This window comes from Burkholderia sp. MSMB1589WGS (assembly GCF_001636105.1).
Lineage (GTDB): Bacteria > Pseudomonadota > Gammaproteobacteria > Burkholderiales > Burkholderiaceae > Burkholderia > Burkholderia humptydooensis.
Genome location: NZ_LNJT01000007.1, coordinates 398,964 through 621,378, shown reverse-complemented (window position 1 = coordinate 621,378; position 222,415 = coordinate 398,964). Strand labels below are relative to the sequence as shown.

Below are 222,415 nucleotides of genomic sequence, written 5' to 3'. Positions count from 1 at the left end.
AGCCGCTCAACGATCCGGAGGAAATCCGCGCGCGCCTCGAAAAGCAGATCGACCTCGTGATCGACGGCGGCGCGTGCCCGCGCGAGCCGTCGACGGTCATCGACCTGACGGGCGACGAGCCGCAGCTCGTGCGGGCGGGGCGCGGCCCGCTCGAGCCGTTCGGCCTCGCCGCGTGAGCGCCGCCGCGCCGTCCCGGCGCACCGGAGCGGCCGCCGTTTCGGTCCGCATGCACACGCGCCGTTCGCGCGTTTGCCGCTTGTTACAATAGTGCGCTATGGATGCTTCTTCCCTGATACAGACAATTGCCGTCTACGCACTGCCCGTGGTCTTCGCGATCACGCTGCACGAGGCTGCCCACGGCTACGTCGCTCGCCTGCTCGGCGACAACACCGCGTACATGATGGGCCGCGTGTCGTTCAACCCGATGCGCCACATCGATCCGTTCGGCACGATCGTGATTCCGCTCGTGCTGTACTTCCTGACGAGCGGCGCGTTCCTGTTCGGCTACGCGAAGCCCGTGCCCGTCACGTTCCGCAATCTGCGCAACCCGCGCTGGGGGAGCCTGTGGGTCGCGCTCGCGGGGCCAGGCTGCAACTTCGTCCAGGCGCTGATCTGGGGCTTCGTGAGCATCGGCCTCGCCGCGTTCGCGGTCGACGAGCCGTTCTTCACGCGCATGGCGGGAGCGGGCGTCGGCGTGAATCTCGTGCTCGCGGTGCTGAACCTCTTTCCGCTGCCGCCGCTCGACGGCGGGCGCGTGCTCGCGGCGCTGCTGCCGCCGAAGCCATCGATCGCGCTGTCGCGGCTCGAGCCGTACGGCTTCTTCATCGTGCTCGCGCTCGTCGCGACAGGCCTTCTGACGAAGCTCTGGCTGCGGCCGCTGGTGGGCGCGGGCTACGCCGTCGTGACGGCCATCCTGACTCCTTTCGCCTCGCTTTTCTAACGACAATCATGTTCCCAGACCGTATCTTTTCCGGCATGCGACCCACAGGGTCGCTCCATCTCGGCCACTATCACGGCGTGCTGAAGAACTGGGTCAAGCTGCAGTCCGAGTATCCGTGCTTCTTCTGCGTGGTCGACTGGCACGCGCTGACGACGCACTACGAAACGCCCGAGGTGATCGAGAAGAACGTCTGGGATGTGCTGATCGACTGGCTCGCCTCGGGCATCGACCCGGCGCAGGCGACGCTCTTCATCCAGAGCAAGGTGCCCGAGCATGCCGAGCTCGCGCTGCTGCTCGGCATGAGCACGCCGCTCGGCTGGCTCGAGCGCGTGCCGACCTACAAGGAGCAGATCGAGAAGCTGAAGGACAAGGATCTGTCGACGTACGGCTTCCTCGGCTACCCGGTGCTGATGGCGGCCGACATCCTGCTGTACCGCGGCTCGCTCGTGCCGGTCGGCGAGGACCAGGTGCCGCACGTGGAGATGACGCGCGAGATCGCGCGCCGCTTCAATTATCTGTACGGCCGCGAGCCGGGCTTCGAGGAGAAGGCGCTCGAGGCGGCGAAGAAGCTGGGCGGCAAGCGCGCGAAGCTCTATCACGAGCTGCGCAACGCGTATCAGCAGGAGGGCGACGACGAGGCGCTCGAACAGGCGCGCGCGATGCTGCAGGAATCGCAGAGCCTGTCGATGAGCGACCGCGAGCGCCTGTTCGGCTATCTCGAAGGCGCGCGCAAGATCATCCTCGTCGAGCCGCAGGCGCTTCTGACCGCAGCGTCGCGGATGCCGGGCCTCGACGGCCAGAAGATGTCGAAGTCGTACGGCAACACGATCGGCCTGCGCGAGGACGCCGAGACGATCACGAAGAAGGTCCGCACCATGCCGACCGATCCCGCGCGCGTGCGCCGCAGCGATCCGGGCGATCCCGATAAATGCCCGGTCTGGCAACTGCACCAGGTCTACACCGACGACGCGACGCACGACTGGGTTCAGAAGGGCTGCCGCTCGGCGGGCATCGGCTGCCTGGACTGCAAGCAGCCGGTCGTCGACGGCATCCTGCGCGAGCAGCAGCCGATGCTCGAGCGCGCGCAGAAGTACATGGACGATCCGTCGCTGCTGCGCGCGATCGTCGCGGACGGCTGCGACAAGGCGCGCAAGCACGCGACCGAGACGATGCGCGACGTGCGCGAGGCGATGGGGCTGTCGTACAGTTGAAAACGCTGACGATCGCGGTTCACGACGCGCCCGGCGCGGGGGCGCACGGCGTGGCGGCCGAGCCGTCGGCGTGGGTGCGCGAATGGTCGCATCTCGTGCCGGCGGGCGGCGCGGTGCTCGACGTCGCCGCGGGCCATGGCCGCCACGCGCGCTGGTTCGCCGAGCGCGGCCATCCGGTTCGCGCGCTCGAGCGCGAGCCGGCCGCGCTCGCGTCGCTCGGCGCGCTGCCGGGTGTCGTCGCGCAGGCGGCCGATCTCGAAGGCGCGCCGTGGCCGCTCGCCGGCGACGCGCGCTTTTCCGCCGTCGTCGTCACGAACTATCTGCATCGCCCGCTGCTGCCGCGTCTCGTCGCCGCGGTCGCGCCGGGCGGCGTGCTGCTGTACGAGACCTTCGCGCAAGGCAACCAAACGGTCGGCAAGCCGTCCAATCCGGCATTCCTGCTCGCGCCGGGCGAGCTGCTCGACGCGGTGCGCGGGCAGTTGCGCGTCGTCGCGTTCGAGGACGGGTTCGCCGCCGCGCCGCGCGACGCATTCGTCCAACGAATCTGCGCGGTGCGCGAGCGTGCCGTGGCGGAAGAAGGGGCGGGATTTCCGCGTTACGGACTGGCGGGCTAATCCGCTACAATCGACCCTTACCGATTTTTCATCGCGTTTGTTTCATGGCTAACGGCACTCAAGACGGCATTCAAATCCGCGGCAGCATCCCCGCGATCGTCACCCCGATGCTCGAGGACGGCGGCCTCGATCTGGCGGCCTTCCGCAAGCTGATCGACTGGCACATCGAAGAGGGGACGGATGCCCTCGTCGTGGTCGGCACGAGCGGCGAATCGGCGACGCTTTCCGTCGACGAACATGTCCTCATGATCGAAACCGCCGTCAAGCATGCGGCGAAGCGGATTCCGATCGTCGCGGGCGCGGGCGGCAATTCGACGACCGAGGCGATCGAGTTGTCGAAGCATGCGAAGGCGGTGGGCGCCGACGCGACGCTGCAAGTGGTGCCGTATTACAACAAGCCGACGCAGGAAGGGATATACCGCCACTTCAAGGCGATCGCCGAGGCGGTCGACCTGCCGGTGATCCTGTACAACGTGCCGGGCCGCACGGTCGCGGACATGTCGAACGACACGATCCTGCGTCTTTCGCAGGTGCCGGGCATCGCCGGCGTGAAGGACGCGACGGGCAACATCGACCGCGCCGCGCAGTTGATCAAGGCGGCGCCCGCGCACTTCTCGATCTACAGCGGCGACGATCCGACCGCGATCGCGCTGATGCTCCTCGGCGGCCACGGCAACATCTCGGTGACGGCGAACGTCGCGCCGCGCGCGATGAGCGAGCTCTGCCGCGCGGCGCTCGCCGCCGACGTGAAGACGGCGCGAGAGATCCATATGAAGCTCCTGTCGCTGCACAAGCATCTGTTCATCGAGGCGAATCCGATCCCGGTGAAGTGGGCGCTGCAACAGATGGGCAAGATCGCGGGCGGCATTCGCCTGCCGCTCACACCGCTCGACGAGCGTTGCCACGACACCGTGCGCGGCGCGCTTCGCGAGGCCGGCCTCCTGTGAGGCCGGACGCGGCCGCTCGGGCGGCCGCACCGCACCCCGATCGATCCGACACTGACCCGGCCGCTCCCGGCGCCGTGCGTGACACGCGTTCTAGCAAGACGAAGGACTTCATGAAACATTCCGCCTTTTCCTCCCGCGCGATCCAGGTTTCGGTGCTGGCGCTCGCGCTGGGCGCGCTCGCCGGCTGCGACACGCTGAACGACTACCTCGCGCCCGACCGGGTCAACTACAAGTCGACCGGTTCGGCGCCGCCGCTGCAGGTGCCGCAGGATCTGACGGCGATGCCGCTCAGCCCGTCGTACGTCGCGCCGCCGACGAATTCGGGCCTGGGCTCCGCACCGACGCGCGCGGTGACGGCCGCGGGCAACTCGACGGAAGGGCAGCCGAGCGCGCAGGACCCGTTCGGGATGCACATCGAGCGCGACGGCGACCGCCGCTGGCTCGTCGTCGACGGCCGCACGCCCGAGCAGCTCTGGCCGCAACTGAAGGAGTTCTGGCAGGACAACGGCTTCGCGCTGAAGACGGACGCGCCGTCGACGGGCATCATGGCCACCGACTGGGCGGAAAACCGCGCGAACATTCCCGACGACTGGTTCCGCCGCACGATCGGCCGCGTGATCGATTTCGCCTATTCGTCGGGCACGCGCGATCGCTTCCGCACGCTCGTCACGCGTACGCCGGACGGCAATACGGACATCTCGATCACGCATAGCGCAATGGAAGAGAAGCTGACGGGCGCGCAGGGCGGCTCGTCGTCGCGCTGGGAGGAGCGTCCGCGCAATCCGGTGCTCGAAGCCGTGTTCCTCGCGAAGCTGATGGAGAAGTTCGGCCTGACCGACGCGCAGGCGAAGCAACTGCTCGCCGACGCGCGCCCCGCCACCGCGCCCGCGACCGTCGTCGGCGCCGGCGGCGCATCGACGCTCGATCTGGCTGAGTCGTTCGACCGCGCGTGGCTGCGCGTCGGTCTCGCGCTCGACCGCACGAACTTCACGGTCGACAACCGCGATCGCTCGAAGGGCGTCTACTACGTCCGCTATGCGAATTCGATGGAAGAGCTCAAGCGCGACGGCCTGTTCGGCAAGCTGTTCTACGGCGGCCCGACGGCCGCGAAGCCGGGCAAGGAATTCCTCGTCAACGTGCGCGCGCAAGGCGACTCGAAGACGCAAGTGGCCGTCGTCGATGCAAACGGCCAGATCGACACCTCGTCCGACGCGCAGCGGCTCATCTCGCTGCTGCACGCGCAGCTAAATTAAGCGCACGTGCGATTCGCGAGCCTCGGAAGCGGCAGCGAAGGCAATGCGCTCGTCGTCGAAGCGTCGAATGGCGCGACGACGACGCGCGTCCTGCTCGACTGCGGCTTCTCGGCGAAGGAACTCGAACGCCGGCTCGCACGCGTCGATTTGCGCGTCGACGATCTCGACGCGATTCTCGTCACTCACGAACACGGCGACCATGTCGGCTGCGCGCTGGCGCTCGCCCGCCGTGCGTCACTGCCGCTGTACACGAGCTGGGGCACCGCGCGCGCGGTCGGCGCGGACGAGGCCGACGTCGACCTCCGCGTGCTCTGGGGCGACGAGACGGCCGCGGTAGGCGATCTGTGCGTGCTCCCCTATACCGTTCCGCACGACGCGCGCGAGCCGCTCCAGTTCGTCTTCAGCGACGGCGCGACGCGTCTCGGCGTGCTGACCGACGTCGGCATGTCGACGCCGCGCATCAGCGCCGTGCTGAGCGGCTGCGACGGCCTCGTGCTGGAGGCGAATCACGACGTCGCGATGCTCGCGGCCAGTCGCTATCCGGCGTCGCTGAAGGCGCGCATCGGCGGCTCGCACGGCCATCTGAGCAACGACGCGGCGGCCGCCATCCTCGCCGAGCTCGATCGCAGCCGGCTGCGACACCTGGTGGCCGCGCACCTGAGCCAGCAGAACAACGCGCCGGCGCTCGCGCAGGCGGCGCTCGCGGCGGCTTTGGGAGGGCAGGCGGACGACGTGCTCGTTGCGTCGCAAGACGAGGGATTCGGCTGGCTCAGCCTGCGCTGAAGCGCGCCCTGCGGCGCCTCATGGACCCGCAGGTCATGCAAGGGACATAAAAAGGACGTAAAAAAACCGGCCCGTAGGCCGGTTTTTTTTTAGCTGATGCTGACGCGGACTTACTGGCTTGCGCCCGAAGCCGGAGCAGCCGTCGCTGCCGAAGCAGCCGACGCCACAGCAGCAGCCGCATCGCTCGCAGCAGCGGCAACGCTCGAAGCAGCGTCCGAAGCAGCAGCGGCAACGCCCGAAGCAGCCGAAGCGGCAGCGGCGGTTGCTTCGCTAGCAGCCGACGAAGCAGCTTGCTCGGAGCTCTTGTTGCACGCAGCCAGTGCAACGGCAGCCAACAGGGAAGCTACGAGGAGGGATTTCTTCATGATCACGTCCTTTTATGGTTAAAGGTAAGCAACAGCGCGAAACAATACCGGTAATGTGCTCCAACACCGACCTGGGCCGCTGGTGGAGATGCACTTCTAGAGCGTGAATCTTCCCTACGGCTTGGGCGGAAATTATATGCACTTTCCTATCGACCGTCGACAAATGCGGGGTCAATACGTTGTCTTTCCCATACAAAAACATGCGTTCGTATGGGTATACGGCCGGGCAACTCTACCCCATGTCGCCCACCCGTATCCAGCCCGCACGATACCACTCGTGCAGCAGGCCTGTCATGGCGGGGTCCCGGGAGAGTGTTACAAACCGTTTCGCCTCCATCCGCCGCGTATCGGCCAGCTCCGGCAGCCATTTCGCCGCGGTTGCGAGCGGATGCGCGTCGCCGTTGATGAAGTACGAGCGCGCGTTATACAACAACGCCGCTTTCCTGTCGAGCCGGATGCCCCGGCGAGACGCCTGAGCGACGAACGCGGCTTCGCCAAGTCGTCGCGGCGGCGGCTCGAAAACGACGTTTGATTTGGGCTCGCTCAAATAACAGCCAAGAAAATCGCCAATATCGCGTTCGTCCCATTTGATTCCAGCGAGCATCGCGGCAGCGCGCTCGACCATCGCGGCAGGCAGCATCGCGGGCGTGTCGACCGCGGGCTGCGCCGGGTCGCGGTATCGTGTGTCGTCGCACGTGCCTGTGCGCAGGCCGCCGCGCTCCGCGAGATGATAGAGGAACTGCGCGCGCAACTCGCCTGCGGACGGGGCCCGGAAGCCGATCGAGCACGTCATGCACTCGCCGAGCGCGATGCCGTCGTGCGCGACGTGCGGCGGCAGGTACAGCATGTCGCCGGGTTCGAGCACCCATTCGTCTGTCGGCTCGAAATTCGCGAGGACCTTGAGCGGCAAACCTTCCTGCAGCGACAGATCCTGCTGCGCGCCGATCCGCCAGCGGCGCTTGCCGTGCACCTGCAGCAGGAACACGTCGTACGAGTCGAAATGCGGGCCGACGCCGCCGCCGTCCGTCGCGTACGAGATCATCAGGTCGTCGAGGCGCGCATCCGGAACGAACCGGAAGCGCTCGAGCAGCGAGCGGGCGCGCTCGTCGTGCAGGTCGAGCCCCTGCACGAGCAGCGTCCACTCGCGGCGCTTCACGGACGGCAGATTCTCGGGCTCGAATGGCCCGTGCTCCAGTTGCCATCTGTTACGAAAATGGGTGACGAGACGCGATTCGACGTCAAAGTCGGCTGCAAGCTCGAACAGCGCATCGCGCGACAGCGGCGGCGCGATGTCGGCAATGGCCTGCCGAATCAGAAGCGGCTTTTTCTGCCAATATCGGCGCATGAATTGCGCGGGACTGAGATTGCCGAGAAGCGGGGTCGGCGCCTCGGGCAACGGCGCGCGGGTGCGTTCGAGCACACGGCCGGACGGTTCGGGTAGGGGCCGTTTGGGCATCGTATAATGGCTATTGTACTTGGGAGAATTGGATGAAAATCGCAAAAAACACTGTCGTATCGGTCGCTTACAAGCTGTCGGATGCGCAAGGCAATCTGATCGAGGAGAGCGATGAGCCGATGGTCTATCTGCACGGCGGCTATGATGGCACGTTCCCCAAGATCGAGGAACAACTCGACGGCCAGGAGCCCGGCTATCAGACGCAAATCCAGCTTGAGCCGCAGGATGCGTTCGGCGATTACGATCCTGAACTCGTGAAAATCGAGCCGCGCGACCGTTTCCCCGAGCCGCTCGAAGTCGGCATGCAATTCGAAGGCACGCCGGAGGACGGTGACGAGGAAATCGATTCGCTGATCTACACGGTGACCGATATCGCGGAAGACAAGGTCGTCCTCGATGGCAATCACCCGCTCGCCGGGATGGCGCTGCGTTTCGCGCTGACCGTCAAGGACGTGCGCGAAGCGACGGAAGACGAAATCGAGCACGAGCATGCGCACGGCGCGGAAGGGCTCGAAATCGTCGACGAAGACGAGGATGACGACAACGAAGGCAACGGTTCAGCGCGCACCCTGCATTGAGCCCGGTGCGGCGATGCCCGGCGCTTCGCCGGGTGTCGCGCTCGATGGCGCGTGGTGATCGAATGAACTTTCGCGCGCGCCATGCCATTCACCATAGCCGGGCGGCGTCGCGCCGCTCGCGCCCGAATCGGGCAGCACCGGCGGCGCCGGGATTTCCGGCATGTCGGGCAGCGGCGTGTTCTCATGCGGCACGATGGGCAGCGCGGGCGGTTGAGGCAGATGCTTCGGTACGGTCTGCATGCTCACGTTGAACATCGGCTGCTTCGCCGAATCCACGCCGATTCGCACCCATTGCGTCAGGCGCGCATGCGGCGCGATCGCGACGCGCGTCAGATTGCCGACCAGATTCCCCTTGTCGTCGCGTAACGGGCGGTCGATCCTGAATCCGTCCGCAAGCGGCTCGCCGCTCGGATGCACGACGATGATCGAGCCGCGAAAGACGGCCGCGGCTTTCACCAACGCTCGCTTGAATTCGCGAAAGCCGTCGCGCACGCGCGGGCGGTTGAAGCGCAGCCACCCGAAGCGCTCCGAACGTTCGTAGCGATCGAATTGCGGGTCGCCCTCGAGAAAGATCACGAGCGCGCGCGCCTTGCGGCGCTTCGCATACTCGGCCGCGTGATCGATCCAGAACGCATTTGCGATGACACGATCTTCGAACTCGCCGTTGCGCCCGCCTGCTGTCAGGTAGCGATTGTTCGGCCCCGGCGCGTTCAGGCCGATGAACACCGTATCGTCGCGGACCCAGCGAACGTTTTCGCGATACGGGTGAAAGCGCGCCACTTCGCTTTCGCGCGCGAGTGGCATCGGATTCGCGCCGGGCGATGCCGGCTCGGCAAAGACGTTCTGACGCAGGAAGTCGAGCCGCTCGACGGGATCGTACGCGCCGGCATCGCGCGTGCCGCAGGCTGTCCAGTCGTATTGGCCGGGCAGCAGCACGAGCGGGACGCGGGACGCTGCGAACAGCACGTTGCGCTGCTCGTACAACTGATCGCGACAGGCTTCCTTCGGCCCCTTCAGGTTGCCTTCGTAGACGATGAACGACACCGAACGGTCGCGCGCGATCGCATCGAGCAGGCGCCGGGCCTGCGGTTCGTCGTCGGCCGACGCGATCACGCCGGACAAGACCGCGAACGTGTACGGCTCGCTGCCCGCTCGCGACGATGCGTGCGCGGCCGGTGCGCTGCCGGCGAGCGTCCATGCGAGCGCGCTGGCGAGCGCCGCGGATGCGGCGACGCGCGCGCGAAGCGTCGCGCGCGGCGTGGTACGGTCAGCGTTGCGCATCCGTTGAGCCCGAGCGGGCGAGCGCGTGCAGTTCGTAGAGCAGATCGAGCGCGTCGCGCGGTTTCAAGTCGTCCGGATCGAGCCTGAGCAGGCGCTCGAGCGCCGGGTGCGGCGTCGCAGCCGGCGGCTCGTTGCATTCCGGTTCGTCGACGATCGGTTGCGCGGCGAAGAGATCGAGCTGCGGCGTTGCCTGGGCCGCGGACTGCTGCTCGAGGTGCGCGAGATGCTTGCGGGCGGCGCGAATCACCGGCGCCGGAACGCCTGCGAGTTGCGCGACCTGCAGGCCGTAGCTCTGGTTCGCCGGACCTTCCTCGACCGCGTGGAGGAACACGATGCCGTGGCCGTGCTCGACCGCCGACAGGTGCACGTTCGCCGCTTGCGGGAATTCCGCCGGCAATTGCGTGAGCTCGAAGTAGTGCGTCGCGAACAGCGTGTAGCAGCGATTGTGCGACAACAGATGGCGCGCGATCGCCCATGCGAGCGCGAGGCCGTCGAACGTCGACGTGCCGCGGCCGATTTCGTCCATCAGCACGAGGCTGTGCGGCGTCGCGTCGTTCAGGATCGCGGCGGCCTCCGTCATCTCGACCATGAACGTCGAGCGGCCGCCCGCGAGATCGTCCGCCGCGCCGATGCGCGTGAAGATGCGATCGATCGGGCCGAAGCGCGCCGCCTTCGCCGGCACGTAGCTGCCGACGTACGCCATCAGCGCGATGAGCGCCGTCTGTCGCATGAACGTCGACTTACCGCCCATGTTCGGGCCGGTGATGAGGAGCAGCTTCCGATCGGGGTTCAGCGCGCAATCGTTCGCGATGAATTGCTCGACCTGCGCTTCGACGACCGGATGGCGGCCCTGATCGATCTCGATGCCGATCTCGTCGGTGAATTCCGGCGCCACCCAGTCGAGCGTGCGGGCGCGTTCGGCGAATGCCGCGAGCAGATCGAGCTCCGCAAGGCCGCTTGCGACGCGCTGGCAACCCTCGATGTGAGGCAGGAGCGCCTGCAATACGCCGTCGTAAAGCGCGCGTTCGCGGGCGAGCGCGCGCTCCTGCGCGGACAGTGCCTTGTCCTCGAACGTCTTCAGCTCGGGCGTGATGTAGCGCTCCGCGTTCTTGAGCGTCTGGCGGCGGCGATAGTCGTCGGGCACCTTGTCGGTCTGGCCGCGCGTGACTTCGATATAGAAGCCGTGAACCTTGTTGTACTCGACGCGCAGGTTCGGAATGCCCGTGCGTGCGCGCTCGCGCGTTTCGAGATCGATCAGGAACTGGCCACAGTTCTCCGAGATATCGCGCAGCTCGTCGAGCTCGGCGTCGTAGCCGCGGGCGATCACGCCGCCGTCGCGCACCATCGCCGCCGGCTCGGCCGCGATCGCGCGCGTGAGCAGATCGAGGCAGCCGGGCGGCGGCTCGAGCGCGGCGTCGAGGCGTCCTAGCGCGGCCGCGTTCGGTGCGATCTCGGCGACGCGTTCGCGCAGCGCGGGAAGGGCGGCGAACGTGTCGCGCAGGCTGGACAGATCGCGCGGCCGCGCGGACAGCAGCGCGAGGCGGCCGGTGATCCGCTCGACGTCGGCGATCTGCCGCAGCGCCGAGCGCAGGCTGTCGAGGCCGACGTGCGCGGGCGCGTCGAGCAACGCGCCGATTGCCTGGTGGCGCGCCTGCGCGGCGACCGATGCGCGCGGCGGATGATGCAGCCAATGGCGCAGCAGGCGGCTGCCCATCGCGGTGCAGCAGGTGTCGAGCAGCGAATAGAGCGTCGGCGATTCGGTGCCGCGCAGCGTTTCGGTGAGTTCGAGATTGCGTCGCGTCGACGGGTCGAGCCCGATGTACTCGGATTCGTTTTCGACCTTGAGGCTGCGCACGTGGCGAAGCTGCTGGCCTTGCGTCGCGGCCGCGTAGATCAGCAGCGCGCCCGCCGCTCCGCTCGCGCTCGTGAGCGCTTGCGCGCCGAAGCCGTCGAGGCTCGCGACTTCGAGTTGATCGCAGAGGCGTTGCGTGCCCGATGCGATATCGAAGTGCCACGCGGGCACGCGCGTGATCGCGCCCATGCCGGCCGGCACCGCTTCGATCGCGCCGTCAGCCGCGAGAATCTCGGCGGGGCGGATGCGCTCGAGCGCCGCGCCGAGCTGGTCCGGCGCGATCTCGGCGAGCCGCAGCGCGCCGCTCGCGAGATTGAGCCATGCAAGGCCGATGTTCGACGCGACGCCGCGTTTGTTGTGTCCGACGCAAAGCGCGAGCAGGAACACGTCGCTCTTGTCGGACAGCAGCGCGGCGTCGGTCAGCGTGCCCGGCGTCACGACGCGCACGACCTTGCGTTCGACGGGGCCCTTCGACGTCGCGGGATCGCCGATCTGTTCGCAGATCGCCGCCGATTCGCCGAATTTCACGAGCTTCGCGAGGTACTGCTCGACCGCGTGGTGCGGCACGCCCGCCATCTTGATCGGGTTGCCGGCGGACGCACCGCGTTGCGTGAGCGTCAGGTCGAGCAGGCGAGCGGCTTTCTCCGCGTCTTCGAAGAAGAGCTCGTAGAAGTCGCCCATCCGGTAGAACACGAGCGTGTCGGGGTGCTCCGCCTTGATGCGTAAATATTGCTGCATCATCGGCGTGTGATTGCTGATCGCGGCTTCTGTAAGCTGCTGTTTTGAATCCGTAATTTCCTGCACGTCCTTATCCATCAAGGCTTTCCGTCCATTTCGAGGTCTTCGTAATCGATTTTCCCCGTCTCTCGACATCTTGCTAAATTCTCATTGTCAGCGTAGCTTTTCGGGTTTTCTGGAACCTACGCCTACGCCGCTGATATAGCGTGCGTGGCGGAAACCTACGCTGAGGTCTGAATGCGGTTTGACGCCCGAACGGCAAAGCAACTTTCACCCGGTGCACACCTGAAAATCGACGGCTGTCCGGGGCTCAGGCTCGAGGCGACGGCATCGCGTCGCAGTTGGATTTACCGTTACAAGTCGCCCGTCGACGGGCGCATGCGACAAATCAAAATCGGCGAATGGCCCGCGCTTTCGATCGCTGCTGCGGCCGTTGAATGGGAGCGTCTGAAACAGGCGCGCAACACAGGCAACGATCCGGCGCTTGCCAAACGACAAGCAAACGATTCTGTCGGCGTTATGGTACAGCAAGGGGATTCTCCGACAGTGCGCGATATCTGTTCGGCCTATCTGACAGGGCACGTCGAGCGCAATCGGCAGTCGAAGGGCGCGGCCGAAGTGGCCCGAATGTTTCGGACGATGTTGGGGGATATCGCGGATTTACCCGCCGCCGAGGTGACGCGCGAGCGCGCGTTCAGCAAGATCGACTCATATCGGCACGTTCCCGTGCAGGCGTCCAGGCTTCGACTTGAGCTTGGAGCCGCTTGGGACTATGCGCTCGATGCTGGCCGGCTGCCGGAGTCAGCATCGAACTGGTGGCGGCAAATCATGCGCGGGCGGCTGCGTAGCAACGGCCGGCGGATCCAAGGGCAACCGATGGGCACGGCAAAGCGCTTTCTCACTGATGCGGAAGTGGGCGCATTGATCAACTGGCTGCCAAATTTCAGCCGCAACGTTGAGGACGCTTTGACGCTTTACCTTTGGACCGGGACGCGTGGTGCCGAGATCGGCGCGATGGAGGGAACTGAAATTACCGAGGAGCGGGACGGCTTGTGGTGGACGATTCCCAAGGTCAAAACCAAGAGCGCCCGGCATGAGAAAGCTACGGATCTTCGGGTGCCGTTGGTCGGGCGCGCGGATGCGATTGTGAGGCGACGCCTTGAACGCTATGGAAAGGGGTGGTTGTTTCCGGCAGAGCGGGGCGGGCACATGCAGCAAAAAGTGTTCGGTCAAGCCGTTCATTGCCACATGCCCTATAGCGAGACGCGACCGGAACAGGAGCGGCCGCGTCTTCCGGTGACGCATTGGGCACCTCACGATCTGCGTAGAACGGCGCGCACGATGTTGGCTGCGCTCGGATGTCCTTATGAGATCGGTGAGGCGATTCTTGGACACATGTTGCCGGGCGTCGGCGGCATCTATAACCGGCACTCGTATGACGCCGAGCGCCGGCACTGGTTGACGCAGCTCGACGAGAAGCTGGAGGCTGTTACCCGGCCGCATCAATCGTCGCCTTCCTCCGGCCGGTCCCGCAGTTAGGCGGCGGTAGGAATTCGGACGGCGTTCGAGCTTCTGCCCATTCTTCCACTTCTCGCGTGAGCCAGCCGACGCGTCGCCCGGACAGGGCGCGCGGCCTCGGAAATTCCTCTTGGCGGACGAGTTTGTGGATGACCGCGGGCGACAGGGAGACCGCTGCTGATACCGATGCAATGTCGAGATATATGGGCTTCATCGCGACGGTCATGCGTGGTTGCCTCCCCCCGAGAGCAGTGATTCGAGTGCTGCCACATGCTGTTCGCCGGCCGGATGTCCGGCGCATGCGCCAAGCGCAAACTCGATCGCAGCGTACTGTTCTTGCGTCATCGTGGTCGGGGTTGAGCGAACGGGACTCGTGTTGTCGATCTCCCGTAGCAGCGCGGATCGATACTGCTGCATCGTCTGAAACGAGACAGCGTATCCATCGGCGGCAATGAGCCTTCTGAGCTTCGTGAGCGCTTCGGCCGAGGTGCCATCGGGGAGCCCATTGGATCCGAGTCCCTTCAGAGCTTCTCGAAGCTCGGCGGCACGTGCTGCTCGCGCGCGTATGTCACGCGATCCTTCGGCCAGCGTGACATAGATCTCGTCATGGTTTTGCCGGTGCGTGTCGATCGTGAGGCGATAGAGTAGGTCGCCTTCCTGCAACCAGTTCGGTGCGGTGTTCTGTTCGTCGTTCATGGTCATCCTCAATTCTGTTCGCGTGGTATCGCCCGGCCGAGCTGCATCAAACCCGTTTCGAGCGTGACGCCGGCGGCTGCGGCCCACGTGCGAGCGTCCTGTGCCGCTTTGTGCCGTGCGTAGCTGCCGGTGTCGTCGGTCAATAGGTCGAGCAGCACGATGTCGGCCGAGTGCGAGACGTCGCTCACAAGGGCGCGGATCTCGATGCAAAGCGCGTCGAGGCGTGCGTGCATGCCCCTGCGGGCATCCGCAGGGGCTTCGTTTCTCTGGATTGCTTTTCGCCGCGCACGCGGCGTTTCGTTCTTCTGGAGTGCCTTTGCGGGCGCGAGCCCGCGCACACGCTTCGAGACAGCGTTGCCGTCGACGCTCGCCAGTGTGATAGCCGGGCGCTTGTCCGCGCGTTCCCGCTTTCGCGGCAGCGGACGTGGGGTAGAAAGGGCCGGGCGCGGGGTCATTTGGTTGCCTCCCGCGCCATTTCGGCCGTCCAGTCGGGGTCGGGCATCCTGAACAGCTTGTCGAGCCATCGCCGAACGCTTGCCATTTCCTTCGCTTTCGAAGCGCTAGTGCTTTCGAGGGTGCGGGTGAGCACCTGAACCGCAGTCCGGATCGCTTCGACGCGTGTCCTGTACCGGCCGGGCGATTCGCCGTCGATGCGCGTGCATGGCGACGATCCGCCCGCGCTGTTAAAGGTGTACGAGTATCCGAATTCCCAATCGCCCTCGGCGATCTGTGCGAGCCGAATCTCGACGTGCGTGCGCCCGGTGCGCTTTGATATGGGCGCGGACAAGACTTCCGATGGCTCATACACGCCGTGCTCGTTTGCCTTGGCGATCGGATACTTCGGCCGACGTGCCGGCACGACATCGAGCAGGTCTTCGAGGCCTGTCAACGCGCGATGTACGCCTTCGATCGTGCCCGGCGACAACTTGCCGAAACCGGGATCGTGCAACACGCTTTGCAGCGCTTGCAAAAGTTGCTTTGCATGTTGCTCGCCAATCTTCCGTTGAGGCTCGGCGGCGGCCGTTGCCGCGACGCTCTTGGGCGACGCCGTGTGGAGATGCTTTTTCGTGACCTTCGTCTTGCCCGCGTCTTTCGCTTTCGACAGGCCTGCGACGATCCGTTCCAGCGCCCGTTCCGCGCCGTGCTGCCGTATCTGCTCGATCACGAGCGTGCCGGAGATGGAGCCGTCACGGACGAACTGGTGAATCTCCGCAGGTGCCTGCTCGAGCAGGCCGACGTCGCGAATGGTTTGATCCGTAACGTTCAGGCGCTTGCAGATCGTCTTCGTGTCGAGACCATGAATGTCACGCAGTTCCGCGACGACCGTCGCGAGTTCGAGCGGAGACGCGCGCTTGCTTTCGTTGCTAAGGTAGCCGTCGATCACCATCTCGGCGCGTTCAACCGTCTTCGCATCACGCACGACGACGGGGATCTTGCCGAGATTCTTTCCTGCACGGATCGCGTTGCCTGCGGAGAGGTAGCGGTGTTGACCCTTGTAGACGTAGATGAGGTCCTTCCCGTTGACCTTCCGGATGTAGCAATGGAGTGGCTGACTCTTGTCGTAGCCGTTGGCGATCATCAGCGCGGTGAGGTGTGACACCCACTGGTGATCGACGGGACGCACGTTGTCGCGCGGATCGTAGTGGAGTTGGTCGTACGGCACCATCCAGAGGTCCGCCGACGTCGCGCGCGCAGCAGCAGCAGCGGCCTTCGTGTTGCCGGTGACGATCGGCTCGACGAGCGCGAGCGATTGGGTACGTGCATCCATTACTCGGCCTCCTGCGGTTGGAGACTCTGTGCGAGTTCCATTGAGCAGTCGAGCAGCAGGCGAGACTGCGTTTTCGGCCGTCGAAGCAAGAGACTCGCGCGATGCGGAGTGGTGTCGATGCGCTCGACGATCCAGCCGAGCGCGAGAAACGCGCGGACGGCGCGATCGGCTGTCTCGCTGAAAATCCCGGCATAGATTCGGAGAGCCCATTTCGCCCGGCCGGTGTAGCGGCATTCGCCGGGGGCGCGGCAGTCTTCGAGGCGCATCGAATGCTCGCCGACAGCAATGTGAACGCCGGCTTCAGTGACCAGCGTAAGGTCGTGCTCGATGGCTCGGATGTGTTTCTCAGCATGCTTCAGCTCGGCAAGACGGCGTGCATGAACGGCATTCGCGTGAGCGACGATCTCGTTGTACGACGTCGGGTGCTTGTAGGTCGTAAGGCGCTTCACGCGGTCCTCCGGTTCTGGATCATCAGTTCGAGTCGCGACACTTCGAGGTCGATGCTCTGGCGGAACAGGCGCAGGAATCGCAACGTGCGGGTATCCGACCCACGCAGCGAGTCGACGGTAATCTCAAGCGAGCGGAGATGCGGGAACGAGACGGCGACGTGACGTTCCGCGTCCCGCGTGACGATCGTGTGGAGTTCGGGGCGCGTGTGTGCGGATCCGGCGGGCACGGCCGATCGCGGCGCATGTCGAGGCGCGAGTGCGCCGGCGGCATCGCTCGAATAGGTGCCGTCTGCCTGCTTGCAGGGGACCGACAGCGGCGGGGCTGCGTCCGATCCCGTCAGCCAGTAAAGGAAACGAAGGTCGTGCGGGCGCGGTTGGCGGCGCAGCCATCCGCCCCGCGCGAGCTTGTCGATGCATTGCGCAGCCGCGCCCGGCATGTCGCCGAAGTGGGCCGTGCAGACCTCGTCGGACGTCATCGCGTGCGTGGCGTGCCTGAACACGGTCAGGATTCGAGCCGTCAAGTCGACCCGTTGAGCGGGCGTGAGGTCGACGAACGGGTTGAGTCGGCGCGGAGCCGCATTCGGGAGGGCGTTGTCGATCACGACGCCTCCTTGATTCTGAACGCGCGCGGCTTCTTCGGGCGACTGATCTTTTCGGGCGCGGGCCGCATCGCGGCGCGAAGGCTTTTGATCGCGGTCGCGCAGGTGGATTCGTCCGGAATCGAGATCTGCTTCGCGGCAATGGTGTTGCCGTCCATGATCAGGTACTCGATATAGACGCCGTCTACGAGTGGCCGGCGCATGACGACATGCTTGCCGATGAGGATCGGCGACGTCGGAAGCTGGCGATCGCGTTCGTAACGGGCGACGGTCCGGGGCGATAGCGTGTCCCGGCGCGGGATGCCCGCGTGCTGTGCAGCGTTGATTCGGTGCATGGCTTCATCTCCTTTACGCCGAGTGCGCAAGCCGTCCTCGGCGCGTGAGCGTCAGACGTTGGCGTGAAAGGTGGCGGGCTTGTCAGCGACGGGGCCGTTGTCCAGCACGTTCGCCGCGATGATCAGGGCGGCGGCGGCAAAGACGCACTTGAACAGCAGCGACTTTTCCAAGTTGCTTTGGCGGGCGGGTTCGGAGGGCGTAACGCGCGGGGCTTGCTCGTCGCGGAGCCAGTTCCGGCGGGCCTCAGCGTGAAGATCGGTCGGCTTCATGGGGTAAATCTCCGGTTGAGCGTCATGTGACGCGACAGCCGAAGTATCCATTAATGGAAAATACCCTGTCAATCCATAAATGGATAAATGCTCCCAGAATAATCCCCGCCGGGTTAGGCGGGGGCGCGTTATCGGGAGTTTCGTGGGGTCAGCAGCAGGGTTGCGGCGTGGCAGGTAAGGACTAGCACCGCATCAAGCCACGCTGAGGTGTTTAGGTATGCTGCGGCTGCAATTCCGATCGTCGCGGTTGCGAGGATGCTGGCGGTTCCGCGTTGGCGGGCGAGCCGGTGTGAACGCTGATTCCGCGCGTATTCGATGCGCTCAGCCAATTGATGTGCGCCGGCCAAAACGTCTTCTGCGGTATCGGCGTCTACGCCTTTGGCGGAGATGGCGATTGTGCCGTCCTCGCGTAGAAGCACGGCAGCGGCGGCCACTGCGGGCGATCGATCGTGGCGCGCTACTAAATCGTGCAGAAACGCGCGGATGGCTGCCTGCCGAGTTCGTCTTCGTATCGTGGGGAGTTCGTAGACGTTATCGGTTTCGCGTTTTGGTCCCTCGGATGCGGGTTTTGTGGTTTTGTTCATCGCTCAACAATTCGTTCGATAATGGGCGTTGAGCGGCGGCTGACGCGCGCCTCTTCGATCCCGGCGTGGCCGGAATAACTTCTTCGATGGTCGTCGACCCGTCTTCCTCGGTGGTTGTGGCGGTGGTCTGACTCAGAACAAACTCGATATATCGCTCGATTGCCTTCTTCTCCGTCTCCGGGAGTTGGGCGTAGCGGACGCGATCGTAGTGAATTACCGATGCATCGTTCGCGTCGTCGATCAGCAGATCGGTAGGGGATATGCCGATCGCGTTAGCGAGAGATTCCACCACGCGCATCTGCGTGTCTACCTTCCCGGACAGGACTCGATTGACCGAGCTTTGGGAAATTCCGGCGCGCTTGGCGACCTTTTCTTGCTTGTCCACGTGCGGGTAGTGATCCATGTACCACCGCAGCTTGCGGGCCAAGATCATCCGAAGCGATGACTTCGTGGGCGGCGTTTTCATGCCGACATCTTGCCGAATTTGGATACCCATTGGCGGATGGTTTGCCTTGCGCTTTGGTTGAATGAAATTCCTTAAATGGATAAACTCGCGACTGGCCATTGTGATTGGGGGCGTTATGGAGACCGGAAGCGAGCCGATTCTTACTGCCGTGCTGCGGCATCTCGACGCGGCAAAGGGCGATTGGCCGGCAATTGCGAAGCAAAGCGGCGTGCCGTATCAAACCCTCGCGAAGATTGGTGGACGGGTCGTCTCCGACCCTCGCGTCTCCACCGTTCAGGCGCTTCTCGACTGCCTTGGGAAGCGGTGCGCTGGACAGCGTTCCTACAGTTCCACCGCCGAGTGAGCCGATAGGCCCCTCGCGGGACAGAGCGAATCGTACGCCGCCCCCTCGAGCAGCAAAAGATTGAAAACGACCGACCACCAATAGTTCAATGACCTGCAGATACGACAGCACCGAATGGCTGGACGTGCTCTATACGTCCGTGCGCAACACGCCCGGCGGCGTAGCCGACGCCGCTAATCACCTAACAAACCGCCGAGGCAGGGGCATCACGCCGGAGTCGCTTCGTCTGCGCCTGCGCGGCGTCGGCGATAGTCGCCTCTCGATGGAGATGTTCGAGTTGCTGATCGAGTGGATGCAGGAGAAGAGCGAAGCCGAGGCGCACGCGCTCGATGCATTGCATGCGCTCAACGCTCGTTTCGGGCTTGTCGCCGAGCGTGTCGACGATCACCACGCAACCGATGGCCACGAGCCGGGCGCGATGCATCTCGTGACGACGACGCTCCACTTGCAGGCACATGTGGGGAAGGTCGCCGACGACGTGACGCGCGCGCTCGAAGATCAGCGCATCGACGATCGCGAAGCCGAGCAGATCATCGCGACCGGCCGCAAGGGGCAGCGCCTGTTCCAGCGGTTGATTCATGCCGCCCGTAACCTTGCTGCCCGCCGGCGTCGCTGACATGCAGCGATTCATGCCCGGCATGGGGTGCTGCCGCGTTGCGCGCGAGCAGGTGCAGTTGTGTTGCGAACGGCCGTATCAGCTCGCATGCGGCGTTGCCGCGCTCGCGTACCGGATCGAAGCCGCCCCGGAGCAGGCCGGACGGCTGTTCGTCTCCCTGATCTCCACCTTCCCCGATCGCGTTGCGCTGTTCATCGAACGCGCGTCGTTGTCCTGCGCGGCACTGCCGACGAAGACCGAGCGCCACGCGTTCCGCAATCAAATCGTGGGCCGTCTCAGTGCGGCGAATCTTGAGATCTTCGACGAATCGATGTCGACCGAGTGGCGACGCCTGCGTGGCAAATAACCTGAATTCGAGGATGTGACGATGAAGTCACCGCTTGATATGCATATACCGACTTGGTCCGATCCGACGTGGCGCGACTGCGTACGTGTCGCCCGTCGCGTAATACGCCTTGCATTCTGGACAGTGCAAATAGACATGACCTTGTTTTCTAAACGTCTGGAGCGCGCTTTTCTGATGTCGATTGTCAGCGCAGGGCTGGCAAATGTAGTGGGGAATGTCACTGGTCTCGCGATCTGGATTTTCAGAGAGTTTGTAAACGATCCCGGCGTCGGGAAACTTGTGCAGACGGTAGCGTGCAAGATCTCTCGTTCGTGTCTCAAGTTCGCAAACCTTCTTCTGGAGTGCATCGTTCTCGTTCATGAGCGATCTCACTTTCTCCTCAAGTTGAAGTGCGGCTTGCCGCGTGATCTCAGCGTCTCTGAGCCAGACCAGTATTTGCGATACCACGGCTCGATCATCGCGTGCCTTTACGGCTTTCTCGCGCAGGTTGAGTGCCGACTCAAGCGTCGAAATTACGGTCGAAATTATCGATAACGGTTCCATGAGTGCTTCGTTGGTGAGGGTTGGAAGGAAGTTGGCACTGGAGATACGAAGTGAATATGAACAGCACGAGCAGCGACATGCGTCGCCGATCAGCCCACTACCGGCGCTCGCCGTCCGGGCAACAGACCTACATCGCCGGCCGAGCGCGTTGGCGGAACTACTCGCATCAGTTGGCGCACGATCGTCGCATGGCCGAGCTGGCCGGCATGAACGTATCGGCCGCGCGGTGACGGACGGGAGACAGCGGTGGAAAAGGATCACAACGCATGCAGGAGGGTTTATGCAAAAGGGTATTTCGACGGTCTCAAAGCGGCGGGGGCAGGCTTGAACCCCGGCCGCCAGCAATCCATTCTGCGCGGTATGCCGTCCGTCGCGCAGAAGGTCTTCGAGTTCGTGCCGATTCAGGAATCGTGGACGACCAAGCAGATCGTGGCGCAGGTGAAAGCCACGACCAAGGCGCAAATCGATTCGCGAACGGCGGACAACTGCCTCGCGCGGTTGAGAGATGCCGGGCTCGTCCGCGAGGTGACGCGTGGCGAATTTCGACGCGTCCGGCTCACGACGTCGTGCGCCTCGGCCGATACGGGCGATGAGGCGGAACCGGACACTCGCGCGCTCTTGAGTGAAGTGCAGGGCAAGCGCGATAGCAGCGCATCGCCGATCGATTTGCTGTCGGGCATCGCGAACCGCCTGACAGCGACTGTGGAATCGATACGCGAGATCGCCGTCGAGATCGAAACCGCCGCGCTCGTGATCGAGGAGCAGCAAGCGGCGAACGGGCGCGAGGCCGACAAGCTGCGCCAGTTGCAAGCGCTGCTCAAGACACTGTAGCGACGCGAGCCAAGTTGCTTTGCGTTCGCTGCATCTCATCTCCATTTCCCATTTCTTTCCCCTCGCCGTGCGTTCGGATTCGCGCGCGCGAGGGACTGCTTTCAAGAGGTGAATATCCCCTATGTCGACGCTCGATCAAATCGTTCAGCAGCTCCGTAACGCCGATCATCCGGAACTGCCGTCCGGCCATCCGGTCGCGGATGGCAAGCATCATCGCTACGGCCCGCGCAAGAAGTACTGGTATCAGTTGCGCGAGGTCGTCAGCAAGGGGGCGGTGATCGGCTATGCGGGCACGTTCGGCCACTTCTCCGGCGACGATCCGGGCACGGAGCGATTCCAGTGGAACGGTGCGCCGCTGAGCGAGGAAGCGCTCGCGGAGACGCGTCGCCGCCAAGAGGCCGCCGAGCAGGCGGAAGCGGAACGCGCGGCGCGTGCGGCGCGCATGGCTGCGAACCGCGCGTGCGACCAATGGGCGCGCGCGAGCGAACAGGGCGCATCGGCCTATCTGGAACGCAAGCAGGTGACGGCCGAAGGCGTGCGGTTCGATTCGGACGGCACGATCTTCGTGCCCATGTATCAGTACGGCGACGAGGCGCGGCTCGTGGGGCTTCAGAAGATCACGCCGGAAGGCGCGAAACGCTTCAACAAAGGCATGGAGAAGAAGGGCGCTGCCTGTCTGCTCGGCGAAGTGAAGCCGGACGATCAGCTCGTGATGATCGCCGAAGGCTATGCGACCGGGCGCTCGGTGCGCATGGCGACGGCCGACGCGTTCGCGCTTTGCGTCTGCTTCGATGCGGGCGGAATCCTGTCGACGGCCCGCCATTTGCGCAACGCGCATCCGAACGCGCACGTGCTGATTTGTGCGGACGACGACTGGAAGATCGAGCAACGGATGCGCGACTGGCTCGCGGAGGAGTTCGACTTTCGGGGTGAACTGCCGTTCGATGACGCGCCGATCCGGATCGAGGCGAAGAAGACGTGGTACATGGTCGCCGCGCACCGACGCGTCGACGACAACGGCGTGGCCTACGTCGAGGTGACGTACGGTAACGACGTCCTGCCGCAGCGGCGCAAGCGATTCGAGAACGCCGGCCTGAAACGCGCATACGAAGCGGCTGCCGAGGTCGGCGGCGTCAGCGTCGTCTATCCGACGTTCGCCGATCGCGGCGAGCGCAAGCTCACGGATTTCAATGATCTGCACGTCGAGGAAGGATTGGACGCTGTCGCGCGGCAGGTGCAGGCGGCGATCCTGTCGGTCCTCGCGCCAGCAAACGAAGACGTTCGCCCGGCCGCGGTCGATGCCGAACGGCCGACGCCGGGCGCGACGTCCGCTGCCGCAGGACAGGCGGAATGGGATGGACGCGAAGCTGAGAACGGCGCGCACACGTGGGAGCAGGATCTCGCGCGGTCAGACAAGGGCACGCTGTTGCCGACGCTCGGCAATGTCCATCTGATCCTCTCGAATCACAAGGCGTGGCGAGGCGTGATCGAGCAGGACGATTTCGGCGGTCGTGTGATGAAGCGCAAGGCCCCGCCGTTCCCGCAGGGCGCAGCGGGCGAATGGACGGACATGGACGATCAGCGTTGCGCGCTCTGGTTGTCGCAGCGATACGGCATTTCGGTGCGCACCGATATCGTGATGAACGCGGTGCTGCTGGTCGCGGATGCGACGCACTTTCACGACGTTCGCGAATACCTCGGGCGGCTGGAATGGGATGGCGTGCCGCGCGTGCGCTCGATGCCGTCGACGTATCTGCGCGTGGCCGACAGCGAGTATGTGCAGTTGGCCTTCATGAAATGGATGATCGCGGCCGTCGCGCGCGTGATGCAGCCCGGCTGCAAGGTCGATAACGTGCTGATCCTCGAAGGCAAGCAGGGCGCACGCAAGTCGACGGCGCTGAAGGTGCTCGCCGGCGGACAATGGTTCACCGACACGCCGATCCAGATCGGCAACAAGGACACCTACGCGGTGATGGCGGGCAAGTGGGTGATCGAGCTGGCCGAGCTGGATTCGCTGAACAAGGCGGACTCGTCGGCGGTCAAGAGCTTCTTCGCGACGGCCGTCGACCGGTTCCGGAACTTCTACGGCAAGCGCGCGACCGACGTGCCGCGTCAATGCGTGTTCGCGGGCTCCGTCAACTTCGATACGTACCTCAAGGACGAGTCGGGCAACCGGCGTTACTGGCCGTTGCGCGTGGGCGGCTTGGTCGATATCGACGGCATCGCTCGCGTGCGCGATCAGTTGTGGGCCGAGGCCGTCCACCTGTACCGCTCGGGCGTCGTGTGGCACGTGACGGAGCAGGAGCGCCCGCTGTTCGAGATCGAGCAGGCCGAGCGGTACGAAGGCGACGTGTACGAGGACAAGATCGCGAAGGCGCTGGAATACGTGTCGCACACGACGATGGAGACGATCCTCGCGGACATCCTGAAGCTCGACACGTCGAAATGGACGCTTGCGGAACAGCGCCGTATCGGCAAAGCACTGAAATCCCTCGGGTGGGTGCGCAAGCGTGAGTCGACGGGTTCGCGCGGCTGGTACTACGTGCGTGAAGAGCAGGAGCCGGAAGCGGCGCTCGAAGCGGTCGCGGCAGGCGATGACGACAGCCCGCTTTGATCAGGATCGGCGCGCCGCGATGTTGTTCGCGGCGCGCCGCGTTGCCCGCTTTGGCGCGCCGTGGACGTCCCGTGTCCCAACGTCCCAAAGCACGGCTTCGTGTGCGGGTGCGGGCGCGCGACATGCGCGACGTGAGCGGCGCATGTCGCAGGCGCGCGCCCCTGCAAGCCTTTTCCCTTGGGACATTGGGACGTTAGGACGTTAAGGAGAAAGCGATGATGGATCTGATGGAGCGGGCGGGAATCGCGATGAGCGTGCGTGGTCAGTTCACCGACCCGATTGCCGATCCGAAAGTTACTTTGGGCGCGCTCGCCTTTGCGAACGATCTCGGTCGGATGCTGGTTCGGATCAAAGTCGCGCAGCAGGCGAAGCCGGAAATGATTCGACGCGCGATGCTGCTGTTGGCGCAGATGATGCGAACCGCGGGGCGCTTCAAGCGCGGGAAATTTACCGGATTGAAACGCGACGAGCGTCGCGAGCAACGCGCCGGTCATGCGGTCGAGCGTGCGCAAGTAGATGTGCTCGAACGATTCGCGCTGCGCTTGCTCGACGAGTGGATCAACGATCAATGTGGGACGTGCGAGGGCCGTGGCGTTGTTCGGCGCTCCATCGAACAGCCGAAGGCGACGATACGGTGCCTCGTCTGTGTGGGGCGCGGGAAAGTATGTGTCGCGGAGGAGCGGATTCCGTTTTTGCACGGCCGCAATGGACCGCTGGTATTCAGGGAGTACGAAGGATGTGACGTTTGCAGCGGTGTGGGGCGCGTGCAGATCGCTGCGCCTGCAACTATTCACGGGCGGCAGATTTGCCCTGATTGTGGCGGGGCCGGTAAGCGTCCGGTCGAAGATGCGGCCCGCGCGCAGGCCCTCGGTGTGACGCTCAAGGAGTATCGGCGCAATTGGTCGTGGCGCTTTCACGACATGCTTGCGTTGCTCGATGCGATCAATGGCTCTGTGAATGACACACTGCGCTGCCAATTGCGAGAATGAAACGTCTTCCATTCCAAGAGCGGATCGCGTAAACTTCGCCCATCCTTTACCGCGTCACTGGATATTCGCTGGCACCGCGCGTTAGTCGTGCAAACCTCTCGGGACAAAACAACGATACGAGGAGCCCGTTAGGTCGTGTGGGGGCGTTCGCCCCTATGAAATGAATTTCGAAGCCCTGAGTGCGAAAGCCATCGGGGCTTTTTGCATTGGAGATTCGATATGCGAGTCGAAGTACGAGGCGGGGCGGGTGATCTGAATTGGGTATTCAGCGGGGAGGGATCCGACACGGGCGGGCTGATGTGTGCGAGCTATCGTGCGGATGGAACCCTCAAGCGAATCATCGACGCGCTTGAGGGTGCCCGGCAACAGGCGGTTAGTGAACTACCGTGTCCGGTCGAGAGACGTTACGACGACCCTCGGCCGGTAGTCGACACGTTGTTTCGCGGTTTTATTGGCCGGTGGGTGCGCCGTCGCGAAGTACAGCAATAGCATGGTCGAATGAAGCAAGCTCTTCGGGAGTGCAGTTCGGGGCAACTTGCATGCTCCGAGCGGCATCCGCGACCCTCGCCAAGTTAGACGAGTACCTCGCTTGAGTGTCCGTATCGAGCGATAACGTGATTGCGTGAACTGCGGCGAGCAGGGCAAGAACTTGGCCCTGCACTGTTTCGGCATTTGATGCTTCTGACATTGACTTTCCCTCGTTGTGTTACCTGCTTGCCGGGTATGCGGATCGTAGCACGGTGGTTCGATTCGGCAATGTTGGTACGCCGCTGGTCCAGCAGCAAGGGGGCTGCCCAAATGTCTGGCGGGGACCCTGCGGGGCGGCCAACACGCGGGGGTGCGCACCCGCGCTTTTTCTCTACTGGTGAATGACCTAGGGGGGGTCATATTCATGCCAACCCAACAACAAATCGCCGAGCACCTCGACCTCGATCAGTCGGCCGTTTCGCGTCTGGTCGACCGGCTCAACATCGACTATCGAACGGCGTCGATGGATGAGATCCGCATGGCTTACCTTCGGCACTTGCGAGAGATGGCCGCCGGCCGAGCGAGCGAGTCTGGCATCGATCTGGTCGCCGAGCGCGCGATGACCGAACGTGTCGATCGCGAAATCAAGTTGCTGACGCTGGCCGAAAAGAAAGGGCAGTTGGTCAACGCAGCGCAGCTTGAGCAGGCATATGGCCAGATGGTCGGTGCCTTTCAGACGGAACTGCTCGCGCTATCCGACAAGCTGGTGCAGGAATTGCGCGCGCTGTATGACGTTGAAATTGACCTCGAATGGTTGAACGAGCATATGTATGGGTGTCTTGAACAGCTTTCTGGATACGACCCAGACGGTTCGGGCGGTGATTCGGCGAATCGTGCAGCTATTGCGTCCGCCGGAGAAGATCGGGACGACGGACTGGGCGCGCAAGCATCGGCGGATGAGTGCGAAGGCGACGGCGAGCCCCGGCCGCTATAACCCGAACATCACGCCGTGGGTGTTCGGCATGCACGCGGCTCTCGACGATCCGCGCGTGCAGAAGGTCGTGTGCATGAAGTCGGCGCAGGTCGCGTGGACGGATGGGGTGCTGTTGAACTACATCGGCCGGCGGATCGATGTCGATCCGTGCCCGATGATCGTCATGTTCGCGAAAGAGAAGTCGGCGAAGAAGTTCAACATGGAGAAGTTCGAACCGATGGTCGAGGTGACGCCGCGCCTGTCGGCGAAGCTTCCCGTGCATGCGAGCCGTGACAAGAACAACCTGTGGGATCACAAAACGTTCCCGCGCGGGTTCCTCAAGTTCATCACGTCGAATGCGCCGGACGACGTGAAGTCGACGCCCGCGCCGGTCGTCGCGGTCGAGGAGCCGGACGACGCGAACCAGAACGTACGCGAGCAGGGCGATTCGATCACGCTGCTCGAAGAGCGCAACAAGAGCTACTCGGACAGCCGTCGCAAAGTGATTTTCGGCGGCACGCCCACCGTCGACGGCTTCTCGCGCATTCAACAGGCATACGAGGCATCGGACCAGCGTGTCTATCTGGTGCCGTGCCCCGACTGCGGCGAAGAGCACGAGCTGATCTGGGAAAACGTCACGTGGACCGACGACGCGGAGATCGCGCACGAGGTGTACGGCCGCGCCCGGCCCGAGTCGGCACGGTACACGTGTCCGCACTGCGGCTCGTTGTGGGACGACTCGATGCGGATTCGCGCGGTGCGCCGGGGGCGGTGGGTCGCGACGGCCCCGTTTCACGGCGTGGCCGGATTCCGGCTCAACGAACTGGTATCGCCGTTCCCCGGCTCACGCATGGCCGAACTGGTGAAGAAGTGGCTGACGGCGGAAAAAGCCCTCCGGGCGGGCGACGACACGAAAATGCGTTCGTTCGTGAACAACTCGAAGGGGCGGCCGTACAAGTACAAGACCGATCTGCCCGAGATCGACGCGCTCGCTGAGCGCGCAATGCCGTATCCGGCGTTCGTGGTGCCGGCGGGCGGTCTGCTGCTGACGCTCGGCGTCGACGTGCAGCATGATCGCCTCGCGATCGTGCTGCGCGCGTGGGGGCGTGGCGAGGAAAGCTGGCTGGTCGTATGGGACGAGATCTTCGGCAACGTGATGGACCAACGCGAAGACCCACTGACGGGCGGCGTATGGGGCGCGCTCACGATGCTGATCACGCACGCTTACCGGCATGAGACGGGCGGCCTGCTGCGGGTCCGGGCGACGTCGATCGATTCGTCGGACGGCTCGACGTCGGACGCGGTTTACAAGTACGTGCGCGCGGCGCAGCGGCGCGGCCTGAACGTCTTGGCGATCAAGGGCAGCACGGATGCGAATGCGGAGATCTTCAGCACGCCGCGCGCGTCGGTCGATTCGACGCGGAACAACAGCAAGGCGGCGAAGTACGGCTTGCGGCCGTACATGGTCGGCGTCAGCAAGGCCAAGGATCTGATCCTCGACAACCGGCTCAAGCTGGACGGCGACGGCCCCGGACGCATGCACTGGTATCGCGACGTTCGGTCCGATTATCTGTCGCAGTTGACGGCCGAGGTGAAGGTGCCCGCACGCATCGGCACCAAGCGCGTCTGGCAGAAGAAGGCCGGCGCGCGAAACGAGGCGCTCGACTGCGAAGCGTATGCGTTGCATGCGGCGCGCAGCGTCAAGACGCACCTGATGACGGAGCTGCACTGGCAGGTCGAGCAACAGCGCCTGTCGCAGGTGTCGCTGTTCGAGGCGGTGCCGGTGCTCGACGCGTTGCCGTCGGCGCTGCCGGTCGAGGTGCTGCCGGATCCGCCGGAGGATCGCGATGCGGGCACGGATTCGCCGCCACCGCAGCAAACCGCACAACCCATCGAAACCCCGCCACCGAGCGGGGTTTCGCGCATTCAGGGGCGTCGCGTCGGCCGTTCGGCCTACCTGACGCGTCGCTAGGAGAAAGCCGATGGCTTACACAAGGCAGGATCTGGATCGCATCCAGTCCGCGATCGCGAAGGGCGAGCTCGAAGTGCAGTATGCGGATCGCCGCGTGAAGTACCGCTCGATCCTGGAGCTTCGCGAGGCGCAAACCGAGATCATTCGTGCGCTCGACGGCGCGAGCGGGCGCTCGCGCATCGTTCGGCTGCGGCACGCCGGCAAGGGGGTTCGATGAGCCGCGCGTATCCGATGCTCGCGCGACGCGGATTCGTGGTGCCGACGCGGCTGAAGGCGGCGGCGTACGAATCCGCGAGCACGGGCGGCGCTCGCGCACGGTCGTGGAAGGCGTCGAGCGCGGGGCCAAACGCGGCGGCCGCGCAAAACCTGCCGCTGATGCGGCATCGAGCGCGCGACGCTATTCGAAACGACCCGTGGGCGAAAGCCGCGATCACGCGGCTCGTGTCGAACACGATCGGCTCCGGCATACAGGCGCATCCGCGGCATCCCGACGAGGCGATGCGAAACGCGCAAAAGCTGCTTTGGGACGACAGCGCAGCGGAGATCGACGCGGACGGGCTGTTTGACATGGCGGGTTTGCAGACGCTCGCCGCTCGCGCGTTCTTCAGCGACGGCGAGGTGCTCGTGCGGCGGCGACTTCGCAGTTGGCATGACGGATTGGCCGTGCCGTTGCAGGTGCAATTGCTTGAAGCCGATCATCTGCCGGTGAGCAAGAACGAACGCCTGCCGCGCGGCGAGATTGTCAACGGCGTCGAGTTCGACGACGACGGACGGCGCATTGCCTATCACCTGCTGACGCGGCATCCCGGCGAATATGGACGGCAGGCCGGCGACAGCACGCGGACGGTGCGCGTGCCGGCCGACGAGATCGCGCACGTGTTCCTTGCGCTGCGGCCGGGGCAGGTGCGCGGCGTGCCCGAATTGTCGACGGTGCTGCTGCGGCTGCATTCGCTCGACAACTTCGACGACGCGGTGTTGTTCCGGCAAGAGGTCAGCAACCTGTTCGCGGGCTTCATCACGAAGCCGCACGCGGAGCTTGGCCCGATGGGCGATCCCGTTTCCGGCGCGCCGATGCGATACGACGACGACGGGTTTTCGCCGGTCGTGTCGCTCGAACCGGGCGGCATGCAGGAGCTTGCGCCCGGTGAGGAAGTGAGATTCTCGGAGCCGCCGGGCGCGGGCAACGACTATGTGCCGTTCATGCGGCAGCAGCTCATGGCGTCGGCCGCGTCGGTCGGCATGCCTTACGAGGTGCTCACGGGCGATCTGCGGGACGTCAGCGACCGGGTGCTGCGCGTGATCCTCAACGAGTTCCGGCGCAGCGTCGAACAGATTCAGTGGAACGTGTTCATCCACCAGTTCTGCCGCAAGGTGTGGCGCTGGTGGGTCGACGCGTGCGCGCTGTCGGGCGCGATGCCGATGCCCGACTACTTCCGCCGACGTCGCGACTATCTGCGCGTGCGATGGGTGCCGCAGGGCTGGCCGTATATCCATCCGGTGCAGGACGTCACCGCGAAGCGCATGGAGATCCGCGCGGGCCTTGCGAGCCGCACGGGCGCGGTGCTCGCGCGTGGCGACGATCCCGAGCAGGTCGACGCGGAGAACGCGGCGGATCTCGCGCGCGAGCAGCGGCTCGGCCTGCGATACGACACGCAGCTCGCGATTGAAGACGGAAACGGCAGTGTTTTGAAAGAGGACGGGGAATGAAACGAAACCGCAAGTGGTGGGACATCCGCGCGCAGGCGCAGGCGGGCGGCGGCAAGGTTGCCGAGATCCGGATCTATAGCGACATCGGATTCTGGGGCACCGACGCGCAGAACTTCGTGTCGCAGCTCGACGCCGTCGCGGCCGACGCATCGTCGATCACGGTCGCGATCAATTCGATGGGCGGCGACGTGTTCGACGCGTTCGCGATCTACAACGCGTTGCGCCGCTACGCCGGCAAGGTGAAGGGTCGCGTCGACGGCATCGCGGCGTCGGCCGCATCGCTGGTGCTGATGGCGTGCGACGAGATCGAGATGCCCGAGAACGCGCTGCTGATGATCCACCATCCGCATACGGTCGCGGCCGGCGAATCGAAGGATCTGCGCCGCGTCGCCGAGCTGCTCGACAACGCGAGCGCCGGCATTCTGGCGGCGTACGCACGGCGCAGCGGCCTGTCCGAAGACGACGTGCGGGCCATGATGGACGCGGAGACGTGGCTGACGGCCGCGCAGGCCAAGGAGAAGGGTTTCTGCGACGTGATCGAGGCCCCGGTCAAGCTCGCGGCGTCCGCGGGCACTGCGCCGCTTCTCGCGCGTTTCTCGGCCGTGCCCGAGCAGGTTGTGGCGCTGCTCGACGCGGTTGACGAACCGGATGCGGATTCGACCGTTCCGCCGGAGAACACGCCGACCGATCCGACGCCGGGTCCCGAGCCGGAACCGCCATCTCAGACGCCCGATGTCACGGCACTCGCCGCGCACGTGTTCAATTCGCTGCGGGAAGCCAATCTCGCGGCATGCGCCGAAGGCGTGATCGCGGCGACCGGTCTGCGTGATCGCGAGACGGTCGATCGCGCGATCCGCAACGCAACCGATATCGCGGGGATCTGCCTCGCGGCGAACCAGACGGATCTGACCGCGCAATACGTCGCGGACGGTCTGACGCCCGATCAGGTGCGCGCGCGGTTGTTCGAGCGCCTCACGGCATCGAGCGCCCGTATCAACAGCCGGCCCGATCCGGCGCAGCAGCAGACGCAACCGCAGGCACGCAGCCGCACGTTGCGCACGTCCGACATCTACGCGGCCCGCCGCGTGGCCAAGTAACTTTTCATCGCCGAAAGGAGCGCTGAATGTCCAACATCCAAACCATGGGCGCGTTGCCCGCCGAATTCCTGATCTCGGAGGGGCCGGGCCAGATCTCGCGCGATGCGATTCTCGTCGCGGCCGGCCCGGCGTTGCCGGCGGGCTGCGTGCTCGGCACGATCGGGACCGGCGAATACGCGCCGTACGACAACGCCGCGACGACCGGCGCGGAGGTCGCAGTCGGCATCCTCTACGCACCGTTGCCGGCGTCCGACAAGCCGCGCCCGGCGGTTGCGATCAAGCGGCTCGCCGAAGTCGACGCACGCCTGCTCGCGGGGCTCGACGCGCCCGCGCGCGACGACCTGGCCGCGCATCACATCGTCATCCGCTGATCGCAGCGAATTCCCTGATCCCGAAGCCGCGCCGGTGCGCGGCTTTTTCATTTCTGGAGTGCATATGGCAGACATCGCTATCTTCAACGACGACGCATTCTCGCTGTCGTCCATGACCGCTGCAATCAACGAGCAGCCGCACGTGCCGGGCCGGCTCGGCGAGGCGGGCCTGTTCGATGAGGAAGGCATCACGACGACGACGGTGCAGATCGAGCGCGACGGCGACACGCTCGCGCTCGTGCAGTCCGGCGTGCGCGGTCAGCCCGCGCCCAACGTGCTGGGCAGCAAGCCGAGCCTGATTCCGTTCAACACGGTCCATCTGCCGCAGCGCGCGGTCATCAAGGCGGACGAGATCCAGAATCTGCGCGCGTTCGGCGACGATTCGGAACTGGAGACGGTCCAGCGCTATGTCGACAAGCGGCTCGCGAAGATGCGCCGCCAGCTCGAAGCGACGCACGAATACCACCGCCTCGGCGCGGTGCGCGGCGTGATCCTTGACGCGGACGGCAAGCACGTCGTCGCGAACCTGCTCGAACGCTTCGGCATCGAGCAGCAGGTGATCGAATACGAACTGTCGAATGCGAAGACCGAGATCCGGATCAAGAACGAAGACACGCTCGAAGCGATCGAGGACGCGCTCGGCAACGTGCCGTTTTCGAGCGTGCGCGCGTTCTGTGGGCGTAACTTTTGGCGCAAGCTGCTGACGTTGCCGACCGTCAAGGAAACGTTCCTCAACACGGCGGCGGCAGCGGCGCTGCGGGGCGACCCGCGCGGCGCGATCGAGATCGACGGCATCGTGTTCGAGCGTTACCGGGGCAAGATCGGCGGCATCCCGTTCGTCGGCGACGACGAGGCGTATGCGGTGCCCGAAGGCGTGCCGGATCTGTTCATCTCGCGCTTCGCGCCCGGCGATTACGTCGACGCCGTGAACACGATCGGGCTGCCGTACTACGCACGGCAGGAAATCATGCCGTTCAACAAGGGCGTCGAGATCGAGGCGCAGTCGAACCCGATCCATCTGTGTACGCGCCCGCGCGCGTGCATTCGTCTGAAGGCGTGACGCATGGCGTTCCACGATCTGATTGCAGACGTTGACGCGGCCGTGCTGCGGGATCTGGCCGACGACGACGTGGTCGTCGACGGCCGTCCCGTGCGCGGCATGTTCAACGCGCCTTGGCTTGGCCCCGATCTCGGCTCGCAACGCACGAACCTCGTCGCGCCGATGTTGCACGTGATCGACGCGGACGCCGCCGGCATCCAGTCGGGCAGCGTCGTGACTGCGCGCAGCGGACGCTATCGCGTCGTCGAGGCGCAGCCGGACGGCACGGGCTGGACGATTCTGACGCTGCAATGACATGAACCGACTGAAAGTCGAAATCGACGTCGGCGCGGTCACGGCCGTCTTGCATGGCTTGTCGCCGTCCGCGATGCAGGCCGCGTGGCGGCGCACGCTGCGCAAGACGGCCGCATGGATCAAGAGCCAGACGGCGAAGGAAGTCAGCGCGGCGACGCGCATTCCGCAGAAGACCATCCGCCGCCGGCTGTATTTCTTCCTGCGGTCGGCCGATACCGGCAAGGTGTGGCTCGGCCTGAACCCGATCGAGGCGCACCGCCTCGGCTCGGTGGCGAAGACGCGCAAGGGCATGCGCGCCGGCCGCACGTCGTTCGAGGGAGCATGGCGGCAATCGAAACGGCAACCGGACGGGCCGATCTTCGAGCGCGTCGGGAAGGCACGGTTGCCGTATCGCGTCGTGACAGTCGATTGGCACGAGACGGGCGATCCGGCGTTTCGCCGCGCGGCGAAGGCGTGCGAGCAGCGGCTCTTGACGATCCTGCGGCAAGAAGTGAACTACGAACTACAAAAGGTGATGGGACGTGCTCGATAACCTGAAGCTGTTACACGACGCGATCGTCAACGGATTGCGCGAAGCGCTGCCGACCTTCGAGCGGATCGAGGCGTATCCGAAGATCGGCGCGCAGATCCGGACGCCGCTGATCGCCGTCGAGATGTCCGAGATGGAACCCGGACACGACGACGGGACCGGCTGCATTTCGCTGATCGCGCGCATGCAGGCGCGCATCATCGTCGATCCATACGGCGCGGAGCACGAGCTGCACGTGCGCGAGATCGCCGCGCGTCTCGCGCTCGCGGTTCATATGCAGACGTGGGGCTTGCCGATCGCGCCCGGCAGGGTCGTTCAGGTTGGCGAAGACCCGTTCCGCCCCCAGCTCGATACGTACCTCGTGTGGCTCGTCGAATGGACGCACGAATTCGGAATCGGCAGTGAGTTGGAGGAGATTCCGGACGGTAGCACGCTTGTATGGGGTGTCGACCCGGAAACGGGGCCGGGCAACGAAGGCAGCTATTGGGACGCGGCGCAGGACGTGCCGGCCGACTATGCGGAGTGACGATGCTCGAGTATGAAATCGGCGAGATCGACCGGCGGCTCGCGTGCCTCGTGCAGCAAGGCACGGTCGACGCGGTGTCGTACGACCCGCCGCGATGCCGTGTGCGTGTCGGCGATTGGGTCAGTGACTGGTTGCCGTGGTTCACGGTCGCGGCGGGGGCGGTGCGCTTCTGGCGCCCGCCGTCCGAAGGCGAACAGGCGTCGGTCTTTTCGTCGTCGGGTGAGTTGTCGAGCGCGTACGCGGTGCCGGGCTACTACGCGGAACAGCACGGCGGGGCAGCGCGACGAAGCGCGAGCGAAACGGCGTTCGACTTCCCGGATGGGGCCTCGCAGGTCTACGACCATGCATCGCACGAGTACCGGGTCGACGTGCCTGCGGGCGGGCGCATCGTCTTCCGCATCGGCGAGACGGAGCTGGAGCTACGGGCGGACGGCGTGACGTTGCGCACCGAGAAGCTGCTCGGCGACATTCCCGATTCGACGTTCACGGGCAACACAACGACCGAGCAGCGCCTGACGTTCAATGGGGGGATGCAGGGTAAAGCTGGATCCTCTGTCGGCCTCGCGGTCGTTGTCAGTGGCGGTGCCGCCTTTTCGGACGACATCGTTGCGTCAGGCACATCCGTAAGTCAGCACAGGCACATGGAGCAGGGGGACGGAGCGCCTACGAGCCAGCCCCTGTAGTTATTACGTTCCACGCAAGTGACGCACCGTGAGAGAGCGCGAACGTAACTCCCTTTGTTACGGCGTTTTTTGCGCCGGTGCGAATCCCTTCAGCTAGATATGCACCCAATGGTTGCGCCGGGCTTATTGACGAGGGAGTAGCTTTTAGCACTTCGAGTCCTTTTGCCGTGAGGACAGCTTTTCCCCAGGGGCCGTGTGCAGAAATGTGAAAGTCGATGTAACCCGCCATGCGAAGCCAATTGAGCGTGTCTGAAAAGAACTTTTCGTCGTCAGGGGAGTTGTAGATGACATCGCCGGCCGGACTAAATCCGTGTGAGAGATCGTATCCAAATGTGTTCTCGAAAAGCGAGATCCGAACAGGAAAATTTTCGTACAGATTCGCGAAGACATTGGCGACGAGTTCGTCGAATTTTTCGATGTTGTTCTGCATGGTCTTTGTGGCCGATTAGGAACGGAAATCAGTCGTATTCTAGACAAAGTGACTTTGCCCCGCATGTGCGGGGCTTCGTTTTTTCGGAGTCAGCAGATGGCAATAGAATCGCCACGCGCGAGTGCGCCGCTCGTCCAGCCGCGCGTGACATTTCTCGATACGCGCTTTCGTACGCGCGTAGTTGTGTTCCCGGACGGTTCGGTGCTGCCCGTCATCAAGGGCGAAGCGCTCGCGCACGAAGCGTCGCATATCGAGTATCTCGACGCGCATTCGGACTTCAAACGGCTTGAGGGCCGCGCATGAGCGCCATCGATGAGATGGTCGGCATGGACCGATGGACCGGCGCACCGCTGCGCGGCCTTGCGCATCTGAAGCAAAGCATCGGCGACATCCTCGGCACGCGCCGGGGCACGCGCCGCGAACGGCCGGAGTACGGCTCGGACATCCCGGCGATGGTCGACCTGCCGATCACGCGCGGCTGGATCTCGTCGGCGCAGGCGGAAGCCGCGCGCGCGATCGGGCGATGGGAGCCGCGGATCAAGCTCGATCGTGTCGCCGCGCTTGCCGTCGTCGACGGGCGCGTGACGTTCGAGATTCGCGGCGACATTGACGGCAAGGCGGAGATCTTCGAGGTGACGGTATGACGATGATCGATCTGTCGCTGCTCGATCCGCCCGATCTGGTCGAGATGCTCGATTTCGAAGTGGCGTACCAGATGAAGCTCGCGTACTTCAAGCGCATCTATCCGGACTGGAGCGCCGCGCTCGAATCCGATCCGGTCGTCAAGCTGATCGAGCTGGCGGCATACGATGAGATGCGTTTTCGCGCACGCGTCATCGATGCCGCGCGAGCGACCATGCTCGCGTACGCGACCGGCGCGGATCTCGAACACGTCGCCGCCCTGATGGGCGTTGAAAAGGCGCTCGTCGATCCCGGCGATCCGAACGCGACGCCGCCGCGTGCGCCGGTTTACGAGCGCGACGAGCGGTTCCGATTGCGCACGCAATTGGCGATCGAGACGTCGACCGACGCCGGGCCGATCGATGCGTATCGCAAGCACGCGCTCGACGCGTCGCCGGAGGTGCTCGACGTGCAGATCGATCGCCCGGAGCCGGGCACGGTTCGCGTGACGATCATGTCGCAGTCGAATGGCGGTGTCGCAGACGACGCGTTGCTCGGGAAGGTGCGCGCCGCATTGTCCGCCGAAGACGTGCGGCCGTTGACCGATACGGTGCTCGTCGTACCGGCCCGGCCGGTTGCGTACGCGATCGAGGCGGACGTCTACGTCGGGCGTGGTCCGGATCCAGCCGTGGTGCTGGCCGAGCGCCGGCGCGATCTCGATGCCGCGATCGACGCGGCACGCCGGCTCAAGCTCGGGATGGCGCGATCGGCGATTGCGGGCGCACTTCACCCGCGTGGCAGCAGCGTCGCGCGTGTCGATCTCAAGGCCCCGCCGCGCGACGTGATTTGCAACGGGCAGGAGTTCGCCGACTGCACGTCGGTCGTCCTGAATCTGAAGGTGCTCGATGAGTGAGCCGCTATTGCCGTCGAATCAGACGCCGCTTGAAGCCGCGCTCGCGCGCGTGCTGCGGCCGAGCGTTGATCCGGAGATCCTTCGCACGCTGATGGACGTCGATCGATGTCCGGCGGCGTTCCTGCCGTGGCTCGCGTGGTCCGTCGCCGTCGACGGGTGGGAGCTGGCCGAGTCGGACGATGCGCGGCGTGCGCTGATCAAGGGATCGTTGGCGCTGCACCGAAAGAAGGGCACGCCGTGGGCGGTGCGCGAAATCGTTCGGCGGCTCGGCTTCGGCGAAATCGAGATACAGGAAGGGCGGGTCGCGAAGCGTCGCGACGGCACAGCGCTGCGGGACGGCAACTATGTTCACGGCCGCGCGAGCGCGTGGGCCGAGTACATCGTGAAGCTGAAGCGACCGGTGACGCGTGACCAAGGGCAGGCGCTGATGCGCGCGATTGAGCGATACGCGCCCGCGCGCAGTCAACTGGTCAAGCTCGATTACTCGGCGGTCGCGATCCGACATAACGGCACGGCCGTCCGCAACGGCCAATATTCTCGGGGAGTGGTGGCAGCATGGCAAACCTGAAAGAACGTGCTCAGTGGGAAGACGGGATTTACCAGTTGGAAACGTCGGATCCCGTGATGGGCGGTCCGGACGGGATCGACAACGTGCAGGCGAAACAGCTTGCCAATCGGACGCTCTACCTGAAGGGGGCGATCGAGCAGCAGGACAGCGGCAAGGTGTCGAAGGCTGGCGACGCGATGGCGGGCGCGTTGCTCGGCAAGGTCGGATCGGGGACGGCGAGCAACGCCGGATTCGGCTTTGACGGCGACCCCGATACGGGTCTTTTCTCGCCGAAGGCGGGCGTCGTCCAAGTCACTTTGAAGGGCGTGCCGGCCATCGAACTGTCGGCCGATCGCAGCGCGTTTGCCAAGGGCGTGAGCGCCGGGCTCGATCGCGGCGACGGCGGCCAGTTGCGCGCCGTCGGCAAGGATTACGGGGCATTCCTGCGCAACGACGACGCGTCGGTCTACCTGCTGTCGACGAAAAAGGGCGATTCGCTCGGCACGTGGAGCGACTGGCGGCCGTTTTCGTGGGCGCTCGCAACCGGAAAGGTGCTCATTGACGGCAGCGGCGCGGGGACGACGCTCGGCGGCGCAGTCGAAGCGGTCGGCGATCTGGCCGTTGCGAAGACGGCGGGCGAGGGCCATATCCGACTTGGCCCGCTCGATGGCTACTTTTACGCGAGCAAGTTCGGCGTCGGCTGGTGGTCACCGACGGTTGGATCGTTTCAGTACGTGATCGAGGATCGCACGTTCCGTATCGACGGCAAGCCCGTCTGGCATCAGGGGAACCTGTTGCCGCTCGATCTGAACAAAGGCGGCACGCTGAAGGGCGACCTGATGTGCGAGCCGGGCACGCGCGTCGTCTTGTCGGAGGGCAGCGTCGGGTTGCCGTCGCTCACGTTCGGTAACGACGGTGCGCCGGATACGGGCCTGTTCCATATTGCCGACGGTCACTTCGGCGTGGCGAGCAACGGCGTGCAGACGGTTCATTTCGCACCAGACGGCACGTATTTTGATCGACCGGCTTTCGGCGTGCATCCGCCGGGCGGCGATCGGTCGAGCCGATACGCGACGACGCAATGGGTTGCCGATGCCATTGCGACAACGGCGGTCGGACAGATCGTCTTCGAGATGCGGACGAGCGTGCGGGCCGGCTATCTGAAGTGCAACGGCGCGGTGCTGAAGCGCGCGGACTATCCGGCGTTGTGGGCGTACGCGCAGGCGAGCGGCGCACTCGTTGCTGAGAAAGATTGGTCGACAGGCAATTGGGGGTGTTATTCGGACGGTGACGGCGCAACGACGTTCCGCATTCCGGAGTTGCGAGGCGAGTTCCTCCGCTGTTGGGATGACGGCCGAGGCTTTGACGTCGACCGCAAGATTGGCACGATGCAGGACAGCCAGAACCGCTCACACGCGCACGGTGCATCCGCCGATGGGGTGGGCGATCACAACCACACCGCGTGGACCGACGTTCAGGGCTGGCACGGGCATCACGGCTGGACGAACGCCGTCGGGGATCACCAGCACGTCTCGCCTTGGGGGGAAAACCCGAATGCCTACAATCCGCCGTGGGGAGTTTGGGGAGGCGGCCTCACCAGCGGCTCGGGAAGCAGTGACGGAGACAACGTGTGGGGAAACACGAGTCCGGCCGGAAACCATAACCACGAGTTCAACACCGAGGGTTCGGGCAATCATCAGCACAGCGTTGGAATCGGTGCAGCCGGCGGGCACACCCACGCCATTCACGTTGTGGCGGACGGCGGCAACGAATCACGCCCGCGCAATGTCGCGGTCATAGCGATGTTGCGAGCCTACTAAACAGGGAGATCACACATGCTCTGCAATCAATACGACAACGCGACGGGTCAATACGTCGTGAGCTTTCTGGCGGACATCGATCCGCTCAATTCGAAGCGGTGGCTCGTGCCGGCGTTCTGCACGGCCGAGCCGCTGCCCGAGCGCCCGCCGCTCACGTGGCCGTTCTGGAAGGACGGCAAGTGGGTGCTGCTGCCCGACTATCGCGGCGTGCGTCTGTACCGCACCGACAGCGGATCGCCGGCCGAGATCACGCGTGCCGGCGTGAAACCGGAAGACGTCGGCTTGACCGAGACGCCGCGCCCGTCCGACGAGCACGTCTGGCGCGATGGCGCATGGTGCGTCGACGAACGGATCGTCGCGCGCAAGCAGCGCGAGGCGGCGATGAACGACTTCACGTCGCGCATGGAGACCGCACGCACGAAGAATCGCGGCAAGGCCGACGCGCTCGCGGCCGGCCAGCTCGATCATTTCGAGCGCGCGCTGTTCGAGGCGTGGGCCTCGTATCAGATGGCGCTCGTGCGCGTCGTCGAATCCGCCGAGTTTCCGGCGTCGCACGCGTGGCCGGACGAGCCGGACGAGGAGACGATTCGGATCGCGGTCGCGGAGAAACTGCGTGCCGCCGAGGCGGAGAAGCGACGGGAAGAGGCGGAAGGCGATGAGGTGCCAGCCGATCCGGATCCGTCGCTGCCGCCGCAGTAATCGCCGCTTACTCGCAATCGAAGCCGCTTGCCCAAGCGGCTTTTTTCATTTCTGGAGACCTGAATGGGTGCTACCTCGTTTTATCACGGCGTCACGACGACGATCGTCGACGTCGGCCCACGGACGATCGCCTTGCCGTCGTCGTCGGTGGTCGGCCTCGTCGACACGTATGCGCCGGGCGCGGATCTCGTTCAACCCGACGTGCCGGTGCGGCTCACGAGCGAACACGACGCGGCGCAGGCGTTCGGCGAGCATAGCGCCGTCGCGCGAGCCGCGCGCGCGATCTTCGCGCAGAGCAAGGCGGCGATCGTCGCGGTCGGCGTCGAGAAGAAGGGCGACGCCGCGCAGCTCGCGTCGGACGTGATCGGCGGCGTCTCGGCGGCCGGCAAGCGGACCGGCCTGCAAGCGCTGCTCGACGGCAAATCGCTGTTCAACCTGCAACCGCGCCTGCTGATCGCGCCGGGCCACACGTCGAAGCAGGCGGTCGCGACGGCGGCCGACGTGCTTGCGAACAAGCTGCGCGCGATCGCGATCCTCGACGGCCCGAACACCGACGACGAGGCCGCGATCGCCTACGCAAAAAACTTCGGCAGCAAGCGGCTGTATCTGGTCGATCCGGGCGTGCGTTACTGGGACACGGGCGCGAACGTTGACGCCGATGCGCCGGCGTCCGCCTACGCGGCGGGCATGTTCTGCCAGACGGACGCGGTGATCGGCTTCTGGGCGTCGCCGTCGAACAAGGAAATCGTCGGCATCACGGGCACGAGCCGGCCGATCGAGTTCCTCGATGGCGACGAGACGTGCCGCGCGAACCTGCTGAACAATGCGTTCGTCACGACGATCATCCGCGACGGGGGCTTTCGGCTGTGGGGCAACCGCACGTTGTCGGCCGATCCGAAATGGACGTTCGTCACGCGCGTGCGCACGCTCGACATCGTCATGGACGCGGTGCAGGCCGGCCACAAATGGGCGGTCGACCGCGGCATCACGGCGACCTACGTGAAGGACGTCACCGAAGGGCTGCAAGCGTTCATGCGCGACCTGCGCACGCAAGGCGCGATCATCAATTTCGAGGTCTACGCAGATCCGCGCCTGAACAGCGCGAGCCAGCTCGAACAGGGCAAGGTGTACTGGAACATCCGGTTCACCGACGTTCCGCCCGCCGAAAACCCGATCTTCCGCTTCGAGGTCACGAATCAGTGGCTCACGGAAGTGCTCGATACCCAATCGTAGGAGGTGAACCTTGGTTCCGGAAACGCTTTTCAATCTCGCGATGTACGTCGACGGTCGCGGCTTCGTCGGCCGCACGACCGAGGTGACGCCGCCGAAGCTGAAGATCAAGACGGACGACTTTCGCGCGGGCGGCATGGACGCCTCGATCAAGACGGATCAGGGCATGGAGCCGCTCGAAGCGTCGTTCGCGATGTCGACGCTGGAGCGCGACGTGCTGAAGTTCTTCGGCATCGCGGACGGCACCGCGTTCAACGCAACGTTTCGCGGATCGTTCCGCGACATCAAGGGCGGCTCGAAAGCCGTTGCCGTTCACATGCGCGGCATGCTGACCGAGGTCGATTCCGGCTCGTGGAAGCCGGGCGAGAAGGCTGAAATCAAATACGCCGCGTCGCTGAACTACTACAAGCTGGAGATCGCGGGCTCGGTCATGCATGAGATCGACGTGTTCGGCTTCGTGCGCGTGATTGACGGCGTCGATCAGCTCGCACAGGTGCGCCGCGATCTCGGCATGTGACGCGCGGCAAAGCAACTTTGAACCCGAGGGGCGCGTCGTGCGCCTCTTTTTACATTTGGAGGAAACACGATGGACACGATCACGATCAAGCTTGAGTACCCGATCACGCTCGACGGCGTGCTGCGCGATTCGCTGACGATGCGCCGCCCGAAGGTGCGCGACGTGCGCGGCGCGAGCAAGCGCGCGCAGGACGATGACGAGCTGCGCGAGATCACGCTGTTCGCGATGCTCGCGGACGTCGCGCCCGACGAGCTGGAACAGATGGACATGGCCGATTACGGCGCGATGCAGCGCGCGTACGACTCCTTTCGAACCCCTGGCCCGATTGCACGAAAAGACCGTCAAGGCGATGGCGAAGCGTCTGCTGCGTGAGTGCGCGGTCAGTCCGCAAGCGGTTGACGATCTGACGCTTGAGGATCTGGTGTGGTGGTTGACGGACTGATGTAACAGGGAGCGGAGATGGCACGCGAAATCGCGTTGGGGATCGTGATCGGCGGGGCGGTATCCGCGACGTTCGGCAAGGCGATCTCCGACACGCAATCGAAGATCGTCGGGCTGCGCAAGACGGCCGCCGAAAAGGGCATGTGGCAGCGCCAGATTGGCGAGACGATCAAGTTACAGGACGAGTTCCGTCGCCTGCATCGCGCGGGCGACAGCGCGGCCGAGGCGATCCGGCGCAAGCTGGATTCGAATCTGCGGACGTTGCGCGACGCCGGCATCGAGGTCGACCGGCTCGATCGCGCGTATACGCGGCTCGGCCGTACCGCGCGCGGGCTCGAACTGCGCGCGATGGGGCACGAGCGCCTGAGCGGCGGCCGGGAGGCGATGCGCGGCGCGATTGGCGACTCGATGAAGCTGACCGCCGCGATCGCGGTGCCGACGATGGTGTCGGCGCAGTATCAGGCGATCATCCGGGACATCGCGATCAAGGCGGGCATCGCGCGCACGGGCGAAGAGCGCGCGATGTCCGACCGGATCCGGCGCGACGCTTCGGCGAACGGGATGAACCGCAACGAGCTGACCGAGGCGGTGAATCAGATGGTCGCGGCCGGCATGGATGTCGACCGGGCGCTCGGCTTTGCGCCTGCCGTCGCGAAGTTCGCGATCGGGCAGGGGGCGACGAGCGTCGAGACGGCGAAGATGATTCAGGCGCTGGAGCAAAACGCGGACATCAAGGATCCGGCCGCGATGCTCAAGGCGCTGGAGGCGATCGCGTATCTCGGCAAGGAAGGCTCGTTCGAATCGGTCGACATGGCCCGCTGGTTCCCGGTGCTGCTCGCCGAAATGAAGAAGATCGGCATCACGGGGCAGGATTCGGTGACGCAGTTGGGCGCGATGCTTCAGGTGCAGATGAAGACTGCGGGCAACGCCGACGAAGCCGCGAACAACCTGAAGAACTGGTTCTCGAAGATCGGCTCGGGCGAGACTGAACGCAACTACAAGAAAGCCGGCGTCGACTACGAAGCCAAGATGAAGGAGGCGATCGGCAAGGGCTGGTCGACGCTCGAAGCGTCGTTCGTGCTCGCGCGCGCGTACATCGAGCGGGTGGATCCGGCGAAGGCGAAGCAGTTGGCTGAGGCGGCGAAGTCGATCAACGCCGAGCTGGATCCGGCCAAGCGTCAGAAGCAGATCCGCGCGTTCGAAGAGACGATGAAGACGGGCGACCTGTTCAACGACATGCAGGTCAAGGCGGCGCTCACCGCGTACTTGCAAAACGCCAATCTCTACTCGAATCTGAAGCGCAATGCCGCGTCGGCGAGCGGCGAGATCGAGAAGGATCTCAAAGACCGTCGCGACGCGTCCAAGCAGATCTGGAAAGAGGTTGCGGATCAGTGGGACGAGGCAATGCGCAGCATCGGCGACGCACTGCGGCCGGTGACGGATATTGCGGGCGAGCAGGCGAAGAAGGCCGGCTCGAAGGTGCGCGACATCGTCGATTCATCGCCGCGCGCAACGGCGGCTGTCATCGGCGTCGCGGGCGCGGCGATCGCGTATCGCGGTGCGCGTGCGGCATGGTCGATTGGTCGCGGCGTGCTCGATGTCGCGCGTGGTGGTTGGTTGGCGCGAGGCGGCGAGCGCAGCGGGAAGGGCGGCAAGGGGGCGAAGCCGGGGCGCGGTGGGCAGGCACTCGACGCGCTCGGCGCTGCGGCCAACGGCGTGCAGCGTGTATTCGTCGTCAACCTGCCGGGCGGCGGCATCGGCGGCGGATCGGTCGGCGATCTGATCGAGGGCGCGGCAGGTGCGGCGAGCGGCAAGGCGGGCAAAGCCGGACGCTTCGGGCGGCTTGGCCGTGCGTTGGGCGGCATGGCCGGTCGCGTGTTGCCGTACGCGGGGAAGATCGCGCTCGCCGGGACAGTGCTGAAGGTCGGGCTCGCCGCGAAGGATGCGTACGCGGTCGCGGCCGGCGACGATCCGCGCGCGCGGAAGGCCGAGAACTTCGCGGGCATCGGCGGCAGTCTCGCGGGCGGCGTCGTCGGCGCGAAGCTTGGCGCGTCGATCGGCGCGTTCGGCGGGCCGATCGGGGCCGCGATCGGCGGCGTCGCGGGCGGGGCGATCGGCACCTTCGCCGGTCAGAAGCTGCTCGGTGCGCTCACGCGATGGGCGTTTCAGCATCGCGGCGACACGCCGGAAGGCGCGCGGGCGGTCGCGAACGCGAAGGCGCTCGTCGAGCCGGGCGTCGCCGAGCGGCGGGCGTTCAAGGTCGAGCAGCAAAACAGCTTTGCGCCGGTCTTCAACATCAAGCTGGAGGGCGGCTCGGATCAGGAGATGGCCGACCGGCTGCTCGCGCGCATCAATCCGCAGATCCAACGGGCGATGACCCAATCGATGAACAACAACCGGTCGGCGCTGTTCGATGCGCCGCACCTGTAGGAGAGCCGATGGATTTCGTGAAGAGCATCACGCAGGCGGCGACGCAGGCCAGCATCGCGGCCGAGCGCACGCAGCACGTGAGCCGCGTCTACGAGCGCAACCGCGCGGCGAGCCAGAACACGGTCGACACGTTGACGAAGCTCGTGACGGGCAACCTGACGTCGGCCGCCGAGTTGCTGAACGGCGCGAGCAGTGCGCTGTCGGTCGCGACCGATCTGAGCCCGAAGGTCGGCGAGGTGACGCGCGGGTTTCGCGCGACGGCGGGCGCGGTCGGCAGCGTGCTGCGGATCGCGAACGCGTCGAACCATCCGCAGATCCACGCGGCGGCGCAGACCGTGACGACGGCGCTGAAGGGCGTCGAGACGCAGTTCGCCGCCGTCGTCGGCACCGACACGGCGAAGGCCGTGAAATCCGTGCTGCAGGCAACCGGGCTCGGCGCGGTGTTCGATGCGCTGGGCGCGGACACGGCATCGGCTACCCCACATCTGCTGACGCTGACGACGGATGAGGGGCGGCGCTTCCACTTCGGGCTGTCGACGGCCGCGTACGACAAGCTGCGGCGCACGACACGCTACAAGGTCGCGTCGCAAGAGCGCCTGAACCGTCCGGAAGCGTTGCAGGCGGTGAGCCAGGGCGGCGAAACGATCGTGCTGTCCGGCGTCGTGTTCCCGTCGCTCGGGGCGGGTGCGCGCCAGCTCGACACGCTGCGCGCGATCGGTGGGCGCATGAAGCCGGTGCAGCTCACGGGCGGCACGGGCGACGTGTTCGGGCGATGGTATCTGCAATCGATCGAGGAAGAACAGGAGGCGCTCATGTCGGACGGAGCGCCGCGCAAGCAAACCTTCAGTCTGGAGTTTGGCCGCTATGGCGAGGACTTTAAGAACATCTGACGGCGACGTGCTCGACACGCTCTGCTATGCAGCCTACGGCACGCTGAGCGGCACCGTCGAAGCCGTCTACGAAGCGAATCCGGGCCTCGCGCGCGAACCGCAGCCGTTCCGCTCGGGCGTGTTGATCACGCTGCCGGATCTCGACGCGCCGCGCGACGAACCGATTCAGCTTTGGTCGTGAGGGCGGGCGATGCAGGCGATATTCCAGATCATCGCGAACGGCGCGGACATCACGCGCACGATTCAGGATCGCGTGCTGCGGATCCGGACGACGGACAAGCCCGGCCTCGAGGCGGACGAATGCGAGATCGAGCTCGACGACCGGGACGGCGTGATCCGCTTCCCGTCGAAGGGCGCGACGCTGAAGATCTCGCTCGGTTGGGAAGGGCAAGGACTGTCGATGCTCGGCGAATACGCGATCGACGAGATCGTGCTGCGCGGGCCGCCGGCGACGGTCGCGATCCGGGGCCGACCGGCGAACCTGCGGGCTACGTCGAAGACGCACCGTTACGGCAGTTGGTCGAACGCGAAGCTCGCCGACGTCGTTGGCGACATCGCCCGGCGCAACAAGTGGGCGGCCGCGTGCTCGATCGACGTGGTCGTGCCGCGCGCGGATCAGTTCGGTGAAAGCGATCTGCACTTCGTCACGCGGATCGCGCGGCAGTACGGGGCGACGGCGACCGTGAAGGCCGGCAAGCTGATCGTCACGCCGATCGGCGGCGGCAAGAGCGCGAGCGGCAAGGTGCTGCCGGCGCTCGTGCTCGCGCCCGAGCAGTTGATCGACTATGAGATCTCGTTTCCGGATCGTGCGAGCTTCGCGGCCGTGCGCACGAAGGTGCATGACGCGAAGTCGGGCAAGAAGATCGATCTCGTGATCCCGAATCCGGATGCGCCGCCCGGTGCAGCGGCCGTGCATACCGAGCGGCACGCGTTCGCGAGCCCGCAGGCGGCGAAGGCCGCGGCATCCGCGCGGCTGGCGAAGCTGAATCGGCACACGGCCACGAGCCGCTTGCGGATGCTCGGCCGCGCCGACGTGTCGGCGGAGAAGACGGTGACGCTGAAGGGCTTCAAGCGCGATGCGGACGGCGATTTCCTCGTCGAGTCGGTGACGCACGAATACGCGGGCCGCAGTTGGGAGACGGAGGTCGTGCTCAACGCCGGCAACAAGGGCAAGGCGAAGGCCGGACACGGCAAGAAGCAGGTGAAGAAGATCAATCTCGTTATTCCCGCGCCGCAGCCGTAACGCGGACGTTGGGCATGCAGCAGAGCCGCCACGAGGCAACTCGGGCGGCTCTTTCATTTTGTGGAGTCAATCACTGTGAAAAGCGAAATTGCGGCGAGCGCTGCGAAAAGCGCCCCGCCGGTTGCGTCGTCGCTGTGGCTGTGGGCATCGGGACACGATGCGAACTGGTGGGCGTCGCTGCTCGTGTCGATTCTGACGGGCGGCTACATCTGCCTTCAGTGCTACTACCTGATCAAGAACAAGGGGCGTCGAGGTGGCAAGCATGGTTAAGGTGCCGAAGAAGACGCTCGCCGGCGTCGTCGGTGCGATCGCGGCCGGCGTGCTGACGGTGATCGTGCCGAAGTTCGAAGGCGTCAAGCTGGTGGGCTATCTCGATCCGGTCGGCATTCCGACGAAGTGCATGGGCGACACGCGCGACGTCGTCGTCGGCCAGGCGTACAGCGAAGCCGAGTGCCGCGCGTCGCTCGAGGCGCATCTGATCACGCACGCGGAGAGCGTGCTCCGATGCACGCCGGGCCTGAAGGGCCGGCCGTATCAGCTCGCGGCGGCGGTGAGCTTCGCGGACAACATCGGGTCGACGGCCTACTGCAACAGCACGACGGCGAAGCGCTTCAACGCGGGCGACCTGCGTGGCGCGTGCCGCGCGATCAACGAGGCCGACGACGGACGCCCGCAATGGGTGACGGCGCGGGGGCGCGTGTTGCCCGGCTTGGTGAAGCGGCGGGCGGAAGAGCGCGCGATCTGCGAGCGGGGGCTGTGATGCCGAAAGCAGCTCCGTATCTGCTGGCCGCGCTGCTTGGTATGGCGGCCAGCGCGGGCGTCGAGCACCTGATCGGCGCACGCCGGCTTGCCGACGAGCAGGCCGCGCGAGCGCTCGACGCGCAACGGCACGCCGAAGCGTTGGGCGCGATCTCGCGCGCCGCGCTCGACGCCGAGCAGCGCGCGATCGCCGCGCACGAGGCAGCCACGTCGGCGGTGGCCGCCGTTGACCAACGAACCATGAAGGAGAGGATCGACCATGAAGCAGAGAATCGCAGCCTGCGGGCTGCTCTTGCCGCTGGTACTGAGCGGCTGCGCGTCGCCGTTCGAAACTGCACGGCAGCCGATCGTGACGGTCTGTCCGGCGCTTCCAGCGCCGCCGGCGTGGGCGATGGTGCCGCCGCCTACGCTGACGTCGACGCAGCGGTTGCGGAGCGCGTTTTCGGCGTCGCCGGCGACGATCAGCGCGAGATCGACAAACTGACGACCCTGCAGGGCTACGTGTGCGCGGTGCGGCCCGAGACGCCGGGCTGCGAGCGGAAGTAACGAGAAACAGGGCGGCCGGCGCGCGTGCGCGAACACGCATGACGGCCGCCTTTCCACTGTCTACGCCAGTGAATCGGCCAAGGCCCTGCTTACCTACGTAGGCGGGCCGGATTCTACACCAAGTTTAAAAACGGCTTTCACAATGGCAAATCCCATCATTCCTTGGATCGGCGGCAAGCGTCGACTCGCGGAACACATCATCCCGCGCTTTCCGAAGCACGAGTGTTACGTCGAGGTTTTCGCAGGCGGGGCTGCGCTTTACTTCATGCGACCGCCGGCCAAGGTCGAGGTGATCAACGATATCAACGGCGAGTTGGTGAACCTGTATCGCGTCGTTCAGCACCACCTCGAAGAGTTCGTACGTCAGTTCAAATGGGCGCTGACGAGCCGGCAGGTGTTCGAATGGCTGAAGCACACGGTCCCGGAAACCCTCACCGATATTCAGCGTGCGGCGCGCTTTTACTATCTTCAGAAAAGTTGCTTTGGCGGCAAGCTCGAAGGGCAGACGTTCGGAACACGGACGGAGCATCCGCCCGGCCTGAATCTGCTGCGTATCGAGGAGGAGCTATCGGCAGCGCACATTCGCCTTGCGAATGCGTACATCGAGCGGCTCGATTGGGCGACCTGCATCGATCGTTACGATCGGCCGCACACGCTGTTCTATGTCGACCCGCCGTACTTCGAGACTGAAGGGTACGGCGTTGCGTTCCCTTTCGCGGAGTACGAGAAGATGGCCGAGCGGCTGCGGTCGATCAAGGGGCGCGCGATCGTCAGCCTCAACGACCATCCGGAGATCCGGCGCGTGTTTGCCGGCTTCCACATCGAGAGCGTGCCGATTCAGTACACGATAGGCGGTGGGAAGGGCGTCGAGCGTCGCGAACTGATCATTTTCAGTTGGGACGATTCAGCGGAGCCGGCCGGGTTGTTTTGATTTCGCCACTCGAATAAAGCGACCTGCCGCCGAGACGAGCGGCAGGTCGAACAACAACCTAGGCCGATTACATGAGACTGAAATCGGAAAGACCTGACGTATCAATCTTTCCAGCGTGAAAAGTAGAGGATTGTTCGCTACATATTTGTCAATTTTGGTTAGGCGGACTTGGCCGGCGCGCTGGAGGCTGGCCGCTTTCATGTTTTCCTCAGCAGATTTGGTATCCTTATTCGCCAAAGATGGCGGTTCGCCGGTACCGATACCGCGCTCAATCGCCTGACAACAAGGGGCGCGACGCGCCCCATTCCGGCGAACCTGAGAAAAAAGGATTTGAACCATGACGTTGGGGCCACGCGGGCCGCAGGAAGCGGCGTTTGCGCCGATCATCGAGGCGATTCATCGTGGACTGTTGCAGCACGAGCGGCTGCTGAAGTTCGACACGCCGCTCGGCGCGAACACGCTTATCCGCCTGAAGGGCGGCGACATTCAGATCCACGCGCCGGGCAGGATCGACATCAAGGGCAGCATGCACAGCTTCTCAGGCCCGGCCAGCATGCCGTATCCGATGCCGACGCAGCCGGATGCGGTGTGCGTGCCGTGCCTGATGAAACGCACGGCGGGACGATCGGCGTTCGTGTCGACGGGGGGCTGATGGATACGCAAACCGTGTTCGGCGAGGCCGATTCGTTAGGGGCGCACCTATATGTGCTCGTCGACCCGTTGCAGAACGGCAGTCTGCCCGGTGCATTGTCGGTCCGGTCGGATCATGTCGCGTGCCTGATGGACGGCGGAGCGGACGTGCAGGCCGTCGCTCCCCACCTCGTCTACATTCCCCCAAGTCACTTTGAATCGGCGCGCGCATGGCTGGAACGACATGGACTGGCATCGCCGTGCGCGACGCTGCTCGCATCGCCATTGCCGCTTGCGGCGCTCGCGGAGCATCTGAAGTTGTTTCTGCGCGTGCGCTTGCCGGATGGCGAGCCGATCGTGCTCGCGTATTGGGACCCGGCGATTCTCGCGACGCTGGTCGGTTCGGCGGAAGACGAGACGCTGTTCGTGAAAGGGCCGGTGTTGTCCGACGCGCAGCGTCAGGCATGGCTCGCGCCGATCCTGAGGTGGACGTATTGGGATCGTGAAGGCGCGCTGCGTCAGATTGACTGGCGTCAGGATCGGATGCCGGCCTCCGCCGCGACGCTCAAGCCGCCGTTCAAGCTCGATCAGGGGCAGGTCGATGCATTGATTGAGGCCAGTGTGCCGGATGGCTTGCTGCTCCATTTCGACGAACACGCCCCAAAGTTGCTTGCTGATATTCCCGACCGACAGCGCTACAGATTTGTATGTCAACAGCTTGATCGTGCGCGGCGGCAAGGGATCGAGGGAGTTGGGGCGTGGCTGGAATACTGTGCGCTCGCTGCGCGGCATGGAGAGGCGTTTGGTGTAACACAGGGGGGTTCCGCGCTGCTGGAATCCATGCCCATACGGGGAGCAATTATCCCTGATGCATAGTCCGCTATTTTCCAATCAGGATGCTCAAGATGACCTTTGGCAAAATTTGGCGTGTTGTTTTGGCGGCGGTTATTGCCGCGTTCACGCTGACCGCATGTGCTGGATCTGGTGCTCGACTCGATGATCCTCTGGCAGGTGATGGGCCAGCGCTTTCGATGGTGCCGGTGAACCACACCGACCGTTACGCAGTAAACATCTTTGTTGACAAATACTGGGCAGGAGATGCCGATAAACGAAGTGGGGGTGGAGGCGCTGCTTGCTGTTTTCCCGGCGTGAAAGACTGGAGTAAACCGGTCACCGTGACATGGGAATGGGGATACGAGGAGAATCCGAAGACCAAGGCAGTCACGATGCCCGACGAGAAGCACAGCGTACAGGTGAATTTCCCGCCGGGTGGCCCACATCAAGACACGGATTGGCACAAGACGGACGCTTATCTGTGCATCATTTTGCGCGATCGCAATACTGCTGCATTGGCATTTGCTCCGGGCGCGAGCAAGTGCTTGGATAAATAGATTGTTTAATCGGGATTAGCTATGACAGTTCGACAGGCCGGCACACCGATTTCCGATAGAGAGCTTGAGCAGATTGCAATTGATGGTGGCGTCAAGCGAGCACTTAGAGAGTGTCCTGCCGACCACACTGATATGATCGCGTGCCGACTCTATCCAAAATTGTCGTTCTTCTTTGACGGGACGAACAACAATATGGAGCGGGATTTGCCGGTGAACAAGCATTCAAACGTTGCGAAGCTGTTCAGGGCGGCAAACAAGGACTTCGCGCGATTTGGCTGTTCGCCACGCTATATCCCGGGTGTCGGAACGTCCTTCAAATTCACGAAGGTTGCTGGCTATACCGAAAACCTGAAGGATGACGATGGGGGGGCGCTCGGACTTGGACTTGGTGCTGGCGGAGATCTGCGCATCAAGTTTGCGTTGGCTGAATTTTCCCGCATCCTTGAAGTGGACTGGGGGCCGGGTTCGTGGAAGCACATGCGCGAAATCACCGTGGCGATCTTTGGATTTTCACGGGGCGCAACGGAAGCACGAGCATTTGCTTGCCGATTTGTGGAGCAGAAATGCAGTAAAGACGGCGGCAAGCTGTACTGGACCGCTCCGAATGGAGTGCGCGTGCCGTTGCGCATCAATTTCATGGGCATTTTCGATACGGTCGCCTCGGTCGGTGGTCCTGCCTTGCATCTCGACTGGGCGTCGGAACTGGCGATCCCGGCCGAGGTCGAGCGTTGCGTGCACCATGTCTCGGCGCATGAGGTTCGGCGAGCATTTCCGCTCGATTCAGTGCGCGTCGATAAAACCTATCCGGGTAACTGCGAGGAAGTCGTCTATCCGGGCGTGCATTCCGATGTCGGCGGCGGTTACGGGCCAGAAGAGCAGGGGCGCGAGCAGGACTTGTCGTTGATCCCGCTACGACACATGTATGCAGAAGCTTTGCGGGCCGGCGTGCCATTGCAGCCACTAGATCAGTTGGGGCCGAGATTTCGGGACGATTTCAAGCTGGCCGACGACGCTCGGATCGTGAAGTTGTACAACGAGTATATGGCTGCACTCCCACCCGCGTTCGGCGATGGCCTCGAAGCGCTGATCCAACCGCACCGTTACCTGAACTTCCGGTGGCGCAGTGTCCTTGCTCGCAACCGTGCGGACGATCGCGTATTGGGGCGGCTCTATCAAAAAGTCGGCGCATCGTTTTGCGCGGCCGTGTCGGCCGGAACCGACGCTGACCACCCGCCATGCCAGCCGAACGAATGGGTCTATGACGTCCCGAAGGATCCCGAAGAGCAAGCCAGACAACTGTTGGGCGAGCAACGACGGCTGGAGCGGCATATCGAGTTCCTGCGCAACCCGATCGAACGCCGCCCCGGCCCGCATAGCTACCCGCCGACCCCGCGCGAACTGACTCCATACGAAAAAATGATCCTGTCGGCGTGGGACGAGCAGGAGCCGCCTTTGCTGGTTGTCGATCAACTGCTGGCCGAATACGTTCACGATTCGGTTGCTGCATTCACGTCGTGGCCCTGTGCGCTATGGGATCAGCGGGGGATCTGGTGTGACCAGCGGCGCTATCTCGCGGAGAATGACCCGATGAATGCGGGGGATTTGGCGGTGGCGTAGGCTTTTGCCAATGTCAGGGCCATTACGGCTCGGGTAGTTTTCCCGAAGAGAACCCGTGGACTTCAGCGTGAGTTGTGCGACGATGTCTGGGCGAGCGGAGGGCAACCAGAGCCGCTTTGCAATTGAACTGCGATCCGGTTAGGGCCGAATTCGCTAAAGCCCGCCGATTGCGGGTTTTTTCGAGTGCTACAAATTTGCTACAGCAACAGATGAAAGGCTTGTGGCACAAGGCTTTTGCCCCTCATTCCATCTCCTGAACTACGGGACGGAGCACTACGGCATCGCTCACGAGCGGCTTACCTGCGTATCGATAGGGGAGGTGGAAAGTTGCTTTGTGCCCGAGTTCGCTAGCCAATTCGACGCGAAATCGCGAAGTCGCCTTTCGGCCACAAGTAGACCTTCGTTTGGAGTGTGGCTGAGACTTTCAGATGGCGGCTTCGCTCAACAAGCGGTAATTCGGCCGGAAAGCCAGCGTCATGTCGTCTCTCTCTGATCTGCCGTTCGCTGTCTATTCGATTAATGTCGGCTGTCTCGCCGTTAGCGGACGGGACGAGCTAGGATGCGCAAACGAGGCGGGATCTCCTCGAGTATTACTGGGGATATAACTATGTGGCGAAAACGTTTCGGGAGTGGTCGCGGACGCAGAGGGAGCGAGAGACATTCGAGAGTCTCTATCCCGATGCCAGTGCCGTCGCTTCACACTTCGGCGTCAGCGCTCCGTCCCTTCGGTGGAGCCGGTGATCCGATCGGCGTCGCTGCGCGATGACCGGACCGCTTGTCCGTCTGTCCGCGTGGCGTGCCCGTCGCCGTGCGAGGCTCGGTGCGGAGGCCGCAAGAACCGAACGGCCGGACGGCGGGATCGGTGCGGAGGCGCCGATCCGGACTGCGTCCGAGGATCGCCTGAGGAGGGCGGACTTCGCAGGCCGCATAGCCGGCGTGCTCTCGGAACTCAGTCTGCGCGAGGGGAGGGTGTTCGCAATCCGAGGAGGGTGGGGTTTCGGCAAGTCCTCACTTAAGAACCTAATCACCGAGCGACTCGATGCCAGGAGTGACGGAGCCGACTGGCTTGACTTCAATCCCTGGCAGTGGGGCGACGGCGATGCGATCGCCCGCGCCCTCTTCGGCCAGATAGCGGATCGTCTGGGAGGCGAACATTCGAAGGCAGCGCTCGCCCGCGCGGAAGCGCTTCGACGGTACGGCGCGATCCTTACAGGGGCCAGCGCGCCGCTAAAAGAGGCCGGCGGCTCAAGTCATCTAATCTCGACAGTGCTGACGAACGCCTCGGTGATCGCCGTCGCCTCGGCCATAGGCTTCGACCTCCCGACGGCAGCGAAGGTGGCGACTGGTCTCGCCCTCCTCTCGATCGGCACACCCCTGCTGGGACGAGCGCTGTCGCATCTCGGACGTGATCGCGGCAGCGAACCGCTCGACAAGGTACGCGATGCGCTGGAGGTTCGTCTTCGCGAACTCGACCGGCCGCTGGTTGTCTTCGTCGACGACATCGACCGGCTCGAGCCCGAGCAGATCAGGATGCTCCTCCGGCAGGTGAAGGCTAACGCTAACCTGCCCAACATCGTCTTTGTCCTCCTGTTCCAGCCCAGCATCATAGAGCGTGCGCTCGATCCGGTCGCAGACGGTGACGGTCGCGCCTTCCTCGAAAAGGTCGTGCAGGCTAGCTTCGACCTGCCGGCGGTCCCGGTATCGATTGTGCATCATATATTCGGGGAAGAACTCTCCGAGCTGGCGGGACCGTATGCAACGGAGGCGAATGGATTCTCGCATAAGCGTTGGGGTAACGCGTTCGTCGGCTGCATCCAGCCGCTATTGCGCAACATGCGCGACGCGCGCCGATTGATCTCGTCCATCGCCGTGCACTTACCGTTGCATGCGGCCGGCGACGTGTTTGAGGTGAACATTGTCGACTTCCTTCTTCTGGAGGCGCTCCGGGTCTTCGAGCCGGACCTCCATGAGGCGCTGTTCCGAGAGAGGGAACTTGTCCTCCAGGAGGGTCGTTTCCCGCGCTATGGCCGGCGGGATGAGGACAGGGCGGCGGCCGAGCGACTTCTTGAGCTTGTGCCGGAGGAGCGCCGCGTCATCGCCCAGGACGCGCTCAAGGACCTCTTTCCGCCTCTCGAATGGGCATACGGGGGCACGAACTACGTAGAGGGCTTCCATCTCAAGTGGCTGACAGCCAAGCGGGTGTGCTCTCGGCGCTACTTCCCGCGTTACTTCGAACTCCAGACAGCGGCTGGAGAAATGTCGGAGCGCCGCTTCGTCGCGTTCCTCGATGCGACAGCGACGGAGGACGGGCTAGCTGCCGCGATCGCCGATGTCGAGACTGACGGCTTGCTGCCCTCGCTCGTCGCGAGGTTCGACGAGTCCGTCGACCGCCTCCCGGTCGACAACGCCGCCGTGCTGCTTCCCGCGATGTTCGGGATCGCCCAGAAGCTCGCAGGCCTGCGCGTCGGCGACCCCTTCAATTCGCCTTGGCTTTCAGCATGGCGAGCGACGAACTGGTTCCTGAAACGGGTGCCGGAAGGTGTGCGAGGTGGTCTGGCGCTTGAGGCGCTTCGCCAGACCAAGGCGCTGTCAATTGCTGCGATCCTGATTCATCTGAACGATCCCGCCGATCTGAAGGAGGGAGAGAACGACGCCTTCGATCCGGCGCTCGACACCGATACCGTCGAGGCAATGAAAGCCGAATGGCTGCGGTTGGTGAGGAGCCGCGCCGCAGACGTCGACGCGCTGATCGTCGAACCGGATCTCGTGTCCTACCTGTACCGATGGAGGGACTATGCGGGTTCATTGGACGAACCCCGCGAGTGGATGGTCGAGGCGATCCGGACCGACGAGGGCTTCGCAAGGATGGCCACACGCCTGATGAACCGGGGCACGGTCCACGCGTTGGGTGACAGGGTCTCTACACCGCACAACACATTCAACAAACAGACGATCGACGACTTCGTCGGCATTGACGTGGCCAAGGTCAGGAGCGACGCGATCGATCCCGCAGAATTCCCAGAGCACGAGGAGGCCCTGCGAACGCTGCGTCGCTCTGTTGATATGTGGCTTGGACTAAGAGAGCGCGACCCATTCGATTTCTAATCGGTGGCCCATGTCGAGGCCGAATCGACAAGAAAGGTGGTGTCGTGCGCCAGAAAGCGGTCGTACTTGTGATCCCGTCAACCATTCGATGTCGAAATTCAAATGTTTCTCCTAAATGTCGAAGGGGCCATTGAATTCACTGGGCGGCCGGTGTCCGTATAGGACGGCCTCTAGCCAACTGATGTGGTCGATGGAGCGGCCGTTGTAATTTGGAAGCAGCCGCTGCAGTCGTGCCGGGGCAGATGTCGGCTTCGGGTCGATCTTCGCCGTTAGGAAGTCAAACTGGGGTCAGATCCTACGTCGGGAAGGGGGGGCGAAGGCGACCACAAACGGCCGCTCAGGCATTGGGAAGACCTGCCGTCGGAGTGGCTGCTTTAATCCGGGACTTGACGAACGAACTACTCACACAGCTCGGACATTGCCGTCGTCCGAGTATCGGCCGTGGCCAAGTGCCTAAACACTATTTAAGTCAATTCGGATAGTGGAGCCGTGCAGAGCTGAATTTCTGCTAACCTTTGTGACAGCGTGCGCTTTTACTCGGGGAAATGATGGCACTGAATATCTCTACGAAGCTCTCGACGGAAACAGTCTTTTTCCAGCCTCTAATCGAAGACATAAGGAAAGGCCAGATCAAGATTCCGAAATTTCAGCGCCCATATGTCTGGAAGGAAGCTCAGGCGATTCGCCTCCTTGACAGCGTCGCTCGCAGCTACCCAATTGGTAGCCTGCTGATCTGGCGGACGCCTACGAAGATGAAAACCGAGCGCACGTTTGGGAACTTCACCCTTCCAGAGACTCCCAATCTAATGCCGACTGACTACGTGCTCGACGGGCAGCAGCGGTTGACAGTTATCTACAGTTGCTTGGGTCCGAAGCCCGGTGAAGGCGGCTTCGAAGCCATCTTTGATCTTGAGGCTGAGGAGTTCAAGCCAGCAGGAGAAGTGACGCCGGCACTGACGCTGTTCCCTCTCCGGAAACTGTTCGTGACGACGGATCTACTAGACTTTCGGACGGCACTGCAAGCTCATTCCAACCATAAGCAACTGCAGGAGCGACTCGATCAACTGATTGCAGCGTTCACGCAATACAAGATTCCGGTGGTGTACCTCAAGGACTTGGAACTGGACGAAGTGTGCCCGATCTTCGAGAGGGTCAACAGTTCTGGCACGAAGCTCTCAACCTATGACCTCATGGTCGCGGCAACATGGTCAGAGGAGTTCGATCTGGATGACAAGATTGCTACCATTGCGGACGCGTTGGAGCCGAAGGGGTTCGAGGACATTGATCGCATCACCGTTGTGAAGTGTATGTCGGCGCTGCACAGTGGCTCGATCAAGGACGACGCGGTCAAAAATCTGCGCGGAATCAGCGCTGAAGCGCTGAATCAGTTGACGGAGAATACACGGCAAGCCTTGTACCGAACAGTGGACGCGCTCTCGACAGAGTTCGGCGTGTATAGCTGGGACTTTCTTTCTTATGAGGCTCTGGTGGTCGTCATGTGCGTGCTGTACTCCAAGCACAGCACGCTGACTGCTGATCAGCATCGCCGGCTTCGACAGTGGTTCTGGCGGGCATCGTGGTCGGAGCGGTATAAGGCGGGTGGTGAAACGTTCGTGTCCAACGACATTGAGCGCGTGATCAAGTTCGTCATTGAAAGCGAGGGCGACGTCGCGATATTCGGCGAGGCTCCAACCGAGGCCGAGTGGAGGCGAACGTACTTCCGTATCAACGCTGCTCGCTCAAGAGCACTGGCGCTTGCGCTTGCGAAGATGGGACCGCTCTGCATTCTAAACGGGGCCAAGATCGACGTCCAGGAGGCGCTGTCCGCGTTCAATAAGAAGCAGTTCCACCACGTGTATCCTCGAGCCCACTTGAAGCGAGTCAATGCTGAGGATGACAACCTTGTCTTGAACATATGCCTGCTGCCAGCCTCGGCCAATCTGAAGATCAGTGATCAGGATCCGACACAATACCTGCCAAAGCTCCGTGATGATCTGGGAGAGCATGCGGATAGCGTCTTTGCGTCAAACCTTCTTCCTATGCCGAGTGAGTTCTCGTACGACAAGGCGACCTACGAGGAGTTCTTGGCAGCGCGGTTAAAGCTGATGCGTAGCCTAGTCTCGAAACTCTGCGACGGCGGCTAATCACATATCACTCGGACAAGTGTCCGCTGCATGTCCGATCGCCACGTCGCGATTCGTCGCGGAATGGCGGCTCGCGCTCGCAGATCGGACATTGTCCGGCGTCGCCTGAAAGACTGCAATGTGTCGGGAATGGCCGATCATAAAAAAGTCGGCGTAGGTTTCAGCGTAATTTTCTGATCGAGGCCTTGTCATATAAGGCGAAAAGGCCTCTGCATCATCGGCGTATGCTGCGCGGCGGCCGTTGCCGCTGCGTCGGAGGAGGCGTCGATTTGGGTGGCCATCTTGCGGATATCTGTCTGCGTGTACGGAATTGGGTGAGAGTTTACCTTGTCGCGCCGGCGCGCGAAGCTGGCCGGACGGCCAATGTATCGTCTCGGTGGCGATCCGCACGTGTCGCACGCGCCGTTTGACGGCTCGGCGACGTGTTTCGCAGAAGGCCGGCCGTCGCGGCAAGCGATATCGAAATTCGGTATCGAACCCATCTCGCGCTCGATCGGCGCGATACGGTTCGCTCGGGCATTCGCCCGCGCATATCGAATCGATGCATCGGGCGCTTGTCGCGTATCTGCGCATGGCAAAGTCTTCAAACGACGCATTGCACGCGCGGATCGGCGACGCTGGTCGTGGGGCGCGAATTAAAAGACGCCATGGCGTCATGCAAACAAAATTCACTATCGCACTATTCAATGATTTATTTTTTTGTGGAAATAAAATCTTTGCATGATGAAGTTCATATTGCTTGTTTTGTAATCGATGATGCCGAATCCTATCGAGTGGCGGGTTGGATAAATTAATACCATTTGTTTTGATGGCGGGGAGGTAATAGTCTCCGTCGAGTGCCAAATTCGAATGAATTTGAAAATCCATGATCGGTTTCGGTGCATGTGTCGAGGTGATGAAAATGGCTGATCGACGCATTGAATAAAGAGGGGGTTGTACGGCGTCGGCCGAGAAGAACCCGGAATGTGACGTTGTTGGAATCTCTTCCTGAAGAAGATAATCGTTTCGAGTAGCGATGTCCGCCGATCGGCTTGAATGGCCGACACGACGCGGCAGTCGCGGAAGTCGGGGAAGTAGCGGGAAAAAAGCGGACGGCATCGAACGATGCGACGCCGTCGCGGAGATCAGTAACATCCCGTGAAAAAGGGGACTCGTGATGTCTCGTCAAATCTTGTCGGCTTGGCCGGGGTTGGGCTCGATGCGTGTGTATGCGTCGGTTTGCTTTGTGCGCCGTCACGCCACGTTGAGAGATTCATGATTTTTTGATGATCGATGCGCGTTGTGCCCGCCGTCGATGCGGCCGCTGACGCGAATCTCCCCGTTCGAATCCATTGCATGCGCGTTGCGCTCCACGAAGCCGGGGCGTCAGGCGCCGTGTCCGCTTGTTTCGAATGTGGCGCGTGAGAATCGGCCGGCGGCGCATATTCGGATGTCCGAATGTTGTTGGAGTTGAGCAGACGTTGTGAAAGGGTGCATGCAGCCATGCTTTTCAATCGCCAATCCTTCTTGTTTAGGAGAATGAAATGAAAAAGACTTTTGCCGCAGCCGTTTCCGCCGTACTTCTGGCCTCGTCCTATGCGCACGCCGACACGTTGTGCACGTCCGGTACGATCACCAAGCTCGTCGTCGACAATACCGGCGTCATGGAGGTGACCGTCGGCAGCCTCGCGTATCGGAACGGAAACAAGGATACCTATTCGATCATCACGTCGGCGTTCCTCGCGAACAAGCAGTTATATATCTACGCGCCCAATTGCCAGCCGGATTCGACGATGGGGAGCTTCGCCGTGCGGTAACGCGGGCCGCATACGCGGGCGAGGAGCGCGCGACGTTCTTCGTTCGCGTCGTGAAGTCGCCTGATGGTTCGCGCTTTCGCGATGAAGAAGCGCGCGCTTGCGCGTTTCTTCTCGAAATCGGCGGGATGGCGCACGCCGGCGCGTTCGCGCAGGCCGGAAATGAAACGGCCCGCGGCGCTTCGAGCGCCGCGGGCCGCCGGAGCTTGCCCGCCGCCGCGATCGGCGTCACGCGGGCGGGGGAGTCGAGCCGCTCATTCGTCCGCCGGCCGCGTATGCGTATAGCGGTTCAGGATCGGAATCATTTGCGCATAGATCTTCGGATTCGCAGCGACGATCTCGCGCCGGTGCAGGAAATCGGAGTCGCCCGTGTAATTGCCGACGAGGCCGCCCGCCTCGGTGATGAGCAGGCTGCCCGCCGCGACGTCCCACACGTTGATGCCTTGCTCGAAGAAGCCGTCGAGACGGCCCGCCGCGACGTTCGCAAGATCGAGCGCGGCCGCGCCCGGACGGCGCAACCCGGTGCACGCCTGCGTCATCTCGGTGAAGAGGCGCGAGTAGGCGTCGAGGCCGTCTTTTTCGCGGAACGGAAAGCCCGTGCCGACCAGCGCGTCCGCGAGGCGGTCGCGCCGTCCGACGCGGATGCGCCGATCGTTCAGGTACGCGCCGCGGCCGCGCGTCGCGGTGAAGAGGTCGTTGTGGTTCGGGTCGTAGACCACCGCCTGCGTGACGACGCCCTTGTGCGCGAGCGCGATCGACACGCAGTAGTACGGAAAGCCGTGAATGAAGTTCGTCGTGCCGTCGAGCGGATCGATGATCCACTGGAATTCGGATTCGTCGCCCGACTTGCCGGACTCTTCGGCGAGGATCGCGTGATCGGGATAGGCGGTCTTCAGCGTTTCGATGATCGCGTCTTCCGCCGCCTTGTCGACTTCCGTCACGAAATCGTTCTGCTGCTTCTTGCGAATCTCGATCAGATCGAGATCGAGCGATGCGCGATTGATGATCTGTCCGGCGCGGCGAGCCGCCTTGACAGCGATGTTGAGCATGGGATGCATGAGCCTGAATCCTGAAGCCGGCGACGCGAGGCCGCCACGAGGGTGATCGAACCAGCGAAGCGGCGCCGCGCGCGCGGGAGGGCGGCAGGCGGGCGTTTCGCCGACGGAAGACGAATTGGCAAAGAGCGGGTGCAGCGGGTGCGGGCCGAACAGCGCGAGCGCCGCATGCAAAAACGCGATTTTACCCGACTCGCGGCAGTTTTTTGCGAAACGGTCGCGCATACCGTTCGATCGTCCGTTCGGACGAGTGGGTTTGCCGGCGAGTTGGCGATACCATACCGGCATCCTGATCAGTCGAATGAACGCTTTGGAATCTCAGCAGAAACCGTCCGCGCCGTCCGGCGGCGCGGCCACATCCCGTCCGGCGCGGGCCGCGCGCGGCGGATTCACGTCGACGCGCTTCGTGCTCATCGAGCCGAGCCACCCCGGCAACGTCGGCGCGGCGGCGCGCGCGCTGAAGACGATGGGCTTTTCGCGCCTCGTGCTCGTCGCGCCGCGCGTGCCGCGCGTGCAGAGCGATCCGGAGGCGCTCGCGATGGCGAGCGGCGCCGACGACGTGCTCGCGTCCGCGCACGTCGTGCCGACGCTCGCCGACGCGCTGAACGGCGTGCAATGGTCGCTCGGGCTCACCGCGCGTTCGCGCGAGTACGGGCCGCCGCGGCTCGCGCCCCGCGCGGCGGCCGCAAGCGCGCTCCAGCAGGTGCGCACGGGCGACATCGCGCTCGTGTTCGGCAACGAGCGCACCGGCCTGTCGAACGAGCACGTCGAGCGCTGCAGCGCGATCGCGCACATTCCGGCAAACCCCGCATACAGCTCGCTCAATCTCGCGCAGGCGGTGCAGGTGCTCGCGTACGAGCTGCGCGTCGCGCTGCTCGAAGACGACGAGTCCGCCGCGCCGCCGGACGCCGCGTTCGGCACGCTCGCGCAAAGCGACGAGATCGAGCGGATGTTCGTTCATCTCGAAAATGCGCTGATCGCGCTCGATTTCCTCGATCCGCGCAATCCAAAGAAGCTGATGTCGCGGTTGCGGCGGCTCTTTGCGCGAACGGGGATCGAACGCGAGGAAGTGAACATCGTTCGCGGGATCGCGAAGCACATCCTGCTGAAGGCGGGCGGTGCGGACGCGCGCGCGGGCGCTTCGGGCGACGGCGAAAGCGGCCCGGGCGATGCGGACTATTCCGGCCGCGACACCGGGCGGGACGACTGACGCGGCGCGGCCCCGCGGCCGGCCATACCCGCGGCCGCAGCAGGGAGAACGCGGCGCCTGCTGCGCGTTCGCGGCGGCGACTCTACAATCGTCCTCGTGTCATAAGCAAAGCTGTCAAAACGATAATGCAACGACAGCGCGATAACGGCTCCGCCCGGCGGCCGCGCACCGGGCTTCCTTCTTCCATCGTCACCACCATGTTCACGAGACTTCGCGAAGACGTCGTTACGATCCGTGAGCGCGATCCCGCCGCCCGCAGCGCCTGGGAAGTGCTCACGTGCTATCCGGGGCTGCACGCGCTCGTGTTTCACCGGATCGCGCACGCGTGCTGGCGTTCCGGCTGGCGCTGGCTCGGCCGGTTCGTGTCGCAGGTCGGCCGCTTCCTGACCGGCATCGAAATCCACCCGGGGGCGACGCTCGGCCGGCGCGTGTTCATCGATCACGGGATGGGCGTCGTGATCGGCGAGACGGCCGTTGTCGGCGACGACTGCACGATCTACCAGGGCGTGACGCTCGGCGGCACGTCGCTCACGCGCGGCGCGAAGCGTCACCCGACGCTCGAGCGCGGCGTGATCGTCGGTGCGGGCGCGAAGGTGCTGGGCGGCTTTACGGTCGGCGCGGGCGCGAAGATCGGCTCGAATGCGGTCGTCGTGAAGCCGGTGCCGGCGGGCGGTACTGCGGTCGGCAATCCGGCGCGGGTCGTCGTGCCCGCCGATGCGAAACGCACGCCCGAGCGCGCGGCGTTCTGCGCGTACGGAATCACGCCAAACGCCGACGATCCGATGTCGCTCGCGATTCACGGCCTCATCGATCATGCGGCAAAGGAGGCGCAGCGCGTCGACGAAATCGTTGTCGCGCTTGAGCGTCTGGGCGCGCACCTGGATGCGCTGCAAGGCTCGGACGGCGCGCGACTCGATTTGCGTCGCCTGTCCGCCGCGTTCGAGGGCCGAGCGCTGGACGGGAAGGCGGCCGAGCGCTGAGCGGGAGCGCGCGGGTCGCGTTCGCCCGGCCGGCACGCCCGGCTGCGGCCGCCTGGTGGGCTTTTGAAAGCCCGGCCTCTTGAAAGCGCGCAACGCTCAATCGAGCGGCCGTGCGCGTATCCCTTCTGCGTCGATGCACAGATAGCCGCCGCGTCGCGGCCCGTGGTCCAGCTCCCAATCCGGCAGTACCCAGCGCACGCCGCCCGCCTCGACATGCCGCGCCGGTTTGTGCGTGTGCCCGTGGATGATCGTGCGCGCGCCGCTGCGCCTGAAGAGCGCGGCGATGCCCTTGCGCGTCACGTCGTAGCGCGGCGATGCGGGGCGCATCCGGCCGGATTCGCTCGATGCGCGCATCCGTTCGGCGAGCGCGCGGCGCCACGCGAACGGGCATGCGAGAAAGAGCCGCTGCGCCATGCCGTTGCGCGCGAAGCGGCGAAACCACTGGTAGCCGCGATCGGCCGTGCACTGCGCATCGCCGTGCGCGAGCGCGATGCGGTTGCCGAACGCGACGACGACGGACGGATCCGGAATCAGGAGCGCGCCCGCCGCCTTCATGAAGCGCTTGCCGAGCAGGAAGTCGCGATTGCCGCGCATCACGTAGAGCGCGATGCCGCGTTCGGAGAACGTGTGCAGCAATTCCGCCATCCGTGCGGCGAACGGATCGTGATCGAGGATGTCGTCGCCGATCCAGTATTCGAACAGATCGCCGAGGATGAACACCGAATCCGCACTGTCGGCCGTCACGCGCACGAAGTGCTCGAACGCGGCGACCGTGTGCGGAATCGCGTCGCTCAGATGCAGATCGGAGACGAACAGGAACGGGCGCGCCGCGTGCGCGAGCACGCGCTCGCCCGGCACGCCCGCAAACACGCTTCGCGGCGGTGTTTCCTGCAACATCCCGATGCCTCGTCGCGCCGTCTTCAGACCACGACAGCCTTCTCGATCACGACGTCGTCGTTCGGCACGTCCTGATGGAAGCCCTTGCTGCCCGTCTTGACGGCTTTGATCTTGTCGACGATATCCTGGCCCTCGACGACCTTGCCGAACACCGCGTAGCCCCAGCCCTGCGGCGTCGGCGACGAGTGGTTCAGGAAGTCGTTGTCGTTCACGTTGATGAAGAACTGCGCGGTCGCCGAGTGCGGATCGTTCGTGCGCGCCATCGCGATCGTATACGTGTCGTTCTTCAGGCCGTTGTTCGCTTCGTTTGTGATCGGCGCGTCGGTCGGCTTTTGCTTCAGGCCCGGCTCGAAGCCGCCGCCCTGGATCATGAAGCCGTTGATCACGCGGTGGAAGATCGTGCCGTCGTAGTGGCCCTTCTTCACGTAGTTCAGGAAGTTCTCGACCGTCTTCGGCGCCTTCGCCTCGTCGAGTTCGAGCTTGATGACGCCGTGGTTCGTATGCAGTTCGATCATGATGAATTCCTTCGATGGATGGGGTTTAAACGGCGCGCGGCCGCTCGGGACGACGCGGCCGCGCGAAAGAGTCTGGCTGGCTTATTTCGAGACGATCGTCGCCGATTCGATCACGATCGGCTTTTCCGGCACGTCGCGCATCGGGCCGCGCACCGTCGTCGTCGTGGCCTCGATCTTCTTCACGACGTCCATGCCCGACACGACCTTGCCGAACACCGCGTAGCCGTTGCCGTCCGGATTCGGATAGTCGAGGCTCGCGTTGTCGACGGTGTTGATGAAGAACTGCGCGGTCGCCGAGTTCGGATCGCTCGTGCGCGCCATCGCGATCGTGCCCGTCGCGTTCTTCAGGCCGTTCTTGCTCTCGAGCGGGATCGGCGCGCGGGTCGGCTTTTCGTCGAAGTTCGTCTTGTAGCCGCCGCCCTGGATCATGAAGCCCTTGATCACGCGATGGAAGATCGTGCCGTTGTACTGGCCCGCCTTCACGTAATCGAGGAAGTTGGCGACGGTCTTCGGCGCCTTCTCCGGATACAGCTCGATGCGGATGTCGCCCTGCGTGGTCTTCATCTGCACGACGGGGTGCGTCGCGGCCGATTGCGCGAACGCGGGGGCGGTCGCGAGGAGGGCGGCGCTGCCGAGCGCCAGCAACAGACGTTTCATAACGGTCCTCTGGGTGGGTGAAGGAAAGACGCGGCGGCCGCCGCGCGTCATTGCGTCATTGGGACGGCGCGACGTAAGGCGGCATCGCGAGCGTGCCGCTCGGCCCGCCGAACTGGAACGTCGGAGAGAGCGGCAGCGTGGTCGTCGTCACGTTCGCGGCCGCCCGGGCCGAATAGTCGCGCGCGGCCGGCGCCTGCGCGGCCGCCGATTTCGTCTTCGGCGGCGTGATGATCTTCTGCAGATCCGACAGGCGCTGCGCGGTCGCGCCCGTCGTGCGGCCGAGCGACTGCGCGCGTTTGTACGACTCGGCCGCGAGGCGCAGGTAGAGATCGCCGAGGTTCTCGTACGCGAGACCGTAGTTCGGGTTCGCGTGCGTCGCCGTGACGAGCGCGCTGCGCGCGTCGTCGTAGCGGCCGTGCTTCGCGTAGAGCGCCGCCAGGTTGTTGTAGGGTTCCGGCAGTTCCGGATAGGCCTGCGTCAGCTCGACGAACTGCTTGATCGCGTCGTCGTCGCGGTTCAGCCGCGCGAGCACGGTGCCGCGCTTGAACTGCGCCTGCACGTCGCGCGGGTTCGACGCGATGCGCGCGTCGAGTTGCGCGAGCGCCTGCGCCCAGTTGCGATTCGCGATCGACGCGTCGATTTCCGGCGTGCCGTCGGTGGGGGCGGGCGCTTTCTGCGCAAGGGCCGCCGCGCCCGGAAAGAGCGCGAGCGCGGCGCTCACGGCGGCGGTCGCAACAAGGGTCGCAGCGCTCGGCGCGCGGCCGCGGGAAGGTTTCATAGGCTCAAATCGGAATGTTATACTCCGACCCATTCTAACAAAACGTCCGCGCGTTCCGGCGAGCCGCGGACAGTCTTTGCCTCTCGTGGCCGTCACCGCTTCGCTTGCGGATCGATCGCCGCATGTCATCCGAGGAAGCGCACGGCACGCGGCCCAGCCAGAAGTCCGGCCGGGTGCCGCATGCACGGCGGGCATCGCCAGGCGGTTTCCCTCGGCTCACTTTCGTCTCTATGGAATCACTGCGCATCTACAACACGCTCGCGCGTGACAAGCAAGTCTTCGTGCCGCGGCAGCCCGGCGAAGTGCGGATGTACGTCTGCGGGATCACCGTCTATGACTATTGCCATATCGGCCATGCGCGGATGGTGGTCGTGTTCGACGTCGTCCAGCGCTGGTTGCGCGCGGCCGGCTATCGCGTGACGTACGTGCGCAACATCACCGACATCGACGACAAGATCATCCGCCGCGCGGTCGAGAACGGCGAGACGATCCAGTCGCTCACGAGCCGCTTCACCCGCGCGATGAACGCGGATTTTGACGCGCTCGGCGTCGAGCGGCCGGACATCGAGCCGCGCGCGACCGATTTCATCCCGCAGATGCTCGGGATGATCGAGAAGCTCGAGGCGAACGGCTACGCGTACCAGGCGAAGGACGGCGACGTCAATTACTCGGTCCGCAAGTTCGCGAACTACGGCAAGCTGTCCGGCAAGTCGCTCGAGGACTTGCGCGCGGGCGAGCGCGTCGCCGCGAACGACGCGAAGGAAGATCCGCTCGATTTCGTGCTGTGGAAGCGCGCGAAGCCGCAGGATCCGGCCGGCGCGTCGTGGGAATCGAAGTACGGCGCGGGCCGTCCGGGCTGGCACATCGAATGCTCGGCGATGGGCTGCACGCTGCTCGGCGAGCACTTCGACATCCACGGCGGCGGCCAGGACCTGCAGTTCCCGCACCACGAGAACGAGATCGCGCAAAGCGAGGGCGCGACCGGACAAACTTTCGTCAATTATTGGATGCACAACGGTTTCGTGCAGGTCGATAGTGAGAAGATGTCGAAGTCGCTCGGCAACTTCTTCACGATCCGCGAAGTGCTGGAGAAGTTCGATGCCGAAGTCGTGCGCTTCTTCATCGTTCGCACCCACTATCGTTCGCCGCTCAATTACAGCGACGTTCATCTCGACGACGCGCGCGCGTCGCTCACGCGTCTTTACACGGCGCTGAAGGATGCGACGCCGGATGTGGCGCCGCTCGACTGGAGCGAGGCGCACGCGCGGCGTTTTGCGGCCGCGATGAACGACGACTTCAACACGGCGGTCGCGGTGGCCGTGCTGTTCGAGCTCGCGACCGAGGTGAACCGCACGCGCGAGCCGGCGCTCGCGCGCCAGCTCAAGCGGCTCGCGGGCGTGCTCGGCCTGCTCGGCCGCGAGCCGCGCGAGTTCCTGCAGCAAGCGGCGGGCGCCGCGCGCGCGGGCGCGCTCGAGCCGGAAGAGATCGAAGCGAAGATCGCCGCGCGCGTCGCGGCGAAGCAGGCGAAGAACTATGCCGAAGCGGACCGGATCCGCGCGGAACTGCTCGAAGCCGGGATCGCACTTGAAGACAAACCGGGCGGATCGACCGAGTGGCGTCGCGTATGAGCGCGCATGGTCTGTCCCGCTGATCGATTCGCCAGGTAGGAGGCTAGATGGCAACGGCCAGAAAAGCGCCGGCTAAGCGCGCGGCGACGCAGCCGCCGATTGCGGCCAAGCGGGCCGGCGCGCGTGCGCCGGCGGTGCACAAGGCGGGCGCGAAGCGCGCGGCGCCGAACGGCGCGGCCAACGGCGCCGCGCACAAGCCGAGCTTGCGCACGGCGGCTGCGAAGTCGGCGCGCGCGAAGGTCGATGGCGAGCGCGTCGCCGACGCATTGCCGCGCGAGGCCGCCGTAACCGCGGCGGAGCCCGCCGCGCGCAAGGCGCGCGTATCGGAGGCAGCCGTGCCCGTGCAGCTCTCCGACGCCGAGACGGTCGCGCGTCCGCCATACTGGGACAAGGCGTGCGCCGATCTCGTCAAGCGCGACCGGATTCTCAAGAAGCTGATCCCGAAGTTCGGTCCCGCGCATCTCGTCAAGCGCGGCGACTCGTTCGTCACGCTCGCGCGCTCGGTGGTCGGCCAGCAGATCTCGGTCGCCGCCGCGCAATCGGTTTGGGTCAAGATCGAGACCGTGTGCCCGAAGCTCGCGCCGCCGCAGATCATCAAGCTCGGCCAGGAAAAGCTGATCGCGTGCGGCCTGTCGAAGCGCAAGTCCGAATATATTCTCGATCTCGCCCGGCACTTCGTGTCGGGCGCGCTTCACGTCGACAAATGGGCGACGATGGACGACGAGGGCGTGATCGCCGAACTCACGCAGATTCGCGGGATCGGCCGCTGGACGGCCGAGATGTTCCTGATCTTCAACCTGTCGCGGCCGGACGTGCTGCCGCTCGACGATCTGGGGCTCATTCGCGCGATCAGCGTCAATTATTTCAGCGGCGAGCCCGTCACGCGCAGCGAGGCGCGCGAGGTGGCGGCGAATTGGGAGCCGTGGCGGACGGTCGCCACCTGGTACATGTGGCGCAGTCTCGATCCGCTGACCGCCGTTAACTGATCAAAGCTATTGCTTTTCGCCAATCGATAGTTGCGGCCCGGTCTTGCGTCCGGCGGGCGCGGTTAGAATACGCGCTGCCGCAAGATTCAAGGATTTCAGACACATGAAGACCACCTTTCTGGATTTCGAACAGCCGATCGCCGAGCTCGAGGCGAAAATCGAGGAACTGCGCTTCGTGCAGGACGATTCGGCTGTCGACATTTCGGAAGAGATCGAGCGGCTGTCGAAAAAGAGCCAGCAGCTCACGAAGGATCTGTACGCGAACCTGACGCCTTGGCAGGTGTCGCAGATCGCGCGCCATCCGCAGCGGCCGTATACGCTCGATTACGTGAGCGAGCTCTTCACCGATTTCCATGAGCTGCACGGCGACCGCGCGTTCGCGGACGACCAGTCGATCGTCGGCGGCCTCGCCCGCTTCAACGGCCATGCGTGCATGGTGATCGGCCACCAGAAAGGCCGCGACACGAAGGAGCGCGCCGCACGCAATTTCGGGATGCCGCGCCCGGAGGGCTATCGGAAGGCGGAGCGCCTGATGCGCGTCGCCGAAAAGTTCGGGCTGCCGATCTTCACGTTCGTCGACACGCCGGGCGCGTATCCGGGCGTCGGCGCGGAAGAGCGCGGCCAGTCGGAGGCGATCGGCCACAATCTGTACGTGATGGCCGAGCTGAAGACGCCGATCATCGCGACGGTGATCGGCGAGGGCGGCTCGGGCGGCGCGCTCGCGATCGCGGTTGCCGATACGGTGACGATGCTGCAGTTCTCGACGTACTCGGTGATCTCGCCGGAAGGGTGCGCGTCGATCCTGTGGAAGAGCGCCGCGAAGGCGCCGGAAGCGGCCGAGGCGCTCGGCCTGACCGCGCATCGGCTGAAGGCGCTCGGCCTCGTCGACAAGATCGTCAACGAGCCGCTCGGCGGCGCGCATCGCGATCCGAAGGGAATGGCCGCGCTGCTGCGCCGCGCGCTCGGCGATTCGCTGCGCCAGTTCCAGGGCATGAGTGTCGATGCGCTGCGCGAGCGCCGCTTCGGACGTCTGATGGCCTACGGCAAGTTCAAGGAAACGACGCCGCGCGCGTGAGCGCCGGGCCGTCGACTCACGAGGCGCGCCGCGCCTTCCCGCCGTGATTCCCCCGCATGAATTTTCCGCCGATCGCGTCGTGCTCGACGCGATCGGCGTCGCATTGTCCACGCTGCCCGACGATGCGCCGATCGCGATCGCGTATAGCGGCGGCCTCGATTCGACCGTGCTGCTGCACGCGGCCGCGCGCGTCGCGGGCGCCGGGCGCTGCATCGCGCTGCATGTTCACCACGGCCTGAGCGCGAACGCCGACGCGTGGCTCGCGCATTGCGCGGAAACGGCGGAAGCGCTCGGCGTGCGGTTCGACGCGGCGCGCGTCGACGTGCCGTGCGCGAGCGGGCAGGGCGTCGAAGCGAGCGCGCGCGAGGTGCGCTATCGCGCGCTCGAGACGATGTGCGCGCGGCACGGCGCGCGCACGCTGTGGCTCGCGCAGCATGCGGACGATCAGGCGGAGACGGTGCTGCTGCAACTGTTGCGCGGCGCGGGCATCGCGGGGCTGGCGGCGATGGCGCCGCAGTACCGGCCGGCGCCTGCCGACGTCGTGCGCGTGCGGCCGCTGCTGCACCTGCTGCGTGCGCAGCTCGAGCGCTACGCGCAGCAGCATGCGCTGCGCTGGATTGACGACGAATCGAATGCGGATACGCGCTATGCGCGCAATGCGCTGCGCGTCGACGTGCTGCCCGCGCTTGCGCCGCACTTTCCGGGCTTTCGCGATGCGCTCGGCCGCACGGCGCAGCATGCGGCGGCGGCCCAGCGTCTGCTCGACGATCTCGCCGCGATCGATCTGCGCGCGGTCGCGCGCGACGACGCTCGCGTGTTGTCGCGTGATGCGCTCGTCGCGCTCGACGACGAGCGCGGCGCGAATCTGCTGCGCTACTGGATGCGCTCGCTCGGGCTGCCGGGCGCGTCGGCCGCGCGCCTTGCCGAGATGATGAAGCAGTTGCGCGCGGCGCGCGACGCGCATGCGCTGCGCGTCGATCATGCGGGATGGCGTCTGCGTCTCTATCGCGACGATGTTCAATGGGAAGCGGGTGACGGCGGCGCATCGCCAGCGGCGCGAACCGCGCGCGCCGCCGCGGCTGACGATGACGCCCGCGACGACGCGGCCGATGCCGCGGGCGCCGCGCGGCGGCCGGAATGCGTGCTCGCGTGGCGGGGGCAGGCGGTGTGGCGCCTGCCTGAATGGCGCGGCACCTTCGTGTTCAGCCCGGCGGCGGCGCACGAGCACGATGCGGTGCCGGAGGCGCTGCTCGCGGCCGCCGACCTGCGCGCCTGCGCGCGCGCGGGCGGCGAGCGGATGCGCACGTGGCGGGGCGGCCCTGGGCGCACGCTGAAGAATCTGTTCCAGGAGCGCGGCGTGCCCGCGTGGCAGCGCGACGTGCCGCTGTTGTACGCGGGCGAGCGGCTGCTGTTCGTGCCGCGCATCGGCGTGAACCGCGCGGTGCACGACGGTGCCGATACGCCGGGTGGCTGGCGGCGCATCGAATGGCGGCCGGACATGCTGATCGCTTGAACGGCGCATCCGGCGCGCATCGCGGCGGATGCGCATCCCGTGTCGGCGGAAAAAGATTGCGATCCGGCCTGCCGACGTCCGCTCGGCTTGTCAAGCAGCCGTCGATCGGGTACGCTCAAGTGTTTGCTCGGCTCGACTTTCGAGCGTTTTGTGCAGGTTTTCCGCGTGACGTACCCGGTTTGCGCGGCCTGATCCGCCTTCTCCGGGCAAATCGCCACGCCCGCGTGCTGCGCCCCAGCCGTTCTTCCCGTCGTCCGTCCACAGCCACAAGCCGCGTGACCGAACGGCACCGCGGTCTGTCCAGTACGCCCGTGCGGCCCTTCTCCAGTTCTGAACGACAATGGCACTCATCGTACATAAATACGGCGGCACTTCGATGGGCTCGGTCGAGCGCATCAAGAACGTCGCGAAACGCGTCGCAAAATGGCATCAGGCCGGACACCAGATGGTGGTCGTGCCTTCCGCGATGTCCGGCGAAACGAACCGTCTGCTCGGTCTCGCGAAAGAGATCTCGAGCCAGCCGAGCCCGCGCGAACTCGACGTGATCGCGTCGACGGGCGAGCAGGTCAGCGTCGGCCTCTTGTCGATCGCGATGCAGGAAATCGGCGTCGAGGCGGTGAGCTACGCCGGCTGGCAGGTGCCCATCAAGACCGACAGCGCGTACACGAAGGCGCGCATTCATTCGATCGACGACGAGCGCGTGCGCCGCGATCTCGAAGCGGGCAAGGTCGTCATCATCACGGGTTTTCAGGGCGTCGATCCGAGCGGCCACATCACGACGCTCGGCCGCGGCGGCTCGGACACGTCGGCGGTCGCGGTCGCGGCGGCGCTCGAGGCGGACGAATGCCTGATCTACACGGACGTCGACGGGGTGTACACGACCGATCCGCGCGTCGTCGAAGAGGCGCGCCGGCTCGATAGCGTGACCTTCGAGGAAATGCTGGAAATGGCGAGCCTCGGCTCGAAGGTGCTGCAGATCCGCTCGGTCGAGTTCGCGGGCAAGTACCGCGTGAAGACGCGCGTGCTGTCGAGCCTCACCGATCCGCAGATTCCGCTCGACGAAGAGATGCGCTCGGGCACCCTGATTACTTTTGAAGAAGACGAGACCATGGAAAAGGCAGTCATTTCCGGCATTGCGTTCCAGCGCGACGAAGCGCGCATTGCGGTGATGGGCGTGCCCGACAAGCCGGGCATCGCATATCAGATCCTCGGCCCCGTCGCGGACGCGAACATCGACGTCGACATGATCATCCAGAACCAGAGCGTCGAAGGGAAAACCGACTTCACGTTCACGGTCGGCCGCGGCGACTACCAGAAGGCGATGGACATCCTGACGAACCAGGTGAAGGGCCACGTGAACGCCGAGCAGGTGCTGGGCGACCCGAAGGTGTCGAAGGTATCGGTGGTCGGCGTCGGGATGCGTTCGCACGTCGGCGTGGCGAGCACGATGTTCCGCACGCTGTCGGAGGAGGGCATCAACATCCAGATGATCTCGACGTCCGAAATCAAGATTTCGGTGCTGATCGACGAGAAATACATGGAATTGGCGGTGCGCGCGCTGCACAAGGCATTCGAACTCGACCAGGCGTGACGAAATTTCCGTGACGCGCTGAACAAAATGCGTCGCGGAAATTGACCTTGGCCCCGTAACCCTATAGAATCTTGGTTTCGTCGCGCTGCCTCCCTGGCGCGAGCGAAGGTTTGGGAGACGTGGCCGAGAGGTCGAAGGCACTCCCCTGCTAAGGGAGCATCTGGGCCAAAACCTGGATCGAGGGTTCGAATCCCTCCGTCTCCGCCAGTAGGCGTCTAAGCAGGATTCTCCGGGATTCTGCGACACACCCCCGAAGCCTTGCAGCAGCAGGGTTTCGGGGGTTTTTATTTTCTTGCTTGGTCCTGCATCAACTCGCACAATCTAGCCATCAAACGGGGGTTGAAACGGGGGTTGGGAATGGCGAGGCAATTACATCGACTGACGGCGCTACAGATCGGGAAACTGGTCGAGCCGGGACACTATCCGGACGGCGGCGGCCTGTATTTCCAGATCACGCAGACCGGCGCTCGATCGTGGATCTTCCGTTATCAATTGTACGGCCGCGAGCGGGCTATGGGGCTCGGTGCCCTCTCGCAGGTTTCACTCGCCGCAGCGCGCGCGGAGGCGGTGAAGTGCCGCGAGCTTCTGAAGGCCAAGATCGACCCGATAGACGCCCGTGACCGCGAGCAGCAGCGACACGCCGCCGAAAGCATTCAAGGTCGTACGTTCCGCGAGGCGGCCGAAGACTACATCGATAAGCAGAAAGGCGGCTGGAAGAGCGCCAAGCATGCGCAACAATGGCGAAACACGCTCGCGACCCATGCTTATCCGGTGATCGGTAAAACCGATGTGCGAGATGTTGACACTTCCATGATCGTCGCGGTGCTGCACAAGATCTGGATCAGCAAACGGGAAACCGCCTCTCGCGTGCGCGGCCGCATCGAATCAATCCTTGACGCCGAGAAGGCGTATGGACGGCGCGAGGGCGAGAATCCCGCGCGCTGGCGCGGCCACCTCGACAAGCTCCTGCCGAAACAGAACAAGCGAAAGAAGGTAAAGCATCATCCGGCTTTGCCCTGGGGCGAACTTCCAGAATTCATTCGCAAGCTTGAGACGCGCGCCGCGCGCTCGGCGCACATGCTGCATCTGCTAATTCTGACATGCGTGCGCACGAATGAGATGCTGCTGGCCCGGCCGGAAGAGTTCGATCTGCGCCGCAAGGTCTGGACGATCCCCGGCGACCGCATGAAGATGGGATTGCCGCTGCGCGTGGCGCTATCTGATAAGGCAGTCGAGCTCGTGCGCGCTGCGCTGCCGGGGGCGAAATACGGCTACCTGTTCCCAGGATTCAAGAAGGATCGTCCGCTATCGAACATGGCGATGCTCAACCTGCTCGACGGCATGGGATACGGCGCCGTGACCGTGCACGGGTTCCGCTCAACGTTTCGGGACTGGGTAGCAGACTGCACCGAGTATCCGGGGGACCTAGCCGAGGCTGCGCTCGCGCATGCCATCGAAAACGAGACGGAGGCGGCATACCGTCGCGGCGATATGCTCGAGCGGCGCCGGACGATGATGGAACACTGGTCGCGGTACTGCGCGGGCGAAATTGCGACCGTTCTGCCGCTCACGCCGGCTCAGGCTCCTGCTCAGTCTGCGGGATGATCGGGAGGGTCTTTCCGGCCTTCTCAGCCAGCCATGCGTCGATATCGCTCTCGATCCAGGCATTGCGGTTCGGCAGGATCTGGAAAGGCTTCGGAAACTTGCCTTCGGCGATCATGCGATAGATCGTCGAGCGTCCCAGGTCGACCTTGTCCACCAGTTTTTCGATTCCGATCGCTTTCATGCCTTGCACTCCATGTCATACAGTTCAAGCTTGATCTTCATCCTACTTCCCCTTCGAACACCAAGTGGCGTTCGGCAAATCTTTCCCGTAATACAGTCTGAAGTGCCCAATCCCTAGCATGCCGAGTAGTGATAAAGCGGCCACCCAAATTCCTAGTGCGGTGAAGATTTTCATTTATGTTCTCCCTCAATAGCAGGGGTGCGTCTGGTCGTCATAGTTGTCATCCCATCGCATTGAGCTCGGCCAAAAAAGCCGCGACGAATTTCTGTTCCTCACTAGTCCACGTCTCCGGTTTTTTCGCGCTGATCCGAAGAAGTCGGTCGCGCAATTCGCCGACTTTATGTTCGGGGCAGAAATGTGCCTGAGCGGGTAGATAGCCGTGAAACCAATCCCATACAGAGGCGGCAGGCGTCATTTTCTCGGGGCAGCGCTTCCCGCAGACCAGACATTTTTCGGGGAATCGCTTATGTGGCGCTCTCTTCTTCACGATCCTTCTCCCTGTCGTTGCGCGAGTGCGTCGAGCAAGTCATCAATAGACTTCTCCTCCTGATTGACCTGATACCGAAGCTCCGCAAGTTGCTGGAGGTTGATTTTCAGAAACGTCCGATACCGCCCCGCATCTTTCTCCGCTGCTTCTAGGCGGTCGCAAATGGCGAGAATGGTTTGCGGATCAAGTGCGGCACCTGCAATAAACGTAGTGAGGATGACTTAACGAGTATTCGTACTCGTGGATCACTCTAGATCCAATGCTCCAATTCTGACACCGTCACCACCCCTGGTTCAGCCAACGAAATCAGTTCGCGATGCACCGCTGTATCTTCACGCAAGAGCCGCCCCAGTTGCGGCAACAATGGGGGCGAGGGTGTATCACGCGATTCACGAGCGTGCTAGGCAGGAAGTAGACCGGCCGCACGATAGCCGTCGATCAATGTGTCGTAAAGGGAGACGTCCGAACGGCTCCTTGCAATGAGCTGTGCGCCAGCTACCGCAGCGAAGATGGCGCGGGCCCGTTGATCACTCCTTTTTGAGTCAACAACCTCCGCCGATGAGAGAGCCTTGCTCAGCCAAGCAATGTGCACCTCAGCGAAGGTTCGGACTTCTTTCATCACTTCATCGGGAAGGTCATCGCTTTCGGCAGCCATGAAACTGCACAAGCAGATCCGATTTGCGTTTTCCAGCGCCTTGCGGAACGTTTCGGGATAGCGGTGCAGGCAGTGCAACGGGTCCGGGGATTCGGCCTGGAGGGCTTCAAGAACCGCTGCCGAGTCCTCCCAATAGCGTCGTGCCACCGCTGCACCGAGGTCGGCCTTGTTTGCGAAGTGGTGATAGATGCTAGCGGGTCTGATACCGACGTCTTCCGCGAGATCCCGAAAATTCAACCCACTGTAGCCGTGGGCCTGAGCAATCTTCGTGGCCGCCGCCAGGATCCGCTCCCTGGAGCCTGTGTTCGATTCGTTCTTCACTTGTACGGTTCTCCGCATCGACGACTCAGTGTTGACAACCCGGATTGTAACGCATATGGTAAACCTAACGAACGTTAGGTAGACAATGTCGTTCGCCACAACACAACCGCGGAAGGAAAGCCAAATGAGTGCTACTGCAACGAGCATCAATGACCATCAATTGTCGACGATGACGATTTATGACTTCCCGCAAGGGCCGTATCCGACGCGTGTTCGCATTGCGTTGGCGGAAAAGAATCTGCAATCGCGAGTGCGTTTCGTGCTGGTCGATCTGTACGCGGGCGAGCACAAGAAGCCCGAATTCATGGCGAGCAAGAATTACTCGGGCACGCTGCCGGTGCTCGAACTCGATGACGGGACCTGCATCGCCGAGTGCACAGCCATCACGGAGTACCTTGATGGACTCGATGGCGTGCCGACGCTGACTGGCATGGCGCCGCTCGAAAAAGGCGTGATCCACATGATGAGCAAGCGTGCCGAATTGGAACTGCTCGATGCGATAAGCGTGTATTTCCATCACGGAACGCCGGGCCTGGGGCCGCAGGTCGAGCTGTACCAGAACCCCGAATGGGGATTCAGGCAGCGCGACAAGGCCCTGCGCGGGATGCATTACTTCGATGCTGTTCTACGAAACCAGCCGTACGTTGCGGGCAACGAATTTTCGATGGCCGACATCACCGTAATCGGCGGCCTGGTCTTCGCTTCTATCGTCAAGCTGCCAGTGCCAGCCGAGTGCACCGCGCTGCTGGCGTGGTACGAAAGAATGCAGGAGCGGCCCAGCGTAAGTACCCAGCCGGCGTTTTCCGCACTGGCGGCCGACTGAAAAAATTTCATTCTTTCAAAGTCAGTATTCCTACCAATCGCCGAAAGATCTGCCTATTTGTTGCGGGGATTCGCGGCAGCGGCACCTCAGCGTCCATACTTTGGAGAATAATTCATGTTCGCATTACCTCAAGCAGTTCAGTCTGTTGGCATTTTCCACGGCCCGTATTACCTCAGCATTGCTGGTAATCTTGTGAAGTCGCAAGATAGCTTTGATGTAATCAACCCGGCTACTGGTGAAGTATTCGCCAAGGCTCCGGCAGCCTCAGCCGAGCAGCTTGAAGAAGCCGTCGCGGCGGCCAGGCATGCGTTCAAAGCCTGGTCTGCGCTTGGCTACGACGGGCGCCAGAAGTACCTCAACGCCTACGCCGATGCACTCGAAGTACATCGGGATGAGCTGTCACGCCTGCTGACCCTTGAACAGGGGAAGCCGCTGAAGACCATGGCGGAGCCGGAGGTCGATCAATCCATCTCGTGGATTCGTCAGATTGCCGCCCGTCGAATTCCGGTCGAGATCGTCGAGGAGACCGAAGAACATATTGTCGAGTTGCACCATACGCCGCTCGGCGTGATCGGCGCCATCACACCGTGGAATTTTCCGGTGCTGCTTGCACTTTGGAAGGTGGCGCCTGCGCTGATTACTGGCAACACCATGGTGATCAAGCCTTCGCCCTTTACTCCCTTATCAGCACACCGACTTCGCTTCGGTCCCAAGGACCGCAGTGGGTCGGCGAAATGCGTCCGCCGAGCAACGCACGGTTAGCGTGCCCAACTTCTGCGATGCAGCAGAGAACGCCAGTTTCGACGGCCTATGGCGCGACGCTGCCGCTGCGGCTCGCGCTGGCGCTGCGCGTCGCGCGCGCGATCGGCGAGCGCGCGCAGTCGAGCCGGCTCGTCAACGCATGCTATCCGGACGCATCGAACGAAGTCCTCGCGCGGCTCGGCCACGACGTGGCGTGCGGCATCGGCAACGTCGCGACGCTGGCCGCGACGTATGCCGCGCAACTGGGCGTCGAGGCGCCGCGGCGGCTGCGGATGCTCGCGCATCATCGGCAAGTCGCGGCGGCCATCGCCGGGCGGAGCCGCCTGCATCCGCCGCGGGTATGGATCGACGGCGCGGCACAGTGCACGCCGGATGCGCTGCCCGACGTGCGGCTGCCGGCCGGCCCATCGCTCGCCGGTCGCTCGATTTTCGCTCGGCCCACACACAGGTCGCGCAAGCGGTGCGGGAAAGCGTCGCGCAGGGGCGCGCGAGCCATGACGCGCTCGTCGCGCTCGATCCCGACTTCGTGTCGCGCGCGCCGCTGGATTGGGCGCGCAGCCATCGGTTTCGGCGGCGGCCCGGGCGCGGCCGATCTGAATCATGGCGTCGCGCGTGCGTGCCGTGCGGTCGCCGCCGACGAAGCCGCGTTTCGCCGCAAGCAGGACGTGTGGCGGGAAGCGGAACAAATGCGGCGGCTTGCGGCGCAGCAACTGGCGGGCGACTGATCTGGCCCGGCGCGTGACGGCTGCGGTCGCCGCCAGGCCTCAGCGATGGCTTGATCGTTTCCGTGCCTGTCGGTAATATACGCTTCGTATATAAACCGTATAAAATCGTGCGATGGGAATAGTCAAGATATCCGACGCGATGCATGAATCGCTGCGTCACGCGAGCGCCGCTCTGAGCCGGTCGATCAACGCGCAGGCGGAGCACTGGCTGCGCATCGGGATGCTCGCGGAATTGCATCCGACACTGACCTACGCGGAGATTTGCCGCCTGTTGATCGAGACTGAAATCCAGGGCGACGAAGCGACGCCGCCCGTCGACGCCGCGAGGAGTGCATGATGGTGCGTTCTCGACAGGTCCCGATCCGCACGCAAGCCGAGATCGCGATGGCGCGCCGCGCCGGCACGATGGCGGCGAAGGTGTTGAGCATGATCGCGCCGCACGTGCGGGCCGGCGTGACGACCAACGAGCTCGACCGGCTATGCCGCGAGTACATCGTCGACGTGCTGCGCGCGCGGCCCGCGAACATCGGCTATCACGGGTATCCGAAGACGATCTGCGCGTCCGTGAACCACGTGGTCTGCCACGGCATTCCGTCCGATCACGCCTTGAAGGACGGCGACATCGTCAATATCGACGTCGCGCTCGAGATGGACGGCTGGTATGGCGACACGAGCCGCATGTACTTCGTCGGCGAGCCGGCCGAGCCGGCGCGGCGTCTCGTCGACGCGACCTGCGAGGCGATGCTGGCGGGCATCGCGGCGGTGCGCCCGGGCGCGACGCTCGGCGACGTCGGCCATGCGATCCAGCGCGTCGCGCATCGCGAGGGCTTCAGCGTCGTGCGCGAGTATTGCGGCCACGGCATCGGCCGCATCTATCACGACGAGCCGCAAGTGCTCCACTACGGACGGCCGGGCACGGGGCTGCGTCTCGCGCCCGGGATGATCTTCACGATCGAGCCGATGCTCAACGCGGGGCGCGCCGAAACGCGGCAGCTCGCCGACGGCTGGACGGTCGTGACGCAGGACCGCTCGTGGTCCGCGCAGTGGGAGCATATGGTCGTCGTGACGGAAGACGGCTTCGACATCCTGACGCCCTGGCCGGATGGCGAGCCCGAGCAGTCGCCGGTCGCGGCGGAGGCCGGCGGCGCGGTCGAGCGGGGCTGAATAGACTGCGCGGGCGATGGTTTGCCCGCGCGCGTCGGGCCGCGATGCGTGCGCCGCGTGACACGTCGTTCTCGCGCGTGTCCGGCACGCCGGCGTTTGCGATGCACGCATGGACGCCGAATCCGGCGCGTGCGATGCGTCCTTCACTTCTTCTGCTGCGTGTCGCCGTCGAACGATCGTATCGTGTACGCGAGCACCGCGCGCAGCACTTCGCCGCGGCGCTCGGGCGTCGCCATCGCGCGCGCGACGAGCACCGCGCCGATCGCCGCGCAGCCGAGCGTCCACGCGGCTTCGTCGTCGTCGAGCGCGCTCGCGAGCGACGCCTGAAAGCGCTTGATCAGGTCTTCGAACATCTTGCGGGTCGCGACGTCGGCGCGCGCGATCTCCGCGCCGAGCGCGGGCACGGGGCAGCCGAGCTCCGGATGATCCGCGTGCGCGGTGCTCAGATAGCTTCGCAATGCGGCGACGAGGTCGTCCTTCGAGCGGTTCTCGACCGTCGCGAGCACCTTCGACATCTCGTGCTCGACGATCGCGTGCAGGAATTCCGGCTTCGAGCGGAATTGCGAATAGAACGCACCCGTCGTCACGCCGGCCGCCGCGGTGAGCGCATCCATGCCGGTGTTCGCGAAGCCGTTCTGCTTTGCAAGCGCGGCGCCCGCCTCGACGAGGCGCGCCCGGCTTGCCTCCTTGTGTTTCGGTGAATAACGCATGTCCGTTCCGTTTTCGAGGCTTTGTTCGATTGACGTCGATGCAAGTATAGAATAACGTCCGTTACGATAACGATCGTTATTCAATATTCACCCTTCCCCGATCCCGGCGGATGCGCCGGCAGATGGAGCGTGCGATGGCAGTCGAAAAAACCGCCTGTATTTTGTGTTCGCGCAATTGCGGCCTCGTCGTCGACGTCGTGGACGGCAAGTTCGCGAAAATCCGCGGCGACGACGATCATCCGGTTTCGAAGGGCTATCTGTGCCAGAAGGCCGCGCGTCTCGCGTACTACCAGCATCATGACGACCGCCTCACGCACCCGCTGCGCCGCGAGCCCGACGGCAGCTTCGTGCGCGTCACGTGGGACGAGGCGCTCGACGACATCGCGCAGCGCCTCGTCGCGCTGCGCGAGCGGCACGGCGGCGACGCGTTCGCGTTCATCGGCGGCGGCGGGCAGGGCAATCACGTCGGCGGCGCGTACAGCCGGCAATTGCTCGCGGCGATGCGAAGCCGCTTTGCGTACAACGCGCTCGGCCAGGAGAAGACCGGCGATTTCTGGCTCAACGGCCGACTGTTCGGCCGTCAGGATTGCCACACGACCGAGGACATCGAGCATGCGGACTACGTGCTCGTCATCGGCGCGAATCCCTATCAGGCGCACGGCATCCCGAACGCGCGCGACACGCTGCGCGAACTGAAGAAGGACCCGGACCGCACGCTCGTCGTCGTCGATCCGCGCCGCTCGGAGACGGCGAAGCTCGCCGATCTGCATCTGCAGGTGCGGCCGGGCGCGGACGCGTATCTGATGAGCGCGATGCTCGCGATCATGCTGCGCGACGATCTGATCGACCGCGAGTTCATCGCGCGGCGCTGCACGGGCTTCGAGTTCGTCGAGCGCGTGCTGCGCGACGTGCCGATCGCCGAATACGCGCGCCGCGCGGACGTGCCGCTCGAGGACATCGAGCGCGTCGCGCGCGGATTCGCGACCGCGCGCGCGGCTTGCCTGCGCATCGATCTCGGCATCCAGCAAACGCTGCACACGACGCTCAACGGCTACCTCGAGAAGCTGCTGTTTCTCGTGACCGGCAATTTCGGCAAGCGCGGCGGCAACAACCTGCATTCGTTCCTGCTGCCCGTCATCGGCCATACCGACGAGCGCGCGAGCAGGAACGGCAAGCCGCTCAAGCGGACCGCGCATCACCGGATGTTTCCGATCGCGGGCATCTATCCGCCGAACATCCTGCCCGACGAGATCGAGCTCGCGGGCGAGAAACGCGTGCGTGCGGCGTTCGTCGACAGCGCGAACCCGGTCGTCACGTATGCCGATTCGAACGCGTACGAGCGCGCGTTCGGCAAGCTGGAGCTGCTCGTCGTGATCGACGTCGCGATGACCGAGACCGCGCGCCTCGCGCACTATGTGCTGCCCGCCGCGTCGCAGTTCGAGAAATGGGAGGCGACGGGCTTCAACCTCGAGTTTCCCGCGAACGCGTTCCATCTGCGTCATCCGCTGCTGCCGCCGCTCGGTGAATCGCTGCCGGAGCCGGAGATCTACACGCGGCTGCTCGAGAAGATGGGCGAGCTGCCGCGCCGCTTCCCGCTGCTCGAGCGCATCGCGCGGCTCGAGCCCCGTGGGTCGAAGCATCTCGCCTACATGGGCGCGCTCGGGATCGCGCTCGCGGCGAACAAGAAGTGGCAGCGTCACGCGGCGTCGATCGTCTATCGAACGCTCGGCCGCGCGCTGCCGAACGACGCGGCGGGGATCGCGCCGCTGCTGCCGCTCACGATGCTGTATGCGCAGCGGCATGACGCGGCCGTGCGCCGCGCGGGATTTCGCGGCAGCCGCGCGACGCTCGGCACGGCGCTCTTTCGCGGGATTCTCGAACGGCGCTCGGGGACGTTGATCAGCGTTCACGAGTTCGATGAAATGTGGCGTTTCATTCGCCATCCGGACGGCCGCGTGCATCTGCACATTCCGGAGATGATCGACGAGTTGCGCGCACTCGAGACGGAGACGCCGCCCGGCGCCGACTATCCGTTCGTGCTGATGGCGGGCGAGCGGCGCGCGTACAACGCGAACCAGATCTATCGCGACCCGACGTGGCGCAAGGTCGATCCGCACGGCTCGCTGCGGATTCATCCGGACGACGCGGCGGCGCTCGGCGTCGCGGACGGCGGCAGGCTCGTGTGCGCGTCGGCGACGGGCAGCATCGAAGTCGTCGCCGAGTTCGACGACAGCGTGCGGCGCGGGATGGTCACGTTGCCGCACGGCTATGGCATGCGCTACAAAGGCGGGCCGCCGATCGGGCCCGAGCTCAATCGTCTGACGTCGGGCGCGCATTGCGATCCGCTGTCGCGCACGCCTTATCACAAGTACGTGCCCGTGCATTTGCGCGTCGTCGATATGCCGGTTGCCGCGCCCGCGACCGCGACCGTCGAAGCCGAGCCGGCTTGATTGCGCGCGCCGCCGCGCGAGGCGGATTTCGTTCGCTTCCGATTTCTCCGCTCGGTGGTCTGCCGCCCCGTTCGCGCGTGCGGGCCGGGCTGCCGTCCGGTTCCCGGTCTTTCCCTTCCGTCTCTCCCGCCTGCCTCTTCCTCCGCGGCGCTCGTGTTGCCGCCTCTTCGCAGCCGCCGCGGGCCCGAATGTAACCAAAAGTTAGCCCGCCGATGCGGCTGCGATGCCGCGCATCAGTTCTTACAAAGTTGAAATATGCGGTGCAGACGGTTCCCGCTATAGTCGAATCCAACGAATCAACCAGAAGGGGAGTCCATGAAAACCTTGCGTGCTGCCTCGCTCGCGGCCGGTCTCGCCGCGCTGCTCGCATCTGGCGCCGCGTTGGCGGGCGTCAGCGTCGGCATCAACGTCGGCGTGCCCGCACCCGTCTACGTCGCTCCGGCGCCCGTTTATGCGCCGCCGCCGCCCCCCGTCGTGTACCAGCCGGCCCCCGTCTATGCGCCGGCGCCCGTCTACGTGCCCGCGCCGTCGATCGTGATCGGCTGGCACGGCGACCGTTACTGGGACGGCCGCCGCTACTGGGGGCGTGACGAGTGGTATCGCCATCGCGGCCGCGATTGGGACCGCGGCGGCCACTGGGACAACGGCCGCCACAACGGCTGGCGCCACTGATTCCGTCGCGTGCCCGCGGCCGGCCACGCGACGGCTGCCGGCCGGCATGCGGCGCGACGGCCGCAGCGCTGGCGCGCTGACTCCTTTACTCTTCGAGGCCAGCCATCCCGCCCACCACCGCGTTGAAGCCCGAGTCGACGTGCATGACTTCGGCCGTGACCCCGCTCGCGAGGTCCGACAGCAGGAACGCGCCCGCGTTGCCGACCTGCTCGATCGTCACGTTGCGCTTGAGCGGCGAGTTGCTTTCGACGAAGTCGAGAATCTTGCCGAAGCTCTTGATGCCGCTCGCCGCGAGCGTCTTGATCGGGCCCGCCGAGATCGCGTTCACGCGCACGCCCTTCGCGCCGAGCGACACCGCGAGATAACGGACGCTCGCTTCGAGCGCCGCCTTCGCGAGGCCCATCGTGTTGTAGTTCGGAATCGCCCGTTCCGCGCCGAGATACGAGAGCGTGAGCAGCGACGCGTCGTCCGACAGCATCGGCAGCGCGGCCTTCGCGAGCGCGGGGAAGCTGTATGCGGAGATGTCGTGCGCGATGCGGAAGTTCTCGCGCGTGAGGCCGTCGAGGAAGTCGCCCGCGATCGCCTCGCGCGGCGCGAAGCCGATCGAGTGGACGAGGCCGTCGAGCGTGTCCCAGTGCGTCTTCAGCGATGCGAAGAGCGCGTCGATCTGCGCGTCGTCGGCGACGTCGCACGGGAACACGAGCTCGCTGCCGAACTCGGCCGCGAACTCGGTGATGCGATCCTTGAAGCGATCGCCGACGTAGGTGAACGCCAGCTCGGCGCCTTCGCGCTTGCACGCCTTGGCGATGCCGTAAGCGATCGAACGGTTCGACAAGAGGCCCGTCAGCAGAATACGTTTACCGTCGAGAAAGCCCATGAATTCTCCTATGTGTGGCGCCCGCGCCCGCACGGTCGGCAGGCGGCGGTTGGCTGCAACCGGTTGCGAATGGGTAGAATTCTCTCACATCGCCATCCTCGAACGACTGCCAACACCCCCATGACGATCGGTTCGCTCCGGGCTCGCCGGCCGCGACCGCCGCGACGCGCGGCGGCATCAGAACAGGCCGCGCAAGCCGCCGCGCCGCAACGGGCGGCCCGCGTGCGCGCCGCGCTCGCGCGTGTCGCGCGCCGCGCGGCGGCAGGCGTCGCGCTCGCGCTTGCCGCGGCGCCGGCGGCGCACGCCGCCTACGCGATCGCGCAGTACGGCGAGCCGAAGTACCCGCCCGGCTTCAGGCATTTCGACTACGTGAATCCCGACGCGCCGAAAGGCGGCACGCTCGTGCTCGCGAATCCGAACCGGCTCACGACGTTCGACAAGTTCAATCCGTTCACGATGCGCGGCAACCCGGCGCCCGGGATCGACCTGCTGTTCGAGAGCCTGACGATGGGCAGCGCCGACGAGCCCGCTTCCGCGTACGGCCTGCTCGCGGACGACATCGCCGTCGCGCCGGACGGGCTGTCGGTCACGTTTCATCTGAATCCGCGCGCGCGCTTCTCGAACGGAGAACCCGTCACCGCAGCGGACGTCAAGCATTCGTTCGACACGCTGAAGAGCCCGAAGGCGGCGCCGCAGTACCCGGCCTACTACGCGGACATCACGCGCGCGGTGATCGTCGATCCGGCGACCGTGCGCTTCGAGTTTCGCAGGAAGAACCGCGAGCTGCCGCTGATCGCGGGCGGCATCCCGGTGTTCTCGCGCAAATGGGGCTTGCGCGCGGACGGCTCGCGCATTGCGTTCGACCAGCTCGCGTTCGAGCAGCCGATCGGCAGCGGCCCGTACCTGATCGAGCGCTACGACAGCGGGCGCACGATCACGTACCGGCGCAATCCCGCTTACTGGGGCGCGGCGCTTGCCGTGCGGATCGGCACGAACAACTTCGAGCGCATCGTCTACAAGCTGTACGGCGATGGCGTCGCGCGGCTCGAGGCGTTCAAGGCGGGCGAATACGACGTGCTCGTCGAATACATCGCGCGCAACTGGGCGCGGCGCGACGTCGGCAAGCGCTTCGACAGCGGCGAACTCGTCAAGCGCGAGTTCCGCCAGCACAACGGCGCGGGGATGCAGGGCTTCTTCATGAACCTGCGGCGGCCGCTGTTCCAGGACGTGCGGGTGCGCCACGCGCTCGATCTCGCGTTCGATTTCGAATGGCTGAACCGGCAGCTCTTCTACGGCGCCTACACGCGTCAGAACAGCTACTTCGCCGATACCGACCTGCAGGCGACGGGCCTGCCGAGCGCGGGCGAGCTCGCGCTGCTGAATCCGTTGCGCGCGCAGCTCGATGCGGCCGTGTTCGGGCCGATGACCGTGCAGCCCGCCACCGATCCGCCCGCGTCGCTGCGCGCGAACCTGCTGAAGGCGCGCGCGCTGCTCGCCGAGGCCGGCTGGACCTACCGCGACGGGGCGCTGCGCAACGCGAAGGGCGAGCCGTTCGTGTTCGAGATCCTCGACGATTCGGGCTCGGCATTCGAGCCGGTGGTCGCCGCGTACATCCGCAATCTCGCGAAGCTCGGGATCGTCGCGAAGTACCGGACGGCCGATTACGCGCTGCTGCAAAAGCGCCTCGACGCATTCGACTACGACATGACGACGGTGCGCTACCCGGGCGTCCAGGTGCCGGGCGCCGAGCAGGTCGCGCGCTTCGCGAGCCGCTACGCGGACGAGCCGGGCTCGGACAACCTGACGGGGCTCAAGTCGCCCGCGGTCGACGCGATCCTGAGGGCGCTCACGCAGGCCGAGACGCGGCAGGAACTGCTCGACGCGACGCACGCGCTCGACCGCGTGCTGATGCACGGCTACTATGCGGTGCCGCAGTGGTACAGCGCGACCCACCGGATCGCGTTCAAGCGCACGCTCGCCTATCCGTCGACGCTGCCGCTGTACTATTCGGCGGAAGGCTGGGTCGCATCGACGTGGTGGGCGAAGCCCGAGCATGGCGCGCCCGCGCGCTAGCCCGGCCGTGCGGGTCGCGCGCCGGCCGAGCCCGGTCGGGCGGCGGCGGCCCGGCTGACCCGCGTGCCGCGCGCGGCTTGGCGCGCGGCGCGAAGTACGATGTGAAGCGCGATGCAACGAGCGGCCCTCCGCCGCCGCGCCGATTGACGAAACCGTTCGAACACCCCCGAATGCGCCTATGTGGAGCTACATCCTCAAACGTCTGCTGCTGATGATCCCGACGCTCGTCGGCGTTTTGACCATCACGTTCGCGGTGATCCAGTTCGTGCCGGGCGGCCCCGTCGAGCAGGCGGTGCAGGAGCTGCGCAAGGGCGCCGAGCGGGGCAGCACGCCGTTCGGGATGCGCTCGTACACGGGCGTCGACGCGCAGCAGCTCGCGCAGCTCAAGGCGCTGTACGGCTTCGACAAGCCGCCCCTCGAGCGCTACTGGCTGATGCTCGAGCGCTTCGCGCGCTTCGATCTCGGCGACAGCTACTTTCACCATCAGAGCGTGTGGTCGCTCGTCGTATCGAAGCTGCCGGTGTCGATCAGCATCGGCGTGTGGACGTTCCTGCTCACGTATCTGATATCGGTGCCGCTCGGCATCGCGAAGGCGGTGCGCAACGGCTCGCCGTTCGATTTCGCGACGAGCCTCGTCGTGCTCGTCGGCTATGCGATTCCGGGCTTCGTGCTCGGCGTGCTGCTGCTCGTGCTGTTCGGCGGCGGCTCGTTCTGGCAGATCTTCCCGCTGCGCGGCCTCACGTCGGACAACTTCGCGCAGCTCACGCTAGCCGGCAAGATCGCCGATTACCTGTGGCACATCGCGCTGCCCATCATCGCGTCGGTCGTCGGCAGCTTCGCGGTGATCACGATGCTCACGAAGAACGCGTTCCTCGACGAGATCCGCAAGCAGTACGTGCTGACCGCGCGCGCGAAGGGGCTCGCCGAGTGCACCGTGCTGGGCAAGCACGTGTTCCGCAATGCACTGCTGCCGCTCGTCGTCGGCTTTCCTGCCGCGTTCATCGGCGCGTTCTTCACGGGCAGCCTGCTGATCGAGACGCTCTTCTCGCTCGACGGGCTCGGCCTTCTGTCGTACGAATCGGTGATCCGGCGCGACTATCCGGTCGTGCTCGGCACGCTGTACGTCTTCACGCTGATCGGGCTCGCGACGAAGCTCGTATCCGATCTCTGCTACGTGTGGGTCGACCCGCGCGTTCAATTCGAGCAACTGGAGCGCTGATTTGAGCCGACTCGCCGTCTCTCCCCGGATCGACGCCGCGCGCGCGCGGGTGTCGCCGTCGCCCGCGCGGCGCGTGTGGCAGCGCTTCAAGGGGCAGCGCCTCGGCTACTGGAGCCTCGTGATCTTCGTGATCGCGTTCGCGGCGAGCCTCGCCGCGCCGCTGTGGTCGAACGACAAGCCGATCGTCGTGCGCTACGACGGCCAGTTCTATTTCCCGCTCTTCAAGAGCTATCCGGAAACGACGTTCGGCGGGGATTTCCCGACGCCCGCCGACTATCTCGATCCGTACGTGCGCGGCAAGCTCGACGCGCCGGGCAACTTCGCGCTGTATCCGCCGAACCGCTATTACTACGACACGCTCAATTACTTCTCGAAGCGCCCGAACCCGGCGCCGCCGTCGCGCGAGAACTGGCTCGGCACCGACGCGCAAGGGCGCGACCTGCTCGCGCGGCTCGTCTACGGCTTTCGCGTGTCGGTGGAGTTCGCGCTGATCCTGACGTTCATCGGCACGCTGCTCGGGATCGCGGCGGGCGCGGTGCAGGGCTTCTTCGGCGGGCGCATCGACATCGTCGGCCAGCGGCTCATCGAAATCTGGAGCTCGATGCCGGAGCTGTATCTGCTGATCATCTTCGCGTCGGTGTTCGAGCCGAGCTTCGTGCTGCTGATCGTGCTGCTGTCGCTGTTCGGCTGGATCGGGCTGTCCGATTACGTGCGCGCGGAGTTCCTGCGCAACCGCACGCAGGACTACGTGCGCGCCGCGCGCGCGATGGGCCTCACGAACTGGCAGATCATCTGGCGCCACGTGCTGCCGAACAGCCTCACGCCCGTCATCACGTTCCTGCCGTTCAGAATGAGCGGCGCGATCCTCGCGCTCACGAGCCTCGACTTCCTCGGGCTTGGCGTGCCGCCGCCGACGCCGAGCCTCGGCGAGCTGCTCGCGCAGGGCAAGGCGAACCTCGACGCGTGGTGGATCTCGCTCGCGACGTTCTGCGTGCTCGTCGCGACGCTCCTGCTGCTGACGTTCATGGGCGACGCGCTGCGCAACGCGCTCGACACGCGGATCGCGGACACGACGCGCGCCGCGGGAGGCCTCCGATGAGCGCCGCGCAAATCGCGGGCGGCGGCGCGGCGCCGTCGCCGCCCGAGCCGCTGCTGTCGATCGAGCGGCTGCAGGTGCGCTTTCGCGACGCGCTAGCCGTCGACGACGTGTCGCTCGCGATCGGCCGCGGCGAACGCGTCGCGCTCGTCGGCGAATCGGGTTCCGGCAAGAGCGTGACCGCGCTGTCGATCCTGCGCCTGCTGCGCGACGCCGACGTGAGCGGCGCGATCCGCTTCGCGGGCGAGAACCTCGCCGACAAGAGCGAGCGCGAGATGCGCGGGCTGCGCGGCGCGGACATTGCGATGATCTTCCAGGAGCCGATGACGGCGCTCAATCCGCTCTTCACGGTCGGCGAGCAGATCGGCGAGACGATCGAGCTGCACGACGGCGTGTCGAAGCGCGACGCGCGCGAGCGGGCGATCGCGCTCCTCGCGCGCACCGGGATCGACCGGCCGCGCGAGCGCGTCGACAGCTACCCGCACCAGTTGTCGGGCGGCCAGCGGCAGCGCGCGATGATCGCGATGGCGCTAGCGTGCCGGCCGCGCCTGTTGCTTGCCGACGAGCCGACGACCGCGCTCGACGTGACGGTCCGCGCGCAGATCGTCGAGCTGCTGCTCGAGCTGCAGCGCGACGCGGCCGCCGAACGCGGGATGGCGGTGCTCCTCATCACGCACGATCTGAATCTCGTGCGGCGCTTCGCCGAGCGGGTCGCGGTGATGGAGAAGGGCAAGCTCGTCGAGTGCGGGCCGGTCGAGCGGATCTTCGATGCGCCCGAGCATCCGTACACGCAGCGTCTGTTGCACAGCCGGCCGCAGCGCACGGTGTCGCCCGTGCTGCCGATCGCGCCCGTCGTGCTCGACGCGCACGGCGTCACCGTGAAGTTCAAGCAGAAGCTGCCGGGCTTCGCGGGCTGGTTTCGCTCGGGGCGCTTCACCGCGGTGTCGGACGCGAGCGTGTCGGTGCGGCAGGGCGAGACGCTCGGGATCGTCGGCGAATCGGGTTCCGGCAAGTCGACGCTCGCGATGGCGCTCCTCGGGCTGCAACAGGTCGCGCACGGCGACATCGAATTCGAGGGCCGCTCGCTCGCGAGCTTTCGCGGGCGCGAGCGCACCGCGCTGCGCGCGAACATGCAGGTGGTATTTCAGGACCCCTTCAGTTCGCTTTCGCCGCGGCAGACGATCGAGCGGATCGTGTCCGAAGGGCTGGCGCTGCATCGCCCGCAGCTCGCGGGCGATGCGCGCCGCGACAAGGTGGTCGCGGTGCTGCGCGAAGTCGGCCTCGACCGCACGGTGCTGCATCGCTATCCGCACGAATTCTCGGGCGGCCAGCGCCAGCGGATCGCGATCGCGCGCGCACTCGTGCTGGCGCCGCGCGTGCTCGTGCTCGACGAGCCGACGAGTGCGCTCGACGTGTCGATCCAGCAGCAAGTGTTGAAGCTGCTGTCGAATTTGCAACGAAAGTACAACCTCGGCTACGTGTTCATCAGCCACGATCTGGAGGTGATCGGCGCGATGGCGCACCGGGTGGCGGTGATGCAGGGCGGGGTGATCGTCGAGACGGGCGACGTCGAGCGGATCTTCACTGATCCGGTGCATCCTTACACGCAAAAACTGCTGAAAGCCGTTCGTTAAGTCTGATGAACCCGAATGGTGCAAGAAGTTTGATTGAAATTATCAATTCCTTTTGACAAACAAATACTTCGTGGCTAGTATCGAGCGAAATTTTTCCGCCAATCGAGCTGATTTTCCAGCGCAAATCCATCGACCAATGCAGCACCGATATCTGACCCAGGCTTGTACGCGCGTCGTCGCCGGGATGTTCATCGGCGTCCTGATCGCTGCAGCTCCCGGCGCGTTCGCCGACGAAGTCAGCAGTTCCAGTCAGAATGCGATCAGTTCGGCTCAATCCGAGCCGGCTTCCTCTTCCCAGAATCCCCAGCAGGTCAGTGCCGCCACGCCCGCGAAGAGCCAGGGTGGTGCAAAGGCGTTCCTGTCGGGCATGGCCGGCAAGGCGGGCGACGTCGTCGTCGGCGCGCTGAACATGATCGGCGTGCGCTACCGCTGGGGCGGCAATACGCCGGATTCGGGCCTCGATTGCAGCGGCTTCGTCCGTTACGTGTTCCAGGACACGCTCGGCATGTCGCTGCCGCGCCGCGCGGAGGAGATGAGCCGCGTAGGCGAGAAGGTGCGCATGAGCGAGCTGAAGCCGGGCGATCTCGTGTTCTTCAACACGATGCGCCGCACGTTCTCGCATGTCGGCATCTATATCGGCGACAACAAGTTCGTGCACTCGCCGTCGACGGGCAGCACGATTCGCGTCGACGATCTCGATAGCGGCTACTGGGAAAAGCGTTTCACCGGCGCGCGCCGGATCGAGACGCAGTTCTCGACGAAACCCGACGATCTGCGCCAGCGCGTGAAGGCGACGATCGGCGACGGCGGCGTCAACGCGAGCGCGAACGGCGGCAACTGAATCGCGCACCGGTTTGCGCCGGCCGATGTCGCGCGCCGAAGCCCCGCTCCTCGATGGAAGCGGGGCTTTGCTTTTGTGGATCGCGTTTTCGATGCGGCGTGACGTTGATGTGGCTCGGCGCGGGCAGGCGTCGGGCGTCAGCCGTCAGGCGGCCGCGGTCGCCGAGTGCGCGGCCGCGAGCTTGCGCTGCAGCTCCGGCATGACTCGCGCGACCGCTTCCTCGCCCGCGAGGATCGCCGCGTTGCGCTGATTGAAGTCGCTGCCGCCCATCGCGGCGAGGTTCGGGCGGATCACGACGTCGGCGTACTTGTCGAGCTCGTAGGTCTTGATCGTCTGGCCCATGATCGTGAACGTCTGCAGCAGCATCTCGATCGGATTGCCGGTCGCCGCGCCGTCGGGGCGCGAGGAGATGTCGACCGCGATCACGAAGTCCGCGCCCATCCTGCGCGCGAACGACGCGGGCACGGGGCTCACGAGCCCGCCGTCGACATACTCGCGATCGCCGATGCGCACCGGCTCGAACACCGAGGGCACGCTGCACGACGCGCGCACCGCGAGCCCCGTGTTGCCGCGCTGAAACAGGATCGGCTGGCCGCTCTTCAGATCGGTCGCGACGATGCCGAGCGGCTTCGCCATCTTCTCGATCGGCCGGTTGTTCAGCGTCTTGTTGATGAAGTTCTGCAGCGCGATGCCTTGCAGCAGGCCGCGCGAGCGGAACGGCGTCGCCCAGTCGCTGATCGATGCTTCGTCCATCGTGAGCGCGAGCTTGTTGATTTGCAGCGCGTTCATCCCCGACGCGTACAGCGCGCCGACGACCGAGCCCGCGCTTGTGCCAGCGACGAGCTCGACCGGAATTCCGCGCGCCTCGAGCGCCTTCAGCACGCCGACGTGCGCGAAGCCGCGCGCCGCGCCGCCGCCGAGCGCGATGCCGATCCTGATCGGCTTCTCGCGCGGCGGCGGGTTGGCGGGCGCGGCGGCGCCCGTCGTCGGCTTCGTGCCGGTCGACGTGCAGGCGGCGAGGGCGGCCGACGCGCAGGCGAGCGTGAACGCGCGGCGGGACAAACGGGGGGACGACATCGGCTCGATCTCCAGCGACGAGCCGCGCGCGGCCTCGATGGACGCGCCGCGCGCGGCGAAATTCCGGCGGCCGCGCCGACGGAGTCGGGCGGCCGTGCGCGGCGCCGGCATGGCGGCCGCGGCGCGCACATCATAAAGCAACTGGCGGCGCGCGCACGAAAGCCGCGCGCGGCGGCGCGATCGTCGGCCGAAAGGACGACGGGCGATTCGGGCGGACATCGGCGAAGATGGTGACGTGCCGGATTCGCGAACGGCTCGCGGGCTGCCTCGGCGCCGGCGCGGCCCTGCTCGGCGCGACGAGGAACCGCGGCGCGCCGAGTATAATTCGTGCTCTTTCCGTTCCGGTCGCGTGCGCACCCGGCAATGCCGTGCGGCGCGCGCCGCCGCGTCGTTTCAATTGATGCGCCGCTTGAGGCGTTCGAGCTATCGTTTATGACCCGTCCTGTACGCACCCGTTTTGCGCCGAGCCCCACCGGCTTCATCCACCTCGGCAACATCCGATCCGCGCTTTATCCGTGGGCGTTCGCCCGCAAGATGAAGGGCACGTTCGTGCTGCGGATCGAGGACACCGACGTCGAGCGTTCGAGCCAGGAGGCGGTCGATGCGATCCTCGAAGGGATGGCGTGGCTCGGCCTCGATTACGACGAAGGTCCGTACTACCAGATGCAGCGAATGGACCGCTATCGCGCAGTGCTCGCGCAGATGCTCGAGAAGGGCCTCGTCTATCCATGCTACATGTCGACCGAAGAGCTCGACGCGTTGCGCGAGCGCCAGCGCGCGGCGGGCGAGAAGCCGCGCTACGACGGCACGTGGCGCCCCGAGCCGGGCAAGGTGCTGCCCGAGCCGCCCGCCGGCGTGAAGCCCGTGCTGCGCTTCCGCAATCCGCTGACGGGCACGGTGGCCTGGGACGACGCGGTGAAAGGCCGCGTCGAGATCTCGAACGAGGAGCTCGACGATCTCGTCGTCGCGCGTCCCGACGGCACGCCGATGTACAACTTCTGCGTCGTCGTCGACGATCTCGACATGGGCATCACGCACGTCATCCGCGGCGACGACCACGTGAACAATACGCCGCGCCAGATCAACATCCTGCGTGCGCTCGGCGGCGAAGTGCCGGTGTACGCCCACCTGCCGACCGTGCTGAACGAGCAGGGCGAGAAGATGAGCAAGCGCCACGGCGCGATGAGCGTGATGGGCTACCGAGATGCCGGCTATCTGCCGGAGGCGGTGCTCAACTATCTCGCGCGCCTCGGCTGGTCGCACGGCGACGCGGAGATCTTCTCGCGCGAGCAGTTCGTCGAATGGTTCGACCTCGAACATCTCGGCAAGTCGCCTGCGCAGTACGACCACGACAAGCTGAACTGGCTGAACAACCACTATATCAAGGAAGCGGACGACGCGCGTCTTGCCGAGCTGTCGAAGCCGTTCTTCGCGGCGCTCGGCATCGACGCCGGCGCGATCGCGCAGGGCCCGGGCCTCGCGGGCGTGATGGCGCTGATGAAGGATCGCGCGTCAACGGTGAAGGAGATCGCGGAGAATTCGGCGATGTTCTACCGCGCGCCGGCGCCTGACGCGGACGCGCTCGCGCAGCACGTGACCGACGCGGTGCGTCCGGCGCTTGCCGAATTCGCGGCGGCGCTGAAGACGGCCGAGTGGACGAAGGAGGCGATCGCGGCCGCGCTGAAGGCCGTGCTCGGCGCGCACAAGCTGAAGATGCCGCAGCTCGCGATGCCGGTGCGCCTGCTCGTTGCGGGCACGACGCACACGCCGTCGATCGATGCGGTGCTGCTGCTGTTCGGCCGCGACGTCGTCGTGTCGCGTCTCGAGGCGGCGCTCGCGTAAGCGCGCGGCAAGTGTGCGACGCCGCGTCGTTCGAGGCAACGAGCCATTCGGAGCCATTCGAATACGCGGGTTCGCAAAAAATTTTGCTCGAGGCGCAAATAGGGTATTTACAAACCTCAAAACGGTCTCTACAATTTCGCTTCTCTGTTGTTCAGCAGTCAACGAGACACGGGGGTATAGCTCAGCTGGGAGAGCGCTTGCATGGCATGCAAGAGGTCAGCGGTTCGATCCCGCTTACCTCCACCAGTTGAACGCAGAGTGAATGAAGTTTGCGAAGCATTGAGTGACAGAAAAATGCTTCACAAACGGAATGAAAGAAGTTAGAATTTCATTCTCTGCTGTTGGCGAAAATTAACAGCGAGAACAAAGTGGCAAGACAGATCTGAAAAGATTTTGTCCCCTTCGTCTAGAGGCCTAGGACATCACCCTTTCACGGTGAGTACAGGGGTTCGAATCCCCTAGGGGACGCCAGACATGGCGTCGCTTCGACAGAAGCGAAGCGGGTCGGCAAGAGCGTAACCGACGCTTGTCGATCAGGTGCAGGAAGTGGAGCGGTAGTTCAGTCGGTTAGAATACCGGCCTGTCACGCCGGGGGTCGCGGGTTCGAGTCCCGTCCGCTCCGCCAGATCGAGAGCCCGTTCAGGCTGCATGTGAACGGGCTTTTTCGTTAAAGGTGTAAGCAGTACGTTGTCCCCTTCGTCTAGAGGCCTAGGACATCACCCTTTCACGGTGAGTACAGGGGTTCGAATCCCCTAGGGGACGCCAAGACAAAGCGTCGTTCGGCCGAGTGCCGAGACGATGCGCCGGCAGGAAGCAACCGACGCCTGCCAGGCAAGCAGCAAGACTGGAGCGGTAGTTCAGTCGGTTAGAATACCGGCCTGTCACGCCGGGGGTCGCGGGTTCGAGTCCCGTCCGCTCCGCCAAATCGAAGCCCGTTCAGGCATGCCTGAACGGGTTTTGTTTTTGCCCCGCACGTTTTCGAGGCGAACGATGTGGCGCGCCGTTGCCGCATGCGTGCAAATCGGCATTGCAACGTGCGCCGGCTGCGCTATCGTGGCGGTGACGCAGGTTTTGCGAATATGCCATGTCCGATTCCGCCGCCGTTCCTCTCGTTTACCTGCTGCGTCCCGCCGAGCAGGGCGATTTCGAGTTCGCGGAAGCGCTCACGCACGGCAACATGAACGCGTACTACCAGCGCCACGGTCTCAGGTGGCGCGCGGATCTCTTTTTTGCGAGCTGGCGCGATTCGGAAAACTTCATCCTCGAGCTCGACGGTGTGCCGATCGGCCTGTTGAGGATTACGGAGGAAGGCGATTCGCTGCACATCCGCGACGTGCAGATCGCGCCGGGGCACCGGCAGCGCGGCGCCGGCACGTATCTGCTCGAATCCTCGCACCGTTTCGCGAAGGCGCGCGGGCTGCGCGAGACGCAACTGCGCGTGTTCGTCGACAATCCGGCTGCGCGGCTGTACCTGCGAATGGGGTATCGGCTCGCGGGGCCGCGTCTCGCGCAGTTCGGATCGATCCGTCATATGGCGCGACCCGTGTCCTGATCGTGGCCCGAACGAGCGCGCGGAACCGCCTCGGTCCGCCGGACGAGCGAGATCGCATCGTGCGGACTTCGTTCGGGCTGCATTCCTCGGGGACGGCGGACGGCATCGTTCGATCCTTCCGTTGTCATCCGGTTCTGCCGCGCCTGGCCGCAAGTGCCCCTATCCTGAAGACTTCAGCGACTTGCGCAACCGAGCTCACAGCAGCGGTTCCGCATCCCCATCATCGAACGATGCAAGCTCCGTCGCCGCATGCATGTCGCCGCGCTGAATGAACGCGCGCGGGCTCGCGCCGAACGCGCGCCGGAACATCGCGGAGAACGCGCTCTGGCTCTGGTAGCCGAGTTCGCGCGCAATGTGCGACAGCGGCCGCCCCTGATTCAGGAGCGGAATCGCGCGCGCGAGCAGCGCCTGCTGACGCCATTGCGAAAAGCTCACGCCGAGCTCCTGCTTGAACAGCCGCGCGATCGTCCGCGTGCTCGCGCCGACGCGCGCCGCCCAGTGCTCGAGCGACTCGCCCTGCGCCGGATGCGCGAGCACCGCTTCGCACAGCGCGCGCAGCCGCTTTTCGGTCGGCATCGGCACCGCGAGCGGCAACGGCTCGGCGCGCGTGAGTTCGTCGAGCACGAGCTCGGCCAGCAGCCGCTCGCGCGAGCGGTTGAGCGAGCGCGCCTCGAGCGCGACGATCAGCTCGCGCAGCAATCCCGACACCTCGACGACCCGGCACGCGTCGAGCCCGTCCGGCACCGCCGATTCGTCGACGTACAGCGTGCGCAGATACGCGTCCTCGACGATCACGACTTCGTGCGGAATTCGCGGCGGCACCCAGATCGCGCGCGACGGCGGCACCATCCACGTCGAGCCGGCCGTCGCGAGCCGCAGCACGCCGCGCGACGCATACGCGAGCTGCGCCCACGCGTGCATGTGCTGCGGCACGCGCACGCCGGCCGCGATCGCGCGGGCGCGCACGCGCATCGGATGCGAGCGCGTCGGCGCGAATTCCGCCGGAACGTCGATCGTGGCGGCGGGCGGCGGCGCCAAAAGGGGAACGGACGGGCTCATCGATGATCGAAGACGGGGCGGATGGTGCGTCCGGCTATTGTAGGGCGAGCCTTCTACCCGCCGCAGCGGGAATTTTCTTCGCCGATAATGCCGGATCGACACCCTACGACCATCCAGGAGACTTCGACATGATGTTCGCCACCACCGACCTTTGCGACGCGAACGAAGACCGCCTCGCGGCCGGCACGCTGCGCGTGCTCGAGTCCGTGTTCCGCTCGTTCGGCGGTGTGCGGCGCTTCGCGGGGCCGGCCGCGACGCTCAAGCTGTTCGAGGACAACACGCTCGTGCGCGCGGCGCTCGAGCAGGGCGGCGCGGGGCGCGTGCTCGTCGTCGACGGCGGCGGCAGCCTGCGCTGCGCGCTCGTCGGCGGCAACCTCGGCAAGCTCGCCGAGAAGAACGGCTGGGCCGGCATCGTCGTGAACGGCTGCGTACGCGACTTGGACGAGCTCGCCGAATGTCGCGCGGGCGTGCTCGCGCTCGCCGCGCATCCGCGCAAGAGCGACAAGCGCGGCGCCGGCGTGAGCGACGTGCCCGTCGACGTGCGCGGCACGCGCATCGTGCCGGGCGACTGGATCTACGCGGACGCCGACGGCGTCCTCGTCAGCGACGACGCGCTGCTCGAGTGACACGGCGGCGTGCCGGTTCGATGGCGCGACTGAAACAAGGAAGGAAGATGCGATGCGCTACGTATTCTGCTACGGGACCCTGAGAGCGGGCGAGATCAACGACATCGGCCGTGCGGCGGCGACGCACGGCATCGCCGCGCCGATGCTCGTCGGCGCCGTGGCGGTGACGGGGCGGCTGTACGACTTCGGCAACTATCCGGGGATGGTCGCCGACGGCGGCCGCGATCTCGTCTGGGGCGACGTCTACGCGATCGACGAGCGGCTCGTGCCGGTGCTCGACGAGATCGAGGAGGTCTATCCGGGCATCGAGGGGCTGTTCTTGCAGCAGCAGGCATCAGTCGAGCTCGGCGGGCGCCGGTACGATTGCCTGTATTACCCGGTCGGCGCGCATTCGGTTGCGGGCAAGCCGCGGATCGAGTCGGGCGACTGGGTGCAGTATCGCCGCGCGCGCGTCGCGTGACGCCTCGCGGCGGCGCTCGAAGCCTTGACGAACCGTGCCAAGAGGCTGACGCTCGGGCGTCCAAAGGCTGCGGAACAAAAATGGATACCCGTGTCCGATGCGGAACGCGGAACGCCATACCGTCATCGCCTACGGCGGCCTGAAGCCGAGCCCGCGTGCAAGGGCGCGTCGTTCAGCCGGCCGATCCGCGAGCGGCAGGTGGCGCATCGACCCCGCCTGCCGCCCGCGTCGTTCAGATCTCCTCGTAGAGCGGCAGCGTCAGGAACTCGGTGAAGTTCTCCGACGTCGACATCTGCTCGAAGATCGCCGCGGCGCGAACGTACGGCGCCGTGTCGCCACCGACGACCTGCTTCACGTTCTCGAGCTCGACCTTCGCGTACTCGCGCACGAGCTCGGCCGTGACCTTGCGGCCGTCGTCGAGCGTGCCCTTCGGCGAGCGGATCCACTGCCACACCTGCGAGCGCGAGATCTCGGCCGTCGCCGCGTCTTCCATCAGGTTGTGGATCGGCACGCAACCGTTGCCCGCGAGCCACGAGCCGAGGTAGTGGATGCCGACGTTGATGTTGTTGCGCAGGCCGGTTTCGGTGATCGGCGCTTCCGGCTGGAAGTCGAGCAGGTTCTTGCCTTCGATCTGCACGTCGTCGCGCTGTTTGCCGATCTGGTTCGGCTTGTCGCCGAGCACCTTGACGAACTCCTCCATCGCGAGCGGCACGAGCCCCGGGTGCGCGACCCAGCCGCCGTCGTAGCCGTCGCCGGCGTCGCGCGCCTTGTCCGCGCGCACGCCCGCCATCGCGCGGTCGTTCGCCTCCGGATCGTTCTTGATCGGAATCAGCGCGCTCATCCCGCCGATCGCGGGCGCGTTGCGCTTGTGGCAGGTCTTCAGCAGCAGGAGCGCGTAGGCGCGCATGAACGGCACCGTCATCGTGATCTTCGCGCGATCGGCGAGGCAGAAGTCGCGGTCGTTCTTGAACTTCTTGATCGCCGAGAAGATGTAGTCCCAGCGGCCCGCGTTCAGGCCCGAGCTGTGCTCGCGCAGCTCGTGGAGGATCTCGTCCATCTCGAACGCGGCGAGGATCGTCTCGATCAGCACGGTCGCGCGGATCGTGCCGCGCGGGATGCCTACCGCTTCCTGCGCGACGACGAAAATGTCGTTCCAGAGGCGCGCCTCGAGATGGCTCTCCATCTTCGGCAGGTAGAAGTACGGGCCGGAGCCGCGCGCGATCAGCTCCTTCGCGTTGTGGAACAGGAAGAGGGCGAAGTCGAAGACGCCGCCCGACACGCGCTGGCCGTCGACCGTCACGTGCTTCTCGTCGAGGTGCCAGCCGCGCGGGCGCACGATCAGCGTCGCGATCTTGTCGTTGAGCTTGTACGACTTGCCGTTCTGCTCGAGCGAGATCGTGCGGCGCACGGCGTCCTTCAGGTTGATCTGGCCGTCGATCTGGTTGGCCCAGCTCGGCGCGTTCGAATCCTCGAAGTCCGTCATGTACGAATCCGCGCCCGAGTTCAGCGCGTTGATGATCATCTTGCGCTCGACGGGGCCCGTGATCTCGACGCGGCGGCACTGCAGGTCCGCGGGCAGCGGAGCAACCTTCCAGTCGCCTTCGCGAATCGATTTCGTCTCGGCGAGGAAGTCGGGGCGCTCGCCGGCGTCGAGGCGCTTCGTGCGCTCGGCGCGCGCCGCGAGCAATTCGCGGCGGCGCGGCTCGAACTGGCGATGCAGTTTCGCGACGAGTTCGAGCGCCTCGGGTGTGAGGATCGCTTCGTAACCGGGCTTGATCTCGCCCGTGATCGCCATGCCTTGCGGCAGCTTCAGCGTCGTGGTCATCGGTTTTCTCCTTGGTCGGTCAGTGACTGAGTGATGCAAATGCGTGAATCTGGTCCGCGCCGCGTCAGGCGGGCGCCGGGCGCGTGCGGCCGGCCGCTTTCGCGGCGGCGGGCGGCGCGTCGAGAAAGGCGAGCAGCTCGGCCATCCCGGCGCCCATGCCCGAGGGCGCTGCGCCGAGCTCCTCGAGCGGCGCGCCCGTGCGGTTCAGCCAGAAGGTCCGGTAGCCGAACCAGCCGGCGCCCGCGACGTCCCAGCCGTTCGACGACACGAACGCGATGTCGGTCGCGGCCGCATCGAACGCCGCCGTGCCGAGCGCATACGCGGCGGGCGACGGTTTGTACGCGCGAACCGCGTCGACGGACAGCACGCGATCGAAGAGGCCGCTCATCCCGGCGCTCTTGACCGCGATGTCGAGCATCTGCGGATTGCCGTTCGACAGGATCGCGAGCTTCGGCGGCGCGCTGCGCGCGCGTAATGCGCGCAGCGTCGGCACCGTGTCCGGATACGTCGACAGGCACGCGTATTCGTCCATCAGCCGCTTCTCGGCCGCGGCGGGCAGCACGAGGCCGAGCGCGCGCGCGGCAAAGCGCAGCCCGTCGAGCGTCAGGTCCCAGAACGGCCGATAGCGCGCGCCCGCCGGATCGGCGAGCGTGCGCAGTTGCGAGTATTCGATCTGTTTGCGCCGCCAGAGCTGCGACAGCGCCTCGCCGCGCCCCGGAAACATTTGCTCGGCCGCGGCGACGACCGCGTGCACGTCGAACAGCGTGCCGTACGCGTCGAAAAGAATCGCCTTCGGGAAGGCGGGCGGGGTACCGGGCATGACGTCGCGCTCCACGATCAGAGGTCGAAATCGATTCTATTAGTGATGGCATGAACTAAAAAAGACAGTAATCATCACTTGATCTTTTACTTTTTGATATCTAATCTGGAGCGACTTCGGGTTTGACGGGGCGGCCGGTTCGCGCCGCCCGCATACGGGATGGATCGCTTCAAACAGATCGAAACGTTCGCCGCGGTTGTGGCGAAGGGCAGCCTGTCGGCGGCCGCGCACGCGGAAGGGGTCGCGCCCGCGATCATCGGCCGCCGGCTCGATGCGCTCGAGGAGCGGCTCGGCGTGAAGCTGCTTGTGCGCACGACACGCAAGCTCACGTTGACGTTCGAAGGCTCGGCGTTCCTCGAGGACTGCCATCGGATCATCCACGACATGCAGAACGCCGAAGCGAGCGTGTCCGCGGGCGGCGTGAAGGCGAGCGGGCACTTGCGGGTGTCGGCGCCCGCGGGCTTCGGCCGGCGTCACGTCGCGCCGCTCGTGCCCGCGTTCACGGGCGCGCATCCGGACGTGTCGGTCACGCTCGATCTGTCCGACCGGATGGTCGATCTCGTCAACGAGGGGTTCGATTGCGCGGTGCGGCTGGGCGAGCTGCCCGATTCGTCGCTCGTGTCGCTGAAGCTCGGCGAGAACCGGCGCGTGTGCGTCGCGTCGCCTGCGTATCTCGCGCGCGCGGGCACGCCCGAGACGCTCGCCGATCTCGCGCGCCACCACTGCCTCGCGCTCGCGGCGAACGCGAACCAGCAGCGCGGCTGGACGTTCGTCGACGACGGCGAGGTGGCGTCGATCCGCGTGTCCGGCACGATGGAATGCTCCGATGGCGCGGTGCTGCATGAATGGTGCCTCGAAGGCCACGGCCTGGCGTGGCGCTCGTGGTGGGAAGTCGGCGCGGACATTGCGGCGGGCCGGCTCGTCAGCGTGCTCGACGCGTTCGCCGCGCCGCCGATCGGCATTCACGCGGTGTTTCCGCAGCGCCGACACCTGCCGCTCAGGGTCCGGCTCTTTCTCGATTTTCTGAAGCACACATACGAGCGTCCAGGCTACTGGGGATGACGCCCGCACGGCGGCGGCGCTCGCCTTCGCCGCGCGCGCGCCGTCCTTGCGCATCGTTTCGGCGCGCGGTGCTTGCGCCGAATACGTACCCGAATTCGCACCCGATTGCGCGCGTTTCCGATATGAGGGCGAACCCTCTAGCGGGTTCGGCGGCGCGGATTCGCGCACTACAATCGAATCACCCAGCGTCCGCGCGGGCTGCCCGGCATCGGCTGCCCGCCGCGGGTACGCCCGCGTCCGGACGCGCCGCAGTTGCCGACGGAGGTCGCCATGTTCAAGCACATCCTGGTTCCGACCGACGGGTCCGAACTGTCGAGGAAAGCGATCGACGGCGCGATCGATCTCGCGCAGGCGGTGGGCGCGCGCGTGACGGCCTACGCGTGCCTGCCGCAATATCCGTACTCGCCGTTTTCCGAGGTCGTGATCGAGCCGCCCGCCGATTTTCGCGAGCGCAGCGAGCGCGAGGCGCGCGCGCATCTGGACGAGGTCGAGGCGGCCGCGCGGCGCGCGGGCGTGGCGTGCGAGTCGGCGACGAGCGTGCACCCGTCGCCGTATCTCGGCATCATCGAGGCCGCGGAGCGGGGCGGCTGCGATGTGATCTTCATGGCGTCGCACGGCAGGCGCGGGCTCGGCAGCCTGTTGATCGGCAGCGAGACGCAACGCGTGCTGACCCATACGAAGATTCCTGTGATCGTCTATCGATAGCGGGCCGCACGCAGCCGGACGATCGGCGGCAATGCGTCGCGCAAAAAAATAGGCGCGCCGGGCAGGGGCCGGCGCGCTCGAATGTCCGCGGCGTCGAAAGACGCTGCGCGCCCTGGGCAGGCATGGCGCAACCATGCGCGCGGCGGGCGGGTTCTCCCTGATAGGGTCTTGTCTTTTGCCGGGGCGCGCGCCGCGACGGCTCGTGGCCGCGCGCGGCACGTCTGTGCCTGCGCCTGTCGGCGCTCAGGCGACTTTCTGGCCGTCGAAGAATTGTTCGTCTTCGGTCGAGCCGTGCAGCGCGGTCGTCGACGCTTCGCGCTCGACCGTCTGCGTCACCGCGTCGAAGTAGCCCGTGCCGACTTCGCGCTGGTGCTTGACCGCGGTGAAGCCCTTGTCGGCCGCCGCGAACTCGGCCTGCTGCAGTTCGACGAACGCGCTCATCTGCGTGCGGGCGTAGCCGTGCGCGAGGTTGAACATCGAGTAGTTCAGCGCGTGGAAGCCGGCGAGCGTGATGAACTGGAACTTGTAGCCCATCGCGCCGAGTTCCTTCTGGAACTTCGCGATCGTCGCGTCGTCGAGGTTCTTCTTCCAGTTGAACGACGGCGAGCAGTTGTACGACAGCAGCTTGCCCGGGAACTGCTTGTGGATCGCTTCCGCGAACTTCTTCGCGTACTCGAGATCCGGCTTGCCCGTTTCGCACCAGATCAGGTCGGCGTACGGCGCGTACGCGAGACCGCGCGAGATCGCCTGCTCGAGGCCCGGCTTCGTGCGGAAGAAGCCTTCGACCGTGCGCTCGCCCGTCAGGAACGGCTTGTCGTTGTCGTCGATGTCGGACGTGATCAGGTCGGCCGCTTCGGCGTCGGTGCGCGCGACCAGCACGGTCGGCGTGCCCATCACGTCGGCCGCGAGACGCGCGGCCGTCAGCTTCGCGACCGCCTCGCGGGTCGGCACGAGCACCTTGCCGCCCATGTGGCCGCACTTCTTGACCGATGCGAGCTGATCTTCGAAGTGAACGCCCGACGCGCCCGCCTCGATCATCGCCTTCATCAGCTCGAACGCGTTCAGCACGCCGCCGAAGCCGGCTTCCGCGTCAGCGACGATCGGCGCGAAGAAGTCGACATAGCCTTCGTCGCCCGGGTTCTTGCCTTCCGACCACTGGATCTGGTCGGCGCGCGTCAGCGTGTTGTTGATGCGCTTGACGACGAGCGGCACCGAGTTCGCCGGATACAGCGACTGATCCGGGTACATTTCGCCTGCGACGTTCGCGTCGCCCGCGACTTGCCAGCCCGACAGATAGATCGCCTTGAGGCCGGCCTTCACCTGCTGCATCGCCTGGTTGCCCGTCAGCGCGCCGAGCGCGTTGACGAACGGCTCGTTGTTGACGAGCGTCCAGAGCTTTTCCGCGCCGCGCTTCGCGAGCGTGTGCTCTTGCTGGACCGAGCCGCGCAGGCGCACGACGTCTTCAGCCGTGAACGCGCGCTTGATGCCCTTCCAGCGCGGATCGGTTTCCCATTGCTTTTGCAGTTCCTGAACCTGTTGCTGACGCGACATGATGCGTACTCCTTGAGTGGTCGTTGCCTGAAGAGAAGAAATCCTTGACTTTGCGAAGCGGGCGGCGCGGTTTGGATCAAGCGGTTCCCTTCGTTAAGTCTTGTATAAGAGTCTAGGCAAATCGACTGCGTCGAGACAGGGGCTTTTTCACAAAGATATAAAAAAATTATTCCATAAAAATCAAATGCTTGCTTCGTTAATTTCTTATTGCGGAATGTGGTTTCCCATGCTGCAACGGTCTTGGTTGTGCCACGCAGCATGACTTTTTACGACGCAAAAGATTTTTTCGTATCGTGAAATCTCGGGCGCAAACAAAAACCGGCGCGAATGCGCCGGTTTTCGAGGGGAAGGCGGACACGTCCGCGCCGCGAACGTGTCCGCCGATGGCCGCTTACGCGGCCGAGTTGCCGCGTCGCGGGCCGCCGCGCTGGCCGTCGCCGCGGCGCGCGCCGTAGCCTTCGCGGTTGCCGCTGCCCGGCTTGCCGCTCCAGCCGCCCGAGCGGCCGCCGGCCGGCTTGCCGCCGAACCGGCGGCCGCCATTGCCGTTGCCGCCCGGACGGCCGCGGCCGTTGCCGCGATCGTTGCGCGGCGGCGGCGCCTTGCGCGGCTCGAAGCCTTCGACGACGTTCACGGGCAGCGGCGCGCGCACGAAGCGCTCGATGCGCTTGAGCGCGCCTTGCTCCGCGTGATGCACGAGGCTCACCGCGGTGCCCGAGCGGCCCGCGCGGCCCGTGCGGCCGATCCGGTGCACGTAGTCCTCGGCGAACTTCGGCAGGTCGTAGTTGAACACGTGCGTGATGCCGGGGATGTCGATCCCGCGCGCGGCGACGTCGGTCGCGACGAGCACGCGCACGCGGCGCTCGCGCAGCGCGCGGATCGTGCGGTTGCGGGCGCCCTGCGGCAGATCGCCGTGCAGCGCGGCCGACTGGAAGCCGGCGTCGGCGAGGCGGCCGGCGAGCTGGTCGGCGTCGATCTTCGTCGCGGTGAAGATGATCGCCTGGTCGAGCGCGACGTCGCGCAGCAGGTGGTCGAGCAGGCGATCCTTGTGATCGCGGTCGTCGACGTAGTGCACGGTCTGCGCGATGTTCGAGCGCGATTCGATCTTCTGCGTGATCTCGATGCGCTCCGGATCCTTCAGCAGGCGGTTCGTGAGCGAGCCGATCTTGCCGTCGAGCGTCGCCGAGAACAGCATCGTCTGGCGCGACGCGGGCGTCGCGGCGACGATCGTGTCGATGTCGTCGATGAAGCCCATGTCGAGCATGCGGTCGGCTTCGTCGAGCACGAGCATCTTCAGTTCGGACAAATCGATGCGGCCGCGCTCGAGGTGGTCGAGCAGGCGCCCCGGCGTCGCGACGAGGATCTCGGGGTTCTTCGCGAGCAGCATCAGTTGCTGGCCGTACGCGACGCCGCCGAGGATGCTGACCGTGCGCAGACGGCGCAGGTGCTTGCCGTACGTCGACGCGGCCGTCGTCACCTGCATCGCGAGCTCGCGCGTCGGCGTGAGGACGAGCAGGCCCGGGCGCGCGACGGGTTGCGGGCGGCGGCTGCGGCGCTCGCCAGGCTGTCCTTCGCGCGGCGCGCGCGGCTGCAGCGCCTGCGTCTTTTGCAACTGCGCGAAGCGCTCGATCGCGGGCAGCATGAACGCGGCCGTCTTGCCCGAGCCCGTCGGGCTCGACACGAGCAGGTCGCGGCCTGCGATGCCGGCCGGGATCGCGCGCTGCTGGACGGGCGTCGGCTTCACGTAGCCGGCCGCCTGCAGCGCGGAGACGATCTCCGGCGACAGGCCGAGCGACGCGAACGTCGGTTCGTCCGGCGCGGCGTCGCCGAGGTCGCTCGTGGCAGGCTGCGCGGCGGCGGGCAGGCCGAGCGCCTCGTCGGCGATTGCGTTGAGCGGGCTGAGGGAATTGCTCGAAGTCATGTCAATCCTTGAAACACAGTGGGTCGAACGCCGCGCCAATCGCGCATACCCAAGTCGACGGATTCATCGAGCAAATCGGGAAACGTGGCGATTGTCCGCATGTCGACGACGTGCGGACAACAATTTCGTTAGAAGCTGTTTTTGGGTGCGGCGCGCATCGGGTGCGCATGCCGCCAGCCTGAGACTTGACAGCCCGCAAGGGGCCACGCAGGAAGGGACAGGTTCTAAACTGGATTGGAGCGAAACGCTATGGAACGCTGGCGAAGAGGGCTGCCGACCTTGGCAGGCAGAGCCGCCCGTCGCGATGCGCAGCCCGCATCATACCGTTTTTTGCTGCGCCGCGCCACCGTCGATTTCGCACGCCGCGGGCGCGTTGCGGGCGATAGGCCGGCCGACGCGCGCGCCTTCAGGACGCGGTGCCGTTCTTCAGCGATTCGACGAGCTCGACGTATTGCTTCTTCGCATCGTCCTGCGACGTGCCCTTCAGCGCTTCCCACGCGTCGTACTTGTACTTGCCGACGATGTCGGTGAAGCCCGGCTTGTCGCCGTGCGCGTCGCCGTCGGTCGCCTGCTTGAAGAGCGCGTAGAGGCGCAGCAGCGTCAGGTTGCCGGGGCGCTCGGTCAACTGCTTCACGTCGACCTGCGCTTGCTCGAATTGGGTGGTGATGTCGCTCATGGGTGTCTCCGTAAGGGTTTCCAGGCTGGCTTTTCCAGGCCGACGATCTTAGCAAGCGGGGGCGGACGGCGGGTCGAGCGTTCCTTCCAAACCGATTCGCGCACGACAAGCGCGCGCGAATCGGGCCCGATCGCCCGTGCGGGCGGGGCGCCGCATTACAATGTCGGCCATGACGCAAACAGTGCTCCTCGCCATCGATACGTCGACCGAGTTCTGCTCGGTCGCGCTTCTCGTCGCGGCCGGCCCGGCCGCCGACGCCGCTTCCATCCGAACCTGGGTCCGCCACGAGCGCACGGGCGCCGTGTCGAGCACGCGCGTGCTGCCCGCCGTGCGCGAGGTGCTCGACGAAGCGGGCCTCGCGTTCGCCGACTGCGACGCGGTCGCGTTCGGCGCGGGCCCCGGCTCGTTCACCGGGCTGCGCACCGCGACGGGCGTCGCGCAAGGGCTCGCGTTCGGCCGCGCGCTGCCCGTCGTGCCGGTCGGCACGCTCGTCGCGTGCGCGGAGGCCGCGCGCCTGAACGCGGGCGCCGCCGCGGGCCGCGCAATGCGCGTGCTCGCCGCGCTCGATGCGCGGATGGACGAGGTCTACTGGGCCGATTACGCGTGGGACGACGCGGCGGGCGATTGGCGCGAGCTCGCGCCGGCGTCGCTCGCGGCGCCCGCCGACGTGCAGGCGCCCGATACGCCGTTCGTGCTCGCCGGCAACGCGGCTGCCGCATTCGGCGCTCGCTTGCCCGCCTTCGCGCGCGCGCAGGCGATCGATGCGGGCGCGCTGCCGCACGCGCTGCCGGTCGCGCACGTCGCGCTGCGCGCATATCGCGCGGGGCGTGTCGTGCCGGCCGATCGCGCGGCGCCCGAGTACGTGCGCGACAAGGTCGCGCAGACCACCGCCGAGCGGCTCGCTGCGCGCGCGGGCGGGGACGGGCGATGAGCGGCGTGCTGATGACCGACCGCTATCTGGCGCCGATGACGGATGCCGATCTCGACGAGGTCGTCGAGATCGAGCGCGCCGCGTACGAATTCCCGTGGTCGCGCGGCAATTTCGAGGATTCGCTGCGCAACGGCTATTTCGGCGTCTGCATGCGGCACGTGACGGGCGTGCTCGTCGGCTATTGCGTGCTGATGCCCGTCGTCGACGAGATGCATCTGCTGAATCTGTGCGTCGCGCCCGCCGCGCAGCGCGCGGGCGTCGGGCTCGCGCTGCTGCGAGAGGCGGTGCGGATCGCGCGCGCCGAGCGGCTCGACGGCGTGCTGCTCGAAGTGCGGCCGTCGAATCCGCGTGCGATCCGGCTGTACGAGCGCTTCGGCTTCGTGTCGGTCGGGCGGCGCAGGAACTACTATCCGGCGAAGCACCGGAGCCGGGAGGACGCAATCGTGATGCGTCTCGCATTGACGAAGGAGGGAGGCGCGCATGGCATTGGCTGAAGCGGCGCTCGAAGAGCTGGGGCTCGCGCCCGTGTGGGTGCGGCGCGGCATCGCGCGCGCCGGGGACGTGAACGAGGATGCAACGGGCGCGGCGCGGGAAGCCGCCGCCGCGGCGGTTGCGCAAGGGGCTCAGCCCGTGGCGTTGGATGCGTCGCGCGAGCCGGCGCATCGAAGCTCGCGCGACGGCGGGCAGGACGGGGCGCGTGGCGGCGTCGCGGATTCCGCGGCATTCGCGCGCGACGCGGCGGACCCGGCGCGCGCGTCGACGGCGCCCGCGCCGGCCGCGCGAACCGGCGGCGACGCCGGCGCGGCGGAACCCGACGAAGACATGTCGTGGTTCGATCTCGAGCCGGTGCGCGAGCCCGCGCTGCCGGATGTCGCCGCGAAGCCCGCCGCCGTCGCCGCCGGCGCCGAGCCGTCCGTCGCCGAACTCGGCTGGGACGCGCTGCGCGCGCGCGTTGCCGACTGCGAGCGCTGCCGCCTCTGCGAGAAGCGCACGAACACGGTGTTCGGCGTCGGCGACGAGAGCGCCGACTGGATGCTCGTCGGCGAGGCGCCCGGCGAGAACGAGGACAAGCAGGGCGAGCCGTTCGTCGGCCAGGCGGGCAAGCTGCTCGACAACATGCTGCGCGCGCTCGCGCTCAAGCGCGGCGAGAACGTCTACATCGCGAACGTGATCAAGTGCCGGCCGCCCGGCAACCGCAATCCCGAACCCGACGAGGTCGCGCGTTGCGAGCCGTATCTGCAGCGCCAGGTCGCGCTCGTGAAGCCGAAGCTGATCGTCGCGCTCGGCCGCTTCGCCGCGCAGACGCTCCTGAAGACCGACGCGAGCATTGCTTCGATGCGCGGGCGCGTGCACCGGTACGAAGGCGTGCCCGTGATCGTCACGTACCATCCGGCGTATCTGTTGCGCAGCCTGCAGGACAAGGCGAAGGCCTGGTCCGATCTGTGCCTCGCGAACGATACCTACCGGAACGCCGCGCCCGCCGCCGATCCGCAATGAGTGCCGCGGCGTCGCCCGTGCCGCTTCGCGCGCTGCGCGACGCGGCCGTGCGCGACCTCGCGTGGCTGCTGTCGAGCGCGAGCCTGCTCGCGCCGTCGGCAGGCGCGCCGCTCGCTCAGCCCTGGGCGAGCGTTGCCGACGCGGCGCGAACGGCCGCCTGGCTCGCCGCGCTCGACGCGCAGCCCGCGCCGCTGCACGACGCGCTCGCGCAAGCGCGGCCGGTTCGGCTCGGCCGCTACGCCGAGTGCCTGCTCGGGTTTTTCGCCGAACATGCGCCGTCGCTGCGGCTCGTCGCCGCGAATCTGCCGCTGAGGCTCAACGGCCGCACGCTCGGCGAATGCGATTTCCTGATCGAAACCGCGCGCGGCGAGCGCCTGCACTGGGAACTCGCGGTCAAGTGCTATCTGTGCGTCGCGACGTCGGGCGCCGCGTCGCTCGCCGATTTCGTCGGCCCGAATCTCGCCGACCGCTTCGATCTCAAGCGCGCGAAGCTCGTCGATCATCAACTGCTGCTCACGGCCCGCGACGAGTTCGCGTCGCTCGGCCACGCGGGGCCGTGGCGCGCGCAGATGCTCGTGAAGGGATGGCTGTTTCATCGCGCGGGCGACGACGCGAATGCGGGCGGCGCGATCGCCGATCCGCCGGAAGTCGACGCCGATCATCCGCGCGGCTTCTGGATCACGCGCGAAGCGTGGCCGGCGTTCGCGCCCGCCGCGCGGCAGGACGCCGCGTGGATCGTGCTGCCGCGCCTCGCGTGGCTCGCGCCGCGCGCGATCGGCGATGCGGACGTGGCCTGCGGGCGCTGCACGCTGCTCGCGCCGCAGGCCGTGCTCGACGAGGTCGCGCGACTACCGGGGCCGTCGCTCGTCGCCGCGCTCGCGCGCGACGCCGACGCGGTGTGGCGCGAAACCGCGCGCGGCTTCATCGTGCCCGACGATTGGCCGCAGCGTGCGATCGCGTTTGCCGCGCGCTGATCGGTGTCGATGCGCATCGGTTCGCGCCGATGCGCGCACTCGCGCGGCTTCCATTCGCGTACGCCTCGTTCGCTCGCTAAGCGGACGCCGCGACGCATCGCGCCAGAAACGTGTCTTGGAGGCCGACGGGGCTTGCCGCCTGTTCGACGCGGATGCCGCCGCGTTCGATGCGCAGCTCGCGCAGTCGGATGCGGCTCGTGTGGCGCGACGTGTCGACGCACGACGCGAGCGAGCGATTCGCGCGCGATATCCGCGGCGTCGGCGCACGCTGTCGCCGCCGGCAGCGTGTGACGATGCCGGCGAGGCACGAAGCGCGTCAAACGGCGCCAGGAGTCCGGGCGGCGAACGCGAACGTCAAGGCGAAACAGAAACAGAAGCCGAAGCCGGGCGACCCGCGCCGGCGCCTGCCCGCCGGCTCACCACCATCGATAGAAGTGATGCACGGGCCCGACGCCGTGTCCGACGTCGAGCCGCCCGCTCGCGCCGATCGCGCCCGTCAGATAGATCTTCGCATCGGCGATCGCGTCCGCGAGCGTCGCCCGCTGCGGCAGCAGCGCGGCGATCGCCGACGACAGCGTGCACCCGGTGCCGTGCGTGTTCGCGACCGGCAGCCGCGCGCCCGCGAAGCGCTGCGCGCCGCGCGCATCGATCAGCCAGTCCGGGCTTTCGCGCTCGGCGCCGAGATGGCCGCCTTTCATCAGCACCGCCTTCGCGCCGCGCGCGACGAGCGCTTCGCCCTGGCGCACCATGTCCTCCTCGGTCGTCGCGGCCGCGACGCCGAGCAGCTCGGCCGCCTCCGGCAGATTCGGCGTGACGAGATCGGCGAGCGGCAGCAATTCGTTGCGCAGCGCGTCGACCGCGTCGGGCGCGAGCAGCGCGTGCGTGCTTTTCGAGATCATCACCGTGTCGAGCACGACGTGGCGCGGTGCGTAGCGCGCGAGCGCCGCCCCGACCGCGCGCACGATCGGCGCGTTCGCGAGCATGCCGATCTTCACCGCGTCGATGCGGATGTCGTCGAACACCGCATCGAGCTGCGCGGTCACGAAGCCCGCATCGGGCGCATGCACGCCCGTCACGCCGCGCGTGTTCTGCGCGGTGAGCGCGGTGATCACGCTCGCGCCGTATGCGCCGAGCGCGGAGAACGTCTTCAGGTCAGCCTGGATGCCGGCGCCGCCGCCGGAGTCGGAGCCGGCGATCGTCAGCGCGTTGGGAATCGGTCGGGTCATGGCGGCGAGGCGGGAAAGGTTGCGGCTCAAGGGCAAGGGTGCGCAGGAGGCGATGTGCCGCTTGGCCGACGGTGGCGCGCGCTGCGGTTCAGTGCTTCGATTCGCCGATCAGCGCGACCGAATCGAAGCGGCGCTGATTCGCGACATGCAGCCGCATCACGAGCCACATCGTCAGGCACACGAACGTGCCGAACAGCACGATCACGACGCCGACCGGCACGTCGAGCCACACGAGCGCCGCGTACACGCAGAGCATCACGAGCACCGACAGGTTTTCGTTGAAGTTCTGCACGGCGATCGAATGACCGGCCGACAGCAGCACGTGGCCGCGATGCTGGAGCAGCGCATTCATCGGGACGACGAAGAAGCCGGACAGCGCGCCGACGAACATCAGGAACACGTACGCGACGAGCAGATAGAGGGGCAGGTGCAGGCGCCCGATGTGCAGCGCCCAGTGCGCAGGGAACAGCTCGCGCGAGTAGAACGCCATCAGCATCACCGCGATGCCCATCACGATGCCGACGGGCAGCACGGTGAGCGACTTGCGCAGCGGAATCCGGCTCGCGGCGATCATCGCGCCCGCCGCGACGCCGAGCGCGACCACCGCCTGCAGGATCGCGCCTTCGGACAGCGACATGCCGAGCGACACTTCCGCCCACTTGAGCACGATGAACTGCAGCGTCGCGCCCGCGCCCCAGAAGAGCGTCGTGACGGCGAGCGAGATCTGGCCGAGCTTGTCGCGCCAGAGCGCCACGAAACAGTTGGCGAAATCGGTGACGAGCTTGAGCGGGCCGTGCTGCTGCTTCGGGTAGCGCGCGCCCGTGTCGGGAATGCGCAGGTTGAAGAGCGCGGCCGTGACGTAGATCGCCATGATGACGAGCATCGCGGCCTCGGCGGGCGTGTTGATCGACGGCGGCGTGTACGCGATCACGTGCGACGCGATCTTCGGGCTGATGAGCGCGCCGCCGAGCACCGTGCCGAGGATGATCGAGCCCACCGTCGTGCCCTCGATCCAGCCGTTCGCGGCGACGAGCCGCTCGGGAGGCAGCAGTTCGGTCAGGATGCCGTACTTCGCGGGCGAATACGCGGCCGCGCCGAAGCCGACGATCCCGTAAGCGACGAGCGGATGCGCGCCGACCAGCATGATGAGGCAGCCGACCACCTTGATCGAGTTGGTGATGAACATCACGTGCCCTTTCGGGCGCGAATCGGCGAATGCGCCGACGAAGGCGGCGAGCACCACGTACGACAGGACGAAGAACAGCTTCAGGAGCGGTATCATCCAGTTCGGCGCGTGGAGGTCTTTGAGCAGGGCGATCGCGGCGATGAGAAGAGCGCTGTCGGCCAACGACGAGAAAAACTGCGCGGCCATGATGGAGTAAAAACCTTTTTTCATCTGAAGCGATGCGTTCCTCGCGGCTCGGCCGCGCGGGCCGTGCAATCGGACTTATTCCGTTCGAAATGGGTTGTGCGCACGGCTTTATATCATGAAAATACGTCAATTCGGACTAGCATGATCCCCCGATCGTTCCGCGCGTTTCCCGCGTCGCGCCCAAAAGGCGCGATAAGCTGATGATTCGCAAGCGTCTTTACTGAAATTTCCTATGCCGCGCCCGATTTCCGCCACGATCCACACCGCTGCCCTCGCGAACAACCTCACCGTCGTGCGCCGCCACGCCGCCCAGTCGAAAGTCTGGGCGATCGTCAAGGCGAACGCGTACGGGCATGGTCTCGCACGGGTCTTTCCCGGGCTGCGCGGCACCGACGGCTTCGGCCTGCTCGATCTCGACGAGGCGGTGAAGCTGCGCGAGCTCGGCTGGGCGGGGCCGATCCTGCTGCTCGAAGGCTTCTTCCGGTCGACCGACCTCGACGTGATCGACCGCTACAGCCTGACGACCGCGGTGCACAACGACGAGCAGATGCGCATGCTCGAGACGGCGCGGCTGTCGAAGCCCGTCAACGTCCAACTGAAGATGAACAGCGGAATGAACCGGCTCGGCTATGCGCCGGAGAAGTTCCGCGCCGCGTGGGAGCGCGCGCGCGCGTGCCCGGGCATCGGCCAGATCACGTTGATGACCCATTTTTCGGACGCCGACGGCGGCCGCGGCGTGGCCGAGCAGATCGCGACGTTCGAGCGCGGCGCGCAAGGTATCGCCGGCGCGCGCAGCCTCGCGAACTCGGCCGCCGTGCTCTGGCACCCGTCGGCGCACTTCGACTGGGTGCGGCCTGGCATCGTGCTGTATGGCGCGTCGCCGTCCGGGCACTCGGCGGACATCGCCGACAAGGGCCTGAAGCCCGCGATGACGCTCGCGTCCGAGCTGATCGCCGTGCAGACGCTCGCGAAAGGGCAGGCGGTGGGCTACGGCTCCGTGTTCGTCGCCGAGGAGACGATGCGCATCGGCGTGGTCGCGTGCGGCTATGCGGACGGCTATCCGCGGATCGCGCCCGAGGGCACGCCCGTCGTCGTCGACGGCGTGCGCACGCGGATCGTCGGCCGCGTGTCGATGGACATGCTGACCGTCGATCTCACGCCCGTGCCGCAGGCGGGCGTCGGCGCGCGCGTCGAGCTCTGGGGCGAGACGCTGCCGATCGACGACGTCGCCGCGCGCTGCATGACGGTCGGCTACGAGCTGATGTGCGCGGTCGCGCCGCGCGTGCCCGTGCGTGCCGAGTAAGGGCGCGCGCATGGCGAAGCAGAAGACGGTATTCGTCTGCACCGAGTGCGGCGGGCAGACGCCGAAGTGGCAGGGGCAATGCCCGTCGTGCCACGCGTGGAACACCCTCGTCGAATCGGTCGAGAGCGCGCCGTCCGCGCACCGTTTCCAGTCGCTCGCGAAGCGCGCGCCCGTGCAACGCCTCGCCGACATCGAGGCGGCCGACGTGCCGCGCTTCTCGACCGGGATCGGCGAGTTCGACCGGGTGCTGGGCGGCGGGCTCGTCGCGGGCGGCGTCGTGCTGATCGGCGGCGATCCGGGGATCGGCAAGTCGACGCTGCTGCTGCAGTCGCTCGCGCAGATCGCGAGCGAGCGGCCGGCGCTCTATATCAGCGGCGAGGAATCGGGCGCGCAGATCGCGCTGCGCGCGCAGCGGCTCGCGCTCCTCGAAGGCGGCGCGAGCGCGGCCGACCTGAAGCTCCTCGCCGAGATCCAGCTCGAGAAGATCCAGGCGACGCTCGACGCCGAGCGGCCCGACATCGCGGTCATCGACTCGATCCAGACGATCTACTCGGAAGCGTTGACGTCGGCGCCGGGCTCGGTCGCGCAAGTGCGTGAATGCGCGGCGCAATTGACGCGCATCGCGAAGCAATCGGGCACGGCGATCATCATGGTCGGCCACGTGACGAAAGAGGGCAACCTCGCGGGGCCGCGCGTGCTCGAGCACATCGTCGACACCGTGCTGTACTTCGAAGGCGACACGCATTCGTCGTTCCGGCTCGTGCGCGCGTTCAAGAACCGCTTCGGCGCGGTCAACGAGCTCGGCGTGTTCGCGATGACCGAGCGCGGCCTGCGCGGCGTCGCGAATCCGTCCGCGCTGTTCCTGTCGCAGCACACGGAGGTCGTGCCCGGCTCGTGCGTGCTCGTCACGCAGGAGGGCACGCGGCCGCTGCTCGTCGAGGTGCAGGCGCTCGTCGATACCGCGAACGTGCCGAACCCGCGCCGGCTCGCGGTCGGCCTCGAACAGAACCGGCTCGCGATGCTGCTCGCCGTGCTGCACCGGCACGCGGGCATCGCGTGCTTCGATCAGGACGTGTTCCTGAATGCCGTCGGCGGCGTAAAGATCACCGAGCCGGCTGCCGATCTTGCGGTGCTGCTCGCGATCCACTCGTCGATGCGTAACAAACCGTTGCCAAAGGGTCTGATCGTATTCGGCGAAGTCGGGCTCGCGGGCGAGATCCGGCCGTCGCCGCGCGGGCAGGAGCGCCTGCGCGAGGCGGCGAAGCTTGGCTTCACGATCGCGCTGATTCCGAAGGCGAATGCGCCGAAACAGCCGATCGACGGGCTTCGCGTGCATGCGGTCGAGCGGATCGAGCAGGCGATCGACCAGATCCGCGTGCTCGAATGAGCGCGGCGGCCGGCGGGCGCGTCCCGGTCCGCCGCCTGTCATGCGCGGATCGGGGACGTAAAACCATGTAACGTTTTGGTACGTTGATGTAACCCTTTTGCAGCCTGTTTTTTTCTATGCTTGCCCAGGTTGTCTGCCGCATGACGCGGAAAAGGGAAGCGTGTTGAAACGATCTCATCAAGCCAGTGCGCAACCGCGCACGTACAACGTGCGCGGTTGCCGCGTGTCCGAGCCGATCGGCGAGCCGTGGGGCGGCGGTTGCCGGATCGTCGAATGGATCGGCGGAGACGGGCGGATCGCCCGCCGCGTCGCCGCCATCAACGTGACCGAGGCGGAGGTCTACGCGATGATCCGCCGGCCGGTCGAAGGTCGTCGCTATCTGATGGGCGACGACGAGCAGATGCCGCGCGACACGCTGCCGCGGCGCTGACTGCCGGGCGCGGCGCGCGGCGGCAAGCCGATGCCGGCTCGCCGCGTTCGCGTTACCCGATTTTCTCCAGTTCGTCCTGCGCGCCGAGCCAGTCCGCCTCGAGCGTTTCGAGCCGGCCGTTCACGTCGCCGAGCTTGCGGATCGCGTCGGTGAGCCGCGCCTTCAGGTCGGCCGCGTAGCTCGCCGGATCGGCGACGAACGTGTCGAGCTCCGCCTTCTCCGCGTGGAGCCGCTCCATTTCCTTCTCGATCTTCGTGATGCGGGCCTGCAGCGGCTTCTTCAACTGCGATAGCCGCTGGCGCGCTTCGGCTTCCTGCCGTTTCTGATCCTTGCGGTTCACCGCAGGCGCGCCGCCGTCGGCGTCGCCCGTCGAACCGGATGCCGCCTTTGCCGCCGCGCGCTGTTGCGCCGCGTGCTGCAGCAGCCAGTCGCGATAGTCGTCGAGATCGCCGTCGAACGGCTGCAGCCGGTGCTTTGCGACAAGCATGAACTGGTCGGTCGTCGCGCGCAGCAGATGTCGATCGTGCGACACGAGGATCAGCGTGCCCTCGAATTGCGCGAGCGCCATCGTGAGCGCGTGGCGCGTTTCGAGATCGAGGTGGTTCGTCGGCTCGTCGAGCAGCAGCAGGTTCGGCTTCTGCCAGATGATCAGCGCGAGCGCGAGCCGCGCTTTCTCGCCGCCCGAGAACGGCGCGATCGGCGCGGTCGCCATGTCGCCCGAGAAGTTGAAGCCGCCGAGGAAGTCGCGCAGTTCCTGCTCGCGCGTGTCGGGGGCGAGGCGCGCGAGATGCGCGAGCGCCGAATCGTCCTCGCGCAGCGTCTCGAGCTGATGCTGCGCGAAATAGCCGATCGTCAGGCCGCGGCCGGTGCGCACGTCGCCCGAAAGCGGCGCGAGCGTGCCCGCGAGCGTCTTGATGAGCGTCGACTTGCCCTGGCCGTTCGCGCCGAGGAGGCCGATGCGCTGGCCGTTCTGGATCGACAGCGCGACGCGCTCGACGATCGGAATCTCGTCGCCGTCGTCCGCGCGATAGCCGCAGCGCACGTCTTCCATCACGAGCATCGGGTTCGGCGCGGAATCGGGCGTGCGGAATTCGAACGTGAACGCCGACGCGACGTGCGCGGGCGCGATCAGTTCCATCTTCTCGAGCGCCTTCACCCGGCTCTGCGCCTGCTTCGCCTTCGACGCCTTCGCCTTGAAGCGATCGACGAAGCTCTGCAGATGCGCGATCGTCTTTTGCTGCTTTTCGTACGCGTTTTGCTGCAATTCGAGCTGCTGCGCGCGCAGCACTTCGAATTGCGAGTAGTTGCCGCCGTAGCGCTTCACCTGGCGATTCTCGAGATGCAGCGTCACGTTGCAGACGGCGTCGAGGAATTCGCGGTCGTGCGAGATGATGACGAGCGTGCCCGGATAGCGATGCAGCCAGTCTTCGAGCCAGACGATCGCGTCGAGATCCAAGTGGTTCGTCGGCTCGTCGAGCAGCAGCAGATCCGAGCGGCACATCAGCGCCTGCGCGAGATTGAGGCGCATCCGCCAGCCGCCCGAGAAGCTCGCGACGGGCTCGCGCGTCTGCGCGAGCGTGAAGCCGAGCCCGAGCAGCAGCGCCTCCGCGCGCGCGGGCGCGGTGTAGCCGTCGGCATCCGCGAACGCCGCGTGCGCTTCGGCCTCGGCCGCGCCGTCGTGCGCGGCGGACGCCCGCGCGATGCGCGCCTCGATCGCGCGCAATGCGGCGTCGCCGTCGAGCGTGTAGTCGAGCGCGCTGCGCTCGACGGCGGGCGTCTCCTGCGACACGTGCGCGATGCGCCACGCCGGCGGCATCGAGAAGTCGCCCACGTCCGCGTGCAGCTCGCCGCGCAGCACCGCGAAGAGCGTCGATTTGCCGGCGCCGTTCGCGCCGACGAGCCCCGCCTTCTCGCCGGGATTCAGCGTGAACGAGGCCGCGTCGAAGAGCGGCTTCGTGCCGCGGGCGAGACTGAACTGATTGAAACGGATCACGGCGGGAAATGCTGAGGAAAACCGCTATTCTAGACTGCGCGCCGCCTTCGGGGGATCGTCCGGACGGCGGAGTGTGCGCACCGCGCCGAATTCGCCTAGACTTTCGCGGACGGCGCAACCCTATCGAAACAGGGAGGAACGAGCCGATGTCGAAACTGTATTCATTCAACGCGCAGGCGCTTTCGGGCGGCGAGGTGCCGCTCGAGCAGTACCGGGGCAAGGTGCTCCTCATCGTCAACACAGCGAGCGAATGCGGATTCACGCCGCAGTACGCGGGGCTGCAGCAGTTGTACGACCGCTTTCGCGAACGCGGGCTCGTCGTGCTCGGCTTTCCGTGCAATCAGTTCGGCAAGCAGGAGCCGGGCGACGCGTCGCAGATCGGCGCGTTCTGCGAGAAGAACTACGGCGTCACGTTTCCGATGTTCGCGAAGATCGACGTGAACGGCGCGAACGCGCACCCTCTGTACCGGTATCTGACCGAAGAGGCGCCCGGCATTCTCGGCCTCAAGGCGATCAAGTGGAATTTCACGAAGTTCCTCGTGAACCGGGAAGGCGAGATCGTGAAGCGCTACGCGCCGTCGACGAAGCCCGAGGATATCGCTGCGGACGTCGACAAGCTGCTCTAAGCCAGGCGGCGCGCGGTGCGCCGCGCGCCGTCAGAGAATCGGCGCGAACAGCCGCGCGACGTGCATCGCGACGCGCCGCCACGCGGGCGAGCGCCGGTATTCGCTCAGATCGACTTCGAACGCGTCGCCGAAGTCGCGCGCGAGCATTGTCTCGACTTCGGTTGCGAAGCCTTCGTCGACGGTCAGCACCATGATCTCGAAATTCAGCCGGAACGACCGGTTGTCCAGGTTCGCGCTGCCGATGGCGGCGGCAGCGCGGTCGATCAGCACGACCTTCTGGTGCAGGAAGCCGGGGCGGTAGCGGAAGATCCGCACGCCCGCGTCGACGAGATCGCGCGCATAGAGCTTCGACGCTTCGAATACGACATAGTGATCGCGCCGGCTCGGGATCAGCACCCGCACGTCGACGCCGCGCATCACCGCGAGCTTCAGCGCGGAAATCACCGCCTCGTCGGGCACGAGGTAGGGCGTCGTGATCCACACACGCTCGCGCGCGGCGTTGATCGCCTCCGCGAAGAAGAGCGAGCCCGTCTCCTGCTTGTCGGCGGGGCCCATCGGCACGACGAGGCAGTGCATGTCGGCGTCGGGCGCGGGCGCGGGCGGCGGCGCCTGCGGCGGCAGCGACTGGGTCGCCCAGTGCCAGTCCTCGGCGAACACGTACTGGATGTTCGCGACGGCGGGGCCGCGCACTTCGATGTGCGTGTCGCGCCACGGCGACAGGCGCGGGTTGCCGCCGAGATATTCGACGCCGACGTTGTGGCCGCCGACGAACGCACGTTCTCCGTCGACGACGACGATCTTCCGGTGGTTGCGGAAGTTGAGCTGGAAGCGGTTGACGAACTGTTTGTTGGTCGCGAACGGATGCACTTCGACGCCGCCTTCGCGCAGCGCGTGCACGTAGCTCGACGGCAGATCGAAGCTGCCGATGCTGTCGTACAGCAGATAGCAGCGCACGCCTGCCTTCGCGCGCGCGATCAGCGTGTCGCGCAGCATTGCGCCGAGCGCGTCGTCGCGGACGATGAAGAACTGGACGATCACGTAGCTGCGCGCGGCGTCGATCGCGGCGAGGATCGCGGAGAACGTCGCGTCGCCGTTGACGAGCGTGCGCACCGCGTTGCCCGCGACGAAGGGCATGCCGACCAGGCGCGTGAGCGCGCGCACGCGCGCGATGCCGAGCGCGTCCTTCGGCGCGCCGAGCGTCGAGCCTTCGGCGCCCCACGGCGCGGGATGCGTGCGGGTGCGCAGCGCCGCGGTCTCGTGGCGGCGCGCGTCGACATAGCCGGAGAACTTGCTGCGGCCGAGGAACAGATACGGGATCAGCGTCAGGTAGGGCATCGCCGTCAACGACACCGCCCAGGCGATCGCGCCTTGCGACGTGCGCGTGTTCAGGATCGCATGGCAGGCGGCGATCACGCCGAGCATGTGCGCGAGGCCGATGAGGGTGCCGAGATGGAGCCAGTCGAGGGTCATGAGCGCGTCGGATTCCAGAAGGAGGCCACGCGGCGCGCGCCGACCGGACGCCGCTTACGCGCATCTTACCGAAGCGTGCGCGCAAGCGGTCACTCCGTATGAGCCGGACATGCCGGTCCGCTTCAGCCGGCGACGGCGGGCAGGTCGCCCGCGTGGATCAGGAACACGCTGTCGTCGCCCGCGCTCGTCGGCAGCCAGACGAGATCGAGGCCGCCGAACGCCGCCTCGACGTTCGCGCGCTCGTTGCCGATCTCGACGACGAGCACGCCGTCGTCCTTCAGCCAGCGGCGCGCTTCGCCGACGATGCGGCGCACGATGTCCATTCCGTCCGCGCCGCCCGCCAGCGCCATTTCCGGCTCGTGCCGGTACTCGGCCGGCAGCTCGGCCATCGAATCCGAGTTCACGTACGGCGGGTTCGTGATGATCGCGTCGTAGCGCTGCGCGGGATCGATCCACTTGAACTGCGGCAGCGGCGCGTACAGGTCGCCGTGGTACAGCGCGATCCGCTCGTCGAGCCCGTAGTCGTCGCGATTGATCTTCGCGACTTCGAGCGCGTCGGCCGACAGGTCGACTGCGTCGACGCTCGCGTTCGGGAATGCGAGCGCGGCGAGGATCGCGAGGCAGCCGGAGCCCGTGCACAGCTCGAGCACCGAGCCGACCAGTTCGGGGTCCTCGACATACGGCTGCAGGCCGTCGTCGAGCAGCTCGCCGATGAACGAGCGCGGGACGATCACGCGCTCGTCGACGTAAAAGCGATGGCCGTGCATCCACGCTTCGTGCGTGAGATACGCGGCGGGCACGCGCTCGGTCGCGCGGCGCTCGATCACGGCGAGCACCGCGTCGATCTCGTCGGGCGCGAGGCGCGCGTCGAGGAACGGCTCGAGCGTGTCGAGCGGCAGATGCAGCGTGTGCAGCACGAGATAGACCGCTTCGTCGAACGCGTTGTCCGAGCCGTGGCCGAACGCGAGCTTCGCCTGCGAGAAGCGCGACACCGCGTAGCGCACGAGGTCGCGGACGGTCTTGAACGGGGAGGGGGATGTCGTCATCGGGCGGCCTTCGTCAAGCGATCAGTTGTTCGAGCACGCGGCGGTACACGTTCTTCAGCGGATCGACGAAGCGCACTTCGATGTGCTCGTCGATCTTGTGGATGCTCGCGTTCGGCGGGCCGAACTCGATCACCTGCGGGCAGATGCGCGCGATGAAGCGGCCGTCCGACGTGCCGCCCGTCGTCGACAGCTCGGGCGAGAGGCCGGTTTCCGCGTGGATCGCCGCGTCGAGCGCGTTCGACAGCTCGCCGCGCGGCGTGAGGAACGGCAGGCCGCTCACCGACCAGTTCAGCTCGTAGTCGAGCCCGTGCTTGTCGAGGATCGCGTGCACGCGCGCCTGCAGGCTCTCGACCGTGCTCGCCGTCGAGAAACGGAAGTTGAACATCAGATCCGCGTGGCCCGGAATCACGTTCGTCGCGCCGGTGCCCGCGCGCAGGTTCGACACCTGCCAGGTGGTCGGCGGGAAGTATTCGTTGCCCGCGTCCCATTGCTCGGCCGCGAGCTCGGCGAGTGCCGGCGCGAGCAGGTGGATCGGATTCTTCGCGAGATGCGGATACGCGATGTGGCCCTGCACGCCCTTGACGATGAGCTCGCCCGACATCGAGCCGCGCCGGCCGTTCTTCACGACGTCGCCGAGCGTCGCCGTCGACGTCGGCTCGCCGACGATGCAGTAGTCGAGCCGCTCGCCGCGCGCGGCGAGCGCTTCGACGACCTTCACGGTGCCGTCGGTCGCCGGGCCTTCCTCGTCGCTCGTGATCAGAAAGCCGATCGAGCCGCGATGCTGCGGATGCGCGGCGACGAACTCCTCGGCCGCGACGACGAAGCCCGCGAGCGAGCTCTTCATGTCGGCCGCGCCGCGCCCGTACAGCTTGCCGTCGCGGTGCGTCGGCACGAAGGGCGGCGAGCTCCACTGCTCGAGCGGGCCGGTCGGCACGACGTCGGTATGGCCCGCGAACGCGAGCAGCTTGCCTTCGCGGCCGGCCGCGCCGCGCTTGACGGCCCAGAAGTTCGTCACGCCGTGCGACGCGATCGTTTCGCACTCGAAGCCGAGCGCGGCGAGGCGCTCGATCATCAACTGCTGGCAGTGCTGATCGTCGGGCGTGACGGACGCGCGCGCGATCAACTGTTCGGTGAGGGCAAGGGTGGCGGACATGTTTCGGACCACTTTCGATAAAAAATGCCGGCGCGACGGCCGGCAGCATGTTGGGGGCGGCGGCGCCCGGGGCTCAGGCGAAAAGCCCCGCGTACCCGTCGGCCGAGAAGCCGAGGGCCTTCACGCGGCCGTCGACGACGACGACGGGCCGCTTGATCACCGAGGGCTTGTCGATCATCAGCGCGATCGCGCCCGCCTCGGATTCGGCTGCGGCCTTCTGCTCGTCGGTGAGCGCGCGCCACGTGGTGCCGCGCCGGTTGACGAGCGCCGCGAGCGGCACGTCCGCGAGCCAGCCCTCGACGAGCGGCGCGCTCACGCCCGCCTTCTTGAAATCGTGGAACGCGAACTCGACGCCGTGCGATTCGAGCCATGTGCGGGCCTTCTTCACGGTGTCGCAGTTCGGTATCCCGTAGACGACGGTGCCGGCCGCGGCTTTCGCGCCCGCCATCAGTCGCCCCGCAGCAGTTCGTTCAGGCCGACCTTCGCGCGCGTCTTCGCGTCGACCTTCTTCACGATCACCGCGCAGTACAGGCTGTACGCGCCGTCCTTCGACGGCAGGTTGCCCGCGACGACGACCGAGCCGGCCGGAATGCGGCCGTACGTCACTTCGCCCGTCTCGCGATCGTAGATCTTCGTGCTCTGGCCGAGGTACACGCCCATCGAGATCACCGAGTTCTCCTCGACGATCACGCCTTCGACGACTTCCGAGCGCGCGCCGATGAAGCAGTTGTCCTCGATGATGACGGGGTTCGCCTGCAGCGGCTCGAGCACGCCGCCGATGCCGACGCCGCCCGACAGGTGCACGTTCTTGCCGATCTGCGCGCACGAGCCGACCGTCGCCCAGGTGTCGACCATCGTGCCTTCGTCGACGTATGCGCCGATGTTCGTGTACGACGGCATCAGCACGACGTTCTTCGCGATGAACGAGCCGCGGCGCGCGATCGCGGGCGGCACGACGCGAAAGCCGCCCGCGGCGAAATCTTCGGCGGTGTAGTTCGCGAACTTCGACGGCACCTTGTCATAGAACTGCGTGTAGCCTCCCGCCGGCATCGGCGCGTTGTCCTCCAGGCGGAACGACAGCAGCACGGCCTTCTTCAGCCACTGGTGCACGGTCCATGCGCCGTCGATCTTCTCGGCGACGCGCAGCGCGCCGCGGTCGAGCTGCTCGATCGCGTGCGCGACGGCTTCGCGGATTTCCGCGGACGCGGCCTTCGGCGACAGCTCGGCGCGGTTTTCCCAGGCGTTATCGATGATTTGCTGAAGTTGTTGCGACATGTTCGTGGCTATGCTGGACGTGGATGATGGATGAATCGGGGGCGCTTTGGCACGCGGCGCGCGTTCAGCGGGCGAGGCCGCGGCAGAAGTCGACGATGCGCTGCGCGCCTTCGACGCATTCGGCCGTGCCGGCGACGAGCGCGATCCGGACGAAGTCGCGGCCGGGATTCGCGCCGTGTGCGTCGCGGGCGAGATACGAGCCGGGCAGGACCGTCACATTATAGTCGGCGTAGAGGCGCCGGGCGAACTCGGTGTCCGACAGGCCGGTTCGCGCAACGTTCGCCCACAGGTAGAACGCGGCGTCGGGCAGGCGCACGTCGACGGCGCCGGCGAGCATCGGCGTGACGATGGCGAATTTCTGCGCGTAGAGCGCGCGGTTCTCGCGCACATGCGCCTCGTCGCCCCACGCGGCGATGCTCGCCTTTTGCCAGACGGGCGACAGCGCCGCGCCGTGATAGGTGCGGTACAGCAGGAAGCGCTTGAGGAGCGCCGCGTCGCCCGCGACGAAGCCCGAGCGCATGCCCGGCACGTTCGAGCGCTTCGACAGGCTCGACAGCATCACGAGGCGCTCGAACCCGCGGCCCAGCTTGTGCGCCGCCTCGAGGCCGCCCAACGGCGGCGTCGCCTCGTCGAAGTAGATCTCCGAATAGCATTCGTCCGACGCGATCACGAAGCCGTGCTCGTCCGACAGCGCGAAGAGCTCGCGCCAGTCGTCGAGCGTCAGCACGGCGCCCGTCGGGTTGCCCGGCGAGCACACGTAGACGAGCTGCGTGCGCGCCCACACGCCGGCCGGCACGACCGAATAGTCGGGCGCGAAGTTGCGCGCCGGGTCGCTGTTGACGAAGTACGGCTCGGCGCCCGCGAGGAGCGCCGCGCCTTCGTAGATTTGATAGAAAGGATTCGGACAGAGTACGATCGGCCTTTCGCCGCTTTGGCTTTCATCGCTTGGCCTTTCACCGTTCCCGCACGGGCTCGAATCGATCACTGCCTGCGCGAGCGAGAAGAGCGCCTCGCGCGAGCCCGACGCGGCGAGCACCTGCGTCGCCGCGTCGATCGCCGGCAGCCCGTAGCGCCGCTCGAGCCAGCGCGCGAGCGCCTCGCGCAGCGCGTCGGTGCCCGCCGTCGCCGGATACGACGCGAGGCCGTCGAGCGCGGCGGCCGCGGCGTCGCGGATCAGCGCGGGCGTCGCGTGCTTCGGCTCGCCGATGCCGAAGCTGATCGGCGACAGATGCGCGCTCGGCGTCACGCCGGCAAAGAGCGCGCGGAGCTTTTCGAACGGGTAGGGCTGCAGCGTGTCGAGACGAGGATTCACGGGCGTGTGGCTCACGGAGCCGGTAGATGGCCGATCGGATGGGCCGGTTTAAGCGAAACGGGCGCGAAGCGGCGGCGCGGCTGGCGCCGCCGGGCGCGGCGGATCGCGGCGCGGGATGCCGGCGTGCCGGCGCGTGCCGGCCTGGTGGGCGCGGCGACGGCGCTCGATTATAGCGTGACATCGGACGGCGGAACGCGCGGGGCGCGCGCCGCGACGCCGTCCGGGGAAGGAAAAAAATAGAGGTTCGGTTTGCAAGCGAATGAACGACGGAGCGCCCGCTGGCCGACGCTCGCGATTCTGGTCGGGGCGTCGGTATGGGGCCTGATCTGGTATCCGTTGCGCCTGCTCGCGGCGCTCGGCGTGACGGGCACGGCGGCGAGCGCGGCGACGAGCGTCGTCGCGTGTGCGTTCGTGCTGATCGTGCGGCGCAAGTCGATCGCGACCGTGCGCCGGCATTGGCTGCTGCCCGCGTTGGGCGTCGCCGCGGGCGTGACGAATCTCGGCTTCGTCTGGGGCACGATTCACGGCGAAGTGTTGCGCGTGATGCTGCTTTTCTATCTGACGCCCGCGTGGACCGCGATCTACGCGCACGTCATCCTGCGCGAGCGGCTGAACGCGGCGGGCGCGGCGCTCGCCGCGCTGTCGCTCGGCGGCGCGGTGCTGATGCTGTGGTCGCCGCGGCTCGGCGTGCCGCTGCCGTCGAACCCGGCCGAATGGGCGGGGCTCGCGGCCGGGATGAGCTTCGCGATGAGCAACGTGCTCGTCGTCAAGGCGAGCCGCGAGCTGCCGCAGATGAAGCCCGAGATGCGCACGGCGACGCTGTTCGCCGGCGCGGCCGCGATGGGCGTCGCCGCGTCGTTCGTCGAGGGGCTGCCGCCGTTGCCCGCGGGCGGCGAGCTCGGCCGTGCGGCGCTTCTCGTCGTCGGGATCGGCGTGACGGTCGCGGCGAACAACATGCTCGTCCAGCACGGCCTCGCGCGCGTGCCGGCGAACCGCGCGTCGATCATCATGCTGTTCGAGATTGTTATCACCGCGTTGTCGGCGTGGCTTTTTGCCAACGAAGTGCCGAGCGCGCGCGAATGGTCGGGCGGCCTGTGCATCGTTGTGGCGACCCTGCTGTCGAGCCGCGTGCATCGGGCCCGCCCGGCGGGCGACGAGCCGCGCGAGCCGCGGGACGGCGCGCGCGCGATGGTATGATTGGCCCCATCCGCGGGGCCGGCTGCTTGACAGCACGGCCCCGTTTTTCGAATCTTGGGCGTGCGGCGCGCGCGCGGGCCTTTTGGCCGAATCGCGGCGCGCAACGCAGGCTCCGAACCGTTTCACACTCTTTACCACCGATACCGCCGTGCGTCTGAGCTCGATCAAACTCGCTGGCTTCAAATCTTTCGTCGATCCCACGCACTTCCAGGTTCCAGGTCAACTGGTCGGCGTGGTGGGCCCGAACGGGTGCGGCAAGTCCAACATCATCGACGCCGTGCGCTGGGTGCTCGGCGAGTCGCGCGCGTCCGAGCTGCGCGGCGAGTCGATGCAGGACGTGATCTTCAACGGCTCGACGGCCCGCAAGCCCGGCAGCCGGGCGAGCGTCGAGCTGATCTTCGACAACTCCGACGGCCGCGCGGCCGGCCAGTGGGGCCAGTACGGCGAGATCGCCGTGAAGCGCGTGCTCACGCGCGACGGCACGTCGAGCTACTACATCAACAACCTGCCCGCGCGCCGCCGCGACATCCAGGACATCTTCCTCGGCACGGGCCTCGGGCCGCGCGCGTACGCGATCATCGGGCAGGGGATGATCGCGCGGATCATCGAGGCGAAGCCCGAGGAGCTGCGCGTGTTCCTCGAAGAGGCGGCGGGCGTGTCGAAGTACAAGGAGCGCCGCCGCGAGACCGAGAACCGGCTGCACGACACGCGCGAGAACCTGACGCGCGTCGAGGACATCGTCCGCGAGCTCGGCTCGAATCTCGAGAAGCTCGAGGCGCAGGCCGTCGTCGCGACGAAGTACAAGGAGCTCGTCGCCGACGGCGACGAGAAGCAGCGCCTGCTGTGGCTGCTGCGCAAGAACGAGGCGGCCGCCGAGCAGGACAGGCAGCGCCGCGCGATCGGCGAAGCGCAGCTCGAGCTCGACGCGCAGACCGCGAAGCTGCGCGAAGTCGAGGCGCAGCTCGAGACGCTGCGCGTCGCGCACTATTCGGCGAGCGACGCGATGCAGGGCGCGCAGGGCGCGCTCTACGAGGCGAACGCCGAGGTGAGCCGGCTCGAGGCGGAGATCAAGTTCATCGTCGAATCGCGCAACCGCGTGCAGTCGCAGATCGCCGCGCTCGTCGCGCAGCAGGAGCAGTGGCGCGCGCAGGCGGACAAGGCGCAGGGCGACCTCGAAGAGGCCGAAGAGGCGCGCGCGGTCGCCGACGAAAAGGCGGCGACCGCCGAGGACGACGCGGCCGCGAAGCACGACGCGCTGCCCGCGCTCGAGGCGCGCTGGCGCGATGCGCAGGCGGGCCTGAACGACGAGCGCGGCCGGATCGCGCAGACCGAGCAGGCGCTCAAGCTCGAAGCCGCGCACCAGCGCAACGCCGATCAGCAACTGCAACAGCTTCAGCAGCGCCACGAGCGCCTGAAGGCCGAAGCGGGCGGCCTCGACGCGCCGGACGAGGCGCAGCTCGAGGAGCTGCGGATGCAGCTCACCGAGCACGAGGAGATTCTGGCCGAAGCGCAGGCGCGCCTCGCCGACGCGCAGGAGACGCTGCCGCGCCTCGACGCGGAGCGTCGCGCGGCGCACGAGCGCGTGCAGGCCGAGAGCGCGCAGATTCATCAGCTCGAAGCGCGCCTCGCCGCGCTCAGGCAACTGCAGGAAAACGTGCAGACGGAAGGCAAGATCCAGCCGTGGCTCGACAAGCACGAGCTCGGCGCGCTGCCGCGTCTGTGGAAGAAGCTGCACGTCGAGGCCGGCTGGGAAACCGCGCTCGAAGCGGTGCTGCGCGAGCGGCTCGCGGCGCTCGAAGTGTCGAATCTCGACTGGGTGAAGGCGTTCGCGACCGACGCGCCGCCCGCGAAGCTCGCGTTCTACGCGCCGCCCGCCGCAGGCGAGCCGCTCGCCGCGCCGGGCGCGCTGCGCCCGCTGCTGCCGCTCGTGCGGATCGACGACGCGGGCCTGCGCGCGGTGCTCAACGACTGGCTCGGCACGGTGTTCGTCGCCGACGACCTCGCGCAGGCGCTCGCCGCGCGCACGCAACTGCCGCAGGGCGGCGCGTTCGTCGTGAAGGCGGGCCACGTCGTCACGCGCTCGGGCGTGCAGCTCTACGCGGCCGATTCCGAGCAGGCGGGGATGCTCGCGCGCGCGCAGGAAATCGAGAACCTGGCGCGCCAGGTGCGCGCGCAGGCGCTGCTGTCCGACGAAGCGAAGGCGGCGGCGGTCCGCGCGGAAGCGGCGCACACGCAGGCGTCGCAGGCGCTGACCGAAGTGCGCGCGCAGGCCGAGCGCGCGACGCAGCGCGTGCACGCGCTGCAAATGGACGTGCTCAAGCTCGCGCAGGCGCACGAGCGCTACACGCAGCGCAGCACGCAGATCCGCGAGGAGCTCGAGGAGATCGGCGCGCAGATCGAGGAGCAGCGCGCGCTGCGCGCGGAATCGGAGGCGAACTTCGAGCGCCACGACGCCGAGCTCGCCGAGCTGCAGGCGCGCTTCGAGGACAACCAGCTCGCGTTCGAGTCGCTCGACGAGACGCTGACGAACGCGCGCCAGGAAGCGCGCGAGCGCGAGCGTGCGGCTACCGACGCGCGCTTCGCCGCGCGTCAGTCCGCGAACCGGATCGACGAACTGAAGCGCTCGATCCAGGTCGCGCACGAGCAGGCGGAGCGCGTCGCGGCGTCGCTCGAGGACGCGCGCGCGGAGCTCGAGACGATCAACGAGCAGACCGCGCACACCGGCCTGCAGGACGCGCTCGAAGTGCGCGCGGCGAAGGAGCGGGCGCTCGGCGCCGCGCGCGCGGAGCTCGACGATCTCACCGCGAAGCTGCGCGCGGCCGACGAGACGCGGCTCGCGGCCGAGCGCTCGCTGCAGCCGCTGCGCGAGCGCATCACCGAGCTGCAACTGAAGGAGCAGGCGGCGCGCATGACAGGCGAGCAGTTCGCCGAGCAGCTCGCGGCGGCCGAGGTCGACGAGGCGGCGCTCAGGGAAAAGCTCGCGCCGGACATGAAGCCGTCGTACCTGCAGGGCGAGGTCACGCGGATCAATAATGCGATCAACGCGCTCGGCCCCGTCAACATGGCGGCGCTGGAGGAGCTCGCGGCCGCGAGCGAGCGCAAGGTGTTCCTCGACGCGCAATCGGCCGACCTGACGAACGCGATCGAGACGCTCGAGGACGCGATCCGCAAGATCGACCAGGAAACGCGCGCGCTCTTGCAGGCGACCTTCGACGAAGTGAACCGCCATTTCAGCGATCTGTTCCCGCGCCTGTTCGGCGGCGGCCAGGCGAAGCTCATCATGACGGGCGACGAGATTCTCGACGCCGGCGTGCAGGTGATGGCGCAGCCGCCCGGCAAGAAGAACGCGACGATCCACCTGCTGTCGGGCGGCGAGAAGGCGCTGACGGCGACCGCGCTCGTGTTCGCGATGTTCCAGTTGAATCCGGCGCCGTTCTGTCTGCTCGACGAGGTCGACGCGCCGCTCGACGACGCGAACACCGAGCGCTTCGCGAATCTCGTGCGCGCGATGTCGGACAAGACGCAGTTCCTCTTCATCTCGCACAACAAGATCGCGATGGAGATGGCGCAGCAACTGATCGGCGTGACGATGCAGGAGCAGGGCGTGTCGCGGATCGTCGCGGTCGACATGGAAACGGCCGCGGGTTTTGCCCAGAATTGACGTTTGACGAATGGCCCCGCGGGCGCGCGGCGCATCGGCGCCCGCCCGCGAGTCCGATGAAAAAGAATTGGATGGAGCTTGCATGGACGAGTTGACACTCGGGTTGATCGGCGCGGGCGCCGTCGTGGTGGGCGGCGTCGTGGTCTACAACGCGTGGCAGGGCGCGAAGGTGCGCCGGCGGATGCCGCGCCCGATGCCGACGGAGGCGGCCGAGGCCGCCGCGCGGCACGAGCGCGACGAGGACGCGCCCTTCATCGAGCCGGTGCGGCAGCCGGCGCGTCGCGAGGCCGTGGCGGGCGGCGCGGCGGGCAGCGCGTCGGGCGCGCGAAGCGGCGACGCAGCGCGCGTCGAGCCGACGTTCGGCGGCGGCGTGGCCCCCGCCGATACGCCGGCCGACCTGCAGGCCGAGGCGACTGCCGCGAATGGCGCGGTCGAGCCCGCCGTCGAAACAGCGCATGGCGACGAAGCGGCCGCCGCGCCCGATTCGGCGCGCGACGAGCCGGTCGAACCGGTGCTGCCCGCCGCGACGACGATTTCCGCGGCGCCGCCCGCGATCGTCGACCGCCGGATCGACTGCATCGTGCCGATCCGCCTCGCGAGCCCGCTTGCGGGCGACAAGATCCTGCCCGCCGCGCAGCGGCTGCGCCGCGCGGGCAGCAAGCCGGTGCACATCGAGGGCAAGCCGGATGGCGGCGACGCATGGGAGCTGCTGCAAAACGGCGTGCGCTACGAAGAGCTGCGCGCGGCCGCGCAGCTCGCGAACCGCAGCGGCCCGCTCAACGAGCTCGAGTTCTCCGAATTCGTGACGGGCGTCCAGCAGTTCGCGGACGCGATCGACGGCGCGCCGGAATTCCCGGACATGATGGAAACGGTGTCGATGGCGCGCGAACTCGACGGTTTCGCCGCGCAATGCGACGCGCAACTGTCGATCAACGTGATGTCGGACGGCGCGCCGTGGTCGGCGAACTACGTGCAGGCGGTTGCGTCGCAGGACGGGCTCTTGCTGTCGCGCGACGGCACGCGTTTCGTGAAGCTCGACGCGAAGCAGAATCCCGTGTTCATGCTGCAGTTCGGCGACACGAATTTCCTGCGCGACGATCTCACGTACAAGGGCGGCAATCTGATCACGCTCGTGCTCGACGTGCCCGTCGCCGACGAGGACATTCTGCCGTTCAGGCTGATGTGCGACTACGCGAAATCGCTGTCCGAGCGGATCGGCGCGCGCGTCGTCGACGACCAGCGCCGGCCGCTGCCCGAATCGACGCTGCTCGCAATCGAGCAGCAACTGATGAAGCTGTACGCGCGGCTCGAGGAGGCGGGGATTCCGGCCGGCTCGCCCGTCACGCGGCGGCTGTTCAGTCAGTAGGAACAAGCCGGGTGCTGCGGTTTTCGCTGCGGCGCAGCGCGGCCGGCGCGCCTCGCGCGGGCGATGGCGGTCGCGGCTGCCGATGGCGGCTTGGTGATCGCGGCTGGTGATCGCGTTGCCGCACCGCATCATCCGAACCGTCGGACGCAGGCGATTTCCGCACTCGTTCGGCCATCCAGCCGATGCCGAAACGGGCTCGGAACTGAGATAATCGTCGCCTGATTATCCTCACGAGAAAGTGCCGCCAGCATGGCCCGATCCCCTGTTGAACCGCCCGCCAGCCAGCCGGCGAAGCGCGCCGCGTGGCTGCGCGCCGAGCTCGAGCGGGCGAACTACGCGTATTACGTGCTCGATCAGCCGGACCTGCCCGACGCCGAGTACGATCGCCTCTTCGTCGAACTCCAGCAGATCGAGGCCGAGCACCCCGATCTCGTCACGCCCGATTCGCCGACGCAGCGCGTCGGCGGCGAAGTCGCGGGCGGCTTCACGCCGGTCGTCCACGACACGCCGATGCTGTCGCTCAACAACGGCTTTTCCGACGACGACGTCGTCGCATTCGACAAGCGCGTCGCCGACGGCCTCGACAAGGCGACCGACCTCGCCGGCACCGTGACCGAGCCCGTCGAATACGCGTGCGAGCTGAAGTTCGACGGCCTGGCGATCTCGCTGCGCTACGAGGGCGGCCGCTTCGTGCAGGCATCGACGCGCGGCGACGGCACGACGGGCGAAGACGTCACCGAGAACATCCGCACGGTCCGCTCGATTCCGCTGACGCTCAAGGGCAGGCATGTGCCGCGCATGCTCGACGTGCGCGGCGAAGTGCTGATGTTCAAGCGCGATTTCGCGCGCCTGAACGAGCGCCAGCGCGCGGCGGGCCAGCGCGAGTTCGCGAATCCGCGCAACGCGGCGGCGGGCAGCCTGCGGCAGCTCGATTCGAAGATCACCGCGTCGCGGCCGCTGTCGTTTTTCGCATACGGGATCGGCGTGCTCGACGGCGTCGAGATGCCCGGCACGCACAGCGGCCTGCTCGACTGGTACGAGACGCTCGGCCTGCCGGTGAACCGCGAGCGCGCGGTCGTGCGCGGCGCGGCGGGCCTGCTCGGATTCTTCCATTCGGTGGGCGAGCGGCGCGAATCGCTGCCGTACGACATCGACGGCGTCGTCTACAAGGTGAACCGCCGCGACGAGCAGGATCGGCTCGGCTTCGTGTCGCGCGCGCCGCGCTTCGCGCTCGCGCACAAGTTCCCCGCGCAGGAGGCGCTCACGAAGCTCGTCGCGATCGACGTGCAGGTCGGCCGCACGGGCGCGATCACGCCGGTCGCGCGGCTCGAGCCCGTGTTCGTCGGCGGCGCGACCGTCACGAACGCGACGCTGCACAACGAGGACGAGGTGCGCCGCAAGGACATCCGGATCGGCGACACGGTCATCGTGCGCCGCGCGGGCGACGTGATTCCGGAAGTGGTGTCGGCCGTGCTCGACCGGCGTCCCGCCGATGCGCGCGAGTTCGTGATGCCGACCGAGTGCCCGGAATGCGGATCGCGGATCGAGCGATTGCCCGACGAGGCGATCGCGCGCTGCACGGGCGGGCTGTTCTGCCCCGCGCAGCGCAAGCAGGCGCTCTGGCACTTCGCGCAGCGCCGCGCGCTCGACATCGACGGGCTCGGCGAGAAGATCATCGATCAGCTCGTCGAGCAGAACCTCGTGCGCACGCCGGCCGATCTGTTCAATCTCGGCTTCTCGACGCTCGTCGAGCTCGATCGCTTCGCGGAGAAATCCGCGCAGAACCTGATCGACTCGCTCGAGAAGGCGAAGCACACGACGCTCGCGCGCTTCATTTACGCGCTCGGCATCCGGCACGTCGGCGAATCGACGGCGAAGGATCTCGCGAAGCACTTCGGCTCGCTCGATCCGGTCATGGACGCGTCGATCGACGAGTTGCTCGAAGTCAACGACGTCGGGCCGATCGTCGCCGAATCGATCCATCAGTTCTTCGCCGAGGAGCACAATCGCACGGTGATCGAGCAACTGCGCGCGAAGGGCAAGGTCAGGTGGCCCGAAGGGCCGCCCGCGCCGCGCGCGCCGCAAGGCGTGCTCGCGGGCAAGACCGTCGTGCTCACGGGCACGCTGCCGACGCTCACGCGCGACGCCGCGAAGGAGATGCTCGAGGCGGCGGGCGCGAAGGTGGCGGGCTCGGTGTCGAAGAAAACCGATTACGTCGTCGCGGGCGCCGACGCGGGCAGCAAGCTCGCGAAAGCCGAGGAACTCGGCATTCCGGTGCTGGACGAAGCAGGCATGCACAAACTCCTGGAGGGCCACGCGCGATGATTCGCGAGATTCTGAAGATGGGCGATCCGCGTCTGCTGGAAGTTGCCCGGCCGGTCGAGACGTTCAACACGCCGGAGCTGCACGCGCTCGTCGCGGACATGTTCGAGACGATGCATCACGCGAACGGCGCGGGGCTCGCCGCGCCGCAGATCGGCGTCGGGCTGCAGGTGATCATCTTCGGCTTTGGCAACAGCGAGCGCTACCCGGAGGCGCCGCCCGTGCCGGAGACCGTGCTCGTCAATCCAGGCGTCGAGTATCTGCCGCCCGACATGGAGGAGGGCTGGGAGGGCTGCCTGTCGGTGCCGGGGCTGCGCGGCGTCGTGAGCCGCTACCGGCGCGTGCGCTACAGCGGCTTCGACCAGTACGGCGCGAAGCTCGAGCGGATCGCGGAGGGGTTCCACGCGCGGGTCGTCCAGCACGAGTACGATCATCTGATCGGCAAGCTCTATCCGATGCGGATCACCGATTTCTCGAAGTTCGGCTACACCGACGTGCTGTTCCCGGGGCTCGACGCGCAAGCCGACTGACCGGCGAAGCGGCGAGCGACGGCGCCGCTCGCGGCCGCTATTGCGCGGCCCCCGGGCGCACGGCCGTCGCGCTCAGAACGACTCGTCCAGCCCGAGATAGCGCCACTGGCCTTGCGGCAGCGCGCCCAGCATCACGCGGCCCATCCGCACGCGCTTCAGGCCGATCACCTCGAGACCGACGAGCTCGCACATCCGGCGAATCTGGCGCTTCTTGCCTTCGCGCAGCACGAAGCGCAACTGCTCGCCGTTCTGCCAACTGACCATCGCGGGCTTGAGCGGCGCGCCGTCGAGCTCCAGGCCGTGGCGCAGCTTCGCGAGCGACTCGGCGGGGAAGTGTCGCTCGATGTCGGCCGTGCGCTCGCCGAAGCGCACGCGCACCAGATATTCCTTGTCGATGTCGGATTGCTCGCCGATCAGTTGTTTCGCGACGCGGCCGTTCTGCGTCAGCACGAGAAGGCCCGTCGAATCGATGTCGAGCCGGCCCGCGGGCGCGAGCGCGCGCAGGTGCTGCGGCGAGAAGCGCAGCGGCGAGCGGTCGCCGCTCCAGTGGTTCTCGCGCGTGACGAGCGTCGCGGCGGGCGCGTAGCCGTCCTCCGCCTGGCCCGACACGTAGCCGACCGGCTTGTGCAGCAGGATCGTCACTTGCGCGGCCTGCGCGGCGCGCGCGTTCGAATCGATCTCGATGCGCTGGTCGGCGCGCACCTTCGTGCCGAGCGTGTCGATGCGCTCGCCGTCGACGAGCACCCAGCCTTTCTCGATCCATTCGTCCGCTTCGCGGCGCGAGCAGAGGCCGAGTTCGGACATCCGCTTCGACAGGCGCACGAGGCCCGTTTCATCGCCCCGGTCAACTCGGTCGCCCTGGGCGGCGGTTTCATCCGGCCCGCCGATGCGGCGCTTGACCGGTTGCGCGGCTTTCAGGCGCGCGCCTGTCGTCGCGCGGGCGGCGGGGCGGCGATCGTCGGACGCGCTCGCGCGGGTTGCCGAGCGGTTGTCGAAGCGCGCCGTGCGTTCGGTACGCTCGGTGCGCGGCGACGTGCGCTTTGCGGATGCGCCGTGGCGATCGTCGGCGCGCTGCGGCGCACGCTTGCCGGTCGTCGCGCTCTTGCCCGCGAACGACGACGACGCGCCGCGCGCGCCGCGGCCGTCCGCGCGGGGTGACGGGCCGTCCGCGCGACGCGCCTCGGTGCGCGGCGCACCGCCGAATTTCGCGCCCGTCGCGCCGCGCGCGCCTGGATCGGACGAGCGCGCGCCCGGGCTGCGCGACGGCCGCTCGTCGCGCGCGGCTGCGCGGTCGGCCGTGCGACGCTCCGGCTTCGCATCAGTGCGGCGCACGCGCTCGCCGGCTGCTGCGCCGGGCGCGCCGGCACGCTTGGCCGCCGCGCGTTCGTCGCCCGCGCGGCCGGCGTCATGCGCGGCGCGCGGCTTCGCGACGCGCTTGCCTTCGGATGCCGCCGGACGAGCCGGCACGCCCGCGCGTTTTTGCGCGGCGGCCGCCGCGCCGCGCGGCGCCGATGGCTTTGCCGCGGACGCTGATGCAGCGGACTTCGCCCCAGGCTTCGCCGCGGCCGGCTTCGCGCCAGCCGCTTTCGGGTCGGGCCGCGCGACCTTGCGCGCGGTAAGGCTGCCGGAACGGACGGGGGCGCGGCCGGGCGTCGCCGGGCGCGGATTCTTGACGGTCAATTTTGTGCGCATAAACGCTGGAACACTCACACTGCGATCGCGCGCAGCAACTCGGTTTCGACTTGGATCTGCAGACGGTTGTCGGACAAGCCGGTGCCGTCGAGCATGAAGACGTCCTCGACGCGTTCGCCGAGCGTATTGATCCGCGCCGCATGGACGCCGACCCGGTGCTCGGCCAGCACGCGCGCGATCGAATAAAGAAGGCCTGGCCGGTCGTTCGCGGACACGGACAGAATGTAGTACTGGCCACGCTCGTCGGCCCGCAGGTCGACGCGCGGCGTGATCGGGAACGTGCGCGACAGCCGCGAGAGCCGCCCCTTCGACGGCTCGGGCAGCGGCGCCGATTCGGCGAGGCGCGCGGCGAGCTGCTGCTCGACGAGGTTCGCGATGTCGCGGTATTGCACGTCGCGCTCGGTCTGCGTGACGATGAAGTTGTCGAGCGCGTAGCCGTGGCGCGTCGTGTTCACGCGCGCGTCGAGCACCGACAGCCCGTTGCGGTCGAAGTACGCGCAGATGCCCGCGAACAGGTCCGAGCGGTCCTTCACGTAGACGAGCACCTGCAGCGCGTCGCCGACGGGCGACGGCCGCGCGCGGACGATCGCGGTGTCGGCCTCGACGTGCCGGTACAGCACGCGGGTCTGCCACGCGATGTCGGCCGCGTCGTGGCGCAGGAAGTAGCCGACGTCGAGCTGGTCCCACAGCGCGCGGTGCGCGTCGGGCGGCACGGTTTCGAGGCGCAGCAGCGCGAGCGCCTCCTCCTGCCGCGTCTTCAGCTCCGAATGCGCGTCGGGCTGCGCGCCGCCCAGCACGGCGAGCGTCGCGCGATACAGATCCTCGAGCAGCTTGCCCTTCCAGGTGTTCCACACCTTCGGGCTGGTGCCGCGGATGTCGGCGACGGTCAGCAGATAGAGCGCGGTCAGCCGCCGTTCGCTGCCGACGAGGTCCGCGAAGCGCTTGATCACTTCCGGGTCGCTCGTGTCCTGCTTTTGCGCGACCTGGCTCATCGTCAGGTGATGCTGGACGAGCCAGACGACGAGCGCCGCATCGTCGCCCTCGATCCCGTGCTCGCGGCAGAAACGCCGCGCGTCGGCCATCCCGAGCGCCGAGTGGTCGCCGCCGCGGCCTTTCGCGATGTCGTGGAAGAGGGCGGCGACGTACAGCACCCAAGGCCGCTCGAAGTTCACGATCAACTGGCTGCAGAACGGATATTCGTGCGCGTGCTCGGCCACCGCGAAGCGCCGGATGTTGCGCAGCACCATCAGGATGTGCTGATCGACCGTGTACACGTGGTACAGGTCGTGCTGCATCTGGCCGACGATCCGCCGGAAGTTCAGCAGATAGCGGCCGAGCACGCTCGTCTGGTTCATCAGGCGGAATGCGTGCGTGATGCCTTCCGGCTGCTGCAGGATCTGCATGAACGTGCGGCGGTTGCGCGGATCGCGCCGCCACGCGTTGTTCATCACGTCGCGCGAGTTGTAGAGCGCGCGCAGCGTGCGCGCGGACAGGCCCTTCACGCCGCGCGTCGCCTCGTACAGCAGGAACGCTTCGAGGATCGCGTCCGGGTGGCGCTCGAACACGTCGTCCGCGGCGATCTCGAGCATGCCCTGCTTCTCGACGAAGCGCCCGGGCGACAGCACGCGCGTGACGCCGCTCGTCGCCGGGAAGAGTTGCGCCTCGATGTTCTGGATCAGGATCGTCGCGAGCTGCGTGACCGCCTTCGCGGCCCAGTAGTAGCGCCGCATCAGTTGCTCGCTCGCGCGCTTCGCGGGCGTCGGCTGATAGCCGAAGCTCTCGGCCGCCTGAGTCTGCAGGTCGAACACGAGGATGTCCTGGCGCCGCCCGGCGATCACGTGCAGCCGCGCCCGCAGCGTCTTCAGGAAGCCTTCGTTGCGGCGCAGCTCGCGCGCCTCGCGATCGGTGATGAGCCCGCGCGTGTCGAGCTCGCGCCAGCTACTGCCGAAGCCCGCCGCGCGCGCGATCCAGAGAATCGTCTGCAGATCGCGCAGGCCGCCCGGGCTTTCCTTCACGTTCGGCTCGAGGCTGTATGGCGTGTCCTGGAACTTCGCATGGCGCTGGCGCATCTCGAGCACCTTCGCCTGGAAGAACGCGCGCGCGTCGAGCGCCTCGCGGTAGCGCAGCATGAAGCGCTCGAAGAGCGTCGTGCTGCCGACGATGCGGCGCGCCTCGAGCAGCGACGTCTGCACGGTGACGTCCTGCGACGCCTCCTCGATGCACTGGTCGACTGTGCGCACGCTGCTGCCGATCTCGAGCCCGAGATCCCACGCCATGCCGATGAAGCGCTCGATCCGTTCGTCGAGCTCGCTCGCGTGCGCATCGGGCAGCAGCACGAGGATGTCGACGTCCGAATGCGGCGACAGCTCGCCGCGCCCGAAGCCGCCGACCGCGACGAGCGCGAGCGTCGCGGGCAGCCCGCATTCCTGCCACAGACGGCGCAGCGCGTCGTCGGTCGCGCGCGACAGCGCGTGCATCAGCGGCGTGACGTTGGTCGCGGTCTTGAAGCGTGCGAGCAACCCGGCCTTCGCGGCCTTGAATTCGGCTTTGCGCGACAGCGCGTGAGGCGGCGCGGCGACGGATGCGCTCATGGGCGGCGATCGAATTGGGCGGTTGAACGGCCGCGCGCGATGACGCGGGCGGCTACCTGGCTAAATCAAGCTGAACAAGCGTCAAGCGTGCGAAGCGGACGTCGATGCGCACAAAGCGCGCGGCAAGCCGCTCAAGCCGCTCAAGCCGCCGTCGCCGGCGCGGCGAACGTCGGGCGCGCCGGCGTGCCGGCCGACACCGTCAGCACCTCGTGGCCCGTCTCCGTGACGAGGATCGTGTGTTCCCACTGCGCGGACAGGCTGCGGTCGCGGGTCTTGACGGTCCACTGGTCGGGCATCGTGCGGATGTCGCGCTTGCCGGCGTTGATCATCGGCTCGATCGTGAAGATCATGCCGGGCTTGAGCTCGATGCCCGTGCCCGGGCGTCCGTAGTGGACGACCTGCGGGTCCTCATGGAACACCGTGCCGATGCCGTGGCCGCAGTATTCGCGCACGACGCTGTAGCCTTGCGCCTCCGCGTGCTTCTGGATCGCGTGGCCGATGTCGCCGAGATGCGCGCCGGGCTTCACCTGGTCGATGCCGAGCCACATGCATTCGTAGGTGGTTTGCACGAGGCGCTTCGCGAGGATCGAGCCCTCGCCGACGATGAACATCCGGCTCGTGTCGCCGAAATAGCCGTTCTTGATGACGGTGATGTCGATGTTCAGCGCGTCGCCGTTCTTGAGCGTCTTGTCGCCCGGAATGCCGTGGCAGATCACGTCGTTGACCGACGTGCAGGTCGCCTTCGGGAACGGCGGGTAGCCGGGCGGCTGGTAGTTGAGCGGCGCGGGCACCGTGCCCTGCACGTTGACCATGTACTCGTGGCAGAGGCGATCGAGTTCGCCCGTCGTCACGCCGGCGACGACGAACGGCGTGATGTAGTCGAGCACTTCGCTCGCGAGACGGCAGGCGATGCGCATCTGCGCGATGTCGTGTTCGTTTTTGAGCGTAATAGCCATGAGTCGATGCCTGAAATGCGGTGAATTACACGCAATTATCGCACCTTATTCCTGCCGTCGCAGCCCTTCGCGGACCGGCGCAGCGCGAATTTTGGCGTGAATTCCGGCGCAGTCGGATGGCCGAGGGTAAGCCGTCCTGCGGCGGCCGGGCGCGCGCCCGGCCCGGCGAAAGCAGCGGGCGACTTGAGGGGCGTCACGCCTGCGTGCTATACTTATTGGCTAAGTCGACGCTGAAATCGCTATTTTTGTCTTGCGCGGGAACCGTTGGAGTTTTCGCTCGGGCGGCGGTCGCGGCGAAGGCTGGCGGCGCGAAGCTTTCGGATGGTTTCGGAGCGCGCGCCGAATCGCGAGCCGGCGCACCCAGGGTGTCGCGGCGCGAACGGAAGAGGCGAGTGCCCGCCGTCGCGCCATGATACGGCAGCCGGCTTAAGACCCAAACCCTCGTGGAGAAATACAAATGGCAGTCACGATGCGCCAAATGCTGGAAGCCGGTGTCCACTTCGGCCACCAGACGCGTTTCTGGAACCCGAAGATGGCTCCCTTCATCTTCGGCCACCGCAACAAGATTCACATCATCAACCTCGAAAAGACGCTGCCGATGTTCAACGACGCACAGAAGTACGTGCGTCAGCTCGCGGCGAATCGGGGCACGATCCTTTTCGTCGGCACGAAGCGCCAGTCGCGCGACACGATCGCCCAGGAAGCGCAGCGCGCGGGCATGCCGTATGTGAACGCTCGCTGGCTCGGCGGCATGATGACCAACTTCAAGACGCTGAAGGTGTCGATCAAGCGCCTGAAGGACATGGAAGCGGCGGTCGAGGCGGGCGAGCTCGAGAAGATGAGCAAGAAGGAAGCGCTCCTGTTCGAACGCGAAATCGCGAAGCTGCAGAAGTCGATCGGCGGCGTGAAGGACATGGGCGGCATTCCGGACGCGATCTTCGTCGTCGACGTCGGCTACCACAAGATCGCCGTCACCGAAGCGAACAAGCTGGGCGTGCCCGTCATCGCCGTGGTCGATACGAACCACTCGCCGGAAGGCGTGGATTACGTGATCCCGGGTAATGACGACTCGAGCAAGGCCGTTGCGCTGTACGCCGAAGGCGTCGCCGACGCGATCCTCGAAGGCCGCACGAACGCGGTCAACGAAGTGGTCCAGGCGGTGCGCGGCGGCGACGACGAATACGTCGAGGAAAACGCGTAACCGGCCCCGAGCCGGCGCAAAAAGGGGGCTCTCAACAAGCCCCCTTTTTTTAAGCCGCTTTTTTGTGCGGCCGATCCGGGCTGACGCGGCGCAAAAATTGCGCGGATGTCCGGAAACGAATGCCTGCCGCCTGCGTCGAAGTGCGGGCGGCGTTGTGAATACAGACTCAAGGAGCGAATGATGGCGGCAATTACCGCAAGCATGGTGGCAGAACTGCGCGCGAAGACCGACGCACCGATGATGGAGTGCAAGAAGGCGCTGACGGAAGCCGACGGCGACATGGGCAAGGCCGAAGAGCTGCTGCGCGTGAAGCTCGGCAACAAGGCGAGCAAGGCCGCGTCGCGCGTGACGGCCGAAGGCGTCGTCGCATCGTTCGTCGGCGCGAATGCCGGCGCGCTCGTCGAGCTGAACTGCGAAACCGACTTCGTCGCGAAGAACGACGATTTCAACGCGTTCGCGAAGACGGTCGCGGAACTCGTCGCGACGCAGAACCCGGCCGACGTCGCCGCGCTGTCGGCGCTGCCGCTCGACGGCAAGACGGTCGACGAAGTGCGCCTCGCGCTCGTCGGCAAGATCGGCGAGAACATCTCGATCCGCCGCTTCGTCCGCTTCGAAACGTCGAACAAGCTCGCGACGTACCTGCACGGCAGCCGCATCGGCGTGATCGTCGAGTACACGGGCGAGCAAGAGCAGGTCGGCAAGGACGTCGCGATGCACGTCGCGGCGATGAAGCCGGTCTCGCTGTCGTCGAGCGACGTGCCGGCCGAGCTGATCGAGAAGGAGCGCCGCGTCGCCGAGCAGAAGGCGGCGGAATCGGGCAAGCCGGCCGAGATCGTCGCGAAGATGGTCGACGGCAGCGTCCAGAAGTTCCTGAAGGAAGTGTCGCTGCTGAACCAGCCGTTCGTGAAGAACGACAAGCAGACGATCGAGCAGATGCTGAAGGCCGCGAATGCGGCGGTGCAGAAGTTCGCCCTCTTCGTGGTCGGCGAAGGCATCGAGAAGCGCCAGGACGACTTCGCGGCGGAAGTGGCCGCGCAGGTCGCCGCCGCCAAGCAGCAGTAACCAGTCGTAAAAGCAGTAACCAGCAGTACGCTTGACCCGCGGCGGGCGACCGTTCCGCCGCGGCCGGCAGCGCCGCCTGACGGGGCTTACAGCCAGCCCGGCCCGGCGGCGCTTGCTCGAATCAGCATTTCGCCCCTACAGTTCGTGCTTGTCATCCTCTCGTCGCTCGGAAGTCCCTATGCCCAATGCCTATAAACGCGTCCTCCTCAAACTTTCCGGCGAAGCGCTGATGGGCGACGATGCCTTCGGCATCAATCGCGCGACGATCGAGCGGATGGTCGCCGACATCGCGGAAGTCGTGCGTCTCGGCACGCAGCTCGCGGTCGTGATCGGCGGCGGCAACATCTTCCGCGGCGTCGCGGGCGGCGCGGCCGGCATGGACCGCGCGACGGCCGACTACATGGGGATGCTCGCGACGATGATGAACGCGCTCGCGCTGCAGGACGCAATGCGCCACGCGGGCATCGAGGCGCGCGTGCAATCGGCGCTGCGCATGGACCAGGTGGTCGAGCCGTACATCCGCCCGCGCGCGATCCGCCAGCTCGAGGAGGGCAAGGTCGTGATCTTCGCGGCGGGCACGGGCAACCCGTTCTTCACGACGGACACGGCGGCCGCGCTGCGCGGCTCGGAAGTCGGCGCCGAGGTGGTGCTGAAGGCGACGAAGGTCGACGGCGTCTATTCGGCCGATCCGAAGAAGGACCCGTCCGCGACGCGCTATTCGTCGATCAGCTTCGACGAGGCGATCGGCCGCAACCTGCAGGTGATGGACGCGACGGCGTTCGCGCTGTGCCGCGACCAGAAGCTGCCGATTCGCGTGTTTTCGATCAACAAGCCGGGTGCGCTCAAACGTATCGTTCAAGGTGAGGACGAGGGCACGCTCGTCCACGTGTAAACTCTCGCCGATGCGCACGGGCGGCGCGAAGCGCCGCCTTTGGCCATTGCCCGCATCGTTTTGAAGTTCGGAAGGTTCGGAGGTTGAAATGAGTGTCGCTGATATCAAGAAGGGCGTCGAGCAGAAGATGCAGCGCTCGATCGAAGCGTTCAAGAACGATCTGGCGAAGATCCGTACGGGCCGTGCGCATACCGGTCTGCTCGATCATGTGCAGGTCGACTACTACGGTTCGATGGTGCCGATCTCGCAGGTCGCGAACCTGACGCTCGTCGACGCGCGCACGATCGGCGTGCAGCCGTGGGAAAAGAACATGGTCGCGAAGGTCGAGAAGGCGATCCGCGAGGCCGATCTGGGCCTGAATCCGGCGACGTCGGGCGATCTGATCCGCGTGCCGATGCCGCCGCTCACGGAAGAGCGCCGCCGCGAGCTGACGAAGGTCGTCAAGGGCGAAGGCGAAACGGCGAAGGTCGCCGTGCGCAACCTGCGCCGCGACGCGAACGAGCAGCTCAAGAAGCTCGTCAAGGACAAGGAAATCTCCGAGGATGACGAGCGCCGCGCGGGCGACGACGTGCAGAAGCTGACGGACAAGCACGTCGCGGAGATCGACAAGCTCGTCCAGGCCAAGGACGCGGAGATCATGACGGTCTGAAGCCGCCTTGCGTCGCACTTTTTCCTGCAGCTACAGTCTCAGCGGCCATGACCTATACCAGCTCTACCGTTCGCGTGCCTGACGTCGCCGCCGTGCCGCGTCACATCGCGATCATCATGGACGGCAACGGCCGTTGGGCGACCGAGCGCCGCCTGCCGCGCGTCGCGGGACACACGCGCGGCGTCGACGCGGTGCGCTCGGTCGTCGAGGGATGTGCGCGCGCGGGCGTCGAATACCTGACGCTCTTCGCGTTCAGTTCCGAGAACTGGCGCCGGCCGAACGACGAAGTGTCGTTCCTGATGCGCCTGTTCATCACCGCGCTCGAGCGCGAAGTCGGCAAGCTGCATGCGAACGGCATCCGGCTGCGCGTCATCGGCGATCTGACGAAGTTCGAGCCGCGCATCCAGGCGCTGATCCGCCGCGCGGAGACGAAGACCGCGCGCAACACGCGCCTGACGCTGACGATCGCCGCGAACTACGGCGGTCGTTGGGATATCCTGCAGGCGACGCAGAAGCTCATCGACGAGGCGGCGCGCGAAGGGCGCGCGGCCGAGGTCGACGAGGATGCGTTCGCCCGCCATCTGGCGATGGCCTATGCGCCCGAGCCGGATCTCTTCATCCGCACGGGCGGCGAGCAGCGGATCAGCAATTTCCTGCTCTGGCAGCTCGCGTACACCGAGTTCTACTTCACCGATACATTCTGGCCGGACTTCGACGCCGGCGCGCTTGCCGAGGCGCTCGCGTCGTACACGCACCGCGAACGCCGCTTCGGCCGCACGAGCGCGCAGCTCGAACCCCAGGCCCAGGACGCCGATTCCCTTTCATGCTGAAGACCCGTGTCATCACGGCGGTCGTGCTGCTGGCAGTGCTGCTGCCCGTGACGCTGTTCGCGCCGCTTGCCGCGTTCGGCGCGCTGATCGCGCTCGCGCTCGTGTTCGCCGCGTGGGAGTGGGGGCGGCTCCTGAAGCTGGGCGGGATCGGTCCCGTCGCGTACGCGGTGGTCGCGGCGCTCGCGCTCGGCGCAAGCACGCGGCTCGGCATCAGCGCGGACGCCGCGCGGCCGCTTTTCGCGGCGGCGGGCGTGTTCTGGCTGCTGGCGGGCCCGTATGCGCTCTGGCGCAAGCCGGCGCTCGCCGAGCGCGCATGGAAGCCGTTCCTGCTCGTCGCGGGCCTCATCGTCTTTTCCGCGTGCTGGCACGCGCTCGTCGCCGCGCGCGCGCAAGGCGTACCCTTCGTGTTGTCGCTGCTGCTGGTGGTATGGCTCGCCGATATCGGCGCATACTTTGCCGGAAAGGCGTTCGGCAAGCACAAGCTCGCGCCGTCCGTGAGCCCCGGCAAAACCTGGGAAGGCGCGGCGGGCGGCTGGCTCGCGGTGACGATCGTCGCCGGCGCGGCCGTCGCGGCGCACGCTTTCGAACCGACCCTTTATTCGGCGTTCGTCGCGCATTACGGCGCGGCGGGCGCATTCGCGGCGCTCACGGCGCTCGTCGCGTTCAGCGTGGTCGGCGACCTGTTCGAGTCGCTGCTCAAGCGCCAGGCCGGCGTGAAAGACTCGAGCGGCCTCCTGCCCGGCCACGGCGGCGTGCTCGACCGCGTCGACGCGCTGCTGCCCGTGCTGCCGCTCGCGATGCTGCTGCTCGGTTAAAACTAGACCCTATTATGCAAAAACGTCTGACATTGCTCGGTTCGACGGGCTCGATCGGAGACAGCACGCTCGACGTCGTCGCGCGTCATCCGGAGCGCTTCGCGGTTCACGCGCTCACGGCCCACCGCAACGGCGACAAGCTCGTCGCCCAGTGCCTGCGCTTCGCGCCCGACGTCGCGGTGGTCGGCGACGCCGAAACCGCCGCGCGGGTCGAAGCGCAATTGCGCGCCGCGGGCTGCAAGACCCAGGTTGCGCACGGCCGGCAGGCGCTCGTCGACGTATCGACGAGCGACGGCTGCGACACCGTCGTCGCGGCGATCGTCGGCGCGGCGGGGCTCGCGCCGAGCCTTGCCGCCGCGCGCGCGGGCAAGCGCATCCTGCTCGCGAACAAGGAGGCGCTCGTGATGTCGGGCGCGATCTTCATGGACGCGGTGCGCGACCACGGCGCGATCCTGCTGCCCGTCGACAGCGAGCACAACGCGATCTTCCAGTGCATGCCGCGCGACGCGGCCGGGCACGGCGGCATCGCGAAGATCATCGTGACCGCGTCGGGCGGCCCGTTCCGCACGCGCGAGCCCGCGACGCTCGCGAGCGTGACGCCCGACGAGGCGTGCAAGCATCCGAACTGGGTGATGGGCCGCAAGATCTCCGTCGATTCCGCGACGATGATGAACAAGGGTCTCGAGGTGATCGAGGCGCACTGGCTGTTCGGCCTGCCGAGCGAGCACATCGACGTGCTGATCCATCCGCAGAGCGTGATCCACTCGCTCGTGTCGTATCGCGACGGCTCGGTGCTCGCGCAGCTCGGCAATCCGGACATGCGCACGCCGATCGCGCACGCGCTCGCGTTCCCCGAGCGCGTCGACGCGGGTGTCGCGCAGCTCGATCTCGCGCAGATCGCGGCGCTCACGTTCGAGAAGCCCGATTACGCGCGCTTCCCGTGCCTCGCGCTTGCCATCGAGGCGCTCGAGGCGGGCGGCGTCGCGAGCGCGGCGCTCAATGCGGCGAACGAGATCGCGGTCGACGCGTTCCTGTCGCGCCGCATCCGCTTCACCGCGATCGCGCAGACGGTCGACGCGGTGCTCAACGGGCTGTCCAATCGCACGCCGGGCGGCCTCGACGACGTGATCGACGCCGACGCCGCCGCGCGCCGCGCGGCGACGACGTTCATCGACAAGCTGCCCGCGCCCGGCGTCGAGCGAGCCGCCTGAATGGAGTCGATACGCTCATGAACGTGCTGGTCGAACTGGTCGCGTTTGCGGTGGCGATCGGCGTGCTGGTCGTCGTGCATGAGTACGGGCATTACCGCGTCGCGCGCTGGTGCGGCGTCAAGGTGCTGCGCTTCTCGATCGGCTTCGGCGCGCCCGTCGCGCGCTGGGTCAGCAAGCGGACGGGCACCGAATGGACGCTGTCCGCGCTGCCGCTCGGCGGCTACGTGAAGATGCTCGACGAGCGCGATCCCGGCGACGGCATTCGCGCGAACGAACTGCCGCACGCGTTCAACCGGCAACCGGTCGGCAAGCGGATCGCGATCGTCGCGGCCGGCCCGATCGCGAATTTCCTGCTTGCGATCGCGCTCTTTTCGGCCGTGTTCGCGACCGGCGTGACGGAGCCCGCAGCGATCGTCGCGCCGCCCGCGGCCGGCACGCCCGCCGCGGTCGCGGGTTTCGACGGCGGCGAGACGATCGTGTCGATCCGCGCCTCGGGCGCCGGCGACGCACAAGGCGGCGACGCCGAGCCGGTGCGCTCGTGGGCCGATCTGCGCTGGAAGCTGCTCGGTGCGGCGTTCGACCGCAAGGACGTCGTGCTCGGCGCGCGCAATCGCGCGGACGGCGCCACCTACGATTTCCGCGTCGATCTGCACGGCATCTCGAATCGCGACATCGACGACGATTTCATGTCGCGCCTCGGCTTCGAGCCGGGCGGCGGGTCGCTGACGGTGACGTCGGTGCTGCCGGGCGGCGCCGCGCAGCAGGCGGGGCTTCAGGCGGGCGACAAGCTCGTGTCGCTCGACGGCGCGCGCATCGGCGGCTCGACGCGTTTCATCGACGACGTGAAGGCCCACGCGGGCCGCGCGCTCGCGTTGCGGATCGAGCGCGCTGGCGTCGCGCGCACGGTGTCGATCGTGCCGCAGGCGCAGCGCGACGACGAGACGGGCAAGCAGGTGGGCCGCATCGGCGCGGCGCTCGCGCTGCAGACGCCGACCGTCGACGTGCGCTACGGCGCGTTCGAGAGCGTCGAGCTCGGCGTGCGGCGCACGTGGGACATCTCGGTGTATTCGCTGAAGATGTTCGGCAGGATGGTGACGGGCGAGGCGTCGCTGAAGAACCTGTCCGGCCCGGTGACGATCGCCGACTATGCGGGCAAGAGCGCGAGGCTCGGTTTGTCGGCGTTCCTATCGTTTCTCGCCCTTGTCAGCATTAGCCTCGGCGTGCTGAACTTGCTGCCGATTCCCGTTTTGGACGGGGGGCATCTGTTATATTATCTGGTTGAAGCCGCGACCGGCAAGGCCGTATCGGAGCGCTGGCAACTGATTCTGCAAAGAGCGGGGTTGATCTGCATCGTCGCGTTGTCGGCGATCGCGCTGTTCAACGATCTGGCTCGGTTAATCCATTTTTGACGCGTCGGGCGGCAGCCGCAACGGTGGCCGCCTGATCTGATGCAAGCTTAAACACTGGGGATGCATGTTGTTCAAACCTCATCGCTTCGTACCTAAGACGGTTGCTGCCGCGGCGCTCGCCGCGCATGGCCTCGCGGCACACGCAACGGCGCCCTTCGTGGTGCAGGACATCAAGATCGAAGGCTTGCAGCGCGTCGAAGCGGGTTCCGTGTTCGCCTACCTGCCGATCAAGCAGGGCGACACGTTCACCGACGACAAGGCATCCGAAGCGATTCGCGCGCTGTACGCGACGGGCTTCTTCAACGACGTGCGGATCGCGACGCAGGGCAGCGTCGTGATCGTCCAGGTGCAGGAGCGTCCGGCGATCGCGTCGATCGACTTCACCGGCATCAAGGAATTCGACAAGGACAACCTGAACAAGGCGCTGAAGGCCGTGGGCCTGTCGCAGGGCCGTTATTACGACAAGGCGCTCGTCGACAAGGCGGAGCAGGAGCTGAAGCGCCAGTACCTGACGCGCGGCTTCTACGCGGCGGAAGTGTCAACGACGGTCACGCCGGTCGACGCGAACCGCGTGTCGATCCTGTTCGCGGTCGCCGAGGGCCCGAGCGCGAAGATCCGCCAGATCAACTTCATCGGCAACAAGGCTTTCAAGACGAGCACGCTGCGCGACGAGATGCAGTTGTCGACGCCGAACTGGTTCTCGTGGTACACGAAGAACGACCTGTACTCGAAGGAAAAGCTGACGGGCGACCTCGAGAACGTGCGCTCGTACTACCTGAACCGCGGGTATCTGGAGTTCAACATCGAGTCGACGCAGGTGTCGATCTCGCCGGACAAGAAGGACATGTACCTGACGGTGGCGCTGCACGAAGGCGAGCCGTACACGGTATCGAGCGTGAAGCTCGCGGGCAATCTGCTGGATCGCCAGGCGGAGCTCGAGAAGCTCGTCAAGATCAAGCCGGGCGACCGCTTCTCGGCCGAGAAGCTGCAGCAGACGACGAAGGCGATCGTCGACAAGCTCGGCCAGTACGGCTATGCGTTCGCGACGGTGAACGCGCAGCCGGAGATCGACCAGGCGTCGCACAAGGTGGGCCTCACGCTCGTCGTCGATCCGAGCCGCCGCGTGTACGTGCGGCGGATCAACATCGTCGGCAATACGCGCACGCGCGACGAGGTCGTGCGGCGCGAGATGCGCCAGCTCGAGAGCTCGTGGTTCGATTCGAGCCGCCTCGCGCTGTCGAAGGACCGCGTCAACCGTCTCGGCTACTTCACCGACGTCGACGTGACGACGGTGCCCGTCGAAGGCACGAACGACCAGGTCGACGTGAACGTGAAGGTCGCCGAAAAGCCGACGGGCGCGATCACGCTCGGCGCGGGCTTCTCGTCGACGGACAAGGTCGTGCTGTCGGCCGGCATCTCGCAGGACAACGTGTTCGGCTCCGGCACGAGCCTCGCGGTGAACGTGAACACCGCGAAGAGCTACCGCACGCTGACCGTCACGCAGGTCGACCCGTACTTCACCGTCGACGGCATCAAGCGGATCACCGACGTGTTCTACCGCACGTACCAGCCGCTCTATTACTCGACGAACTCGAGCTTCCGGATCATCACGGCGGGCGGCAACCTGAAGTTCGGCATTCCGTTCTCGGAAACCGACACGGTCTATTTCGGCGCGGGCTTCGAGCAGAACCGCCTCGATGTCGATACGAACACGCCGCAGTCGTACCAGGATTACGTGAACGAGTTCGGCCGCGTGTCGAACACGGTGCCGCTCACGATCGGCTGGTCGCGCGACGCGCGCGACAGCGCGCTGATTCCGAGCCGCGGCTACTTCACGCAGGCGAACGCCGAATACGGCGTGCCGGTCGGCAAGATCCAGTACTACAAGATGGACGTGCAGGGCCAGTACTACTACTCGTTCGCGCGCGGCTTCATCCTCGGCCTGAACCTCCAGGCGGGCTACGGCAACGGCATCGGCAACCCGTACCCGATCTTCAAGAACTACTACGCGGGCGGTATCGGCTCCGTGCGCGGCTACGAGCCGAGCTCGCTCGGCCCGCGCGACACGAAGACGAACGATCCGATCGGCGGCTCGAAGATGGTCGTCGGCAACATCGAGCTGACGTTCCCGCTGCCGGGCACGGGCTATGACCGCACGCTGCGCGTGTTCACGTTCCTCGACGGCGGCAACGTGTGGGGCAACGCGCCGGGCGGCACGAGCACGGGCGCGAACGGCCTGCGCTACGGCTACGGTGTCGGTCTCGCGTGGATCTCGCCGATCGGGCCGCTCAAGCTGAGCTTGGGCTTCCCGCTGCAGAAGCACGAAGGCGATCAGTATCAGAAATTCCAGTTCCAGATCGGGACGGCGTTCTGATCGATCAGGCACTGACTACAGCATCGAGAGGGTAATCTTGTTAACCGGTAAGTTTTCGAAACGAGTGATGTGCGCGCTGGCGCTTGCGGCCGCGCTCGGCGCGACGGCCGCGCACGCGCAGGACGTCGCGCGCATCGCGGCCGTCAATTCGGATCGGATCCTGCGCGAGTCCGCGCCCGCGAAGGCCGCGCAGACGAAGCTCGAAGCCGAGTTCGCGAAGCGCGACAAGGATCTGCAGGACATGGCCGCGCGCCTGAAGTCGATGTCCGATGCGCTCGACCGGAACGGGCCGACGATGTCGGCCAACGACCGCGCGCAGAAGCAGCGCGACCTCGCGCAGCTCGACACCGATTTCCAGCGCAAGCAGCGCGAGTTCCGCGAGGATCTGAACCAGCGCCGCAACGAGGAGCTCGCGGCGGTGCTCGACAAGGCGAACAAGGTGATCAAGCAGATCGCCGAGCAGCAGAACTACGATCTGATCGTGCAGGAAGCGGTGTACGTGAGTCCGCGCATCGACATCACCGACAAGGTGCTGAAGGCGCTCGCATCGCCTTCGAGCCTGTCGAACTGAACGGAGCGAACGTCGAATGGCATTGACGCTTGAGGCGCTCGTCGCGCGGTTCGGCGGCGAGATCGTCGGCGACGGCCGGTGCGAGGTCGGTGCTCTCGCGCCGCTCGATCAGGCGGGCCCGCGGCAGCTCGCGTTCCTCGCGAATCCGAAGTATCTGGCGCAGGTCGAGACGACGGGCGCCGGCGCGGTGCTGATCGCGCCGCGCGATCTGGAGAAGCTCGGCACGGCCGCGAACGGCCGCAATTTCATCGTCACGCCGAATCCCTACGCGTATTTCGCGCGCGTCGCGCAGATGTTCATCGATCTCGCCGCGCCGCAGCGCGCCGCGGGCGTGCATCCGAGCGCGACGATCGACCCGGCCGCGCAGGTCGCCGCGAGCGCCGTGATCGGCCCGCACGTGAGCGTCGAGGCGGGCGCCGTGATCGGCGAGCGCGTGCAGCTCGACGCGAATGTGTTCGTCGGCCGCGGCACGCGGATCGGCGACGACTCGCACCTTTACCCGAACGTCACGATCTATCACGGCTGCACGCTTGGAGCCCGCGCGATCGTCCATTCGGGCGCCGTGATCGGCTCCGACGGCTTCGGCTTCGCGCCGGATTTCGTCGGCGAAGGCGACGCGCGCACGGGCGCGTGGGTCAAGATTCCGCAGGTCGGCGGCGTGAAGGTCGGCCCCGACGTCGAGATCGGCGCGAACACGACGATCGACCGCGGCGCGATGGCGGACACCGTCATCGACGAATGCGTGAAGATCGACAACCTCGTGCAGATCGGCCACAACTGCCGGATCGGCGCGTACACCGTGATCGCCGGCTGCGCGGGCATCGCGGGCAGCACGACGATCGGCAGGCACTGCATGATCGGCGGCGCGGTCGGCATCGCCGGGCACGTGACGCTCGGCGACTACGTGATCGTCACCGCGAAGTCGGGCGTGTCAAAATCGCTGCCGAAGGCGGGCATCTATACGAGCGCGTTTCCGGCCGTCGAGCACGGCGACTGGAACAAGAGCGCGGCGCTCGTGCGCAACCTGGACAAGCTGCGCGATCGGATCAAGGCGCTCGAAACCGCGCTGGCCGCGCGGGAAGGCGACGCCGGCGGCGCATGAACCCACGTCGGCCGGAAACGCGCGGCGCAGCACTCGCAGGCTGCCCGCCGCGCCGGTCGACCGAACCCCGCGCGCCGCCTTCCCCGACGCGGCCCGCATCAGCACTTGCAGTCATCACCGCGCAGCCATTGCGTGAGACGAACCATCATGAGCACTGAAAAAATCAACTTCGACATTCACAAGATCCTCACGCTGCTGCCGCACCGCTATCCGATTCTGCTCGTCGATCGCGTGCTCGAACTCGAACCGCACAAGTCCATCAAAGCGTTGAAGAACGTGACGGTCAACGAGCCGTTCTTCACCGGCCACTTCCCGAAGCGGCCGGTGATGCCGGGCGTGCTGATCATCGAGGCGCTCGCGCAGGCGGCCGCACTCCTCACGTTCGCGGAGGCCGAGCCGAAGGACCCGGAGAACACGCTGTACTACTTCGTCGGCATCGACAACGCGCGCTTCAAGCGCGTCGTCGAGCCGGGCGACCAGTTGATCCTGAACGTGACGTTCGAGCGCTACATTCGCGGCATCTGGAAGTTCAAGGCCGTCGCGGAAGTGGACGGCAAGGTCGCGGCGGAAGCCGAGCTGATGTGCACGGTCAAGACGGCCGACGCGGCGCCCTGAGCGCGCGCGGCACGCAACGGCTACGCAACGCGACATAGACATTGAGAGGCAACGGCGCATGAGCAGGATTCACCCCACGGCGATCATCGAGCCGGGCGCGCAGCTCCACGAGACGGTCGAGGTCGGCCCGTACGCGATCGTCGGTCCGAACGTGACGATCGGCGCGCGCACGACGGTCGGCTCGCACAGCGTGATCGAAGGCCATACGGCGATCGGCGAAGACAATCGCATCGGCCATTACGCGTCGGTGGGCGGCCGCCCGCAGGACATGAAGTACAAGGACGAGCCGACGCGGCTCGTGATCGGCGATCGCAACACGATCCGCGAATTCACGACGATCCACACGGGCACCGTGCAGGACAAGGGCGTCACGACGCTCGGCGACGACAACTGGATCATGGCGTACGTGCACATCGGCCACGACTGCCGCGTCGGCAGCCATGTGGTCCTGTCGAGCAACGCGCAGATGGCCGGGCACGTCGAGATCGGCGACTGGGCGATCGTCGGCGGGATGTCGGGCGTTCACCAGTTCGTGCGGATCGGCGCGCATTCGATGCTGGGCGGCGCGTCGGCGCTCGTGCAGGACATTCCGCCGTTCGTGATCGCGGCAGGCAACAAGGCCGAGCCGCACGGGATCAACGTCGAAGGGCTGCGCCGCCGCGGCTTCGCGCCGGATGCGATTTCCGCGCTGCGCAGCGCGTACCGAATCCTGTACAAGAACAACCTGTCGCTCGAAGAGGCGAAGGTCCAGTTGAGCGAGCTCGCGCAGGCGGGCGGCGACGGCGACGCGGCGGTGAAGGCGCTCGTCGACTTCGTCGAGTCGTCGCAGCGCGGCATCATTCGCTGACGCGATGGCGTTCCAACCCACACCGCTGCGCATCGCGCTCGTCGCGGGCGAACCGTCGGGCGACCTGCTCGGCGCGTCGCTCCTCGGCGGGCTGCACGCGCAGTTGCCCGCATCGTCCCGCTATTACGGGATCGGCGGGCCGCGCATGACCGCCGTGGATTTCGACGCGCACTGGCCGATGGAAAAGCTCGCGGTGCGCGGCTACGTCGAGGCGCTCAGGCACATTCCCGAAATCCTGCGCATTCGCGGCGAACTCAAGCGCCAGTTGCTCGCCGAGCCGCCCGACGCGTTCGTCGGCATCGACGCGCCCGATTTCAACTTCGGCCTCGAGCAGGCGTTGCGCGGCGCCGGCATTCCGACGATCCACTTCGTCTGTCCGTCGATCTGGGCGTGGCGCGGCGGCCGGATCAAGAAGATCGTCAAGGCCGTCGACCATATGCTGTGCCTGTTCCCGTTCGAGCCCGAGCTGCTCGGGAAGGCAGGCGTCGCGGCGACGTTCGTCGGCCATCCGCTCGCCGACGAGATCCCGCTCGAGCCCGACACGCACGGCGCGCGGATCGCGCTCGGCCTGCCGGACAGCGGCCCCGTGATCGCTGTGCTGCCGGGCAGCCGCCGCTCGGAGATCGAGCTGATCGGCCCGACATTCTTCGACGCGATGGAGCTGATGCGGCAGCGCGAGCCCGGCGTGCGCTTCGTCGTGCCGGCCGCGACGCCCGCGCTGCGCGAGCTGCTGCGGCCGCTCGTCGACGCGCACCCGTTGCTGCCGGTCACGCTGACCGAGGGCCGCGCGCAGGTCGCGATGACTGCGGCCGACGCGATCCTCGTGAAGAGCGGCACCGTGACGCTCGAAGCGGCGCTCCTCAAGAAGCCGATGGTGATCTCGTACAAGGTGCCGTGGCTTACCGGGCAGATCATGCGCCGGCAGGGCTATCTGCCGTACGTCGGACTGCCGAACATCCTCGCGGGCCGCTTCGTCGTGCCCGAGCTGCTGCAGCATTTCGCGACGCCCGACGCGCTTGCCGACGCGACGCTCACGCAATTGCGCGATGATGCGAACCGCCGCACCCTCACCGACATTTTCACCGACATGCATCTCGCGTTGCGCCAGAACACCGCGCAGCGCGCGGCCGAGGCCGTCGCGCGCGTGATTGACAGCAGGAAGCCGCGCTGATGGCGACGACTCGCAAACTCCGCGGCGGCGCCGATGGCGCGGCCCAGCCCGCGCTCGATTTCGACGCGCCGGGCGAGATCGTCTGCGGCGTCGACGAAGCCGGACGCGGCCCGCTCGCCGGGCCCGTCGTCGCGGCGGCCGTCGTGCTCGATCCGGCGCGGCCGATCGTGGGCCTCGACGATTCGAAGGCGCTGTCCGCGAAGAAGCGCGAGCGGCTCTTCGACGAAATCGTCGCGCATGCGCTCGGGTACTGCATCGCATCGGCGAGCGTCGAGGAAATCGACACCCTCAACATCCTGCACGCGACGATGCTCGCGATGAAGCGCGCGGTCGAAGGGCTCGCGGTGCGGCCGACGCTCGCGAAAATCGACGGCAACCGCTGCCCGGCGCTTGCGATCCGCAGCGAAGCGATCGTCGGCGGCGACGCGCTCGTGCCGAGCATCTCGGCCGCGTCGATTCTCGCGAAGGTCACGCGCGACCGGATGCTCGTCGAGCTGCATCAGCAATTCCCGATGTACGGATTCGATGCGCATGCGGGCTACGGCACGCCGCAGCATCTCGCCGCCTTGCGCGCGCATGGGCCGTGCGAGCATCACCGCCGCTCGTTCGCGCCCGTGCGCGCCGCATTCGATCTGATTCGATGAAAGCGATCACTTCCCGCGACAATCCGCTGTACAAGCGCCTGAAGTCGCTCGCGGGCTCGACCCACCAGCAGCGCCGCGGCGGCCAGGCGCTCCTCGAGGGGCTGCACCTCGCGAGCGCCTATCTCGACGCGGCCGGGCAGCCGGAGCTCTGCGTCGTCACCGACGGCGCGCTCGCGCACGCGGAGGCGCGCGAGATTGTCGCGCGCATCGAGCCGGCGCGGGTCGTCACGCTGCCCGACGCGTTGTTCGGGCAGTTGTCGAACGTCGTCAACGGCGTCGGGCTGCTGCTGCTCGTCGCGCGTCCGGCGCCCGCGTTGCCGGCGCGCGTCGCGGACACATCGGTCGTGCTTGACGGCGTGCAGGACGCGGGCAACGTCGGCTCGATCCTGCGCAGCGCGGCCGCGGCGGGCGTGAAGCGAGTGTTCTGCGCGCCGGGCACCGCGTACGCGTGGTCGTCGAAGGTGCTGCGCTCGGCGATGGGCGCGCATTTCCTGCTCGATATCCACGAGGACATCGACGCCGGCACGCTGATCGAGCGGCTCGCGATTCCGGTCGCGCTGACCGATTCGCACGGCGCGCGCGCGATCTATGATTGCGATCTGGCCGGGCCGCTCGCGTGGGTGTTCGGCAACGAAGGGGCGGGCGTGTCCGCCCGGTGGCGCGACGCAGCGACGCATCGCGTGACGATTCCGCAGCCGGGCGGGATGGAATCGCTGAACGTGGCGGCTGCGGCGGCGGTTTGTCTTTTCGAGCAGTGCCGGCAGCAACGCGCGCCCGGCGCGTGACGCACGCCCTTCGTCAATACGACTGCCGCTCGAGCTTGATTTCCTGCAGGATCGTCGTCGCGATTTCCTCGATCGACTTGTGCGTCGACGACAGCCATTTGACGCATTCGCGCCGCATCATCGCTTCCGCCTCGTTGATTTCGTAGCGGCAGTTCTCGGGCGCCGCGTACTTGCTGCCGGGGCGGCGCTCGTTGCGGATCTCCGAGAGGCGCATCGGATCGATCGACAGCCCGAACAGCTTGTCGCGATGCGGATTGAGCGGCGTGGGCAGCTTGCCGCGCTCGAAGTCTTCCGGAATCAGCGGATAGTTCGCCGCCTTCACGCCATACTGCATCGCGAGATACAGGCTCGTCGGCGTCTTGCCGCTGCGCGACACGCCGATCAGGATCACGTCGGCGTCGGCGAGGTTGCGGTTCGACTGGCCGTCGTCGTGCGCGAGCGAGAAGTTGATCGCCTCGATCCTCGTCTTGTATTCCTCGGTGTCCGCGTTCTGGTGAACGCGGCCCATCGCATGACTCGACTTCAACTGCAGTTCCTGCTCGAGCGGTTCGACGAAGCGCTGGAACATGTCGAGCACGAGCGCGTTCGAACGCTTGACGATCTCGTTCGATTCGCCGTCGACGAGCGTCGTGAACACGATCGGCCGGCGGCCGTCGTGCTGCGCGGCCTCGTTGATCTTCTGGATGGTGCCGTACGCCTTCTCGATCGAATCGATGAACGGCACGCGCACGAGCCGGAATTTCTGATCGAACTGGGACAGGATCGAATGCGCGAAGGTTTCGGCGGTGATCCCGGTGCCGTCGGAGACGATGAATACGGTTGGAAGCATGAATCGAAGAATGCGTCGAGCGTGTGCGTGGCGGCCGCGCGCGGCCGGAAAGCGGTCATTTTAGCAGGCGCGGGCGCGCGGCCTGGCGCGGCGCATCGCGTTGCGCCGCGCGCCCTCGCTTGCGGCGCGCAGCATCACCGCCGGCTTCGCGCTATGCTCGTGCGGCGCCGCGCGAGCGGCGCTTCGCTCGTCGAACGACCCAGGAGCCATGACCGTGAACAAGAAACTCGTCGGCGCCGTGCTCGTCGCGCTCGCGCTGGCCGGCCGCGCGGCCGCGCAAACCCTGCCGCTGCCCGGCGGCCTGATCGACCTCGGCAGCCGCGCCGGCGAGCAGATGCTGGCCGAGAGCGGTGCGCGCAGCGCATACGCGTCGCTCGGCAGCCACTTCGTCACGCAGAAGACGCAGAGCTATTGCGGCGTCGCGTCGCTCGTGATGGTGCTGAACGCGCTGCGCGTGCCGGCGCCCGCCGCCGAGCAATATCCGCCGTTCCACTATTTCACGCAGGACAACGTGCTCAACGACGCGACCGAGAAGATTCGTCCGCGCGAACTGATCGAGCGGCACGGCATGACGCTCGATCAGCTCGGCGCGCTCGCGAACGCGCTCGGCGCGAGCGGCGACGTGCGCCATGCGTCCGACGTGTCGGTCGACGCGTTTCGCGCGGACGCGGTCGCGCATCTCGGCCGCCCGGGGCGCTACGTGCTCGTCAACTACCTGAGAAGCCGCCTCGGCCAGCAGACGGGCGGCCACATCTCGCCGCTCGGCGCGTACGACGCCGCAGCCGACCGCTTCCTGATCCTCGACGTGTCCCGCTACAAGTACCCGCCCGTCTGGGTGACGACGGCCGACCTGTACGCGGCGATGAACACGCCCGATGCGGACAGCGGCGGCCGCAGCCGCGGCTATGTGCTGATCGACGGGGCGGCAGGCGGGAGGTGATACCGGGGCCAGACTGGAACTCGGAACCTGACGGCTGACACCGGACACATCGAGCACTCTCCTCACCGCACCGCCAAACGCCGGCCTCCTTGAGGCAGCACGGAAATCGGCGGTTCGGCGAGCGCGCCCGCGCCGACGACGCGCCCCGGCGCGCCGCGCGTCGAAACCGCGCGCTAGAGCACCATTGCGAGCGGGTTGCGCCACATCCGTTGGCCGGCACGGTAGAATAGCGGCAACCTGTTGGATAAGCCCTTGCGGCTGATGCGCGGCGCGGCCGCGTTTCGGGTCGCGATGCGCTACGGATTCCCGGCAAGTTCGGCGATTTGTCTGCTTTTTCGCCTTTCTGCCGGGATTTTTTGCAAGCGCGCCGGAATCGTCCCGGCCCCGCGAAGGCTTATCCGACAGGTTGTGCAAAGCGCGTCCCGCTTTTTGCAGGCGGCCGCGCTCCGAGCCCATTGCACGATCGAGCATTTTTTCACACTTAGGGGCTTGTATGACTAACGCAGCAAACGTCGCAAAGGATCAGGCGTATGTAATTCCGTTCGAGCAGTTGCGAATGACCGATGTCGAAATCGTCGGCGGCAAGAATGCGTCGCTCGGCGAGATGATCAGCCAACTGGCCGAGGCAGGCGTGCGCGTGCCCACCGGTTTCGCAACGACCGCGCTCGCGTTTCGCGATTTTCTCCAGCACAACAACCTCACCGAACGCATTGCGCAACGTCTCGAGTCGCTCGACATCGACGACGTGAAGGCGCTCGCCGAAGCCGGCGCCGAGATCCGCAAGTGGATCGTCGACGCGCCGCTGCAGCCGCGCCTCGAGCAGGAAATCCGCGCGCAGTTCGAGATCCTGAAGAACGGCTCGCCGGGCGAGCTGTCGTTTGCCGTGCGCTCGTCCGCCACTGCGGAAGACCTGCCCGACGCATCGTTCGCCGGTCAGCAGGAGTCGTATCTGAACGTCGTCGGCATCGAGGACGTGCTCGATCGGATGAAGCACGTGTTCGCGTCGCTGTACAACGACCGCGCGATCTCGTATCGCGTGCACAAGGGCTTCACGCATGCCGAGGTCGCGCTGTCGGCGGGCGTGCAGAGGATGGTGCGCTCGGACGTCGGCGCGGCCGGCGTGATGTTCACGATCGACACCGAATCGGGCTTCAAGGACGCCGTGTTCATCACGTCGAGCTACGGCCTTGGCGAAACCGTCGTGCAGGGCGCGGTGAACCCGGACGAGTTCTATGTGTTCAAGACCACGCTCGCGCAGGGCAAGTACCCGATCATCCGCCGCTCGATCGGCTCGAAGCTGATCAAGATGGAGTTCACGCAGCCGGGCGAGCCGGGCCGCGTGAAGACGGTCGACGTGCCGCACGAGCAGCGCAACCGCTATTCGATCACCGACGACGACGTGATCGAGCTCGCGAAGTACGCGGTCATCATCGAGAAGCACTACCAGCGCCCGATGGACATCGAGTGGGGCAAGGACGGCCGCGACGGCAAGATCTTCATCCTGCAGGCGCGCCCTGAAACGGTGAAGAGCCAGGCGCACGGCAAGATCGAGCAGCGCTTCAAGCTGAAGGGCCAGTCGCAGGTGCTCGCGACGGGCCGCGCGATCGGCCAGAAGATCGGCGCGGGTCCCGTGCGCGTGATCCAGGATCCGTCGGAGATGGAGCGCGTGCAGCCGGGCGACGTGCTCGTCGCCGACATGACCGACCCGAACTGGGAGCCGGTGATGAAGCGCGCGTCCGCGATCGTCACGAACCGCGGCGGCCGCACCTGCCACGCGGCGATCATCGCGCGCGAACTGGGCGTGCCGGCGGTGGTCGGCTGCGGCGACGCGACCAACGTGCTGAAGGACGGCTCGCTCGTCACCGTGTCGTGCGCGGAAGGCGACGAAGGCAAGATCTACGACGGCCTGCTCGAGACCGAGGTGTCCGAGGTGCAGCGCGGCGAACTGCCGCCCGTTGCGGTCAAGATCATGATGAACGTCGGCAATCCGCAGCTCGCGTTCGACTTCTCGCAATTGCCGAACGCGGGCGTCGGCCTCGCGCGCCTCGAGTTCATCATCAACAACAACATCGGCGTGCACCCGAAGGCGATCCTCGAGTACCCGAACGTCGACGCGGACCTGAAGAAGGCGGTCGAGAGCGTTGCGCGCGGCCACGCGTCGCCGCGCGCGTTCTACGTGGACAAGCTGACGGAAGGCATCGCGACGATCGCGGCGGCGTTCTATCCGAAGCCCGTGATCGTGCGCCTGTCCGACTTCAAGTCGAACGAGTACAAGAAGCTGATCGGCGGCTCGCGCTACGAGCCGGATGAGGAAAACCCGATGCTGGGCTTCCGCGGCGCATCGCGCTACATCGCGGAGGACTTCGCGCAGGCGTTCGAGATGGAGTGCGTCGCGCTCAAGCGCGTTCGCGACGAAATGGGCCTGACCAACGTCGAGATCATGGTGCCGTTCGTGCGCACGGTGAAGCAGGCGGAGCGCGTCGTCGGCCTGCTCGGGAAGTTCGGCCTGAAGCGCGGCGACAACGGCCTGCGCCTCATCATGATGTGCGAAGTGCCGTCGAACGCGATTCTCGCCGAAGAGTTCCTGCAACACTTCGACGGCTTCTCGATCGGCTCGAACGACCTGACGCAACTCACGCTCGGCCTCGACCGCGACTCGGGCATGGAACTGCTCGCCGTCGACTTCGACGAGCGCGATCCGGCCGTGAAGTTCATGTTGAAGCGCGCGATCGACACCTGCCGCAAGCTCGACAAGTACGTCGGCATCTGCGGTCAGGGCCCGTCCGATCACCCGGATTTCGCGAAGTGGCTCGCCGACGAAGGCATCGCGTCGATCTCGCTGAACCCGGACACGGTCATCAAGACGTGGCAGGCGCTCGCCGCAAAGCAGTAATTCGCGGTAATCGCCGGTCCGGGCGGCCATCGGCCGATTGCCATCCGAATGAAGGCAACTTGCAAGGTTCATGCTATAAACACCCCGGTAACGCCGGGGTGTTTTTCTTTGCGCAACGGGAGGCGCGATGGTATCGGGGCAGTTTTTCTGGTGGATCGGCGTCGGTGTGTTCGTCGTCGCGGAACTGCTGACGGGAACGTTCTACCTGCTGATGATCGCGCTCGGCTTTCTCGCGGGCGGCCTCGTGCATCTCGCGGGCGCGCCCGCCGCCTGGCAGTTCGCCGCAGCGGCGCTCGTCGCGATCGTCGCCGTGATTGCGTTGAGGCGTTCGGGGCTCGGCCGCAAGCAGAAGCGCGACGCCTCCGCGAATCCCGACGTCAACATCGACATCGGCGCGACGATCGCGGTCAGGCATTGGCACGATCGCCGGGCGCGTGCGCAGTATCGGGGCGCGCAGTGGGACGTCGAGCTCGCTGCCGGCGAGCGCGAGGACGCGCATCTATACGAGGTGCGCGCGGTGCGCGGCAACTGCCTGATCGTTGCCGCAAAGCCGTCGGCTTAACCGTGCGCGTTGTCGTGCGCGTTTTTGCGCTTATATTCGCGCTCGTATCCGCGCGTTCGGCTTTCACATTCCAACCAGGAGGACTTGTTTCATGGATTTGTTGATCGTCTGGGCGGTGCTGCTCGTCATCGCTTTCGTGATCGTGTCGCAGACGGTGAAGATCGTGCCGCAGCAGCACGCGTGGGTGCTCGAGCGCTTCGGCCGCTATCACGCGACGCTGTCGCCGGGCCTGAACATCGTGCTGCCGTTCGTCGACCGGATCGCGTACCGGCACGTGCTGAAGGAGATCCCGCTCGACGTGCCGAGCCAGATCTGCATCACGCGCGACAACACGCAGTTGCAGGTCGACGGCGTGCTGTACTTCCAGGTCACCGATCCGATGAAGGCGTCGTACGGTTCGAGCAACTTCGTGCTCGCGATCACGCAGCTCGCGCAGACCACGCTGCGCTCGGTGATCGGCAAGCTCGAGCTCGACAAGACCTTCGAGGAGCGCGATTTCATCAATCACAGCATCGTGTCGGCGCTCGACGAGGCGGCGTCGAACTGGGGCGTGAAGGTGCTGCGCTACGAGATCAAGGATCTGACGCCGCCCAAGGAGATCCTGCACGCGATGCAGGCGCAGATCACCGCGGAGCGCGAGAAGCGCGCGCTGATCGCCGCGTCCGAAGGGCGCAAGCAGGAGCAGATCAACCTCGCGTCGGGCGCGCGCGAGGCGGCGATCCAGAAGTCGGAAGGCGAGAGGCAGGCGGCGATCAACCAGGCGCAGGGCGAGGCGGCCGCGATTCTCGCGGTGGCCGAGGCGAACGCGCAGGCGATTCAGAAGATTGCGCAGGCGATCCAGTCGCAGGGCGGGATGGACGCGGTGAACCTGAAGGTCGCCGAGCAATACGTCGGCGCGTTCGGCAACCTCGCGAAGACGGGCAACACGCTGATCGTGCCGTCGAACCTGTCGGATCTGAGCACGGCGATCGCGTCGGCGCTGACGATCGTGAACCGCGGCGCGCCGGGCGCGGCCGGCCTGGGCGCGAGCAAGGGCTGAGCGCGGCGCGGATCGAGTGAGGACTCGAATGAAGAAACGGCCCGCTTCGAATCGATCGAAGCAGGCCGTTTCGATTTCGGCGCGGCTCGTGCAGTCCAGTTCGTGCAGCGCGTGCGGCAAAACGTCGCGCGTCAGGTGGCCGACCGCATGATTCGCGCCTTCTCGCGTTCCCAATCGCGCTTCTTCTCGGTTTCGCGCTTGTCGTGCAGCTTCTTGCCCTTCGCCAGGCCGATCTCGCATTTCACGCGACCGCCCTTGTAGTGGAAGTTCAGCGGCACGAGCGTGTAGCCGCGCTGCTCGACCTTGCCGATCAGCTTTTTGATCTCGTCGCGATGCAGCAGCAGCTTGCGGGTGCGGACGGGATCGGGCTTGATGTGCGTCGAGGCCTCGGGCAGCGGGCTGATGTGCGTGCCGATCAGGAAGATCTCCGCGTTCTTCACGACGACGTAGCCTTCCTTGATCTGGCCGCGCCCGGCGCGCAGCGCCTTGACCTCCCACCCCTCGAGCACGAGCCCCGCTTCATAGCGTTCTTCGATGTGGTAATCGAAGAACGCTTTTCTGTTGTCGATGATGCTCATGAAGGGAAATGGCCAACTCGTTTAAAATTACGATTTTAGCAAAGCGGGGCGGCGTTGGCCCGGCTTGCTCGTTTACCTTTGCGATGCCGCGCGATTTATGGCAGATGTCCAGAAAACCGTATTGATCCGCCATTCGGCGGAACAGATGTTCGACCTCGTCACCGACGTGGCCGATTACCCGAACTTCCTGCCCTGGTGCGGCGGCGTCGAGATTCGCCGCCGCGACGAAACCGGGATGGAGGCGCGGATCGACATCAATTTCAAGGGCATCAAGCAGCATTTCGCGACCCACAACACGCAACAGCGCCCGACCCGGATCGACATGGAGTTCGCCGACGGGCCGTTTCGCAAGTTCACCGGCTACTGGCGCTTCACGCCGCTGCGCGCGGACGCGTGCAAGATCGAGTTCGCGCTGCACTACGAGTTCTCGAGCATCATCCTCGAGAAGATCATCGGTCCCGTGTTCACGCACATCGCGAATACGTTCGTCGAATCATTCGTGAAGCGCGCCGATCAGCGCTACGGCAAGGGGTGACGCACATGCCGAAGGTTCAGGTCTGCTATGCGCTGCCCGAGCGGCAGACGCTCGTCGCCGTCGACGTGCCGGCCGGCGCGACCGTGCGCGACGCGATCCTCGCGAGCGGCGTGCTCGCGCTGCATCCCGACGTCGACCTCGCGACGCTGAAGACGGGCATTTTCGGCAAGCTCGCGCCGCTCGACGCACCCGTCGCCGACGGCGATCGCGTCGAGCTCTACCGGCCGCTCATCGTCGATCCGAAGGTTGCGCGGCAGCGCCGCGTCGACAAGACCCGCCGCGAGGGATCGATCGAGGGCCGCAAGTGGCTGCCGAAGGATTCGCGCTGAGCGGAGCGGCGCGCAGCGTGGGCGATTCGCCTGACGAAATCCGTCGCCGCCTATTCGTCAAGGCTATCGTCAACGCTATTCGTCAACGCTATTCGTCAACGCGTTTCGCCGAGCGGTCCGGCCAAACATCCGATGAAATGCGCGGCGTCCGCGCTCAGTGCGCGCCGAGGTTCGCGTTGAGCGGATCGTCGGCCGCGCGCTTGTCGCCGTGCCGGCGCACCGACCCGTAGACGCCCGCGAGCAGCAGCACGAGCGCCGGGATCTCGAGCGCGCGCGGCAACCGGTGATCGAAGACGAAGCCGTACAGCAGCGCGAAAACGGTTTCGAACACGATCAACTGGCCCGATAGCGTGAGCGGCAGCCGCTTCGACGCCGCGTTCCACAGCCCGTTGCCGAGCCACGACGCGCCGATCGCGAGGCCGAGATTCAGCAGCCAGAACAACTGCCAGCGCGATGCGGGCAGCGCGGGCTGCAGCGCGCCGGCCGGCAGCGCGGCGATGCCGATCCAGCACAGCCCTCCGATCAGGCCCGTGACGACGCCCCACAGCACCGACCATTCGTTGCCGTCGAAATGGTGATGGCGTTGCAGATAGCGGGCGTTCGCGACCGCGTACCACGTCCAGCTCGCGAGCGCGCCCGCCGCGCATGCGATGCCGGCGAGCTTTTGCGCGAGCGTCGTTGCGTGCGCGGCTTCGGACGTGAACAGATCGACGTTGATGCACACGATGCCGGCGATGACGAGCGCGAGCGGACCCGCGAGCCGCTTGAGCGGCACCGCGCCGTGGTCGCCCAGGCCCGCGAGCGTGACGGTGACGGGCAGCACGCCGACGATCAGCGAACTGGGCGCGATGCCGATCAGGTGCACGGCGCTCGACAGCAGCATGTAGTACGCGACGTTGCCGACGAGCGCGAGCTTCACGAGCGCGACGAGATCGTCGCGCGTGAGGCGCGCGGCGAGCGAGCGGGCGGCCGGCAGCGCGGCCGCGAGCGATACGAGGCCGTACATCGCGTAGCGGCCGACGCTCAGCAGCAGCGGCGAGAAATCGGTCAGGAGCCGCGGCACGAGAAACACCATTCCCCACAAGGCGCCTGCCAATACGCCATACACCACACCGCGCCGCATCGAATTCTCCGACCATTCCACTGACGAGCGCGCATCATAGCGGTGCGGGGCGGTGTTCGTCTTGTTCATTCCTGCACTCGGCCGATGCGGCGCGTCGGCCGGGGGCGCGCATTGCCGCGGCTACGCGTCGGCCGAGCCGGCGGCGCGCCCGGTGTCGCCGCGAGTCGCGGCGTCGCGCGCGGGGCGGCGGACGGCCCGCACTTTTCCGCTGTTTCCGCCGCCGCAGTAGAACCGGTCGCCGCCGTCGGATTCGAGCCCCGATACGCCGACGCCCGCCGGCATCCCGAGCGCCTCCAGCACGTCGCCCGTTCGCGGATCGACGCGGCGCAGCTCGCTCTCGTCGTTTTCCCACGTGCCATGCCAGAGCTCGCCGTCGACCCACGTGACGCCGGTGACGAAGCGGTTCGATTCGATCGTCCGAAGAATCGCGCCCGTTTCGGGATCGATCTGATGAATCCGGCGTTCGCGATACTGGCCGACCCAGAGCGCGCCCTCGGCCCACGCGAGCCCGGAGTCGCCGCCGCCGCCGGGCGCGGGAATCGTCGCGAGCACGCGGCCCGTGTCCGGGTCGATCTTGTGAATGCGGTCCTCCGCGATCTGATACAGATGCCGGCCGTCGAACGCGGTGCCGGCGTGCGCGGCGACGTCGATCGAGCGCAGCGTCGTCCCGCTTGCCGGGTCGAGCGCGTTCAGCCTGTCGCCGGATGCGAACCATACCCGGTGGCCGTCGTATGTGACGCCGTGCACGCCGTCGACGCCCGGAAACGGGCCGTATTCCCGAATGATTTCGGCGGTCGATCGCTTCATGTCCGTCTCCCGGTTGCTCGATTACGTCATCCTAATCGCCCGGCAGCGGCGCGGGGAGTAACAAGGTCGTCGCGAATCCCGGCACGGGCGGAGTCGTCCAGCGGCGCGCGCGGCCGCGGCCGAACGACTGCGCCTTGCCGGCCGTCGCGAGCGCGTCGAGCGAGCGCTGCACGGTGCGCTGGCTCGCGCCGAGCGCGAGCGCAAGCGCGGAGCTCGACCACGACTCGCCGTCGGCGAGGAGGGCGAGCACCGTCGCGTGCGCGTCTTCGACCGGGCGCGCGAGCACGGCCACGTCGCGCGCCGTGCACGGCGTCAGCGCGAATCCCCGCTTCGTCGCGCGAATGTCGGCCAGTTCGCCGAGCAGCGCGCGCAGCCGTCCGATCTCGACGCGCAGGCGCGCGCGATGCGATTCGTCGATGCGCTTCGCGCGGAACGCGCGGGCGACGAGCGCCTCGCGCGGCACGTCGTCCGGCCAGGCTTCGCCGAGCGCGCGGGCGAGCGCGAACAGGACGGGGCGTCTCGCGAGCGGGACCGTCGTGCGCGCGTCGTGCACGACGTGACGGCACGCGTCGACGACGAGCGACGTCGACGTGCGCCATGCCTCGACGTCGTCGAGCCGCAGCGCGCGTGTTTCGCCGCGCGCGATGAGGCGCGCGGCGGGCGTGTCGAGGGCGCGAAACGCATGTTCGACTTCGGCCGCGAGCGCGGGAATGCCGGCGACGCGCGCCGCGCGTTCGGCGCGGGCGAGCGCCGCGCGCGCGGGTTTCGTCTCGATGCGCCGCAACGCGATGCCCGCGACGATCAGCTCGTGGGCGGCCTGCAAGGCGGGCGGGCAGGCGGCGGCATCGAGCGTGGCGAGCATGCGCTCGGCCTCGCCGACGCGGCCGATCAGCAACAGGCGACGGACCGCGAGATACCGCGCGTGCGCGGCGTTGACGCGGTCGCCATGCGCGTCGAGCGTCGTGCGCGCCGCGTCGAGCGCCTTCTCGGGCCAGCCGAGCTCGCGCGATGCGAGCGCTATCTCGGCTTCGGCGACGACGCATCGCGCACGGGCGAGCGCCTCCTTCGGGCCGAATGCGCGGGCCGCGCGCCGCACGAGCGCCTTCGCCCGGACGAAATCGCCGAGCTGCGCCATCGCGACGCCGCGCAGCGCGAGCGCGGGCGCATCGTCGCGCAGCGCGACGCGGTTCAGCGCGCCGAGCGGATCACCCGCCGCGAGCGCGCGCGCCGCGGCCGTGATCAGCGAGTCCATCGGAATCCCGCCACACTTGTCACTCCCACCGTTCGAAGCACGCGACTAATCTACCACCACGCGATCAAGCAACCCGCGCGCCGGATCGCGGACCGATCGAGCGGCGCGCGGCGCAGACGAAAAGGAGGGACGAACGATGACGACACACACGATCGGCACGCGCGACGAATGGCTCGCCGCGCGGCTCGAACTGCTCGATGCGGAAAAGGCGCACACGCGGCGCGGCGACGCGCTCGCACGGCAGCGCGCGGCGTTGCCGTGGGTGCGCGTCGACAAGGCGTATCGATTCGACACCGACGAGGGCGACGCATCGCTCGCGGAGCTTTTCCGCGGCCGCTCGCAACTGCTCGTCTACCACTTCATGTTCGGCCCCGACTACACGGCGGGATGCCCGTCGTGCTCGGCGATCGCGGACGGCTTCGACGGCTTCGTCGTCCACCTCGCGCATCACGACGTCACGCTCGCGGCGGTGTCGCGCGCGCCGCTCGCGAAGCTGCAGGCGTACCGGAAGCGCATGGGATGGACGTTTCCGTGGGCGTCGTCGCGCGACAGCGACTTCAACTACGACTTCAACGTGTCGTTTAGCGACGCGCAGCAGCGCGACGGGCGCGTCGAATACAACTACCGGCGCGGCGGCCACGCGATGGACGCGACGCCCGCGCCTGCGCCCGTTGCCGAATTCGCGGCCACCTGCGGGACCGACGCGCGCACGTACGCGCGCGAGCGGCCGGGGATGAGCGCGTTCGTGCTCGAGGACGGCGCCGTCTATCACACGTATTCGACGTACGCGCGCGGGCTGGACGGACTCTGGGGCATGTACCAGTGGCTCGACCGCGCGCCGAAGGGGCGCAACGAAACGGGCGTCTGGTGGCGTCGCCATGACGAGTACGACGGGCGCTGACGGCGCGCGTGAGCGCGGCCGGCGCGTTCCCGGGCGCGACGTGTCGTGCCGCGCGGCGCAAGGCGCGCGCCGGGGCGTATCGGCGGCGCTGTTGATTGCGCTGTTGGTTGCGGCGGAGGCGGCGGCGCTCGGATGGCTTGCACCGACGCCCGCGACGGGCGAGACGCCGATGCCCGGCGGCTGGATGTTGTCGGCGATGTGGACGCGGCTGTGCGGACGGACGTGGGGCGGCTCGGCGGCGTCGTTCGTCGGCATGTGGATCGCGATGATGGCGGCGATGATGCTGCCGTCGTTCGCGCCGATGCTGTGGCGCGGCGGGCGATCCGTCCTGCGGCTGGGCCTCGCGGGCGGCGCGCGCGCCGGGCTGCGGGCCGCGTCGGTCGCAGCGGGGTACGGTTTCGTGTGGGCCGTGGCCGGCCTCGCCGTCCATGCGCTCGGCGCGGCGCTGGCGGCGCTCGAGTGGCGCATGCCGGCGCTCGCCCGCGCGGCTCCGGCCGCGGGCGGCGCGATCGTGCTCGGCGCGGGCGCGCTTCAGTTCACCGCGTGGAAGGCGCGCCATCTGGCGTGCTGCCGCGATGCGGCGCGTTGCGGCGGTCCGTCGCCGGCGAGCGTTGGCGCGGCGTGGCGACAGGGCGTGCGCTTCGGCTTTCGCTGCTGTTGCTGTAGCGCGGGCCTCACCACGAGCCTCCTCGTCGCCGGGATCATGGATTGGCGCGCGATGGCCGCCGTGACCGCCGCGATCGCCGTCGAGCGCCTCGCGCCGGCGGGCGAGCGCGCCGCGCGCATGATCGGCGGGGGCGTCGCCGCGATGGGCGCGGTCATGGTCGCCCGTGCTGGGGGCCTGGGTTGACGTCGCGTGCGATGCGCGCGGCGCGTCCGTCGCATCCGGCACATTTCTGCCATTCGGCGCGAACCCGCGCGATGCCGGCCGAAACGAAACCGGCTCGAAAACGACTCGAACTGGAATCCGAACGATTCGGGGGGCAAACGGCGAGAAAGCGGGAGAAACGGCTAAGCCGTTGTTCGTGTTGTGAAAATTAGCCGGGCATCGCGTATAATTCGCTTTTGCGCCTATAGGATTTGCCATGCGTCTGATCCAAAAAGCACTCACGTTCGATGACGTGCTCCTCGTCCCGGCGTTCTCCGACGTTCTGCCGCGCGACACCAGCCTCAAGACCCAACTGACTCGCCACATCTCCCTGAACATGCCGCTCGTGTCCGCCGCAATGGACACGGTCACCGAAGGCCGTCTCGCGATCGCGATGGCGCAGCAAGGCGGCGTCGGCATCGTCCACAAGAATCTCACCCCCGTCGAGCAGGCGCGCGAGGTCGCGAAGGTCAAGCGCTTCGAATCGGGCGTCGTGCGCGATCCGATCACCGTCCCGCCGAGCATGAAGGTGCGCGACGTGATCGCGCTGTCGCGCCAGCATGGCATCTCGGGCTTCCCGGTCGTCGAAGGTCCGAAGCTCGTCGGCATCGTGACGAACCGCGATCTGCGCTTCGAAACCCGCCTCGACGAGCCGGTCAAGTCGATCATGACGCCGCGCGAGCGCCTCGTGACGGTTGCCGAAGGCACGCCGCTCGCCGAGGCGAAGGCGCTGATGCACAGCCATCGCCTCGAGCGCGTGCTCGTCGTCAACGCGGCGTTCGAGCTGCGCGGCCTGATGACGGTCAAGGACATCACGAAGCAGACCGAGCACCCGGAAGCGTGCAAGGACGAGCACGGCAAGCTGCGCGCGGGCGCGGCGGTCGGCGTCGGTCCGGACAACGAGGAGCGCGTCGAGCTGCTCGTGCAGGCGGGCGTCGACGTGATCGTCGTCGATACCGCGCACGGCCACAGCAAGGGCGTGCTCGAGCGCGTGCGCTGGGTCAAGCAGAACTTCCCGAAGGTCGAAGTGATCGGCGGCAACATCGCGACCGCGGCCGCTGCGAAGGCGCTCGTCGAATACGGCGCGGACGCGGTGAAGGTCGGCATCGGCCCAGGCTCGATCTGCACGACGCGGATCGTCGCGGGCGTCGGCGTGCCGCAGATCAGCGCGATCGCGAACGTGTCGGACGCGCTGCGCGGCACCGGCGTGCCGTGCATCGCCGACGGCGGCATCCGTTTCTCGGGCGACGTGTCGAAGGCGCTTGCCGCCGGCGCGAACGCGGTGATGATGGGCAGCATGTTCGCCGGCACGGAAGAAGCGCCGGGCGACGTGTTCCTGTATCAGGGCCGCCAGTACAAGTCGTATCGCGGCATGGGCTCGGTCGGCGCGATGAAGGACGGCGCGGCGGACCGCTACTTCCAGGACAACTCCGCGAACATCGACAAGCTCGTGCCGGAAGGCATCGAAGGCCGCGTCGCGTACAAGGGCTCGGTCAACGCGATCCTCTTCCAGTTGATCGGCGGCGTGCGCGCGAGCATGGGCTACTGCGGCTGCAAGACGATCGCCGAGCTGCACGACAAGGCCGAGTTCGTCCAGATCACCGCGGCCGGCATGCGCGAGTCGCACGTGCACGACGTGCAGATCACGAAGGAAGCCCCCAACTATCACGTGGACTGATCGCCGATGAAACCGTTGCTGCGCGCCGTTCTCCTGATCGATGCCGTCCTGCTTGCCGCTTTCGGCGCGCTGTTCGTGCTGACCCCGTGGAAAGCGCTGTATGACGCGCTGCAACTCGTCACCGTCGATCCCGCAATGGTCGGCCAGGCGTTCGGCATCGCGCTCCTCGGGCTCGCATGGCTGTCCGCGCACGCGGCCTTCAACGGCGATCTGACTGCGAGCGTCGCGCGCGCGGTCGGGCACGTGAACTGGCTCACGGGCGTCGTGATGTTCGTGTGGCTGCTCGCGATTCGCTCGCCGCAGTTGTCGTCGTTCGGTCAATTCGTGTCGGTCGTCGCGGGGGCCGTGCTGCTCGTGGTCGGTCTCGGCGGCGTGCGGCTCGCGGCCGCGGTGCGGCGGCGCGAGAAGGCGCAGGCGGCGCAGGCGGGCGAGGCGCGCGTCGCGTCGAAGCGCGCTTCGGAGCCGGCCGTGACGCCGCCCGCCGCCGCGCGGATCGAGCCGGACGTGTCGCGTGCGGATGCAGTGGCCGGATCGTCGGGCGCCGCATCGGCAACGAGCGCCGCGCCGGCCGCGGCGAGCGAGTTCGGCGGCGCGGTGCGACCGCCGTCGCAACCGTGACCGGCCCGGCTTTCCCGACTGTCAGGCCACCGCGCTTCGCGGCGGCGCGATCGCCCGGATACGTGTTCGATGCAGCGCCTCGTGCGCTGCTTTTGTTATTCCATTGTTCTTTTCTCCGTCCGCTGCCATGCACGACAAAATCCTGATTCTCGACTTCGGTTCGCAAGTCACCCAACTGATCGCGCGGCGCGTCCGCGAAGCGCACGTCTACTGCGAGATCCATCCGAACGACGTCTCCGACGACTTCGTCCGCGAATTCGCACCGAAGGGCGTGATTCTGTCCGGCAGCCACGCGAGCACCTATGAGGACCATCAACTGCGCGCGCCGCAGGCGGTGTGGGATCTCGGCGTGCCCGTGCTCGGCATTTGCTACGGAATGCAGACGATGGCCGTGCAACTGGGCGGCAAGGTCGAGTGGAGCGATCATCGCGAGTTCGGCTATGCGGAAGTGCGCGCGCACGGCCACACGCGCCTGCTCGACGGCATCCAGGACTTCGCGACGCCGGAAGGCCACGGAATGCTGAAGGTGTGGATGAGCCACGGCGACAAGGTCGCCGAGATGCCGCCGGGCTTCGCGCTGATGGCGTCGACGCCGAACTGCCCGATCGCCGGCATGGCCGACGAGGCGCGCGGTTACTACGCGGTGCAGTTCCACCCGGAAGTCACGCACACGGTGCAGGGCCGCAAGCTGCTCGAGCGCTTCGTGCTCGACATCGCGGACGCTGCGCCCGACTGGATCATGCGCGACCACATCGAAGAGGCGGTCTCGCGAATTCGCGAGCAGGTCGGCGACGAGGAAGTGATCCTCGGTCTGTCGGGCGGCGTGGATTCGAGCGTCGCGGCGGCGCTGATCCACCGTGCGATCGGCGATCAGTTGACTTGCGTGTTCGTCGACCATGGCCTGCTGCGCCTGAACGAAGGCAAGATGGTGCTCGACATGTTCGAGGGCCGGCTGCATGCGAAGGTCGTCCACGTCGACGCGTCCGAGCAATTCCTCGGCCATCTCGCGGGCGTCACCGATCCCGAGCGCAAGCGCAAGATCATCGGCCGCGAGTTCGTCGAAGTGTTCCAGGCCGAGGCGAAGAAGCTGACGAACGCGAAGTGGCTTGCGCAAGGGACGATCTATCCGGACGTGATCGAATCGGGCGGCGCGAAGACGAAAAAGGCGACGACGATCAAGAGCCATCACAACGTCGGCGGCCTGCCGGAAACGCTCGGCCTGAAGCTGCTCGAGCCGCTGCGCGATCTGTTCAAGGACGAAGTGCGTGAACTCGGCGTTGCGCTTGGGCTGCCGGAAGAGATAGTGTATCGCCATCCGTTCCCGGGCCCGGGCCTCGGCGTGCGAATCCTCGGCGAAGTGAAGCGCGACTACGCGGACCTGCTGCGCCGCGCGGACGCGATCTTCATCGAAGAGCTCCGCGGGACGTTGGCGACCGAGCAGGATGCGGCGGCGGGTCTTTGCGAGCCCTCGCAGGTCGGCAGGAGCTGGTACGACCTGACGAGCCAGGCGTTCGCGGTGTTCCTGCCGGTGAAGTCGGTCGGCGTGATGGGCGACGGCCGCACGTACGACTACGTGGCCGCGCTGCGCGCCGTGCAGACGACCGACTTCATGACCGCGCACTGGGCGCATCTGCCGTATGCGCTGCTCGGCCGCGCGTCGAACCGGATCATCAACGAAGTGCGCGGAATCAACCGGGTCGTGTATGACGTGTCGGGCAAGCCGCCGGCGACGATCGAGTGGGAGTGAAATCAGGTCCTTCGGGGACTATCGTCAGCTATCGAAAATATGCCGTAACGTATTGATTTATAAGGAAATACGTCGCAGCACCTATCGGTGGCTATCGCCGGCCAGCGGAACAGGTTGGCAGTAGAAGTGGCGGTAAGAACTGGAGGCCGGATTAAGACCGTCCCGTTCACTATTCAGACCAAAGCCGTCTTTGACGGTAAAAGTCTTCTCAGGAAAGCTGGTTTTATGCGGCTTACCCAAATGGCGAGGACGATGAAGCGAAGACGGTGTTTCCAGATGTGATCGTGCATCGGCGAGGTACAAGACAGAACCATCTGGTCTTGGAGTTCAAAAAATCAACGAGCCGCGTTGAGACAGATCCAGGCTGTGCGTGAATGGATTGCTGAGCTTGTCACTGTCGCGCAGATCCGGATCGAATGGCGCGAGTTCAATCATCGTGTCCTTGGTGTTCAGCGAGTGCCGCAGGCAGTCTGGATTGATGATCTTGACAGTGCGCTGGCGATGATCGGCAAGCGTGGCGATGCGGCACATTTCGGCCGCTTGCTCACCCTCGTGGGCCCGCGGCAGCCGGCGCTGCTGGTATGGTTTCGCCGGCATCCGCTGCAGGCGCTTGAGCTGGCTGACGAATGTGAACGTTTACTGGCAGTGGTCGGTTGGATCGTACGGCATCCACGTCCCGGCATTTACCTGAGACAAGTGGACATTGCCGATGTGCACAGCAAGTTCATCGAAAAGTGGCGCGGTGTGTTGTCGGAATGGCTCGATCTCGTACTTCCCTTGGAGGCCGTCGCGGTAGAAAGAAACGGCGGTGCGCATTTCGCGGCCCGCTACGGCTTCCTCGAAAAGCCTGCCCGTATCCGGTTTCGCGTGCTCGACGCGCAATTGCCCATGTTGCCCGGTCCTGCACTTCCCGATATCACAGTCGATGCAGACAGCTTTGCCGCGCTGGCCGTGCCGATCCGCCGGGTTTTCATCACTGAGAACGAGACGAACTTCCTCGCGTTCCCGCCTCTAGCCGATGCGATCGTTGTCTTCGGTGCAGGCTATGGATGGGACGCGCTGTCGAAAGCGGCATGGCTTTCCCGCTGCAGCATCCACTACTGGGGAGATATCGACACTCATGGCTTCGCCATCCTCGACCAGTTGCGCAGCCGCTTTGACCACGTCAAGTCTTTCCTGATGGACCGGGCGACGCTGATCGCCCACGAAGCTCAATGGGGCAAGGAGCATGATCAGGTGCTCCGCGACTTGCCGCGGCTCGACGATGGGGAGCAAGCGCTGTTCAACGACCTGCGCGATAACCGGATTCGTAAAAATTTGCGGCTCGAGCAAGAGCGTATCGGCTTTCAGTGGGTTGAAACCGCGCTCGCCACGACTGCAAGACAGTGAAGACGGTATTCGGGGGCAGTTCGAGAGGAGGCTCACTTGATACTGTCGGAGGTGTCGACGATCGTATTGACATGCCACGTTGTGGCGATGATGCAGAAAAAGCGGCATCGATCGTCCGACGCGGTCGGTCGAAGGCCGTCAAGTGCCGGCAGGAATCCTTGAAGCGCTATGCCGGCAACAGACCGGCAGCGCGGTAGCCCTCGATCAATGCGTCATAGACGGAGATGTCCGACCGGCTCCGCGCGATGAGCTGGGCGCCGGCGACCGCCGCGAAGATGGCGCGAGCCCGCTGTTCACTCTGCTCCGGCCTGACCGCATTCGCGGCCGACAAGACCTTGCTGAGCCACGCGACATGCACGTCGGCAAAGGTCCGAACCTCTTTCATCACCTCGTCGGGCAGGCCGTCGCTTTCGGCCGCCATGAAACTGCACAGGCAGATGCGATTGCCGTCCACGAGCGCCTTGCGAAACGTCTCGGGGTACCGGCGCAGGCAGCGCGCCGGATCTGCGGATTCCGCCAGCATCGCGTCCAGAACTGCCGCCGAGTTCTCCCAATATCGCCGTGCCACCGCCGCACCGAGGTCGGCCTTGTTCGTGAAGTGATGGTAGATGCTCGCGGCCCTGATGCCGACGTCCTCCGCAAGATCCCGAAAATTCAGTCCGCTGTAGCCGCGGGCCTGCTCCATCTTCGTGGCCGCCGCCAGGATTCGCTCCCTGGAGCTTGAATTCGCTTCGTTCCTCACTGCTACGGCCCCCGCTTCGAAGGATCGGTTCTTGACAACAGGGATTATAACCTTCTATGTTTACACTAACGAACGTTAGGTAGGGTGTGCGGTAAGTGACGATCCTTGTGCCATCTGTTCCAGTACAAACCGTGGAGAGGAAACGCAATGACTTTCGCTGCGACGAGTTTTGACCCGACCCGACTGCCGATGATGAAGATTTATGACTTTCCCCGAGGGCCTTATCCGACACGCGTGCGCATCGCCCTGGCAGAAAAGAACCTGCAATCCCGCGTGCAGTTCGTGATGGTGGATCTGCGTAAAGGGGAGCACAAAAAGCCCGAATTCATCGCGAGCAAGAACTACTCGGGCACGCTGCCGGTGCTCGAACTCGACGACGGGACGTGCATTGCCGAGTGCACGGCCATCACCGAGTACCTCGACGGGCTTGACGGCGCGCCCACGCTTACCGGCAGGACGCCGCGTGAAAAGGGCGTGATCCACATGATGAGCAAGCGCGCCGAACTGGAACTGCTCGACGCCGTCAGCGTCTATTTCCATCACGGGACGCCTGGGCTCGGGCCTGAGGTCGAGCTGTATCAGAACCCCGAATGGGGGTTCCGTCAGCGTGACAAGGCCTTGAGAGGCATGCACTACTTCGACGCCGTTCTGAAGAGCCAGCCATATGTCGCCGGAGGGGCTTTTTCGATGGCCGACATCACCGCGATCGGCGGTTTGCTCTTCGCGTCGATGGTCGAACTGCCGGTGCCTGCGGAGTGCCGGGCCCTTCTAGGCTGGTACGCGAGAATGCTGGAACGCCCCAGCGTAAAGAACCAGCCGGCGTTTGCTGCACTGGCATCCGATTGAACGCGATCTCTGCAAATGCGTGCTTTCGTCCTTTGAAGTCAGCCTTGGCGCACGGTGTCGTGAGGATCCTGTTCATCCGTCACGCAACCTTCGGGACCGCGCCGATCGGTCACGGCGACGGTTGCTGGCAGGCCCTTCATCTCGAAGGCAATCCCGAGGCGCGTCGTCGATACCGGGAATTCCGGCGGCGCGGGACTCGTGTTGCCACGGCCGCGTGGCAACACGCGACATCGCTGCCGCTAGCCGGCGTCGCGCGTCGGCCCGGCCGGATGCTCGTTTAGTACCCGTAGCATCGTCTCGACGAGGACTGCCGCATCCGAGCGGCGCTTCACCGCGAGGCGCGCTTCGCCGAGCGCCCTGAATGCCGCGCCGCCGAAGTATTCCATGATGTCGGGCAGGCGGCGCACGCTGCCGCGGCTGCCCCAGCAGCCGTCGTCGATCTCGGTCGGAAAGATCCACACGCGTGCCCCGATCTCGTCCGCTGACGTGCCTTCCGCACGCGCGACGGCCGCAGTGACTTCCTTGACGAGGCCGGCTCGCGCGGCATCCGTGTACTGGCCTTCCGGCACCGACGGCACGATCCGATAGATCGGCGCGCCGGCGGGCGCACCCGCCCGATAGACCGCCGCGGGCCGATGCACGAATACCCACGTGACGTCACGCACGCGTGGATCGTCCGGATCGAGCTGCTCGTGACGGATCAGAATATCGGTCAGCTCTCGCATCAACTGCGCCTCTGCTTGCGGCGCGAGCGCGCGCTCCGGTATGAATGCGTCGATCATCGGCATCGTATGTATCCTCGAATGGTGTTTGGGCGAGTCGCGCCGAGAGCGGCGCGACAGGGTTCCACTTTAGGAGCGCATACGCTGCAGCGACAGTGTCTGAACTGCCATTCGACAAGGGCATTTCAGACACACCCATCGACGAAGCGGATCACCGGCGATCACCGCGCGAACCGGCGTCGATATTCGCCGGGCGATATGCCCGTCACGCGCTTGAACAACTGCCGGAAGCCGCTGACGTCGGTATATCCGACGCGCTCGCAGACCGCATCGATACCCAGCTTCTTCTGTTCGAGCAGCCGCTTCGCGACTTCGATCCTGAGCGTTTGCAGATACTTGAGCGGCGGCGTGCCGACGGCTTGCTTGAAACGCCGGTTGACCGTCCGCTCGCTGAGCGCAAGATGGCGGCTCAAGCGGGGCAGATCGAACGGCTCGCGCAGATGTCGCTCCATCCAGCGCTGCGCCCGCGCGACCACGGGATCGTCGTGCTCCAGGCCGTCGGCGCGGTGCAGGTCGATGAACGAATCCTGCGACACGCGATTCAAGTCGATCAGCATGATCTTTGCCGTCGCCGCGGCAAGCTTCGGCGTCCCGAGCTTGTCGACCACACGTAGCGCGAGATTCTGATAAGACGTGACCGCGCCGCCGCAGAGAATGCCGTCCTGTTCGGTCAGCACGTCAGCCGCGCGCAACTCGACCTCCGGGTACCGCATGCGGAAGCTCGCTGCTTTCGACCAATGCGTGGTGGCTACGCGAGCGTCGAGCAGGCCCGCTTCGGCGAGCAGGAACGCGCCCGTGCAATACGTCGCGAGCAGCGTGCCGCGCGCGTGCTGCCGCCGCAGCGCGTCGACGAGCGGCGCCAGCCGCGCGGGGCGGCTCAGGATGCGATCGATGTCGGATACGAACGGCCCGGTCAGCCAGACCGCATCGGCGACGCTTCTGCCGTCGATTCGACCGTCCACCTGAATGATCTGGCCCGACGCGGCGCGGACCGGCTTGCCGTCGGTCGATTCGACGCGCCACGTGAACGGGCGCGCGTGCCGCTCGCCATCGGCTTGCGTGGCGAGGCGATTGGCGGCCGTCAGGATGTCGATCGGCGCGGCGACGCCCGATGCGAGGCAATGCTCGACGGCCCAAATCCGGATGAGTGGCATGGTTGGCAGAATCGTCCCTGTACAGGGACGATCCTACCATCGCGATATTCGCTACCGGGGTTGCCCGTTTGCGGTATTTCCCGACGCGGATTCGCACGGCGTCAACCGCGCCGTGGCCGCCCAGAACACGAGCGCCGCCGCGCTGACAGCCGCGCCCAGCATGCAGACGCCGCGCCATCCGGCGCTCGCGTAGACGGCCGTCGAAGCGAGCGCGCCAAGCCCGCTGCCAACCGAGTAGAACAGCATGTAGACGGCGACGAGCCGGCTGTGCGCGTCGGGCCGCGCGCGGAAGATCATGCTCTGATTCGTCACGTGAATCGCCTGCCCGCCGACGTCGAGCAGCACGATGCCGAGCACGAGCGCCCACAGCGATGCCGGCATGAAAGCGAGCGGCAGCCATGCTGCGAGCAGCAGTGCGAGCGCCGCGGCGCTCGTCGGCTGTCCGAAGCCGCGATCGGCCCAATGTCCGGCGCGCGCGGCGGCGAGTGCGCCCAATGCGCCGACGAGCCCGAACGCACCGATCGCGGTGTGCGAAAACGAGTAGGGTGGCGCGCTCAGCGGCAGCACGAGTGCATTCCAGAAGACGTTGAACGCGGCGAACATCAGCATGGCGATCGTGCCGCGAATCTGCAATACGCGCTCGTCGCGCAGCAGGACGAACAGCGACGCGATCAGCCGCGGATAGCCGATGCGCGGTGACGCCGGCGCGAGGACGGGCAGCTTGCGCGAGAGCAGCGCCGCGAGCACGAGCATCGTCGCCGCCGACACGAAGTAGACGCCGCGCCATCCCGCGATGTCGCTGACGGCGCCCGCCAGCACGCGCGCGAGCAGCAGCCCGATGACGACGCCGCCTTGCGCGGCGCCGACCACGCGTCCGCGCTCGTGCGAGGCTGCGGCGCTCGCCGCGTACGAAACGAGCCCCTGAGTCATCGCCGTGCCGAGCAGCCCTGCGCCGAGCATGCCGGCAAGCAGCACGGCGGTCGTCGTCGCGAAGCCGACAACGATCAACGTCGCCGCGAGCGCGAGCGATTGCACGAGCATCAGCCGCCGCCGGTCGACGAGATCGCCGAGCGGCACGAGCAAGAGCAGCGCGAGCGCGCAGCCGATCTGCGTGGCGGTCATGACGCCGCCGATCGCCGCGCGCCCGATTGCGAAATCAGCGGCAAGCGCATCGAGAAGCGGCTGCGCATAGTAGACGTTGGCGACGCTCAGGCCGCTCGCACAGGCGAACAGCGCGACCGTGCCGCGCGGCAACGCTGCCGATGCCGTGGACGAACCGGTCGTGTGAATCGAAGGGGCGGCGGGCGCCGCTTGTGGAGCTGGCATGACGACATCTCTCTTTGTGGTTGCAAATTGAAACCAAAAGAAGAATAAATGCGCCGGTTTTAAATTGCAACTCGTTGGGCGAGCCTCGATGCCGCGATCCGGCCGGATGTGCGATGAAAAGCCGAGTGCGGGGAAGCCTCGTTTCGCGCCGAGCATCGTCGGCGGCGAGCGTGGCCGTCCGATCCGGTCTATGCTACGGAGCCGGCGTCAACCGTAGCCGGCCATCCCGCAGACGATCCAGGAACCCGTCAGGAGAACCCATGGCACTTTCGATGTACGACGTCTCCATTCCCGTGCTCATTCGCGGCTTGAACAACCTGTTGGCCGTGCTCGACAAGGGCGACGCATACGCACGCGCGCAGGGCGTCGATCCGGCCGAGCTCGTTCGCGCGCGGCTTCGCGACGACATGCATGCGCTCGACGCGCAGGTCCAGCGGGCGAGCGACACCGCGAAGGGATGCGGCGCGCGGCTCGCGGGCATCGCGGTGCCGTCGTTCGCCGATACGGAGACGACGTTCGCCGAGCTGCGTGCGCGCATCGGCAAGACGATCGATTTCCTGAAGACGATCCAGCCCGCGCAACTCGACGGCAGCGAGACGCGCACGATCGAGCTGCCGTTGCGCGATGGCGTGATGACGTTCGACGGCAAGTCGTATCTGCTTGGCTTTGCGTTGCCGAATTTCTATTTCCATGCTACGACCGCGTACGACATCCTGCGGCACAAGGGCGTGCCGCTTGCCAAGATGGACTTTCTCGGCGGGCGCTGACGTGAATGGGGCTCGCGCCGCCGTTGCCGGCGGCGTCCGCGAGCGTGCCACGTTCGGACGACAGCGACCAACGCGGCAGTCGACGTGGCCGGCCGACACAAAGACGGGCGGAGCGACGCGGATTTTCGACGAGTGCATATGCGGGAAGGGGGAACTTGACGGATCGGCCCATGCGGCGCGAGTCGATGAGTCGGCAGCCGGAATCCGGCGAAGGAGGCGGCGCGAGAACAATCGGAGGCCTGCGCGGCGCGGCGCCGTATGCCGGGATGGCGCGATGGGTCGATGGCGCGGAGCGCCGTCGACCGACGCCATTGATCGCGATTCCGCCGCGCGCGGCCGACGTCTGCCGACCGGCTCCGCTTGCGTCTCGCGTCACGCGCAGAGGCTTTCCGCTACGGCTAGAACCTAAAATCTCACCCCGGTCGCGCATCCGCCCGCGAATCCGCCGGTCCCGCCGGCGCCGCCGCACATCACGCCGCAGCCCGACGCCAATCCGGCGACGGTGAGGGCAGCGGCAAAAACGAGGGCGCGAACACTGCGCCGAGTGACGACCGACATTGTTTCGTTGCCCTGAGCGAGCGCGGAACGGCAGGCCGCCGCGCGGTTGGATGGATCGCAGCAAGAATAGCGCCTTTTCTCGCGTCCGAGCCCGGATATCGAGCATTTACTCGGGCGGGCTGGACCTGGGCGCGCCGCCTGCTAAAATCCGCATGCCGCATTGTCATGAAACCCCGATGAAACTGCTTGACGCTCTAGTCGAACAACGTATCGCTGCCGCCGCCGCGCGGGGGGCGTTCGACGATTTGCCGGGTGCCGGCGCGCCGACGGAGCTGGACGACGATCTGCTCGTCCCCGAAGAAGTGCGCGTCGCGAATCGGATCCTGAAGAACGCGGGCTTCGTGCCGCCCGCGGTCGAGCAACTGCGGGCGCTGCGCAATCTGCAGGACGAGCTGCGCGCGGTCAGCGACCGCGCGACCCGCTGCCGTCTGCAAGCGAAGATGCTCGCGCTCGATATGGCGCTGGAATCGCTGCGCGGCGGCCCGATGGTCGTGCCGCGCGAATACTGCCGTCGCATCGCCGAGCGGCTGTCCGAGCGCGTGCTCGGCGACGCGCAGGGCGAAGCGGGGGTGATGTGAGGCCCGCCGACGCGCCCGCGTCCGGCGACGAACTCGACGACGAACCGCCAGCGCCGCTTCCGTCCGCCGCCGCCGAGCGCGACCGCCGCTACATGCGCATCGCGCTCGCCGCCGCCGAGGAGGCGCGCGCGGCGGGCGAAGTGCCGGTCGGCGCGGTGGTCGTGCGCGGCGACGAGGTGATCGCACGCGGCTTCAACCATCCGATCGGCGGCCACGATCCGTCCGCCCACGCCGAGATGGCCGCGCTGCGCGCCGCCGCGCGCGCGCTGCGCAATTACCGGCTGCCCGGCTGCGAGCTGTACGTGACGCTCGAGCCGTGCCTGATGTGCTCGGGCGCGATCATGCATGCGCGGATCGCGCGCGTCGTGTTCGGTGCGCCGGACCCGAAGACGGGCGCATGCGGCAGCGTCGTCGATGCGTTCGCCGATGCGCGCCTGAACCATCACACGACGGTCGAGGGCGGCGTGCTCGCCGACGAATGCGGCGCGGCGCTCAAGTCGTTCTTCGCGGAGCGGCGGCAGGCGATGCGCGAGGCCCGCCGCGTGCAACAGGCGCCCGACGCGCCGCCGCGCGACGAATGAACCGGGCGGCGCGGAACGCCTCTAACCACGTCCGATCTTCTTCCTGCGAATTCATGATTTCCACGTTCCGCACGCCGCGCACGATTCGTCTGCTCGCCCCTTCCGGTTATCCGCACGACCCGGCCGCGATCGATCGCGCGATCGAACGCCTGAGCATCGAGCAGCATCGCATCGAGAACCTCGACGCGACGCAACGCCGCTACCAGCGCTTCGCCGGCACCGACGGCGAGCGCGCAGGCGACCTGAACCGGCTCGCCGATCCGTCGCTGCCGCTGCCCGACATCGGCCTCGCGGTGCGCGGCGGCTATGGCGCCGCGCGAATCCTGCACGGGCTCGACTACCGGGGCCTCGAAAGGCGGCTGCGCGACAAGCCGATCGCGCTGGTCGGCCATAGCGATTTCACCGCGATCCAGCTCGCGCTTTATGCGAAGGCGCGTGTGCAGACGTTCGGCGGCCCGATGCTGTCGGCCGATTTCGGCGCTCAGGCGCCGAGCGAGTTCACGCTCGCCCATTTCTGGCAGACCCTCACGCAGCCGACGACGACGATCGTCTCCGACGTGCCGCAGACGCAGGTCGTCAACGCGTCGGGCACGCTGTGGGGCGGCAATCTCGCGATTCTCGCGTCGCTCGTCGGCACGCCGTACATGCCGCAGATCGAAGGCGGAATCCTGTTCGTCGAGGACGTGAACGAGCAGCCGTTCCGGATCGAGCGGATGATCTATCAGTTGCATTTCGCGGGCATTCTCGCGCGCCAGCAGGCGCTCGTGCTCGGGCAGTTCACCGGCGCGCGTCCGTTCGAATACGACAACGGCTACGACATGCAGACGATGATCGAGCAGGTGCGCGGCGTGATCGGCATTCCTGTCGTCACCGGGTTGCAGTTCGGCCATGTGCCCGATCTGCTGACTCTGCCGTTCGGCGCGCGCGCGGAACTCGTCGCGAACGAGCATGGCTTCAGGCTGACGATGTCCGACTATCCACATCTCGCGGCGTGAGCGGAGCGCGAGCCGATGCGAAGTGAAAAAGGCGGGCGACCGCCTTTTTTTGCATCGATATGCGCAACTAACGGTCAACCCTCATCGAGTACTCGAACTGTCGCGCGGCACCAAACAAAGGCAAAATTGTCGACAAAATAGTACAGGCTTGATGGCGAGGGCTGCGGTCGAATGCGCCAGAAGCTTGGTCGAATGTACCAATTCAGGGCGATGGCACCGATGCGAAGCACGCGGCATCACTCGAATTGTGCAAAATGGCAAAACAAAATTGTTGACAATATTTATGTCCAACCTACGATGCTGTCCATAACGAGATGCGAATCATGACGAAGAAAGATTCCGCGCTGACGGGCGCGAGCCCCGAGTCGATCGCCGAGCGGATCCGCACCGCGATCCTCGAGCATCGGCTCGCGCCCGGCACGAAGCTGACGGAAGCGCAGTTATGCGAAGTGTTCGGCGTGAAGCGCGGCGCGATCCGGCAGGCGCTCGCGCTCCTCGCGACCGATCGGCTCGTCGATCTGGAGCCGAATCGCGGCGCGTTTGTCGCGAGTCCGACGCTGCAGGACGTGCACGAAGTGTTCGAGATGCGGCGCATCGTCGAGCTCGCGGTGATGGAGCGGCTCGCGACGGGACCGGGCGCGAAGCGCCTGAAGGGCGTCGCGGCGATGATCGACAAGGAGCGCCACGCATTCGAGCGGCGCGATTATCCGGCATGGATTCGGCTGTCGGGCGAGTTCCATACCGAGCTTGCGGCGCTCACCGGCAACACGGTGCTGCGCGATTGCCTGGGCGGGCTCGTCGCGCGCTCGACGCTGATGTCGGCGCTGTATGAATCGCACGGGCGCAGCCCGTGCTCGTTCGACGACCATGCGCAGATCCTCGCGGCGCTCGAAGCCGGCGACGCGAAGCGCGCGGCGCAGTTGATGGCGCGCCACCTGCAGCACGTCGAACTGAAGATGCTCGATCGGCCGGCGCAGGGCGCGGTCGATCTGCGCGAGGTGTTCGGCCATCCGGGCTGACGGCCCGGCCGCACACCGAGCGCGCTCACTGAACTGACGAAATGCCGGGCGGCCGCGCACGCGGACGCCTCGCCAGGGCGGCATCGGGCGACCACGTTCGAGCCGCGATTTCAATGACGATCGCGCGGCTCGTCCGCGGCAGGCAAGGAGATGTCATGGCTCAGTTCAGTGTGGCGCAGCAAAGCGCGTCGTATCGGCCGAACGAGGATCGCCCGGGCGATCCGGACGGCGGCGCGGCGATGCCCGCCGGCTACAGCAAACGTCTGTACAACGAAGATCTCGCGCCGCTCGCGAACCAGAGCTGGGGCGCATACAACATCTTCGCGTTCTGGATGTCCGACGTGCACAGCGTCGGCGGCTACGTGTTCGCAGGCAGCCTGTTCGCGCTCGGCCTGACGAGCTGGCAGGTGCTCGCCGCGCTGCTCGTCGGCATTTCGATCGTCAACGTGCTCTGCAACCTGATCGCGAAGCCGAGCCAGCAGCTCGGCGTGCCGTATCCGGTTGCGTGCCGCGCGACGTTCGGCGTGCTCGGCGCGAACGTGCCCGCGGTGATCCGCGGCCTCATCGCGATCGCATGGTATGGCATCCAGACTTATCTCGCGTCGAGCGCGCTCGTGATCGTCGTGCTCAAGTTCTTTCCGCAATGGATGCCGTATGCGGACGTGCATCGCTATGGCTTTATCGGGCTGTCGGCTCTCGGCTGGGCGGGCTTCATGCTGCTGTGGGTGCTGCAGGCGCTCGTGTTCTGGAACGGCATGGAGACGATCAAGAAGTTCATCGATTTCGCCGGTCCCGCGGTCTACGTGGTGATGTTCGTCCTCGCGGGCTACATGGTGTGGCGCACGGGCTGGCGCAATATCGGCCTCAGTCTCGGCGGCGTCAGGTATCACGGCGCCGCAGCGATCCCGGTGATGGTGACGGCGATCTCGCTCGTCGTGTCGTATTTTTCCGGGCCGATGCTCAACTTCGGCGACTTTTCGCGCTACTGCGGGAGTTATCGCAGCGTGAAGCGCGGCAATTTCTGGGGGCTGCCCGTCAACTTCCTCGCGTTCTCGCTCGTCACCGTGATCACGACGGCCGCGACGCTGCCGGTGTTCGGACAACTGATCACCGATCCCGTCGAGACGGTCGGCCGCATCGATCATCCGACCGCGGTGATTCTCGGCGCGCTGACCTTCACGATCGCGACGATCGGCATCAACATCGTTGCGAACTTCGTGTCGCCCGCGTTCGACTTCTCGAATGTCGCGCCGCGCCTGATTAGCTGGCGCGCGGGCGGGATGCTCGCGGCGGTCGCGTCGGTGTTCATCACGCCGTGGAATCTCTTCAACAATCCCGCGGTGATCCATTACACGCTCGACGTGCTCGGCAGCTTCATCGGGCCGCTGTACGGCGTGCTGATCGTCGATTTCCATCTCGTGAAGCGCGGCGCGTTGCGGCGCGACGATCTGTACACGACGTCGACCGACGGCGCGTACTGGTATCGCGACGGCGTGAACCGGCGCGCGGTCGCCGCGCTGCTGCCCGCGGCCGCGATCGCCATCGCGTGCGTGATGGCGCCCGCGCTGTCCGGGCTCGCGAACTTCTCGTGGTTCATCGGCGCGGCGCTCGGCGGCGTGTTCTACCGCGCGCTTGCGAAAGCATGACGGAGTCCATATGAAAATAAAACTGATCAATCCGAACACGACGCAGCGGATGACCGACGCGATGGGCCGCTGCGCGCGCGAGGTCGCGTCGGCGGGCACGGCGATCGTCGCCGTGAGCCCGGCGATGGGGCCGCCTTCGATCGAAGGCCATTACGACGAGGCGCTCGCGACGCCCGGCCTTCTGGCCGAAGTCGCGGCGGGCGAGCGCGACGGCTTCGACGGCTACGTGATCGCGTGCTTCGGCGATCCGGGGCTGTACGCGGCGCGCGAGCTCGCGCGCGGGCCCGTGATCGGCATCGCGGAGGCGGCGATGCACGCGGCGAGCGTGCTCGCGCCGGGCTTCTCGGTCGTGACGACGCTTGCGCGCACTTGCGGGATGGCGTGGCATCTCGCCGAGCGTTACGGGATGAAGCGGTTCTGCCGCAACGTGCGCGCGACCGATGTCGCGGTGCTCGATCTCGACCGGCCCGGCTCGGCCGCGCGCCGCGTGATCGTCGACGAATGCCGGCGCGCGCTCGACGAGGATGGCGCGGACGCGATCGTGCTCGGCTGTGCGGGGATGGCCGAGTTCGCGCACGAGATCGAGGCGGCGATCGGCGCGCCCGTCGTCGAGGGCGTGACGGCCGCCGTCAAATGGGCGGAGGCGCTGATCGCGCTGAAGCTCGCAACCGCGAAGCGCGGCGATTTCGCGCGGCCGCTCGCGAAGCGCTACGACGGCGAGTTCGCGCGCTTCAGCCCGGACGGGGCGCTCGCGCCCGTCGCGGTGACGCAAGACACGCCGTCTCCCGACGTTTTTCCGCAACCGCACATACATTCCGTCTGACATGCATTATCCGTGTGCCCGTATGGGCGCTCCGGGGTGTTTTCGCTACACTGGGTCGTCCGTCGCATCGGCCGCGCAGCCCCGGTTTCCGGGCATCGCGCGGCCGAGGCGAACCCGCTGACGGAGTATCACTTCGCACCCAACCATGGCATTCGATCCCAACTATCCACGCGATCTGATCGGCTACGGCCGATATCCGGTGCAGGCGAACTGGCCGGGCCGCGCGCGCGTCGCGGTGCAGTTCGTGCTCAATTACGAGGAAGGCGGCGAGAACTGCGTGCTGCACGGCGATCCCGCGTCCGAGCAGTTCCTGTCCGAGATCGTCGGCGCAGCCGCGTATCCGGCGCGCCACATGAGCATGGAATCGATCTACGAATACGGCTCGCGCGCGGGCGCGTGGCGCATCCTGCGCGAGTTCGAGACGCGCGGGCTGCCGCTCACGGTGTTCGGCGTCGGCATGGCGATCGAGCGGCATCCGGAGCTCGCGCGCGCGTTCGTCGAGCTCGGCCACGAGATCGCGTGTCACGGCTGGCGCTGGATTCACTATCAGGACATGACGCCCGAGCGCGAGGCCGAGCACATGAAGCTCGGGATGGAAGCGATCGAGCGCGTGACGGGCGTGCGCCCGCTCGGCTGGTATACGGGCCGCGACAGCCCGAACACGCATCGGCTCGTCGCCGAGTACGGCGGCTTTTTGTACGACTCCGATCATTACGGCGACGACCTGCCGTTCTGGATGGACGTCGAGGTGTCGGGCGGCGCGAGCGCGCCGCAACTGATCGTCCCGTACACGCTCGATGCGAACGACATGCGTTTCGCGACGCCGCAGGGCTTCAACACCGCCGATCATTTCTTCCACTACCTGCGCGACGCGTTCGACGTGCTGTACGAGGAGGGCGACGAGGCGCCGAAGATGATGTCGATCGGCATGCACTGCCGGCTGCTCGGCAGGCCGGGGCGCTTTCGCGCGCTGCAGCGCTTCCTCGATCACGTCGAGCGGCACGATCGCGTATGGGTTGCGCGCCGCGTCGACATCGCGCGCCACTGGCGCGAGCATCATCCGTATCGGCCGCAACCTCGGCGCGAGGGGAACGCATGATGCGGGCGATGCACTACACGCTCGCGCAGTTGAACGCGATGTCGACGGATGCTTTCGTCGCGGCGCTGTCCGGGATCTTCGAGCATTCGCCGTGGGTCGCCGAGGCGGCGGCGGCCGCGCGGCCCTTCGCCAGCATCGGCGCATTGCACAGGACGATGAAGGACGCGGTCGAGGGCGCGGGCGACGCGCGGCAGCTCGCGCTCGTCAATGCGCACCCGGAGCTTGCCGGCAAGGCGGCGGTGCGCGGCGAGCTGACCGCAGAATCGACGCGCGAGCAGAGCGGCGCGGGTCTCGAACGCTGCACGCAGGAGGAGTTCGACAAGCTACAGCGGCTCAATCGCGCGTATCGCGAGAAATTCGGCTTCCCGTTCATCCTCGCGGTGCGCGGCTACGACCGGCACGGAATCATCGCGAACTTCGAGGCGCGCGTCGGCCATACGCGCGACGAGGAACTGCGCGCGAGCCTCGGGCAGATCTATCGGATCGCGCGTTTCCGGCTCGACGATCTGATCGACGCGTGATCGCCGGCTGAACGCTTCGGCCGGTTCGGCGCGGCCCCCGCCAGGTCCGCGCGCGACGACGCGCGGCGGCGGTTTTCCACTCATCAGGCATCAGGTATCACGCACCACGACAAGGACAAGACGATGACTCTTCCGCTTTTCGATCCGAATGCTCCCGAATTCACGCGGCGTTACGTGAATCTCGCCGACCCGCGTCTCGGCGCGCAGGCGCTCGAGGCGAGCGACGATTTCTTCGCACCGAAGGAGCGCATGCTGAATCCGGAGCCCGCCGTGTTCATCCCGGGCAAGTACGACGATCACGGCAAATGGATGGACGGCTGGGAGACGCGCCGCAAGCGCACGACGGGCTACGACTGGTGCATCGTGAAGCTCGCGCGGCCCGGCGTGATCAAGGGCTTCGACATCGATACGAGCCACTTCACGGGCAACTTCCCGCCGGCCGCGTCGATCGAGGCCGCGCACGTGCCCGAAGGCGCGCCGAACGAGGCGACGGAGTGGGCCGAGATCGTGCCGTCGACGACGCTGCAGGGCAATAGCCATCACTACATCGAAGCGCATGACGCGAACGCGTACACGCATCTGCGCGTGAACATCTACCCGGACGGCGGCATCGCGCGGCTGCGCGTGTACGGCCAGCCGCAGCTCGATTGGGCGGGCGCGAGCCGATCCGAGCTGTTCGATCTCGCGGCGATGGAGAACGGCGGCTACGTCGTCGCGGCGAACAACCAGCACTTCGGCCTCGCGTCGAACGTGCTGCTGCCGGGCCGCGGCGTGAACATGGGCGACGGCTGGGAGACGCGCCGCCGCCGCGAGCCGGGCAACGACTGGGCGATCATCGCGCTCGCGCGGCCGGGCGTGATCCGCAGGATCGAAGTCGATACCGCGCATTTCAAGGGCAACTATCCGGACCGCTGCTCGGTCCAGGCCGCCTGCGTGACGGGCGGCACCGACAGCTCGCTCGTCACGCAGGCGATGTTCTGGCCGGTGCTGCTCGGCGAGCAGAAGCTGCAGATGGACAAGCAGCACGCTTTCGAAGCCGAGCTCGCCGCGCTCGGGCCAGTCACGCACGTGCGGCTGAACATCATTCCGGACGGCGGCGTGTCGCGTCTGCGCGTATGGGGCACGCTCGACAAATGAAGACGCTCGCGATCGAACCGTTGACGCGCGCCGCGTTCGCGCCGTTCGGCGACGTCATCGAAACGGCGGGCGCGAAGCAGATCCCGATCAACCTCGGCACGACGATGCGCTTTCACGATCTCGCGAAGATCGACGTCGTCGACGAAGGCGGGCGGCCGCTCGTGAACCTGTTTCGCGGACAGCCGCGCGCGCTGCCGTTCGAGGTGACGATGCTCGAGCGGCATCCGCTCGGCAGCCAGGCGTTCATTCCGCTGACGGACCGGCCTTATATCGTCGTCGTCGCGCCGGCGGGCGATCTCGATCCGTCGAAGATTCGCGCGTTCGTGACGAGCGGATGGCAGGGCGTGAACTACGCGAAGGGCGTCTGGCACCACCCGCTGATCGCGCTCGGCGACGTCAGCGACTTCATCGTCGTTGATCGCGGCGGCGACGGGGGCAATCTGAACGAACAGGATCTGCCTGAATCGCTGTGGTTGACCGAAGATGCGTGGCTCGCGGTCAACGAATGAAACGAACGAAGCGCGTTTGAAAAGGCGTTGATGCGGTGCGATGGCAGGCTCCGCTTCATATGCGCGATGCAGCAGCGCGACGAGCGGCCGCGCATCCGGAAGCCGCGCATCGCCGATCCGGCGCACCGCGATCGCGGGTGTCCATGAATTCATCACGACCACGCCCGCGATCGCGCGCAGATCGTCGCGCATCACGTCGCGCATCACGTCGTAGTCGCGCTGCGGCACGCCAAGACGCATCAACTGACCGGCCGCGGCCGGCATCGGTGATTTCGACGACAGGCGCTGCGTCGCGTTTCCGGATTCTAGCCACGTCGTGCAGGCCGTCATCGACGGCGCGGCGGTGGGGCTCGTGGAGCCCGGGCTGGTTGAGCGCGACCTCGCGGCGGGCCGCATCGTTCGATTGTTCGACGTGAGCATCCGCGTCGCGCCCGGAATGGCCTTTTACGTCGTATATCCCGAGCGCAGCCGCGACGATCCGCGCGTTGTCGCGTTCCAGTGGCTGGCGGCGCAGAGCGCGTCGACGGCGCGGTGAAAGACGGGCGAGCGTCGTGGCCCTGCCGCGTGGTGACGGCGCCTGCGCCGATGCACCGATACACGGCGCGCCGTCGTGACGTCACCTCGCCGCACCGCTCTCGAACCACGCGGCGATCTTCGTTCGCTCGCCATCCGTCATGTGCGTGACGTTGCCGATCGGCATCGCTTTCAGTTGCACCGCCTGCTGATAGATCCGCGGCGCGTTCCGCGCGATCTCGTCGGGCGTGTCGAACATCACGCCGGCGGGCGCGCTGCCCATCAGCGTCGGTTTTGCCGAGTGGCACGCGACGCAGCGCTGCTGCAGGATCGGCGCGATGTCCCCGATTGCGGGCTTCGGCGCATTCGGGGCGTTCGCCGCCTGCGCTTCGGGCGCGATCGGCTTGGGCATCGTCGTCACGAGCGCGAGCACCATCAGCGCGACGCCGCCGAGCGGCAGATACCAGAGCTGCTGGCCGCGGTGCCGCATCACGAAGAACTGACGGATCAGCGCGCCGGCGAGCATGATGACGACGAGCACGATCCAGTTGTACTGGTTCGCATACGTCATCGCGTAGTGGTTCGACAGCATCGCGAACACGACGGGCAGCGTGAAGTACGTGTTGTGCACCGAGCGCTGCTTGCCGCGCTTGCCGTAGATCGGGTCGGGCGTCTCGCCCTTGAGCAGCATGTCGACCATCTTGCGCTGGCCGGGGATGATCACGAAGAACACGTTGGCCGTCATGATCGTCGCGAGCATTGCGCCGACGATCAGGTACGCGGCGCGGCCGGAGAACACGTGGCACGCGATGTACGCCGCCGCGATCACATACAGGCCGACGAACGCGCCGAGCAGCCTGTCGCGGCTGCCGAGCAGGCGGCACGCGCAGTCGTAGACGATCCAGCCCGCGAGCAAAAAGCCGAGCGCGGACGAGACCGCGACGACGGGCCCCATGTCGAGCACGTTCCGGTCGATCAGGTACGTGTTCGGCGCGAGCAGGTACAGCACGAAGAAGAGGCCGAAGCCGGACATCCACGTCGTGTACGACGGCCACTTCGACCAGTGCAGATCCTCGGGCATCTCGGGCGGCGCGACGAGGTACTTCTGCATGTTGTAAAAGCCGCCGCCGTGCACGTGCCACAGCTCGCCGAACACGCCGCGCGATTTCAACTGCGCGTCCTTCGGCGGCTTCAGGCTGTTGTCGAGCGCGACGAAATAGAACGACTCGCCGATCCACGCGATCGCGGCGACGACGTGCAGCCAGCGGATCGCGAGATTCAGCCAGTCGGTGATGAAGCCTTCCATGAAACTCCTCCTGAGTCGATCGTTGTCGTGTGCGAGCAGCGATGCGCGGTCAACTGCCGCGATAGGTGCTGTACGACCACGGCGACACGAGAAGCGGCACGTGATAGTGCGCGGCGGGATCGGCCACGCCGAAGCGCAGCACGACGAGATCGACGAAGCGCGGCTCCGGCAGCGCGACGCCTTGCGCGGCGAAGTAGTCGCCCGCGTGGAACACGAGTTCGTAGGTGCCGGCCGCGAGCGCGTCGCCTTCGAGGAGCGGCGCGTCGCAGCGGCCGTCGTCATTGGTGAGCGCGGTCTTCAGCAGCCGGCTGCCGTCGCCCGAGATCGCATGGAGCTCGATCTTGATCGCGGCGCCGGGGCGGCCGTACGCGGTGTCGAGTACGTGGGTAGTGAGCTTTCCCATTCGCATGAGTCCTTGTGTAGTCGCGAGGATCGGCGGCGGCTCGATCCGTTGATGCTGCGGCGGATCGAGGCTCCACGTCAGTGGCTACATACCCGTCGGCGGATCGAAGCGAGCGCCGTGCAGCCATTGTAAAAAGGTTCGGAGGGCAAACCGTGAGCGATAACGAAGATAATGCGCGCTGCATGAGCGCGCGTCCATGCGCGTCGCCGCCGTCGCCAGCGGTAGCCGAACATATCGCCGGCGTGAAGACGATCATGCGCGCGGCGAAGCTTGCGCCGCGCCGCGCGTTCGACGATGCTTGGCCCGTGCGGGCGAGCGTGCCGATCCGTCGGAATCGCGCTCGCGCACCCCGAAGACGGCGGGCACGCCGGGTAACCGGGCCAGGGCGTTCGAACGGACGCGGCGGCGCGGTGCGTGCCGAGCGTCGCGTTCGAGCGTTCGGACATTCGAGCAGCGAGGCCGCTTCGGTGGCGCAACGACACGGAGATCGAACGACGATGGAACGACACCCGAGCGCGCGCGCCGGCGCGCAGTCCCTTTCCCCGAATCGGCCGAGGACGCTCGCCGTCAGGCACGCCGACGTGCTCGTGACGATGGACGGCGCGCGCCGAGAGTTGCGCGATGCGGGCCTCTATGTCGAGGACAACCGGATCGTCGCGGTCGGCCCGAGCGCCGAGCTGCCCGCGCACGCGGACGAAGTGCTCGATCTGCGCGGCCATCTCGTGATCCCGGGGCTCGTCAACACGCATCATCATATGTATCAGAGCCTCACGCGCGCGATTCCCGCCGCGCAGAACGCCGAGCTGTTCGGCTGGCTCACGAGCCTGTACCGGGTCTGGGCGCATCTGACGCCGGAGATGATCGAGGTGTCGGCGCTGACCGCAATGGCCGAGCTGCTGCTGTCCGGCTGCACGACGTCGAGCGATCATCTGTACATCTATCCGAACGGCAGCCGGCTCGACGACAGCATCGCGGCCGCGCAGCGCATCGGCATGCGCTTTCACGCGAGCCGCGGCAGCATGAGCGTCGGGCAGCGCGACGGCGGGCTGCCGCCCGACTCGGTCGTCGAGCGCGAGCCGGACATCCTGCGCGACACGCAGCGCGTGATCGAGACCTACCATGACGAAGGCCGCTACGCGATGCTGCGGGTCGTCGTCGCGCCGTGCTCGCCGTTCTCGGTGAGCCGGGGCCTGATGCGCGACGCGGCGGCGCTCGCGCGCGCGTATCGCGTGTCGCTGCACACGCACCTTGCGGAGAATGTGAACGACGTCGTGTACAGCCGCGAGAAGTTCGGGATGACGCCCGCCGAATATGCGGAGGATCTCGGCTGGCTCGGGCGCGACGTGTGGCATGCGCACTGCGTGCAGCTCGACGAGCCGGGCATCGCGCGCTTCGCGCGCACCGGCACGGGCGTTGCGCATTGTCCGTGCTCGAACATGCGGCTCGCGTCCGGGATCGCGCCCGTGCGGCGGATGCGGCTTGCGGGCGTGCCGGTTGGACTCGGCGTCGACGGCTCCGCGTCGAACGACGGCGCGCAGATGGTCGCCGAGATGCGGCAGGCGCTGCTGCTGCAGCGCGTCGGATTCGGCCCCGACGCGATGACCGCGCGCGATGCGCTCGAGATCGCGACGCTCGGCGGCGCGCGCGTGCTGAACCGCGACGACATCGGCGCGCTCGCGCCCGGCATGGCGGCGGATTTCGTCGCGTTCGACTTGCGCACGCCGCAGTTCGCGGGCGCGTTGCACGATCCCGTCGCGGCGCTCGTGTTCTGCGCGCCGTCGCAGGCGGCGTACAGCGTCGTCAACGGACGCGTCGTCGTGCGGGAAGGGCGGCTGACGACGCTCGAGATCGAGCCGCTCGTCGAGCGACACAACGCGCTTGCGCGGGCGCTTGGCGAGGCGGCGCGCTGAGCGGCGCGGCTTGCGCGTCGGCCGATCGCGTTGCCGACATCGCTGCCGACGGCGTGACGCGCATCAAGCGCCGTGACCCCCGCGCCGCGCGTCCTTACACCTCGATCAGCGTGCGGGTCGCCTCGGCGACGAGACCGCGCAGCCAGCGCACCTCGTCCGAGTAATGGCAGCGCTCATGCCAGAGCTGGTAGTACTGCATCGGCGGGAAATCGAGCGGCGCGGGCACGACCGACAGCGGCAGGAACTTCGCGTAGTGATCGGCGAAGAGCCGCGTCGTCGTGAAGATCAGATCCGACTTCACGAGCACGTAAGGCGCGAGATTGAAGTACGGCAGCGTGACGACGACGTGGCGCTTCAGGCGCTCGCGCGCGAGATGGACGTCGATCGCGCCGCGCTGCCCGACCGAGTACGGCGTCGGCGCGAGATGCGGCGCGTTCAGGTATTGGTCGAGCGTGAGGCCGCCGCGCTTGGCGAACGGATGCGTGTTGCTCATCAGGCAGACGATCTCGTCGACGAACAGGTTCGACAGGTGCAATTGCTCGGGCGGCTCCGGCCAGTTGCCGACGACGATGTCGAGCTTGCCGTCCTCGAGCGCGAGCTCGTAGTCGAACGCGGGGCCGAGCGAATGGAACTCGAGCGTCGCGTTCGGCGCGGCCTGGCGGAAGCGCTCGACGACGGTCGGCACGAACAGCACGTTCAGATAGTCCGGGCAGCCGATCCGGTAGCAGCGGATCGACGTCGCCGGATCGAAATTGTGCTGCTGGAACTTGATCCGTTCGATTTCGCGCAGCGCGTTCTGCACGGGCTCGAGCAGGCGCAGGCCGTACTCGGTCGGCACCATCCCGGACTTGCCGCGCACGAGGAGCGGATCGCCCGTGATGTCGCGCAGGCGGCGCAGCGCGGCGCTGATCGCCGGTTGCGACTGGTTCAGCTTGACGGCCGCGCGCGTCACGCTGCGCTCCATCAGCAAAGTGTGCAGGACGCGCAATAGATACGTGTCGATCGCCTCGCGTTGCTGGCTCATGCTCTCTCCGTTTATATGTCCGGGCTGATCGATGGGGGCTGGGGGTATATGGTTTTTAATATGGACATAAAGGAGCGTCAAGCGTGACGCATTCGAATCGCCGCGCGCGGCGGGGGATCATCCACGACGGGCGGGCGATGCGGACGGCGGCGGCGAGCTTGCGGTGCAACCGTGCGAAGGCGGCTGAAAAGGAGGCGAAGGGGACGGCAAGAAAGACGGTGAAACGAGCGGCGGGACGAGCGACGAAAAAAGGAACGACATGTTGACGTGCAAAGGAGACCGAAACGGTAACGGCAGGTCGGCCCCATCGGTAGCGCCGAGCCGATGTCGCGCGACGCGTCACGTATCATCGCGCGCCTGAAAGGCGGACCGGACGATACGCCGCCCGACGCGCGTTCCGCGCGCGTCGCGGGGCGATCGTCGCGTCCCGCGCGAACGAGCGTTCCAAACGCTCGTTTGATGCCCGCGCGTCGCGCGCGGCGCAGCCGGCCGGTCCCGCCGGGCCCGTTCAGTCCTCGATCCGCAATCCGACCTTCAGCGTCACTTGCCAGTGAATCACCTGATCGCCTTCGATGTGTCCGCGCGTGTCGGTGACTTCGAACCAGTGCAGATTGCGCACGGTCTTCGCCGCCTTGGCGATCGCGTTGCGAATCGCGTCGTCGCTCGACTGGCGCGACGAGCCGGTGAGTTCGAGCAGCTTGTAGACGTGGTCGTTCATGATGTTCTCCGGTGAGTCGTTCGACGTTCGGTTCAGCGGGCAAGACGCGCGCATCAGGCGTTCCCGCGCATGCCTTCTTGAGTGATAGGTATGATGGGCGGCAACTTCAATCGGTATTCGAACGAGAGGAAAGGGGAAGATGTGGACGTAGGATTCTGTGGGCCGGGGTTGATGGGCGCGCCGATGATCCGGCATCTGCTGTCGGCGGGCCATCGGGTGCACGTATGGAACCGCACGCGCGCGAAAGCCGACGCGCTCGCCGTGCACGGCGCGCAGGTCGTCGACACGCCGGCCGAACTCGCCGCGCGCGCGGAGACGGTGATGCTGTGCGTGCTCGATGCGCAAGCGGTCGGCGACGTCGTGTTCGGCGCATCCGGCGTGCTCGCGGGCGATGCCGCCGCGCGTCGCGCGCGGCGCATCGTCGATCATTCGAGCATTCCGCCCGCGGCGACGCGCGCGTATGCGGCGCGCGCGGCGGCGCTCGGCGCGAGCTGGGTCGACGCGCCGGTGTCGGGCGGCGTGCCGGGCGCGGAGGCGGGCACGCTCGCGGTGATGGCGGGCGGCCCGCAAGCGGATGTCGATGCGGTGCGCGCGCTGATCGGCGCTTACGCATCGCGCGTCACGCATCTCGGCGATGCGGGAGCGGGGCAGACGGCGAAGCTGTGCAATCAGGCGATCGTGACGGCGACCGTCACGGCGATCGCCGAAGCGGTGGGGCTCGCGCAGGCGAGCGGCATCGACGCGGCGCGCCTGGCCGAAGCGCTCGCGGGCGGCTGGGCGGATTCGGTGCTGCTGCAGACGTTCGTGCCGCGGATGACGGGCACGGGCCATCCGTCGATCGGCGCGCTGAGGACGTTTCAGAAGGATGTCGACGCAATCGCCGATGCGGCGCGCGATACGGGCGCGGTGATGCCTGTTGCGGCGGCCGTGCAGCAGGTGCTGCGGCTCGGCGCGGCGATGGGGCTTGCGCAAGCCGATTTCGCGGCGTTCATCGACATCGTGCGGCCGCAGGCGAAGCGAGGCGAGTGACGGGTGGATGTTTATGCGCTGGCGTCGCGGCGGCGCGTACAGATCTCTCCGGCAACGCGCCGAAAGATACGCCGAAAAACGCGCATGCCGCCGCGCGACGGCGGCGTGAATGAAGAACGGGCCGTTTCAAACGGCCCGTTTCATGATGGCGAGAATTACAGCGAGCGAGGCGTGGTATCGCCGGCGTTCGGCTGTCCGATTCCGCTGCGCAGCCCGGCTTTCACGCCCGCACCAAATTCGGGCAGGATGCGCGCGCGGGCGCGGCTCGCGAACACGAGGAAGCCGAATCCGTTTGCTTCGTACCAGTAGCCGCCGTTTTCGAGCCCGTCGAGCGGCTGCTCGAGCGCATTGGCAATCGATTCGATGCAACGCTTGCGCAGCTCGGCGATCGCGGGATACGGCGGCTGCGCGCCGCGAACGCTGCAGAGCAGGACGTCGAGGCCGGGCAGCACGTGCGCGTAGAGCACGGGCTCGTCCTGCGCGCGCGCGCGCGCGATCTTCGTGTCGAGCTGGGCGAACGGCTTCGCATGGCGCAGCACTGCGAGGAACGATTCCTGGCCGTCCGGTTGCGCGCGTCGGCGTTTTTTCGGGAAGGACATAAACACTCGCCTCAAAAACAATTGCAAGAAATGCGGCATCCTCATGCGACCCACTCCCGGCTATGCGCGCCGCATGTCGATCTTTTATAGCATACGAAAATGCCGGCTTCATGAAGTTCGCCGATGCGTTTTGCCGTGCGTCGACCGAACCGGGGAGAGCCTACGATCGCCAAAGCCAGCGCTTCTGCGCCTGCACTGTCGTTGAGTCTCCATCATAGACCCGGTAGCGCCGCGCGTGCGTCAGAACGTCGCAAAAAATGATGCGGGTATTCTCTGCCTTGCGCGCGCCGCACCGCCGGAAACCGTCCGGACGACGAAAAAAAGCCCGCGCGCGGCGGGCTTCGTGGCGATCGTGCGGCGCGTGCGTTCAGCGCTGCTTCAGCGAATCGCGAATCTCGCGCAGCAGCAGCACGTCTTCGGGCGTCGCGGCGGGCGCGGCTTCTTCCGGCTTGCGCAGCTTGTTGATGAACTTGACCATCAGGAAGATGATGAACGCGAGGATGATGAAGTTGATCAGCACGGTGATGAACGAGCCGTAGCCGAACGTGGCGACGCCCGCCGCCTGCAGATCCTTGAACGATTCCGGATTGCCCTTGAACGACGCGGGAATCTGGCCGAGCAGCACGAATTTGTTCGAGAAATCCAGGCCACCCGTCAGCACGCCGATGACGGGCATGATGAGATCCTTCACCACCGAATCGACGATCTTCGAAAACGCTCCGCCGATGATCACGCCGATGGCGAGATCCATGACGTTGCCCTTGACGGCAAATTCCTTGAATTCCTTGATGATGCTCATGGGCGGCTTGCTCCTGTCGAAAGTGAATTGGCGCGTGGCGCAACGATTCGTTACGGCACATTGATGGCCGTCATCATAACGAACCCGATCCTTTATCGATAGTTCATCTGAAAAATCTTGACAAAGGGGCGCGCAAAAAAAATGGGCCGTTTTCGGCCCATTTCGTCGTTTCCGCGGCGCATCGTCAACCGTTGCTGCTCCAATCGTCGCCACTGCTGCCGAGATCGACGCTTCCGCCGCCGTCCGAGCTGCCGCTGTCCCAACTGTCGCCCTGGCCGAAGTCGATGCCCGGATCGGCGCCTGCGCGGCGCCGCGCTTCGTCGTCGACGATCACTTCGCGCTCGATCACGCGGTCGCGGCCATGCGACATCGCCTGACCGAGCAGCACGCCCGTGAGCAAACCGCCCATGCCGCCGCCGAAGCCGCCGCCTTGCTGGATCACGACGGGCGGCTGCTGTTGCGGCTGCGGCGGATACGGGGAGTAGGGCGGCTGGCCTTGCGCGCCCGTCAACCGATCGGCCTCCTGAGCAAATACCGAGCCCGTTTGGCCGGGGGCGCCTGCTGCGGCCGCGGCCGCGTTCGGATCGGGGCGGCCCTCGACGCGCGCCTTCAGGCTCGCGAACTGCTTCTCCAACTCGTCGAGCCGGTACGGCGGCACCGGGTTCTTGCCGTTCGACAGCGTTTCGACGAACTCGCGCGCCTGCGCTTCGAGCGCCTCGATCTCGCCGTTGAGCGCGGCGGCGCCGGGCGCCGTCGACAGCCGCGCGTCGAGCTTGAGCGGGCGCACGTCGTTGAGGATGTCGGTTGCGCGCTTCAGTTGCGCGCGACGTTCGTCGTCGGCGCGCTGATCGTCGGCCGAGCGCGCGCGGCGCAGCGTTCTGCGCAGCACGAGCACGATCGCGCCGATCAGCACCGCGAGGCCGATCCACATGCCCGCCGACGGGCCGCGGTGCACGGGCGCGGCGGGTGCCGCGGCGAATTGCGATTGGGATTGGGCCTGGGCCTGCGGCGCGGCGAGCATGCCGCCCGAGGTCGCCGAGCGCGACGTCTGCGCAGCCGCCACGCGGCGCGCATCGGCGCGCACGCGCGCTTCCGTCTGCGCGAAGCGTGACGGATCGGTGAAGCGCAGTTGCGGATCGAGCGACTTCGCGCGCTCGATCTGCGCGAGCGCTTCGGCGGGGCGGCCCTCGCGGTCGAGCACCTGGCCGTACAGATAGCGGGCGCGCGCGTTGTCCGGATATGCGTCGATCACCTGCGAGAGCTGCGCGTCGGCGCGCTGCCAGTTGCCTTGCGCGATCGACTGCTGGATTTGTTGCAGCGACGGCACTGCCGCGTTCGCGGCGGCCGACACGAGGAGTAGCGACAATCCGACGGCTGCGAGAAGCTTTTTCATGATCGGTTCGGGCGCTCGGCCCGTCTCCTTGCGGATGTTCGCGGCGCGGCGGCGGAGCGAAGCGGACGCGCCCGCCGCCGCGGCTGCGAAGCGCCGGCTGGCGGAGCCGCCGTTACTGCGCCGGCGTGTTCAGTTGCTTTTTCAGCGCTTCGAGGCGGTCCTCGACGGACGGCCCCTTGTTCAGCGCCGCGAGCTTGTCGTCGAGCGCGCGGCCGCTGTTCGTATCGGCCGAGTTCAGGCGCGCGTCCGAACGCGCGTTCGACAGCGCGACCTTGTCCTCGAGCTTCTGGAAGTCCTCGGACAGGTTCTTGCCGCCGATCCCGCCGAGCGCGGTGGCCGCGACGTCCTTCGCCTGCGCGATTTCCTGCTTCGCCTGCAGGATGTTCGAGCGCGCGTTCAGATCGTTGCGGCGCGCGCGCATGTCGGCGATCTGGCCTTTGAGCTTGTCGACCGACGGCTCGAGCGTCTCGAGCTCGCGGGCGAGCGCGTCGCGCTCGGCCTCGGCGTTCGCCTGCGCGGCGAGCGCTTCGCGCGCGAGGGCTTCGTCGCCCGATTGCAGCGCGCGCTTCGCGCCGTCCTCGTACTTCTTCGCGCGCTCGTCGGCGGCGTCGCGCTTGCTGCGTTGCGTCGCGACCTGCGCCTCGATCTCGATCAGCGAGTTTTCCGCGCGGCCGATGCTGTCGTCGAGCTCCCGCACGATCTGCCGCGCGTCGCGCGACGGGTCCTGCACCGAGTCCGCCGCGTCGTTCAGCAGACCTTTGATCGTGCGCGAAATAGAGTCGAAAAGCGACATGGATTCCTCCGTAAGTGATGAACGATGCGCGCATCGCGCATCGCGGGCGATGCCTCGCCGCGGTGCGAGGCGGCTCGCGTCGGCGGATATTACACCACCGGTTCGCTTAAACGCCGCTTAAACGCAGGCCCGGGCGGGCGGCGCGCATGCCGGCCGCCGCGACCGAACATATGGCCGGAGACGGTAATTTCCAGTGCGCCGCGCGCCATTTTTTGCGCGTGCGCGCCTTTCAGAACGAAAGGAGGCGTCGCGCCGCGTTTCGCCTTCATCATAGGAGCGTTCGCGGCGCACGACGGTGCGCGGCGCAACGAACTGGGGGATTTTTTACAAAAAATCCTGAAGGGGGGCGATCGATTTCATTAAAATGCGCTGTCACGCTGCGGACCGGACAGCCGTATGGACCGACGCGCGCCGGGAGCCGTCGACGTGATACGCTCCACGACGCTACGCCCATCGATTCCACGCACGCGCTCAGCGCGTGCTCGAGGCGCGCCTCGTGCGCCGCCCATCCGACATGCCTATTATCAAACGACCGCCTTCCTCCCGCGCCACGAACGAGCACCATTATTCGCTACGACGCTCGCCTGCCGGCGCCTATTACACCGATGACGACGATGACGGCGACCGCGCGTCGCGCCGCACGAGCCGCGACAGCGGCTCGCGCACGTTCGGCTCGCGCGTCGCGTTGTGGTTCGTCGGGCTCTTCGCGACGCTGCTCGTCGTCGGCGCGCTGATCGTGGGCTACGCGCTCGTCGTGATGGGGCCGCAACTGCCTTCGCTCGACGCGCTCACGCACTACCAGCCGAAGGTGCCGCTGCGCGTGTACAGCGCGGACCACGTGCTGCTCGGCGAATTCGGCGAGGAGCGCCGCAGCCTCGTGCGCTTCGCGGACATCCCGGACGTGATGAAGAAGGCGGTGCTCGCGATCGAGGATTACCGCTTCTACGAGCACGGCGGCGTCGACTTCGTCGGCATTCTCCGCGCGGGCGTGGCCGATCTGCTGCACGGCGGCGCGCGGCAGGGCGCGAGCACGATCACGATGCAGGTCGCGCGCAATTTCTTCCTGTCGAGCGAGAAGACGTACACGCGCAAGATCTACGAGATGCTGCTCGCATACAAGATCGAGCGCGCGCTCACGAAGGATCAGATCCTCGAGCTGTACATGAACCAGATCTATCTGGGCCAGCGTGCTTACGGCTTCGCGGCCGCCGCGCGCGTGTACTTCGGCAAGGACCTGAAGGACATCACGCTCGCCGAGGCGGCGATGCTCGCGGGGCTGCCGAAGGCGCCGTCCGCGTACAACCCGGTCGTCAATCCGAAGCGCGCGAAGGTGCGCCAGGAGTACATCCTGAAGCGCATGCTCGAGATCGGCTACATCACGCAGCAGCAGTACGACCAGGCGGTGAAGGAGGAAATCCATGTGCGCACGCCGGGCAACCAGTACGCGGTGCACGGCGAATACGTCGCCGAAATGGTGCGGCAGATGATGTACGCGCAGTACAAGGACGAGACCTATACGCGCGGCCTCACCGTCACCACGACAATCAACGCGGCCGACCAGGAGGCCGCGTACCAGGCGGTGCGCCGCGGGATCATGGACTACGAGCGCCGCCACGGCTACCGCGGGCCGGAAGGCTTCGTCGCGCTGCCGCCCGCGGGCGACGAGCGCGACGAGGCGATCGACGATGCGCTCGCCGATCATCCGGACAACGGCGATCTGCAGTCGGCCGTCGTGCTTGCCGCGTCGCCCGCGGCGGTCGACGTGCAGTTCGTCGGCGGCGCGACCGCGACGATCAACGGCGCCGGGCTGCGCTTCGTGGCGGGCGCGTTGAGCGCGCGCGCGTCGGCCGCGCTGAAGATCAAGCCGGGCTCGATCGTGCGCGTGATGAAGGACGCGAAGAGCGCATGGCAGATCGCGCAGTTGCCGCAGGTCGAAGGCGCGCTCGTCGCGGTCGCGCCGCAGGACGGCGCGATCCGCTCGCTCGTGGGCGGCTTCGACTTCAACAAGAGCAAGTTCAACCACGTGACGCAGGCGTGGCGGCAGCCGGGCTCGTCGTTCAAGCCGTTCATCTATTCGGCGTCGCTCGAAAAGGGCCTCGGGCCTGCGACGATCATCAACGACGCGCCGCTCTATTTCCCGCCGAGCGTGCCGGGCGGCCAGCCGTGGGAGCCGAAGGACGACGATCAGCCGGACGGCCCGATGCCGATGCGCACCGCGCTGCAGCGCTCGAAGAACCTCGTGTCGATCCGGATTCTCGCGTCGATCGGCACGTCGTACGCGCAGGACTACGTAACGCAGCGCTTCGGCTTCGATCCCGCGAAGACGCCGCCGTATCTGCCGATGGCGCTCGGCGCGGGCCTCGTCACGCCGCTGCAGCTCGCGGCGGGCTATGCGGTGTTCGCGAACGGCGGCTACAAGGTCGATCCGTATCTGATCGCCGAAGTCGACGACGCGCGCGGCCAGGCGCTGCAAAAGGCGCAGCCGGTGGTCGCGGGCACGGGCGCGACGCGCACGATCGACGCGCGCAACGCATACGTGATGAACAGCCTGCTGCACACCGTCGCGACGGCGGGCACGGGCGCCGGCACGAACGCGCTCGGCCGCGGCGACCTGCAGGGCAAGACGGGTACGACGAACGACGCGAAGGACGGCTGGTTCGCCGGCTACCAGCAATCGCTCGTCGCCGTTGCATGGATGGGCTTCGACCAGCCGAAGAGCCTCGGCAGCCGCGAATTCGGCGCGCAGCTCGCGCTGCCGATCTGGGTGAACTACATGCGCACCGCGCTTTCCGGCGTGCCCGAGCAGCAGATGGCGATGCCGGACGGGCTGACGACGATCGACGGCGAGCTGTATTACGCGGATCGCACGCCGGGCGCGGGCTTCGTCGCGAACGTCGACTTCAACCCTGCCGCGAGCCCCACCGTGAGCGCGAACGACGCGCTCGGCTCGGCGGGCGCCGCGGGCCTGACGCCGCCGCCCGTGACGCCGGAGGAGAAGCGGCAGATCATCGACATGTTCGAGGGCAACAAGCCTTGATCGAATGTCGATGCGTTGATCGCATCGCGAAGAAACGGGCGCTGGCGGCGCCCGTTTTTTTGCCGGCGCGGATTTGGCGGCGGCGATTGCCGATGGCGGCGCGGTGCCGTTGCGCCGGCGAGCGACGCGCTCGCCGGCAATATTCGGTCTGCTTCGACTTGGAGGGCGAATGACCGGCCGCCATGCAATGCATTCCGGAACGAGCCGATCAGAACGACGCGCAAACGCGCGCCAGCACGAGCCCAACCGATTGCTGATGAAACCGCTCGATGTACGCGCGGCGGATGGCGGCGAGGCTGTCGAGCGTCGCGGGCGAGTCGGGCGCGACGATACGGATCACGAAGCTTTTCTCGTGCACGACGCCGCCCGTTTCGCGATCGCGCCATTGGCCGCGCGTGTCCCACGTCGTGATCCCGTCGGGAAAGCGCGGCGTGACCGCGTCGGCGACGAAGCGCGCGCGCTCGGCGTCGGTGACGGGGCCGCGGCCGGCGATGTCGCGGCCGAACAGCAGGTCCGCCTGCAGCTCGCGCGTGCCGCCGGCTTGCGCGCAGCGCGCATCGCTTGACGCCGGCTGCGGCGACGTCGCGCAGCCCGGCAGCGCGGCGACGGCGGCGATCAGCGCGATGCCGCCGATCCATGTCGAATGAGTCACTCGCATCGTTGATCCTCGTCGAATGTCGTGTTTGATCGACCACGCGACCACGCGACCGTGCAAATGCGCGCCGCCGCATCCGGGAGCGCGACTGCAAAGCGCTGCGCGCTCAGGCACTTACGCAGTTGTCCGGCCGCTTATCAACAAGCCTGTCAACATAATCTGTGGAAAACGCGCCGCCCGGCCCGGCGCGCGGCCGACGCGATTCGATCGTGCAACGCCCCGCGCCGGCGCAGGCGAATCGAATCGGATCAAGCAGTTAGCGCCGCTGCCCCATGCTTATCAACAGCCCTTTCAACAAAAACTGGGGATAACCGCATCGCTTTGCACGCCCGCTGCGCGCACCGTCGACGCATTTCGCGGCGCTCCCCGAAAACGTCGCGCGATCAACGCGTTAGCGCGCTTGTCCGCGGCTTTTCAACATGCTCTTCAACATGAACTGGGGATAACCGGCGTCACGGCCGCGCTGCCCGGTGCAGCCGCGCGTGCTCGAGATGCGTGGCGAGCGCCGTCGAATCGATATTGGTGCCCGACAGCAGCACGCCGACGCGCCTGCCCTGCAGCGACTCGCGCAGCGGCCCGAGCAGGGCGGCTGTCGCGGCCGCGCAGGCGGGCTCGACCGCGACTTTCAGATGCGCGAAGAGATAGAGCATCGCCGCGCGCAGCGCGTCGTCCGAGACGGTGACGATCCGGTCGACATGGCGGCGGCACAGCTCGTAGCTGTACTCCTCGGTGTGCGGCGCCATCAGCGAATCGGCGATCGTGTGCATCGCACCCATCCGGATCGGGTGATTCGCGGCGAAGCTGCGGCTCATCGCATCCGCGCCCTCCGGCTCGACGCCGTACACGTGCACGCGCGGATTCGCGAGCCGCAGCGCGGTCGACGTGCCCGCGGCGAGACCGCCGCCGCCGATCGGCACGATCACCGCATCGAGGTCGGGCGTCTGCGTCGCCCATTCGTAGCCGAGCGTCGCGGTGCCGAGAATCGTGTGATAGCCGTTGAACGGATGCACGAAGAAACGGCCTTCCTCGGCCTCGATTCGCCGGACGATCTCGAACGCCTCGGCGGGGCTCGACGCCATCACGACCTCCGCGCGGTACTGGCGGCAGAGCGCGATGCGCGCCGGGCTCGCGGTGTCGAACATCACGACCTTCGCGCTCATGCCGAGCCGCATCGCCGCATAGGCGACGGCCGCCGCGTGATTGCCCGCCGACACGCAGGTGACGCCCGCGCTCTTCCTGTCTGCGCCGAGCGCGAGCAGGTTCGTGAACGCGCCGCGCGCCTTGAAGCTGCCGCTCGCCTGCAGCAGCTCGAACTTGAAGTTCACGTGCGTGTTGTCGAGCGACGGCAGGTCCGCGCGCTCGAACACCGGCGTGCGCATGACCCACGGCGTGAGCGCGAAGTGTTGCGCGGCAATTTCGTCGAGCGTCGGAATCGGCTCGCCGTTGATCGTCAAATGAGCGGGGCGGTTGGGTGAAGTCGACATGTGCGTGCGCGTATCGATGAGGTGGCCGATCGGCCGGCCAAGACGAAGCTCGCCGCGGCGCGCGGGCTCACGCGAGCGTCATGCCCCGCACGAGCTTGCGCAGGAAGCGTTCGCACGACGCGAGCTGGTCGAGCTCGACGAACTCGTTCGGCTTGTGCGCCTGCTCGATGTAGCCGGGCCCGCAGATGACGCTCGGAATGCCCGCGCGCTGGAACAGGCCCGCCTCGGTGCCGTACGCGACCTTGCGCTTTTCCCGATCGGCGGTGAGCGTGCGCACGAGCTCCGTGACCGCCGCCTGTTCGACTGCGTCGAGGCCGGGCGCGGCGGCGACCTTCGTGAACTCGATCGCCGCGTTCGGATGCTCGCGGCGCATCCGCGGCAGCAGCGTGTCGCGCGCGTAGGCGTCGATGCGCGCGAAGATCGCATCGGGGTCGAGCGTCGGCAAATTGCGGAACTCGAACGAGAACTGGCATTCGGCGGGCACCGTGTTGACCGCGTTGCCGCCCTGGATGATGCTCGTCTGCGCGGTCGTGAACGGCACGTCGTACAGTTCGTCGAACGGGCCTTGCGCGCGGAATTCGTCGGCGAGATCGCGGATGTGGCAGATAAGGCGCGCCGCGTATTCGATCGCGTTCAGGCCCTTCGGCGTGAGCGACGAATGCGCGGCGTGGCCGCGCACGCAGCAGCGGTAGACGTTGATGCCCTTGTGCGCGATCACGGGGCGCATGCCGGTCGGCTCGCCGACGATGCAGCCGGCGGGCGCGACGCCGCGCGCCTTCAGATCGGCGAGCATCAGCGGCGCGCCGGCGCAGCCGATCTCCTCGTCGAACGACAGCGCGAAGTGGATCGGCTGCGCGAGCCTTGCCGCCTGCATCTCGGGCAGCAGCGCGAGCGCCGCGCCGATGAAGCCTTTCATGTCGCAGGTGCCGCGCCCGTAGAGCTTGCCGTCGCGCACTTCGGGCCTGAACGGATCGCTGTCCCATTGCTGCCCGTCGACGGGCACGACGTCGGTGTGGCCCGACAGCACGATGCCGCCGTTCGTCGCGCCGTCGTGCGCGGGGATCGTCGCGAACAGGTTCGCCCAGCCGTCGCGGGCGTCGTGCGTGAGCGTCGATTCGACGCCCGCCGCGGCGAGCGTGTCGCGGACCATTTCGATGAGGCCGAGATTCGGCACGCGGCTCGTCGTGTCGATCGATACGAGCCGCTCGACCCACGACAGGCTGATCGGTTCGGCTAGCGAGGTGGGCGAGGACGCGGACGGTGCCGTTGCGTCGGGAACGGACATGGCGGGGCTCCGGCAGATGGGCAGATGAATGCAAAGATCATACTCAAAAACGATACGGCCCGTCTTCGCGCGACGCTTTGCGGCGCAGCATCCGGCGCGTTCGCGCGGTGTGTGTGCTGGCATGTGTCGGCGGAGCGATCCGCATTGTCCTGCGAATCCGTGACGACGCTCCCGGCGGGCCTGGGGCCGGATACTGTCCGTGCGACGCGCTCGTCGACGCGTGACTAAGTTCTATTTAGAAACTTAATATCGAGACAATTACATTTATCGATGTAATTGCTTTGGCGGCCGCAGCGCCGAACAGCAGAACAAGGAGACGATGACGCATCTGCACATCGAACGCAGCGCGCGCGTGCTGATCGTGAGTTTCGACAATCCGCCGGTCAACTTTCTCACGATGGCGATGATGCGTGAGCTGAAGCGTCTGCCCGACGGCATCGAGCGCGGCGCGGAGATCGGCGTCGACGAACTGGGCACGTGGATCGACGGCGTGGCCGTCGATTTCTCGCGTTAGGGCGGGGGGCTTCCGGCAGCCGGTCGTGCGACGGCTGTCCGCGCGCGCCGGCGGCTCGCGCGCGAAGGATGCGCTGCGTCGCTCGGCGACGAAGCCGCCAGCCGCGCCCCGCGCCCCATGCCCCGCCAACTATCGCGCCGCCGCTTGCGCGCGCGACTGCTGAGGCTGGCCGAGCGCGCGCAGCGTCTCTTTCACCGTCGACACGCGCACCGCGAGGTCCGGCGTGCGCGTCTCGATCCGCAGCTTGTCCTGGCCCGCGAGCTTGATGTGCCGGTGCTTCTGCACCATGTCGATGATGCGCATCGGATCGATCGGCGGATTCGGCACGAACTGCAGCCCGATCGCCGCTTCGCTCGCGTCGATCTTCACGATGCCGAGCGGCTTCGCGGCGAGCCGCAGCCGGTGCGTCTCGACGAGCGCGTGCGCCTGCGGCGGCAGCTTGCCGAAGCGGTCGATCAGCTCTTCCTGGATGCCGTCGATCGAATCGCCGTGCTCGCAGTTCGCGAGCCGCTTGTACAGCGACAGCCGCTCCTGCACGTCGCCGCAATAGTCGGCGGGCAGGATCGCGGGCGCGTGCAGGTTGATCTCGGTCGTCGCGGCGAGCGGCGCGGTGAGGTCCGGCTCCTTGCCGTTCTTCAGCGCCTTCACCGCGTCGTTCAGCATCTCGGTGTAGAGCTGGAAGCCGATCTCGTGGATCTCGCCCGACTGCTTGTCGCCGAGCACCTCGCCCGTGCCGCGGATCTCGAGGTCGTGCATCGCGAGGTAGAAGCCCGAGCCGAGCTCCTCCATCTGCTGGATCGCCTCGAGCCGCCGCTGCGCCTGCTTCGTGAGCGCCTGCGGATCGTGCACGAGCAGGTATGCGTACGCCTGGTGGTGCGAGCGGCCGACGCGCCCGCGCAACTGGTGCAACTGCGCGAGGCCGAACTTGTCCGCGCGGTGCATGATGATGGTGTTCGCGCTCGGCACGTCGATGCCGGTCTCGATGATCGTCGTGCACAGCAGCACGTTCGCGCGCTGCGCGACGAAATCGCGCATCACGCGCTCGAGCTCGCGCTCGTGCATCTGGCCGTGCGCGATCGCGATGCGCGCCTCGGGCACCAGCGCCTCGAGCATCGCGCGGCGGTTCTCGATCGTCTCGACCTCGTTGTGCAGGAAGTACACTTGGCCGCCGCGCTTCAACTCGCGCAGCATCGCCTCGCGGATCACGCTCTCGTCCTCGCTGCGCACGAAGGTCTTGATCGCGAGCCGCTTCTGCGGCGCGGTCGCGATCACCGAGAAGTCGCGCAGGCCCTCGAGCGCCATGCCGAGCGTGCGCGGGATCGGCGTCGCGGTCAGCGTGAGCACGTCCACTTCCGCGCGCAGCGCCTTCAGCGCTTCCTTCTGGCGCACGCCGAAGCGGTGCTCCTCGTCGATGATCACGAGGCCGAGCCGCTTGAACTGCACGTCCGACGACAGCAGCTTGTGCGTGCCGATCACGATGTCGACGCTGCCTTCGTTGATCTGCTGGATCGCCGTGTTCACTTCCTTCGTCGACTTGAAGCGCGACAGCTCGACGATCTTCACGGGCCAATCGGCGAAGCGGTCGATGAAGGTCTGCGTGTGCTGCTCGGCGAGCAGCGTGGTCGGCGACAGCAGCGCGACCTGCTTGCCGCCCAGCACCGCGATGAACGCCGCGCGCAGCGCGACCTCGGTCTTGCCGAAGCCGACGTCGCCGCACACGAGGCGGTCCATCGGCTTGCCGCTCGTCATGTCGCCGATCACGGCCGCGATCGCGGCGGCCTGGTCGGGCGTTTCCTCGAAGCCGAAGCTGTCGGCGAACTTCACGTAGTCGCGCGGATCGAGCGCGAACGCGTGGCCCTCGCGCGCCGCGCGGCGCGCATAGAGGTTCAGCAGCTCGGCCGCGGTGTCGCGGATCTGCTGCGCGGCGCGGCGCTTCGCGCGCTCCCACTGGCCGGAGCCGAGCGCGTGCAGCGGCGCGCTGTCCGGGTCCGCGCCGCTGTAGCGCGAGATCACGTGCAGTTGCGCGACGGGCACGTACAGCTTGCTGTCGCTCGCGTATTCGAGATGCAGGAACTCGGTCTCGCCTTCGCCGAGATCCATCGACACGAGCCCCATGTAGCGGCCGATGCCGTGCTGCGCGTGAACGACCGGGTCGCCCACCTTCAGCTCGGACAGGTCGCGCACCATCGCGTCGACGTTGCTCGCCTGCTCCTGGCGGCGGCGTCCCGCGCGGCGGCCGAGCGCGCCGTACAGCTCGGTCTCGGTGACGATCGCGTAACCTTCGCCCGGCACCGCGAAGCCGCTCGCGAGGGGCGCGACGCCGAGCGCGAAGCGCTCGTCGCTCTCGAGCCACGCGGCGAAGCTGTCGCTGCCCGCGGGGCGCAGATGGTGCTCGGCGAACAATTGCGCGATCGTTTCGCGGCGGCCCGCGGATTCGACGGTGAAGAGCACGCGGTTCTTCGTCGCTTCCAGATACGCGACGAATGCGGCGAGCGGCGCGTCCGCGTGGCGGTCGAGTGCGAGGTTCGGCAGCGGCGCGGCCCAGCCGCCCGCCGGCTGCGCGGGCAGCACGAGCCGCGCGAACGGCTTCGCGAGCAGATAGAAGTCGTCGTCGGACAGGAACAGGCGCTGCGGCTCAAGGATCGGCCGCTCGCGGTCGTGCGACAGGAACGCGTAGCGCTGCTTCGTGTCGGCCGTGAAGCGCTTGATCGCCGCGTCGAGATCGCCCGCGAACACGAGCTGCGCGCGCTCGGGCAGATAGTGGAAGAGCGTCGCCGTCTCGTCGAAGAAGAGCGGCAGGTAGTATTCGATGCCGGCCGACGGCACGCCGTTGCCGATGTCCTTGTAGATCGGCGAGCGGCTCGGGTCGCCTTCGAAGGTCTCGCGCCAGCGGCTTCTGAACGCGGTGCGCGCGGCCTCGTCGAACGGGAACTCGCGGCCGGGCAGGAGGCGCACGTCGCGCACCGGGTAGAGGCTGCGCTGCGTGTCCGGATCGAACGCGCGGATCGAGTCGACCTGGTCGTCGAACAGATCGATCCGGTACGGCAGCGGCGAGCCCATCGGGAACAGGTCGATCAGCGAGCCGCGCACGCAGTATTCGCCGGGCCGCACGACCTGGCTCACGTGCTCGTAGCCGGCGAGCGTCAGTTGCGCCTTCAGCTTCGCTTCGTCGAGCCGCTCGCCCTGCGTGAACGAGAACGTGTACGCGGCGAGGAACGACGCGGGCGGCATCCGGTAGAGCGCCGTCGTCGCTGGCACGAGCAGGATGTCGCAGCGGCCTTCGCCCAGGTCGTGCAGCGTCGCGAGCCGCTCGGACACGAGATCCTGGTGCGGCGAGAATGTGTCGTACGGCAGCGTCTCCCAGTCGGGCAGCACGCGCACGCGCGCGTCGGGCGCGAAGTAGCGCAGTTCCTGCGCGAGCCGCTGCGCGTCGACCGCGTTCGCGCAGATCACGGCGAGAAGCGGCACCTGCGCGCGGTGCGCGGCGAGATAGCGGGCGATGACGAGCGCGTCGGCGGAGCCGTGCGCGCCGTCGAATGCGAAGCGTTGGCCCGCCTTGACGAGCGCGATGGGGGACTGCGAAGGGGAGGCGTTGTCTGACATAGCGAGCGGCTGGTTGGCGGACGCCGGATGGCGGACGAGCTCGGCGCGGCTCATCACGGCGAAAGACGTATTATAAAATCCGTCCTTCGATTTCATCTTTCCCGGCGCTCCCTTTCCGTGACCTCCCGACTTTTTGCCCTGATTCCGTGCGCCGGCACCGGCAGCCGTTCCGGCTCGGCATTGCCGAAGCAATACCGCACGCTCGCCGGACGCGCGCTCCTGCACTACACGCTCGCCGCGTTCGACGCGTGCAGCGAGTTCGCGCAGACGCTCGTCGTGATCTCGCCCGACGACGCCCACTTCGACGCGCGCCGCTTTTCCGGCCTGCGCTTCGCGGTGCGGCGCTGCGGCGGCGCGTCGCGGCAGGCGTCGGTGATGAACGGGCTGATCCAGCTCGCCGAATTCGGCGCGACGGACGCCGACTGGGTGCTCGTGCACGACGCCGCGCGCCCCGGCATCACGCCCGCGCTGATCCGCACGCTGATCGGCGCGCTGAAGGACGACCCCGTCGGCGGCATCGTCGCGCTGCCGGTCGCCGATACGCTCAAGCGCGTGCCGGCGGGCAGCGACGCGATCGAGCGCACCGAGTCGCGCAACGGCCTCTGGCAGGCGCAGACGCCGCAGATGTTCCGCATCGGGATGCTGCGCGACGCGATCCAGCGCGCGCAGTTCGAGGGCCACGATCTGACCGACGAAGCGAGCGCGATCGAATGGGCGGGCCACACGCCGCGCGTCGTGCAGGGCAGCCTGCGCAACTTCAAGGTCACGTACCCGGAGGATTTCGACCTCGCGGAGGCGATCCTCGCGCATCCGGCGCGCGCTTCCTGAACCGCATCTTCACCATCGCATCACACTCGGATCGAATCATATGGATTTCAGAATCGGACAAGGCTACGACGTGCACCAGCTCGTTCCCGGACGGCCGCTCATCATCGGCGGCGTGACGATCCCGTACGAGCGCGGGCTCCTCGGCCACTCGGACGCGGACGTGCTGCTGCACGCGATCACCGACGCGCTGTTCGGCGCGGCGGCGCTTGGCGACATCGGCCGCCATTTCTCCGACACCGATCCGCGCTTCAAGGGCGCCGACAGCCGCGCGCTGCTGCGCGAATGCGCCGCGCGCGTCGCGCAGGCGGGCTTTTCGATCCGCAACGTCGACAGCACGATCGTCGCGCAGGCGCCGAAGCTCGCGCCGCACATCGACGCGATGCGCGCGAACATCGCGGCCGATCTCGGCTTGCCGCTCGAGCGCGTGAACGTGAAGGCGAAGACGAACGAGAAGCTCGGCTATCTTGGCCGCGGCGAGGGGATCGAGGCGCAGGCGGCGGCGCTCGTCGTGCGCGAAGCGGCCGCGTGAGCGGCGGCTTTCGCCATGATCGATCGCCGTTGCGGCGAGCTCGAATGCTGGCGTCGCGTCGGCCCGCCGTGCCGGCCATCTCGCCGCCCGCGCACAAACGAAAAACGCCACGCGCAATCGCCGCGTGGCGTTTTTCGTTGAAACGACGGCCGCGCCGCGAACGTGCGCGGCTGCGGCGGCGGCCGCCGCGCTTACTTGCCTTCCGCCGCGATCACTTGCGCGGCGGCGTTGATCACCGCCGCGATCCGGCCGACGTCGCGCAACTGCGTGACCGTCATCCCTTGTTCGTTCTTGAGCAGCGCGTAGTGCGACTTCACGCAGAAGTGGCACTTGCCGACGATCGACGCGGCGAGCGCGTACATCTCGAACTTGCGCTTGTCGACGCCGCCGTGCGAAGCGTACGCGCCCATCCGCAGCTCGGCGCGCTGGGTCTTCAGGTCGGCGTCGTCGGCCATCTCGACATACGGATACCAGACGTTGTTCATCCCCATCAGCGCGGCCGCCGTCAGCGCCGCCTGGGATTCCTCGGGCGACAGCACGCCCGCTTCGCGAATCGCCTTCACGAGCGCCGGGCTCTTCGCCGCGAAGGCCGCGGCGAGCGCCGCGCCGACCGCGTCCGTGCCGTCGAGTGACGAGCGCGAGATCGTGCCGTCGAGGTTCAGGCGGATGTCCTTCGCGTAGTCGGGAATTAGCGCCTTAATCGAATCGATGAATTCCATTGATATCTCCTATGATTGGGCCGTTAAAAAAGCCCGCGGGCAACACGCAGCGCCGCGGGCTTTCGTGCATCGGACGCTTACAGCGTCGCGCCGCCGATCGCGCGGTTGCACGGGCAGAGTTCGTCCGTTTGCAGGCCGTCGAGAATGCGCAGGATTTCTTCCGGGCTGCGGCCGACGTTCAGGTTGTTCACCGACACGTGCTGGATCGTGTTGTCCGGGTCGACGATGAAGGTCGCGCGCAGGGCCACGCCCGCTTCCTTGTCGCGCACGCCGAGCTGGTCGATCAGCTCGCCCTTGACGTCGCCGAACGAGTAGTGGTTCAGCTTGTCGAGATCCTTGTGCTCACGGCGCCACGCGAGCTTGACGAATTCGTTGTCCGAGCTGCCGCCGAGCAGCACGGCGTCGCGCTCTTCGAACTGCTTCGCGAGCTTGGCGAATTCGACGATTTCCGTCGGGCACACGAACGTGAAGTCCTTCGGGTAGAAGTAGACGACCTTCCACTTGCCCGGGAACGACGCTTCGGTGACGGTCTCGAATGCCGACTGGCCGTTTTCTTCGTGATTGTTGAAGCCCGGCTTCGCGGCCACAACGGTGAAAGCTTCGAGTTTATCGCCCACGGTCTTCATGCGGATGCTCCTGTATGAGTTGGAAAAAACGGCTACCTAGGTCAAGCTACCGATGCGCTGCAACGTTTCCGTGACAGCATAGGCAACATCATAACGCTATTATATTTTTCTATCAATAGATTTTAACTAACTATCCTCATAGAAATTTTCAAAGACGTCGATAGGGTCGACCATCGGGGGAAGGTAGGCGCCGTGCGTTACGCGGCCGCACGCGCTCTTGCGCTCGGAAACTCCAGCGTGACTTCGAGACCCGCGTCGGGCGTGCGGTTGCGCAGCCGCAGCGTGCCGCGGTAGCGGTTGACGAGGCGCAGCACGATCGCCATGCCGAGCCCGGTGCCGTCGGCCTTGCTGCGCGCGGTGTCGACGCGATAGAACGGGCGCATCACGAGGGGCAACTGATCATCGGGGATGCCGGGGCCCTCGTCGGCGACGACGAGCTCGACGCGCGCGTGCGTCACCCGCGTTTCGAGCAGGATGCGCGCGATGCCGTCCTTCTTGCTCTGCCCGTACTTGCGCGCGTTCTCGACGAGGTTGCCGATCACGCGGCGCATGTCTGTTTCGTCCGCTTCGATGACGGCCGCGGGCGCGAGGCGGATGTCGAGCTGCACGCCGTCTTCGCTGACGATCCGCGCGGCGACCTCGCGTGCGACCTGCGACAGATCGACGGGCTCCGGTGTGCGCTGCGCGGGGCGCGCGTAATCGATGAACGCGGCGATGATGCGGTCCATCTGCTCGATGTCGTCGACCATCGCGTCCTTCGTCGCCTGATCGGACGGGCTCATCTCGGTCTCGAGGCGCAGCCGCGCGAGGGGCGTGCGCAGGTCGTGCGAGATGCCCGCGAGCATCAGCGCGCGATCGGCCTCGAGCTGCTCGAGATCGCGAACCATCTGGTTGAAGCTGCGGTTCGTCTCGGCGGCGACGCCCATTCCGCGCTCGGGCAGCGGTTCCGGCGTTTGGCCGGAGCCGACCTTGCGCGCGGCGAGCGCGAGCCGCGAGAACGGCTGGTTCACGAGGCTCGTGATGAACGCCGAGCCGAAGAGCGACAGCGCGAGCGCGAAGAGGCCCCATCCCGCCCATTGCAGGCCGGTGACGGTGTCGAGCTGATCGCGGTCGAGCGCGACCCAGTAGTCGTCGTCGTCGATCTTGAAGCTGATCCACACGCCGGGAATGTCGTTGACCGATTGCGCGATCACCGTGTCGTCGCCCAGGCGGCTGCGGATGTCGTGCTCGATCAGCCGGTTCAGCGACTCGTCGGGCTGCAGCTTGAACTTGTCGGTTTTCTCGCGCGGATAGACGCGCACGCCTTCGTTGCTCTCGAGATCCTGCAGCAGCGCGCGGCGCAGGTCGGGATCGGAATAGAGCAGCGCGGTGCGCGTGAGCTTCACGATGGCGACGAGCTGGAGCGCGACGCGCTGCGCGCGCGGCTCGCGCTCGATCACCCGGAAGCTCTGGAACCACGCGGCGAGGCTGACGGCGATCAACAGCGCAATCAGCAGGAAGGTGCGCCAGAACAGCCCGCCGAACACGAGCGTCAAGAGGCGCCGGTCGATACGCATAGGGACTGGCTGTCTAACTGGCGTCAAAGGCGTGGCGTCAAAGGCGTGGCGTCAAAGGCGTGGCGTCGAAGATGGCGTCGACGCCACGTATTGCGTCGAAGCGGAATCAGGCGGCCCCGTCGGGGATGAACACATAGCCGAGACCCCACACCGTCTGGATGAAGCGCGGGCTGCCCGGATCGGGTTCGATCAGTTTGCGCAGGCGCGAGATCTGCACGTCGAGGCTGCGGTCGAACACTTCGTATTCGCGGCCGCGCGCGAGCTCCATCAGCTTTTCGCGCGACAGCGGCTGGCGCGGATGGCGCGCGAACACCTTCAGCACCGAGAATTCGCCCGTCGTGAGCGGAATCTCCTGGCCGGATTTCGTGAGCGTGCGCGTGGCGAGGTTCAGCGAGAACTCGCCGAACTCGAACACCTCGGTGGTCTCGGAGGGCGCGCCCGGCAGCTCGGCGGGCGCCTGGCGGCGCAGCACCGCGTGGATGCGCGCGACGAGCTCGCGCGGGTTGAACGGCTTCGGCAGGTAGTCGTCGGCGCCCATCTCGAGGCCGACGATGCGATCGACGTCCTCGCCCTTCGCGGTGAGCATGATGATCGGCGTGCGGTCGTTGCTGCCGCGCAGGCGGCGGCAGATCGACAGGCCGTCCTCGCCCGGCAGCATCAGGTCGAGCACGAGCAGATCGAAACGCTCGCGCACCCAGAGCTTGTTCATTGCCGTCGCGTTCTCCGCGACATACACGTTGAAGCCCTGCTCGCCGAGGTAGCGGCGCAGCAGGTCGCGCAGGCGCGGGTCGTCGTCGACGACGAGAATCTTGGAGGGGTTTTTCGTTTCCATGAGCGGCATCTTATCGCGATTAGGAAAAAACGCGCGGTAGCGGCTTTCGACGGGTTACAGTCAGTTACAAAATTTACCCGCGCTATTGTGCGGAGTAAAGACAGTCACGACAGACTCCTTTACTCGAAGACGACATTCGGTGGATACTCCATCCACTTAACATTTACATGGTTTGCACGCCCGATTCTCGCAGGGTTTGTTCGTGTGCCAAAGGTAGCCGGTTGCCGCGTGACGAAGGGAACAAAACGACGAAAGAGGCGAGGCCAGTGATGCGGCCGACGAAGATGGCGCTCGTGCTGGCGCTCGCGTGCGTCGGCTTCCTCGCTTCGGACTTCGCTTGCGCGCAGCGCCCGGACCGCGGCGCCGCGACGTCGCACAAGATGCCGCGCAGCAACGGCGCGGCAGGGCGTTCCGCGCCGCCCGGCGAGCCGCCCGCGCGCGCGGCCGCCGTCCCGCCCGATCTCGAGCAGCGCCGCCGCGACGGCCACATGACGCCGGAAGAGCGGCATCTCTTGCGCCAGCACATCGAAGACGCAGTGCGCGAGCTTTACAAACGTTGAATCGTTAAATCCGGCGTATCGCCGCGCGCCGTCCCTCGGACGTTGTCCTTCGTCCTTCGTCAGAAAAATTCCGTAGCAATTCGATCGTCAACTGCGCGTCGCCGCGAACCGTTGAATCGCCATCACGGACGGCTCGCGCGCTTCGCGAGCCGACGTGGCTTGTCTCTTTCGGAGAACGGTCGACGATGAGCGATTCGAGAACGTCCGGGCGGCCCCCGGCGAAGCCGGACCGGATTCCGGCTGCCATGCAGACGCTGCTTGACGCGGACGACGCGCGCTTCCTGCTGACGCGCACCGGCTTTTCGCCGCCGCCGCGCGACGTTGTGCGCCTCGTCGGCATGACGCGCGCGCAGGCGCTCGCCGAACTGCTCGACGGTGCGCGCACGCAAAGCGTGACGCCGCCTCCCGACTGGGTGCGCGAGGCGCCGCCGTCGCGCGCGGCGCGCGCCGCGTTCTCGCCCGACGAGCGACGCGCGGAACAGCAACTGCGCAATCGCCGCTACGACGAGCTGCGCGCGTGGTGGGTGCGCGAGATGCTCGTGACGCCTTCGCCGCTCACCGAGCGGATGACGCTCTTCTGGCACAACCACTTCACGTCCGGCCAGGACAAGGTACCGTTTCCGCAAACGATTGCGGCGCAACATGCGCTGCTGCGCGCCGATGCGCTCGGCAACTTCGGCGCGATGCTGCACGGCGTCGCGAAGGACCCGGCGATGCTGCAGTATCTCGACGGCGCGAGCAATCGCCGGGGCCGCCCGAACGAGAACTTCGCGCGCGAGGCGATGGAACTTTTCACGCTCGGCGAGGGCCACTATACGCAGCGCGACGTGTCCGAAGCCGCGCGCGCCTATACCGGCTGGGGGCTCGATCCCGATACGCTCGCGTATGTGTTCCGGCCGAACGTTCACGACGACGGCGTGAAGACCGTGCTCGGCGAAACCGGCCGCTTCGACGGCGACGCGGTGCTCGATATCCTGCTCGTCCGCCCCGAGACCGCGCGCTTCGTCGCCGCGAAGCTGTGGCGCGAGTTCGTCTCCGATGCGCCGGGTGCCGGCGAGCTCGAGCGCATCGCCGCGCGATTCCGGCAGAGCGGCTACGACATCAAGGCGGCGCTCGCGGAGCTGTTCTCGTCCGATGCGTTCTGGGCCGACCGCAATCGCGGCGTGCTCGTCAAATCGCCGGCGGAGTTCGTGGTCGGCACGGTGCGGCTTTTCGACGTCGACTACGGCGATACCGCGCCGTTCGCGAACACGTTGCGCGCGCTCGGCCAGAACCTGTTCTATCCGCCGAACGTGAAGGGCTGGCCGGGCGGCGCGGCCTGGATCAACAGCTCGACGCTGCTTGCGCGCAAGCAGTTCGTCGAGCAGATGATGCGAGCGACGGAGGCGCCCGGCATGCGCGCGGCGCCCGTCTCCCATGACATGGCTGGCCGGCCGGCGTCGATGCGGCGCGCGGCGATGCGCTTCGATCTCGACGCGTGGCTCGCCGCGTACCGGACGAAGCCGCAGGCGCAGCCGGATCTGTCGACGGAGCTGCAACTGCAGCACGCGGTGCTGCCGATTTCGCCCGTCGCGGCGATCGAGGCGGGCGCGACGAGCAGCGCGTATTTGCAGACCCTGTTGATGGATCCGGCGTATCAACTGAAGTGAAGAACATGAACATGACGACGACGGAATATCGCGCGATGCGGCAACGCGCGGGCCGCGTCGAATGCTAAACGAGGAAAGCAGCATGAAACGACGCGATTTTCTGGCCTTGGCGAGTCTTGCCGGCGCGGCGGGCGTATCGCTGTCGCTGCCGCGCGCGTTCGCGGCGGCACCGGCCGCTTCGGGCGAGAAGGGGGCATACGGCGCGATCGGCGCGGCGGGCGCCGCGCGCTACTCTAACCTGCTGATCCTCGTCGAGCTGAAGGGCGGCAACGACGGGCTCAACACGGTGATTCCCTATGCGGACCCGCTGTACCGCACGCTGCGCCCGACGATCGGCGTCAAGCGCGAGCAGGTCGTGCAGCTCGACGAGCGCGCCGCGCTGCATCCGGCGCTCGAGCCGATCGTGCCTCTCTGGCGCGAGGGGCGGCTCGCGATCGTCGACGGCGTCGGCTATCCGCAGCCGAATCTGTCGCACTTTCGCTCGATCGAGATCTGGGATACCGCGTCGCGCGCGGACGAGTATCTGCGCGAAGGGTGGCTCACGCGCGCCTTCGCGCAGGCCAGCGTGCCGCCCGGCTTCGCCGCGGACGGCATCGTGCTCGGCAGCGCGGAAATGGGGCCGCTCGCGAACGGCGCGCGCGCGATCGCACTCGTCAATCCCGCGCAGTTCGCGCGCGCGGCGCGGCTCGTGCAGCCCGTGTCGCTGCGCGAGCAGAATCCCGCGCTCGCGCACGTGATCGACATCGAAAACGACATTGTCAAGGCCGCCGACCGGCTGCGTCCGCACGCGGGCACGCCCGCGCTCGCGACCGCGTTTCCGGGCGGACCGTTCGGCGCGTCGGTGAAGACCGCGATGCAGGTGCTCGCCGCGTGCGATACGCCGCAGCGCACGCCGGCGCCGGGGCAGGGCGTTGCGGTGCTGCGCCTCACGCTGAACGGCTTCGACACGCACCAGAACCAGCCCGGCCAGCAGGCGGGATTGCTCAGGCAACTGGCGCAGGGGCTTGTCGCGATGCGCTCGGCGTTGATCGAGCTCGGGCGCTGGAACGATACGCTCGTGATGACGTATGCGGAATTCGGCCGGCGCGCGCGAGAGAACCAGAGCAACGGAACGGATCACGGCACGGCCGCGCCGCATTTCGTGATGGGCGGGCGTGTGCGCGGCGGGCTGTATGGCGCGCCGCCCGCGCTCGCTGCGCTCGACGGCAACGGCAACCTGCCCGTCGCGGTCGATTTCCGTCAGCTCTATGCGACCGTGCTCGGCCCGTGGTGGGGGCTCGACGCGACGAGCGTGCTCAAGCAGCGCTTCGAGCCGCTGCCGCTGCTGCGCGCCTGATGTGCGGGACGTGCGGCGGCGCGTGTCGGCGTGTGTCGGCCGGCGCGTGTCAGCGGCGCCGCGCGGCGCGCCACGCGATCCACAGCTTGCGGATCGGTGTGAGCGCGATTCGCTGGTGCAGCACCTGGAAGCCGTCGCGCTCGATCTCGTCGAGCACCGCGAGCGCGAGCGCGCCGAGCGCGCGCAGCGTGCGCTGCGCGCGGCGCTCGTCGGCGGGGATGCCGGATAGCGACGCGTTGAGCGCGTCGCGCGCGCGCGACGTCTGGAAGCGCATCAGCTCGGTATACGCGGGGGTGTAGCGGCGATTGAGGAGATCGGCGGCCGTCACGCCATAGCGTTGCAGTTCGTCGATCGGCACGTAGATGCGCCCCTGCCGCGCATCCTGCCCGAGATCCTGCACGAATTGCGCGAGCGTGAGCGCCTCGCCGAGCGGCTGCGCCCAGCGCGCGTCGCCCGCGGCGGGCCGGCTCGCGCTCGCGCGCGCGACGAGCGCGGCGAACGTGCCGCCCGTATGGTCGACATAGCGGCGCAGATTCGCGAAGTCCAGATAGCGCGCCTGCTCGAGATCCATGCCGTATCCGCTCACGAGCGTGCGCAGCGCGCCGGCTTCGCGCGCGATGTCCGGATGATGCGCGGCGAGCGCCTGTGACACCGGATGCGACGGATTGCCGACCGCGAGCGCGGCGAGCTCCTTTTGCCACCACGCGAGCTTCGCGTGGCCGACAGTCGGATCGCTGACCTCCTTCACCGTCTGCTCGATTTCGCGACGCAGCGCGAACAGCGCGGCGACGAGCGGCTGGCGCGCGAGCGGCGCCTGGCGCAGCGCATAGTAGAAGCTGGAGCCGGGCGGCGCGGCTTTCTGCTGGCAGTATTCGTCGAAATTCACGGGGGCAGGAACGAGTGAGGCGAGATCGGCTCGGACGGGGGCGGGCGTTCGACCGCACGCCATCGCGGCCGCATTGCGGGGACAACGGCGAATTCTAGCATCGCGGCAAAAGAGAGGCCGGACGCTAGAGACAAGCGTAGGGAGATCGGTTAGAATCTCGCGCTCGCGCTTTCCGGGCGGTCGCGAAAGCGGTATGCGACCCCGGCGTGCAGCCCGTTGGCTGCAGCATTTTCTCGCGTGCGTGAGTGGCGAAATTGGTAGACGCACCAGGTTTAGGTCCTGACGCCCGCAAGGGTGTGCCGGTTCGAGTCCGGCCTCACGCACCATCCACGCTTTTCCGCTTCGATCAGGCTCGAAGCCGAGATCGGTTCGATCGACGCATCGTCTGAATCATTTCGATCCGTCGTTTCGGAAAGCGCTCCCGTCATTCTTCCGCTTCTCCGTTAGCCAGCGCCGAACGTCCGTCGCGCGTATCGTGGCCGGAGGCAAAAATCTTCCGTTATTCCGTCATTTTCGGGTTTCGCCGCGCGACAGTTCGTGTGGCGCGTTGTCGATGCGCGATCGAGGCCGTGCGGCGCGGCATCCGAATCGCGGCACCCAGGCGCGGCGTTCGGGCACGGCATTCGTCAGCGGCCGCCGATTCCTCGATTCGTCGAACGCTTCTCCGCACGCGTTGAACCAGGCGCACAATCTGCAGTCGATTCACCTTGACGCGTGCGGCGGCGCGTTTCGCCGTGCTCGCGCGATTTCCTCCACTCATTTTCAGAAACAGAACGAAGCCATGTCCCATTCGCTTGCGCTGGATCCGGATTTCTTCGATCTCCTTGCGGTCAGCCACCTGCGGCTGACCGGCACGCCGCTCGTCGACCCTGCGGTGCCGCGCGCCGACGGCCCGCGCTGGCTCTACGAGGACGCGCCGTTTTGCGTGCTCGCCCACGACGCCGCCGAGGACCCGCGCTACGTCTATGCGAACAGGACCGTGCAGCGCTGCTTCGAGTACGACTGGGACGAGATGACCGCGTTGCATTCGCGGTACTCCGCCGAGGAGCCGAATCGCGACGAGCGCGCGCGGCTGCTCGAATCGGTGCGGACGCGCGGCTTCGCGACCGGCTATCGCGGCCTGCGGGTGGCGAAATCGGGGCGGCGTTTCTGGATCGAGGACGTCACCGTCTGGAATCTGATCGATCGCGACGGCACGTATCGGGGGCAGGCCGCGACCTATCGCCGGTGGACGGACGCGTGAGTCGCGGTGGCCGGCCGATGCGCGAACGGCGCGTGCGAGCGAGCCGGCGGTCGAGCATCAAGCCTTCGCCGACCGATAGCCGACCGATAGCCGATCAATAAGTCGACCGATAATCGGTCCCCTGATCGTACCGGTTCTGCCAGTGCTTCAGGTACTGCGCGGCGAGCGCCGGATTGTTCCAGACGACGAGCACGTTTTCCGAGTTGCGCGCGGCCGCGGCGGCGCTGAAATTGAACGACCCCGTCTCGACATGGCGGCCGTCGACGACGATGTACTTGTCGTGATGGATCGCGTAGCGGCCGATCGTGCGCGTCGGCACTTTCGCGTTGACGAGCAGGTTGAGCGCCTGCTTCGACGCCCTTGAGCGATTGCCGTCGTTGTCGACGACGATCGCGACGTCGACGCCGCGGCGGCGCGCGTCGAGGAGCGCGCGCACGACCTTCGGCGACGTGAACGAATAGCCGGCGAGGCGGATCGACGCGCGCGAGGTGCCGATCACCTTCAACACGAGCGTTTCCGCGCCGCCGTCCGGCGAGAACGCGGCCTCGACGACCTGTCCCGCCGGCGCTTCCTTCGCGGACGACGGCAGCGCGTCGGCGATCAGCGCGACGAGGCGCTCGATCAGTGATTCGGAAGCCGTCTTGCTGACGGCGGGCGGTGCGGCGGACAGGAAAACGGCGGCGAGACACGCGGCGGCGAGCCGCTTCGGCAACTGCATGAGAGGGTCGGGCGTTCGAAACTGACGAGGACGAGAGTGTAACGGCATCGGCGCGGTTTTCGTCGACGCGCCGGAAAGTTTCTGTCGACGCGCACCGGCGCATCGTCGACGCCCATCCACGCCCATCCACGCCCATCGACGAACGGCGCCGCGCGACGCCGTATCGGCATGCTTCGCGCCGCCCGATCCTCGGCCGCTCGATCAATAACCGAAGCGCGCCGCCATCTCGTCGATCAGTTGCCGCTGGAACACGTTGAAGCGCTCGCCGGGCTGCTGCGCGATCGCAAGTTCGAGCATCGGATCGGCAACGTCGGTGCGCATGCCCGACAGCGCCTCGACGATCGCCTGTCCGCAAAACGGTACATAGGCCTCCGAATAACCGCCTTCGTGCACGACGACGAGCCGCCCCGCGCAATGCCGCTGCGCGGCCTGCTTCAGCGCGTGCGTCATGAACCGGTAGCTGTCGCTGTGCAACTGCATTCGCGCGAGCGGGTCGACCGCGTTCGCGTCGAGCCCGCTCGCGACGACGACGAGATCGGGCCTGAACGCGTCGAGCGCGGGCAGCACGATCCGCTCGAATGCGTAGCGATACGCATCGTCGCCCGCGCCAGCGAGCAGCGGAACGTTGACGTTCGCGCCCGCACCCGCGCCCGCGCCGCGCTCGTCGGCGCCGCTGTAGCCGGGCGGAAAGCAGCGGTCCTGATGCAGCGAGATCGTCAGCGTGTTGGGATCGTCGTAGTAGATCGCCTGCGTGCCGTTGCCGTGATGCACGTCCCAGTCGATCACCGCGACGCGCTCGACACGATGCTTCGCGCGCGCGGCCTCGATTGCGATCGGAATGTTCGCGAGCAGGCAGAAACCCATCGGCTTGTCGCGCAGGCAGTGATGGCCGGGCGGGCGCGACAGCGAGAACGCGTTCGCCGCGCGCTCGGCGAGCACCGCGTCGACGGCGGCGAGCGCGAGCCCCGCCGACAGCGCCGCGATCTCGTAGCTGCCCCGCCCGAACGGCGCGAGCTCGCCGAGGTCGCCGCCGCCCGCATCGCTTGCGCGCTTGAACGCGTCGAGGTAATGCGCGGGATGAATGCGCAGCAGATCGTCATCGGTTGCGGCGGGCGCGCTCGACATGTCGAGCCTCGCGGCGAGCCCCGACGCGTGCACGAGCGACAGCAGGCGCCGTTTCGAGTCGGGCGATTCCGCATAGCCCGCGCTCGACGGCGGCTGCACCCATCCGCCGACCGGAAAGAACAGCGCATGCGCGCCGCCTGTGTGCCAGAAAGTGCGTTCGTCGGTGAAGAAAGCGGTTTTTGTCATGGCGATGAGCCGAAGCGATGAAGGAGGGGGAAGGAACGGCATCAGGCGTCAATGCGCGTCGCGCTCGACGCGCAGCATCGTCGCGAGCGATGCGGCCGAGACCGCGGCCGCGATTGAGAACAGCGCGCGCAGCGTGCCGCCGCCGTCGAGCAGCAGTCCGGCGGCGAGCGGCCCGGCGGCGAGCCCCGAGCCGATCACGAGATTGAGCGTCGCGATCAGGCGCCCGGTCGCATCGACGGCCGCGACGCTCGCGAGGATGAACGGCAGGACGAAGGTCCACGCGAACTTGAAGCCGAAGATCGCGATCGTGTAGCCGGTTGCGTTCGGCGCCGCGGCGAGCGCGACGAGCGATGCGGCGAGGATTCCGTAACCGGCGAGCAGCATCGCGCGCCGCGCGGCGCGGCCGCCCAGATACGACGCGAGCGCCGCGCCCGCGATGCCCATCAGGCTCGCGATCGCGAGCACGTTGCCGCTCGCCTGCACGTCGAAGCCGACGGCCGCCGCCGCTTTGCTGGCGAAGGTCCATACACCGCCGATCGCGAGGTAGAACGTCAGCACCCCACCGACCGCGAGCGCGGCCGCCGTGCGCACCGCGGCCGGATGCGCGTGCGACGCGTGCCGCGCCCGCGCGCGCGGCACGGCCGGAAAGCGGCTCGCGAGCGGCGCCGCGCACAGTGCGAGCGTGGCGAGCACGACGTACAGCGCGCGCAATCCGACCGCGCCGAACAGGTGCGGCAGCAGGAACAGGCCGGCCGCGCCCGCGACCAACTGGCCGACGACCCAGAGCCCGTAGACGCGATCGCTGTTGCCGCTCGCCGCGGCGCTCGTCATGCAGAGCACCATCAGCGTGCCGCCGCCGAGCGCCGTCGCCGCGCGCAGCGCGAGAAGCGGCGCGAAGCCCGGCATCCACACGGCGGTCGCGAGATTGCCGGCGCAGAACACGGCGGTCGCGCACCACGCGATGCGCCGCGCGTCGATGCGGCCGAGCCATAGATACGACGGCAGCGTCGCCGCGCTGAACGCGCCCAGCTCGACGAAGAAGTACGTGCCGATCTGCGACGCCGACAACCCGAGCTGCGCGCCGAGCTGGCCGGCCACGGCCGGCGCGACGAGCAGCAGGAGCGGCGTGATCGCCGCGAACGCGACGAGCGCGGCGAGCGTGCCGCTCGTGAAATCGGGCGCG

The 222,415-nt window shown here is 66.6% G+C and carries 216 protein-coding genes, 7 tRNA genes and 4 pseudogenes (2 of these 227 only partly in view); 150 read left to right on the top strand and 77 right to left on the bottom strand.

Features of this window, described 5'->3' with window-relative positions; all coding sequences use genetic code 11:
- The 7 genes from WT16_RS10825 to WT16_RS10795 all read left to right on the top strand — a co-directional run.
- Positions 1 to 176, top strand: the end of a protein-coding gene (locus tag WT16_RS10825; RefSeq protein ID WP_063533324.1) for an L-threonylcarbamoyladenylate synthase. It extends 454 nt beyond the left edge of the window; only the last 176 of its 630 coding nucleotides appear in the window; the start codon falls outside the window, past its left edge; the stop codon is at positions 174 to 176.
- A gap of 98 nt (positions 177 to 274) precedes the next feature.
- Positions 275 to 940: a site-2 protease family protein gene (locus tag WT16_RS10820; protein WP_009912931.1), complete on the top strand. Its 666-nt coding sequence runs from the start codon at positions 275 to 277 to the stop codon at positions 938 to 940.
- Positions 941 to 948: 8 nt separating this feature from the next.
- Positions 949 to 2,151, top strand: a complete 1,203-nt coding sequence (locus tag WT16_RS10815; RefSeq protein ID WP_006025983.1) for a tryptophan--tRNA ligase — start codon at positions 949 to 951, stop codon at positions 2,149 to 2,151.
- On the top strand, positions 2,148 to 2,765 hold the full coding sequence (locus WT16_RS10810) for a tellurite resistance protein (RefSeq protein WP_015600794.1): 618 nt from the start codon (positions 2,148 to 2,150) through the stop codon (positions 2,763 to 2,765). Before WT16_RS10815 ends, WT16_RS10810 begins: the two co-directional genes overlap by 4 nt.
- Before the next feature lie 44 nt (positions 2,766 to 2,809).
- Positions 2,810 to 3,712: a 4-hydroxy-tetrahydrodipicolinate synthase gene (gene dapA, locus WT16_RS10805; protein ID WP_015602151.1), complete on the top strand. Its 903-nt coding sequence runs from the start codon at positions 2,810 to 2,812 to the stop codon at positions 3,710 to 3,712.
- 110 nt (positions 3,713 to 3,822) lie between these two features.
- Positions 3,823 to 4,965, top strand: a complete 1,143-nt coding sequence (gene bamC / locus WT16_RS10800) for an outer membrane protein assembly factor BamC (RefSeq protein ID WP_059929225.1) — start codon at positions 3,823 to 3,825, stop codon at positions 4,963 to 4,965.
- A gap of 6 nt (positions 4,966 to 4,971) precedes the next feature.
- Entirely contained in the window at positions 4,972 to 5,748 is a 777-nt protein-coding gene (locus WT16_RS10795) for an MBL fold metallo-hydrolase (RefSeq protein ID WP_015601865.1), read from the top strand.
- 270 nt (positions 5,749 to 6,018) lie between these two features.
- Here WT16_RS10795 and WT16_RS35575 read toward each other — a convergent pair whose 3' ends face one another.
- Together WT16_RS35575 and WT16_RS10790 are read right to left on the bottom strand one after the other, a co-directional pair.
- Positions 6,019 to 6,288, bottom strand: coding sequence for a hypothetical protein (locus tag WT16_RS35575; RefSeq protein ID WP_009904701.1), 270 nt, complete (start codon positions 6,286 to 6,288; stop codon positions 6,019 to 6,021).
- Positions 6,289 to 6,345: 57 nt separating this feature from the next.
- Positions 6,346 to 7,533: a cupin domain-containing protein gene (locus WT16_RS10790; RefSeq protein WP_041861620.1), complete on the bottom strand. Its 1,188-nt coding sequence runs from the start codon at positions 7,531 to 7,533 to the stop codon at positions 6,346 to 6,348.
- A 68-nt stretch (positions 7,534 to 7,601) separates the two neighbouring features.
- On the opposite strand from WT16_RS10790, the gene WT16_RS10785 reads away from it, so the two are divergent.
- Positions 7,602 to 8,147 (top strand): peptidylprolyl isomerase, encoded by a 546-nt coding sequence (locus tag WT16_RS10785; protein ID WP_006025990.1) that lies wholly within the window; start codon positions 7,602 to 7,604, stop codon positions 8,145 to 8,147.
- Here WT16_RS10785 and WT16_RS10780 read toward each other — a convergent pair.
- Positions 8,127 to 9,428 carry a hypothetical protein gene (locus tag WT16_RS10780; protein WP_015600139.1) on the bottom strand — a complete coding sequence of 434 codons (1,302 nt, stop codon included), beginning with the start codon at positions 9,426 to 9,428 and terminating at the stop codon, positions 8,127 to 8,129. The two genes, WT16_RS10785 and WT16_RS10780, sit on opposite strands and share 21 nt — an antisense overlap.
- Positions 9,415 to 12,096 (bottom strand): DNA mismatch repair protein MutS, encoded by a 2,682-nt coding sequence (gene mutS, locus WT16_RS10775; protein ID WP_063533323.1) that lies wholly within the window; start codon positions 12,094 to 12,096, stop codon positions 9,415 to 9,417. The genes WT16_RS10780 and mutS overlap by 14 nt, the downstream gene beginning before the upstream one ends.
- 159 nt (positions 12,097 to 12,255) lie before the next feature.
- Between mutS and WT16_RS10770 the strand changes: the two genes are divergently transcribed.
- The gene (locus WT16_RS10770; protein WP_063533322.1) at positions 12,256 to 13,557 is read left to right on the top strand and encodes an integrase family protein; all 1,302 of its coding nucleotides are present in this window, start codon (positions 12,256 to 12,258) and stop codon (positions 13,555 to 13,557) included.
- Here the strand turns inward: WT16_RS10770 and WT16_RS30845 are convergent.
- From WT16_RS30845 to WT16_RS10730, 10 genes are all read right to left on the bottom strand, one after another.
- Entirely contained in the window at positions 13,508 to 13,750 is a 243-nt protein-coding gene (locus WT16_RS30845) for an AlpA family phage regulatory protein (RefSeq protein WP_082874872.1), read from the bottom strand. The genes WT16_RS10770 and WT16_RS30845 overlap by 50 nt on opposite strands.
- An 8-nt stretch (positions 13,751 to 13,758) precedes the next feature.
- The gene (locus tag WT16_RS10765) at positions 13,759 to 14,232 is read right to left on the bottom strand and encodes a hypothetical protein (protein ID WP_063533837.1); all 474 of its coding nucleotides are present in this window, start codon (positions 14,230 to 14,232) and stop codon (positions 13,759 to 13,761) included.
- 8 nt (positions 14,233 to 14,240) lie between these two features.
- Positions 14,241 to 14,687 carry a hypothetical protein gene (locus tag WT16_RS10760; protein WP_231892055.1) on the bottom strand — a complete coding sequence of 149 codons (447 nt, stop codon included), beginning with the start codon at positions 14,685 to 14,687 and terminating at the stop codon, positions 14,241 to 14,243.
- Positions 14,684 to 16,000 carry a hypothetical protein gene (locus WT16_RS10755; protein ID WP_063533320.1) on the bottom strand — a complete coding sequence of 439 codons (1,317 nt, stop codon included), beginning with the start codon at positions 15,998 to 16,000 and terminating at the stop codon, positions 14,684 to 14,686. The genes WT16_RS10760 and WT16_RS10755 overlap by 4 nt, the downstream gene beginning before the upstream one ends.
- The gene (locus tag WT16_RS10750) at positions 16,000 to 16,449 is read right to left on the bottom strand and encodes a hypothetical protein (protein ID WP_063533319.1); all 450 of its coding nucleotides are present in this window, start codon (positions 16,447 to 16,449) and stop codon (positions 16,000 to 16,002) included. Before WT16_RS10750 ends, WT16_RS10755 begins: the two co-directional genes overlap by 1 nt.
- Positions 16,446 to 17,051, bottom strand: coding sequence for a hypothetical protein (locus WT16_RS10745; RefSeq protein ID WP_063533318.1), 606 nt, complete (start codon positions 17,049 to 17,051; stop codon positions 16,446 to 16,448). The genes WT16_RS10750 and WT16_RS10745 overlap by 4 nt, the downstream gene beginning before the upstream one ends.
- Positions 17,048 to 17,383 (bottom strand): hypothetical protein, encoded by a 336-nt coding sequence (locus WT16_RS10740; RefSeq protein WP_063533317.1) that lies wholly within the window; start codon positions 17,381 to 17,383, stop codon positions 17,048 to 17,050. The genes WT16_RS10745 and WT16_RS10740 overlap by 4 nt, the downstream gene beginning before the upstream one ends.
- Positions 17,384 to 17,434: 51 nt before the next feature.
- Positions 17,435 to 17,653, bottom strand: coding sequence for a hypothetical protein (locus tag WT16_RS10735; RefSeq protein WP_004550209.1), 219 nt, complete (start codon positions 17,651 to 17,653; stop codon positions 17,435 to 17,437).
- 128 nt (positions 17,654 to 17,781) lie between these two features.
- The gene (locus tag WT16_RS33635; RefSeq protein WP_156521430.1) at positions 17,782 to 18,237 is read right to left on the bottom strand and encodes a hypothetical protein; all 456 of its coding nucleotides are present in this window, start codon (positions 18,235 to 18,237) and stop codon (positions 17,782 to 17,784) included.
- Complete coding sequence (locus WT16_RS10730; protein ID WP_230385667.1) at positions 18,185 to 18,733, bottom strand: helix-turn-helix transcriptional regulator; 549 nt, start codon at positions 18,731 to 18,733, stop codon at positions 18,185 to 18,187. Before WT16_RS10730 ends, WT16_RS33635 begins: the two co-directional genes overlap by 53 nt.
- 31 nt (positions 18,734 to 18,764) lie before the next feature.
- Between WT16_RS10730 and WT16_RS10725 the strand changes: the two genes are divergently transcribed.
- The 3 genes from WT16_RS10725 to WT16_RS10715 all read left to right on the top strand — a co-directional run bounded on the left by WT16_RS10725 (position 18,765) and on the right by WT16_RS10715 (position 20,008).
- Positions 18,765 to 19,046 (top strand): hypothetical protein, encoded by a 282-nt coding sequence (locus WT16_RS10725; RefSeq protein ID WP_063533315.1) that lies wholly within the window; start codon positions 18,765 to 18,767, stop codon positions 19,044 to 19,046.
- An 88-nt stretch (positions 19,047 to 19,134) separates the two neighbouring features.
- Complete coding sequence (locus WT16_RS10720) at positions 19,135 to 19,662, top strand: phage regulatory CII family protein (protein WP_063533314.1); 528 nt, start codon at positions 19,135 to 19,137, stop codon at positions 19,660 to 19,662.
- 13 nt (positions 19,663 to 19,675) lie between these two features.
- The gene (locus WT16_RS10715) at positions 19,676 to 20,008 is read left to right on the top strand and encodes a hypothetical protein (protein ID WP_082874870.1); all 333 of its coding nucleotides are present in this window, start codon (positions 19,676 to 19,678) and stop codon (positions 20,006 to 20,008) included.
- A 27-nt stretch (positions 20,009 to 20,035) separates the two neighbouring features.
- Here WT16_RS10715 and WT16_RS33630 read toward each other — a convergent pair whose 3' ends face one another.
- Complete coding sequence (locus WT16_RS33630; protein WP_156521429.1) at positions 20,036 to 20,551, bottom strand: hypothetical protein; 516 nt, start codon at positions 20,549 to 20,551, stop codon at positions 20,036 to 20,038.
- Positions 20,552 to 20,607: 56 nt separating this feature from the next.
- On the opposite strand from WT16_RS33630, the gene WT16_RS30840 reads away from it, so the two are divergent.
- The 15 genes from WT16_RS30840 (at position 20,608) to WT16_RS10650 (ending at position 34,665) form a co-directional block, all read left to right on the top strand.
- On the top strand, positions 20,608 to 20,781 hold the full coding sequence (locus tag WT16_RS30840) for a hypothetical protein (protein ID WP_231892054.1): 174 nt from the start codon (positions 20,608 to 20,610) through the stop codon (positions 20,779 to 20,781).
- A 130-nt stretch (positions 20,782 to 20,911) separates the two neighbouring features.
- On the top strand, positions 20,912 to 21,382 hold the full coding sequence (locus WT16_RS10710) for a hypothetical protein (RefSeq protein WP_063533313.1): 471 nt from the start codon (positions 20,912 to 20,914) through the stop codon (positions 21,380 to 21,382).
- Positions 21,383 to 21,503: 121 nt separating this feature from the next.
- Entirely contained in the window at positions 21,504 to 23,996 is a 2,493-nt protein-coding gene (locus WT16_RS10705; RefSeq protein ID WP_063533312.1) for a VapE domain-containing protein, read from the top strand.
- 215 nt (positions 23,997 to 24,211) lie between these two features.
- Positions 24,212 to 24,985, top strand: a complete 774-nt coding sequence (locus WT16_RS10700) for a hypothetical protein (protein WP_063533311.1) — start codon at positions 24,212 to 24,214, stop codon at positions 24,983 to 24,985.
- A gap of 892 nt (positions 24,986 to 25,877) precedes the next feature.
- Positions 25,878 to 26,447 carry a MarR family transcriptional regulator gene (locus WT16_RS30835; protein WP_082874778.1) on the top strand — a complete coding sequence of 190 codons (570 nt, stop codon included), beginning with the start codon at positions 25,878 to 25,880 and terminating at the stop codon, positions 26,445 to 26,447.
- Positions 26,410 to 28,398, top strand: a complete 1,989-nt coding sequence (locus WT16_RS10695) for a terminase gpA endonuclease subunit (RefSeq protein WP_082874777.1) — start codon at positions 26,410 to 26,412, stop codon at positions 28,396 to 28,398. Before WT16_RS30835 ends, WT16_RS10695 begins: the two co-directional genes overlap by 38 nt.
- A 10-nt stretch (positions 28,399 to 28,408) precedes the next feature.
- A complete protein-coding gene (locus tag WT16_RS10690) occupies positions 28,409 to 28,615 on the top strand; it encodes a hypothetical protein (protein ID WP_004533700.1) in 207 nt (68 codons plus the stop codon).
- Positions 28,612 to 30,105: a phage portal protein gene (locus WT16_RS10685; RefSeq protein ID WP_063533309.1), complete on the top strand. Its 1,494-nt coding sequence runs from the start codon at positions 28,612 to 28,614 to the stop codon at positions 30,103 to 30,105. Before WT16_RS10690 ends, WT16_RS10685 begins: the two co-directional genes overlap by 4 nt.
- Positions 30,102 to 31,202, top strand: coding sequence for a head maturation protease, ClpP-related (locus WT16_RS10680; RefSeq protein WP_063533308.1), 1,101 nt, complete (start codon positions 30,102 to 30,104; stop codon positions 31,200 to 31,202). Before WT16_RS10685 ends, WT16_RS10680 begins: the two co-directional genes overlap by 4 nt.
- 26 nt (positions 31,203 to 31,228) lie before the next feature.
- Positions 31,229 to 31,573, top strand: a complete 345-nt coding sequence (locus tag WT16_RS10675; RefSeq protein ID WP_004539732.1) for a head decoration protein — start codon at positions 31,229 to 31,231, stop codon at positions 31,571 to 31,573.
- A gap of 64 nt (positions 31,574 to 31,637) precedes the next feature.
- On the top strand, positions 31,638 to 32,633 hold the full coding sequence (locus WT16_RS10670; RefSeq protein WP_063533307.1) for a major capsid protein: 996 nt from the start codon (positions 31,638 to 31,640) through the stop codon (positions 32,631 to 32,633).
- Between the two features lie 3 nt (positions 32,634 to 32,636).
- The gene (locus WT16_RS10665) at positions 32,637 to 32,927 is read left to right on the top strand and encodes a hypothetical protein (protein ID WP_063533306.1); all 291 of its coding nucleotides are present in this window, start codon (positions 32,637 to 32,639) and stop codon (positions 32,925 to 32,927) included.
- 1 nt (position 32,928) lies between these two features.
- Entirely contained in the window at positions 32,929 to 33,459 is a 531-nt protein-coding gene (locus WT16_RS10660; RefSeq protein ID WP_063533305.1) for a phage tail protein, read from the top strand.
- Entirely contained in the window at positions 33,449 to 33,982 is a 534-nt protein-coding gene (locus WT16_RS10655; RefSeq protein ID WP_063533304.1) for a hypothetical protein, read from the top strand. The genes WT16_RS10660 and WT16_RS10655 overlap by 11 nt, the downstream gene beginning before the upstream one ends.
- A gap of 2 nt (positions 33,983 to 33,984) precedes the next feature.
- A complete protein-coding gene (locus WT16_RS10650) occupies positions 33,985 to 34,665 on the top strand; it encodes a phage baseplate assembly protein V (RefSeq protein WP_063533303.1) in 681 nt (226 codons plus the stop codon).
- Here WT16_RS10650 and WT16_RS30830 read toward each other — a convergent pair.
- On the bottom strand, positions 34,646 to 35,095 hold the full coding sequence (locus tag WT16_RS30830) for a hypothetical protein (protein WP_134864197.1): 450 nt from the start codon (positions 35,093 to 35,095) through the stop codon (positions 34,646 to 34,648). The genes WT16_RS10650 and WT16_RS30830 overlap by 20 nt on opposite strands.
- A gap of 96 nt (positions 35,096 to 35,191) precedes the next feature.
- Between WT16_RS30830 and WT16_RS10645 the strand changes: the two genes are divergently transcribed.
- From WT16_RS10645 to WT16_RS10540, 23 genes and pseudogenes are all read left to right on the top strand, one after another.
- Complete coding sequence (locus WT16_RS10645) at positions 35,192 to 35,398, top strand: hypothetical protein (RefSeq protein ID WP_063533302.1); 207 nt, start codon at positions 35,192 to 35,194, stop codon at positions 35,396 to 35,398.
- The gene (locus WT16_RS10640; protein ID WP_063533301.1) at positions 35,395 to 35,739 is read left to right on the top strand and encodes a GPW/gp25 family protein; all 345 of its coding nucleotides are present in this window, start codon (positions 35,395 to 35,397) and stop codon (positions 35,737 to 35,739) included. Before WT16_RS10645 ends, WT16_RS10640 begins: the two co-directional genes overlap by 4 nt.
- Positions 35,736 to 36,629: a baseplate J/gp47 family protein gene (locus WT16_RS10635; RefSeq protein WP_063533300.1), complete on the top strand. Its 894-nt coding sequence runs from the start codon at positions 35,736 to 35,738 to the stop codon at positions 36,627 to 36,629. Before WT16_RS10640 ends, WT16_RS10635 begins: the two co-directional genes overlap by 4 nt.
- Positions 36,622 to 37,197, top strand: a complete 576-nt coding sequence (locus tag WT16_RS10630; protein WP_063533299.1) for a phage tail protein I — start codon at positions 36,622 to 36,624, stop codon at positions 37,195 to 37,197. Before WT16_RS10635 ends, WT16_RS10630 begins: the two co-directional genes overlap by 8 nt.
- On the top strand, positions 37,185 to 38,996 hold the full coding sequence (locus tag WT16_RS10625) for a phage tail protein (RefSeq protein ID WP_063533298.1): 1,812 nt from the start codon (positions 37,185 to 37,187) through the stop codon (positions 38,994 to 38,996). Before WT16_RS10630 ends, WT16_RS10625 begins: the two co-directional genes overlap by 13 nt.
- A 15-nt stretch (positions 38,997 to 39,011) precedes the next feature.
- Complete coding sequence (locus tag WT16_RS10620; RefSeq protein ID WP_063533297.1) at positions 39,012 to 39,695, top strand: tail fiber assembly protein; 684 nt, start codon at positions 39,012 to 39,014, stop codon at positions 39,693 to 39,695.
- Between the two features lie 63 nt (positions 39,696 to 39,758).
- On the top strand, positions 39,759 to 40,928 hold the full coding sequence (locus WT16_RS10615; protein ID WP_063533296.1) for a phage tail sheath family protein: 1,170 nt from the start codon (positions 39,759 to 39,761) through the stop codon (positions 40,926 to 40,928).
- A 10-nt stretch (positions 40,929 to 40,938) separates the two neighbouring features.
- Positions 40,939 to 41,442, top strand: a complete 504-nt coding sequence (locus tag WT16_RS10610; RefSeq protein WP_063533295.1) for a phage major tail tube protein — start codon at positions 40,939 to 40,941, stop codon at positions 41,440 to 41,442.
- Between the two features lie 69 nt (positions 41,443 to 41,511).
- Positions 41,512 to 41,814 carry a phage tail assembly protein gene (locus tag WT16_RS10605; protein ID WP_063533294.1) on the top strand — a complete coding sequence of 101 codons (303 nt, stop codon included), beginning with the start codon at positions 41,512 to 41,514 and terminating at the stop codon, positions 41,812 to 41,814.
- A gap of 87 nt (positions 41,815 to 41,901) precedes the next feature.
- Positions 41,902 to 44,313: a phage tail tape measure protein gene (locus tag WT16_RS10600; RefSeq protein WP_063533293.1), complete on the top strand. Its 2,412-nt coding sequence runs from the start codon at positions 41,902 to 41,904 to the stop codon at positions 44,311 to 44,313.
- An 8-nt stretch (positions 44,314 to 44,321) separates the two neighbouring features.
- Positions 44,322 to 45,203: a phage tail protein gene (locus tag WT16_RS10595; protein WP_063533292.1), complete on the top strand. Its 882-nt coding sequence runs from the start codon at positions 44,322 to 44,324 to the stop codon at positions 45,201 to 45,203.
- On the top strand, positions 45,178 to 45,384 hold the full coding sequence (locus WT16_RS10590; RefSeq protein ID WP_024430935.1) for a tail protein X: 207 nt from the start codon (positions 45,178 to 45,180) through the stop codon (positions 45,382 to 45,384). The genes WT16_RS10595 and WT16_RS10590 overlap by 26 nt, the downstream gene beginning before the upstream one ends.
- 9 nt (positions 45,385 to 45,393) lie before the next feature.
- On the top strand, positions 45,394 to 46,446 hold the full coding sequence (locus tag WT16_RS10585) for a contractile injection system protein, VgrG/Pvc8 family (RefSeq protein WP_063533291.1): 1,053 nt from the start codon (positions 45,394 to 45,396) through the stop codon (positions 46,444 to 46,446).
- A gap of 75 nt (positions 46,447 to 46,521) precedes the next feature.
- Positions 46,522 to 46,716 (top strand): hypothetical protein, encoded by a 195-nt coding sequence (locus tag WT16_RS10580; RefSeq protein WP_004533694.1) that lies wholly within the window; start codon positions 46,522 to 46,524, stop codon positions 46,714 to 46,716.
- On the top strand, positions 46,709 to 47,206 hold the full coding sequence (locus WT16_RS10575; protein ID WP_063533290.1) for a lysozyme: 498 nt from the start codon (positions 46,709 to 46,711) through the stop codon (positions 47,204 to 47,206). Before WT16_RS10580 ends, WT16_RS10575 begins: the two co-directional genes overlap by 8 nt.
- Positions 47,206 to 47,751, top strand: a complete 546-nt coding sequence (locus tag WT16_RS10570; protein ID WP_063533289.1) for a lysis system i-spanin subunit Rz — start codon at positions 47,206 to 47,208, stop codon at positions 47,749 to 47,751. The genes WT16_RS10575 and WT16_RS10570 overlap by 1 nt, the downstream gene beginning before the upstream one ends.
- A 142-nt stretch (positions 47,752 to 47,893) precedes the next feature.
- Positions 47,894 to 48,682: a DNA adenine methylase gene (locus WT16_RS10565; protein ID WP_063533288.1), complete on the top strand. Its 789-nt coding sequence runs from the start codon at positions 47,894 to 47,896 to the stop codon at positions 48,680 to 48,682.
- Positions 48,683 to 49,145: 463 nt separating this feature from the next.
- Positions 49,146 to 49,334 (top strand): annotated as a pseudogene (locus WT16_RS34365) (hypothetical protein); the annotation flags it as partial.
- Entirely contained in the window at positions 49,334 to 50,188 is an 855-nt protein-coding gene (locus tag WT16_RS10555; RefSeq protein ID WP_063533286.1) for a DUF4123 domain-containing protein, read from the top strand. The pseudogene WT16_RS34365 and the gene WT16_RS10555, both read left to right, overlap by 1 nt.
- A 29-nt stretch (positions 50,189 to 50,217) precedes the next feature.
- Entirely contained in the window at positions 50,218 to 50,703 is a 486-nt protein-coding gene (locus tag WT16_RS30825; protein ID WP_082874867.1) for a DUF3304 domain-containing protein, read from the top strand.
- A 21-nt stretch (positions 50,704 to 50,724) separates the two neighbouring features.
- Positions 50,725 to 52,320 carry a DUF2235 domain-containing protein gene (locus tag WT16_RS10550; protein ID WP_063533285.1) on the top strand — a complete coding sequence of 532 codons (1,596 nt, stop codon included), beginning with the start codon at positions 50,725 to 50,727 and terminating at the stop codon, positions 52,318 to 52,320.
- Between the two features lie 762 nt (positions 52,321 to 53,082).
- Entirely contained in the window at positions 53,083 to 55,425 is a 2,343-nt protein-coding gene (locus WT16_RS10545) for a P-loop NTPase fold protein (RefSeq protein ID WP_063533284.1), read from the top strand.
- Between the two features lie 548 nt (positions 55,426 to 55,973).
- A complete protein-coding gene (locus WT16_RS10540; protein WP_197486467.1) occupies positions 55,974 to 57,569 on the top strand; it encodes a DUF262 domain-containing protein in 1,596 nt (531 codons plus the stop codon).
- Here the strand turns inward: WT16_RS10540 and WT16_RS33625 are convergent, their stop codons facing one another.
- Positions 57,570 to 58,436 (bottom strand): hypothetical protein, encoded by an 867-nt coding sequence (locus tag WT16_RS33625; protein WP_156521427.1) that lies wholly within the window; start codon positions 58,434 to 58,436, stop codon positions 57,570 to 57,572. It lies immediately after the preceding gene.
- Between the two features lie 656 nt (positions 58,437 to 59,092).
- On the opposite strand from WT16_RS33625, the gene WT16_RS10535 reads away from it, so the two are divergent.
- Positions 59,093 to 59,365 carry a hypothetical protein gene (locus WT16_RS10535; protein WP_015600132.1) on the top strand — a complete coding sequence of 91 codons (273 nt, stop codon included), beginning with the start codon at positions 59,093 to 59,095 and terminating at the stop codon, positions 59,363 to 59,365.
- Positions 59,366 to 59,616: 251 nt separating this feature from the next.
- Here WT16_RS10535 and WT16_RS10530 read toward each other — a convergent pair whose 3' ends face one another.
- Positions 59,617 to 60,420 carry an inositol monophosphatase family protein gene (locus WT16_RS10530; protein ID WP_063533835.1) on the bottom strand — a complete coding sequence of 268 codons (804 nt, stop codon included), beginning with the start codon at positions 60,418 to 60,420 and terminating at the stop codon, positions 59,617 to 59,619.
- Positions 60,421 to 60,727: 307 nt separating this feature from the next.
- Between WT16_RS10530 and WT16_RS10525 the strand changes: the two genes are divergently transcribed.
- Positions 60,728 to 61,627: an RNA methyltransferase gene (locus WT16_RS10525; protein ID WP_059929216.1), complete on the top strand. Its 900-nt coding sequence runs from the start codon at positions 60,728 to 60,730 to the stop codon at positions 61,625 to 61,627.
- A 197-nt stretch (positions 61,628 to 61,824) separates the two neighbouring features.
- Positions 61,825 to 62,607, top strand: coding sequence for a serine O-acetyltransferase (cysE, locus tag WT16_RS10520; RefSeq protein ID WP_015600533.1), 783 nt, complete (start codon positions 61,825 to 61,827; stop codon positions 62,605 to 62,607).
- 96 nt (positions 62,608 to 62,703) lie between these two features.
- On the opposite strand, the gene WT16_RS10515 is transcribed toward cysE, so the two are convergent.
- From WT16_RS10515 to WT16_RS10500, 4 genes are all read right to left on the bottom strand, one after another.
- Positions 62,704 to 63,504 carry a UDP-2,3-diacylglucosamine diphosphatase gene (locus tag WT16_RS10515; protein WP_059929213.1) on the bottom strand — a complete coding sequence of 267 codons (801 nt, stop codon included), beginning with the start codon at positions 63,502 to 63,504 and terminating at the stop codon, positions 62,704 to 62,706.
- A gap of 23 nt (positions 63,505 to 63,527) precedes the next feature.
- The gene (locus tag WT16_RS10510; protein ID WP_006025998.1) at positions 63,528 to 64,019 is read right to left on the bottom strand and encodes a peptidylprolyl isomerase; all 492 of its coding nucleotides are present in this window, start codon (positions 64,017 to 64,019) and stop codon (positions 63,528 to 63,530) included.
- A gap of 81 nt (positions 64,020 to 64,100) precedes the next feature.
- The gene (locus WT16_RS10505; protein WP_009912917.1) at positions 64,101 to 64,676 is read right to left on the bottom strand and encodes a peptidylprolyl isomerase; all 576 of its coding nucleotides are present in this window, start codon (positions 64,674 to 64,676) and stop codon (positions 64,101 to 64,103) included.
- 55 nt (positions 64,677 to 64,731) lie between these two features.
- Entirely contained in the window at positions 64,732 to 65,454 is a 723-nt protein-coding gene (locus WT16_RS10500; RefSeq protein WP_009912916.1) for a tetratricopeptide repeat protein, read from the bottom strand.
- Positions 65,455 to 65,684: 230 nt separating this feature from the next.
- On the opposite strand from WT16_RS10500, the gene cysS reads away from it, so the two are divergent.
- The 4 genes from cysS (at position 65,685) to tilS (ending at position 70,656) form a co-directional block, all read left to right on the top strand.
- Positions 65,685 to 67,082 (top strand): cysteine--tRNA ligase, encoded by a 1,398-nt coding sequence (gene cysS / locus WT16_RS10495; protein WP_063533282.1) that lies wholly within the window; start codon positions 65,685 to 65,687, stop codon positions 67,080 to 67,082.
- 47 nt (positions 67,083 to 67,129) lie between these two features.
- Positions 67,130 to 68,068 (top strand): DNA-3-methyladenine glycosylase, encoded by a 939-nt coding sequence (locus WT16_RS10490; RefSeq protein ID WP_063533281.1) that lies wholly within the window; start codon positions 67,130 to 67,132, stop codon positions 68,066 to 68,068.
- Between the two features lie 103 nt (positions 68,069 to 68,171).
- A complete protein-coding gene (locus tag WT16_RS10485) occupies positions 68,172 to 69,143 on the top strand; it encodes an acetyl-CoA carboxylase carboxyltransferase subunit alpha (RefSeq protein WP_015602471.1) in 972 nt (323 codons plus the stop codon).
- Between the two features lie 43 nt (positions 69,144 to 69,186).
- Positions 69,187 to 70,656, top strand: a complete 1,470-nt coding sequence (tilS, locus tag WT16_RS10480) for a tRNA lysidine(34) synthetase TilS (RefSeq protein WP_059929207.1) — start codon at positions 69,187 to 69,189, stop codon at positions 70,654 to 70,656.
- A 115-nt stretch (positions 70,657 to 70,771) separates the two neighbouring features.
- Here tilS and WT16_RS30815 read toward each other — a convergent pair whose 3' ends face one another.
- Complete coding sequence (locus tag WT16_RS30815) at positions 70,772 to 71,014, bottom strand: hypothetical protein (protein WP_082743508.1); 243 nt, start codon at positions 71,012 to 71,014, stop codon at positions 70,772 to 70,774.
- On the opposite strand from WT16_RS30815, the gene WT16_RS10475 reads away from it, so the two are divergent.
- The 3 genes from WT16_RS10475 (at position 70,997) to WT16_RS10465 (ending at position 73,852) form a co-directional block, all read left to right on the top strand.
- Positions 70,997 to 72,247 (top strand): aspartate kinase, encoded by a 1,251-nt coding sequence (locus WT16_RS10475; RefSeq protein WP_006026005.1) that lies wholly within the window; start codon positions 70,997 to 70,999, stop codon positions 72,245 to 72,247. The two genes, WT16_RS30815 and WT16_RS10475, sit on opposite strands and share 18 nt — an antisense overlap.
- Positions 72,248 to 72,360: 113 nt before the next feature.
- Positions 72,361 to 72,454, top strand: a tRNA-Ser gene (locus WT16_RS10470).
- A gap of 150 nt (positions 72,455 to 72,604) precedes the next feature.
- A complete protein-coding gene (locus WT16_RS10465; RefSeq protein WP_063533280.1) occupies positions 72,605 to 73,852 on the top strand; it encodes an integrase arm-type DNA-binding domain-containing protein in 1,248 nt (415 codons plus the stop codon).
- Here WT16_RS10465 and WT16_RS10460 read toward each other — a convergent pair.
- From WT16_RS10460 to WT16_RS10455, 3 genes are all read right to left on the bottom strand, one after another.
- Complete coding sequence (locus tag WT16_RS10460) at positions 73,815 to 74,033, bottom strand: AlpA family phage regulatory protein (protein WP_063533279.1); 219 nt, start codon at positions 74,031 to 74,033, stop codon at positions 73,815 to 73,817. The two genes, WT16_RS10465 and WT16_RS10460, sit on opposite strands and share 38 nt — an antisense overlap.
- A gap of 220 nt (positions 74,034 to 74,253) precedes the next feature.
- A complete protein-coding gene (locus tag WT16_RS33620; RefSeq protein ID WP_156521426.1) occupies positions 74,254 to 74,520 on the bottom strand; it encodes a hypothetical protein in 267 nt (88 codons plus the stop codon).
- A gap of 400 nt (positions 74,521 to 74,920) precedes the next feature.
- A complete protein-coding gene (locus WT16_RS10455; protein WP_063533834.1) occupies positions 74,921 to 75,496 on the bottom strand; it encodes a TetR/AcrR family transcriptional regulator in 576 nt (191 codons plus the stop codon).
- Positions 75,497 to 75,620: 124 nt separating this feature from the next.
- Between WT16_RS10455 and WT16_RS10450 the strand changes: the two genes are divergently transcribed.
- The 6 genes and pseudogenes from WT16_RS10450 (at position 75,621) to map (WT16_RS10430) (ending at position 78,970) form a co-directional block, all read left to right on the top strand.
- Complete coding sequence (locus tag WT16_RS10450; protein ID WP_063533278.1) at positions 75,621 to 76,319, top strand: glutathione S-transferase; 699 nt, start codon at positions 75,621 to 75,623, stop codon at positions 76,317 to 76,319.
- 114 nt (positions 76,320 to 76,433) lie between these two features.
- Positions 76,434 to 77,081, top strand: a complete 648-nt coding sequence (locus tag WT16_RS10445; protein ID WP_231892052.1) for an aldehyde dehydrogenase family protein — start codon at positions 76,434 to 76,436, stop codon at positions 77,079 to 77,081.
- Between the two features lie 38 nt (positions 77,082 to 77,119).
- Positions 77,120 to 77,494: pseudogene (locus WT16_RS30810) on the top strand (hypothetical protein); the annotation flags it as partial.
- Positions 77,494 to 77,806: pseudogene (locus tag WT16_RS30805) on the top strand (argininosuccinate lyase); the annotation flags it as partial. The pseudogenes WT16_RS30810 and WT16_RS30805, both read left to right, overlap by 1 nt.
- 112 nt (positions 77,807 to 77,918) lie before the next feature.
- The gene (locus WT16_RS10435) at positions 77,919 to 78,143 is read left to right on the top strand and encodes a ParD-like family protein (RefSeq protein ID WP_006026011.1); all 225 of its coding nucleotides are present in this window, start codon (positions 77,919 to 77,921) and stop codon (positions 78,141 to 78,143) included.
- Positions 78,143 to 78,970 (top strand): type I methionyl aminopeptidase, encoded by an 828-nt coding sequence (gene map, locus WT16_RS10430; protein ID WP_015602094.1) that lies wholly within the window; start codon positions 78,143 to 78,145, stop codon positions 78,968 to 78,970. The genes WT16_RS10435 and map (WT16_RS10430) overlap by 1 nt, the downstream gene beginning before the upstream one ends.
- A gap of 143 nt (positions 78,971 to 79,113) precedes the next feature.
- On the opposite strand, the gene WT16_RS10425 is transcribed toward map (WT16_RS10430), so the two are convergent.
- Complete coding sequence (locus WT16_RS10425) at positions 79,114 to 79,680, bottom strand: TetR/AcrR family transcriptional regulator (protein WP_006026013.1); 567 nt, start codon at positions 79,678 to 79,680, stop codon at positions 79,114 to 79,116.
- A gap of 110 nt (positions 79,681 to 79,790) precedes the next feature.
- On the opposite strand from WT16_RS10425, the gene WT16_RS10420 reads away from it, so the two are divergent.
- Both WT16_RS10420 and WT16_RS10415 read left to right on the top strand, forming a co-directional pair.
- The gene (locus WT16_RS10420; protein ID WP_041861625.1) at positions 79,791 to 82,130 is read left to right on the top strand and encodes a molybdopterin oxidoreductase family protein; all 2,340 of its coding nucleotides are present in this window, start codon (positions 79,791 to 79,793) and stop codon (positions 82,128 to 82,130) included.
- Positions 82,131 to 82,445: 315 nt separating this feature from the next.
- Positions 82,446 to 82,802: a hypothetical protein gene (locus WT16_RS10415; protein WP_006026015.1), complete on the top strand. Its 357-nt coding sequence runs from the start codon at positions 82,446 to 82,448 to the stop codon at positions 82,800 to 82,802.
- 85 nt (positions 82,803 to 82,887) lie between these two features.
- Here the strand turns inward: WT16_RS10415 and fabI are convergent, their stop codons facing one another.
- Complete coding sequence (gene fabI, locus WT16_RS10410) at positions 82,888 to 83,679, bottom strand: enoyl-ACP reductase FabI (protein WP_015601138.1); 792 nt, start codon at positions 83,677 to 83,679, stop codon at positions 82,888 to 82,890.
- A 120-nt stretch (positions 83,680 to 83,799) separates the two neighbouring features.
- On the opposite strand from fabI, the gene WT16_RS10405 reads away from it, so the two are divergent.
- From WT16_RS10405 to WT16_RS10385, 5 genes are all read left to right on the top strand, one after another.
- Entirely contained in the window at positions 83,800 to 85,752 is a 1,953-nt protein-coding gene (locus tag WT16_RS10405; RefSeq protein WP_063533276.1) for an extracellular solute-binding protein, read from the top strand.
- Between the two features lie 178 nt (positions 85,753 to 85,930).
- Positions 85,931 to 86,971 carry an ABC transporter permease subunit gene (locus WT16_RS10400; protein WP_063533275.1) on the top strand — a complete coding sequence of 347 codons (1,041 nt, stop codon included), beginning with the start codon at positions 85,931 to 85,933 and terminating at the stop codon, positions 86,969 to 86,971.
- A gap of 1 nt (position 86,972) precedes the next feature.
- Positions 86,973 to 88,070: an ABC transporter permease gene (locus WT16_RS10395; protein ID WP_006026019.1), complete on the top strand. Its 1,098-nt coding sequence runs from the start codon at positions 86,973 to 86,975 to the stop codon at positions 88,068 to 88,070.
- Positions 88,067 to 89,701 (top strand): dipeptide ABC transporter ATP-binding protein, encoded by a 1,635-nt coding sequence (locus tag WT16_RS10390; protein ID WP_063533274.1) that lies wholly within the window; start codon positions 88,067 to 88,069, stop codon positions 89,699 to 89,701. Before WT16_RS10395 ends, WT16_RS10390 begins: the two co-directional genes overlap by 4 nt.
- Positions 89,702 to 89,837: 136 nt before the next feature.
- On the top strand, positions 89,838 to 90,542 hold the full coding sequence (locus WT16_RS10385) for a C40 family peptidase (protein ID WP_006026021.1): 705 nt from the start codon (positions 89,838 to 89,840) through the stop codon (positions 90,540 to 90,542).
- 144 nt (positions 90,543 to 90,686) lie between these two features.
- Here WT16_RS10385 and WT16_RS10380 read toward each other — a convergent pair whose 3' ends face one another.
- Entirely contained in the window at positions 90,687 to 91,730 is a 1,044-nt protein-coding gene (locus WT16_RS10380; protein WP_063533833.1) for a patatin-like phospholipase family protein, read from the bottom strand.
- Between the two features lie 321 nt (positions 91,731 to 92,051).
- Here WT16_RS10380 and gltX point away from each other — a divergent pair, with 321 nt between their 5' ends.
- The 7 genes from gltX (at position 92,052) to WT16_RS10345 (ending at position 95,013) form a co-directional block, all read left to right on the top strand.
- The gene (gene gltX, locus WT16_RS10375) at positions 92,052 to 93,461 is read left to right on the top strand and encodes a glutamate--tRNA ligase (protein ID WP_063533832.1); all 1,410 of its coding nucleotides are present in this window, start codon (positions 92,052 to 92,054) and stop codon (positions 93,459 to 93,461) included.
- A 170-nt stretch (positions 93,462 to 93,631) separates the two neighbouring features.
- A tRNA-Ala gene (locus WT16_RS10370) sits at positions 93,632 to 93,707 on the top strand.
- A 149-nt stretch (positions 93,708 to 93,856) separates the two neighbouring features.
- A tRNA-Glu gene (locus tag WT16_RS10365) sits at positions 93,857 to 93,932 on the top strand.
- Between the two features lie 77 nt (positions 93,933 to 94,009).
- Positions 94,010 to 94,086, top strand: a tRNA-Asp gene (locus tag WT16_RS10360).
- A gap of 64 nt (positions 94,087 to 94,150) precedes the next feature.
- Positions 94,151 to 94,226, top strand: a tRNA-Glu gene (locus WT16_RS10355).
- A gap of 81 nt (positions 94,227 to 94,307) precedes the next feature.
- A tRNA-Asp gene (locus WT16_RS10350) sits at positions 94,308 to 94,384 on the top strand.
- Positions 94,385 to 94,545: 161 nt separating this feature from the next.
- Entirely contained in the window at positions 94,546 to 95,013 is a 468-nt protein-coding gene (locus WT16_RS10345; RefSeq protein ID WP_006026025.1) for a GNAT family N-acetyltransferase, read from the top strand.
- A 195-nt stretch (positions 95,014 to 95,208) separates the two neighbouring features.
- On the opposite strand, the gene WT16_RS10340 is transcribed toward WT16_RS10345, so the two are convergent.
- Positions 95,209 to 96,072: a helix-turn-helix transcriptional regulator gene (locus WT16_RS10340; RefSeq protein ID WP_063533273.1), complete on the bottom strand. Its 864-nt coding sequence runs from the start codon at positions 96,070 to 96,072 to the stop codon at positions 95,209 to 95,211.
- Positions 96,073 to 96,200: 128 nt separating this feature from the next.
- On the opposite strand from WT16_RS10340, the gene rraA reads away from it, so the two are divergent.
- On the top strand, positions 96,201 to 96,698 hold the full coding sequence (gene rraA / locus WT16_RS10335) for a ribonuclease E activity regulator RraA (RefSeq protein ID WP_059934569.1): 498 nt from the start codon (positions 96,201 to 96,203) through the stop codon (positions 96,696 to 96,698).
- Positions 96,699 to 96,750: 52 nt separating this feature from the next.
- The gene (locus tag WT16_RS10330; protein ID WP_015601240.1) at positions 96,751 to 97,158 is read left to right on the top strand and encodes a gamma-glutamylcyclotransferase family protein; all 408 of its coding nucleotides are present in this window, start codon (positions 96,751 to 96,753) and stop codon (positions 97,156 to 97,158) included.
- A 232-nt stretch (positions 97,159 to 97,390) separates the two neighbouring features.
- Here WT16_RS10330 and aceB read toward each other — a convergent pair whose 3' ends face one another.
- Positions 97,391 to 98,983, bottom strand: a complete 1,593-nt coding sequence (aceB, locus tag WT16_RS10325; RefSeq protein WP_006026029.1) for a malate synthase A — start codon at positions 98,981 to 98,983, stop codon at positions 97,391 to 97,393.
- A gap of 64 nt (positions 98,984 to 99,047) precedes the next feature.
- Positions 99,048 to 99,824, bottom strand: coding sequence for a haloacid dehalogenase type II (locus WT16_RS10320; protein ID WP_197486484.1), 777 nt, complete (start codon positions 99,822 to 99,824; stop codon positions 99,048 to 99,050).
- 138 nt (positions 99,825 to 99,962) lie between these two features.
- On the opposite strand from WT16_RS10320, the gene WT16_RS10315 reads away from it, so the two are divergent.
- Positions 99,963 to 100,865: a LysR family transcriptional regulator gene (locus WT16_RS10315; protein ID WP_006026031.1), complete on the top strand. Its 903-nt coding sequence runs from the start codon at positions 99,963 to 99,965 to the stop codon at positions 100,863 to 100,865.
- A 270-nt stretch (positions 100,866 to 101,135) separates the two neighbouring features.
- A complete protein-coding gene (locus WT16_RS10310) occupies positions 101,136 to 101,570 on the top strand; it encodes a universal stress protein (RefSeq protein ID WP_015601322.1) in 435 nt (144 codons plus the stop codon).
- A gap of 243 nt (positions 101,571 to 101,813) precedes the next feature.
- Here the strand turns inward: WT16_RS10310 and aceA are convergent, their stop codons facing one another.
- The 3 genes from aceA to WT16_RS10295 all read right to left on the bottom strand — a co-directional run bounded on the left by aceA (position 101,814) and on the right by WT16_RS10295 (position 105,715).
- Positions 101,814 to 103,121, bottom strand: a complete 1,308-nt coding sequence (gene aceA, locus WT16_RS10305) for an isocitrate lyase (protein WP_063533272.1) — start codon at positions 103,119 to 103,121, stop codon at positions 101,814 to 101,816.
- A gap of 391 nt (positions 103,122 to 103,512) precedes the next feature.
- Positions 103,513 to 105,039 carry a DEAD/DEAH box helicase gene (locus WT16_RS10300; RefSeq protein ID WP_063533271.1) on the bottom strand — a complete coding sequence of 509 codons (1,527 nt, stop codon included), beginning with the start codon at positions 105,037 to 105,039 and terminating at the stop codon, positions 103,513 to 103,515.
- A 406-nt stretch (positions 105,040 to 105,445) separates the two neighbouring features.
- Positions 105,446 to 105,715 carry an acyl-CoA-binding protein gene (locus WT16_RS10295; protein ID WP_063533270.1) on the bottom strand — a complete coding sequence of 90 codons (270 nt, stop codon included), beginning with the start codon at positions 105,713 to 105,715 and terminating at the stop codon, positions 105,446 to 105,448.
- A 169-nt stretch (positions 105,716 to 105,884) separates the two neighbouring features.
- Here WT16_RS10295 and tsaB point away from each other — a divergent pair, with 169 nt between their 5' ends.
- Genes tsaB through WT16_RS10275 form a run of 4 tightly spaced genes read left to right on the top strand, consistent with a single transcriptional unit; the run spans position 105,885 to position 109,117 of the window.
- Entirely contained in the window at positions 105,885 to 106,646 is a 762-nt protein-coding gene (gene tsaB, locus WT16_RS10290) for a tRNA (adenosine(37)-N6)-threonylcarbamoyltransferase complex dimerization subunit type 1 TsaB (RefSeq protein WP_197486466.1), read from the top strand.
- Entirely contained in the window at positions 106,643 to 107,140 is a 498-nt protein-coding gene (gene rimI, locus WT16_RS10285; protein ID WP_006026037.1) for a ribosomal protein S18-alanine N-acetyltransferase, read from the top strand. Before tsaB ends, rimI begins: the two co-directional genes overlap by 4 nt.
- On the top strand, positions 107,127 to 108,143 hold the full coding sequence (locus WT16_RS10280; protein ID WP_015600807.1) for a uracil-DNA glycosylase: 1,017 nt from the start codon (positions 107,127 to 107,129) through the stop codon (positions 108,141 to 108,143). The genes rimI and WT16_RS10280 overlap by 14 nt, the downstream gene beginning before the upstream one ends.
- The gene (locus WT16_RS10275; RefSeq protein WP_063533268.1) at positions 108,140 to 109,117 is read left to right on the top strand and encodes a DUF1853 family protein; all 978 of its coding nucleotides are present in this window, start codon (positions 108,140 to 108,142) and stop codon (positions 109,115 to 109,117) included. Before WT16_RS10280 ends, WT16_RS10275 begins: the two co-directional genes overlap by 4 nt.
- 416 nt (positions 109,118 to 109,533) lie before the next feature.
- On the opposite strand, the gene thiD is transcribed toward WT16_RS10275, so the two are convergent.
- Complete coding sequence (gene thiD, locus WT16_RS10270; protein WP_063533267.1) at positions 109,534 to 110,343, bottom strand: bifunctional hydroxymethylpyrimidine kinase/phosphomethylpyrimidine kinase; 810 nt, start codon at positions 110,341 to 110,343, stop codon at positions 109,534 to 109,536.
- Positions 110,344 to 110,431: 88 nt separating this feature from the next.
- Entirely contained in the window at positions 110,432 to 111,739 is a 1,308-nt protein-coding gene (gene lplT / locus WT16_RS10265) for a lysophospholipid transporter LplT (RefSeq protein WP_006026041.1), read from the bottom strand.
- A gap of 208 nt (positions 111,740 to 111,947) precedes the next feature.
- Here lplT and alr point away from each other — a divergent pair, with 208 nt between their 5' ends.
- The 3 genes from alr to WT16_RS10250 all read left to right on the top strand — a co-directional run bounded on the left by alr (position 111,948) and on the right by WT16_RS10250 (position 114,835).
- Positions 111,948 to 113,018 carry an alanine racemase gene (gene alr / locus WT16_RS10260; protein ID WP_063533266.1) on the top strand — a complete coding sequence of 357 codons (1,071 nt, stop codon included), beginning with the start codon at positions 111,948 to 111,950 and terminating at the stop codon, positions 113,016 to 113,018.
- A 10-nt stretch (positions 113,019 to 113,028) separates the two neighbouring features.
- Positions 113,029 to 114,405 carry a DNA repair protein RadA gene (gene radA / locus WT16_RS10255; protein WP_059934575.1) on the top strand — a complete coding sequence of 459 codons (1,377 nt, stop codon included), beginning with the start codon at positions 113,029 to 113,031 and terminating at the stop codon, positions 114,403 to 114,405.
- A gap of 163 nt (positions 114,406 to 114,568) precedes the next feature.
- Positions 114,569 to 114,835: a DUF2866 domain-containing protein gene (locus WT16_RS10250; RefSeq protein ID WP_009912854.1), complete on the top strand. Its 267-nt coding sequence runs from the start codon at positions 114,569 to 114,571 to the stop codon at positions 114,833 to 114,835.
- A 52-nt stretch (positions 114,836 to 114,887) separates the two neighbouring features.
- On the opposite strand, the gene WT16_RS10245 is transcribed toward WT16_RS10250, so the two are convergent.
- Positions 114,888 to 116,828, bottom strand: coding sequence for an ATP-binding cassette domain-containing protein (locus WT16_RS10245; RefSeq protein WP_063533265.1), 1,941 nt, complete (start codon positions 116,826 to 116,828; stop codon positions 114,888 to 114,890).
- 146 nt (positions 116,829 to 116,974) lie between these two features.
- Here WT16_RS10245 and WT16_RS10240 point away from each other — a divergent pair, with 146 nt between their 5' ends.
- The gene (locus WT16_RS10240) at positions 116,975 to 117,454 is read left to right on the top strand and encodes a glutathione peroxidase (RefSeq protein ID WP_006026046.1); all 480 of its coding nucleotides are present in this window, start codon (positions 116,975 to 116,977) and stop codon (positions 117,452 to 117,454) included.
- A 30-nt stretch (positions 117,455 to 117,484) separates the two neighbouring features.
- On the opposite strand, the gene cls is transcribed toward WT16_RS10240, so the two are convergent.
- The 6 genes from cls to dapC form a co-directional block, all read right to left on the bottom strand.
- Positions 117,485 to 118,924, bottom strand: a complete 1,440-nt coding sequence (gene cls / locus WT16_RS10235; protein WP_006026047.1) for a cardiolipin synthase — start codon at positions 118,922 to 118,924, stop codon at positions 117,485 to 117,487.
- Between the two features lie 122 nt (positions 118,925 to 119,046).
- Positions 119,047 to 119,970, bottom strand: a complete 924-nt coding sequence (gene prmB, locus WT16_RS10230) for a 50S ribosomal protein L3 N(5)-glutamine methyltransferase (RefSeq protein ID WP_063533264.1) — start codon at positions 119,968 to 119,970, stop codon at positions 119,047 to 119,049.
- A gap of 13 nt (positions 119,971 to 119,983) precedes the next feature.
- Positions 119,984 to 121,123: a succinyl-diaminopimelate desuccinylase gene (dapE, locus tag WT16_RS10225; protein ID WP_063533263.1), complete on the bottom strand. Its 1,140-nt coding sequence runs from the start codon at positions 121,121 to 121,123 to the stop codon at positions 119,984 to 119,986.
- Positions 121,124 to 121,196: 73 nt separating this feature from the next.
- Positions 121,197 to 121,571, bottom strand: a complete 375-nt coding sequence (locus WT16_RS10220; RefSeq protein WP_063533262.1) for an ArsC family reductase — start codon at positions 121,569 to 121,571, stop codon at positions 121,197 to 121,199.
- Positions 121,571 to 122,398, bottom strand: a complete 828-nt coding sequence (gene dapD, locus WT16_RS10215) for a 2,3,4,5-tetrahydropyridine-2,6-dicarboxylate N-succinyltransferase (protein ID WP_006026051.1) — start codon at positions 122,396 to 122,398, stop codon at positions 121,571 to 121,573. The genes WT16_RS10220 and dapD overlap by 1 nt, the downstream gene beginning before the upstream one ends.
- Before the next feature lie 64 nt (positions 122,399 to 122,462).
- The gene (gene dapC, locus WT16_RS10210; RefSeq protein ID WP_197486465.1) at positions 122,463 to 123,710 is read right to left on the bottom strand and encodes a succinyldiaminopimelate transaminase; all 1,248 of its coding nucleotides are present in this window, start codon (positions 123,708 to 123,710) and stop codon (positions 122,463 to 122,465) included.
- A 249-nt stretch (positions 123,711 to 123,959) separates the two neighbouring features.
- Between dapC and WT16_RS10205 the strand changes: the two genes are divergently transcribed.
- The 5 genes from WT16_RS10205 (at position 123,960) to def (ending at position 132,786) form a co-directional block, all read left to right on the top strand.
- Positions 123,960 to 124,907 carry a DMT family transporter gene (locus WT16_RS10205; protein ID WP_063533260.1) on the top strand — a complete coding sequence of 316 codons (948 nt, stop codon included), beginning with the start codon at positions 123,960 to 123,962 and terminating at the stop codon, positions 124,905 to 124,907.
- 148 nt (positions 124,908 to 125,055) lie between these two features.
- Positions 125,056 to 128,568, top strand: coding sequence for a chromosome segregation protein SMC (gene smc / locus WT16_RS10200; protein WP_063533831.1), 3,513 nt, complete (start codon positions 125,056 to 125,058; stop codon positions 128,566 to 128,568).
- An 82-nt stretch (positions 128,569 to 128,650) separates the two neighbouring features.
- Complete coding sequence (locus WT16_RS10195; protein WP_063533259.1) at positions 128,651 to 129,934, top strand: cell division protein ZipA C-terminal FtsZ-binding domain-containing protein; 1,284 nt, start codon at positions 128,651 to 128,653, stop codon at positions 129,932 to 129,934.
- Positions 129,935 to 130,183: 249 nt separating this feature from the next.
- Complete coding sequence (gene ligA, locus WT16_RS10190) at positions 130,184 to 132,259, top strand: NAD-dependent DNA ligase LigA (protein ID WP_015601699.1); 2,076 nt, start codon at positions 130,184 to 130,186, stop codon at positions 132,257 to 132,259.
- Complete coding sequence (gene def, locus WT16_RS10185) at positions 132,256 to 132,786, top strand: peptide deformylase (RefSeq protein ID WP_006026057.1); 531 nt, start codon at positions 132,256 to 132,258, stop codon at positions 132,784 to 132,786. Before ligA ends, def begins: the two co-directional genes overlap by 4 nt.
- A 72-nt stretch (positions 132,787 to 132,858) precedes the next feature.
- Here def and WT16_RS34360 read toward each other — a convergent pair whose 3' ends face one another.
- The 3 genes from WT16_RS34360 to map (WT16_RS10170) all read right to left on the bottom strand — a co-directional run bounded on the left by WT16_RS34360 (position 132,859) and on the right by map (WT16_RS10170) (position 138,025).
- The gene (locus tag WT16_RS34360; RefSeq protein ID WP_197486464.1) at positions 132,859 to 134,478 is read right to left on the bottom strand and encodes a pseudouridine synthase; all 1,620 of its coding nucleotides are present in this window, start codon (positions 134,476 to 134,478) and stop codon (positions 132,859 to 132,861) included.
- 14 nt (positions 134,479 to 134,492) lie between these two features.
- The gene (locus WT16_RS10175; RefSeq protein WP_006026059.1) at positions 134,493 to 137,069 is read right to left on the bottom strand and encodes a [protein-PII] uridylyltransferase; all 2,577 of its coding nucleotides are present in this window, start codon (positions 137,067 to 137,069) and stop codon (positions 134,493 to 134,495) included.
- A gap of 140 nt (positions 137,070 to 137,209) precedes the next feature.
- On the bottom strand, positions 137,210 to 138,025 hold the full coding sequence (gene map, locus WT16_RS10170; RefSeq protein WP_063533258.1) for a type I methionyl aminopeptidase: 816 nt from the start codon (positions 138,023 to 138,025) through the stop codon (positions 137,210 to 137,212).
- 457 nt (positions 138,026 to 138,482) lie between these two features.
- On the opposite strand from map (WT16_RS10170), the gene rpsB reads away from it, so the two are divergent.
- The 16 genes from rpsB to WT16_RS10090 all read left to right on the top strand — a co-directional run bounded on the left by rpsB (position 138,483) and on the right by WT16_RS10090 (position 154,203).
- Positions 138,483 to 139,226, top strand: a complete 744-nt coding sequence (rpsB, locus tag WT16_RS10165; RefSeq protein WP_009912840.1) for a 30S ribosomal protein S2 — start codon at positions 138,483 to 138,485, stop codon at positions 139,224 to 139,226.
- A 180-nt stretch (positions 139,227 to 139,406) separates the two neighbouring features.
- Positions 139,407 to 140,288: a translation elongation factor Ts gene (gene tsf / locus WT16_RS10160; RefSeq protein ID WP_006026063.1), complete on the top strand. Its 882-nt coding sequence runs from the start codon at positions 139,407 to 139,409 to the stop codon at positions 140,286 to 140,288.
- Between the two features lie 178 nt (positions 140,289 to 140,466).
- Complete coding sequence (gene pyrH / locus WT16_RS10155) at positions 140,467 to 141,180, top strand: UMP kinase (protein WP_004193606.1); 714 nt, start codon at positions 140,467 to 140,469, stop codon at positions 141,178 to 141,180.
- Between the two features lie 88 nt (positions 141,181 to 141,268).
- Positions 141,269 to 141,829, top strand: coding sequence for a ribosome recycling factor (gene frr, locus WT16_RS10150; protein ID WP_006026064.1), 561 nt, complete (start codon positions 141,269 to 141,271; stop codon positions 141,827 to 141,829).
- A gap of 47 nt (positions 141,830 to 141,876) precedes the next feature.
- On the top strand, positions 141,877 to 142,659 hold the full coding sequence (gene uppS / locus WT16_RS10145; RefSeq protein ID WP_009912837.1) for a polyprenyl diphosphate synthase: 783 nt from the start codon (positions 141,877 to 141,879) through the stop codon (positions 142,657 to 142,659).
- Positions 142,653 to 143,474 (top strand): phosphatidate cytidylyltransferase, encoded by an 822-nt coding sequence (locus WT16_RS10140; protein ID WP_015601879.1) that lies wholly within the window; start codon positions 142,653 to 142,655, stop codon positions 143,472 to 143,474. Before uppS ends, WT16_RS10140 begins: the two co-directional genes overlap by 7 nt.
- Before the next feature lie 14 nt (positions 143,475 to 143,488).
- Positions 143,489 to 144,685 (top strand): 1-deoxy-D-xylulose-5-phosphate reductoisomerase, encoded by a 1,197-nt coding sequence (locus WT16_RS10135; RefSeq protein ID WP_059934584.1) that lies wholly within the window; start codon positions 143,489 to 143,491, stop codon positions 144,683 to 144,685.
- A 17-nt stretch (positions 144,686 to 144,702) separates the two neighbouring features.
- Complete coding sequence (rseP, locus tag WT16_RS10130) at positions 144,703 to 146,094, top strand: RIP metalloprotease RseP (RefSeq protein WP_063533257.1); 1,392 nt, start codon at positions 144,703 to 144,705, stop codon at positions 146,092 to 146,094.
- Between the two features lie 64 nt (positions 146,095 to 146,158).
- Positions 146,159 to 148,468, top strand: coding sequence for an outer membrane protein assembly factor BamA (gene bamA, locus WT16_RS10125; protein ID WP_045554835.1), 2,310 nt, complete (start codon positions 146,159 to 146,161; stop codon positions 148,466 to 148,468).
- Between the two features lie 67 nt (positions 148,469 to 148,535).
- Entirely contained in the window at positions 148,536 to 149,039 is a 504-nt protein-coding gene (locus tag WT16_RS10120) for an OmpH family outer membrane protein (RefSeq protein WP_006026070.1), read from the top strand.
- A 16-nt stretch (positions 149,040 to 149,055) separates the two neighbouring features.
- A complete protein-coding gene (lpxD, locus tag WT16_RS10115; RefSeq protein ID WP_063533256.1) occupies positions 149,056 to 150,141 on the top strand; it encodes a UDP-3-O-(3-hydroxymyristoyl)glucosamine N-acyltransferase in 1,086 nt (361 codons plus the stop codon).
- Positions 150,142 to 150,288: 147 nt separating this feature from the next.
- Complete coding sequence (fabZ, locus tag WT16_RS10110) at positions 150,289 to 150,756, top strand: 3-hydroxyacyl-ACP dehydratase FabZ (RefSeq protein WP_006026072.1); 468 nt, start codon at positions 150,289 to 150,291, stop codon at positions 150,754 to 150,756.
- Between the two features lie 58 nt (positions 150,757 to 150,814).
- On the top strand, positions 150,815 to 151,603 hold the full coding sequence (gene lpxA, locus WT16_RS10105; RefSeq protein WP_006026073.1) for an acyl-ACP--UDP-N-acetylglucosamine O-acyltransferase: 789 nt from the start codon (positions 150,815 to 150,817) through the stop codon (positions 151,601 to 151,603).
- Positions 151,604 to 151,607: 4 nt separating this feature from the next.
- Positions 151,608 to 152,774, top strand: coding sequence for a lipid-A-disaccharide synthase (lpxB, locus tag WT16_RS10100; RefSeq protein WP_006026074.1), 1,167 nt, complete (start codon positions 151,608 to 151,610; stop codon positions 152,772 to 152,774).
- Positions 152,774 to 153,418, top strand: coding sequence for a ribonuclease HII (gene rnhB / locus WT16_RS10095; RefSeq protein WP_006026075.1), 645 nt, complete (start codon positions 152,774 to 152,776; stop codon positions 153,416 to 153,418). The genes lpxB and rnhB overlap by 1 nt, the downstream gene beginning before the upstream one ends.
- On the top strand, positions 153,415 to 154,203 hold the full coding sequence (locus WT16_RS10090; protein WP_006026076.1) for an RNA methyltransferase: 789 nt from the start codon (positions 153,415 to 153,417) through the stop codon (positions 154,201 to 154,203). The genes rnhB and WT16_RS10090 overlap by 4 nt, the downstream gene beginning before the upstream one ends.
- A gap of 13 nt (positions 154,204 to 154,216) precedes the next feature.
- Here WT16_RS10090 and WT16_RS10085 read toward each other — a convergent pair whose 3' ends face one another.
- A complete protein-coding gene (locus tag WT16_RS10085; protein WP_006026077.1) occupies positions 154,217 to 155,032 on the bottom strand; it encodes a pyruvate, water dikinase regulatory protein in 816 nt (271 codons plus the stop codon).
- 122 nt (positions 155,033 to 155,154) lie between these two features.
- On the opposite strand from WT16_RS10085, the pseudogene WT16_RS10080 reads away from it, so the two are divergent.
- From WT16_RS10080 to WT16_RS10065, 4 genes and pseudogenes are all read left to right on the top strand, one after another.
- Positions 155,155 to 155,972: pseudogene (locus WT16_RS10080) on the top strand (phytochelatin synthase family protein); the annotation flags it as partial.
- Positions 155,973 to 156,465: 493 nt separating this feature from the next.
- Positions 156,466 to 158,865, top strand: coding sequence for a phosphoenolpyruvate synthase (ppsA, locus tag WT16_RS10075; RefSeq protein ID WP_015601544.1), 2,400 nt, complete (start codon positions 156,466 to 156,468; stop codon positions 158,863 to 158,865).
- A gap of 127 nt (positions 158,866 to 158,992) precedes the next feature.
- Positions 158,993 to 159,427, top strand: a complete 435-nt coding sequence (locus tag WT16_RS10070) for an NfeD family protein (protein ID WP_015602049.1) — start codon at positions 158,993 to 158,995, stop codon at positions 159,425 to 159,427.
- Between the two features lie 91 nt (positions 159,428 to 159,518).
- Positions 159,519 to 160,466, top strand: a complete 948-nt coding sequence (locus WT16_RS10065; protein ID WP_041861631.1) for an SPFH domain-containing protein — start codon at positions 159,519 to 159,521, stop codon at positions 160,464 to 160,466.
- A gap of 131 nt (positions 160,467 to 160,597) precedes the next feature.
- Here WT16_RS10065 and smpB read toward each other — a convergent pair whose 3' ends face one another.
- Positions 160,598 to 161,044 carry an SsrA-binding protein SmpB gene (gene smpB / locus WT16_RS10060; protein ID WP_006026082.1) on the bottom strand — a complete coding sequence of 149 codons (447 nt, stop codon included), beginning with the start codon at positions 161,042 to 161,044 and terminating at the stop codon, positions 160,598 to 160,600.
- 97 nt (positions 161,045 to 161,141) lie between these two features.
- Here smpB and WT16_RS10055 point away from each other — a divergent pair, with 97 nt between their 5' ends.
- Together WT16_RS10055 and WT16_RS10050 are read left to right on the top strand one after the other, a co-directional pair.
- Positions 161,142 to 161,579 carry a type II toxin-antitoxin system RatA family toxin gene (locus tag WT16_RS10055; RefSeq protein WP_006026083.1) on the top strand — a complete coding sequence of 146 codons (438 nt, stop codon included), beginning with the start codon at positions 161,142 to 161,144 and terminating at the stop codon, positions 161,577 to 161,579.
- A gap of 5 nt (positions 161,580 to 161,584) precedes the next feature.
- Positions 161,585 to 161,908, top strand: a complete 324-nt coding sequence (locus WT16_RS10050) for an RnfH family protein (RefSeq protein ID WP_009912827.1) — start codon at positions 161,585 to 161,587, stop codon at positions 161,906 to 161,908.
- 154 nt (positions 161,909 to 162,062) lie between these two features.
- On the opposite strand, the gene WT16_RS10045 is transcribed toward WT16_RS10050, so the two are convergent.
- The 3 genes from WT16_RS10045 to WT16_RS10035 form a co-directional block, all read right to left on the bottom strand.
- Positions 162,063 to 163,031 carry a DMT family transporter gene (locus WT16_RS10045; protein WP_059934691.1) on the bottom strand — a complete coding sequence of 323 codons (969 nt, stop codon included), beginning with the start codon at positions 163,029 to 163,031 and terminating at the stop codon, positions 162,063 to 162,065.
- 120 nt (positions 163,032 to 163,151) lie between these two features.
- Complete coding sequence (locus tag WT16_RS10040; RefSeq protein ID WP_063533255.1) at positions 163,152 to 163,838, bottom strand: PQQ-binding-like beta-propeller repeat protein; 687 nt, start codon at positions 163,836 to 163,838, stop codon at positions 163,152 to 163,154.
- 31 nt (positions 163,839 to 163,869) lie between these two features.
- Positions 163,870 to 165,090 (bottom strand): hypothetical protein, encoded by a 1,221-nt coding sequence (locus WT16_RS10035; protein WP_063533254.1) that lies wholly within the window; start codon positions 165,088 to 165,090, stop codon positions 163,870 to 163,872.
- A 136-nt stretch (positions 165,091 to 165,226) separates the two neighbouring features.
- Here WT16_RS10035 and WT16_RS10030 point away from each other — a divergent pair, with 136 nt between their 5' ends.
- From WT16_RS10030 to WT16_RS10005, 6 genes are all read left to right on the top strand, one after another.
- Entirely contained in the window at positions 165,227 to 165,991 is a 765-nt protein-coding gene (locus WT16_RS10030; protein ID WP_063533253.1) for a DUF899 domain-containing protein, read from the top strand.
- Complete coding sequence (locus WT16_RS10025; RefSeq protein WP_063533252.1) at positions 165,969 to 166,841, top strand: DUF2182 domain-containing protein; 873 nt, start codon at positions 165,969 to 165,971, stop codon at positions 166,839 to 166,841. Before WT16_RS10030 ends, WT16_RS10025 begins: the two co-directional genes overlap by 23 nt.
- 235 nt (positions 166,842 to 167,076) lie before the next feature.
- Positions 167,077 to 168,537 carry an IMP dehydrogenase gene (guaB, locus tag WT16_RS10020; RefSeq protein ID WP_015601134.1) on the top strand — a complete coding sequence of 487 codons (1,461 nt, stop codon included), beginning with the start codon at positions 167,077 to 167,079 and terminating at the stop codon, positions 168,535 to 168,537.
- A gap of 6 nt (positions 168,538 to 168,543) precedes the next feature.
- A complete protein-coding gene (locus tag WT16_RS10015) occupies positions 168,544 to 169,155 on the top strand; it encodes a hypothetical protein (RefSeq protein WP_063533251.1) in 612 nt (203 codons plus the stop codon).
- Positions 169,156 to 169,282: 127 nt separating this feature from the next.
- Positions 169,283 to 170,902: a glutamine-hydrolyzing GMP synthase gene (guaA, locus tag WT16_RS10010; RefSeq protein ID WP_063533250.1), complete on the top strand. Its 1,620-nt coding sequence runs from the start codon at positions 169,283 to 169,285 to the stop codon at positions 170,900 to 170,902.
- Positions 170,903 to 171,250: 348 nt separating this feature from the next.
- The gene (locus WT16_RS10005) at positions 171,251 to 172,291 is read left to right on the top strand and encodes a Wadjet anti-phage system protein JetD domain-containing protein (protein ID WP_231892051.1); all 1,041 of its coding nucleotides are present in this window, start codon (positions 171,251 to 171,253) and stop codon (positions 172,289 to 172,291) included.
- A gap of 166 nt (positions 172,292 to 172,457) precedes the next feature.
- Here WT16_RS10005 and WT16_RS10000 read toward each other — a convergent pair whose 3' ends face one another.
- Entirely contained in the window at positions 172,458 to 173,033 is a 576-nt protein-coding gene (locus WT16_RS10000; protein ID WP_043282425.1) for a TetR/AcrR family transcriptional regulator, read from the bottom strand.
- A 147-nt stretch (positions 173,034 to 173,180) separates the two neighbouring features.
- Between WT16_RS10000 and WT16_RS09995 the strand changes: the two genes are divergently transcribed.
- On the top strand, positions 173,181 to 173,879 hold the full coding sequence (locus tag WT16_RS09995; RefSeq protein ID WP_051139165.1) for a glutathione S-transferase: 699 nt from the start codon (positions 173,181 to 173,183) through the stop codon (positions 173,877 to 173,879).
- Positions 173,880 to 174,118: 239 nt separating this feature from the next.
- Here the strand turns inward: WT16_RS09995 and WT16_RS09990 are convergent, their stop codons facing one another.
- The 3 genes from WT16_RS09990 to WT16_RS09980 form a co-directional block, all read right to left on the bottom strand.
- Complete coding sequence (locus WT16_RS09990) at positions 174,119 to 174,667, bottom strand: tautomerase enzyme family protein (protein ID WP_015602415.1); 549 nt, start codon at positions 174,665 to 174,667, stop codon at positions 174,119 to 174,121.
- Between the two features lie 155 nt (positions 174,668 to 174,822).
- Positions 174,823 to 175,815, bottom strand: a complete 993-nt coding sequence (locus WT16_RS09985; protein WP_063533249.1) for a helix-turn-helix domain-containing protein — start codon at positions 175,813 to 175,815, stop codon at positions 174,823 to 174,825.
- A 51-nt stretch (positions 175,816 to 175,866) separates the two neighbouring features.
- Positions 175,867 to 177,141 (bottom strand): MFS transporter, encoded by a 1,275-nt coding sequence (locus tag WT16_RS09980; protein WP_231756008.1) that lies wholly within the window; start codon positions 177,139 to 177,141, stop codon positions 175,867 to 175,869.
- Positions 177,142 to 177,401: 260 nt separating this feature from the next.
- Between WT16_RS09980 and WT16_RS09975 the strand changes: the two genes are divergently transcribed.
- The 12 genes from WT16_RS09975 (at position 177,402) to WT16_RS09920 (ending at position 187,909) form a co-directional block, all read left to right on the top strand.
- Complete coding sequence (locus WT16_RS09975) at positions 177,402 to 177,908, top strand: DUF1993 domain-containing protein (RefSeq protein WP_063533248.1); 507 nt, start codon at positions 177,402 to 177,404, stop codon at positions 177,906 to 177,908.
- A 734-nt stretch (positions 177,909 to 178,642) separates the two neighbouring features.
- The gene (locus WT16_RS09970) at positions 178,643 to 179,044 is read left to right on the top strand and encodes a DnaJ family domain-containing protein (RefSeq protein ID WP_006026105.1); all 402 of its coding nucleotides are present in this window, start codon (positions 178,643 to 178,645) and stop codon (positions 179,042 to 179,044) included.
- Positions 179,041 to 179,625: a tRNA adenosine(34) deaminase TadA gene (gene tadA / locus WT16_RS09965; RefSeq protein WP_063533247.1), complete on the top strand. Its 585-nt coding sequence runs from the start codon at positions 179,041 to 179,043 to the stop codon at positions 179,623 to 179,625. The genes WT16_RS09970 and tadA overlap by 4 nt, the downstream gene beginning before the upstream one ends.
- Positions 179,626 to 179,678: 53 nt before the next feature.
- The gene (gene ldcA / locus WT16_RS09960; protein WP_015601805.1) at positions 179,679 to 180,620 is read left to right on the top strand and encodes a muramoyltetrapeptide carboxypeptidase; all 942 of its coding nucleotides are present in this window, start codon (positions 179,679 to 179,681) and stop codon (positions 180,618 to 180,620) included.
- 323 nt (positions 180,621 to 180,943) lie between these two features.
- Positions 180,944 to 181,639: a GntR family transcriptional regulator gene (locus tag WT16_RS09955; protein ID WP_006026108.1), complete on the top strand. Its 696-nt coding sequence runs from the start codon at positions 180,944 to 180,946 to the stop codon at positions 181,637 to 181,639.
- A 155-nt stretch (positions 181,640 to 181,794) separates the two neighbouring features.
- Positions 181,795 to 183,285: an NCS1 family nucleobase:cation symporter-1 gene (locus WT16_RS09950; RefSeq protein ID WP_063533829.1), complete on the top strand. Its 1,491-nt coding sequence runs from the start codon at positions 181,795 to 181,797 to the stop codon at positions 183,283 to 183,285.
- A 10-nt stretch (positions 183,286 to 183,295) separates the two neighbouring features.
- A complete protein-coding gene (locus WT16_RS09945; protein WP_063533246.1) occupies positions 183,296 to 184,108 on the top strand; it encodes an aspartate/glutamate racemase family protein in 813 nt (270 codons plus the stop codon).
- Between the two features lie 145 nt (positions 184,109 to 184,253).
- Positions 184,254 to 185,207 carry an allantoinase PuuE gene (gene puuE / locus WT16_RS09940; protein ID WP_009912811.1) on the top strand — a complete coding sequence of 318 codons (954 nt, stop codon included), beginning with the start codon at positions 184,254 to 184,256 and terminating at the stop codon, positions 185,205 to 185,207.
- Positions 185,207 to 185,728 carry a 2-oxo-4-hydroxy-4-carboxy-5-ureidoimidazoline decarboxylase gene (gene uraD, locus WT16_RS09935; protein WP_063533828.1) on the top strand — a complete coding sequence of 174 codons (522 nt, stop codon included), beginning with the start codon at positions 185,207 to 185,209 and terminating at the stop codon, positions 185,726 to 185,728. The genes puuE and uraD overlap by 1 nt, the downstream gene beginning before the upstream one ends.
- Before the next feature lie 123 nt (positions 185,729 to 185,851).
- Positions 185,852 to 186,865 (top strand): allantoicase, encoded by a 1,014-nt coding sequence (alc, locus tag WT16_RS09930; RefSeq protein ID WP_059934602.1) that lies wholly within the window; start codon positions 185,852 to 185,854, stop codon positions 186,863 to 186,865.
- Positions 186,862 to 187,374, top strand: coding sequence for an ureidoglycolate lyase (locus WT16_RS09925; RefSeq protein WP_063533245.1), 513 nt, complete (start codon positions 186,862 to 186,864; stop codon positions 187,372 to 187,374). The genes alc and WT16_RS09925 overlap by 4 nt, the downstream gene beginning before the upstream one ends.
- Positions 187,375 to 187,636: 262 nt before the next feature.
- Positions 187,637 to 187,909, top strand: a complete 273-nt coding sequence (locus WT16_RS09920) for a LysR substrate-binding domain-containing protein (RefSeq protein ID WP_082874773.1) — start codon at positions 187,637 to 187,639, stop codon at positions 187,907 to 187,909.
- 81 nt (positions 187,910 to 187,990) lie between these two features.
- On the opposite strand, the gene WT16_RS09915 is transcribed toward WT16_RS09920, so the two are convergent.
- Together WT16_RS09915 and uraH are read right to left on the bottom strand one after the other, a co-directional pair.
- The gene (locus WT16_RS09915) at positions 187,991 to 189,193 is read right to left on the bottom strand and encodes a urate hydroxylase PuuD (protein ID WP_063533243.1); all 1,203 of its coding nucleotides are present in this window, start codon (positions 189,191 to 189,193) and stop codon (positions 187,991 to 187,993) included.
- 49 nt (positions 189,194 to 189,242) lie between these two features.
- Positions 189,243 to 189,596, bottom strand: a complete 354-nt coding sequence (uraH, locus tag WT16_RS09910) for a hydroxyisourate hydrolase (protein WP_009912807.1) — start codon at positions 189,594 to 189,596, stop codon at positions 189,243 to 189,245.
- Between the two features lie 497 nt (positions 189,597 to 190,093).
- Between uraH and WT16_RS09905 the strand changes: the two genes are divergently transcribed.
- Positions 190,094 to 191,506, top strand: coding sequence for an 8-oxoguanine deaminase (locus WT16_RS09905; protein WP_063533242.1), 1,413 nt, complete (start codon positions 190,094 to 190,096; stop codon positions 191,504 to 191,506).
- Between the two features lie 94 nt (positions 191,507 to 191,600).
- Here the strand turns inward: WT16_RS09905 and WT16_RS09900 are convergent, their stop codons facing one another.
- Both WT16_RS09900 and WT16_RS09895 read right to left on the bottom strand, forming a co-directional pair.
- Positions 191,601 to 192,530: a LysR substrate-binding domain-containing protein gene (locus WT16_RS09900; protein ID WP_006026119.1), complete on the bottom strand. Its 930-nt coding sequence runs from the start codon at positions 192,528 to 192,530 to the stop codon at positions 191,601 to 191,603.
- A gap of 508 nt (positions 192,531 to 193,038) precedes the next feature.
- The gene (locus WT16_RS09895; protein ID WP_009912804.1) at positions 193,039 to 193,248 is read right to left on the bottom strand and encodes a dodecin; all 210 of its coding nucleotides are present in this window, start codon (positions 193,246 to 193,248) and stop codon (positions 193,039 to 193,041) included.
- A gap of 90 nt (positions 193,249 to 193,338) precedes the next feature.
- Between WT16_RS09895 and WT16_RS09890 the strand changes: the two genes are divergently transcribed.
- A complete protein-coding gene (locus WT16_RS09890) occupies positions 193,339 to 194,277 on the top strand; it encodes an NAD(P)-dependent oxidoreductase (protein WP_043282428.1) in 939 nt (312 codons plus the stop codon).
- 155 nt (positions 194,278 to 194,432) lie between these two features.
- Here the strand turns inward: WT16_RS09890 and WT16_RS09885 are convergent, their stop codons facing one another.
- The 5 genes from WT16_RS09885 to WT16_RS33615 all read right to left on the bottom strand — a co-directional run bounded on the left by WT16_RS09885 (position 194,433) and on the right by WT16_RS33615 (position 198,133).
- A complete protein-coding gene (locus WT16_RS09885) occupies positions 194,433 to 194,876 on the bottom strand; it encodes a hypothetical protein (RefSeq protein ID WP_004191671.1) in 444 nt (147 codons plus the stop codon).
- Between the two features lie 367 nt (positions 194,877 to 195,243).
- Entirely contained in the window at positions 195,244 to 195,675 is a 432-nt protein-coding gene (gene mscL, locus WT16_RS09880; protein WP_004192898.1) for a large conductance mechanosensitive channel protein MscL, read from the bottom strand.
- Between the two features lie 184 nt (positions 195,676 to 195,859).
- Entirely contained in the window at positions 195,860 to 197,068 is a 1,209-nt protein-coding gene (locus tag WT16_RS09875) for a tetratricopeptide repeat protein (protein ID WP_063533241.1), read from the bottom strand.
- Positions 197,069 to 197,180: 112 nt separating this feature from the next.
- Positions 197,181 to 197,861 (bottom strand): PspA/IM30 family protein, encoded by a 681-nt coding sequence (locus tag WT16_RS09870; RefSeq protein WP_006026123.1) that lies wholly within the window; start codon positions 197,859 to 197,861, stop codon positions 197,181 to 197,183.
- Positions 197,862 to 197,950: 89 nt separating this feature from the next.
- Entirely contained in the window at positions 197,951 to 198,133 is a 183-nt protein-coding gene (locus WT16_RS33615; RefSeq protein WP_156521425.1) for a hypothetical protein, read from the bottom strand.
- A gap of 242 nt (positions 198,134 to 198,375) precedes the next feature.
- On the opposite strand from WT16_RS33615, the gene WT16_RS09865 reads away from it, so the two are divergent.
- Positions 198,376 to 200,898 carry a penicillin-binding protein 1A gene (locus WT16_RS09865; protein WP_015600999.1) on the top strand — a complete coding sequence of 841 codons (2,523 nt, stop codon included), beginning with the start codon at positions 198,376 to 198,378 and terminating at the stop codon, positions 200,896 to 200,898.
- Positions 200,899 to 201,106: 208 nt separating this feature from the next.
- Here the strand turns inward: WT16_RS09865 and WT16_RS09860 are convergent, their stop codons facing one another.
- From WT16_RS09860 to argE, 3 genes are all read right to left on the bottom strand, one after another.
- A complete protein-coding gene (locus tag WT16_RS09860; protein WP_015601734.1) occupies positions 201,107 to 201,556 on the bottom strand; it encodes a DUF3574 domain-containing protein in 450 nt (149 codons plus the stop codon).
- A gap of 449 nt (positions 201,557 to 202,005) precedes the next feature.
- Positions 202,006 to 203,037, bottom strand: coding sequence for a threonine/serine dehydratase (locus tag WT16_RS09855; protein ID WP_015601864.1), 1,032 nt, complete (start codon positions 203,035 to 203,037; stop codon positions 202,006 to 202,008).
- Positions 203,038 to 203,104: 67 nt separating this feature from the next.
- Complete coding sequence (gene argE, locus WT16_RS09850; RefSeq protein WP_063533240.1) at positions 203,105 to 204,322, bottom strand: acetylornithine deacetylase; 1,218 nt, start codon at positions 204,320 to 204,322, stop codon at positions 203,105 to 203,107.
- A 319-nt stretch (positions 204,323 to 204,641) separates the two neighbouring features.
- Here argE and WT16_RS09845 point away from each other — a divergent pair, with 319 nt between their 5' ends.
- The gene (locus WT16_RS09845) at positions 204,642 to 204,836 is read left to right on the top strand and encodes a hypothetical protein (protein ID WP_063533239.1); all 195 of its coding nucleotides are present in this window, start codon (positions 204,642 to 204,644) and stop codon (positions 204,834 to 204,836) included.
- A gap of 129 nt (positions 204,837 to 204,965) precedes the next feature.
- On the opposite strand, the gene mfd is transcribed toward WT16_RS09845, so the two are convergent.
- Positions 204,966 to 208,535, bottom strand: coding sequence for a transcription-repair coupling factor (gene mfd / locus WT16_RS09840; RefSeq protein ID WP_170963095.1), 3,570 nt, complete (start codon positions 208,533 to 208,535; stop codon positions 204,966 to 204,968).
- A 21-nt stretch (positions 208,536 to 208,556) separates the two neighbouring features.
- Between mfd and ispD the strand changes: the two genes are divergently transcribed.
- Positions 208,557 to 209,267: a 2-C-methyl-D-erythritol 4-phosphate cytidylyltransferase gene (ispD, locus tag WT16_RS09835; RefSeq protein WP_015600386.1), complete on the top strand. Its 711-nt coding sequence runs from the start codon at positions 208,557 to 208,559 to the stop codon at positions 209,265 to 209,267.
- 40 nt (positions 209,268 to 209,307) lie between these two features.
- On the top strand, positions 209,308 to 209,796 hold the full coding sequence (ispF, locus tag WT16_RS09830; protein WP_006026131.1) for a 2-C-methyl-D-erythritol 2,4-cyclodiphosphate synthase: 489 nt from the start codon (positions 209,308 to 209,310) through the stop codon (positions 209,794 to 209,796).
- Positions 209,797 to 209,987: 191 nt separating this feature from the next.
- Here ispF and WT16_RS09825 read toward each other — a convergent pair whose 3' ends face one another.
- The 4 genes from WT16_RS09825 to ompR all read right to left on the bottom strand — a co-directional run bounded on the left by WT16_RS09825 (position 209,988) and on the right by ompR (position 213,529).
- Complete coding sequence (locus tag WT16_RS09825) at positions 209,988 to 210,515, bottom strand: carboxymuconolactone decarboxylase family protein (RefSeq protein WP_006026132.1); 528 nt, start codon at positions 210,513 to 210,515, stop codon at positions 209,988 to 209,990.
- A 77-nt stretch (positions 210,516 to 210,592) separates the two neighbouring features.
- A complete protein-coding gene (locus WT16_RS09820; RefSeq protein WP_009912787.1) occupies positions 210,593 to 211,141 on the bottom strand; it encodes a peroxiredoxin in 549 nt (182 codons plus the stop codon).
- Positions 211,142 to 211,338: 197 nt separating this feature from the next.
- Entirely contained in the window at positions 211,339 to 212,697 is a 1,359-nt protein-coding gene (locus tag WT16_RS09815) for an ATP-binding protein (protein WP_015600436.1), read from the bottom strand.
- A 106-nt stretch (positions 212,698 to 212,803) separates the two neighbouring features.
- Positions 212,804 to 213,529 (bottom strand): two-component system response regulator OmpR, encoded by a 726-nt coding sequence (ompR, locus tag WT16_RS09810; protein WP_004199523.1) that lies wholly within the window; start codon positions 213,527 to 213,529, stop codon positions 212,804 to 212,806.
- 87 nt (positions 213,530 to 213,616) lie between these two features.
- Here ompR and WT16_RS30735 point away from each other — a divergent pair, with 87 nt between their 5' ends.
- The 4 genes from WT16_RS30735 (at position 213,617) to WT16_RS09795 (ending at position 217,074) form a co-directional block, all read left to right on the top strand.
- Positions 213,617 to 213,799: a hypothetical protein gene (locus tag WT16_RS30735; RefSeq protein ID WP_009904927.1), complete on the top strand. Its 183-nt coding sequence runs from the start codon at positions 213,617 to 213,619 to the stop codon at positions 213,797 to 213,799.
- The gene (locus WT16_RS09805) at positions 213,799 to 214,089 is read left to right on the top strand and encodes a hypothetical protein (protein WP_063533238.1); all 291 of its coding nucleotides are present in this window, start codon (positions 213,799 to 213,801) and stop codon (positions 214,087 to 214,089) included. The genes WT16_RS30735 and WT16_RS09805 overlap by 1 nt, the downstream gene beginning before the upstream one ends.
- A 185-nt stretch (positions 214,090 to 214,274) precedes the next feature.
- A complete protein-coding gene (locus WT16_RS09800; RefSeq protein WP_063533237.1) occupies positions 214,275 to 215,738 on the top strand; it encodes a DUF1800 domain-containing protein in 1,464 nt (487 codons plus the stop codon).
- 82 nt (positions 215,739 to 215,820) lie between these two features.
- Complete coding sequence (locus WT16_RS09795; RefSeq protein ID WP_063533827.1) at positions 215,821 to 217,074, top strand: DUF1501 domain-containing protein; 1,254 nt, start codon at positions 215,821 to 215,823, stop codon at positions 217,072 to 217,074.
- A 49-nt stretch (positions 217,075 to 217,123) separates the two neighbouring features.
- Here WT16_RS09795 and hpnD read toward each other — a convergent pair whose 3' ends face one another.
- Positions 217,124 to 217,960: a presqualene diphosphate synthase HpnD gene (gene hpnD / locus WT16_RS09790; protein WP_063533236.1), complete on the bottom strand. Its 837-nt coding sequence runs from the start codon at positions 217,958 to 217,960 to the stop codon at positions 217,124 to 217,126.
- A 239-nt stretch (positions 217,961 to 218,199) separates the two neighbouring features.
- Here hpnD and WT16_RS09785 point away from each other — a divergent pair.
- Both WT16_RS09785 and WT16_RS09780 read left to right on the top strand, forming a co-directional pair.
- Positions 218,200 to 218,286, top strand: a tRNA-Leu gene (locus tag WT16_RS09785).
- Positions 218,287 to 218,741: 455 nt separating this feature from the next.
- Positions 218,742 to 219,203: an MEKHLA domain-containing protein gene (locus WT16_RS09780; protein ID WP_015600769.1), complete on the top strand. Its 462-nt coding sequence runs from the start codon at positions 218,742 to 218,744 to the stop codon at positions 219,201 to 219,203.
- Positions 219,204 to 219,297: 94 nt separating this feature from the next.
- Here the strand turns inward: WT16_RS09780 and WT16_RS09775 are convergent, their stop codons facing one another.
- From WT16_RS09775 to WT16_RS09765, 3 genes are all read right to left on the bottom strand, one after another.
- Positions 219,298 to 219,921, bottom strand: a complete 624-nt coding sequence (locus WT16_RS09775) for a phospholipase D family protein (RefSeq protein ID WP_006026140.1) — start codon at positions 219,919 to 219,921, stop codon at positions 219,298 to 219,300.
- Positions 219,922 to 220,122: 201 nt separating this feature from the next.
- Positions 220,123 to 221,232, bottom strand: coding sequence for a class II histone deacetylase (locus WT16_RS09770; protein ID WP_063533235.1), 1,110 nt, complete (start codon positions 221,230 to 221,232; stop codon positions 220,123 to 220,125).
- 48 nt (positions 221,233 to 221,280) lie between these two features.
- A protein-coding gene (locus WT16_RS09765; protein WP_063533234.1) for an MFS transporter crosses the window boundary here: on the bottom strand, positions 221,281 to 222,415 show its 3' portion. The gene runs 59 nt beyond the window's last position; the window shows 1,135 of its 1,194 coding nt (coding positions 60-1,194); its start codon lies beyond the right edge, outside the window — the gene reads right to left on this strand; it ends in the stop codon at positions 221,281 to 221,283.

What these genes read in the sequence shown, in the direction of transcription:
- WT16_RS10820 (WP_009912931.1), top strand. Translation starts at nt 275, where the DNA reads ATGGATGCTTCTTCCCTGATACAGACAATTGCCGTCTACGCACTGCCC.
- WT16_RS10815 (WP_006025983.1), top strand. Translation starts at nt 949, where the DNA reads ATGTTCCCAGACCGTATCTTTTCCGGCATGCGACCCACAGGGTCGCTC.
- dapA (WP_015602151.1), top strand. Translation starts at nt 2,810, where the DNA reads ATGGCTAACGGCACTCAAGACGGCATTCAAATCCGCGGCAGCATCCCC.
- bamC (WP_059929225.1), top strand. Translation starts at nt 3,823, where the DNA reads ATGAAACATTCCGCCTTTTCCTCCCGCGCGATCCAGGTTTCGGTGCTG.
- WT16_RS10785 (WP_006025990.1), top strand. Translation starts at nt 7,602, where the DNA reads ATGAAAATCGCAAAAAACACTGTCGTATCGGTCGCTTACAAGCTGTCG.
- WT16_RS10780 (WP_015600139.1), bottom strand. Translation starts at nt 9,428, where the DNA reads ATGCGCAACGCTGACCGTACCACGCCGCGCGCGACGCTTCGCGCGCGC.
- mutS (WP_063533323.1), bottom strand. Translation starts at nt 12,096, where the DNA reads ATGGATAAGGACGTGCAGGAAATTACGGATTCAAAACAGCAGCTTACA.
- WT16_RS10770 (WP_063533322.1), top strand. Translation starts at nt 12,256, where the DNA reads ATGCGGTTTGACGCCCGAACGGCAAAGCAACTTTCACCCGGTGCACAC.
- WT16_RS30845 (WP_082874872.1), bottom strand. Translation starts at nt 13,750, where the DNA reads ATGAAGCCCATATATCTCGACATTGCATCGGTATCAGCAGCGGTCTCC.
- WT16_RS10765 (WP_063533837.1), bottom strand. Translation starts at nt 14,232, where the DNA reads ATGAACGACGAACAGAACACCGCACCGAACTGGTTGCAGGAAGGCGAC.
- WT16_RS10760 (WP_231892055.1), bottom strand. Translation starts at nt 14,687, where the DNA reads ATGACCCCGCGCCCGGCCCTTTCTACCCCACGTCCGCTGCCGCGAAAG.
- WT16_RS10755 (WP_063533320.1), bottom strand. Translation starts at nt 16,000, where the DNA reads ATGGATGCACGTACCCAATCGCTCGCGCTCGTCGAGCCGATCGTCACC.
- WT16_RS10740 (WP_063533317.1), bottom strand. Translation starts at nt 17,383, where the DNA reads ATGCACCGAATCAACGCTGCACAGCACGCGGGCATCCCGCGCCGGGAC.
- WT16_RS10735 (WP_004550209.1), bottom strand. Translation starts at nt 17,653, where the DNA reads ATGAAGCCGACCGATCTTCACGCTGAGGCCCGCCGGAACTGGCTCCGC.
- WT16_RS33635 (WP_156521430.1), bottom strand. Translation starts at nt 18,237, where the DNA reads ATGAACAAAACCACAAAACCCGCATCCGAGGGACCAAAACGCGAAACC.
- WT16_RS10730 (WP_230385667.1), bottom strand. Translation starts at nt 18,733, where the DNA reads ATGGGTATCCAAATTCGGCAAGATGTCGGCATGAAAACGCCGCCCACG.
- WT16_RS10725 (WP_063533315.1), top strand. Translation starts at nt 18,765, where the DNA reads ATGAAATTCCTTAAATGGATAAACTCGCGACTGGCCATTGTGATTGGG.
- WT16_RS10720 (WP_063533314.1), top strand. Translation starts at nt 19,135, where the DNA reads ATGACCTGCAGATACGACAGCACCGAATGGCTGGACGTGCTCTATACG.
- WT16_RS10715 (WP_082874870.1), top strand. Translation starts at nt 19,676, where the DNA reads ATGCCCGGCATGGGGTGCTGCCGCGTTGCGCGCGAGCAGGTGCAGTTG.
- WT16_RS33630 (WP_156521429.1), bottom strand. Translation starts at nt 20,551, where the DNA reads ATGGAACCGTTATCGATAATTTCGACCGTAATTTCGACGCTTGAGTCG.
- WT16_RS30840 (WP_231892054.1), top strand. Translation starts at nt 20,608, where the DNA reads ATGAACAGCACGAGCAGCGACATGCGTCGCCGATCAGCCCACTACCGG.
- WT16_RS10710 (WP_063533313.1), top strand. Translation starts at nt 20,912, where the DNA reads ATGCCGTCCGTCGCGCAGAAGGTCTTCGAGTTCGTGCCGATTCAGGAA.
- WT16_RS10705 (WP_063533312.1), top strand. Translation starts at nt 21,504, where the DNA reads ATGTCGACGCTCGATCAAATCGTTCAGCAGCTCCGTAACGCCGATCAT.
- WT16_RS10700 (WP_063533311.1), top strand. Translation starts at nt 24,212, where the DNA reads ATGATGGATCTGATGGAGCGGGCGGGAATCGCGATGAGCGTGCGTGGT.
- WT16_RS30835 (WP_082874778.1), top strand. Translation starts at nt 25,878, where the DNA reads ATGCCAACCCAACAACAAATCGCCGAGCACCTCGACCTCGATCAGTCG.
- WT16_RS10695 (WP_082874777.1), top strand. Translation starts at nt 26,410, where the DNA reads ATGAGTGCGAAGGCGACGGCGAGCCCCGGCCGCTATAACCCGAACATC.
- WT16_RS10690 (WP_004533700.1), top strand. Translation starts at nt 28,409, where the DNA reads ATGGCTTACACAAGGCAGGATCTGGATCGCATCCAGTCCGCGATCGCG.
- WT16_RS10685 (WP_063533309.1), top strand. Translation starts at nt 28,612, where the DNA reads ATGAGCCGCGCGTATCCGATGCTCGCGCGACGCGGATTCGTGGTGCCG.
- WT16_RS10680 (WP_063533308.1), top strand. Translation starts at nt 30,102, where the DNA reads ATGAAACGAAACCGCAAGTGGTGGGACATCCGCGCGCAGGCGCAGGCG.
- WT16_RS10675 (WP_004539732.1), top strand. Translation starts at nt 31,229, where the DNA reads ATGTCCAACATCCAAACCATGGGCGCGTTGCCCGCCGAATTCCTGATC.
- WT16_RS10670 (WP_063533307.1), top strand. Translation starts at nt 31,638, where the DNA reads ATGGCAGACATCGCTATCTTCAACGACGACGCATTCTCGCTGTCGTCC.
- WT16_RS10665 (WP_063533306.1), top strand. Translation starts at nt 32,637, where the DNA reads ATGGCGTTCCACGATCTGATTGCAGACGTTGACGCGGCCGTGCTGCGG.
- WT16_RS10660 (WP_063533305.1), top strand. Translation starts at nt 32,929, where the DNA reads ATGAACCGACTGAAAGTCGAAATCGACGTCGGCGCGGTCACGGCCGTC.
- WT16_RS10650 (WP_063533303.1), top strand. Translation starts at nt 33,985, where the DNA reads ATGCTCGAGTATGAAATCGGCGAGATCGACCGGCGGCTCGCGTGCCTC.
- WT16_RS30830 (WP_134864197.1), bottom strand. Translation starts at nt 35,095, where the DNA reads ATGCAGAACAACATCGAAAAATTCGACGAACTCGTCGCCAATGTCTTC.
- WT16_RS10645 (WP_063533302.1), top strand. Translation starts at nt 35,192, where the DNA reads ATGGCAATAGAATCGCCACGCGCGAGTGCGCCGCTCGTCCAGCCGCGC.
- WT16_RS10640 (WP_063533301.1), top strand. Translation starts at nt 35,395, where the DNA reads ATGAGCGCCATCGATGAGATGGTCGGCATGGACCGATGGACCGGCGCA.
- WT16_RS10635 (WP_063533300.1), top strand. Translation starts at nt 35,736, where the DNA reads ATGACGATGATCGATCTGTCGCTGCTCGATCCGCCCGATCTGGTCGAG.
- WT16_RS10630 (WP_063533299.1), top strand. Translation starts at nt 36,622, where the DNA reads ATGAGTGAGCCGCTATTGCCGTCGAATCAGACGCCGCTTGAAGCCGCG.
- WT16_RS10625 (WP_063533298.1), top strand. Translation starts at nt 37,185, where the DNA reads ATGGCAAACCTGAAAGAACGTGCTCAGTGGGAAGACGGGATTTACCAG.
- WT16_RS10620 (WP_063533297.1), top strand. Translation starts at nt 39,012, where the DNA reads ATGCTCTGCAATCAATACGACAACGCGACGGGTCAATACGTCGTGAGC.
- WT16_RS10615 (WP_063533296.1), top strand. Translation starts at nt 39,759, where the DNA reads ATGGGTGCTACCTCGTTTTATCACGGCGTCACGACGACGATCGTCGAC.
- WT16_RS10605 (WP_063533294.1), top strand. Translation starts at nt 41,512, where the DNA reads ATGGACACGATCACGATCAAGCTTGAGTACCCGATCACGCTCGACGGC.
- WT16_RS10600 (WP_063533293.1), top strand. Translation starts at nt 41,902, where the DNA reads ATGGCACGCGAAATCGCGTTGGGGATCGTGATCGGCGGGGCGGTATCC.
- WT16_RS10595 (WP_063533292.1), top strand. Translation starts at nt 44,322, where the DNA reads ATGGATTTCGTGAAGAGCATCACGCAGGCGGCGACGCAGGCCAGCATC.
- WT16_RS10590 (WP_024430935.1), top strand. Translation starts at nt 45,178, where the DNA reads ATGGCGAGGACTTTAAGAACATCTGACGGCGACGTGCTCGACACGCTC.
- WT16_RS10585 (WP_063533291.1), top strand. Translation starts at nt 45,394, where the DNA reads ATGCAGGCGATATTCCAGATCATCGCGAACGGCGCGGACATCACGCGC.
- WT16_RS10575 (WP_063533290.1), top strand. Translation starts at nt 46,709, where the DNA reads ATGGTTAAGGTGCCGAAGAAGACGCTCGCCGGCGTCGTCGGTGCGATC.
- WT16_RS10570 (WP_063533289.1), top strand. Translation starts at nt 47,206, where the DNA reads ATGCCGAAAGCAGCTCCGTATCTGCTGGCCGCGCTGCTTGGTATGGCG.
- WT16_RS10565 (WP_063533288.1), top strand. Translation starts at nt 47,894, where the DNA reads ATGGCAAATCCCATCATTCCTTGGATCGGCGGCAAGCGTCGACTCGCG.
- WT16_RS10555 (WP_063533286.1), top strand. Translation starts at nt 49,334, where the DNA reads ATGGATACGCAAACCGTGTTCGGCGAGGCCGATTCGTTAGGGGCGCAC.
- WT16_RS30825 (WP_082874867.1), top strand. Translation starts at nt 50,218, where the DNA reads ATGACCTTTGGCAAAATTTGGCGTGTTGTTTTGGCGGCGGTTATTGCC.
- WT16_RS10550 (WP_063533285.1), top strand. Translation starts at nt 50,725, where the DNA reads ATGACAGTTCGACAGGCCGGCACACCGATTTCCGATAGAGAGCTTGAG.
- WT16_RS10545 (WP_063533284.1), top strand. Translation starts at nt 53,083, where the DNA reads ATGACCGGACCGCTTGTCCGTCTGTCCGCGTGGCGTGCCCGTCGCCGT.
- WT16_RS10540 (WP_197486467.1), top strand. Translation starts at nt 55,974, where the DNA reads ATGGCACTGAATATCTCTACGAAGCTCTCGACGGAAACAGTCTTTTTC.
- WT16_RS33625 (WP_156521427.1), bottom strand. Translation starts at nt 58,436, where the DNA reads ATGGATTTTCAAATTCATTCGAATTTGGCACTCGACGGAGACTATTAC.
- WT16_RS10535 (WP_015600132.1), top strand. Translation starts at nt 59,093, where the DNA reads ATGAAAAAGACTTTTGCCGCAGCCGTTTCCGCCGTACTTCTGGCCTCG.
- WT16_RS10530 (WP_063533835.1), bottom strand. Translation starts at nt 60,420, where the DNA reads ATGCATCCCATGCTCAACATCGCTGTCAAGGCGGCTCGCCGCGCCGGA.
- cysE (WP_015600533.1), top strand. Translation starts at nt 61,825, where the DNA reads ATGTTCACGAGACTTCGCGAAGACGTCGTTACGATCCGTGAGCGCGAT.
- WT16_RS10515 (WP_059929213.1), bottom strand. Translation starts at nt 63,504, where the DNA reads ATGTTGCAGGAAACACCGCCGCGAAGCGTGTTTGCGGGCGTGCCGGGC.
- WT16_RS10510 (WP_006025998.1), bottom strand. Translation starts at nt 64,019, where the DNA reads ATGATCGAACTGCATACGAACCACGGCGTCATCAAGCTCGAACTCGAC.
- WT16_RS10505 (WP_009912917.1), bottom strand. Translation starts at nt 64,676, where the DNA reads ATGAAACGTCTGTTGCTGGCGCTCGGCAGCGCCGCCCTCCTCGCGACC.
- WT16_RS10500 (WP_009912916.1), bottom strand. Translation starts at nt 65,454, where the DNA reads ATGAAACCTTCCCGCGGCCGCGCGCCGAGCGCTGCGACCCTTGTTGCG.
- cysS (WP_063533282.1), top strand. Translation starts at nt 65,685, where the DNA reads ATGGAATCACTGCGCATCTACAACACGCTCGCGCGTGACAAGCAAGTC.
- WT16_RS10490 (WP_063533281.1), top strand. Translation starts at nt 67,130, where the DNA reads ATGGCAACGGCCAGAAAAGCGCCGGCTAAGCGCGCGGCGACGCAGCCG.
- WT16_RS10485 (WP_015602471.1), top strand. Translation starts at nt 68,172, where the DNA reads ATGAAGACCACCTTTCTGGATTTCGAACAGCCGATCGCCGAGCTCGAG.
- WT16_RS10475 (WP_006026005.1), top strand. Translation starts at nt 70,997, where the DNA reads ATGGCACTCATCGTACATAAATACGGCGGCACTTCGATGGGCTCGGTC.
- WT16_RS30815 (WP_082743508.1), bottom strand. Translation starts at nt 71,014, where the DNA reads ATGTACGATGAGTGCCATTGTCGTTCAGAACTGGAGAAGGGCCGCACG.
- WT16_RS10465 (WP_063533280.1), top strand. Translation starts at nt 72,605, where the DNA reads ATGGCGAGGCAATTACATCGACTGACGGCGCTACAGATCGGGAAACTG.
- WT16_RS10460 (WP_063533279.1), bottom strand. Translation starts at nt 74,033, where the DNA reads ATGAAAGCGATCGGAATCGAAAAACTGGTGGACAAGGTCGACCTGGGA.
- WT16_RS10450 (WP_063533278.1), top strand. Translation starts at nt 75,621, where the DNA reads ATGAGTGCTACTGCAACGAGCATCAATGACCATCAATTGTCGACGATG.
- WT16_RS10445 (WP_231892052.1), top strand. Translation starts at nt 76,434, where the DNA reads ATGTTCGCATTACCTCAAGCAGTTCAGTCTGTTGGCATTTTCCACGGC.
- WT16_RS10435 (WP_006026011.1), top strand. Translation starts at nt 77,919, where the DNA reads ATGGGAATAGTCAAGATATCCGACGCGATGCATGAATCGCTGCGTCAC.
- map (WP_015602094.1), top strand. Translation starts at nt 78,143, where the DNA reads ATGGTGCGTTCTCGACAGGTCCCGATCCGCACGCAAGCCGAGATCGCG.
- WT16_RS10425 (WP_006026013.1), bottom strand. Translation starts at nt 79,680, where the DNA reads ATGCGTTATTCACCGAAACACAAGGAGGCAAGCCGGGCGCGCCTCGTC.
- WT16_RS10420 (WP_041861625.1), top strand. Translation starts at nt 79,791, where the DNA reads ATGCGCCGGCAGATGGAGCGTGCGATGGCAGTCGAAAAAACCGCCTGT.
- WT16_RS10415 (WP_006026015.1), top strand. Translation starts at nt 82,446, where the DNA reads ATGAAAACCTTGCGTGCTGCCTCGCTCGCGGCCGGTCTCGCCGCGCTG.
- fabI (WP_015601138.1), bottom strand. Translation starts at nt 83,679, where the DNA reads ATGGGCTTTCTCGACGGTAAACGTATTCTGCTGACGGGCCTCTTGTCG.
- WT16_RS10405 (WP_063533276.1), top strand. Translation starts at nt 83,800, where the DNA reads ATGACGATCGGTTCGCTCCGGGCTCGCCGGCCGCGACCGCCGCGACGC.
- WT16_RS10400 (WP_063533275.1), top strand. Translation starts at nt 85,931, where the DNA reads ATGTGGAGCTACATCCTCAAACGTCTGCTGCTGATGATCCCGACGCTC.
- WT16_RS10390 (WP_063533274.1), top strand. Translation starts at nt 88,067, where the DNA reads ATGAGCGCCGCGCAAATCGCGGGCGGCGGCGCGGCGCCGTCGCCGCCC.
- WT16_RS10385 (WP_006026021.1), top strand. Translation starts at nt 89,838, where the DNA reads ATGCAGCACCGATATCTGACCCAGGCTTGTACGCGCGTCGTCGCCGGG.
- WT16_RS10380 (WP_063533833.1), bottom strand. Translation starts at nt 91,730, where the DNA reads ATGCCGGCGCCGCGCACGGCCGCCCGACTCCGTCGGCGCGGCCGCCGG.
- gltX (WP_063533832.1), top strand. Translation starts at nt 92,052, where the DNA reads ATGACCCGTCCTGTACGCACCCGTTTTGCGCCGAGCCCCACCGGCTTC.
- WT16_RS10345 (WP_006026025.1), top strand. Translation starts at nt 94,546, where the DNA reads ATGTCCGATTCCGCCGCCGTTCCTCTCGTTTACCTGCTGCGTCCCGCC.
- WT16_RS10340 (WP_063533273.1), bottom strand. Translation starts at nt 96,072, where the DNA reads ATGAGCCCGTCCGTTCCCCTTTTGGCGCCGCCGCCCGCCGCCACGATC.
- rraA (WP_059934569.1), top strand. Translation starts at nt 96,201, where the DNA reads ATGATGTTCGCCACCACCGACCTTTGCGACGCGAACGAAGACCGCCTC.
- WT16_RS10330 (WP_015601240.1), top strand. Translation starts at nt 96,751, where the DNA reads ATGCGCTACGTATTCTGCTACGGGACCCTGAGAGCGGGCGAGATCAAC.
- aceB (WP_006026029.1), bottom strand. Translation starts at nt 98,983, where the DNA reads ATGACCACGACGCTGAAGCTGCCGCAAGGCATGGCGATCACGGGCGAG.
- WT16_RS10315 (WP_006026031.1), top strand. Translation starts at nt 99,963, where the DNA reads ATGGATCGCTTCAAACAGATCGAAACGTTCGCCGCGGTTGTGGCGAAG.
- WT16_RS10310 (WP_015601322.1), top strand. Translation starts at nt 101,136, where the DNA reads ATGTTCAAGCACATCCTGGTTCCGACCGACGGGTCCGAACTGTCGAGG.
- aceA (WP_063533272.1), bottom strand. Translation starts at nt 103,121, where the DNA reads ATGTCGCGTCAGCAACAGGTTCAGGAACTGCAAAAGCAATGGGAAACC.
- WT16_RS10300 (WP_063533271.1), bottom strand. Translation starts at nt 105,039, where the DNA reads ATGACTTCGAGCAATTCCCTCAGCCCGCTCAACGCAATCGCCGACGAG.
- WT16_RS10295 (WP_063533270.1), bottom strand. Translation starts at nt 105,715, where the DNA reads ATGAGCGACATCACCACCCAATTCGAGCAAGCGCAGGTCGACGTGAAG.
- tsaB (WP_197486466.1), top strand. Translation starts at nt 105,885, where the DNA reads ATGACGCAAACAGTGCTCCTCGCCATCGATACGTCGACCGAGTTCTGC.
- rimI (WP_006026037.1), top strand. Translation starts at nt 106,643, where the DNA reads ATGAGCGGCGTGCTGATGACCGACCGCTATCTGGCGCCGATGACGGAT.
- WT16_RS10280 (WP_015600807.1), top strand. Translation starts at nt 107,127, where the DNA reads ATGGCATTGGCTGAAGCGGCGCTCGAAGAGCTGGGGCTCGCGCCCGTG.
- WT16_RS10275 (WP_063533268.1), top strand. Translation starts at nt 108,140, where the DNA reads ATGAGTGCCGCGGCGTCGCCCGTGCCGCTTCGCGCGCTGCGCGACGCG.
- thiD (WP_063533267.1), bottom strand. Translation starts at nt 110,343, where the DNA reads ATGACCCGACCGATTCCCAACGCGCTGACGATCGCCGGCTCCGACTCC.
- lplT (WP_006026041.1), bottom strand. Translation starts at nt 111,739, where the DNA reads ATGAAAAAAGGTTTTTACTCCATCATGGCCGCGCAGTTTTTCTCGTCG.
- alr (WP_063533266.1), top strand. Translation starts at nt 111,948, where the DNA reads ATGCCGCGCCCGATTTCCGCCACGATCCACACCGCTGCCCTCGCGAAC.
- radA (WP_059934575.1), top strand. Translation starts at nt 113,029, where the DNA reads ATGGCGAAGCAGAAGACGGTATTCGTCTGCACCGAGTGCGGCGGGCAG.
- WT16_RS10240 (WP_006026046.1), top strand. Translation starts at nt 116,975, where the DNA reads ATGTCGAAACTGTATTCATTCAACGCGCAGGCGCTTTCGGGCGGCGAG.
- cls (WP_006026047.1), bottom strand. Translation starts at nt 118,924, where the DNA reads ATGACCCTCGACTGGCTCCATCTCGGCACCCTCATCGGCCTCGCGCAC.
- prmB (WP_063533264.1), bottom strand. Translation starts at nt 119,970, where the DNA reads ATGACGACATCCCCCTCCCCGTTCAAGACCGTCCGCGACCTCGTGCGC.
- dapE (WP_063533263.1), bottom strand. Translation starts at nt 121,123, where the DNA reads ATGTCCGCCACCCTTGCCCTCACCGAACAGTTGATCGCGCGCGCGTCC.
- WT16_RS10220 (WP_063533262.1), bottom strand. Translation starts at nt 121,571, where the DNA reads ATGGCGGGCGCGAAAGCCGCGGCCGGCACCGTCGTCTACGGGATACCG.
- dapD (WP_006026051.1), bottom strand. Translation starts at nt 122,398, where the DNA reads ATGTCGCAACAACTTCAGCAAATCATCGATAACGCCTGGGAAAACCGC.
- WT16_RS10195 (WP_063533259.1), top strand. Translation starts at nt 128,651, where the DNA reads ATGGACGAGTTGACACTCGGGTTGATCGGCGCGGGCGCCGTCGTGGTG.
- ligA (WP_015601699.1), top strand. Translation starts at nt 130,184, where the DNA reads ATGGCCCGATCCCCTGTTGAACCGCCCGCCAGCCAGCCGGCGAAGCGC.
- def (WP_006026057.1), top strand. Translation starts at nt 132,256, where the DNA reads ATGATTCGCGAGATTCTGAAGATGGGCGATCCGCGTCTGCTGGAAGTT.
- WT16_RS34360 (WP_197486464.1), bottom strand. Translation starts at nt 134,478, where the DNA reads ATGCGCACAAAATTGACCGTCAAGAATCCGCGCCCGGCGACGCCCGGC.
- WT16_RS10175 (WP_006026059.1), bottom strand. Translation starts at nt 137,069, where the DNA reads ATGAGCGCATCCGTCGCCGCGCCGCCTCACGCGCTGTCGCGCAAAGCC.
- map (WP_063533258.1), bottom strand. Translation starts at nt 138,025, where the DNA reads ATGGCTATTACGCTCAAAAACGAACACGACATCGCGCAGATGCGCATC.
- rpsB (WP_009912840.1), top strand. Translation starts at nt 138,483, where the DNA reads ATGGCAGTCACGATGCGCCAAATGCTGGAAGCCGGTGTCCACTTCGGC.
- tsf (WP_006026063.1), top strand. Translation starts at nt 139,407, where the DNA reads ATGGCGGCAATTACCGCAAGCATGGTGGCAGAACTGCGCGCGAAGACC.
- pyrH (WP_004193606.1), top strand. Translation starts at nt 140,467, where the DNA reads ATGCCCAATGCCTATAAACGCGTCCTCCTCAAACTTTCCGGCGAAGCG.
- frr (WP_006026064.1), top strand. Translation starts at nt 141,269, where the DNA reads ATGAGTGTCGCTGATATCAAGAAGGGCGTCGAGCAGAAGATGCAGCGC.
- uppS (WP_009912837.1), top strand. Translation starts at nt 141,877, where the DNA reads ATGACCTATACCAGCTCTACCGTTCGCGTGCCTGACGTCGCCGCCGTG.
- WT16_RS10140 (WP_015601879.1), top strand. Translation starts at nt 142,653, where the DNA reads ATGCTGAAGACCCGTGTCATCACGGCGGTCGTGCTGCTGGCAGTGCTG.
- WT16_RS10135 (WP_059934584.1), top strand. Translation starts at nt 143,489, where the DNA reads ATGCAAAAACGTCTGACATTGCTCGGTTCGACGGGCTCGATCGGAGAC.
- rseP (WP_063533257.1), top strand. Translation starts at nt 144,703, where the DNA reads ATGAACGTGCTGGTCGAACTGGTCGCGTTTGCGGTGGCGATCGGCGTG.
- bamA (WP_045554835.1), top strand. Translation starts at nt 146,159, where the DNA reads ATGTTGTTCAAACCTCATCGCTTCGTACCTAAGACGGTTGCTGCCGCG.
- WT16_RS10120 (WP_006026070.1), top strand. Translation starts at nt 148,536, where the DNA reads ATGTGCGCGCTGGCGCTTGCGGCCGCGCTCGGCGCGACGGCCGCGCAC.
- lpxD (WP_063533256.1), top strand. Translation starts at nt 149,056, where the DNA reads ATGGCATTGACGCTTGAGGCGCTCGTCGCGCGGTTCGGCGGCGAGATC.
- fabZ (WP_006026072.1), top strand. Translation starts at nt 150,289, where the DNA reads ATGAGCACTGAAAAAATCAACTTCGACATTCACAAGATCCTCACGCTG.
- lpxA (WP_006026073.1), top strand. Translation starts at nt 150,815, where the DNA reads ATGAGCAGGATTCACCCCACGGCGATCATCGAGCCGGGCGCGCAGCTC.
- lpxB (WP_006026074.1), top strand. Translation starts at nt 151,608, where the DNA reads ATGGCGTTCCAACCCACACCGCTGCGCATCGCGCTCGTCGCGGGCGAA.
- rnhB (WP_006026075.1), top strand. Translation starts at nt 152,774, where the DNA reads ATGGCGACGACTCGCAAACTCCGCGGCGGCGCCGATGGCGCGGCCCAG.
- WT16_RS10090 (WP_006026076.1), top strand. Translation starts at nt 153,415, where the DNA reads ATGAAAGCGATCACTTCCCGCGACAATCCGCTGTACAAGCGCCTGAAG.
- WT16_RS10085 (WP_006026077.1), bottom strand. Translation starts at nt 155,032, where the DNA reads ATGCTTCCAACCGTATTCATCGTCTCCGACGGCACCGGGATCACCGCC.
- ppsA (WP_015601544.1), top strand. Translation starts at nt 156,466, where the DNA reads ATGACTAACGCAGCAAACGTCGCAAAGGATCAGGCGTATGTAATTCCG.
- WT16_RS10070 (WP_015602049.1), top strand. Translation starts at nt 158,993, where the DNA reads ATGGTATCGGGGCAGTTTTTCTGGTGGATCGGCGTCGGTGTGTTCGTC.
- WT16_RS10065 (WP_041861631.1), top strand. Translation starts at nt 159,519, where the DNA reads ATGGATTTGTTGATCGTCTGGGCGGTGCTGCTCGTCATCGCTTTCGTG.
- smpB (WP_006026082.1), bottom strand. Translation starts at nt 161,044, where the DNA reads ATGAGCATCATCGACAACAGAAAAGCGTTCTTCGATTACCACATCGAA.
- WT16_RS10055 (WP_006026083.1), top strand. Translation starts at nt 161,142, where the DNA reads ATGGCAGATGTCCAGAAAACCGTATTGATCCGCCATTCGGCGGAACAG.
- WT16_RS10050 (WP_009912827.1), top strand. Translation starts at nt 161,585, where the DNA reads ATGCCGAAGGTTCAGGTCTGCTATGCGCTGCCCGAGCGGCAGACGCTC.
- WT16_RS10045 (WP_059934691.1), bottom strand. Translation starts at nt 163,031, where the DNA reads ATGCGGCGCGGTGTGGTGTATGGCGTATTGGCAGGCGCCTTGTGGGGA.
- WT16_RS10040 (WP_063533255.1), bottom strand. Translation starts at nt 163,838, where the DNA reads ATGAAGCGATCGACCGCCGAAATCATTCGGGAATACGGCCCGTTTCCG.
- WT16_RS10035 (WP_063533254.1), bottom strand. Translation starts at nt 165,090, where the DNA reads ATGGACTCGCTGATCACGGCCGCGGCGCGCGCGCTCGCGGCGGGTGAT.
- WT16_RS10030 (WP_063533253.1), top strand. Translation starts at nt 165,227, where the DNA reads ATGACGACACACACGATCGGCACGCGCGACGAATGGCTCGCCGCGCGG.
- WT16_RS10025 (WP_063533252.1), top strand. Translation starts at nt 165,969, where the DNA reads ATGACGAGTACGACGGGCGCTGACGGCGCGCGTGAGCGCGGCCGGCGC.
- guaB (WP_015601134.1), top strand. Translation starts at nt 167,077, where the DNA reads ATGCGTCTGATCCAAAAAGCACTCACGTTCGATGACGTGCTCCTCGTC.
- WT16_RS10015 (WP_063533251.1), top strand. Translation starts at nt 168,544, where the DNA reads ATGAAACCGTTGCTGCGCGCCGTTCTCCTGATCGATGCCGTCCTGCTT.
- guaA (WP_063533250.1), top strand. Translation starts at nt 169,283, where the DNA reads ATGCACGACAAAATCCTGATTCTCGACTTCGGTTCGCAAGTCACCCAA.
- WT16_RS09995 (WP_051139165.1), top strand. Translation starts at nt 173,181, where the DNA reads ATGACTTTCGCTGCGACGAGTTTTGACCCGACCCGACTGCCGATGATG.
- WT16_RS09990 (WP_015602415.1), bottom strand. Translation starts at nt 174,667, where the DNA reads ATGCCGATGATCGACGCATTCATACCGGAGCGCGCGCTCGCGCCGCAA.
- WT16_RS09985 (WP_063533249.1), bottom strand. Translation starts at nt 175,815, where the DNA reads ATGCCACTCATCCGGATTTGGGCCGTCGAGCATTGCCTCGCATCGGGC.
- WT16_RS09980 (WP_231756008.1), bottom strand. Translation starts at nt 177,141, where the DNA reads ATGCCAGCTCCACAAGCGGCGCCCGCCGCCCCTTCGATTCACACGACC.
- WT16_RS09975 (WP_063533248.1), top strand. Translation starts at nt 177,402, where the DNA reads ATGGCACTTTCGATGTACGACGTCTCCATTCCCGTGCTCATTCGCGGC.
- WT16_RS09970 (WP_006026105.1), top strand. Translation starts at nt 178,643, where the DNA reads ATGAAACTGCTTGACGCTCTAGTCGAACAACGTATCGCTGCCGCCGCC.
- ldcA (WP_015601805.1), top strand. Translation starts at nt 179,679, where the DNA reads ATGATTTCCACGTTCCGCACGCCGCGCACGATTCGTCTGCTCGCCCCT.
- WT16_RS09955 (WP_006026108.1), top strand. Translation starts at nt 180,944, where the DNA reads ATGACGAAGAAAGATTCCGCGCTGACGGGCGCGAGCCCCGAGTCGATC.
- WT16_RS09950 (WP_063533829.1), top strand. Translation starts at nt 181,795, where the DNA reads ATGGCTCAGTTCAGTGTGGCGCAGCAAAGCGCGTCGTATCGGCCGAAC.
- WT16_RS09945 (WP_063533246.1), top strand. Translation starts at nt 183,296, where the DNA reads ATGAAAATAAAACTGATCAATCCGAACACGACGCAGCGGATGACCGAC.
- puuE (WP_009912811.1), top strand. Translation starts at nt 184,254, where the DNA reads ATGGCATTCGATCCCAACTATCCACGCGATCTGATCGGCTACGGCCGA.
- uraD (WP_063533828.1), top strand. Translation starts at nt 185,207, where the DNA reads ATGCGGGCGATGCACTACACGCTCGCGCAGTTGAACGCGATGTCGACG.
- alc (WP_059934602.1), top strand. Translation starts at nt 185,852, where the DNA reads ATGACTCTTCCGCTTTTCGATCCGAATGCTCCCGAATTCACGCGGCGT.
- WT16_RS09925 (WP_063533245.1), top strand. Translation starts at nt 186,862, where the DNA reads ATGAAGACGCTCGCGATCGAACCGTTGACGCGCGCCGCGTTCGCGCCG.
- WT16_RS09915 (WP_063533243.1), bottom strand. Translation starts at nt 189,193, where the DNA reads ATGGAAGGCTTCATCACCGACTGGCTGAATCTCGCGATCCGCTGGCTG.
- uraH (WP_009912807.1), bottom strand. Translation starts at nt 189,596, where the DNA reads ATGGGAAAGCTCACTACCCACGTACTCGACACCGCGTACGGCCGCCCC.
- WT16_RS09905 (WP_063533242.1), top strand. Translation starts at nt 190,094, where the DNA reads ATGGAACGACACCCGAGCGCGCGCGCCGGCGCGCAGTCCCTTTCCCCG.
- WT16_RS09900 (WP_006026119.1), bottom strand. Translation starts at nt 192,530, where the DNA reads ATGAGCCAGCAACGCGAGGCGATCGACACGTATCTATTGCGCGTCCTG.
- WT16_RS09895 (WP_009912804.1), bottom strand. Translation starts at nt 193,248, where the DNA reads ATGAACGACCACGTCTACAAGCTGCTCGAACTCACCGGCTCGTCGCGC.
- WT16_RS09890 (WP_043282428.1), top strand. Translation starts at nt 193,339, where the DNA reads ATGATGGGCGGCAACTTCAATCGGTATTCGAACGAGAGGAAAGGGGAA.
- WT16_RS09885 (WP_004191671.1), bottom strand. Translation starts at nt 194,876, where the DNA reads ATGTCCTTCCCGAAAAAACGCCGACGCGCGCAACCGGACGGCCAGGAA.
- mscL (WP_004192898.1), bottom strand. Translation starts at nt 195,675, where the DNA reads ATGAGCATCATCAAGGAATTCAAGGAATTTGCCGTCAAGGGCAACGTC.
- WT16_RS09875 (WP_063533241.1), bottom strand. Translation starts at nt 197,068, where the DNA reads ATGAAAAAGCTTCTCGCAGCCGTCGGATTGTCGCTACTCCTCGTGTCG.
- WT16_RS09870 (WP_006026123.1), bottom strand. Translation starts at nt 197,861, where the DNA reads ATGTCGCTTTTCGACTCTATTTCGCGCACGATCAAAGGTCTGCTGAAC.
- WT16_RS33615 (WP_156521425.1), bottom strand. Translation starts at nt 198,133, where the DNA reads ATGATGAAGGCGAAACGCGGCGCGACGCCTCCTTTCGTTCTGAAAGGC.
- WT16_RS09865 (WP_015600999.1), top strand. Translation starts at nt 198,376, where the DNA reads ATGCCTATTATCAAACGACCGCCTTCCTCCCGCGCCACGAACGAGCAC.
- WT16_RS09860 (WP_015601734.1), bottom strand. Translation starts at nt 201,556, where the DNA reads ATGCGAGTGACTCATTCGACATGGATCGGCGGCATCGCGCTGATCGCC.
- WT16_RS09855 (WP_015601864.1), bottom strand. Translation starts at nt 203,037, where the DNA reads ATGTCGACTTCACCCAACCGCCCCGCTCATTTGACGATCAACGGCGAG.
- argE (WP_063533240.1), bottom strand. Translation starts at nt 204,322, where the DNA reads ATGTCCGTTCCCGACGCAACGGCACCGTCCGCGTCCTCGCCCACCTCG.
- WT16_RS09845 (WP_063533239.1), top strand. Translation starts at nt 204,642, where the DNA reads ATGACGCATCTGCACATCGAACGCAGCGCGCGCGTGCTGATCGTGAGT.
- mfd (WP_170963095.1), bottom strand. Translation starts at nt 208,535, where the DNA reads ATGAAATCGAAGGACGGATTTTATAATACGTCTTTCGCCGTGATGAGC.
- ispF (WP_006026131.1), top strand. Translation starts at nt 209,308, where the DNA reads ATGGATTTCAGAATCGGACAAGGCTACGACGTGCACCAGCTCGTTCCC.
- WT16_RS09825 (WP_006026132.1), bottom strand. Translation starts at nt 210,515, where the DNA reads ATGGAATTCATCGATTCGATTAAGGCGCTAATTCCCGACTACGCGAAG.
- WT16_RS09820 (WP_009912787.1), bottom strand. Translation starts at nt 211,141, where the DNA reads ATGAAGACCGTGGGCGATAAACTCGAAGCTTTCACCGTTGTGGCCGCG.
- WT16_RS09815 (WP_015600436.1), bottom strand. Translation starts at nt 212,697, where the DNA reads ATGCGTATCGACCGGCGCCTCTTGACGCTCGTGTTCGGCGGGCTGTTC.
- ompR (WP_004199523.1), bottom strand. Translation starts at nt 213,529, where the DNA reads ATGGAAACGAAAAACCCCTCCAAGATTCTCGTCGTCGACGACGACCCG.
- WT16_RS09805 (WP_063533238.1), top strand. Translation starts at nt 213,799, where the DNA reads ATGCGGCCGACGAAGATGGCGCTCGTGCTGGCGCTCGCGTGCGTCGGC.
- WT16_RS09800 (WP_063533237.1), top strand. Translation starts at nt 214,275, where the DNA reads ATGAGCGATTCGAGAACGTCCGGGCGGCCCCCGGCGAAGCCGGACCGG.
- WT16_RS09795 (WP_063533827.1), top strand. Translation starts at nt 215,821, where the DNA reads ATGAAACGACGCGATTTTCTGGCCTTGGCGAGTCTTGCCGGCGCGGCG.
- WT16_RS09780 (WP_015600769.1), top strand. Translation starts at nt 218,742, where the DNA reads ATGTCCCATTCGCTTGCGCTGGATCCGGATTTCTTCGATCTCCTTGCG.
- WT16_RS09775 (WP_006026140.1), bottom strand. Translation starts at nt 219,921, where the DNA reads ATGCAGTTGCCGAAGCGGCTCGCCGCCGCGTGTCTCGCCGCCGTTTTC.
- WT16_RS09770 (WP_063533235.1), bottom strand. Translation starts at nt 221,232, where the DNA reads ATGACAAAAACCGCTTTCTTCACCGACGAACGCACTTTCTGGCACACA.